131 protein-coding genes, 1 tRNA gene and 2 pseudogenes are annotated in these 171,327 nt (G+C 69.9%); 63 read left to right on the top strand and 71 right to left on the bottom strand.

The window, feature by feature from the left end:
• Positions 1-177: 177 nt before the first annotated feature.
• Both CcI49_RS41440 and CcI49_RS07590 read right to left on the bottom strand, forming a co-directional pair.
• Positions 178-420, bottom strand: coding sequence for a hypothetical protein (locus CcI49_RS41440; RefSeq protein ID WP_131831030.1), 243 nt, complete (start codon positions 418-420; stop codon positions 178-180).
• 280 nt (positions 421-700) lie between these two features.
• Positions 701-2,368: a recombinase family protein gene (locus CcI49_RS07590; protein WP_076825266.1), complete on the bottom strand. Its 1,668-nt coding sequence runs from the start codon at positions 2,366-2,368 to the stop codon at positions 701-703.
• Between the two features lie 592 nt (positions 2,369-2,960).
• Between CcI49_RS07590 and CcI49_RS07585 the strand changes: the two genes are divergently transcribed.
• Both CcI49_RS07585 and CcI49_RS07580 read left to right on the top strand, forming a co-directional pair.
• On the top strand, positions 2,961-3,536 hold the full coding sequence (locus CcI49_RS07585; RefSeq protein WP_158230722.1) for a helix-turn-helix domain-containing protein: 576 nt from the start codon (positions 2,961-2,963) through the stop codon (positions 3,534-3,536).
• On the top strand, positions 3,533-3,880 hold the full coding sequence (locus tag CcI49_RS07580; RefSeq protein ID WP_131831029.1) for a hypothetical protein: 348 nt from the start codon (positions 3,533-3,535) through the stop codon (positions 3,878-3,880). The genes CcI49_RS07585 and CcI49_RS07580 overlap by 4 nt, the downstream gene beginning before the upstream one ends.
• Before the next feature lie 56 nt (positions 3,881-3,936).
• Here CcI49_RS07580 and CcI49_RS07575 read toward each other — a convergent pair whose 3' ends face one another.
• On the bottom strand, positions 3,937-4,758 hold the full coding sequence (locus tag CcI49_RS07575) for a replication-relaxation family protein (protein ID WP_277872697.1): 822 nt from the start codon (positions 4,756-4,758) through the stop codon (positions 3,937-3,939).
• A 1,032-nt stretch (positions 4,759-5,790) separates the two neighbouring features.
• Between CcI49_RS07575 and CcI49_RS07570 the strand changes: the two genes are divergently transcribed.
• Entirely contained in the window at positions 5,791-6,540 is a 750-nt protein-coding gene (locus CcI49_RS07570) for a class I SAM-dependent methyltransferase (protein ID WP_076825260.1), read from the top strand.
• Positions 6,541-6,746: 206 nt separating this feature from the next.
• Here the strand turns inward: CcI49_RS07570 and CcI49_RS07565 are convergent, their stop codons facing one another.
• Together CcI49_RS07565 and CcI49_RS07560 are read right to left on the bottom strand one after the other, a co-directional pair.
• Entirely contained in the window at positions 6,747-7,319 is a 573-nt protein-coding gene (locus CcI49_RS07565; protein WP_076825258.1) for a GNAT family N-acetyltransferase, read from the bottom strand.
• A 2-nt stretch (positions 7,320-7,321) separates the two neighbouring features.
• On the bottom strand, positions 7,322-8,614 hold the full coding sequence (locus CcI49_RS07560; RefSeq protein ID WP_076825256.1) for a hypothetical protein: 1,293 nt from the start codon (positions 8,612-8,614) through the stop codon (positions 7,322-7,324).
• Between the two features lie 283 nt (positions 8,615-8,897).
• Here CcI49_RS07560 and CcI49_RS07555 point away from each other — a divergent pair, with 283 nt between their 5' ends.
• The 8 genes from CcI49_RS07555 to CcI49_RS07520 all read left to right on the top strand — a co-directional run bounded on the left by CcI49_RS07555 (position 8,898) and on the right by CcI49_RS07520 (position 18,084).
• Positions 8,898-9,128, top strand: a complete 231-nt coding sequence (locus CcI49_RS07555) for a DUF397 domain-containing protein (protein ID WP_241839946.1) — start codon at positions 8,898-8,900, stop codon at positions 9,126-9,128.
• Positions 9,128-10,336, top strand: a complete 1,209-nt coding sequence (fxlM, locus tag CcI49_RS07550) for a methyltransferase, FxLD system (protein ID WP_054566842.1) — start codon at positions 9,128-9,130, stop codon at positions 10,334-10,336. Before CcI49_RS07555 ends, fxlM (CcI49_RS07550) begins: the two co-directional genes overlap by 1 nt.
• Before the next feature lie 37 nt (positions 10,337-10,373).
• Positions 10,374-11,618, top strand: coding sequence for a methyltransferase, FxLD system (gene fxlM / locus CcI49_RS07545; RefSeq protein ID WP_347280105.1), 1,245 nt, complete (start codon positions 10,374-10,376; stop codon positions 11,616-11,618).
• 49 nt (positions 11,619-11,667) lie between these two features.
• The gene (locus CcI49_RS07540; RefSeq protein WP_076825254.1) at positions 11,668-11,838 is read left to right on the top strand and encodes an FxLD family lanthipeptide; all 171 of its coding nucleotides are present in this window, start codon (positions 11,668-11,670) and stop codon (positions 11,836-11,838) included.
• A gap of 24 nt (positions 11,839-11,862) precedes the next feature.
• Positions 11,863-14,952, top strand: coding sequence for a lantibiotic dehydratase (locus tag CcI49_RS07535; RefSeq protein ID WP_054566841.1), 3,090 nt, complete (start codon positions 11,863-11,865; stop codon positions 14,950-14,952).
• Positions 14,949-16,166, top strand: a complete 1,218-nt coding sequence (locus tag CcI49_RS07530; protein WP_054566840.1) for a lanthionine synthetase C family protein — start codon at positions 14,949-14,951, stop codon at positions 16,164-16,166. The genes CcI49_RS07535 and CcI49_RS07530 overlap by 4 nt, the downstream gene beginning before the upstream one ends.
• A complete protein-coding gene (locus tag CcI49_RS07525) occupies positions 16,148-17,188 on the top strand; it encodes a thiopeptide-type bacteriocin biosynthesis protein (RefSeq protein WP_054566839.1) in 1,041 nt (346 codons plus the stop codon). The genes CcI49_RS07530 and CcI49_RS07525 overlap by 19 nt, the downstream gene beginning before the upstream one ends.
• Positions 17,189-17,334: 146 nt before the next feature.
• The gene (locus CcI49_RS07520) at positions 17,335-18,084 is read left to right on the top strand and encodes a hypothetical protein (RefSeq protein ID WP_241839945.1); all 750 of its coding nucleotides are present in this window, start codon (positions 17,335-17,337) and stop codon (positions 18,082-18,084) included.
• Positions 18,085-18,909: 825 nt separating this feature from the next.
• On the opposite strand, the gene CcI49_RS07515 is transcribed toward CcI49_RS07520, so the two are convergent.
• Together CcI49_RS07515 and CcI49_RS07510 are read right to left on the bottom strand one after the other, a co-directional pair.
• A complete protein-coding gene (locus tag CcI49_RS07515) occupies positions 18,910-20,652 on the bottom strand; it encodes a hypothetical protein (RefSeq protein WP_076825249.1) in 1,743 nt (580 codons plus the stop codon).
• 558 nt (positions 20,653-21,210) lie between these two features.
• Entirely contained in the window at positions 21,211-23,355 is a 2,145-nt protein-coding gene (locus CcI49_RS07510; RefSeq protein WP_076825247.1) for a hypothetical protein, read from the bottom strand.
• 442 nt (positions 23,356-23,797) lie between these two features.
• Between CcI49_RS07510 and CcI49_RS07505 the strand changes: the two are divergent.
• Positions 23,798-25,035 (top strand): annotated as a pseudogene (locus CcI49_RS07505) (IS256 family transposase).
• 93 nt (positions 25,036-25,128) lie between these two features.
• Here CcI49_RS07505 and CcI49_RS41435 read toward each other — a convergent pair.
• Positions 25,129-27,072 (bottom strand): hypothetical protein, encoded by a 1,944-nt coding sequence (locus tag CcI49_RS41435; protein ID WP_131831028.1) that lies wholly within the window; start codon positions 27,070-27,072, stop codon positions 25,129-25,131.
• Between the two features lie 1,623 nt (positions 27,073-28,695).
• Between CcI49_RS41435 and CcI49_RS07500 the strand changes: the two genes are divergently transcribed.
• From CcI49_RS07500 to CcI49_RS07485, 4 genes are all read left to right on the top strand, one after another.
• Positions 28,696-29,796, top strand: a complete 1,101-nt coding sequence (locus CcI49_RS07500; protein WP_076825323.1) for a phosphotransferase — start codon at positions 28,696-28,698, stop codon at positions 29,794-29,796.
• A gap of 103 nt (positions 29,797-29,899) precedes the next feature.
• Positions 29,900-30,616: a CoA transferase gene (locus tag CcI49_RS07495; protein ID WP_076825244.1), complete on the top strand. Its 717-nt coding sequence runs from the start codon at positions 29,900-29,902 to the stop codon at positions 30,614-30,616.
• Positions 30,617-30,619: 3 nt separating this feature from the next.
• On the top strand, positions 30,620-31,147 hold the full coding sequence (locus tag CcI49_RS07490) for a nuclear transport factor 2 family protein (protein WP_241839944.1): 528 nt from the start codon (positions 30,620-30,622) through the stop codon (positions 31,145-31,147).
• Positions 31,137-32,054 carry a hypothetical protein gene (locus CcI49_RS07485; RefSeq protein ID WP_054566825.1) on the top strand — a complete coding sequence of 306 codons (918 nt, stop codon included), beginning with the start codon at positions 31,137-31,139 and terminating at the stop codon, positions 32,052-32,054. The genes CcI49_RS07490 and CcI49_RS07485 overlap by 11 nt, the downstream gene beginning before the upstream one ends.
• A 40-nt stretch (positions 32,055-32,094) precedes the next feature.
• On the opposite strand, the gene CcI49_RS07480 is transcribed toward CcI49_RS07485, so the two are convergent.
• From CcI49_RS07480 to CcI49_RS07460, 5 genes are all read right to left on the bottom strand, one after another.
• Positions 32,095-32,484, bottom strand: a complete 390-nt coding sequence (locus tag CcI49_RS07480) for a VOC family protein (RefSeq protein WP_054566824.1) — start codon at positions 32,482-32,484, stop codon at positions 32,095-32,097.
• A gap of 608 nt (positions 32,485-33,092) precedes the next feature.
• The gene (locus CcI49_RS07475; RefSeq protein ID WP_076825240.1) at positions 33,093-33,473 is read right to left on the bottom strand and encodes a type II toxin-antitoxin system death-on-curing family toxin; all 381 of its coding nucleotides are present in this window, start codon (positions 33,471-33,473) and stop codon (positions 33,093-33,095) included.
• On the bottom strand, positions 33,470-33,667 hold the full coding sequence (locus tag CcI49_RS07470; protein ID WP_006541402.1) for a ribbon-helix-helix protein, CopG family: 198 nt from the start codon (positions 33,665-33,667) through the stop codon (positions 33,470-33,472). The genes CcI49_RS07475 and CcI49_RS07470 overlap by 4 nt, the downstream gene beginning before the upstream one ends.
• A gap of 466 nt (positions 33,668-34,133) precedes the next feature.
• Complete coding sequence (locus tag CcI49_RS07465; protein ID WP_054566822.1) at positions 34,134-34,493, bottom strand: type II toxin-antitoxin system PemK/MazF family toxin; 360 nt, start codon at positions 34,491-34,493, stop codon at positions 34,134-34,136.
• A 226-nt stretch (positions 34,494-34,719) separates the two neighbouring features.
• On the bottom strand, positions 34,720-35,997 hold the full coding sequence (locus CcI49_RS07460) for a YncE family protein (RefSeq protein ID WP_076825321.1): 1,278 nt from the start codon (positions 35,995-35,997) through the stop codon (positions 34,720-34,722).
• A gap of 335 nt (positions 35,998-36,332) precedes the next feature.
• On the opposite strand from CcI49_RS07460, the gene CcI49_RS07455 reads away from it, so the two are divergent.
• Positions 36,333-37,193, top strand: coding sequence for a polysaccharide deacetylase family protein (locus CcI49_RS07455; RefSeq protein ID WP_076825238.1), 861 nt, complete (start codon positions 36,333-36,335; stop codon positions 37,191-37,193).
• A 112-nt stretch (positions 37,194-37,305) separates the two neighbouring features.
• Here the strand turns inward: CcI49_RS07455 and CcI49_RS07450 are convergent, their stop codons facing one another.
• Together CcI49_RS07450 and CcI49_RS07445 are read right to left on the bottom strand one after the other, a co-directional pair.
• Positions 37,306-38,256: an EamA family transporter gene (locus CcI49_RS07450; protein ID WP_054566820.1), complete on the bottom strand. Its 951-nt coding sequence runs from the start codon at positions 38,254-38,256 to the stop codon at positions 37,306-37,308.
• Positions 38,222-39,028 (bottom strand): iron-containing redox enzyme family protein, encoded by an 807-nt coding sequence (locus CcI49_RS07445; RefSeq protein ID WP_076825318.1) that lies wholly within the window; start codon positions 39,026-39,028, stop codon positions 38,222-38,224. The genes CcI49_RS07450 and CcI49_RS07445 overlap by 35 nt, the downstream gene beginning before the upstream one ends.
• A gap of 65 nt (positions 39,029-39,093) precedes the next feature.
• On the opposite strand from CcI49_RS07445, the gene CcI49_RS07440 reads away from it, so the two are divergent.
• Positions 39,094-39,672, top strand: a complete 579-nt coding sequence (locus CcI49_RS07440) for a CGNR zinc finger domain-containing protein (protein WP_054566819.1) — start codon at positions 39,094-39,096, stop codon at positions 39,670-39,672.
• A 10-nt stretch (positions 39,673-39,682) separates the two neighbouring features.
• Positions 39,683-40,198 carry a hypothetical protein gene (locus CcI49_RS07435; RefSeq protein ID WP_054566818.1) on the top strand — a complete coding sequence of 172 codons (516 nt, stop codon included), beginning with the start codon at positions 39,683-39,685 and terminating at the stop codon, positions 40,196-40,198.
• A gap of 410 nt (positions 40,199-40,608) precedes the next feature.
• Here the strand turns inward: CcI49_RS07435 and acpP are convergent, their stop codons facing one another.
• Positions 40,609-40,845: an acyl carrier protein gene (gene acpP, locus CcI49_RS07430; RefSeq protein ID WP_054566817.1), complete on the bottom strand. Its 237-nt coding sequence runs from the start codon at positions 40,843-40,845 to the stop codon at positions 40,609-40,611.
• 450 nt (positions 40,846-41,295) lie between these two features.
• Here acpP and CcI49_RS07425 point away from each other — a divergent pair, with 450 nt between their 5' ends.
• From CcI49_RS07425 to CcI49_RS07390, 8 genes are all read left to right on the top strand, one after another.
• Complete coding sequence (locus CcI49_RS07425) at positions 41,296-42,366, top strand: dihydrodipicolinate reductase (protein ID WP_054566816.1); 1,071 nt, start codon at positions 41,296-41,298, stop codon at positions 42,364-42,366.
• A complete protein-coding gene (locus CcI49_RS07420) occupies positions 42,363-43,088 on the top strand; it encodes a TetR/AcrR family transcriptional regulator (protein WP_076825236.1) in 726 nt (241 codons plus the stop codon). The genes CcI49_RS07425 and CcI49_RS07420 overlap by 4 nt, the downstream gene beginning before the upstream one ends.
• The gene (locus tag CcI49_RS07415; protein WP_054566814.1) at positions 43,085-44,140 is read left to right on the top strand and encodes a dihydrodipicolinate reductase; all 1,056 of its coding nucleotides are present in this window, start codon (positions 43,085-43,087) and stop codon (positions 44,138-44,140) included. Before CcI49_RS07420 ends, CcI49_RS07415 begins: the two co-directional genes overlap by 4 nt.
• A gap of 84 nt (positions 44,141-44,224) precedes the next feature.
• On the top strand, positions 44,225-45,046 hold the full coding sequence (locus tag CcI49_RS07410; RefSeq protein ID WP_063793090.1) for an SDR family oxidoreductase: 822 nt from the start codon (positions 44,225-44,227) through the stop codon (positions 45,044-45,046).
• Entirely contained in the window at positions 45,043-46,152 is a 1,110-nt protein-coding gene (locus CcI49_RS07405) for a dihydrodipicolinate reductase (RefSeq protein WP_076825316.1), read from the top strand. Before CcI49_RS07410 ends, CcI49_RS07405 begins: the two co-directional genes overlap by 4 nt.
• 121 nt (positions 46,153-46,273) lie before the next feature.
• Positions 46,274-47,131: an SDR family NAD(P)-dependent oxidoreductase gene (locus tag CcI49_RS07400; protein ID WP_076825234.1), complete on the top strand. Its 858-nt coding sequence runs from the start codon at positions 46,274-46,276 to the stop codon at positions 47,129-47,131.
• 59 nt (positions 47,132-47,190) lie between these two features.
• The gene (locus CcI49_RS07395) at positions 47,191-48,222 is read left to right on the top strand and encodes a dihydrodipicolinate reductase (RefSeq protein WP_076825232.1); all 1,032 of its coding nucleotides are present in this window, start codon (positions 47,191-47,193) and stop codon (positions 48,220-48,222) included.
• A gap of 65 nt (positions 48,223-48,287) precedes the next feature.
• Positions 48,288-48,443, top strand: coding sequence for a toll/interleukin-1 receptor domain-containing protein (locus tag CcI49_RS07390; RefSeq protein WP_241839943.1), 156 nt, complete (start codon positions 48,288-48,290; stop codon positions 48,441-48,443).
• Positions 48,444-48,447: 4 nt separating this feature from the next.
• Here the strand turns inward: CcI49_RS07390 and CcI49_RS07385 are convergent, their stop codons facing one another.
• The 7 genes from CcI49_RS07385 to CcI49_RS07350 form a co-directional block, all read right to left on the bottom strand.
• Positions 48,448-49,821: a M20/M25/M40 family metallo-hydrolase gene (locus CcI49_RS07385; RefSeq protein ID WP_076825230.1), complete on the bottom strand. Its 1,374-nt coding sequence runs from the start codon at positions 49,819-49,821 to the stop codon at positions 48,448-48,450.
• A 27-nt stretch (positions 49,822-49,848) separates the two neighbouring features.
• Positions 49,849-51,120, bottom strand: a complete 1,272-nt coding sequence (locus CcI49_RS07380; RefSeq protein ID WP_076825311.1) for an FAD-binding protein — start codon at positions 51,118-51,120, stop codon at positions 49,849-49,851.
• A 225-nt stretch (positions 51,121-51,345) separates the two neighbouring features.
• Positions 51,346-52,317, bottom strand: a complete 972-nt coding sequence (locus CcI49_RS07375) for a hypothetical protein (protein ID WP_241839942.1) — start codon at positions 52,315-52,317, stop codon at positions 51,346-51,348.
• Positions 52,314-52,577, bottom strand: a complete 264-nt coding sequence (locus tag CcI49_RS07370; protein ID WP_076825227.1) for a helix-turn-helix transcriptional regulator — start codon at positions 52,575-52,577, stop codon at positions 52,314-52,316. The genes CcI49_RS07375 and CcI49_RS07370 overlap by 4 nt, the downstream gene beginning before the upstream one ends.
• Positions 52,574-53,008, bottom strand: coding sequence for a hypothetical protein (locus tag CcI49_RS07365; RefSeq protein WP_054566806.1), 435 nt, complete (start codon positions 53,006-53,008; stop codon positions 52,574-52,576). The genes CcI49_RS07370 and CcI49_RS07365 overlap by 4 nt, the downstream gene beginning before the upstream one ends.
• A 162-nt stretch (positions 53,009-53,170) precedes the next feature.
• On the bottom strand, positions 53,171-56,470 hold the full coding sequence (locus CcI49_RS07360; RefSeq protein ID WP_083749356.1) for an FG-GAP-like repeat-containing protein: 3,300 nt from the start codon (positions 56,468-56,470) through the stop codon (positions 53,171-53,173).
• Positions 56,471-57,247: 777 nt separating this feature from the next.
• Complete coding sequence (locus CcI49_RS07350) at positions 57,248-59,368, bottom strand: UvrD-helicase domain-containing protein (protein ID WP_076825221.1); 2,121 nt, start codon at positions 59,366-59,368, stop codon at positions 57,248-57,250.
• 421 nt (positions 59,369-59,789) lie between these two features.
• Between CcI49_RS07350 and CcI49_RS07345 the strand changes: the two genes are divergently transcribed.
• From CcI49_RS07345 to CcI49_RS07320, 6 genes are all read left to right on the top strand, one after another.
• On the top strand, positions 59,790-62,966 hold the full coding sequence (locus CcI49_RS07345; protein ID WP_076825218.1) for a helicase-related protein: 3,177 nt from the start codon (positions 59,790-59,792) through the stop codon (positions 62,964-62,966).
• A complete protein-coding gene (locus CcI49_RS07340; RefSeq protein ID WP_076825216.1) occupies positions 62,963-64,759 on the top strand; it encodes a DUF1998 domain-containing protein in 1,797 nt (598 codons plus the stop codon). The genes CcI49_RS07345 and CcI49_RS07340 overlap by 4 nt, the downstream gene beginning before the upstream one ends.
• Positions 64,756-67,569: a sigma-70 family RNA polymerase sigma factor gene (locus CcI49_RS07335; RefSeq protein WP_076825214.1), complete on the top strand. Its 2,814-nt coding sequence runs from the start codon at positions 64,756-64,758 to the stop codon at positions 67,567-67,569. The genes CcI49_RS07340 and CcI49_RS07335 overlap by 4 nt, the downstream gene beginning before the upstream one ends.
• Before the next feature lie 17 nt (positions 67,570-67,586).
• Positions 67,587-69,359 (top strand): AIPR family protein, encoded by a 1,773-nt coding sequence (locus CcI49_RS07330; RefSeq protein ID WP_076825212.1) that lies wholly within the window; start codon positions 67,587-67,589, stop codon positions 69,357-69,359.
• Between the two features lie 103 nt (positions 69,360-69,462).
• On the top strand, positions 69,463-71,391 hold the full coding sequence (dcm, locus tag CcI49_RS07325) for a DNA cytosine methyltransferase (RefSeq protein WP_076825210.1): 1,929 nt from the start codon (positions 69,463-69,465) through the stop codon (positions 71,389-71,391).
• Positions 71,388-71,906: a very short patch repair endonuclease gene (locus CcI49_RS07320; protein WP_076825208.1), complete on the top strand. Its 519-nt coding sequence runs from the start codon at positions 71,388-71,390 to the stop codon at positions 71,904-71,906. Before dcm ends, CcI49_RS07320 begins: the two co-directional genes overlap by 4 nt.
• Here CcI49_RS07320 and CcI49_RS07315 read toward each other — a convergent pair.
• A complete protein-coding gene (locus CcI49_RS07315) occupies positions 71,828-73,735 on the bottom strand; it encodes a DNA cytosine methyltransferase (RefSeq protein ID WP_277872696.1) in 1,908 nt (635 codons plus the stop codon). The genes CcI49_RS07320 and CcI49_RS07315 overlap by 79 nt on opposite strands.
• A gap of 410 nt (positions 73,736-74,145) precedes the next feature.
• On the opposite strand from CcI49_RS07315, the gene CcI49_RS07310 reads away from it, so the two are divergent.
• Complete coding sequence (locus CcI49_RS07310) at positions 74,146-75,447, top strand: ATP-binding protein (RefSeq protein ID WP_076825204.1); 1,302 nt, start codon at positions 74,146-74,148, stop codon at positions 75,445-75,447.
• Positions 75,448-75,523: 76 nt separating this feature from the next.
• Here CcI49_RS07310 and CcI49_RS07305 read toward each other — a convergent pair whose 3' ends face one another.
• Positions 75,524-76,528 (bottom strand): toll/interleukin-1 receptor domain-containing protein, encoded by a 1,005-nt coding sequence (locus tag CcI49_RS07305; protein WP_076825202.1) that lies wholly within the window; start codon positions 76,526-76,528, stop codon positions 75,524-75,526.
• A gap of 226 nt (positions 76,529-76,754) precedes the next feature.
• Positions 76,755-78,215, bottom strand: a complete 1,461-nt coding sequence (locus CcI49_RS07300; RefSeq protein ID WP_076825200.1) for a DUF3533 domain-containing protein — start codon at positions 78,213-78,215, stop codon at positions 76,755-76,757.
• A gap of 790 nt (positions 78,216-79,005) precedes the next feature.
• Here CcI49_RS07300 and CcI49_RS07295 point away from each other — a divergent pair.
• A complete protein-coding gene (locus tag CcI49_RS07295; protein ID WP_131831027.1) occupies positions 79,006-79,515 on the top strand; it encodes a hypothetical protein in 510 nt (169 codons plus the stop codon).
• Positions 79,516-79,574: 59 nt separating this feature from the next.
• Here the strand turns inward: CcI49_RS07295 and CcI49_RS07290 are convergent, their stop codons facing one another.
• The 6 genes from CcI49_RS07290 to CcI49_RS07260 all read right to left on the bottom strand — a co-directional run bounded on the left by CcI49_RS07290 (position 79,575) and on the right by CcI49_RS07260 (position 88,620).
• Complete coding sequence (locus CcI49_RS07290; RefSeq protein WP_131831026.1) at positions 79,575-79,874, bottom strand: hypothetical protein; 300 nt, start codon at positions 79,872-79,874, stop codon at positions 79,575-79,577.
• A gap of 104 nt (positions 79,875-79,978) precedes the next feature.
• Entirely contained in the window at positions 79,979-82,573 is a 2,595-nt protein-coding gene (locus CcI49_RS07285; RefSeq protein ID WP_076825195.1) for an Hsp70 family protein, read from the bottom strand.
• Entirely contained in the window at positions 82,570-83,316 is a 747-nt protein-coding gene (locus CcI49_RS40385) for a hypothetical protein (RefSeq protein ID WP_131831025.1), read from the bottom strand. Before CcI49_RS40385 ends, CcI49_RS07285 begins: the two co-directional genes overlap by 4 nt.
• Entirely contained in the window at positions 83,313-86,240 is a 2,928-nt protein-coding gene (locus CcI49_RS41970; protein WP_158230720.1) for a hypothetical protein, read from the bottom strand. Before CcI49_RS41970 ends, CcI49_RS40385 begins: the two co-directional genes overlap by 4 nt.
• Positions 86,241-86,673: 433 nt before the next feature.
• Entirely contained in the window at positions 86,674-87,558 is an 885-nt protein-coding gene (locus CcI49_RS42465) for an SgcJ/EcaC family oxidoreductase (protein ID WP_198955466.1), read from the bottom strand.
• Positions 87,559-87,687: 129 nt separating this feature from the next.
• The gene (locus tag CcI49_RS07260; RefSeq protein ID WP_076825305.1) at positions 87,688-88,620 is read right to left on the bottom strand and encodes an NAD-dependent epimerase/dehydratase family protein; all 933 of its coding nucleotides are present in this window, start codon (positions 88,618-88,620) and stop codon (positions 87,688-87,690) included.
• A gap of 115 nt (positions 88,621-88,735) precedes the next feature.
• Between CcI49_RS07260 and CcI49_RS07255 the strand changes: the two genes are divergently transcribed.
• Positions 88,736-89,692, top strand: coding sequence for a helix-turn-helix domain-containing protein (locus CcI49_RS07255; RefSeq protein WP_076825189.1), 957 nt, complete (start codon positions 88,736-88,738; stop codon positions 89,690-89,692).
• Positions 89,693-89,730: 38 nt separating this feature from the next.
• On the opposite strand, the gene CcI49_RS07250 is transcribed toward CcI49_RS07255, so the two are convergent.
• The 3 genes from CcI49_RS07250 to CcI49_RS07240 are packed head-to-tail and all read right to left on the bottom strand — an operon-like array spanning position 89,731 to position 93,105.
• Complete coding sequence (locus CcI49_RS07250; protein WP_076825187.1) at positions 89,731-90,408, bottom strand: hypothetical protein; 678 nt, start codon at positions 90,406-90,408, stop codon at positions 89,731-89,733.
• Positions 90,395-91,996, bottom strand: a complete 1,602-nt coding sequence (locus tag CcI49_RS07245; protein WP_076825185.1) for a VWA domain-containing protein — start codon at positions 91,994-91,996, stop codon at positions 90,395-90,397. Before CcI49_RS07245 ends, CcI49_RS07250 begins: the two co-directional genes overlap by 14 nt.
• A gap of 5 nt (positions 91,997-92,001) precedes the next feature.
• A complete protein-coding gene (locus tag CcI49_RS07240) occupies positions 92,002-93,105 on the bottom strand; it encodes a hypothetical protein (protein ID WP_076825183.1) in 1,104 nt (367 codons plus the stop codon).
• 504 nt (positions 93,106-93,609) lie between these two features.
• Between CcI49_RS07240 and CcI49_RS07235 the strand changes: the two genes are divergently transcribed.
• Entirely contained in the window at positions 93,610-94,176 is a 567-nt protein-coding gene (locus tag CcI49_RS07235; RefSeq protein WP_076825181.1) for a hypothetical protein, read from the top strand.
• A gap of 18 nt (positions 94,177-94,194) precedes the next feature.
• Here the strand turns inward: CcI49_RS07235 and CcI49_RS07230 are convergent, their stop codons facing one another.
• Entirely contained in the window at positions 94,195-94,836 is a 642-nt protein-coding gene (locus tag CcI49_RS07230) for a DsbA family oxidoreductase (protein WP_076825179.1), read from the bottom strand.
• 110 nt (positions 94,837-94,946) lie between these two features.
• The gene (locus CcI49_RS07225) at positions 94,947-95,753 is read right to left on the bottom strand and encodes an SDR family oxidoreductase (protein WP_076825177.1); all 807 of its coding nucleotides are present in this window, start codon (positions 95,751-95,753) and stop codon (positions 94,947-94,949) included.
• Positions 95,754-95,913: 160 nt separating this feature from the next.
• Between CcI49_RS07225 and CcI49_RS07220 the strand changes: the two genes are divergently transcribed.
• On the top strand, positions 95,914-96,819 hold the full coding sequence (locus CcI49_RS07220; protein WP_076825175.1) for an AraC family transcriptional regulator: 906 nt from the start codon (positions 95,914-95,916) through the stop codon (positions 96,817-96,819).
• A gap of 21 nt (positions 96,820-96,840) precedes the next feature.
• Here CcI49_RS07220 and CcI49_RS07215 read toward each other — a convergent pair whose 3' ends face one another.
• Positions 96,841-97,476 carry a TetR/AcrR family transcriptional regulator gene (locus tag CcI49_RS07215; RefSeq protein ID WP_076825173.1) on the bottom strand — a complete coding sequence of 212 codons (636 nt, stop codon included), beginning with the start codon at positions 97,474-97,476 and terminating at the stop codon, positions 96,841-96,843.
• A gap of 31 nt (positions 97,477-97,507) precedes the next feature.
• Here CcI49_RS07215 and CcI49_RS07210 point away from each other — a divergent pair, with 31 nt between their 5' ends.
• Genes CcI49_RS07210 through CcI49_RS43110 form a run of 3 tightly spaced genes read left to right on the top strand, consistent with a single transcriptional unit; the run spans position 97,508 to position 100,168 of the window.
• Positions 97,508-98,368: an ABC transporter ATP-binding protein gene (locus CcI49_RS07210; protein WP_116437354.1), complete on the top strand. Its 861-nt coding sequence runs from the start codon at positions 97,508-97,510 to the stop codon at positions 98,366-98,368.
• Positions 98,365-99,249, top strand: coding sequence for an ABC transporter permease (locus CcI49_RS07205; protein WP_076825171.1), 885 nt, complete (start codon positions 98,365-98,367; stop codon positions 99,247-99,249). Before CcI49_RS07210 ends, CcI49_RS07205 begins: the two co-directional genes overlap by 4 nt.
• Positions 99,250-99,292: 43 nt before the next feature.
• Entirely contained in the window at positions 99,293-100,168 is an 876-nt protein-coding gene (locus tag CcI49_RS43110) for a serine/threonine protein kinase (RefSeq protein ID WP_235497908.1), read from the top strand.
• 26 nt (positions 100,169-100,194) lie between these two features.
• Here CcI49_RS43110 and CcI49_RS07195 read toward each other — a convergent pair whose 3' ends face one another.
• The 8 genes from CcI49_RS07195 to CcI49_RS07155 all read right to left on the bottom strand — a co-directional run bounded on the left by CcI49_RS07195 (position 100,195) and on the right by CcI49_RS07155 (position 113,756).
• Positions 100,195-105,444: a DNA repair ATPase gene (locus CcI49_RS07195; protein ID WP_083749364.1), complete on the bottom strand. Its 5,250-nt coding sequence runs from the start codon at positions 105,442-105,444 to the stop codon at positions 100,195-100,197.
• Between the two features lie 10 nt (positions 105,445-105,454).
• Positions 105,455-107,554 carry a hypothetical protein gene (locus CcI49_RS07185; protein ID WP_076825169.1) on the bottom strand — a complete coding sequence of 700 codons (2,100 nt, stop codon included), beginning with the start codon at positions 107,552-107,554 and terminating at the stop codon, positions 105,455-105,457.
• A gap of 21 nt (positions 107,555-107,575) precedes the next feature.
• Entirely contained in the window at positions 107,576-107,980 is a 405-nt protein-coding gene (locus CcI49_RS07180; RefSeq protein ID WP_054566788.1) for an OB-fold-containig protein, read from the bottom strand.
• Between the two features lie 303 nt (positions 107,981-108,283).
• Positions 108,284-109,510 (bottom strand): fumarylacetoacetase, encoded by a 1,227-nt coding sequence (gene fahA / locus CcI49_RS07175; protein WP_076825166.1) that lies wholly within the window; start codon positions 109,508-109,510, stop codon positions 108,284-108,286.
• A 13-nt stretch (positions 109,511-109,523) separates the two neighbouring features.
• Positions 109,524-110,774, bottom strand: coding sequence for a homogentisate 1,2-dioxygenase domain-containing protein (locus CcI49_RS07170; RefSeq protein ID WP_076825164.1), 1,251 nt, complete (start codon positions 110,772-110,774; stop codon positions 109,524-109,526).
• Between the two features lie 123 nt (positions 110,775-110,897).
• Positions 110,898-112,103 carry a 4-hydroxyphenylpyruvate dioxygenase gene (hppD, locus tag CcI49_RS07165; RefSeq protein ID WP_076825162.1) on the bottom strand — a complete coding sequence of 402 codons (1,206 nt, stop codon included), beginning with the start codon at positions 112,101-112,103 and terminating at the stop codon, positions 110,898-110,900.
• 37 nt (positions 112,104-112,140) lie between these two features.
• Positions 112,141-113,037 (bottom strand): alpha/beta hydrolase, encoded by an 897-nt coding sequence (locus CcI49_RS07160; RefSeq protein ID WP_083473259.1) that lies wholly within the window; start codon positions 113,035-113,037, stop codon positions 112,141-112,143.
• Positions 113,037-113,756: a DNA alkylation repair protein gene (locus CcI49_RS07155; protein WP_076825299.1), complete on the bottom strand. Its 720-nt coding sequence runs from the start codon at positions 113,754-113,756 to the stop codon at positions 113,037-113,039. Before CcI49_RS07155 ends, CcI49_RS07160 begins: the two co-directional genes overlap by 1 nt.
• 145 nt (positions 113,757-113,901) lie before the next feature.
• Between CcI49_RS07155 and CcI49_RS07150 the strand changes: the two genes are divergently transcribed.
• The 3 genes from CcI49_RS07150 to CcI49_RS07140 all read left to right on the top strand — a co-directional run bounded on the left by CcI49_RS07150 (position 113,902) and on the right by CcI49_RS07140 (position 116,094).
• On the top strand, positions 113,902-114,264 hold the full coding sequence (locus CcI49_RS07150) for a PadR family transcriptional regulator (RefSeq protein WP_054566785.1): 363 nt from the start codon (positions 113,902-113,904) through the stop codon (positions 114,262-114,264).
• 1 nt (position 114,265) lies between these two features.
• Entirely contained in the window at positions 114,266-114,853 is a 588-nt protein-coding gene (locus tag CcI49_RS07145) for a hypothetical protein (RefSeq protein ID WP_076825160.1), read from the top strand.
• 74 nt (positions 114,854-114,927) lie between these two features.
• The gene (locus CcI49_RS07140) at positions 114,928-116,094 is read left to right on the top strand and encodes a serine hydrolase domain-containing protein (RefSeq protein ID WP_235497906.1); all 1,167 of its coding nucleotides are present in this window, start codon (positions 114,928-114,930) and stop codon (positions 116,092-116,094) included.
• A gap of 18 nt (positions 116,095-116,112) precedes the next feature.
• Here CcI49_RS07140 and CcI49_RS07135 read toward each other — a convergent pair whose 3' ends face one another.
• Positions 116,113-117,108 carry an aldo/keto reductase gene (locus CcI49_RS07135; RefSeq protein ID WP_076825155.1) on the bottom strand — a complete coding sequence of 332 codons (996 nt, stop codon included), beginning with the start codon at positions 117,106-117,108 and terminating at the stop codon, positions 116,113-116,115.
• A gap of 172 nt (positions 117,109-117,280) precedes the next feature.
• On the opposite strand from CcI49_RS07135, the gene CcI49_RS07130 reads away from it, so the two are divergent.
• From CcI49_RS07130 to CcI49_RS07115, 4 genes are all read left to right on the top strand, one after another.
• Complete coding sequence (locus CcI49_RS07130) at positions 117,281-118,147, top strand: helix-turn-helix transcriptional regulator (RefSeq protein WP_076825153.1); 867 nt, start codon at positions 117,281-117,283, stop codon at positions 118,145-118,147.
• 775 nt (positions 118,148-118,922) lie between these two features.
• Positions 118,923-121,064 (top strand): PASTA domain-containing protein, encoded by a 2,142-nt coding sequence (locus CcI49_RS07125; protein ID WP_076825151.1) that lies wholly within the window; start codon positions 118,923-118,925, stop codon positions 121,062-121,064.
• A 212-nt stretch (positions 121,065-121,276) separates the two neighbouring features.
• Positions 121,277-121,546 (top strand): hypothetical protein, encoded by a 270-nt coding sequence (locus CcI49_RS07120; protein ID WP_054566779.1) that lies wholly within the window; start codon positions 121,277-121,279, stop codon positions 121,544-121,546.
• Positions 121,547-121,647: 101 nt separating this feature from the next.
• Positions 121,648-122,556, top strand: coding sequence for an oxygenase MpaB family protein (locus tag CcI49_RS07115; RefSeq protein WP_076825149.1), 909 nt, complete (start codon positions 121,648-121,650; stop codon positions 122,554-122,556).
• Between the two features lie 40 nt (positions 122,557-122,596).
• Here the strand turns inward: CcI49_RS07115 and CcI49_RS07110 are convergent, their stop codons facing one another.
• Positions 122,597-123,241: a response regulator transcription factor gene (locus tag CcI49_RS07110; protein WP_076825147.1), complete on the bottom strand. Its 645-nt coding sequence runs from the start codon at positions 123,239-123,241 to the stop codon at positions 122,597-122,599.
• Positions 123,238-124,503 carry a GAF domain-containing protein gene (locus CcI49_RS07105; protein ID WP_076825145.1) on the bottom strand — a complete coding sequence of 422 codons (1,266 nt, stop codon included), beginning with the start codon at positions 124,501-124,503 and terminating at the stop codon, positions 123,238-123,240. Before CcI49_RS07105 ends, CcI49_RS07110 begins: the two co-directional genes overlap by 4 nt.
• Positions 124,504-124,816: 313 nt before the next feature.
• Here CcI49_RS07105 and CcI49_RS07100 point away from each other — a divergent pair, with 313 nt between their 5' ends.
• Positions 124,817-126,247, top strand: a complete 1,431-nt coding sequence (locus tag CcI49_RS07100; protein WP_116437355.1) for an alpha/beta hydrolase domain-containing protein — start codon at positions 124,817-124,819, stop codon at positions 126,245-126,247.
• Positions 126,248-126,250: 3 nt separating this feature from the next.
• Here CcI49_RS07100 and CcI49_RS07095 read toward each other — a convergent pair whose 3' ends face one another.
• The 3 genes from CcI49_RS07095 to CcI49_RS07085 form a co-directional block, all read right to left on the bottom strand.
• Positions 126,251-126,742, bottom strand: a complete 492-nt coding sequence (locus CcI49_RS07095) for a TspO/MBR family protein (RefSeq protein WP_235497905.1) — start codon at positions 126,740-126,742, stop codon at positions 126,251-126,253.
• A gap of 106 nt (positions 126,743-126,848) precedes the next feature.
• Positions 126,849-127,265, bottom strand: a complete 417-nt coding sequence (locus CcI49_RS07090) for a hypothetical protein (protein ID WP_054566773.1) — start codon at positions 127,263-127,265, stop codon at positions 126,849-126,851.
• A gap of 197 nt (positions 127,266-127,462) precedes the next feature.
• Positions 127,463-129,880 carry an efflux RND transporter permease subunit gene (locus CcI49_RS07085; protein ID WP_076825141.1) on the bottom strand — a complete coding sequence of 806 codons (2,418 nt, stop codon included), beginning with the start codon at positions 129,878-129,880 and terminating at the stop codon, positions 127,463-127,465.
• Positions 129,881-130,133: 253 nt separating this feature from the next.
• Here CcI49_RS07085 and CcI49_RS07080 point away from each other — a divergent pair, with 253 nt between their 5' ends.
• Positions 130,134-131,012, top strand: coding sequence for a dienelactone hydrolase family protein (locus CcI49_RS07080; protein ID WP_083749353.1), 879 nt, complete (start codon positions 130,134-130,136; stop codon positions 131,010-131,012).
• Between the two features lie 82 nt (positions 131,013-131,094).
• Here the strand turns inward: CcI49_RS07080 and CcI49_RS07075 are convergent, their stop codons facing one another.
• Complete coding sequence (locus CcI49_RS07075; RefSeq protein ID WP_076825139.1) at positions 131,095-131,979, bottom strand: helix-turn-helix transcriptional regulator; 885 nt, start codon at positions 131,977-131,979, stop codon at positions 131,095-131,097.
• 176 nt (positions 131,980-132,155) lie between these two features.
• On the opposite strand from CcI49_RS07075, the pseudogene CcI49_RS44360 reads away from it, so the two are divergent.
• Positions 132,156-133,597: pseudogene (locus CcI49_RS44360) on the top strand (MFS transporter).
• Between the two features lie 139 nt (positions 133,598-133,736).
• On the opposite strand, the gene CcI49_RS07065 reads toward CcI49_RS44360, so the two are convergent.
• A complete protein-coding gene (locus tag CcI49_RS07065) occupies positions 133,737-134,135 on the bottom strand; it encodes a nuclear transport factor 2 family protein (protein WP_076825137.1) in 399 nt (132 codons plus the stop codon).
• Between the two features lie 190 nt (positions 134,136-134,325).
• Here CcI49_RS07065 and CcI49_RS07060 point away from each other — a divergent pair, with 190 nt between their 5' ends.
• On the top strand, positions 134,326-135,135 hold the full coding sequence (locus tag CcI49_RS07060) for a helix-turn-helix transcriptional regulator (RefSeq protein WP_076825135.1): 810 nt from the start codon (positions 134,326-134,328) through the stop codon (positions 135,133-135,135).
• 70 nt (positions 135,136-135,205) lie between these two features.
• Here the strand turns inward: CcI49_RS07060 and CcI49_RS07055 are convergent, their stop codons facing one another.
• Positions 135,206-135,736: a DUF4232 domain-containing protein gene (locus CcI49_RS07055; protein ID WP_083749352.1), complete on the bottom strand. Its 531-nt coding sequence runs from the start codon at positions 135,734-135,736 to the stop codon at positions 135,206-135,208.
• 1,301 nt (positions 135,737-137,037) lie between these two features.
• Here CcI49_RS07055 and CcI49_RS07050 point away from each other — a divergent pair.
• Both CcI49_RS07050 and CcI49_RS07045 read left to right on the top strand, forming a co-directional pair.
• A complete protein-coding gene (locus CcI49_RS07050) occupies positions 137,038-138,093 on the top strand; it encodes a peptidoglycan-binding protein (RefSeq protein WP_083749351.1) in 1,056 nt (351 codons plus the stop codon).
• A 123-nt stretch (positions 138,094-138,216) separates the two neighbouring features.
• The gene (locus CcI49_RS07045) at positions 138,217-139,173 is read left to right on the top strand and encodes a hypothetical protein (RefSeq protein ID WP_076825130.1); all 957 of its coding nucleotides are present in this window, start codon (positions 138,217-138,219) and stop codon (positions 139,171-139,173) included.
• A 46-nt stretch (positions 139,174-139,219) separates the two neighbouring features.
• Here the strand turns inward: CcI49_RS07045 and CcI49_RS07040 are convergent, their stop codons facing one another.
• The 3 genes from CcI49_RS07040 to CcI49_RS07025 form a co-directional block, all read right to left on the bottom strand.
• The gene (locus tag CcI49_RS07040; RefSeq protein WP_241839938.1) at positions 139,220-140,053 is read right to left on the bottom strand and encodes a class I SAM-dependent methyltransferase; all 834 of its coding nucleotides are present in this window, start codon (positions 140,051-140,053) and stop codon (positions 139,220-139,222) included.
• Between the two features lie 251 nt (positions 140,054-140,304).
• Positions 140,305-140,376, bottom strand: a tRNA-Val gene (locus CcI49_RS07035).
• Positions 140,377-141,216: 840 nt separating this feature from the next.
• The gene (locus CcI49_RS07025) at positions 141,217-141,675 is read right to left on the bottom strand and encodes a peroxiredoxin (RefSeq protein ID WP_054566744.1); all 459 of its coding nucleotides are present in this window, start codon (positions 141,673-141,675) and stop codon (positions 141,217-141,219) included.
• 699 nt (positions 141,676-142,374) lie between these two features.
• Between CcI49_RS07025 and CcI49_RS07020 the strand changes: the two genes are divergently transcribed.
• A complete protein-coding gene (locus tag CcI49_RS07020; protein WP_235497896.1) occupies positions 142,375-143,067 on the top strand; it encodes a DUF4234 domain-containing protein in 693 nt (230 codons plus the stop codon).
• Positions 143,068-143,376: 309 nt separating this feature from the next.
• Here the strand turns inward: CcI49_RS07020 and CcI49_RS07015 are convergent, their stop codons facing one another.
• Together CcI49_RS07015 and CcI49_RS07010 are read right to left on the bottom strand one after the other, a co-directional pair.
• A complete protein-coding gene (locus tag CcI49_RS07015; protein WP_006543704.1) occupies positions 143,377-143,814 on the bottom strand; it encodes a DUF3052 domain-containing protein in 438 nt (145 codons plus the stop codon).
• A 369-nt stretch (positions 143,815-144,183) separates the two neighbouring features.
• Positions 144,184-144,573, bottom strand: a complete 390-nt coding sequence (locus tag CcI49_RS07010; protein WP_054566742.1) for a secondary thiamine-phosphate synthase enzyme YjbQ — start codon at positions 144,571-144,573, stop codon at positions 144,184-144,186.
• A 635-nt stretch (positions 144,574-145,208) separates the two neighbouring features.
• Here CcI49_RS07010 and aceE point away from each other — a divergent pair.
• Complete coding sequence (aceE, locus tag CcI49_RS07005) at positions 145,209-148,025, top strand: pyruvate dehydrogenase (acetyl-transferring), homodimeric type (protein WP_076825128.1); 2,817 nt, start codon at positions 145,209-145,211, stop codon at positions 148,023-148,025.
• A 681-nt stretch (positions 148,026-148,706) separates the two neighbouring features.
• Positions 148,707-149,546 (top strand): hypothetical protein, encoded by an 840-nt coding sequence (locus tag CcI49_RS07000; protein WP_054566740.1) that lies wholly within the window; start codon positions 148,707-148,709, stop codon positions 149,544-149,546.
• Between the two features lie 23 nt (positions 149,547-149,569).
• On the opposite strand, the gene CcI49_RS06995 is transcribed toward CcI49_RS07000, so the two are convergent.
• Together CcI49_RS06995 and CcI49_RS44090 are read right to left on the bottom strand one after the other, a co-directional pair.
• The gene (locus CcI49_RS06995) at positions 149,570-151,153 is read right to left on the bottom strand and encodes a bifunctional phosphatase PAP2/diacylglycerol kinase family protein (RefSeq protein WP_076825126.1); all 1,584 of its coding nucleotides are present in this window, start codon (positions 151,151-151,153) and stop codon (positions 149,570-149,572) included.
• Between the two features lie 97 nt (positions 151,154-151,250).
• Positions 151,251-151,604 (bottom strand): DUF5999 family protein, encoded by a 354-nt coding sequence (locus CcI49_RS44090; protein WP_255354748.1) that lies wholly within the window; start codon positions 151,602-151,604, stop codon positions 151,251-151,253.
• Between the two features lie 343 nt (positions 151,605-151,947).
• Between CcI49_RS44090 and CcI49_RS06985 the strand changes: the two genes are divergently transcribed.
• Both CcI49_RS06985 and CcI49_RS06980 read left to right on the top strand, forming a co-directional pair.
• Entirely contained in the window at positions 151,948-153,519 is a 1,572-nt protein-coding gene (locus CcI49_RS06985) for a glycosyltransferase family 2 protein (RefSeq protein WP_076825124.1), read from the top strand.
• 622 nt (positions 153,520-154,141) lie between these two features.
• Positions 154,142-156,310, top strand: a complete 2,169-nt coding sequence (locus CcI49_RS06980; RefSeq protein ID WP_076825291.1) for a hypothetical protein — start codon at positions 154,142-154,144, stop codon at positions 156,308-156,310.
• A 19-nt stretch (positions 156,311-156,329) separates the two neighbouring features.
• Here CcI49_RS06980 and CcI49_RS06975 read toward each other — a convergent pair whose 3' ends face one another.
• Both CcI49_RS06975 and CcI49_RS06970 read right to left on the bottom strand, forming a co-directional pair.
• The gene (locus CcI49_RS06975) at positions 156,330-156,746 is read right to left on the bottom strand and encodes a CoA-binding protein (protein ID WP_054566737.1); all 417 of its coding nucleotides are present in this window, start codon (positions 156,744-156,746) and stop codon (positions 156,330-156,332) included.
• A gap of 55 nt (positions 156,747-156,801) precedes the next feature.
• A complete protein-coding gene (locus CcI49_RS06970) occupies positions 156,802-157,491 on the bottom strand; it encodes an HAD family phosphatase (protein ID WP_054566736.1) in 690 nt (229 codons plus the stop codon).
• Positions 157,492-157,699: 208 nt separating this feature from the next.
• Here CcI49_RS06970 and CcI49_RS06965 point away from each other — a divergent pair, with 208 nt between their 5' ends.
• A complete protein-coding gene (locus tag CcI49_RS06965; RefSeq protein WP_076825122.1) occupies positions 157,700-158,005 on the top strand; it encodes a type II toxin-antitoxin system RelE/ParE family toxin in 306 nt (101 codons plus the stop codon).
• Positions 158,006-158,073: 68 nt separating this feature from the next.
• Here the strand turns inward: CcI49_RS06965 and CcI49_RS06960 are convergent, their stop codons facing one another.
• Together CcI49_RS06960 and CcI49_RS06955 are read right to left on the bottom strand one after the other, a co-directional pair.
• A complete protein-coding gene (locus tag CcI49_RS06960; RefSeq protein WP_054566735.1) occupies positions 158,074-158,763 on the bottom strand; it encodes a sulfotransferase family protein in 690 nt (229 codons plus the stop codon).
• Between the two features lie 833 nt (positions 158,764-159,596).
• On the bottom strand, positions 159,597-160,178 hold the full coding sequence (locus CcI49_RS06955; protein WP_076825119.1) for a TerD family protein: 582 nt from the start codon (positions 160,176-160,178) through the stop codon (positions 159,597-159,599).
• A gap of 276 nt (positions 160,179-160,454) precedes the next feature.
• On the opposite strand from CcI49_RS06955, the gene CcI49_RS06950 reads away from it, so the two are divergent.
• From CcI49_RS06950 to CcI49_RS06940, 3 genes are all read left to right on the top strand, one after another.
• The gene (locus tag CcI49_RS06950; RefSeq protein ID WP_076825118.1) at positions 160,455-161,963 is read left to right on the top strand and encodes a hypothetical protein; all 1,509 of its coding nucleotides are present in this window, start codon (positions 160,455-160,457) and stop codon (positions 161,961-161,963) included.
• 347 nt (positions 161,964-162,310) lie between these two features.
• The gene (locus CcI49_RS43090; protein WP_347280107.1) at positions 162,311-163,213 is read left to right on the top strand and encodes a hypothetical protein; all 903 of its coding nucleotides are present in this window, start codon (positions 162,311-162,313) and stop codon (positions 163,211-163,213) included.
• Positions 163,206-168,464 (top strand): hypothetical protein, encoded by a 5,259-nt coding sequence (locus tag CcI49_RS06940; RefSeq protein ID WP_076825115.1) that lies wholly within the window; start codon positions 163,206-163,208, stop codon positions 168,462-168,464. Before CcI49_RS43090 ends, CcI49_RS06940 begins: the two co-directional genes overlap by 8 nt.
• Before the next feature lie 14 nt (positions 168,465-168,478).
• On the opposite strand, the gene CcI49_RS06935 is transcribed toward CcI49_RS06940, so the two are convergent.
• The 5 genes from CcI49_RS06935 to thiS are packed head-to-tail and all read right to left on the bottom strand — an operon-like array spanning position 168,479 to position 171,270.
• Positions 168,479-169,579 carry a hypothetical protein gene (locus tag CcI49_RS06935; protein WP_076825113.1) on the bottom strand — a complete coding sequence of 367 codons (1,101 nt, stop codon included), beginning with the start codon at positions 169,577-169,579 and terminating at the stop codon, positions 168,479-168,481.
• Positions 169,580-169,621: 42 nt separating this feature from the next.
• The gene (locus CcI49_RS06930; RefSeq protein ID WP_054566731.1) at positions 169,622-169,924 is read right to left on the bottom strand and encodes a lycopene cyclase domain-containing protein; all 303 of its coding nucleotides are present in this window, start codon (positions 169,922-169,924) and stop codon (positions 169,622-169,624) included.
• Complete coding sequence (locus CcI49_RS06925; RefSeq protein WP_076825112.1) at positions 169,921-170,310, bottom strand: lycopene cyclase domain-containing protein; 390 nt, start codon at positions 170,308-170,310, stop codon at positions 169,921-169,923. The genes CcI49_RS06930 and CcI49_RS06925 overlap by 4 nt, the downstream gene beginning before the upstream one ends.
• A gap of 23 nt (positions 170,311-170,333) precedes the next feature.
• On the bottom strand, positions 170,334-171,038 hold the full coding sequence (locus CcI49_RS06920; protein ID WP_076825111.1) for a thiamine phosphate synthase: 705 nt from the start codon (positions 171,036-171,038) through the stop codon (positions 170,334-170,336).
• Between the two features lie 4 nt (positions 171,039-171,042).
• Complete coding sequence (gene thiS / locus CcI49_RS06915; protein WP_076825109.1) at positions 171,043-171,270, bottom strand: sulfur carrier protein ThiS; 228 nt, start codon at positions 171,268-171,270, stop codon at positions 171,043-171,045.
• Positions 171,271-171,327 lie beyond the last annotated feature (57 nt).

Raw genomic sequence — 171,327 nt, 5'->3', positions numbered from 1 at the left:
CGACTCGACCAGGCCATCCCCCTGTTCGAACGCACCCTCACCGAGGCAGAACGAATCCTGGACCCGGCGCATCCCTTGCTAGCAGCATTCCGCGCGAACCTCGACCACGCCCGTAAAACCGCCCGACCGCGCGGCTTCCTCCGCCGCCGCAGATAAATCCCATCCACCTCCAAAACCTCACCCACCTCGAACCCCGGAGAACTTCAACCACCACAAAATCTTGCCACCCCTGCCGTCGCCAAAATCTGACAACGGCACATTACTCGCCACTACCCCAGGGACACAGATATTTCCCTGCGAGTGCCGACCGAAAATAAATGCAATCACCAAATCGACACCAGTAAATTCCCCTACAATCAATACCTTGAAAGCAGGCAGGGAATCGGGCCGGTCCAACCATCCATGAAAAACGATTTTCATGTAACCAGTACTCCGTACGCCCCCTCACATGCTCAGAATGGCCACGGTCACCACAGGCACGCCACCCAGCGCCACCAGAACCAGCATCGCCGGAAAGACAGGCCCGCCACCGAACGCCAAGCTATACTGGCACCGCGCCACCACCCGCCCAGCACAGCTCACACCACCGGCGTTCGACAACCAGCAAGAAAACCCCCGAGCGCAGCGCAGGGAAAGCCGTCCCGACAGACACCTGATAACTATGACTCCGACGCTCGCGCACCACCTGTGAACAGGCAGTTCAGCATTCCGCACCAGGCTCAATTGCTTCTAAGCACTGGGTCGCAGGTTCGATCCCTGCCGGGCGCACCGATCCGTGTATTGCGCGAACCTCCGTACCGTCGCTGGACGGTTGCGTTCCGTCCTGCCCGCTGTCGCTGCCGCCCGTGGGTGCGGCTGACTGGGTGGGGATGCGGAACGTGGGCTGGATGTGGCTGCGGCTGGTCACGGTGATCTCGGCGACGAGGGCGTCCGTCAGGCGGCGCAGCGTAGCGGGCGCGCCGTCGCGGATGGCGTCAGCGATCTGGGTGGACAGGCGGGTCAGGTCCGCGGCCGTCGGTGGGACGGGCTGGGTGGCGTCGTCTGCGAGGTGCTCGACGAGTTCGGCCCGGCGGCCCTGCAGTTCCTTGATCTTGATGGTGAGTTTCTCGATGCGGCCACCCACGAGGGCGTCGGTCATGGTGCCGGCTTCGAAGGCATTGAAGTAGCGGTCGATCGCGGTCTCGGCCTTGCTGATCTCGCTGTCGACGGTGGCGAGTTCGTCGCGGTGGGCGGCGCGGGTGTCAGCGATGCGGCCGGCGAGCGAGGCGGCGGCTTCGGTGACCAGTCCGCTGCCGGCGTAGGTTTCGATCATGGCGTTGAGGATGGCCGCGTCGACCTGTTCGGCGGGCAGGCGCTCGGCCGGGCAGATGCTGGTGCCGTAGCGGTTACGGGTCCAGCAGCTGTAGTAGCGGTATCGGTAGAGGTTTCCGCGGGCGGCGGTGCCGATGTAGTGCCGGCCGCATTGGGCGCAGCGGATCTTTCCGGTGAGCAGGTAGTCGGAGCCGGACGCGGCGCGTTTGGTGGCGGTGGATTTGGCGCGTTCCGCCAGGATTTTCTGCGCTTGGTGAAAGAGGTCAGGGTCGATGATGGTGGGGTGTGGTGCGGCATGCTCGACATCACGGAAGGTGATGTAACCGAGGTATACGCGGTTGCGCAGGATGGTGAGGATTGCGGCGGGAGACCAGGGAAGGCCGGTTTTGGTGCGCAGGCCGTCGCTGGTGAGTTTGCGGGCGATGGCCTGGCTGCCGAGGCGGTCGTTGACGTACTCGGTGAAGATGCGGCGGACAATGGGGGCTTCGACGGGGTCCACCGTCAGGTGATCGGTGTTGGGGTCGATCTGGTAGCCGTAGGGGCGGGATCCTCCTTGCCATTGCCCGAGGCTGGCTTTGACTTCCATGCCGTTGATGACCCGGTCGATGATGAGGGCGCGTTCGAACTCGGCGATGACGCCGAGAATCTGAATAATCATGCGTCCGGTGGCGTTGCCGGTGTCGAAGGGCTCGGTGGCGGAGCGGAACGCGACTCCGGCCTTGTCGAGGGTTTCGAGGAGTTCGGTCAGGCCGCGTAGTGAGCGGGTGAGGCGATCGAGGCGGTAGACGAGCAGGATGTCGAACTTTCCGGCGCGTGCCGCAGTGAGGGCACGTTGGAGCTGGGGGCGGTCGGTGGTGGCGCCGGACGCCTGGTCGACGTACTTGCTGGTCAGTTCCCAGCCGTCCTGGCTGGTGATGAACGCCAGGAGCTTGGTCTCCTGCGCTTCCAGGGAGAACGGCTGGTTCTTCTCGTCGGTGGAGATGCGCAGGTAGATCGCTACCCGTTTGGTCGTGCGGTCGGGCTGGTGGATGCGACTTTTTCGATGGCTGGACGTCACGTCAGTTCTCCTCGGGAATGAACGATCGACAGGTCAGCGACGCGCCGATAATGGTGGACGCCGGGTTATCGCTGTTTATTATCGCTCGCATTCAACGGCGGGACGACCGTCATTCGACATCATTTGGCGACTCTTCCTGTTGTCTGCTTCGATGTGCGCGAAGGAGGTCCGTGAGGGCGCTGACAGCGGCGGCGCGCTCCTCAACGGTCAGGGAAATAAAGTGCGGCGCTGCGACGATTACGTCGATAGATGGGAGGGCTAGGCTTCTCCGCCTGACAGGTTTCTTCGGCCGGTGGGTGGCCGGGCGGCGTCCGACTACGGGTCGGGTTGCACTCGGGTCTGGCGGGGTCGTGTCATCGGTTGACGCGATAGCCCAGTTCTCCTCTGTCTAGACACCACGGGCTTTTCCTGCTCGACGTCGCACTCCGAAACCGGAGATCTCCGTCGAGACTCTTCTCAACTTCCGATACCCGGAACGTGAGCATCCGGGATTTCTTTTGGTTTTTGCTTGCAAGGGCGGCGGTTTGGAGTTCTCCTGCTGGCGGCCCGGCGCATGTCGGGTCGCCGTTCGGAAATATGCGGAGGGTTTCTGGTGTCGGTTTCCTTGAACGACGACGGGTACAGGTCCGGTACCTCGCGCCTGGTGGCAGCGGCGCTTGCCGCCGCGGAGGGGTCGGTGACGGTGGCGGAGCTGGTGGAGAAGACGGGGCTGGCGCGCACGACGGTGAGTCGTTCGTTGACCGTGCTGGAGGCCGGCGGTCGTGCCGTGCGCGTTCCCGGCCGGCGGCATGGTGCCGGCCGGGATCCGGACCAGTGGAGCCCAACCGGCAAGCCGGGTTCGGCTGACACGGCACCGCCGCCGGTGCCATCCAGCCCGGGGGCGGACGTGCCGTCCCCGGGCAGCAGGTCCGAGATCGACGGCGCGCCGGTGTGGAGGGCACAAGGCCGGGTGACGTCGACTGGTAGTCGACTGGCGCCGGGTGGGCTGCGGGAGTTGGTGGTGGCCTGCCTGGGCCGGGATCGGACCCGGGCCTGGTCGGCCGGGGAGATCGCTCGTGTGGTCGGCCGTTCCGCCGGGGCGGTGACGAACGTGTTCGATCTGCTGATCGCGACCGGCGTCGCCGAACAGGCCGGGACGGGCCGTCCCCGCCGCGTCCACCTCCGATGAGGCGAGGCCCCCGGCGGCCCGCCGGCCCGTTCCCGCCAGGTCACGACCGGGAGCCGGACCCGGTCGGGAACCAGCCACAGGAGCAGGATCGCGCGTCGCGGCTGGTGGACTACGGAGCGGGCAGCAGCATCCTCACCGGCCGTCTCGACGAGACAGAGATCCTGATCCGCCCCGAGGGCGGCACCGCAACCGGGCCGGTGATTCTGCTGCGCCTGCTCAACACCCTCGGCGATGTCAGCGCCTGCTATCTGACCCCTACGGAAGGCCGAGCGCTGGCGGTGGCGCTGCACCGCGCCGTCGACCAGCAAAGCCCGTCCTCGGGAACGGCCGTCGCGCCGAGGTGAGAGCACACTGGCGGCCGGCGGGAGAGCCGGCCGCCGCCTCTCCCCGTGGACGGGGCTCACGCGACCTCCGGGAGATGCGGGGCCGGGAGCGGGGCGGTGCCGACACTGAACTCGCTGATCTGTAGAGCGAATCCACTGTTTGGCAGTTCGTTCAGCCGGAGGCGGCGCCGAGTGCCAGCCGCGCTGGCCAGCCAGACCGGACCGCTCACGCCTTCTCCCGACGCGGCGAGGAGCTCGGCCGTCGTGGTCGCGATTCCCTCCCGACCGGCTCCGATGAGCCTGTGGTGGAAGTGCGTCTCACGAAGCGCGGAATGTAGGTGGAACAGGACGGTCATGCCCGGATAGTGAGTCGCATAGGCGGTGATCTTGCTGCCTAGCCGTTCCAGCGACTCGGTCCCCCGGTCGTACTCGACGAAGAACGTCGTCACCCGCGAGCCTTCGATCCACCGGCCGTACCCATCCGGACGGACCGCCCCTGCGAGCCGGTGCCATTTCATCACCTCGTAGATGGCGGATTCCGAGTACCAGCTGGCCAACCGGATCGCTGGACGGGCAGCCGCGTCTCGAGCGAGGCCGGTGAAAAAGCCGTTCACACCCAGCTGGTGCTCGAGGGTTCCGCTCCGCGCCAAGCGGAGCACCGCGGTGTTGTGCGCCGACCGAGACACCGGCCGCTCTGCCCGCGCAGCAGCGAGGAGCTGCACCGCCGGATGGCTCAGCGTGTACCGCCACGCCTGCGACCCGGGATACACCCGCGCGCGGAACCGCTCCAACGCCCCTCGGCGCGTCAACGCCAGCAGCCGGCGCTGCGCCCGATCCACCGAGGGATACAGCAACGCGGCCACCTGCTCCGCGGTCAAGACACGATGCGCCGCCAGCACATCCAGTAGGTAGAGATCTCTGTCGGTCAAACCCTGCAGGAGCGCCAGCGGACCTACCGGCCGGCCCCGCCCGCGCGTCGAAGTCGTGGGAATACCTGCTCCAGGACGTCGAGTCTGGATCCGTCCGCGAACCCACCCAGCCGCGCTGACCTGCGTCAACGCACGCGCCGGCTATCCGGCTGGCCCGCCGTCTCATAAGGCGGTGGGCCAGCCGGTCCCAGACACGGTCGGCCAACCGGACCGCCACGCGGACCCGTCGTAGGGGTCGCGGCGGTGCGCTGGCCGACCGGCGTGCGGCTAGGAGGTGACCTTCAGGAAGGTTCGTGGACGGAGAATGGTCGCCATCTCTGTCGTTCCTCCTTTCCGGCACGACGCCACACATGTGGCACCCGGCTGCGGACCCGCGTCCCCCGCTCACGGGAAACAGCTCCCGGGAGCGGCTCGCAGGCCACCCGACTCACAGCAACACCCGCTGGACTTCTCGCTCCGTCACCAGTCCGGTGGACCGCCGACGGAAACGAGTCCCAGCGCCTCGCTGCTACCACCACCCCGTCTCCCACCGAACCGGCCGCCCGCTAGCGGGTCGGTGCCCGGCGGTCAAGGGGGCGGATACGACCGTAGCCCCATTCCACCGTCCGGGACAAGCTCGCCCACGACCTCTCAATTCGCCTCGAAACAGCCCCTCAAAGCCAGGGAAGCGACACTCGGCGGCGCTGTTCCCGCAGGCCACAGACCCGCAGCCCCCTCCGATCGACATAAGGGACATACCAGGGCGATGATTATTTAACCGGCAAACCTGAAGTTCTGCTCACGCAAACGAACATCGGCTAACTACTCGGCGCTGGCAGATCGCGGTTGTTGGCCAGCCGCCGATGGGCAAGCTTCTCTGCAGTTGACCACAGCGGGGCACCGCAGCGGCGCCTGGCCAAGCGCTGCTGCGGTGCCCCGCTTTGAGACAGCCGTGGCCAACCGATCGCCCCGGCGGCCAAAACCGATGGACGGCGCCAACGCCCGGGACGATCGTGGTCACCTGTGGAACAGCGCGAGATCTGGGACGTTGATGCCGCTCAGCGCTATGACACGCCGGGCGTCGGTATGTTCGCCCCCGAGGTAGTGGGGCCGACCGTGGACCGCTTGGCAGGGCTCGCGGGCACCGGGAGGGCATTGGAGTTCGCCATCGGCACCGGCCGGGTCGCCGTCCCGCTCGCCGCGCGAGGGGTGCCCGTCACCGGGATCGAGCTATCCCTCCCGATGATCGACCGGCTACGCGCGAGGGCGGACGAGGCGGCGATTCCCGTCATCGTGGGAGACATGGCGACGGCGGTCGCTCCGGGCACCTACGCCCTCGTCTACCTCGTCTACAACACGATCTCCAACCTGCTCACGCAGACCGAGCAGGTCGCCTGCTTCCGCAACGCCGCCCGTCACCTCGCCCCCGGCGGCCACTTCGTGATCGAACTGTGGGTGCCAGAGCTACGCAAGCTTCCACCAGGCCAGCAAGCCGTCGTCTGGCAGTCCGACCCCGACTACATCGCTCTCGACACCTACGACGTCCTGCACCAACACGTCGTCTCACACCACATCAGGCTCGAGGAGAACGGAGAAGCCCGGCTGGCACGCAGCCACCACCGCTACATCTGGCCAGCCGAACTCGACCTCATGGCGCAACTGGCAGGCTTCGAACTCGAGACCAGGCACGCCGACTGGCACGGCACCGCGTTCACCACCGAGTCCCGATCGCACGTCTCCGTCTACCGCATCCCGGCGAATCGATCGATCTAAACCCAGCTACGGCGCGTAGCCAGGAACCAGCAAGCTCATGCCACCACAAAGCATCCGCCTCGGCCGACGACGGGCGCAAGAATGCCCCGGCATTGCTCAGCACCACCCGCAGCCTGGCCAACAACGACGGCTCCCGRCCATCGACGGGCCGATCATCTCACCGAATGGCCATCTGTCCCCGATCTCTACGACCATGCACGCAACGATTAGTTTTGGACCGCTTCCGGTCGGCTGGAGGTCCAGACAGCCCGGCTGATCGCGTGGACGTTGTTGGCCTTCCAGGGGCCGACGTCGGCGATCTCACGGAAGGTCATCTCGAGCTTGCGGGCGATCGTGTTCATGCCCGTGTTCTCCTGATGCGTGGCGGTGATCAGCTCGTCGACGTCGAGGTGGGCGAACCCGAAGTCGAGCGCCGCCGTGATCGCCTCGGTGCCCAGGCCCTGGCCCCAGCGGTCGCGGCGGATCGACACCGCGACCTCCACCCCCGGCCAGCCCTGCGCGAAGTAGGTGCCGGCCCGGCCGAGGAACTCCCCGCTGGCTCGGTCCTCGACCGCCCACATGCCGTGCCCGCGGATCGCCCACATACCGATCAGATGGGTGACCAGCCGCTCGGTGCCGGCCCGGTCGAACGTGCCGTCCAGGTAGCGCATCGTCTCCGGGTCCGCGTTCATCGCCGCGTAGGGGTTCAGGTCGGCGGCCATCCAGCCGCGCAGCACCAGCCGCTCGGTGAGCACGGTGGGGATGGTGACGACGGTCGGGGTTCCGTAGTGGAGGGTCATGGTCACGCCTGGCCCACGGTGAGTTCGAGGCGAGGGCGTGCCTGCCAGMGGTCCCAGAAATCGCGGACGGGTTCGATGGTGAGGTGGCCGGTGAACGCCGTGGCGATCTCTGCGACCCGGTCAGAGACCGAGGCGGTGGGCCGGGTGTCGAGCATGTCGACGACCTTCCCGGCCATGGTCGCGGCTTCGTCGATCTCGGGCTGTTCACGGGCGGTGAGGCTGGCCGCGAGCGCGAGCAGCGCGTGGCCGTAGTCCTCGAACCCGCCCGCCTGGCCTCCTTCGTAGGCGGCGAGCGCGGCTCGGGCTATCGGCTCGGCCTCGACGCCACCGCCGATCCGGGTCAGGACCCCGGCGTACATCATCTCGGCGGCGGCTGGGCCGAACGGGCTGATCCCGGGCTGCAGCGGCAGGTCCGTGACCGACGTGCGCATCCGGTTCAACGCCGCCCTGGTCCCGGAGGCGTCGCCGAGCGCGCCGAGGGCTCGTGCTTCGTAGCTGGCGATCCGGGCGCGGGTGTACGGGTTGTCCGCCACGACGGCGGTTTTCCGGGCCGAGACGGCGGCTTCCTGGTAGCGGCGGCCGTAGAACGCCAGCGTCGTCACCATCTCCCCAACCGACGCAGTGAGGACGACGTCGTCGGTCTGGCTGGCGTGGTCCTCGGCGAGGCGGATGAACCGGCGGGAGGCCAGGGTGTCGCCGAGGTTGAACGACAGCCGCGACAGCATGTAGGAGGCGTAGCCGGCGGCGACGGTGAGCCGGGTCTGCGGGCGGGCCCGGCCGCTGCCGTTCATCAGGTGGTGGTGCGCCGACTTCCACGTCTTCCACACCTTCGGCGCGAGCCGCTGGTGCGGTTCGACGGTGAACGCGACGGTGTGCGCGTTGATCGCGTCGTCGATCTCGTCGAGGGTCAGCACATCGGGGGCGGACGAGGTCCACTCCCGGTACATCTGGGCGGCGACGAGGCTCGCGGCGGCGAGTTCGAACGCCTGCCGGCGGTTGGCGTCCACGGGTTCCTCCTGCCTGCTCGGGTCGAGCCCAAGATCCCGGGCCCGCTTCTCCCTGACAGCTTCGTCCCGCAACCGCCGGATGGCTCCCCCTGCGGCCAACGCCGTGTCCAGCGCGTCCGCGAGGTCCGCGGACGGGATCTCCTGGCCGTTGACGGCCCGAGAGATCTGCTGGCGCTTGAAGCCGGTGCGGGCTTCGAGCCGGCTGTTGTTGGTCCGATGCTGATCACGCAGTGTCCGCAGCAGATCGGCCAGGTTGGCGAGTGCGTCGTTTCGCTGACCAGCTTGCACCTTCGGCCTCCCCGTCGACGCCTACGCAGGTGGGTGCAACGAGCTGTTGCATGCACGCAACGAGCCGTTGCGTTCTGTTGCTCCGTTTGGGCGCAGTGTGTCATGGGTGCTGCGCGCGGTGAACACGCCGATCCGATCCCGTCCGTTCCACCAGCTCAGGGCGGATGAACCCCGGGTCGTGTCGTGTCGCCGCTTCTGCTCCCGCCGGGCCTGGGCCGAGTCGTGCGGCCTGGGTTCGGCGGGCTCCACCCGTCCACACCGATCGCATCGTTTCGAGGAACCCGTGTCTGTTGCGCCCACCGGCATGCCTGTCCTGGCCGTCCCACGATGGCGGCGCCCGTCCACGCTCGATCCGACGGTGCCCGATGCCGTCGAGGTCGCCCTCGACGATCACCGTGTGTTGATCAGGTCGAGTCTGGGCCCGTCGGTGCGAACCACCCCCGGCGCGTTCGGGGACTTCGTCCGTGCGGTCAAGCGGGGCGAGTACGACGACCTGCTCGGCGAGGTGGCGTGATGCCCGCCTCGGCGCAGGCGTCGATCGCGCTGCTGCACACGGCCATGGTCGACCTGGTCCTGGCGAAGGAGCCCGTCTCGGCCCCGGTCGTGGCCGCGTTGCGCGCCGTGCCCCGGGACCTGTTCCTGCCCGACGCCTCCACCGAGGAGGCCTACAAGGACGACGTCGTCGTCACGAAATGGGATGTCTACGGAGCACCGCTCAGCGCGGTGTCGCGGCCCTCCACCGTCGCGGCGACGCTCGAGCAGCTCCGGGTCGAACCCGGCCAGCGGATTCTGGAGATTGGCTCCGGCGGCTACACCGCGGCGCTGTTGGCTGAGCTGGCCGGGCCTACCGGCCACATCACCACCATCGACATCGACCAGTCCGTAGTCCACCGCACCCACGCCTGTCTGGACAAAGCCGGCTACACCGACGTCACGGCACTGATCAACGACGGCTATTTCGGGTTTCCGCTCCGCGCTCCTTACGACCGGATCGTCGTCACCGTCAACGCACCCGACATCCCACCGGCCTGGACCGTCCAGCTCGTCCCCGGCGGACGCATCGTCATCCCGCTGCAGCTACGCGGCCTGCTGCGCACCGTCGCGTTCACCTGGGACGGCGAGGTTCTAGCCTCGGACTCGATGCGGCCGTACGGCTTCGTCCGTCTCCAGGGTGCCGGGGCCCGTGTCTCCTCGCCTCGGATGATCCGCCTGACCGACGGGGTCCATCTTGACGTCGACGACGGCCAGGACGCTGATCCCGACGCGCTCCGCGACGCGATCAGCGGGCCGAGCCACACCCACTCCGCCGGGGTGTCCCTCTCCCCCTCCGCAGATGACCTGCCGAGTCTTGATCTGTGGCTCGCCACCGTGCAGCCCACCTACGGCCGGCTCCACGGCACCGACGCCTCCGCAGGAGCCGAACTGCCTGCGCCCACGACTCCGGCCGGGGTGTCAGCCTGCTGGTCCGACGACAGCCTCGCCTACCTGACCTTCAACCCGACCGGCGGGACCGGGGTTGAGATCGGGGTCGTCGCGTACGGCCCCGACCGTTACCGGCTCGCCGACCTGCTCACCGACGACGTCCGCATGTGGGACGCCGAGCGGCGCGGTGGGCCGGACCCCACCATCCGCGTCTACCCCACCGAGGCCGGCCGCGCCTCGGCGCCGGCCGGCCGGATCCTCACGAAACCATCCGCCCAGCTCCTGATCACCTGGGGCTGAAACCCAACCATCCGACGATCGTGAGAGGAGAACGGTGTTGAGCGACGTGCACGGGCATCAACGACCGCCCGCAGCCGACGAGGAAGCACGCGCTGAGGATCTGCGGGCCCGCCTCGTGGATGACCTCGTCGGGGCGGGCTCGATCAGAACGAAGGAGGTCGAATCCGCGTTCCGCGCGGTGCCGCGGCACCTGTTCGCTCCCGAGGTGTCGCTCCAGGACGCCTACGCCGACGACATCGTGCGGACCAAGCAGGACCAGCACGGCATGACCGTCAGCTCAGTCTCCGCGCCCTGGCTACAGGCCACGATGCTCGAACAGGCCGGGATCAGCCCCGGCATGCGGGTACTCGAAGTCGGCTCCGGAGGCTACAACGCCGCACTGATCGCGGAACTCGTCGGCCCGACCGGCGCGGTGACCACCATGGACATCGACGCCGACGTCACCGAACGAGCCCACCACTGCCTCGCAGCGGCAGGCTACGACCAGGTCCACGTCGTGCTGGCCGACGCCGAACACGGCGCCCCCGAGCAGGCACCCTACGACCGGATCATCGTCACCGCGGGCGCCTGGGACATCCCACCCGCCTGGACCGATCAGCTCGCCCCGGACGGCCGGATCGTCGTCCCCCTGCGGATGCGGGGGCTGAGCCGCACGGTCGCGCTCACCCCCCGCGACGGCGTTCTGGTCAGTCTCGACCATCAGATGGCCGGCTTCGTGCCCGTGCGCGGCGACGGCGCCCATCCCGAACGCCTCGTCCCGCTTCACGATGCCGACGTGGGCCTGCGGTTCGACGAGCAGGTTCCCGAACTCGACGCCGCCGCGCTGCGGGCCGCGCTGCTCACCCCGCGGGCCGAGGCGTGGTCGGGGGTGCGGTTCGGCGGGATGGAACCGTTCGACGGGCTGCTGCTATGGCTGGCCGGCACCCTCGACAACTATGGCCTGCTCTCCCGCGCCCGCTCCCAGACCGCGCGAGAACTCGTCGACCCCGTCTCCCCCATCGGCACCCCCACCGCCGTGGAAGCGGACAGCTTCGCCTACCTCACTCTACGAAAGGTCGAGGACGGCGACGACACCTACGAGTTCGGCGCCTACGCCCACGGACCCCACGCCGCCCACCTCGCCGACCTGGTCATCACGCAGGTCCAGGTCTGGAACCGCACCCATCGCGACGGGCCCGCGGCCACGATCAGCGTCCACCCGGCCACAACTCCGGCAGAGGCACTCCCGGCCGGCCGGGTGATCGCCAAGCGTCATCGCATCGTCGTCCTGAGCTGGCCCTGACCAGCACAGCGACACACTCACCACCACCCTTCTGAAGGAAGGCATCGCCATGACTCCTGCCCACTCAACCGCCCCGGCTCCGCTCCCCCTCGCCGGCGACTACGACCTGGACGTCGAGATCGTCGACGGCGGACCCGTCATCCCCGAGCTGCTGCGCTCCACCAGCGACAACTGCGGCAAGACCTGCTCGTCGGCCTGCACCAGCTGCAAGCAGAACTGAACCTCCGCCGCTGAGAGGTGCGTGATGTACCGCAGCCTTGACGTTCCGCTGCTACGGATGGCGGTGGTCCCCGCCGATGTCGACCTACCGCCATGGCCCGACCTCGACGACAACACCGACGGCGCTGTAGCCGGCTGGACGGATTGGCTGCGGGACATCTGGGCACGGTCCGTGTTCGCCGACGCGATGACGCTCGCCAGCCCGTCGCTGGCGGCGCGGGTCGCGTCGATCTTCGACGGGCAGTGCCACGATCGGCGGGCCGTCCGGCGGGCTGTCACGGCGACAGCCCGGTACACGTTGCGGATGCTCGGGCGCGCCACCCCGTTCGGCCTGTTCGCCGGTGTCGGGCCCGCGGGTTTCGGCCCGCGGGCCCGTGTCCGGCTCGGCGACGAGCATCGGGTTCACGCCCGGCCGGGCGGCGGCTGGCTCGCCGCGCTCGCCGACGATCTGGAAGCGTGCGACATGCTGCTGCGGCGGCTGCCGGTTGCTGCCGACGGGCTGCCAGTCGCCCGAGGCGACCGACTGTTCATCGGCCCTGTTGTCCGGCCCGGCGACGATGCCGGGGAGGAGACGGTGGTCGAGGTGTCGGTGCGCCGCACCCGGGTTGTGGAGGCCACATTGCGCCAGGCGGCGAGCTCGCGGCCCGTCCCCGAGCTGGTCGCTCGCCTCGCCGCCGACGCACCCGCCTCCGCTACCGGCCAGATCGAGACCATGGTGATCGAGCTGGTCCGCCGCCGGTTCCTGCACACACCCCTACGCCCGCCGACGACCATCACCGATCCGCTCGGCGAAGTCACCGACCAACTGGCCGCGGCACGGACTTACGACCTGCCCCCACTCGCCGGCCGCCTCAGCACGATCCGCGACCTACAAGACCTGCTCACCCACCACGACAACTCGAGCTCGGCCTCGCACCGTCGCGCGCTGCGCACGCAGGCAGCTGCACTTCAACGGCGCGTCGTCCCCAGCGCCGACCCGGACCTCGACGTAGGCCTCGTATTGAACGCGGATGTGGTCCTACCGGCGGCTGTCGCCGAGGAGGCAGGGGCCGCCGCTCAGGCGCTCGCCCGGCTCACGCCGCCGACTGCCGTCCCCTCGGAGTGGGCGGACTGGCACGAAGCCTTCCTGGAACGCTACGGTCCCGCCGCCCTCGTCCCACTGCTGGAAGCCGTCAACCCTGACACCGGCCTCGGTCTGCCCGCCACCTTCCGCGGCTCCACACGCTCCCACCGCCCCGGCGGGAACGCGGCCCGCGATCAGCGCCTGGCCGCCCTCGCGCAGCGGGCGGCCCTGGACGGCTCGCTCGAGGTACGCCTCGGCGACGCCGCCATCGCGGCTCTGGCCGGCGACACCGCACCGGCCAGGGTTCCACCGCACGCCGAACTCATTGCCGAGGTCCACGCCAACGACCTGCCGGCCTTGTCCCGCGGCCTGTTCACCCTGCGTGTGACCGGAGGCGGACGCGCCGCCGCAACCACCACTGGCCGCTTCCTGCACCTGCTCGACCCCGCGTCCTTCGACCGGTTCCGCGACATCTACGCCGCACTGCCCACCATGCGGGCCGGCGCGACGGCCGCGCAGGTTTCCTGTCCGCCGCTTCCCGCAGCCACCGTCGGCGTGGCCCGATCACCGCGGCTCACCGACACGGTGATCACGCTTGCCGAGCATCACGACGCCGGTCCGTGCGTGCTGCGTCCAGCCGATCTGGCTGTCGGTGCCGACGCTGAGGGGCTTTACCTGGTGTCGCTGCCCGACCGGCGTCTCGTCGAGCCGTCCGCCGCGCACGCGGTGGAGTTCCGGTACCACACCCACCCGCTGGCACGGTTCCTGTGCGAGCTGCCCACCGCCCGCGTCGCCGTCTCCATCCCCTTCTCCTGGGGCACCGTCAGTGGGCTGCCGTTCCTGCCCCGGCTCGTCCATCGGCGCACCGTGCTCGCCCCGGCCCGCTGGAACCTCACAGCCGCCGACCTGCCCGGCCGCGCCGAGCCGGCGAAGGAATGGCGCGAGGCCCTGGCCCGCTGGGGCGGCACGATCCCAGTGCCCGCACGGGTCCAGCTCGTCGAGACCGACAACCGGTTGCGTCTCGACCTGCACGCTGACTCTCACCTGGCCCTGCTACGCGATCACCTGCACCGCCACGGCTCCGCTCGACTCGACGAGGACGCCGCCCCGGGCGCCTTCGGCTGGCTCGACGGCCACGCCCACGAACTGGTCATCCCGCTCGCCACCACCGCCGCACCCCTCCCGGGACCAGCACCGGAACGCCTCGCGGCAACCGTGCCCGTTACTCGGTCGGATGCCCAGCTACCCGGTGTGTCGCCGTGGCTGTCGGCCCGGCTCTACGGCCACCCCGACCGGGCCACCGATCTCCTCACCCGCCTCCACAACCTCATGGACGCGTGGCCCGACCCGCCCGCGTGGTGGTTCCTGCCCTACCGCGACACCGAGCCCCACCTGCGACTACGCCTCGCCGTCAACGAACCTGGCGGCTACGGGCCGGCGGCCACGCGGCTGGGAACCTGGGCGGCGGCACAGCGCGAGGCCGGACTGCTGTCCCACCTCCACCTCGACACCTACCAACCGGAAACCGGCCGCTACGGCTGCGGCCCGGCGATGACCGCCGCCGAAGCCGTCTTCAGCGCCGACTCCGCCGCCGCCCTCGCCACCCGCCGCCTCGCCGCCAGCGCCCGCCTGCCCGTCGAAGCGCTCACCGTCGCCGGCCTGATCGACATGGCCATCGCCTTCACCGGCGCGTCTTCCACCGGCATGCGGTGGCTTCGTGACGTGCTGCCCCACGAGCCCGCCCGCGTCCCACGGACGGAACGCACCACCGCACTGCACCTGGCCAACCCCCGAGATGACTTCGCCCGTCTGCGGGCCGTGCCGGGGGCCGACACCGTGTTGTCCGCCTGGCAGACGCGGGCAGCAGCACTGGCTGCCTACCGGAATGCCCTCGCCGCGCAGCGCCCGCCTAACCAGGCCTTGGCCTCGCTGCTGCACCTGCAGGCCGTCCGAACCCTCGGCCTGAACCCCGCCGCCGAACAGACCTGCATCGCTCTCGCCCGAGCCACAGCCGCACGCATCCTCGCGACCACCGAAGCAACCGTCTCGTGATCGACCGCGATCAGGCCGCCGCCACCGCAGCCAGCCTCGCCACCCGTCTCACCATCCCGGCTCAGAGCGAACTCGGGCAGACCGTGCAGTCGCTCGCCGACGGAGCGGCCGGCATCGCCCTCCTCCATGCCGAACGAGCGCACGCCAGCGCCGAGCGCTGGGAGCCCGTCCAGACGTGGCTGACCGCGGCCACCTCCGGCCACGTCAGCGTGGCGATGGACAGCTCGCTCTACGCCGGCGCCCCGGCGGTCGCCTTCGCCCTCCACACCGCCGCCGGGCAGAGCCGCCGCTACACCACAGCGCGCACCGCGCTCGATCAGGCCGTCGCCACCATCGCCCACCGCCGCGTCGACGCCGCCAACGCCCGCATCGACCGAGGTGAACCGGGACGGTTCACCGAGTACGACGTCATCAGCGGGCTGACCGGCATCGGCGCCCACCTCCTCGCCCACACCCCCGGCGACGACGCCCTCGGCCGCATCCTCGCCTACCTCGTCCGCCTCACCACACCCCTCAACCTCGGCGGCGAGGAACTCCCCGGCTGGTGGTGCAGCCACGACCCATCCCAGGGCAACGCGCCGGAATTCGCCGGTGGACACGCCAACCTCGGCATGGCCCACGGCGCCGCCGGCCCGCTGGCCCTGCTCGCGCTCGCTGCCCGCGCCGGGATACACGTCGACGGTCAGACCGACGCGATCAGCAGGTTGTCCGCCTTCTACGACCGATGGCGCCAAGACTCCCCTGCCGGCCCGTTCTGGCCCCAGTGGATCACTCGCGCCAACCAGCACTCCGCAGCACCGGCCCAGCCCGGCCCCGGCCGTCCGAGCTGGTGCTACGGCACCCCTGGGATCGCCCGCGCCCTTCAGCTTGCCGGCCTCGCCACCGGTGACACCACCCGCCAGAACTCCGCCGAACAGGCACTCGCCGCCTGCATCGCCGACTCCACCCAGCTCGCCCACCTCACCGACGCCGGGCTATGCCACGGATGGGCCGGGCTCTACCAAACCGTCACCCGCGCCGCCGCCGACGCCACCACCGACACCCTCAGCCGCCACCTGCCGACACTCGCGGCCTTCCTCCTGCTCTCGGCCCCTTCAACCAGCGGGCGGGCTGCTGGGCTCCTCGAAGGAGACACCGGCATCGCCCTCGTCCTCCACAGCGTCGCCACCGGCACACCGGCCACCGGATGGGACAGATGCCTGCTGATCCACTGACCGTCCCCAGCAGAGCCATCGGCACCGAACAGGCCGTACTCGCCGTGCTGGCCGGCATCCCGCTACCCACTGCGGCAGCCCATGCCGCCCTGCCTCCCGACCAGCTCGCCGCAGCCGTAGCCACCTACCAGGCGGCAGGTCGCGCCGCGCTCGCAGTCCAAGGCACCGCCTGGTTCCAGGTACGCGTCACGTTCCCCGACCCAGCGGACACAGAGACCGCCGCAGCCACCCACCTGGCACCCGTCCTGCGCCACGCCCAGGCCACCGACTCTGTCGACTCCTGGTGGTTCGTACGCAAGTCGCCCGACTGGCGGCTACGGCTCTCCCCAGCCAGCGGCCAATCTGTGGCGGAGCTCCGTGCCACCCTCCGCCCCGCCTTCGACGACCTGACCCCGGCCGGAACGATCCACACCTGGACGGAAGGGATCTACGAGCCGGAGGAGTACGCCCTCGGCGGCGAGATCGGCACCGACATAGCGCACCGGCTGTTCACCGCCGACAGCGGCCACATCCTCGACCGCATCCACAGCGAGATCACCAGCAGGACCCCGCCGACTCTCGGCCGCCGCGAACTGTCGATACTGTTGATCGGCACGCTCATGCGCACCGCAGGCCTGGACTGGTACGAACGCGGCGACGTCTTCGACCGCGTCAGCCGCCTACGCCCTCCACCAGCAACATCACCCACCGCCGCCGAAATTCAACGGCTGGCCACCGCTCTACGCAGGCTGCTGACCGCCGACACCGACCCGGCAGGCGACCTGTTCAGCGCGGACCGACCGCTGGCCAACCTGGCAATCTGGGCCAGCGCCTTTCACAATGCCGGTCGGGCCCTTGGCCAGGCCGCACACACCGGGACCTTGCGCCGCGGGCTACGCGACGTCCTCGCCCACCATGTGATCTTCCACTGGAACCGCCTCGGCCTGAATGTCGAGACCCAGGGCATACTCGCCGCCACAGCACGCGAAACCATTCTCCGCGCTCCCGCACTCCCCGAAGCGCTAACGCCGCAGGCACGCTGATGTGGCCGCCGCCGAACGACGCAGACACCGTCACCCGCATGCGCGCAGCGCACAAGCGCGCCAGCACCGCCCTCCGGGTCACGGTCGACCGGACCCAGGCTGAGGAAGCGTGGGGCTTCGCCGGACGAACTCTCGGCCGACCGGTAATGACCTCCGACAGCCCAGGCTGGCTGCGGATCGCCGCCGCCGAAGCTGGACAGCAGATCACCACGTTCTGGGACGGCGGGCGCACCGCACAGCAGGCGCTGCCAGCATCCATCCCACGCCCAGCGCTACGCGCGATCCACGACCATCACCACGACGGCTGGGACTACCGCGCCGAGCTGTACGACCGCGTCCACGTCCGACCTCTCGCCGTCACCACCGTGCCGCGGCGGCTCACCGACTCACCGAACAGGCAATGGTTCCAGGCACTGCGCCACTCCCTGCGCATCCTCGCCACGGTCTCCACCGACCGGCGCACCATCGAGCAGTCCAACCTCGACGACGTCATGCCCAGGATGCTCGGCGAACCGATCACCACCACGGCGCCCGCACCGTGGGTAACTGCGCACGGAGACCTGCACTGGGCCAACCTCTGCGGCCCCACCCTCCGCGTGCTCGACTGGGAAGGCTGGGGCCTGGCACCCTCCGGCTACGACGCCGCCACCCTCTACTGCCACAGCCTGCTCATGCCAACGCTCGCCGCACAGGTTCAGGCGGGCTTCGCAGACGCGCTCTCCACCGAGAGCGGCCGGTACGCCGAACTGGCCGTCATCGCCGAGCTACTCGACACCGTCCCCTCCGGCACCGGTATCGATCATGCGGGGCTGCTGCGCATCCGCGCCACACATCTTCTCCGCCGCGCCATACCCCGCCCGAGAGAAGGCACCGTCACGAGGCCAGGTCAGACATGACCCGCCGCAACGGCCATGCTCGGGAACAGCTCCACTGGGCAGCGTTCCGGGCCTGCGCTGGGGCCGAGCATCTGCCACCAATGCCTGCCGGACGGTGGTGGCCAGCTCTGGACCCCCAGGGCTCGCCAGAACTGGCCCACGAAAAATCTCATCGCCACTGTGCCGGAAGGTGAAGCTGTCCCGCACCCAGCGGAGACCTGCAGGCAAGCCTCGCTATTCAGCGGAGGATCCCACATCAGCCAGAAAATGATCTGACGGTGATCTGACTGTTGTTGCGTATGCAACTTCTGTCAGATCACCGTCAGACCTCTACGGCCCTGGCCTACCTGCCCTTCACGCGGCAGAGGTGATGATCCGCGGGCCACACTTGCGCACCGGGTTTCCCGGGGTCGGACGCTACCCTCACCCGGCGCAGGCACCGCACGCGTTCTCGTCGCGCACCTGCGAAACGACACCCAAGCCAAACTCAGCAGATGGAACCCGATTCTGCCGCCGACAGAGCAGCCTGACGCCGTTCGGTCCCGCCGGCCGAGCCTTACACGTGGCCGATCAACCGACGGCGGCCCGCCCATCCGCTCCAACGTGCGACAGAACACGCCGGCGGCACGCGCCGCATTCAGGTCCGCATTCGTCCGGAGTCGCCGTTGTCGACACCAGCTTCACTTCCACGTCGGTCCGCGTCGCAACGCGTCGACGAATGCTACAACATTTCGATGCCGGAGTCGTTCCGAGGAACGGTGCAACTGGAACTACTTGAACGGGACACCCGGGAAATCCGCGAGAACCGTGCCAACACCATCTTCGAGTGCCACATGCGGTGACGCCCTACAGTCCTGGCAGCCAATCGACCAATCGACTCCATGCGGTGGGGCCGTTCACCGCGACGAGAGTTGTCGCAGACACCAGAAGGGAGGTGAAGGACACCAGCAGAGCTCTCCTGCCGAGTCTGGAGCTGGCGGCACTGGCTCCGAGTGAAGACGTGATCGCAAGTACCTCTCGGTACGCCGCGTCATCAGCTATGAGCTTCTCGAACAGCTCCTCTCGCGACTTGCCGAAATCTTCGATGACATCGAATTCTTCCCGAGGGTTCGGAACTCCTGGCGCTGGCACGGCCTTCACTTCGATGCCATTCCAGCGCCTCCAATGCGGCGACCAGAGCTCGGCCGTGTCACGGGCAACGGCAGGCAGGTCAAGGCTTGTCGTCAGGAGGTGGCGCTTGAGGGAGTCCAGTTGCCGAGGGCCGAAGTCACGGTGCTTCGACCGTGCCGTGTCGCGCCGTTCTGCCGCCTGTTCCCTCAAATGGCGGGCATACTGGAGAACAGCATTGTGGAGCAGGAACGCGCGCACGGCGTCATTGACCAGTGCTGCAAGGATGCCTTCGGAGTAGGGCCTCGCGCCGTACCCGGGTCTTTCGTTGGCGTCCGAGAAGGTCTGGTAGGCGGCCACGACGCCCCAGCAGTTCTGTAGTGGCTTCTTGGGTCGTGGCAGCGCCTCGCCTGGGACGAGTACGGCGCCAGGGATCTGTGGTGACACGTAGTTGCAGATGTGGCGGACCTCCATGCCGAGAGCGCGCAAAGGGTCTCCCATGGACTTGCCAGCTACCATCACGGTGGGGTCGAACTTGCTGAACGTGTTGAAGTCGATCACTGGCTGACGTGCCGGGGTGCGCGCGAAGAAGCCTCCACAACGCTCGGCTAGCCACGTGCGTGCTGTGTCATGTAGTCGCTGTCGTTCTCGCTGCGTTGCCCGGATCGCACTGAAGTACCTGTTCTCGGTGTGGGGTCGCCGCATTCCTCGCCACTCAAAGATCGGCTCATGCTTCGCCTTCCAGACCTTGTTCAGCGCGCCTCGCCCCTCCTCACTGAGTCGAATAAATGCGACCACGGCGGTCAAGCTTGTGCCGATCTGAACGCCCGTCAGTTCGATCAGTTCGAATTCGGACGGCAGCACTTCGCGCTCCGCGTCGACCAAGTAGGGCGAATTGGGGTTGGCCACCGCGCCGAGACGGCTCCATAGGAAGCCGTTACCTCGGCGCGCGCGCTCCACCTGCTCGGCGTTGCTGCCGTCGATGGAGCCCATGAACTTGCTGTCACCCCAGCCGTTCTTCTTGAGTGCTCGGAGCAAGTCATCGTAGAGGCTTGGCGGGAAGAACTCGACAACCCAGATACCCCCCTGGGAGACCTCCTCGTCTGCCGGGACTATCAGATTGCGTAGCCGATCGGTGCGCTGCTCGATCTTCAATCGTTCGAAGTGGTCGAAGGCGTTGAAGAAGTTGAGGYCTTTGTTCAGGCGCAGGCGGAGGCGCCAAGGGATCAGTCGACGGCGCCACCCAGACAGCGTCCAGTTGATAGCGCGGTAGGGAATGTCGTACCAGCGCCAGCGGGTGCCGATCTCAGGTACGAGGTCGTACTGTCTCTTGATCTCTGCGCTGATCCCGTCGTAGTCGATGCTGGCTGCTACCGCTGCCGCATCTGGGTTGCGAAAGGCTACGTTCGAGTCGCCGCCGCCTGGAGGCTGCGCTGCATTCGTTTCGGCGGCCGAGGCGACCCGATTCTTATCTGACCCCATGCCAGTTCCTGTTCATTCCGTAGCATCGCGTGAGCAACGCTTCCTTGCAGTGCGACTCCGCCTCGTCAATCTCGCACGTGGTGGCAGCGGGCCCGAAGACCTGAAGGATACTGAACCTGAAGTCACGAGCGTGGATGGGATCGAGTCCTGCGAGCGTCGACCCGCTCGATCCGCCCGCGCATCCTGCGTCGGCGGACTGGGTCGGCGGACTGGGTCGTCGAGCGGACTTTCCGGACCGGATTCGTGGTCGGTCGGCACGTACTCGCCGACGACGGGGACGCCGGGCCACCCAGCGGACCCGTTCCGGCGGACGTCGAGCTTGTACTCGGGACACACGTGCGGCCCGGCGAACCCCCGCCGGCTCGTGCCATGAAGTCACGCGTGACGTGCCGGCTTGCGAACTCGACCGCCCCGGCGGACGTCGGCTCAGCAGAAACGGCCAGGCGGACTTCACCGTCCACGCGAGCGCGGTCTGCAACACGTTGCAGGCGAGATAGAGATCCTCGCCGTCGGCTCCGAACTCGGTCGGCTCGCGTTACACCACAAGTTTCGAAACCCTCAACGTCGCCCAGATGTGAACCGGCCTACCGCTTCTTGGCCCTTCGCTGTCGGAGCGGTAGGCAGGAGGGCAGGCACGGGCCAACGGTCACGAAGGGCACGAGCGCCGGCAGCAAGCACGTCCAAGCGGCCGTCACGTGCCGCGTCGCCGTCTGTCGACCGAAGCGCCTCTGTCATGCGACCGGCCAAGGTGAGGATTCGTCGGACAGGCCGGAGGGCGGTGTGTGGGAGCACCGCAGCCGTCGCTTCCAGACCTGCGGTGGTCACGACGAGATGCTCGGCGAGGACGTGGAGACCGACACCGGCTTCCGAGTGGAGGACCCCGCGCATCTCGTCGAACGCCACGACGAGGTCGTTGACTGCGAACCAGGCCGCCGCCCTCGCAGCATCCTGCGGTGTCTCGGCGGCACACCGGGCGGCGGCGAGCAGAGGCAGGAAGGTGCTGGGCGTCTGACCGACGCTCAGATCGTTCGTGGATTTCCGAGCCGTCCACGCCGCGTCGAGTACCGACCGGTCGACGTCGAAGACGGGTGCTTGACGGCCGTCCCTGACGGTGACCGTGACGCGCGCCGCGTCGGCCAGGTACTGAGACGCCATCAGTATCGCCTCGCAGCAGTGGGCGACCTGGTCGGCTGGCAGCGCGGCGAGGTCCACAACGAACTCGCCGTGCTCGTAGCGGTAGTCCATCACGTGCAGGCCGAACCCGCCAAAAGCGGCCACGGCACGGTGCTCGTCGAGGATGCGGGATCTGGTCTTGGGACCTGGCGAGTCCAGCAGACCGCCGAGTTCGGGTGAGGCCGCTCGTGCGCATGCCCACCCGGACTCGGCACCGCTCATGAACGAGTAGGCCTGGTCGGTCGCGGTCCTCAACTCCTCGCGGGTCACCGTACTGTCGCCGATCGTGAGTCGCTGCGTGGCGTCATCCCACGCGTAGTCCTCGTGCGCGGCCGCGTTCCGGGCGACACTCAGGATCGGTGCCGCGGCGCTGGCCAGAAGAGGATGGCCGTCGCTGAGCAGTTGATCTCGAAGCGCCGCCAGCTCCGGTATCCGGACAAGCCGGCGTCCCCGTATCCGAAGCAGGGCCGCCGCCCACGGCCGCAACTGCCCTTCGACCACCTTCCGATAGAGGTCGAGAGCGACCATCGCCTGCTCGTCTTCCCTCCCTACCTCGCGCAGCGTACGGACAGTCAGATTCATGGACCTGCTATTGGCGGCGCTCCTGTCGACCCTCCACATCAGCTCGCGCAGCAGCGCGGCGGTACCCACTGGATCGACAGCCATTCCTTGCTCGACCAGCCGGTAGACGCCGACTGCGGCCTTCACCGCGTTGAGCTGCCGGGGTGCGTTGACGAGCGCCCCGGCAGCTCGGATCGCATCAAAGGGATGCTCCGGACGGACGGGGAACACTCCCAGCACGACGTCGAGGACCTCGCCGAGCTCGTCGCTACGGCCGTGGAATGCCGTGAGGACCCTGACTGTCCCGGGTACCCGCCACGCATTCTCCGGGCTCGCCGCCGGAACGCCGAAGGCAGCCAGGTACGGGTCTTCGTCCGTGGCAGTGGAGAACGCAACCAAGTCTCGGTAACGCGCCTTGAGCTCAGCGCGGAAGCCGGGCACGTCGACCGCACGCCCAGTCGCGATCGCGCACAACGACTCGCGGGCCCGAGCGGATACCACAGCCCGCAACCGCTCGACTGCGCCGGCGTCGGCGGGCCTCAGCGAGGCAAGGCACCAGAGGTCGTGAGTCGTGGCCGCCACACCGCCGGCCAGACTGGTCGACGCGATCCGCAAACCTGAGGCGTCGCTCGCGAAGAATGCCGACCTCACCTCCTCTACGAATCGTGCCAGATCGTCGACCGCCCGTAGGAAGGCCAGGTCGGCCAGGGAGGACGACCAGCCATCCGGGGACGCGGGGATCGACGCTGCGGGTAGAGGATCAAGCGGCCCCAAGCGCGCGAGCGAATCCTGGGTCAACCGTTGGACAGCTGCCTGAGGCAGGGGCATACGACGGATTGTCGCGGACGGCGCCGTCTCTGACCAAGTGGATTCGACGCGACGAAAAGGGATGCAGGTGCTCCACGTCCACCGCAGCCACTCGTCGGCCCTGAGGCCGAAGGCCCGACCATCCAGCAGCGGGCCAAACATGACTGGCACTGAACCCGATTGCGCGGGGCAGCGGCAGGTATCCGTTGGGAGGCTTCACGGAGAAGGCCGAGGGGGTTCGCCCACGACCCGCAGAGCATCGTGGAAACGACGGCGAGAGTGTCCGGAGGCCCAGGCGAGGCGGGCCTCGTCCCGGACCCTGAGGGTTTGAAGTCTGCCCTCAGTTGTAGCGTCGTAGGTCGGGTCGAACGTGGTGCCGATGGCTTCGGAGTGGGCTACCGCTCCTCGCAAGAAACACGTCGTCGGTGAACAGCCGTGCGGCGTCATCAGTCCCATGGTTCCGGTGTGGAAGCCGATCGAGACGGCGGGCCGGGGCGGACGAGCGCTTCGAGAGAGTGTCCGATCAACGTTGGGTGTGGTCTGGCCCGTGCCGCCGAGGCTGCCTCGGTGCGAAGGGACGCTCACGAGCGGGAAGCTCGATCCCATGCCGACCCCGATCGATCATCAGCAGCTGGCCGCCGAGCTCGTCGCGAAGGCCCGCGCCGAAGGTGTGGACCTCGTCGGGCCCGGTGGGCTGCTGACCGGGTTGATGAAGACCGTGTTCGAAGCCGCGTTGGAAGCGGAGATGAGCGCGCACCTGGGCTACGACAAACACGACCCTGCCGGTCGTGACAACGGGAACTCCCAGAACGAGATCCGAACGAAGACGGTCCTGACCGAGATCGGCCCGATCGAGATCGATGTCCCTCGGGACCGGGACGCCAGTTTCGAGCGGTGATCGTACGGAAAAGGCAGCGCAGGCTGAACGGTATCGACTAGATCGTACTGCCTCTGTCCGCCCGCGGCCTCACCGCTGGTGAGATCGCCGCGCATTTCGGCGAGGTCTACGGCGCGTCGGCGTCGAAGGACACGATCTCCCGGATAACCGACGAGCTCGTCGCCGAGATGACCGAATGGCGCAACCGGCCCCTCGACCTCGGGCATCTACCCAGTGATCTTCGTAGACGCGGTCGTCGTCAAGGTCCGCGACGGCTAGGTCCCCAACAGGCGTTATACGCCGTCGTCGGTGTGACCGTGCACGGGGAGCGGGCCTGTGGGCCGGTGACGGCCACGAAGGCGCGAAGTACTGGCTCCAGGTCCTCACCAAGATCAAAAACCGGCGTATCGAGGACGTGTGCATCGCCGTCTCTGACGGGTTGAAAGGCCTCCCTGAATCCATCACCACGGTGTGGCTGCAGGTCACTGGGCCGGCCTGCGCCATTCACCTCCTGCGGAATTCTTTTCGTTAGGCCGGACGGCAGGACTGGGAGAAAGATCTCCAAAGACCTCAAGCCGGTCTACACGCCACCGACCGTGGCCGCCGTCGAGGCACGTTTCGCTGAATTCGCCGAGACCGGGGCTGGGCGCTACCCGGCCAACATCCGGCTGTGGCGCAACGCCTGCGAAGAATTCATCCCGTTCCTCGACTAGGACGTGGAGATCCGAAAGATGATCTGCACGACGAACGCGATCGAGTCGCTGAACGCCCGCTACCGGCGAGCTGTCCGCGCCCGCGGTCACTTCCCCAGTGAGGAAGCCGCACTCAAGTGCCTGTATCTGGTCACCCGAGCCCTGGACCCCACCGGCCGTGGCCGGGCCCGCTGGATGATCAGATGGAAGCCCGCGGTGAACGCCCTCGCGATCGCCTTCGAGGGCCGTCTCACCCCGACCACCACCCACTAACCCATCACCAACCGCCACGACCAATCCACCGGTAGTCGGATACTCTCGGACACCAACATCTACACAGAGCCAAAGATGGCCATTGAAGTAGCTTCACTCTTCGCTCATATCATCCGACCAAAGTCCGGCAACATCTGTGGATTCCGGGCGTCGATGAGGATTTGCAAGATTACGTATAAAACCATTACTTAGGTCATGCATCATGAAGCGATGCCGCATATCCTTGGGAATATGATTGTCTACAACTATCAACTGATACGGGCGGTCAAGGCTATTCAGTCTTGACCCGTATCTCGCATCAACATAGTCAAGAAACTGACTGTAGACCCGGTGAGCCAATGCGGTATCGTACTCGTTAGCGCCGAAATTCTTCTGCGGAGAATCGATCATCAAAAGGCCAGGGAGTAGCGATATCGAGTTCCCTAGAGCGTAGGTCAGGAGCGCGAGGCTGTAACCTATACTGACAGCGGCGCGTGCGCCGCCCCCTCGCTGCCCGAAATTCTGCTCATCAACAAGAGGAAGTAGAGTTGATGGGTCAATCCTTGCTTGACCAGTGGCATGCGGCAAATCCATGCCATCCACGACAGCTCGGAAGTCTGAATTAAGATTATCGATCACCCGAGCGATCGGCTCCAGCTCCGCTTCCGCCAGATGAAGCTGCTCAAGAAGCTCCTTTTCCTCCTTCTCGCAATTTTCGATTTCTTTATCTCGACGCTGAAGTTCACTGTGAGAGCTACGAATTTTTTCGAGAACCTCGATCTCACGTCTAATCGCAGCTAGACGTGCGGCGGCATCAGCAATTTCGTCTACACGTGGACTGACTGGAATTTCGAGTAGCTTGGCCTTCAACGCCTCGTTGAGTCGATGAAGTTCAATTTTCGCACCCTCAGCCAAAGCGAAGGCCGACTCGCACTTCAGTAGCAGTCCACGYTTCCGCACATCCTCATCTTCGCGACGTTTCTCGAGCCTTCGACGCTCGTTCTTGATTGCAAACTCCGGCAAATCCTGGGCACACAGATAGCAGCGACCAGGAAGGTTTCTATCAACCGACGAAGAGCAGGCCGGACATAGAGCCTCAATTTGATGCAATCGGTAAGAATCTCTAGACGCCGCACCGTCTCGCTCCTCAAGATGAGCCAGTGCCTCTACAATCTCCCGAAGCGCATTCTCTGACTTTCCAAGCTCCCAGCGCAAACCATCGAGATCGTACTCTGCGTCGGCCATACTAATTCTAGCTTTCATAACTTCGGTACGAAGTTTGTCCGCAAAGGAGCTCGATAGTCGGGCATCTGATTTCAAAGCAGCGAGGTCCGCGTCAGCGACGGACTCGTCACCGCGGAGCTGGACGAGCCTTTGCTCGACCACGGCGACATTTGTCACATCGGAGGAGTCGACATAACCCCTGATGAGATCCATATTTCGACGCAGGCGCCTTATCTTATTCCTCAGGTCCCGAACAGCACCGGAGGTGCGCTCATATTCCGCCGTCGTCAAATTCAGTAGAAGTTTGAGTACAACCCTGCGTTCGGTATCGCGTTCCTGTGGCCTTACAATATGTCGGTCTATATCCTGTTGGACCAGATAACAGTAACTAAAGACGTCGTCCGCGAAGGTCAAACGCCTGTCTCCGGGGAGACGAACAGCCGATATTCGATCGTCCATACCTAGGCGCTCGAGAATCCAGTCGGATAGACTCTGCTTCTCGCCACGATCCTTTAGTCCGAAGCTCCCCTCGGGTGTTCCTGAAGCGTCAAAGATCTCCACCTCCGACGAGCGAGGAAACCTGGATCGATTAAGTCGATATACACCCGAGCCGATTCTGACGGTTACTTCAACCTCAACGAGCTGAATCTCRACGGCGCCTCGAAATTCCCTAATATCCCTACCAAAGGCAAACGCGACGCAATCCAACATCGAGCTTTTTCCACGGTCGACGGGACCGACCAAAGCAACCAAGGGCGCGTCGAGATTGTACGGTTCCTGCCAGCCGTCATGCGTCCGAATCCGCAATGCCAACAATCGCAGCGTCGAGGACATCTATTAGTTTTCCTTCACCGTGCGCAGAAAATCACCGCACGGCGGTCTATCCGGAGATCTCATCCTCCGCGCCCCCGCACGACGATCAACGAAATCCTATGTCGCACTGTAGTGGTCTCGACACCATTTGTCGACTCCAACGGCGGGTTGGGCGTACGTTGACCATACGCCCAACCGCGAGTACATCACGTCGCGAGGATCCGCGAGACCACTTCCTGGACTTGAGGCAAAACGAGCCAGAGCTGCGTCAGTAGGTATGCATAACGAGCCACACCCATGGCGAGTCCAGCTAGCCTACGGAGCAAAGATGTGGTACTGTAGCCGGGAGTCCTGACTGCCAAGATGGGCTTGCTGTGGCGAGGGGCCCCCATCAGGCGGCAACCTGGTGAGATGGGGCCCTTTCGCTTCTTCAGAACTTCAGGCGGCTTGAACCTACACTGCCTCCTGCTGTCCGAACGGTGTCGACCCACGGGTTTCGTTCCTCCTCAGGGTAGGTGGATTGCGAGGTTCAGCCGGTCGGCCGCCCTCGGGTTTGCCCTGTACCGGGTCTCCTCCGGACTGAAGCGGATAGAGATATACGCCCTTACGAACCCGACTCAGGCGCTTTCTCGACACCCAGTAACCAAGCGCATTTGAGATCTTGTTCGCAGGCGTATCGACGCCCATGGCAGCGAGTCGATCAGCGACTTTGGTCACTGTGAACTCCTCCCCCGGGTCGATCGCGTCCCAGATCAGTCTCCTAAGCGGGATTGCGTCTGCCCGATACGGCCTCGGGAAGTCTCGAGTTTCACGGAAGGGAGACTCTTGCGCAGGAGTCTGGGCCGTGTCCTTTCGATCCCGGTTCGACCCTCTTGTTCCTGTTGAGGGTCCTCCACCTCGATGCACGATGTCGAGGCATGCACGGTAGAGCGAATCCGGAATTTTCGCCTCGATGCCCACGACACGGGCCTGATCCACCGCTTCTGCGATGGATCGCAGCCTGAGGACTAGATGGTCGACCTCGTGGGAGCCAGACTCTTCCGATCGAGGATCGGCCATGCCTCCCACCTCCATCCTCCTAGACTCACGCTTACAAGACAGACTCTACATGACGTGAGAAGCAACTCTCGGATGGGGGGGCCGTAGACGACACCCCGCCAGGAGGAGCACGACACCGGTTGTCCCGCTCATCGATCGGGTGCGAGACCAAGCGGGACGATGCCCCACAGCAGTGGGCCAGCGCACTCAACGATCGGTGTGATGGTAGACGCTGCCAGCTGCACCGACCGGTCCCTATCCGATGTTCTTAGCGTTCGCATTGCCGGCGTAGCCTGCCCGTCGAATCTTCGCGTGAGCGGGTTCGACGGACACGGTCGGGCCGTTGACCTGCAGGTTTAGGTTCGCATTAGTGCTGGTTGGGTGCACTCAGGCTCGCGATCAAGGTCGTGTGCCGTGAGAACGAGTTCGCGCGCCGATCCTGACGGTGGTAGACGGCCGCACCGGACGCCACTGGTCACAGCGGCCATCGGCCACCAGGCCGGCCCGAGGAACCCCAGGGCAGGCACGCGGTGTGCGCGAACAGCCTGATCAGTGGCGGTTCCGTGCGGTTGACCTGCTAGATGAGTGAATACATACTTCATCTTCATGTCGTCTGTGGATGTCGGCGCGCCGGAGGGGCCGAGCCGATTACGGGTGCCCGCCAGCTGGACGGAGGCGACTGCGGCATGGTTCACGGCCGCCATCGCCGAGAACTGCCCGGGTGCCGCGGTCGAGAGTGCGGTCCTGGTGGAGCAGGACGACGGCACCAACCGGCGGGCACGCTTCGACCTCACCTACTCCGCCGGTTCCGGCCCGAGCCGGGTCTTCCTGAAAGCCGAGGGCGTGCACCGGGAGGTGCACGCCCGCAACGGCAACCTCTTCAACGAGCCGGAGCTGTTCGCCTCGGGCGTCCCGATCCCCGTCGATCATCCACGCTCCTACCGGGTGATCATCGATCGTCCCGGGCTGGACTACGTGATCATCATGGAGGATGTGACCGGGCGGGGTGCCGATCCGCGGGACTCGACCCGCCCGATGACGGTGGACCAGGTCGCGAACGGGTTGCGTGGGCTGGCCCGGCTGCACAGTCGGTACTGGGGGTTCTCCGCGGCGACCGAGCCACGGCTCGCGTGGGTACAGACGTGGGCGCCGACCGAGGGTTTCCAGGCCGGCCTGCGGACCTATACGCCCGCAGGCCTGGAACGCGGTGCCGGCAGCCTCCCCGCGGCGGTGACGGCGCGCGGCGGTGACGCCCACGTCGACCTGTGGGCGCGCTACGTCGCCACGCTCGGCCGCGAGCCGGTGACACTGCTGCATGCCGACGCCCACATCGGCAACACATATGTGCTTCCCGGCGACGAGGTGGGCTTCCTCGACTGGCAGGTCCTGCGCCGCGGCGCGTGGCCGCAGGACGTCGGCTACTTCCTGGTGGGCTCGCTCACGATCGAGGACCGGCGTCGCGCCGAGGTGGATCTCCTCCGGGAGTACCTCGCCGCACTGGACGTCCCGGAGGAGACCAGACCGACCCTGGATGACGCCTGGCTGCGCTACCGGGCATCCGCCTCCTACGGGCTGACGATCTGGCTGTCGACCCTCGGCACCGACGGCTATCAGAGACGGGAGGTGTCGACGGCTCTTGCCGAGCGTTTCGCCGCCGCGTTCGTCGATCTGGACGCCGAACAGGCCCTGGCCGCCATCGAACGTTGACCCCGGGCGCTCCGGTGCGGACGCGGCACGGCCCCCGTACAGAGTGAACGCACACTCGAAAGTTCCGGTTCAAACGCTCCTACGAAGAATATGGAGTACCGCCATGGACACCGGCACCGCCCATACCCGCCCCGACCCGGGGTTCCGGCCCCCCGGAGCCGGGACCGCGGACGTGGCCGGGCCCGGGCAGTCGGTGTCCACCTCGCTGCTGGGCTCCGGCCTGGCACTCAAGGCAGGTGCCCACGTCACGGGCGACACGGTGGCCGGCGGGCCGGTGCTGGACGGCGAGCAGACCGGCTACGGCGCCGCCTACCGCATCTACCAGGCACGAGACGGGCAGTGGTTCGCCCTGGCGGTGCCGGACCACGCCGCCTGGGAACGCCTCCGGCGGACGGCCGCCGCACCCGGCCTGCCCACGTCCCCGCCGCCGCTGCGGCTGGTGGGCGGCGAGCCTCAGGAAGCCGAGATCCTCCTGGAGGAGGTGTTCCGCACCGAGCCGGCCGGCGCGTGGGTGCGCCGGCTGCACGCCGCCGGCGTGCCCGCCGAGCTCGTCGAGGAGGTCGACCGGGTGCGGCTTGTCGCCCGCGTCCTCGACGACCCCATCGCCCGGCAGACCGGCCGGATCGCCAGCTACGACTGGGGCGCCCGCGGACGCACCGAAACGCCCGGCTGCCCGTTCGGTATCGGGCCGGCCGCACGTCCCTCGGGGCGCCCCGGCATCCCCGGGCTGGGACAGCACACCGCCGAGGTACTCGAGGACATCGGTTTCGACGCGGACGCCCGCGCCGCCCTGGTCGCCTCGGGCACCGTGAAGGGATAGCCGATGGGCCCCAGCACCGATATCCGGCAGGATCACCACCCGCGGGGAGACGAGGCGTGCATGGACCGGCTCGACCGGCTGGAAGCAATCGAGGAGATCCGCAACCTCAAGGCCCGCTACTTCCGCTACATGGACTCGAAGCTCTGGGACGATCTGGCGACGGTCTTCACGGCGGACATGCAGGTCATCACCCCAAATGGGGACGTCTGGATGAAGGGCGGCGCGAACTACGCGGCCAGCCTCCGGTCCAGTCTGACCGACGCCGTCTCCTGCCACCAGGGCCTCACCGGCGAGGTCGAGGTTGTCGACGAGCGGCACGCCACCGGCATCTGGGCCATGCAGGACGTCATCGAGTGGGCGGACAGACATCCGCGTGAGGGCTGGAAGAGCATTCTGGGCCGGGGCCATTACCACGAGACGTACCGGTGGGAGAAGGGCCGATGGCGAATCGCCACGCTGACCCTCACCCGACTGCGCCTGGACATCACATGGCCGGGCGACGCACACCCGGGAGTAAACGGTGACTCTTGACGTCAGCGACGAGGCGTTCCACCGCAACGACGCAGATCCGTACTGGCGGGAAAGCGTCTGGTTCCATTTCTCAGTCCCCGAACGGAACCTGATCGGGTTCGTCTATTTCTTCTTCGATCCCCGCACCGGTGTCCCCGGCGGAGGGCCGGCTGTCTGGGACCCCAGCGGCGCGGAGACCTACGACTGCCTTTTCTACGACTGGCGGTGGCTCCAGCCCACGATGGAGAACGCCGATCTCCGCAAGCTCGAACTGCCGAACAGCCTGCGACACGAGGTCCTCGACCCGATGCGGCGTTACCGGCTGTCGTACGCGAACCTCGGGCTGGAGCTCGACCTCGAATGGTCGGCGCTGATGGCGCCGCACGAGCTCCGTGAGGATCCCACGTCGATCGTGAGCGGCGCCCGCCACTTCGACCAGCCCGGCCGGTGTACCGGATCCCTGGTGCTGCACGGGGAGCGCCTCGACGTCGACTGCTTCGCGCTGCGGGACCGTACCTGGGGGCCGCACCGGCCGGGCGCCACCCGGGCCGGCGACTACCTGTGGGCGATCGCGTCCCCCGATGCGCACTGGCACGCGATCACCGGCGCGACCGACCGGCCCGGGGTCGAGATCGTCCGGGACGGCTACCTGTTCCGGGACGGGGTCGTGGGTGACCTCGTGAGCGGTACCCGGCGGGTGGTCGAACGGCGCGGCGACGCCCCGGCCCGCGTCGAGCTGGAGGCCGTTGACGAGCACGGCCGGGAGCTGCGTGCCGCGGGTGAGGTCCGCACGTTCCTGCGGTGGTTCGGCTGGCCAGGCCGTCTCGCCTACTGGACCCTCACCGACTGGCACTGGGACGACCAGCGGGGATGGGGCGAGAACCAGGAGTTCTTCCCGCTCGCTGATGTCCGGGCGCTGCGGCGGTGAGCCCGGACGTCGGCGAGCGGACGGCCCTTGGCGTGAATCGCTAGGAAGCACCCTCGACGACCTCGAAGGCGTTGCCGTCCGGGTCACGAAAGACCGCGACGCGTATGCCCGGGCCGAAGGTTAGGGGGCCCTGCAGCAGATGGCCTCCGGCATCGGGCACACACGCAAGAATCTTGTCCAGGTCGTCAACATAAAGGGTGAGGTACTGAATGCCGGTCGCGCCGACGAAGAGCGAGGGCGGGTCGGCGGCGGCCGGTGGCTGTACAGGAACCATCACCTTGATGGCTGTGCCGGGTGCCTGGAGGCGATGGACGACGCCTGTCTCCGACTTGATCACCGGGAGCTGCTCGAGCTCGAAGACCGTGGCGTAGAAGGTCGCCAGCGCATCGTCGGCGCTGACGAGGCCCACCTCGACTCGCGCTACCGCCATTCCATTCCTCCGAAAATCTCGACCGATGGCTCGGAAAATGCCGCTGGGGACGACCAGCTGGTCGTGTTCACGTCGCCACGGCGGCGCGGGCGGGCCGCCGTGGCGTCCTCGGCCTTCAGGTGACCCGCAGCGACGCGCGGACCGCACCCTGCCCAGGCACGCGGCGGTCCGCCCAGGCCGGTGCGCCGTCACCGTTGAACACGATTGCTCGCGGCACGTCAACGCCTCCTCGCGGTGATGTGCGTTGATTGTTATCCACCAGCCGACCGGCAAGTCAATACTTGACAGTCAACTGACAAGTCATGCCTTGATCGCCGTGGTGGTGGATGACGGACTGCGGTGCTGGTTGGGTGCACCCAAGCTCGCGATCAAGGTCGTGATCTGCGGGAACGAGTTCGCGCACGGCACTGACGACTGACGGCAGAAGAGGGCCCGCCGTACGCCACTGATCACAGCGGCCATTGGCCACCAGAGCGGACCGAGGAACCCCAGGGTAGGCACGCTGGTGTACGCGACGGCCATGGGCAGTGTCGTCACGTTTTGGATGCGGCCCTCGTCGTCGATACGGGCAGGAGCAGAGCCCGATGCGACAAGACATGTCCAGGTCCTCACCGACGACTCCGGGTCGCCCCTTCAAGGATCCCGGCGATGTCCTCGACGGAGTCCTGGGCGCCGGAGGCGACACTCACGACGAGGTCGTAGGCCTCATCGTTGGTCAGCGTCAGGCGGCGGCCGTTGACACCGTAGAAAGCGATCAGACCGGCAAGAGCGAGCCGCTTGTTCCCATCGACGAGGGCATCGTTACGAGCCAGCGAATGCAGGAGCGCGGCGACCTTGCCGTCAGGAGTGGGATAGGCGTCACGGCCGAACACCGTCGCCCGTGGGCGCGCGAGAGCGGATTCGAGCAGGCCATGGTCCCTGACCACCGGTTCGGAGCCGATGGCCCGCTCGGCGATGTACAGCAGTTCGCGAAGCGTCAGATAGATCATTCGCCAAGCCGACGGAGCGCCTCCGCATACCGCGGAAGCTCCTCGTCCAGCACCTGATCCAGCAACTCCGCCCGGCTGTGCGCCTCGATGTACTCCCGGATCGCCTCCCGGGCGATCTCCTGCATCGACCGCTGTTCCAACTCCGAACGCAGACGCAGAGCCTCTGCCTCGTCATCCGTCAAGCGCAGTGTCATCGCCACCACCCAACGGTATCACCATTGATACCGTCGCCGGACCCGTACCGTGGTCGCGGCGACCGGTTCCTATCCGATCCTCCTGGCGTTCACGTCGCCTGCGTAGCCGGACCGCCGGATCTTCGCGTGGACGGGCGACGTGTCCGGCGGACGTGACGTCCACCGGGCACAGATCGAACGCTGACTGGCGGACCTGCGAGCGCGTGGACAGTCCCACTCCACGGTGAATAAAGAGTTACCAGGCGTCAGGATCGCGGTCAGAGGCACGCCGAGGCCGACTAACTGTCCGTTCCCTAGGGATCATGAGAAGCTCCGTGGGAGCCGAGAAGTGGTCTGAGAAGTCCCGGTGGGTCTGAGAAGTTGATCGGCGTGTGTCGGCTGATGTTCCGTCGAGCCCCTCTGGCGCTGGATCGACGACCTCCGCGACCAATGGACCCGTAGCGACCTGCCATCGGCTCTACGAGCATCAACCATCGGCTCCCGCAGCGTCCACCTGCTCCAGGCCACTGAGACGAAAAGCTTCGTCGAGCTCGCCGAGCTTCGCGGGCGACAGGCTTCCGGCCTTCTCGATCAGGTCTGCCCTGGTCAGGGTGACCAGCCATGTGCAAGGAACGAGGCCTGGGCGTGGGAGCGCGACTCGCAGGACACCGCCCAGGGGCAGTCCCTCGGGGGCGCCTACTGCCACCTCGACAGCCACGCCGCTGATCTCGATGTTCGCTGGAGCGACGACCTGTATGGCCCGGAACCCACCGGGCTCCTCTCCCGAGAGCAGAACGACCGGTCGCCGCTCATCGAAGTCCACCCACCAGACTTCGCCGCGTTCCATGTGTCCTCCTACACGGGACGGCGGGCGCACCCCGCACGACCGCGCAGAGCACGCATCGGTCGTCAGCCACGCCCGGATCTCCCTCACCGACTGCCATCACATCACTACGACGATCGTCCGGTCGCCGAAACTCCCAGCTCCGATGGGACTCACCCGCGGTCCGGCCCGCCCCCTCCGTTGAGCACGGACCGCCGTCGCCGGGACGAGCTGCCCGGTGGGCGCGGGATCAGCGCATGATTCCGGTGTGGCCCAGGGAATAGCGCCCGGGTTGCGGCCAGACCGTGAGGCCGTGCGGTTCGTGCCCGACGGGGATCTCGGTGAGGAGCCTGCCGGTGGTCGGATCCGCGCCGTTCCCGCCGCCGGTGTCGAACACGTAGACGACATCGCTGCGCCGACCGGCGAGCCACAGGCGGGTGCCGTCGGCGTTGACGTTGCCCATGTCCGGGGTTCCCCCGCCGGGGATCGGCCAGTTGGCCACCACCGCGCGGGTGGCGAAGGAGATGACCGAGACCGAGCCCTGTGTTCCGGCGTGCGGGAACGGCGGTTTCATCGACTGCATCTGCCCGCCGCGGTTGGCGACGTAGAGGAACCGGCCGTCGCGGCTCGGGTAGAGCCCGTGGGTCTCCGGCCCGGTGTGCACGAAACCGACCTTGGTGAAGTTGTCCCCGTCGATGAGGTGGACTCCGTCGGAGTTCATGTCGGCGACGTACCAGACCCCGCCGGCCGGGTCGATCTTGATGTCCTGCGGTGCCGCCTCCCGGCCGAGGTCGAGGTAGCCGAGGACGCTCTGGTGGGCGAGGTCGATCTTGACGAGCCGGCCGGCGAACTCACAGGTGGCGATCGCGTAGGAACCGTCGACGGAGAAGTCGACATGGTTCACGCCCGCGCAGTCGCTGCCCACGTCGAGGCTGTGCCGCAGCGCGAACGTGTGCGGATCACGGAAGTCGATTTCGTGGTTCGCCTCCGCGATGACCATCGCGTTGGCCCCGTCGGGCGTGAAGTACAGGTTGTACGGGTCGGCGACGGGCACCGCGGGCCCGGACAGCCGCCCGGTGCGCGGGTCGATCGGCGACAGGCTGTTGCCCTGGTTGTTGTTCACCCACAGGGTCCGCAGATCCCAGGACGGGACGACGTGCTGCGGCGCACGGCCGGTGCGGTAGCTCTCCACCACCCGCAGGGTGCGCTGGTCGATCACGGTGACCGTGCCGTCGCGCAGGTTCGGCACGTAGACCAGCGGCGGGTCGTCGCGCACGGCCGGGCTCAGCATCCCCGCGCGGGCCTGGGAGTAGACGTCGGCAGCCGGGACGCCACCGCCACCGGCGGCACCGGAGGGGCTCGCCGGACCGCCCGTCCCCGGGTGCGACATCCCTGGGTGCGAGGCGCCGGCAGTGGCATCGGCGGTGGCTCTGACGGCGGTGGCCTGCGCATTCGAGCCACGCCCGATATCGGTGGCCAGGTAGAGACCAAGGGCGAGTACCGCGACGACCAGCGTCACCGTCAACAACAACACCCTCGGATCCCAACGACGAAATCTGTTCGTTGTTCGCCGACGATGGGAGGAGGCTCGGTCCGGCACGGGGTCAGCCTAGCCACGCCGGATGCGCTGGGCTCAGGCACTCCCATTTCGGCCGGGGGAGTGGAGGTGGATGTGCCTCGATTCCTCGCCCGTCTCATAGCTCTCACATCCCGCCACGGAATACTGGGGACGGATTCGGCGAGCGAAGCCGGACGCCTTCGGGACTTACGGAAGGGAACACCGACTGTGGCCAGGAACCGGACCGGATTTTCCCGGCTACCGTCGCACCCGATGACCGCGGGCCACGTCGAGCAGCCTCCGCTATGACCGAGATATGCGACCACGGCCTCTCCCGCCGCCGCTTCCTGGCCGCATCCGGCGCCGCGGCGGCCGCAGCCGCCGCCGGCGGCCTCGCGGCCTGTGCCGGCGGAGGGCCGCATCCGGCGGCGTCAGCCTCACCGTCGCCCGCCCCGCAGGCTTCCACCGCGGCCTTCGGCACCGCGGAGACCGGCACGGCGGCACCCTCCGCGGCGTCGGACCTGACCGGCCCGGGGCTGGTGCCGGGAGGGCCCGCGACTGCGATCACCCACGGCCCGCGGGACCGGCCCCGGGTCGCGCTCACCTTCCATCTCGGTCCGCACGAGGCCGGCCAGGATCTCGCACTGGCCCACCAGCTGCTCGCCGACGCCGCCCGGCTCTCCGTGCCGATCACGGTGTTCGCGGTCGGCCAGTGGCTGGACGGCCATCGCGATCTCGTCCCGACGATCCTGGCGGCCGGTCATGAACTGGCGAACCACACCCTCACCCACCCGACGCTGACCGCGCTGCCCGCCGATCAGGTGGCCACCGAGATCGCCGGCTGCCGGGACGTCCTCGCCCGGCTCGCCCCGACCCAGGGCCGCTACTTCCGGCCTTCCGGCACGAGCACCGCCACCCCGCTGATCCTCGCCGAGGCCGGCGCCGCCGGTTACCGCACGGTCGTCGACTTCGACGTCGACCCGCTCGACTACACCTCCCCGGGAGCCGACGCCGTCGTCGCCCGCATCCGCGCCGACACCAGGCCGGGCTCGATCGTGAGCATGCACTTCGGGTACCCGGGCACCGTCAGCGCGTTTCCCAGAATCGTCGCGAACCTACGCACAGCCGGACTCACCCCGGTCCGGGTACACGACCTCCTCATCTGACCCGACGCAACGCACTTCCCTCAAACCAGCCAGCCTCCGGGTAACCCGGGGCGGTTCGTTCTGCGCGACATGGCGCACGGTGTATGCGAGCTGGCGGATCTCTGTTTGGTCTTCACGGCGGTGGAGTGCGGTGAGTGGCCTCCTTTGGACGGGAGACCACAAGGGTGGCTGTCGTTATGAGCAGAACCGCGATCACCTGCCGCGGGCTGAGCTGCTCCCCCAGCAGGAGATAGCCGACGACGGCGCCGACCGCGGGCCCCAGGCAGAGCAGGACGCCGAAGACCCTGGCGCTGGTTCTCCGCAGCGTGTGGACGTCAAGTGTGTAGGGCAGCGCCGAGGAGAGGACCGCGACCAGCAGGCCCAGGGCCAGGTTCCTCGGGTCGCCGAGGCGGTGGACGTGCCCGAAGGCCAGGGCGAACGGGGTGAAGACGCAAGCGCCGACGAGGAGGGCGACGGCGAGACCTGACAGGTCTGCGGTCGTGCGTCCGATGTGCCCGGCCAGCAGGACGTAGGAGGCACGCAGGATCGCCGCGAGCAGGCCCAGTGTCAGGCCGGCGGCGGTGACCCCAGCTCCGTGGGGAAGGGCGATCAGGGTGATTCCGCCGAGGGCCAGTACCGCCGCGAGGGCGTCTGCCCGACTCCGCGACATGACGGTCGCCACCGCGAGTGGCCCGAGCAGTTCCAGGACGGCCGCGATGCCGAGGGGTAGGTGCGCGACGGCCTGGAAGTACGCCATGTTCATGGCCGCGAGTACGCATCCCAGTGCGGCTATCGGGCGTATACCCCTGGCACAGGTGACCCGAAGGCTGGGCCGTGCCAGGGCGAGCAGGAGCAGCGCGGCGAACCACAGGCGCATCAGGACGGTCGCGGTGGTGCCCACGGCGGGGAACAGGTTCTTGGCCGCCGCGGCGCCGCACTGCAGGCTCAGGACCTGGGCGAGCACGAGGCCTGCGGGCACCCACCGGCCCCGGGCACCGGCCTGGTGGCGGTGTTCCGGGTCACGGCTCGGGTCCCGCGGGCCGGCGTCGCTAGCGGGCCCGAGCGGCAGGTACCGCGTTCGCATGGGCTCGGAACTCCAGGCCCCCCGCCGCGCGCATACGCGCTTCCACGCCGCGCCAGTACTCCACGGTCAGGTCGAGGAAGCCGTCGAACCCGACCTGGACCCGGGCAAGGTCCGTGGGGTCGGTGCACACGTGGGCGGCGGACTCGACAGCCTGGATCCGATGTTCCTTCTCCGCCTCTCCGATGTGGACGTAGAAGTACTCGCAGTGCTCGTGAAACTCCTCTTCGGAGCTGTAGTAGCTCTTGTAGTTGCGAAAGCCCTCGTACAGCCTCACCATCATCGAGTACGCCAGCCATTCCTGCGCCAGCAGGGCACCCTGGACAACCCGCTGGTCCGCCGATGTGAAGAGCGCGCGCTGCCCGGAGCTGAAGGCCAGGGTGCTGGGCAGGGGCGACTCGTGGTACAGCTCATCGATCGTCACCGAATACCCCGAGACCCGCCCGAGAAGATCCGCGAGAAAGTTCTCGAGAAGGGTGAGATGAACTTTCTCTGGATCACCTCCACCATATTCGGAGAACAGATTTTTCACGCATTCTGTCCGCGCGGCACGGTCCGCCGTATTCACCACGGACAGCGCTACTATCTCGCTCGTCCTGATGGTTCTGGTCAGGTATTCGACGGCGAACACCCTGACTTCTTCCGCCGGCAGGGAACGGGTCGTCCACCTCTCATAGAAGTCGTTCCGCAGTGCCTCGTGCCGGAAGACGGAGCTGGCCATCTTCTCGATCTCTTCCCTCAGGATGCTCACAGGCGTCGCGTGCATCACCGTCATGGACTCAGCCTCTCTGGCGGTAGGCGCGTCTTGCATGGCTCCTCCGAGAGTGCTGGAATGACAAGGTGCAATTCAACCATTACAGTATGCACGGGGCTCATCTGGCGGCTGACCTGGCAAATCTCGAGAGGAATGCGCCCGCGCATCTGGTGCGGGCGGTTCTGCGGGGCCATGCGGTGGTCGAGGCGGAGCTCGACAACGATGCCGCGCGGACGGATCTGCTGCGCTGGGCCGACCGACTGGACGCGTGTTTCGGCCTGCCGGCGGACCACCGGCTCTACGATCTGGTCAATGACCTGCTGGCGGAAGCAACCGGCTCGCCGTATATATCCGCGCATGACGGACGTCCGCACCTGCATTATCGGCTTCCCGATTCTGGCGTTGTCGCGCGGATCAAGGCGATCACGTGCGCGGGGTTGGCTCAGGTGATCTGCGGTGGCGGCGCGGGCCGACTCGGGCGATGCGAACGCGCGAGGTGCGAGATGGCGTTCGTTGACGTGTCTCGCAACGGCCGACGCAGCTACTGCTCTGTGCGATGCGCGAACACGGCTGCCGTGGCACGCCATCGCGCCACGGCAGCGGAGATGGCGGACCCGGCGTCTCTCCGCGGCGTCCGGTCGCACCGCCGCAGTAGCCTGCCTTGAGGATCATGGGATGACCAGTGGCCGCCGGAAGGAGCAGGGCGTACAGGTCGTCGAGCGGCGGAGCGAGGTCCCCGCCACGGCGGCCCAGGTGTGGGCTCGGGCAAGCCGAATCGAGGGAGTGAACGACGAGCTCAGGCCGTGGATTCGGATGACGGTCCCGCGATTGCTGCGCGGGGCCACCCTCGACGACCTGCCAGTGGGGGGCAAGGCCGGCCGAAGCTGGCTGCTGCTGCTCGGATTCCTCCCGTTCGACTACGACAACCTCGTCATCGCCGAATGCGAGCCGGGCCGGCGGTTCCTCGAGACTTCGACGATGCTGTCGATGCGGCGGTGGGAGCACGAGCGGACCCTCGAACCGGGCAACGCCGGTACCCGGACCGTGGTCCACGACCGGGTCACCTTCGAGCTGCGGCAACCTCTCGCCCGCCTTCCCGGTCTCGACGCCACGCTGGCCTCGGTCGTGTCCAAGGTGTTCGCGCATCGCCACCGACGTCTGCGGCGCTCCTTCACGCCGACGGTCGACTGAGACGAACCGGTCGCGGCGTAAGGACGCGAATCCTGGCCCAGTCACCGGCCTGACCTTCCGGCCTGATTGTCCGGCCTGACTTCTCGACGCACCGCCCCAGCGGCACAAATGCCGACCGCCTGGTCGCGGCCACGGTCAGGATCTCCCACATCGCGCCCCGGCAGCGGTCGCTGCCGTCTGTCAGGCAGTGGTGCGCCGACTTCCACGTCCTCCATATCCTCGGCGCGAGCTGTTGGTTCGGTTCGAAGAACCTGCCTCGAGCAGCTTCACGGATTCCGCCGGAGTAGTGGTCACGAACACCACGATTCTCACCTGCGCTTCCGGCGCAGACGGAGACCCCGCAGGTTCCTTCGTGACAATTTCCACCAGCACCAGCTCCGGCGGATCGCGTCGACAGCCCGACCGCGCTCCTACGGCCGGCGCGCCCTGATCCAGTCGATGGCGTTCTGCACGGTGTTGATCCCCTCGGCATCCTCGTCGGAAATACCGAGCTGGAATTCCTCTTCCAGGGCCACACCCAGCTCGACAAGGTCCAGGGAGTCCGCCCCCAGGTCATCGACGAAGGACGCGTTGTTGGTCACCTCCGTTAGCTCGACGTTCAGCTGCTCCGCGACGACGCTCTTTACGCGCTCCTCAACGGTGGACATTCCGCGGCCTCCTGCTCGGGCGTGCATTGGAAACGGACAGAACCCGCATGATCTCCGATCGGCCCACGCCGTGAACTCCACTGTCCACTCCTGGCCTGGTGATCTTCACCACACGGAGGTCCGTCCCGCCAGGCACGGCCGCGCAGGTTGTCGCGGACCTCGTCGGCACCCCATGCCACCCGGACCGTCGGGCCTCCACGGCGCACGGCGCCCGGCGCACGGCGTCCGGTGCACGGCGTCCGGTGCACGGCGTCCGGTGCACGGCGTCCGGTGCACGGCGCCCAGAAGGAGGCGGACACCCGACTGTGCCGGGCCCATCCTGCTCTCGTCGTCATGTCGGGATCCGCCGGCGACCACTGGACAGCGAAACCATTAAGGAGTTTATGATGCCTCGGGTCGGAGGTCGTCGACCCACTCGGAGGTCGTCGGCTCGCACAGTCGGGAGCTTCCATGTCGCTGCGCGTGATCCAGTTCTCCACCGGGAACGTCGGTCGTCACTCCTTACGTTCGATCATCAACCGGCCCGGGCTGGAACTGGTGGGAGTACACGCCAGCAGCCCCGACAAGATCGGCCGGGACGCGGCCGATCTCTGCGGTCTCGACACCGCCACGGGTGTCACCGCGACGGACGATCTGGAGGCGCTGCTGGCGTTGAAGGCCGACTGCGTCGTCTACACGTCGCAGGCGGAGACCCGCCCGCAGGCCGCCCTCGCGGACATCACGGCCTTCCTCGCCGCGGGCACCAACGTCGTCGCGACGTCCCTGGTGTGGCTCGTCTATCCGCCCCACGCCGATGCCTGGCTGCGCGAGCCGATCGAGGCGGCCTGCACGGCCGGGGGCACCACCATGTTCGTGAACGGCATCGACCCCGGTTTCTCCGGTGATCTCCTGCCGCTCGCGGCGCTGAGCCTGACCGAACGGGCCGATGAGATCCTGGTACAGGAGATCTTCGACTACGGCACGTACGACGACGCCGAGTTCACCGGAGCGAGCTTCGGCTTCGGCGCCACGCCCGACACCGTGCCCGCCCTGTTCCTGCCCGGTGTGCTCGCGTCGATCTGGGGCGGACCGATCCGGCTGCTGGCCGACCGCCTCGGGGTGCAGGTCGAGGAGCTCCGCGAGCGCCACGAGACCTGGACGGCCACCGAGACCATCACCTGCACGATGATGACCGTCGAGCCGGGCCAGGTCGCCGCCGCCCGTTTCGCCGTCGAGGGCATCGTGCACGGACGTCCCGCGATCGTCATGGAGCACGTGAACCGGCTGACCGCCCAGGCCGCACCCGAGTGGCCGTTCCCGCCCGACGGGCGCCCAGGCGTGCACCGGGTCGTGGTCAGGGGCGTGCCCGGCGTCGAGATCAACACTCATGTCGGTGACGAGAGCACCGATCACAACATGGCCGGCGTCATCGCGACGGCGGCCAAGGCCGTGAACGCGATCCCCGCGGTCTGCGCGGCACCCCCGGGGCTCACCCACCTGTCCGACCTGCCGGTCGCCCAGGCCCACGGCCTGATGCCGTGACGTCGCGCGGCACGCGTCGCGGCGGGTCGATCGCGCCGACCCGGCCGGCGAGCGGCGCGCAGGAGCGTGCCGAGCGGACCCGCGCCCTGATCATGGATGAGACCGTGCGCTGTGTCGTCGAGGAGGGCTTCGCCGCCGCCAGCGCCAAGCACATCGCCGAGCGGGCGGGCGTCACCTGGGGCGTGATCCAGTACCACTTCGGAGACCGTGACGGCCTGCTGACCGCCGTCGTCGACGCGAGCTTCGAGGAGCTGCGCCGGCGCATGGCCACGCTCGGGGTCCCGATGGGCTCCGTCCGCGACCAGGTCAGCGCGCTCGTCGAGGCCGCCTGGGCCGCGTTCTGCACACCTGCTTCGCGCGCCAGTCTGGAGATCGCCGTCGCGACGCGCAGCCAGCGCGACGCGGAGACGGGGGAGCACTTCGCCCTGGTCGCGGCCGAGCTGACGCGCCTCGGCGAGGAGCTGATCGCCGAACGACAGCACCACGGCGACGCGAGAGCCGTCGGTCACCTGCTCTGGGCGGCGCTGCGTGGGCTCGTCTTCGCCCAGCTGGCCACCCGCGAGCCGCTCGACACGTCCCGCGAGCGCGCCGCGCTCGTCGACCTGCTCGCCGCGCACCTGGAGCCCGGCCCCGGCGTGGCTCCCTCGGGCGCGCCCCCCGCGGGCGCGACCCCCGCAGGCGCAACCCCCGCAGGCGAACACCTGGCAGGAGATGCCTCATGACGGTGCCGTCGACCGCACCGCTTCGCGTGGTCCAGTGGACGACCGGGAACGTGGGCCGGCGAGCGCTGCGCGCCATCGCGGCGGACCCCCGTCTGGAGCTCGTCGGCTGCTACGCGCACAGCCCGGACAAGGTCGGCGTCGACGCCGGCGTCCTGGCCGGGGGGCAACCAGCCGGAGTGTTGGCGACAGACGACATCGACACCCTGTTGGCCACCCGCCCGGACTGCGTCAGCTACTCCCCCATGCACTTCGACGATGACCAGGTGTGCCGCCTCCTCGAGGCCGGCGTCAACGTCTCGACGACCGCCGAGTTCATCACCGGTGACCACCTCGGCGCACGGCGGCGCTCCAGGCTGGAGCGGGCCGCTCTCGACGGTGGCGCCACCTTGTTCGGCTCCGGGGTGAATCCTGGCTTCGCGAACCTCTTCGGGCTCGTCAGCGCCGGGATCTGCCAGCGGGTCGACCGCATACGCGTGACGGAGTCCGTGGACGCGAGCGGGTACGAGTCGGCCGAAACGCAGGGGTCCATCGGCTTCGGGCTCCCCATCGACACCCCCGACCTGCCGGCGCGCGCCCGGCGGGCCACATCGGTGTTCGCCGACGCGGTGGCCGTCATGGCCGACGCGCTGGGCGCCGAGCTCGACGACATCGTCTTCGACGCGGAGTTCGCCGTCGCGACCGAGGACGCCGACCTGGGTTTCATGGCGATCCCGAAAGGCACCGTCTCGGGCGTGCGCGCCGCCTGGACGGGAACGCGCGGCGGGAAACCGTTCGTCGAGTGCCGCGTCCTGTGGGTGATGGGCCCGCACCGGGAGCCGCCGTGGGAGGTCGGCCACGGCTACTTCGTCGAGATCGACGGGCTGCCCGCGGTCCGGTCGCAGTTCCAGGTCCTCCCGCCGCCGGACTGGTCGGAACCGAACTACATGGGCCTAGGCATGATCATGACTGCGATGCCCGCCGTGAACGCCATCCCCGCGGTCTGCGCCGCGCCGCCGGGGATCGCCACCGTCGCGACGCTGCCCCTGGTGACAGCCGTCGCCGTGGGCCTTTGACGCTCTTTGACGCGACCCCCAGGGGGCGGCGGAGCGACCGGCCGCCGCGCCATCCGACGCAGGGACCTCATGGAGGAGGGCGAGATGACCGGTACTGATGGCCTGGCAGGTGGGGAAGGCCCCTCCCTGTTCGGCGCCGGGAAGGTCGCGGTGGTGACCGGGATCGGGCCGGGCATGGGGCGCAGCATCGCGCTGGGATTCGCCCGGTCGGGTGTGGATGTGGTGCTCGCGGCGCGGCGGGCGGACCGGCTGGCGGCGGTGGCCGCCGAGATCAGGGCACTCGGCCGGGAACCGCTGTCCGTGCCCACGGACATCACCGACGCGGGCGCCTGCCAGCGCCTCGTCGCCGCGGCCGTCGAGCGGTTCGGCGGCGTCGACATCCTCGTGCAGAACGGCCATCACGAAGGTGACTGGCAGCCCGTCATGACCGCCGATCCGGACGTGTGGCGGGGCATCTTCGACGTCAACCTGTTCGGCGCGCTGCACCTCGTGCAGGCGGCGGTGCCGGTCATGAGAGAGCGCGGCGGCGGCTCGGTCATCCTCGTCAACTCGGGCGCGGCGGTGCGCACGCCGGCCACGATGGGCGCCTATTCGACGTCGAAGTCGGCGCTCGCGGCGCTGGCCCGCACGCTGGCGCTGGAGGTCGGCGGCTGGGGTGTCCGGGTGAACGGGGTCTTCCTCGGCCCGGTTCTCGGGGAGAACCTGGAGCGCCTGGGAGCCGGCGCTGCGGCGACGGCGGGCACGAGCGTCGAGGCGTGGCTCAGGACGAAGGCCACGGAGATGCCGCTGGGGATCGTCCCGTCGCCGGACCAGTGCGCCGGAGCGGTGCTGTTCCTCGCGTCCGACCTGGCCAGCGTCATCACTGGCCAGCATCTCGCGGTCAACGGAGGTCAGTGGCTGTCATGAGCACCTCAACCGAAACCGGCTTACCCGGGCGCGCCTACCGGGTCATCCAGTGGGCGACGGGCTCGATCGGCCGGATCTCGATCCGGCACATCGTCGACACCCCGGGCTACGAGCTGGTCGGGGTCTACGTCACCAGCGCGGAGAAGGTAGGGGTCGACGCGGGGACGCTCGCGGGGATCGACCCCGTCGGCGTCGCGGCGACCGGCTCCGTCGACGACGTCCTCGCGTTGGATGCGGACTGCGTGAACTACGCGCCGCTGTACGCGGACGTCGACGAGATGTGCCGGATCCTGCGGTCGGGCAAGAGCATCGTCACGCCGACGGGCTGGGTGTTCCCGGCCGGGCTCGCGAACCAGGAGCCGGTCGCGCGGCTCGCCGCGGCCTGCCGGGACGGCGGCAGCTCCCTGTTCGGCGCGGGCATCCACCCGGGCTTCTCCGGTGACCTGCTGCCGCTGACCGTCGCTCGGCTGTGCACCCGCGTCGACCGGGTCACCGTTCAGGAGGTCGCGGACCTCGCGCCGCACCCGTCGCACGCGATGAACTTCGACGGGCTGGGCTTCGGCCGTGACCCCGACGACGCGCGCCGGAACCCCAGCCCGTTGATCCACACGATGGAGAACATCTTCCGGGAGTCGATGGCGCTGCTGGCCGTGGGCCTGGGCGTGACCGTCGACGAGTACGTGACGGACTTCGACGTCGCGGTGGCGAAGACGGACCTGGCCGTGCGGTCGGGCGAGATCCCCGCCGGAACCGTCGGGGGCATGCGCCACGAGTGGATCGCCCTGGCCGGCGGCCGGCCCGTCATCGTGTTCCGCAGCTTCTGGAAGATGTCCGACGACCTGGAGCCGAACTGGGGCTACGGCACCGTCAAGTACTCGGTGAGCATCGAGGGCGAGCCGTCGACAACCCTCACCCTCGAACCGTCCCGCAGGCACCCGACCGGGGACGAGGGTTACTGGGGCCGGGTGTGGACGGCGATGAACGCCGTCAACGCGATCCCGGCCGTCTGCGCCGCCCCGCCCGGGATCCACACCCACCTGGACCTGCCGCTTGTGCGCCCGGTGGGTCTCGTCCGGCCCGAGCCGGCCACTGTCGTGCGGTCCTGACGCCGCCGCGTCCTCATTCCAGCCTGCGGAGCATCAACGTGGACCGCACCAGCCTGCGGAGCACCAGCCTGCAGGGCATCAGCGCGCCGCTCGTCGGCGCCGACCGAATGGTGGGAGAAGCATGTTCAAGGACAAGTACGGGCCGTGGGCCTTCATCGCCGGCGCGTCGATGGGCATCGGCCGGGCGCTTTCCCTGGAGGCGGCGGCCCGTGGGCTGAACGTCGTGATGAACGCCCGCGGTGCCGAGACGCTTGCCGCGACCGCCGCGGAGGTGCGGGCGACACACGGCGTGGAGGTGCGCGAGTTAGCCGCGGACCTGACCGATCCGAAGATCGGCGAGATCGTGGCCGCGGCGACGGACGATCTGGAGGTCGGACTGTTCGTGTACAACGCGGCGGTGGCGCCGATCGGGCTGTTCCTCACCCATCCGCTCGAGCTGCAGCTGCGGTCGGTGCAGGCGAACTGCGCGACGCCGATCATCCTGCTCAACCTGTTCGCGCCGAAGATGGTGGCGCGCGGCCGGGGTGGGATCTCCCTGGTCAGCTCCACCGGCGGCACGCAGGGCGCCGTCACCAGCGCCACCTACAACGCGGGCAAGGCCTTCGAGTGGATCCTCGCCGAGTCGCTGTGGGGCGAGCTCGGCGACCACGGTGTGGATGTCACCGCGATGCTCGTCGGTGCGACCGCGTCGCCGAACTTCAACGCCTTCAAGGACACCCTCGACCCGGAACTGTGCAACCGGGCCGACTCGGAGGATCTGCTCGACCGGATGCGCAACGGCCTGTTCAACCCGGCCGAGCCGGAGACGGTGGCCACGTCGCTGTACGACGGGCTGCCGAACGGGCCGGTGACCTGGTCCAAGCCCCTCGACGAGTGGATCACCACCCGGTCGCTGGCGATGCCGCGCGGCGAGGTCACCCTGACCTGGCGGGCGCTCATGGAGACCTCGGCCCGCCCGCCCGAGCGGCAGGCCCGGTAGGACCGGGCCCACAGGACCGGGCCCACGGCGACGAAGACCTCGAGGAGACGGAGATTTCGATGAGCAGGCTGCGTGTCGTTCAGTGGACGACGGGAAAGACGGGGACCGCCGCTGTCCGCGGGCTGGTCGGGCATCCGGCGTTGGAGCTGGTCGGCTGCTACGCCTACTCGCCGGAGAAGGTCGGCAGGGACGTCGGCGAGCTGGCCGGGATCGCGCCGATCGGCGTCACGGCGACCGACGACGTCGAGGCGCTGCTGGCGCTGAAGCCGGACTGCGTCGCCTACATGGCCTACCGGCCGGATTTCGACCAGCTCGACCGGATCCTGTCGGCCGGGGTGAACATCGTGTCCACGATGTACATGCTGGCCGGCGCCGGTTACGGCGAGGACGTCCAGGACCGGCTCGCGGCGGCCTGCGAACGCGGCCGGTCGTCGCTCTACACGACCGGCGTCTACCCCGGGCACATGGGAATGACCGTGCTGGCGGCGAGCGCGATGTGCACCCGGATCGACCGGATCTCGATGCTGGAGTCACTCGACATGAGCGGCTACGCCAATGAGCGGATGTTCCGCGCGATGAGCATCGGGCTGGACCCCGACGACCCGGCCGCCCCCGGCATGATCGAGGTCAACTGCGGGTCCTTCAAGGAGCAGATCCGCGTCCTCGCGCAGGCCCTCGCGATCGAGCTCGACGAGGTCCGGTTCACCGCCGAGTTCGCCGCCGCGACCGACGACGTCGACTTCGGTTTCATGAAGCTGGAGAAGGGCCAGATCTCCGGCTTCAAGGGCGTCATCGCCGGCATCTCCGGTGGCCGGTCGGTGATCGAGTGTCGCTTCGTCTGGAAGGTTGGCGACCAGATGACGCCGAACTGGCCGGTCGAGGACGGCTACGTCCTGGAGATCGAGGGCGACCCCGGCGTCCAGGTGCGGCTCGCGCCGATCGGCAGCGCCCACTTCGCCTCGGCCGGGCCGACCGCGATGCCCGCGATCAACGCGATTCCCCATGTCGTCGCCGCGGCCCCGGGCATCGTCAACCACGCCGACCTGCCGTTCGTCACCGGCCGTCACCTGCTGAACCGCGAGAACGTGTAGCGCCTTCGACCCTGAGCCAACACCGTACGAGCACGGTCTGCCCCGACCTGGGCCGGTGACACACTGTGCGGGTGAGCGACGGGGACGACACGGACAGCACCGACCGTGCGGGCGTGGGCTGGGACTTCTTCGTCTCCTACGCCCAGCCCGACCGGCCGTGGGCGGAGTGGATCGCCTGGACTCTGGCAGAAGCCGGGTACCGGGCGACGGCGAGATCGTGAACTGTCAGCATGACAGCAGGAAGCGGTACAGGACGCGGGTGCCGAACTCGAGCGCGTCGACCGGGACCCGTTCGTCGACGCCATGGAACAGGGCAGTGAAATCGAGGTCGGGGGGCAGCCGCAGCGGCGCGAAGCCGAACGTGCGAATACCGAGACGCTGGAACGACTTCGCGTCGGTCGCGGCCGGCAGCAGGTAGGGCAGGATCCGTGCACCGGGATCCTCGCCGACCAGCGACGCGGCCATCGCGTCCACCAGCGCGCCACCGAACCTGGTCTCGACCGCGGGCAGGCTCGCCCACTCGCACTCGATCTCCGGCCCGAGAACAGCCTCGACCTCCGCCCGGAACGCGGCCTCCCGACCGGGCAGCACGCGGCCGTCGACGGTGGCCCGCGCCACCGACGGCACGACGTTCGACTTGTAGCCGGCCTCGAACATCGTGACGTTGGCCGTATCCCGCAGCGCAGCTCCCACCAGGCGCGACAGGCCACCCAGCCGGGCGACCGTGGCCTGCGGGTCACGCTCGTCGAACGGATGCCCGGTCAGCTCCGCCAGGCCGTGGAGCAGTTCGCGCACCGGTCCGGTGAGGACGAGCGGAAACCGGTGCCCGCCGAGCCGGCTGACCGCGGCGGCGAGCTTGACGACCGCGTTGTCCTCGTTCAGCAACGAGCCGTGGCCAGCCGTTCCACGTGCTCGTAGCCGCAGCCACACCGAGCCCTTCTCCGCGGTCTGCACCAGATACACCCGAGGTCCGCCGGGTGTGCCGTCCCGCTGGGCGCCGAGCGTGACCGAGAACCCGCCGACCTCGCCAATCGCTTCGGTGGCGCCCTCGAACAGCTCCGGGCGGTGCTCGACCAGCCACCGGGCGCCCTGAAACCCGCCGGCTTCCTCGTCTGCCACGAACGCGAAGATCAGGTCGCGCGGCGGGCGGACGCCGCCGCGCCGCAGGGCGCGGGCGACGGCCAGCATCATCGCCAGCATGCCCTTCATGTCGACCGCACCGCGCCCCCAGACGTAGCCGTCCCGCACCTCGCCGGAGAACGGGTGCACGGACCACTCGCTCGCGTCCGCCGGAACGACGTCCAGATGGCCGTGCACCAGCAGCGCGCCGCGGGCCGGGTCTGCACCGGGCAGCCTGACGACGACGTTGCCACGCCCCCGGCCGCCCGACTCCACGTAGGCCGGCTCGTACCCGGCCTCCGCCAGCCGCGCCGCCACATACTCCGCGGCAGGCTGCTCGGAGCCTCGCCGGTCCGCGTCTGCGGTGCTCGTGGTGTCGATCGCGATCAGCTCGCTGGCCAGCCGGACCACCTCGGCGACCGCCGCGCCGACCACCGGCTCGGCTCCCCCGGTCGACGCTCCCGCAGGCGTGGTCACCATGCCCGCATCATCCCGTCGAGGGCCTGATCAGGTCAGGCCCAGCGTGTTCGCCAGGAAGGTGTTCCGGAAGACACCGGTCGGGTCGCGGCGTTCGGCCAGCGCGGTGAAGTCCGCGGCTCGTGGGTAGGCGGCGCGGATCGTCTCCGCGGGCAGAGTGAAGATCTTTCCCCAGTGCGGGCGCGGCTCGAAGGGGGCCAGTTGGCGTTCCACCGCGGCGACCGCCTGGGTGACGGCGGCTTCGGCCGGACGCCAGGTGAAATGCAGGCTGATCGCCGCGCGGCCTTGGGTGGGGCTGAGCCACAGATCGTCGGAGGCGATCGAGCGCAGTTCGCTGACGTGCAGGGCTGGCCGGATCTGCTCGCCGATCTGGTGGATCGCCTCAACCGCCGCGGCGGCGCGGTCGCGGGAGACAAAGTATTCCGACTGCAGCTCGTTCCCGGCGCTGGGGGTGAAGCCCGCCCGGAAATGCGGCAGTCGTTCATGCCAGGGGCCGGCAACGCCAAGCTGTCGCGTGGTGTGGATCGGGTCGAGGCCGCGTATCGGGTGGACCGGATGGACCAGTGCTCCGGCCCCGAACATCTCCCCCGGCGCCGGAGCGGCCTCGTCGACCGCATCGACCCGCTGCTTCACCCACAGCAGGGACGAATCGGAGCGCCAGGTCGTGAAGACGCTGACGCTGTAGGCCATGGCGAAGATCTCGTCGAGATGGTCCAGCAACGCGGCGCGCGCCAGGCCCTGGTAGACGTTCTGACGAACACGGAATGTCGGCACGATCGCGAGCGTCACCGCCACGACCACCCCCAGCGCACCGAGTGCGACGACATGACCGGCGAAGTCGCGGTCCACACCCCGGCGAACCGTGACGACGTCGCCCGACGCGGTGACCAGATCAAGCGCGACGACGGACGTCGCCAGATTCCCGTTACGGTCACCGGAGCCATGCGTCGCCGTCGCACACGCACCGGCGACACAGATGTGGGGCAGGGAGCCGAGGTTCCGCAGCGCCCAGCCCCGCGCGTCCAGCTCGCGGGCGAGATCGCCGTAGCGGGTCCCGGCGCTCACGGTGACCTCACCCGCGTCGGCATCGAGCCGGAACAGGGCAGGCAGCCGGGTGGTCGAGATGAGCGTCCCCGCCGTGTCCGCGATCGTGTTGAACGAGTGACGTGTGCCGACAGGCCGGGCCCGATCGCAGGCGGCCACGATCTCGCACAGCTCCTCGACGGACGTCGGCGCGACCCACCGGTCTGCCCGGTAGACGATGTTCCCGGCCCAGTTGGTCTCGTCCGAGCCCTCACGCATCGCGCATCCTCCAGGTTCCGCCGCGACGAGCACGCCGGGATGACCGGGCCACACCACCGCTGCTGGTGCCCCCGCTGGTGGGGCTGCCGCGGGTGCCGATGGACATCGTTCCACCCCGACCGCCCTGACCCCACGACGATCGGGCCCGTCTGACGGTCAGCCTGCCGTGCTGGTTACGCATCGGGGGGCGAGTCCGACGCCGGTCGCGGCCACGGCCGGCGTCGGCTACCCCGAGATCGGCTCGCGTGGGTCGGGCACACCGATCGGGTTCGGCCACCGCAGCAACGCGGCGGCGCGGCGCGCGACGGGAGCCAGGAGTGCCGCGCAGCGTTCGACTCCGTCGGTGCCGAGCTCGTCCCAGACCGAGGCGGCTACCCGGTCCGTCGTCGTCTCGATCGACCTGAAGGCGGACAGCGACGCCTCCGTCGGCTGGCCGGCGGCACCGAGCCAGCCACGGGCACGCAACCTGCCGGCGGCCGCCGTCCACTCGTCATCGGACCAGCCGCGCACGCGCTGGAAGTCCGCCCGCCCGACGCCACCCATGCTGGCCCTCCAGACGGCGGTCTCGACACCGTCAAGACCAGCGGTCACCAGAGCAGCCACATGACCGTCGCCTCGATGCTCACGCAGGATCGTCGTGGCATGCCAGACGACGCCGAGCGGATCCGACGGCCAGCTCAGGGCCGCGTTCGCGGCGGCGAGGACGCGGCCCGCGACCGGGGCGTGCTCAGCGGCGGCCCGCAGCAGACCGGCCAGCTCGGCCAGGTCGGCCGGCTCGGCCAGGTCGGCCGGCTCGGCCAGGTCGGCCGGCTCGGCCAGATCAGCCGCCTCGCCGGGACCAGGCTCCCCCAGCACCTGGCCGAGGGCCTCGCGAGCACCGGCGAGCCGCGCGTCCAGCGCCTCCGCGGGCGTGATCCTCGTCCAGACCTCCGGCAGCGCCCGCGAGACCATCGCCGGCGCGAACCCGAAGAAACATCCGACGACGGGTCCCGCGCCAACCGGGCCGAGCGGCGCCGACCGCCCGGCGAAATAGCCGCGCCAGAAACCGCGCAGGCCCGCGCGCTCGAAGGCCCCGGCGCAGGCCGGCGCGAAGTACGTGACGGCATGCACCGGCTCGAACAGCCGCCACATCCGCCGGGCCACGGTGCCGCCCGGCAGAGCCCCGGGCGGCAGGCCCTCGGGCGACGGGCGCTTCATCGACGCGTGCCGGACGCGGCGGGACCGTCGGGGCGGTCAGCACGGTCAGCACGGTCAGCACGGTCGGCGCGGTCGGGGAAGAAGATCTCCTCGATGGTCAGCTCGAAGATGCCCGCGAGGGTGAACGCCAGGGGCAGGCCTGGGTCGTACCGTTCGGTCTCGATCGCGTTGATGGTCTGCCGCGATACCTGGCATCGGTCGGCCAGGTCCGCCTGGCTCCAGCGGCGCTCGGCCCGCAGGGTGCGCAACCGGTTCCTCACCGATGCAGGCGGGTGCGCACGTCCGCGACGGCGAACCAGAGCCCCACGCCACCGATGACGATCGCCTCGCTGAGTGGGCGCAGCCCGACGATGTCGGTGGCGTCGAGCAGGACGGCGACCTGCAGACCCACGAGGACGGCGGCGAAGGCGATCGCCATGCTCTCGAGCTGGATCTTGCGCTGATACTCGTCGGCCCGGCGGAAGGCCCGCACCAGTACCCACACGACGGCGAGGGTGAAGGCGGCGGTCACGCCAAGCCACCAGCCCTTGTCGGCGGCGCTCTGGTCGGGCGAGCTGCCCAGCGCAAGCGCGATCATCCCGAGGAGAGAGACCGGGATGCCGTCGATCATGATCGCCCGGCGGGCGTCGCGCGTCATGTTGTCCTGGCGGCTCTCGTCAACCATGACCCGAACGTAAAGCTCGCTTTCCATCTAGTCAAGCTCGCTTGTCATGCTTGCGCGTCGCCCGACCGCGGCCGCCTGGGCGGACGTCTCGGCGCTGGTCGGTGCGAAACGTTGCGGCGAGCGCTGGAACCCGGGCGTCTCCTTCTGGAGAGGATCTCCGCCTCCGCCTGCGCCTGCGCCGGGCCGCGGTCAGGCGTCCACCTGGTTGCCGCCCCGGTTGAGCCAGGCGCGGACGGCGCCGTTCGTCGGGTCGACGACGAGGTAGTCGTCGAGGCCGTCGCCGGAGATGTCGGCGAGGCGGACCTCCACCGGGAAGCCCATCGCGACACCGTAGGCGACGAGCTTCTTCGCCGACCACGAGTTGTCGAAGCCGCCGAGGTTGAACCAGCCGTGGAGCAGGTTGTTCTGCCCGGGGTCGCGCAGGACGTAGTCGGCGCGGTCGTCGCAGTTCATGTCCGCGAACACGGTCCGCTCCGTGACGGCGATGGTCCCCTGTGGCTGCGCGATCACGCCCTTCGCGGCCCAGCCGCCACCGACGTCCGTGCCGTTGTTCTTCCAGGCGCGCACGGAGTGGTCGACCGCCACGAGCAGGTAGTCGTCGTCTCCGTCACCGTCGATGTCGGCGAACTGCACCTCGTTCCCGGCGGCCCCCGACGGGCCCTGGGCGATGACGCCGAGCCCGGCCCAGGCGGTGATGCCGTTCGTGAAGGGGTTGTTGTTGCGCCAGGCCCGCACCCGGCCGTTGGCGGTGTTCACCACGAGGTAGTCGTCGCGCCCGTCGCCGTCGATGTCGGCGAACACGACCCGCTCGCCGGCGGCCGGGGACACGCCGTCGGCGACCCGACCGATCTTGATCCAGGCGTTGGTGCCCCGGTAGGCGACGTTGTCGTTGCGCCAGGCCTCGACCTCGCCCTTGGGCCCGACGAGGAGGTAGTCGTCGTCCCCGTCGCCGTCGAGATCGGCGAACGTCACCGACCTGGCGTTGGAGGCGGCGTCGGCCAGGTGGTTGCCGTACGTGCCCCGGCTCCTGAAGCCGTTCTCCCGGTCGGTACGTGTCGCGACCTTGTCGTTCTCCCACCAGGTCACGGTGCCGTCCGTGCCGAGGATGAAGTAGTCGACGTCCCGGTCGGCATCGGCATCGGCGAACTGCACGGCCGTGCCGCCCGTACCGGTGCCCGCCGCGATCTTCCCGATGGAGTCCCAGCCCGCGCCCAGGTCCTCCGCCACGTTGTCGTTGACCCAGGCCGTGGTCGAGCCGTCGGAGTTCACGACCAGGTAGTCGGCGTCCAGGTCGCCGTCGAGGTCGGCGAGGCGCACCTTCGAGCCCGGGTTCCCGGTGCCCGCGGCGATCCGGCCCAACCCGTTCCAGGCGCTCTTTCCGTTGACGAGGACGTCGCCGTTGCGCCAGGCGTCGACCGATCCGTCGGCGTTGACCACCAGGTAGTCGTCATCCAGGTCGCCGTCGAGGTCGGCGAACACGACCCGCGCGTCGGCGGCGGCGCCGGTGCCCGAGGCGACGACGCCCTTCGACGTCCAGGCGGAGCTGCCGTTGATCCAGGCGTCGTCGTTACGCCATGCCTCGACGGAACCGTTCGTGTGCAGCACGAGGTAGTCGGCGTCATGGTCGCCGTCGAGGTCGGCGAAGCGGACCTGCGACCCGCGACCGGCCACCCCGTTGCCGGACGCGACCTTGCCCCGGTTCTCCCAGCCATCCGTGATCTTGGTCCACAGGTACACGGCGCCGGTGTCGGTGACGATCGCGTAGTCGGTCTTGCCGTTGCCGTCGAAGTCCGCGAGGCGCACGTCACCGATCACACCGGCACTGGAGCTGTCCGGGTTGATCGGGCCCTGCGCGATCCGGCCGAGCGCCTCCCAGCCGCCGCCGGGGACCGCGCACGTCCCGGCCCCGCCGCCGGTGCCTCCGCCAGAGCCGTCGACGGCCGCCGGGTTGCTCACCCAGCCGTACTCCAGCATCGCCCGGACGGCGTCGTCGAACTGGATCGCCATGTAGTCGTAACCGGCGTCGTTCGGATGCAGCCGGTCGAACATCATGGCGTCCGTCATGGGCCCCATCTCAGCGAGCATGATCTTCTGCCCGCCGTCCTGCCGGTCCGCGACCAGCGACCGCACCGCCTCGTTGTAGGTGTTGCGCCGGTTCTGCGCCTCCGTGTCGCCCTTCACCGGCACCAGCGTCGCCACCACGATCGCCACTCCCGGCGAGGCCGCCCGCAGCCCGTCGATCAGCTCGCCCAGGCGGGCCGGCGCGCCCGCGACATCCTGGTTCTTCTGGATGTCGTTCGTGCCTGCCATCAGCGTCACGACGTTCGGCCGCATCGACGCCGCGTCCGCGACGGCCACGTTCGCGATCTCGTTGATGACCGCGCCCCGCCAACCGTTGTGGTTCCTGTCGGACATGGTCCCCGACGAGTTGGAACCCACGAAGTCCAGCGTCAGCACCGTCGGGCTCAGGGAGTCCCACAGCTCGTCCCGATAGCCGTTGTCGTCCGACGACCCGACGCCGTAGGTGATCGAGTCACCCACCGGCATCAGGCGTATCCCGGACAGGACCGACGCCGCGCCCGCCGCGTCCCGGGCGATGCGTTCGAGGATCGGCGCGAGGTTCTGGAGCTCGAGGCCCGCGTCCTCCAGGGCCAGGCCGGCGCCGCCGGTCCACCAGCCCGCCAGCGTCTTGCCGACCTTGACCGCGGTCCGGCCGATCGCCGCGAAATAGCCGGGCAGGTCGTCTTTCGCCCAGTTCTTGACCCAGGTTTCCCAGGCATAGCCGGCCGCGGCGCCGATGACGGTGGAGACGATGATCTTGGCCCACCCGTCGAGTGTGCCGAGCTTCTTGTCTATCGCCTGCACCAGGAACTGCCCGGCGAACCCGCCGATCGCGCCGCCGATGGCCGCGCACAACGCACCGGCCACCGCCGTCCCCCCGATGCAGGCGGCACGCACCACCATGCCCAGCCCGGTGCCGAGAGCGATCGCGATGGTATGGAACAGCGCGCTCACCTGGGTGCTTACCTCGGCCGCGGGGATGGTCACGCGCAGGACGGTGTCCGTCACCTCGACGACGCCGTCGACGTCCGGGTAGGCGCCGACATCGGCCGCGCCTCCCGGCAGGTCCGTCGGCAGCGCGAGCAGGTTCTGCTTGAACGCGTCGCTCAGCGACCCCTGCCGGGAGTTCAGCTCGGCGACGATGTCCGCCAGGGCCTCGCGGTCCACATCGTCGCCGAGCTCCACCTCGACGACGATGTCCTGGGGCGTGACCCCCGCGGCGAGGTCCGCCGGGGCCGCCGCGAGTGTGATCGCGCCGATCCCGTCGATCACCATCGACTCGTTCGGCCCGGACAGCTGGGGGGTCTGCGCGACCGGATGCACGGCGCCGGCGCCGAGCGCGACAGCCACGACCATGCCGACGGCGATCCGGCGGCCGCGCGTGAGCGTCCGCCGCAGCCGAGGTCCTACCTGAGTACGGCCGTCCATTCCTGGGCGCTCCCTGCCTGGAGTCCGTACCGGACCACCCTGGCGGGCGCCGGAACCGAGCGATCGCCGGAGCACGACAGGCACCGACCACCGGAAACAGCTCGCGCAGACTATCCACTTTCAGGCATTCCGGTGGACATTCTGGCCTGGTTCGACCTAATGCGCACGGTCCAGCACTCCGGCGACGCCGCCCCCTACACGGCTAAGGACGCACCCGGCGACTGCGACGCCATTCCGAGCACCACGTGATCACCGCCGGCGGAATGAACGACCGGCCAAACATGGCCAGGGCATGCGGACTTCGTGAAAACTGAACGTCCAAATGATGAACAATAGGGAAGATGTGGTCCCTTCATCCACGTGCAGAGCCCACCACCCCGCTCCCGACGGCTCGCTTTTCGGAGCTTCGCGGCGTGCGTGCACGAGCCTGACTCCCGGAGCGTCGCGCATCGGGTAGGCGACGCATCTGGGAGGAGGTTCGCGTCGAGCCCCGGCGACGACACAGACCACCACGTCGGGCTGGCTCGACGGCGACGGCGAATCAACCCCGCGACTACGTGGTACCACCGCGCGACGACAGCACTCGGGAGCTGGCTGGATCAAAGGCAGCGAAGATTCCGCAGTATGCGCTCGCGGCGGAACCGAACGATAGCGAACGCCCCAGAGCGGCTCCGACGTGCCGATTCTCGTCGCTCACACAGCATCACCTCAGGAAATCCTCATCTACCTCGCGACGTTCGTCGCACAATTTTCCGGATTCGTAGTCCACACGCACCCTCATCCCTCCGCAATCCCGTTCAGGAAGGGGCTTGGGGTACCAGACCAGGAGACTGCGAGGAACTCGCGGGCACGGGTACAGGCCACGTGAAGGAGACAGAGTTCACGCAGTATGTCCTCGGTGTACGCCGTCGGATCGGCGGCTTCCGGAGTGACAGCCCGCGAAAGTGGAACCGTGCGGGCCGAGACGTCGATGACGGCCATGGCACGGTATTCCAGCCCTTTCATCCGGTGCATGGTGCCGATCTCGACACCCCCACGCCGCTGCCGGTCAAGTGGACATGGCTCGATTCCAGCCTCGCGGAGTGCGCTGGCGACGTCGTCGGTCATCCTGCGGGTGCGAGCCGCGACGCCGATCTCGGCTGGCCGTACGCCCCCGTCAATCCAGCCACGGATCGTCGACACAAGCCCGTCAAGCTCGGCTGCCGTTGTCGGATAGCCGTGCGCGGCAGGGTCCTGCACGCCGCGGAACGCCGAGCGGTAGCCCTCCAGGCTGTCGGATCCACCGTCGAGATCGTCCACCGCCCGGCCGTCCAGCAGAGCCACGGCCCAGGTAAGAATGCGCTCGCTGGTCCGGTAGTTGAGCCGCAGGCGGTATGACCGACCGCGGACGTTGATGCCGACGGTGGTCAGCGCGACACTACGGTCGTAGATCCGCTGATGCGCATCACCGACGAGGAACAGATCGTTGGGGCGGTCGGGAACCAGGGCGCGAAGGAGCCGCCACTGCACGGGATGCAGATCCTGTGCCTCGTCGACAACGACGTGGGGAAACAGGTCGCCGGCAGCGCCGCTCCGCACGTATCGGACCGCGTCGTCCGCGAGCTGGTAGAAGGTTCGTGCGCCCGACTCGCCAAGCAGGCCCAGGAAGTGCTCGACGGTGTTCCAGACCCGGAGACGCTGCTGTCTTCCCAGCGGCTGCGTCCTTCCGGTTCGCGGGACCGAGAGGTAGTCGGCAGCCGTCCGCACCCCCCGGGCCAGTACGACGTTCTCCCATTCCGTGCGGAGCATGGCCGGGCTGAACTGCGTGCCCGTGGCTGCGGCAGCGGCGGTCCAGTGCTCCGTCAGGACTTCGTCGTCGCGAGCAACCACGGGCGGCGTGCCCTCGACGTCGCTCACGATTCGATGCGCAAGCGCGTCGACGGTGGTGACCTCGATCGCGGAGCGGGTGTCAGCACCAGTGGCCGCGTCAAGCGAGGCCAGGGCGGCCCGGAGGTCGTCGGCGAGGGTCCGGACGAATGTCGTGACAAGAACAGGCCGGCTGTGGTTGGCAGGCAGCCGACGGGCGAGATGGTGGGCACGGTGCAACGCAACGACCGTCTTGCCCGTTCCCGCTCCACCGGTGACCCGGACCGGTCCGGCGAACTTCTCCCGGTAGGCGATCCTGCGCTGGGTCGGGTGCAGGAAGATCCGCCAGAGCTCCAGTGGGTGCTCCAGTGCATCCTGCAGCTCCCGGGCACTCTGCGGCACGAAGACCGTCGGCGAGGCGAGAGGTGAGTGTGGGACGCCCGTCGCCTCGCTGCTGGCGGCCCCGTTCCCGATTCCCAACTCGGCCCGCACCTCGCGGACGGAGTAGCCGGCGGCGAGCATCTCGAGCACCTCGTGCTGGCTGAGCGGGATTGCCCTGGACAGCAGGTCGAGGTCGGCATCGGTTCGTACCCGGCGCACGAGGGGCATGCTGCCGGCGTCGATGCCGAGTTCCAGAAGCACGGCGTCGTCGTAGGCGTCGTACACACCTGGCTGGGGATTTCCGGCTGCGGGGGGTAGCGACGACGAGGCCTTCCGCACAGCGGCAAGGTCCACGATCTCCACCTCGCGCGTCGCGGAGTTGATCGCGAACGTGTGGTTCGCCAGCCAGGTGTATGCCCGGTCGTGCTCGAGGACGTCGAACAGTATGTAGTGGTCTCCCTCCACCGGAGCCATCACAACACCCCGCCAGAACTTCGTGACCCGGATGGTCCGTCCGCGGTCGTCCGCGATCGCGTGCGGCTTCTCGAGGTGAAGCCCGGCGATCGTGCTCTCCTGGAACTTTCCGAGCAGCTCGGGGATCCGCTTCTGGACCTCCTTCGGTAGGTCCGGAAGGCGTTTGAAGAAGCTCTGCGCAAAGCCGAGCGAGGCCATGGACACCCCCGAGTACTCGATCCGGCGCCTCGAGACGGAGCGCGGACAACCTGCACCGGCGCGTCCGAGGAAGCGTTGCGCTCCGCACCCGGCGCACACCGACGCGCGACGGCGCACATAGTAGTCCGAGATACCCGGTCTGCGTCCGTTCGGCAACCTGCGCTCACAGATCACAACGGTCGGCGGCACAGCACTCGACGGCAAGACACAGCACACCGCCGCACTGTCGCCATCCGCTTCACTTCATGCACAGACGATGACTAGGGTGTGCAAAAGGGGGATGTCCGGCCCGCCGCGCCATTCCTTCGTCGCGGAGGATCGCTGGTGGCGGTGGCGCTCTGTTTCCACGGGACGCTCTCATGGCGGACAGGGGACAAGGCCGCCCGGCCGGGCCCAGTACAGATGAGACACGGGGGAGTCGGTGGGTTCCAGGGCGGATGATCGACGGAAGATCGTCGAATATCTCGGGCGGCAGCTTGTCGGGCCCGTCGGCGGCGACGACGAGGTGCTGCTGGAAGAGCCCGCCGGGCGCTATCTGACCGCGATTCTGTACCCCCAGGAGCAGGAGCCCTCCCCCGGCGAGGAATCCAGGTCGGCAGTTGATCCCTCGGAGGAGAGCGACGAACAGGGTGGTCAGATCGGCGAGGAGGTCGACGAGGACCCCCTGACGCTGGCCGGCCAGCACAAGCCCAGCTCCGCAGGCCTGAGTTTCATGACCAGCGACTGGGCACCGATCGTTGCCGAGGTGGAGTTCGCCCGCTACGTCGCGGTCGGCGGGACACCTGGACGCTGGGCCCGCCAACCGGTTCGGTTTGTCGGCGATGACGCGCTGCAACTGGTCCCACCCGGTCCGGCCGATCGCCGGCGCACCCTTCATCTGCCGTTCTTCGACGGCCGGGCCAGCATCGACGTGGTCTGGCGGCCTCGGGAGAACGGGGGCGCCATCGTCACGGTGTCACTCGTCAACCGGTCCAAGGCCTCGACCAGGGCGGAGGACGCCGCCGGCTGCCTGCTGCAGGTGGTTCTGCGGGCACGGCCCAGGACCGGCACGATCCGGGCGTATCCGAACGCGCCGCATCTGTACGGCGACGACGAGGCCCAGGAGCTGGAACTCCTCTACCGCACCGCACCGACCTACGCCGTCGGCCACGGTGTCGCCGCGGCCTGGTCGGGCGACGGGAGGGAGACCCCGGAATGGGTGCACACGTCGTATGTACCGGCGCATGTCGTCCCCGGGATCTCGTTCAGCGTTCCCGGCCACCAGAAGATCCTCGACCTCGCCAGGCTCTCAAGGTTCGATTCCGCCGGGTCGGCCGAGCTGATCGGCGCACTCGACGCGTTCGTCAGCAGCTACGACGGCTGGGCCGAAACGCTCCGTCTGCGGCTGGACGCCGGCGAGGTGCCGGGCCACCTGCAGGCCGCAGCGGGCCGACTCATCGACGACGTGGACAAGGCCCGCCGGCGGATGCGGTCGGGAGTGCGACTTCTCGCGTCGGACGGCACTGTCCGACGCGCGTTCGCGCTCGCGAACCGCGCGATGCATCGGCAGATCGTCCACCGTGGGAAGAATCTCGCCGGTGAGCCGCACGAGACCTCCGACCCGCCCGTGGTCAACCCGGACTATCCGGAGAACACAAACTTCTGGCGCCCGTTCCAGCTGGGTTTCCTGCTGCTCACGCTGCCCGGTGCCGCGATGGAGGACAGCCCGGACCGGGAGATCGTCGACCTGATCTGGTTCCCCACCGGTGGGGGGAAGACGGAGGCGTACCTCGGTCTGACGGCCTTCGTCATCATGCTGCGGCGTCTTCGCGACGGTGACGAGGCCGCCGGTACCACAGTGATCACCCGTTACACGCTGCGGCTGCTGACGACCCAGCAGTTCGAGCGGGCGGCGACGTTGATCTGCGCCTGCGAGCTGCTCCGCCGGGAGGACCCGGCCACTCTGGGCCACGAACCGATCTCGATCGGGCTGTGGGTCGGCAACGACAACACCCCGAAGGACTACCGGGAGGCCCGAAAGCTGCTGGAACGGCTCCAGGCGTCCGAGTCCGTCGACACCAGCTTCCAGATCGGGCTCTGCCCCTGGTGCGGCACGAGGATCGTTCGCGGGGAGCGCTCCGTCAACCACCAGTGGGGTGTCGTGGCGACCAACGATGCCTTCCTCGTGCACTGCCCGAACCGAGGCTGTCCCTTCCACGACCGGCTGCCCCTCTCATCCGTGGACGAGGATCTCTACGAGCACCCGCCGACGTTCCTCGTCGGCACTGTCGACAAGTTCGCCCGGACGGTGTGGGATCCGCGGTGTGGCGTCTTCTTCGGCTCCGGTGACCACCCCGGCCCGTCCCTGATCATCCAGGATGAGTTCCATCTCATCTCCGGCCCGCTCGGCACGATGGTCGGCATCTACGAGGCGGCCTTCGACGTCCTGCTGGCGCACAACGGGGCCCGACCGAAGCTCGTGGCCTCGACCGCTACGGTCCGACGCGCACAGGAGCAGACCAGGGGTGTCTTCGGGCGGGAGGTCGCGCTGTTCCCGCCCGCCGGTCTGGAGGCCGACGACTCGTACTTCGTGCGCACGGACCGCGAGGCGCCGGGCCGCCTGTATCTCGGTGTGATGCCGCAGGGGCACACACCGCTGACGGCACTCGTCCACCTGGCTGCGGCACTCCTGCAGAGCCCGGTCGACGTGGAGCTGACGCCCGACGGTGCAGACCCGTACCGGACCCTGGTCATCTACCACAACAGTCTTCGTGAGCTCGGCAAGACCGTCACCCTCGCCCACGACGACATTCCCGCCCGGGTGAAGGTGATCGCCGTCGACGAGAAGCGCCTCCGGCCGCTGAGTGACGACGACGTCATCGAACTGACCAGCAACGTTCCGGGGCGCGAGATCCCGAAGGTGCTGGAGCGGCTGGGCAGGTCGCACGACGAGCCCGATCCGGTCTCGCTGGCGGCGAGCACGAACATGCTGTCCGTCGGCGTCGACGTCCCCCGCCTCGGGCTGATGGTCATCGTCGGGCAGCCCAAGACGACGGCGGAGTACATCCAGGCGAGCAGCCGGGTCGGCCGGACGCACCCCGGGCTGGTGGTCACGTTGTACTCGCCGTCCAAACCACGCGACCGCTCCCACTACGAGGCCTTCATGGCCGATCACACGAAGCTCTACCGGTCCGTCGAGCCGACCTCGGTGACGCCGTTCTCCCTGCCGGCACGGACCAGGGCGTTGCACGCCGGTCTGGTGATCCTGGCCCGGCACGCCCGCGGCTGGAGCAGCGAACTCGACGCGGGTGCCTTCGACGGGGACGACGCCGGCATGAGGCAGCTCATCGACGAGCTGGCGGAACGCGCCCGAAAGGCGGATGCCAGCGAGTACGAGAAGGTGCGCGAGGACCTCCGGCGGCTGGCCGGCGAGTGGACGACCAGAGCTCGGGGGCTGGCAGCCGCGCAGCCCGGACTGACCTACGCGACCAGAGGCACGAAGAACCCGGCGCCGGCGCTGCTGCGTCACTACGACCAGAAGGCCGAGGCTTGGCCGACGCTCGACTCCATGCGCAACGTCGATGCCATGGTGAATCTCCGCATCAGGGGGGAGAAGTGACGGTTCGCAGGGTCCGCCGGTCCCAGACCGTCAGCCCGTTCGGCGTCGGGGCGATCATCGACGTGCTCGGGGAGTCCTTCGTCGCCGAGGACGCCGGTCGATGGCCATGGCACGACATCATCCCGATGCCCCGCCTCGCCGAGATCCTCGGGGTCACACAGATCGGGGCGGCACCGGCGGACGGGCTGATCTCCTACTACCGCTTTCCCCGGTGGCTGTTCTGCCCCGGCTGCCGCCGGATGGAGGAATGGAGCCCCGCCCGGGAGAACAAGAACACGGTTCCGGCCTGTACGTACTGCCCGAAACAGCGGCTGGTCCCCATGCGGTTCGTGGCGATCTGCGGCAACGGCCATCTCAGCGATGTCAGCTGGTGGCGATGGGCGCACTCCAGCAGGTTCGGTACCGGTGGTGGCGCCTGCCGGGGCAGCCGGCTGGCCTTCGAGACCAGCTCCGGCGTCGGCGGCGGCCTGCGTTCCACCCAGGTACGCTGCCTCACCTGCAACGCGGCCCGTTCGCTGGAGGATCTCCCGACCAAGGACGCGCTGAGGCGTGTCGGGCAGCAGTGCTCGGGCCGCCAGCCCTGGCAGATCCCCTCCGAGGAGGAGAACTGCGACCAGCACCTGCTCGCCGTGCAACGCGGAGCATCGAGCGTCTACTTTCCCCGCACGGTGTCAGCGATCGACATTCCCCCGGAGTCCGACTGGAACACGCGGAACGATCCGGCGTACCGGCTGCGCGAGAACAGCGACTTCCGATGGCTGGTGGAGCGTCGCGGCCACCGGAGCTGGGAACAGCGCCTTGATGACCTGTCCGAGGACGAAGGTGTTCCGAAGGAGGACATCAGGAAGCTGCTGGACCAGGTGGGGGCGCAGGAGGAGGTCGTTCCGGTCGCCCGCTCGGAGGACGACATCGCGCCCGGCGAGTGGGACGCGCTCACCGAACCGCCTGCGATCGCCGATCCCCGTGACTACTTCCAGGCCAGGGCGACGACGATCGACGCAGCGGCGATCACGGGCCGGCTGGCCAAGATCGCGGAAAGGCTCGGGTTCCAGGTCACCGGGGTGACCCAGGTCGAGCGGCTTCGTGAGGTACGGGTGCTGCGCGGCTTCGAGCGGCACACCATGCAGCGGGAGGTCCGTGCCAACCTCCGCTCCCGCACCGGATTCCTGCCGGGAGTCGAGGTGCTCGGCGAGGGGTTCTTCCTGCGTTTCAACGAGGAGGCGCTCGCCGCGTGGGAGCAGCGCCCCGAGGTGGTCGCTCGTGGGCGCGGACTCGCACTACGCAAGGATGCCCGACGCGAGCTCGTCTGGCTCCCCGATCCGACCCCCAGATTCCTGCTCCTGCACACGTTCGCGCACCTTCTGCTGCGTCAGACGGCCTACGAAGCGGGCTACTCGACCTCGTCGCTGCGGGAGCGCCTGTACGTCACCAACCCGAAGACCGACGGTCCGAGGATGGCCGGTGTGCTGATCTACACGGCGGCGGGCGACTCCGAGGGCACCCTGGGTGGGCTCGTCCGACTCGGGGAACCGGAACGGCTCGTCCGACTGATCGCCGGCGCGCTGGCCGCCTCCCGCTGGTGTTCGTTCGACCCGGTGTGCGGCGAGTCCACCGGCCAGGGACCCCACGGTCTGTCTCTCGCCGCCTGTCACGCGTGCTCGCTGGCGCCGGAGACCAGCTGCGAGGCCTCGAACCGGCTGCTCGACCGCGGCATGGTCATGAACGAGGAGTTCGGCTTCTTCCGGGACGTGCTGGCCACGATCGAGGACGCCTACGGCACCGGAACTCCGTGACGGCGACCGCTGTGCTCACCCCCGACGAGGACCAGGCGTTCCTGCCGGGTTCCCGTCTCGTCATCGCCACGCTGGGCTCGGGAATGGCCGCGTCGGCCGTTCGGGCCGCCAGGGCACTTTCCCTGGCGCGGCATCGGGTGACGATCGTCGCCGAAACCTCGATGCTCGTCGATCACCTTCGGCACCTGGTGCCACCCACGGAACGTGGCATCGAGGTCAGGACCTTCCACTCCTTCTTCTCCAGGTTCTGGCGCGAGCTGTTCCGTGAGCAGCCTCCCAGCTCCGAGCGCTGGACCTACGACTTCCGCACCTGCCTCGACCGGGTCTTCGACAGAGCGGTCCTTCCTCGCGTGGGTCGGCATGTCATAGTCGTCGACGGCACTCGGCTTCCCCGCGAGTTCTACCTCCTTCTACGGGCTCTGGGAGTGTCCACGACGGTCCTGGTGGAGGCTGACTCCGGACTCGGCGAGACCTCCGACCGACGGATCCGGTCGGCGCTGGGGAACCCGCCGGCGGTTGCACTTCCCGTCAACCGGAGAAACACACATCCCGTCGCCCGGTTGGCCAGTCACTTCCGCATCCAAGCCGGTTACGCCGAGGCTGCGCCACCAGCCAGGAACGGCGCCACACCTGCGCTCTGGCACACCTCGGACCTCACAGGCCTGGCCAAGCGGCTGCACGACCATCGCCGGCAGCATCCCCGCGCACGGATCGGCGTTCTCGTCCAGCAGAAGGCACAGGTGGACGCCGTCCGCTTCGCGCTGACCCAGCACACCGCGGACGGCGTCCAGTTCCAGCACAGCGGCTACCCCCGGCAACCCGGCGGGCGAATCGACCTGGCCAGCCCGGGGCTGAAGGTGACGACCTGGGCGTCCGCGCGGGGGGTCGAGTTCGACACCGTCGTCATAGCGGAGCTGCAGGACATCACGCTCGACGCGTCCTCCCCGATGCTGGCGGCACTGTTGGAGTACCTGGTGACACGGGCACGCCAATCGGTCGTTCTCGCCTACTCCGGCGAAGGCGAGCCGCGGATGGTCCGTGACCTCCCGCTACTCCTCCTCGACGACCAGCGGGGCAGGCTTACCGACACTGCGGAGACAACCGAGGCCGAGGACCCGGTCCCGGACGGCGAAACCGAGACCGACCCCGACGATCCTCTTGCGGAGGAGCCCCCGGCCGAGGAGTTCGCCCCGGAGCCCGCGGAGACCGGCCCGGTTGATCTTCCGGCGGAGGCCGTCACAGCAGCACTGCGCGTTCTCGACGACGACACGATGCGCCGACACCCTGGCAGGTACATCCTGACCGCCACCGAGGAGGTCGGCCTCGCGATGCTCATGCGTCCCGGCCGCCCGCTTCACGAAGAGCTGGGAAGAGATTTCCGCAGGCAGCTGGAGCGGACGGACGAGCGGGCACGAGCACACGACGCGCTGGTACTGCACAACCAGAGGCTGGTCCACTCCATCGCGCTGAAGTACGAGGGGCAAGGCCTCGAACTGGAGGATCTCTCCCAGCACGGAATGATCGGGCTGCTGAGGGCCGTCCAGAAGTTCGACGCGACCAAGGGGTACAAGTTCTCCACCTATGCCACGTGGTGGATACGTCAGGCGGTTACCCGGGCGCTGGCCGACGAGGGCCGGCTCATCCGACTGCCCGTCCACTTCGTCGAGAAGGTCAACAAGGTTCGGCGGGTCCTCGGTCAGCTGGGGATGTCGGTCGACAGTGCCGACGTCTCCGCCGTCACGGCTACGACCGGCCTTTCCGAACAGGAGGTCGCGCGATGCCTCCTCGCGCTTCATCGGCGCGTGGTCGGGCTCGACACGCCGGTCGGCGACGACGGGGACACCGTCCTCGGTGAGCTCGTCGGTCTTCCCGCGCCGCCCGGCACCGATCCGGACACGGTTCTCGACCGGGAATGGCTCCGGATGGCCGTTGCCAGAGGCCTTGCCGAGCTGAGTCCCAGGAACGCGGAGGTCGTCCGGCTGCGCTTCGGCTTCGATGACGACGAGCCCCGGACCCTGGAACAGGTCGGGCAGGTCTTCGGCGTGACCAGGGAGCGCATTCGCCAGATCGAGAAGAAGGCTCTGGAACAGCTGCGCGCACCACTTCGGCAGGTTCGTTCGGAGAACGCCGTGGGCCCGGGGCCAGGACCCGCGAAGGCCGGGACCGCAAGGCGTCCGTCCCCTGTCCGAAGAAACCTCCCGGTGCCCGAACCCGAAGGAACAACCACGACCGATCCGTCTGATCCCCCGGACTCGTCGTCCCGGGAGTCGACGTCGCTCACGACGCTTTCTACTGGCGGGGAGTCCGGGCCGGTTCCGGCGCCCATCGCCGAAAGGCTGCCGGAGTCGGCGGTCCTTCCTGTGCCGGTGGCTTCGCGGGATCCGTTCCTGCTCACTCACCCGGCAACGCAGGACCACGGCACGGAGACGGTGCGCGTCGACGGGCTGGTGGCTCACGTCCGGCCCTATGTCCTGCCACATCCGTCGAGGCTGGCGGAGGAGGACTTCGAGGAGGCCGGTGAGCTGTCGACCTGGCGGCGGGCACAGGGCGTGTACCTCGTGTGCGATGGCCGGTTCTGGTCACTCGGCGGGTGGCTGGGCCTGCCGGACCTCGTTTCCGACCCGAACTCGGATCTCGCTCGCATCGAGGTCGAGATCGAACCGTCCCAGCTCGATGCCTGGACCGACAGCGAGGCAGGACGGACGCCCATCGTCCCGGCTCCGCTGCAGAGGGATGTGTCCAGGCTTGCGAGAATGACGAGAGGGCTGTCGGCCGATGTGTTCCGGCGTCATCAGGCCTCGCCCGCGTAACTCCAGATCGGACGGCAATGAGCACTGAGATAACCGACTTCGTCGTCGAGCTCCAGCAGTGGGTGTACGAGAAGGCCTCGTCCGACGATCTCATGCTGAAGAACGCCTTCGTACAGGTCGTGGGCGAGGCCCTGGCCGAGGACGGCACGCTCGACAACCCGGAGTTCGTCCCGTTCCAGAAGTCGTGGAAGAGGCACACGCTGGAGGTCGCCGGCTTCGACATCAGCACGGACGGCTCGATCCTTCGACTACTGGCAGTTCATCACGGCGAGCAGATCGTGAGGAAAAGCCAGATAGACCAGCTCGTCCGCTGCGCGATCAACTTTGCCGACGCCTGCCTTGCCGGAATGCCCGACGAGTTGGAGAAGTCCGCCGGGCGTGACATGGCCGAGCGCATCCGTGACTGCTGGGCGGACTTCGAGCAGGTCCAGATCATCGTGCTGACCGACGGTGCCGTCGGCAGGGCCGGGGTCTGGGCCACCGACCTCAGCGTCGACAGCCTGCCGGTCACGACCCAGCTCTGGGACCTCACCCGGCTGCACCGCCTGATGACCTCCGGCCGCCGCCAGGAGGAGATCGCCATCGATCTTCTGGAGATGGGGTACGAGATCCAGTGCCTGGAGGCACCCCGGCAGCCGGACGAGTACGAGTGCGTTCTGGCCGTGCTGCCGGCGCAGCTCATCGCCGAGCTGTACGACCGCCACCACAGCCGGCTGCTGCAACGTAACGTGCGGGCCTTCCTGCAGGCGCGAACAAAGGTCAACAAGGGCATCGCCGAGACCATCAGGAACAACCCGGGCCGGTTCCTCGCCTACAACAACGGCATCTCGGCCACGGCCACAGCCATCGAGTTCGCTTCGGGAGCCGACGGCCGCAGGATCATCACCAGGATCCGCGATCTCCAGATCGTGAACGGCGGCCAGACGACGGCGTCGCTGCACGTTGCCTTCAAGGCCGGTGTCGACAGCCTCTCCGACGTGCATGTGGCCACCAAGTTCACAGTCGTCGGCGATGCTCTTCTCGACGAGCTCGTCCCGAGGATCTCGATGTACGCCAACTCCCAGAACGCGGTCACCGCCGCCGACTTCGAGGGCAACAGCGCCTACCACGTCGAGATGGAGAAGCACTCGCGGGCCATCTGGGCGCCGGCGTCCGGCCTCGCGGAGCGGCAGACCCACTGGTACTACGAACGGGTGCGCGGGCAGTACGACGTCGACCGCGCGCGTTACACCAAGCAGTCGGAGCGCAAGCAGTTCGACCTGGACAACCCGAAGAACCAGAAGATCACGAAGACGGACGCGGCGAAGTACGAGTACGCCTACCGGTGCCAGCCGCACGTGGTGAGCCTTGGTGGCCAGAAGTGCTTCCAGGAATGGTCCATGCACGGTGAGCCCAGCGCGAACGACATGCCGACCGACATCGCCTTCCGTGACCTCGTCGCCAAGTCGATCCTGTTCAATCGCGTCCGCAGGATCATTCAGCAGCAGGGCTACAGCGGCTACCTCGCCAACATCACCGCGGTGACGATCTCCCTGATCGTGGACCGCTTCGGCGGCAGTATCGACCTCGGTCGCATCTGGCGCGCGCAGGCTGTGCCGGAGGCCCTTGAAAGCGTCATCCCCGAGTTGGCCACCCAGGTACGCGAGACGATCACCAATCCACCCGGCAACGGGAACATCACCGAATGGTGCAAGAAGGAGGCCAGCTGGAACGCGGCCAAGACGATCAGGTGGACTCCGCCCGCCGATCTCGTGGCCGCGCTGGCACTGCCGACATCCGATGCTGCCTAGGTCCGGCGGTCGGTCCGGCAGTGGGTCCGGCGGTGAGCAGCAGGCCCAAAGCCCCAGCGGAACCACCGGGACCTACGGAGTCAGGCTGGTTCGAGGTCCGTTCGTGCGGCTGGAACCACATGTCGACAGCTGCGGCGACGTCCGGGAACTGGAGGCGCTGGTCACGCGGCTGCGAGCGGAGGATCCGCGCCGGTTGCTGGTGGCGGACCTGTTCTCCGGTGCCGGTGGCCTGAGTCTGGGGTTGGAACAGGCCGGGCTGCGGGTCGTGCTCGGCGTCGATCACGACCCGGAGGCGACCGAGACGCACCGGCATCACTTCGCCGGCCTCACCCTCGACCAGGACCTGTCCGACCCGGGCAGGGTGGACGAGATCGCGGGCCTGATCCGCTCGCTGCGCCTGGATGTGGTGGTCGGCGGGCCGCCCTGCCAGCCCTTCTCCCGCGCGGGCCGATCGAAGATCCGGCACAGGGTGCGCCTCGGTCTGGCGGAGTCCCATGACCGACGGCGCGATCTGTGGGAGTCGTTCCTCGCGGTCGTCCGTCAGGCCGAACCGCGTTGTGTGCTCATGGAGAACGTGCCGGACATGGCATTGGACCGGGAGATGTTCATCTTCCGCACGATTGTCCACACGCTGGAGGAACTCGGCTACGCGGTCGAGGCCCGTCTTGTCGACACCTACCGTTACAGTGTCCCGCAGTCCCGTCAGCGACTGATCATCGCGGCGATGCGGACGCCGATGCGGTTTCGCTGGCCGGACGATGCCGGCGGCCGAGTCACGGTCTGGAACGCCATCGGTGACCTGCCCGAGGTCGAAGGCGGCTGGCGGCCGCCGGGCGGTCCCGCGGGCTGGTCGGAGTACTCCCCCGCCCACCAGTCGGGCTTTCAGCGGGAGATGCGGGCGAAGGTCCCGCCCGCCGAGTCCGACCGGGTGTACGACCACATCACCCGCCCGGTCCGCCCGGATGACCTTCGGGCGTTCGAGCTGATGGATGAGCGGACGCTCTACTCGGACCTTCCGGAGGACGTGAAGCGGTACCGGGACGACATCTTCGACGACAAGTACAAGCGGCTCGGCGAGAACGATCTTTCTCGCACGATCACCGCACACATCGCCAAGGACGGATACTGGTACATCCATCCGCGGCAGAGCCGCACGCTGACCATCCGCGAGGCGGCTCGGCTCCAGACCTTCCCCGACCACATCCGGTTCGCGGGACCGCCGTCCGCCGCCTTCCGCCAGATYGGCAACGCCGTGCCTCCCCGCCTGGGCGAGCACCTCGGCCGGGCGCTGGTCAGAAGCATCACGACAACCGCCGAGCCCCAACCGACGACGAAAGAACTCGCCGGTCGCCTGGCTGCATGGTTCGCCAGCCGAAGCACCGTCGATCTGTCCGTTCCCTGGTTGGCAGCCACAACACGTTGGCAGGTCGTGGTGGGCGAGACGCTCTTTGACCGGGTTACCACCGACCGGATCCGTCTCCTCTGGCCACTTTTCGCACGCTGGCAGACCCCGGCCGCCACCGTCGAAGCCGAAGCCGAACTCCGTCTGGCCTCCAGTTGGATCGGCCGTGAGCACCGCGCCGATCGACTGTTGGAGGCGGCACGCTGGCTGACGAGGAATCCGTCCGCCCTCGACGCACCGGATCCCACCGGCAGGATCCCCCATGTCACGGGATCTGTTTTCGACCTTGCTGTGCTGACAGTCCCATCGGCGGACAGGGACGCGAGCCCGGAGCCGGTCCTTGTCGGCAAGGGGGTGCTGCGGTTGGCCGCCCGTCACGACGGAAGCGATGTCGACCATCGAAACCGCCTGTCCGACGGTCGGCTCGCCGTGGCCCGCCTGATCGGAGGTCCAGGCACCGCGCGGCACGCGCACCTGGCGCTCCTGGCACTCGCCAGCTCCGTGTGCCGCCCAGCCGCGCCGAGATGCACGGAATGCCCGCTGTCCACCACTTGTCGGCGCGCAGACGGAGATACCGCCGAGGCCCGGACGTCGCTGGTGCCGTCCTCGCCGGGAAGGACCGAGAGGTGACCGAAACAGGCCCTGGTCGTGACACCGCGACGACAGGGACGTGGACCGCGACGCGGGAGGGCARCCATCTGCGGGGGCGCCGAGCACGGAACACCACGCCCGAGATCGCGCTGCGCAGGGCGGTTCACGCGCTTGGCCTGCGATTCCGCGTCCACCAGACGGTTGTGCCGCGCTGCACGCCGGATTTCGTGCTCCCCCGCTGGCAGCTCGCGGTCTTCGTGGACGGCTGCTTCTGGCACGGTTGCCCCACCCACGGGATGAAGCAGTACCGCGGCCCGAACGCCGACCTCTGGCGGCAGAAGATGGAGACGAACCGCAATCGGGACCGCCGGAACGACGCAACACTCGCCGAGGCGGGCTGGAACGTCCTGCGGGTCTGGGAGTGCCAGGTCCGCCGTGACGTCGAGGAGTGCTCGCTGCTTGTGCTCAGGGCCGCTCAGGAGGCCCAGAGACCATCCGCTGACAGGGCGACGCCAAGCCGGGCCACCGCACGTTCGGCCTCCACCCGGCCGTAGGCACAACCGACCTGCCGCAGTGGACAGGCAGTGCAGTCAGGAACCCCCGACTCACACACCGTCATTCCCAGGTGTCGGACGGCAGCCATCCGCAGCGGGGCCTTCTCCCCGGTCCCGACGAGTCGAGCGAGATCGATGCGGCCGTCGGTCAACGAGTTCTGCTCCTGGGAGTTCGTCCCGCGGAAGCGGGCAGCCACCCTGACCGTGCTCGTTCCCGCCACGAGCACGTCGTGACCCCGAAGCATTCTGAAGATCTTCGCCTGCGCCGGCTGCAGGTTCAGCAGCCGAATCACCTCGTCCGCGTCCACATCCGCGGGCAGGGCGACGTCGATCAGCGGGCGGAGCCTCTCCAGGCGTCGCCGAGTGCGGCGCGGCACCGCGCCCAGGCAGGCTGTGAAGGTCTCCTCATCGAGGCTTTCCCTGTCCCTCAACAGGGCGAGCGCGGGCATGTCCTCAGCGGGAACAGGCTGAGGACGGGACAGCAACGCGCAGGCCACCGCGACCAGTGGCGTCATCATCCCACCGGGCACGGCCGTCCAGGCCTCGCTTCTGGCCAGGTCGGCAGCCCAGTCCGCGAGGCGCCCATGCACTTCCGGCCAGCGCGGCACGGGCGAGTCATCCGACGTCTCACCGCCGACCAGAGGAGCCAGAGCCCGAGCCGCAGCTGCTCCGGCAAGCGGGGGAACGGCGTTCCCGATCTGCCTGAACGCATCGCTCCGGTAACCGGCGAACCGGAACCAGTCGGGGAATGTCTGGATGCGGGCGGCCTCACGAACGGTCAGGGTCCGCAGCTCCTCCGGATGGATGTACCAGTAACCGTCCTTGGCAATGTGTGCGGTGATCGTCCGACTGAGTTCGTTCCAGCCGAGGCGGTTGTACTTGTCGTCGAAGGAGTCCGACCGGTACCTCTTCATCTCCTCCGGGAGTTTCGAGTAAAGCGTTCCCGCGTTCATGAGTTTGAACGCCTGCCGATCGTCATCCCGGACCGGGCGGGTGAAATGATCGTGGATTCGCCCCTTCGGTGCGCCCTGCCGCATCGCCCTCGCGAACTCGCCGAGCTTCGTGCCCTTGTACTTCAGCTCCCGAGAGCCGGTCGTGAGACCCAGCGCCGGCAGATCACGGATGGCATCGGCGACTGTCACCGGCGGACCGTCGTGCGCGGGCGGCCAGGTGAACCGGTCGCCGTCTTTGCGAGCGAGCAGGATCAGACGCCGACGGTGCTGGGGAACACGGAACTTCCAGGTGTCGATGATCCGCACCTCGGTGGCGTAGCCGCACTCCTCCAGGTCTCCGACAATCCGCCGCACCGTCTGGAAGTCATCGCCCAGCCCCATGTCCGGGACGTTCTCCATCAGCACCGCGCGCGGCTTCAGCTCGAAGACGACAGAGAGAAACGCCATCCACAGTTCGCGGCGCGGGTCGACACGTGAACGCGTTCCCCGCGCGACCAGACTGCGGATCTTGCTCGCCCCGGCGCGACTGTACGGCTGACAGGGCGGACCACCAGACACCAGATCGATCTTCAGACCGGACAGCGATGCCAGCAGCTCGTTCCGTGCCGCAGGCTCGCTCAGGTCGAGCTGCATCGCCCTACCCCTGAAGTTGGCCCGGTGGGTCTCGACTGCACGCAGGTTGTCGTCGACGGCCGTGACCACGGTCCAACCCGCCTGCTCCAAGCCCAGACTCAGGCCACCGGCGCCGCTGAAAAGGTCGACAGCGAGGCGCCGACCAGCTGACTGCTCGGCCCGACACCAGGTTGCAAAGTCCTCCTCGGAGGGACTCCCGGCACAAGGCGGCAGACACAGGAGATCGCTGCGCTCCAGCCGCACGCCGTAGGTCGCCACCTGCCCCCTCCCCCGGAACCTCGGACCGAAGCCGCCGCACGGACAGCCATCGACGCGCTGTAGTAGTTAACAACATCCGCCTCCCCGCCGATGAGGCGACTCCGTCAAACGCGAACCTCCCATCACATCAGCCGCTTACCCATCCACAGACTCCACATCGAACATGCGTTCCGTCAACATCGGTCCGAGACAGCTCCGCGAGGGCCACACAGGGGCATCGACCGTCTGGTCACCTCCGTGGACGCCCGTACACCGGACAGCACCCACCACGCATGCCAACCAGCCCACGACGAGCGAAACAACGCGCACGCTCGGCGCCTCCACAGCCGCCCCGGCGCGAACGCGTACATGAGACCCTGGGGCTGCCCACATCGCGGTGACGAAGGAGAAACAGGGTGGCAGGCCGACGAGCGTACGAGGTCACTCCATCGGCGGCCCGACTCACCCGGTCCCTTCGAGACGTCGGCTATGACTTTCCCGCCGCCGTAGCCGACCTCGTCGACAACAGCGTGTCGGCCGGAGCCACCCACGTTCAGGTCATAATCCGGTTCGACGGTGTTGACTCCCGGGTCCTCATAGCCGACGACGGCATCGGAATGAGTGAAAACGCGCTGGTCGAGGCCCTGCGCTTCGGCTCACGCCGCTCCTACCAGGAGAACGAGCTCGGCCGATACGGGCTTGGGCTGAAGACCGCATCCCTCTCGCAGGGCAGGTCGGTCACCGTCGTGACCCGACGATCGGCCTCTGCCGACCGCGTCTTCATTCGTGAACTGGACCTCGACCTCGTGGAGGAGCTTGACGAGTGGCTCGTCGTCGCCCCAAGACGATCGGCCGAACTCGACGACGCGCGCGAACTTCTCGGTGCCGGTTGTGGCACCGTGGTCCTCTGGCGCAACCTTGACCGCGTGCTGCCCGAAAGCCGCCCCGACGGCGGCTGGGCACGCAGGCGACTCGACAGCTACGCCCGAAAGACCGCCGATCACCTCGCCGTCGTCTTCCACCGGTTCCTGGAAGGACTACCCGACGGCCGGAGGGTTGTCATCTCGGTCAACGGAGAGAAGGTCCGTCCGTGGAATCCATTCGCTCCTGACGAGGAGCACCGACGCGAACTGCCCGTACAACAGTTCGAGATCAGCATCGGCAGCTCTTCCGGTGTCGTACACCTCCGACGCTTCGTGCTTCCCGCGCGGACTCGCTTCTCGTCACCCGACGAGTTCGAGCGCCTGTCCGGACCATTGAGCTGGAACCGCCAGCAGGGGCTTTATGTCTATCGCGCCAACCGCCTGGTCCAATGGGGCGGCTGGGCCGGCGTTCGCGGTATTGACGAGCACACCAAGCTGGCCCGCGCATCACTCGATTTTGACACCTCACTCGACCCCGCATTTAACATAAATGTTTCCAAGATGAGGGTCTCGATTCCACCGCAGCTCCGCCAGATGGTGACAGCTTCGGTCAACGAGCTGTGCACCGCGGCGAACGCCGCCTACCGCAGTTCACCCCATGGGAATCCTCCTCCGCATCGCGAGAAGCCGCAGAAGTCGTCAGCGCCGAGCACGGACCTGGCACTGGCTGGTCTCGCTCTTCGGTCAGCGGCGGTCCAGGCGGGTCATTACGAGGCCCTGGAGTCCATCCTCGCAATTATCCGCCGCGACGCCCCGGAGATCGCGTCCGCCCTCGGGATGGCCGCATCCGAATAGGCGAAGTGCGCAGTGCGGGTCCGCGGAGGAACTCCGCATGAGCCCGAGCGAAGGCCGCCCGGCCAGTATTCGCGTGTCACGGATCGATTTGGGAGACCGGCTCAGAGGTCGCGGTGTAGAAGGCGTGGATCACCTTGGCGTTGAGGTCGCACCACACTTCCGACGTCGCCCCGATCTTGACCGCCTTACCTTTGTGATGGTAACGAAAGTGGTTGTCGAGTCTTTCACAGTCGATGGAGGAGAAGAAGTAGTCGCTCCCCCCGCCTTGGCACCCGACCTTTACTCCTCTGTGCCCTTCGCTGCCCACCTCAAGGTCGACCGTGCAGTCGAGGTGCGCCGTGTCAGTCGGCAGGGGAAACAGAGTAGCGGTGGCGATCCCGGCCGAGGTGCTGCTGACGGATGGCGTCGCCTGCCTGCCCCTGGAGCCCTTCGCACTGTCCAGGTATCCCCACGCGAGCACAGTCAGCGCGATCAGCGCACCGGCGATGACAAGGCTCACAAGCGGACCCGGAGGGCGTCTCAAGCCCTTCCGCGCAGCACGGAGCGCCGGCCCGCTGGCCGGAAACTCCGGAGCAGAGCTGATGCCGGGAGACGCGTGCAGGACGGGGGGTATCAGGGTGTTGGGAAAGGCGGGTTCGGCGAGGGGCTTGGCACGTCCTGTCAGCGTGGCACTGATGCCGTCCAGCAGCCTGGCACGGGTGGCGTCGGCGTCCAGGCCGTAAAGGTCGAACGAGACGACCCCGCCGAGGAGGGTGGGGCGGGGGCAGTCCTCGATGCGGATCGGGATGACTTTGCGGGCCTGCCCGCGAGGGTCGGAGMGGAACGCGGCCTCCCATTCCGCACGCCCGTAGACCGAGGTGAGATAAGCCTGGGAGAGGAGCGCGATCACGCTACGGCTGCTGCGTACTCCTTCGTCCATGCGGCCCATCCAGTGATCGCCGGGAACCATGTCCCATGCCTGGATCAGCACCCGGTAGTCCTCGTCTTCGAGCTGCCAGGCGATCCACTCCGCCCAGGCGCGATCCGAGGCGGTGTAGGAGACGAAGAAATCCCAGCTGTCTCCATGCTCCTGCGTGCTCACAACTGGCCAGATTGCCACAAAGCGCCACCAGCCCCGAGTACGCAGTCCATCTACCCGACGGCGTTCTGGCGGCGTAGTTGAACCGGACGGCTCCGCGTTGTCGCTGTACCCGGTCCGGCGAATCTTCGCGTGGGTGGCAGGGCGCCTGCCTACCCCTCGCGTTGGCCGTCGCCGCTGACCACCGTCGGCCGGTGACCACCCGCACGGCGGGCCCCGGGACGGGCGATCATGGCGCCCGTGGTCCCTGGTCTTCTGCGGGCTTGCTCTGGGCGCGATAGTCCTGGACGGCGCGGTTGACGTAGGTGAGGAGTTCCGGGTTCATCCGGTGCAGCGCTCGGCGGTCGTACCAGCGGACGATCAGTGCGCCCAGGGCGAGCCAGCAGAGCAGCCCGATCGCGGCGGACACGGCGCCGCGGGTCAGGCCCGCGTCGGCCTGGGCGTCGAAGTACAGGATGGCCCGGTCGCCGGCGAGGATCTGCCGCAGCGGCTCGGCCTCGCTGAGCAGCCGGAAGAAGCCGGGCAACGCTTCGATGGGCACCGTTCCACCGGCCGATGCCAGACCGGCGTAGACGAACAGCAGGAGCGCGACCAGCTGCCCGGGGGTGCCGAGCGCCGCGAAGAGCACGATCGTCCCGGCGGCGACACTGGCCGCGCACAGCCAGGAGAAGACCCACAACAGCAGCGGATGGGGGGCGTCCATGCCCACCGCGCCGGCTCCGATCGCGATCATCAGGCCGGTGACGACCGCAGTCAACGCCGCCGCCATCACCCATTTGATCAGCAGGGTTCGCCAGCGGCTGATCGCTTTCGGCTGGAGCTGGGTCCAGCGGGGTCCGACCTCGGAGGTGCCGTAGCCGAGGGCCGCGTCCACCGTGGAATGCAGGAGGGTCCCGACGAGGAATCCGCACATGAGGGTCAGCAGGGCCAGGTAGAAGGCGCTCAGGCCGAGCGCGCTGTTCGCGGGCGGAGGGTGGAACTGGCTGGTGGTGACCGTCACCGGGTTCGCCAGGAACGCCTGCGTCGCCGCGCCACCAGCGCCCGCACCCGCAGTCGCCGCACCGCCAGTCGTCGCGGTTCCGGCGCCGGTCGAGGCCCCGGCCGTCGTGTCGGCCGCCGCGGTGAGCTGAGCGCTGATCGTCCGGGAGGCGGCGGCGAGGGCGGGCTGCAGGACGCCGCTGGCCAGGCTCACTCCCAGCGTGCCGGCCCGCGGGTTGGTCAGCAGTTGGACCGATCGGTCTCCTGTCCGGGTAGCCGCGCCCCCCGATGCCCCAGCTGCCGGCAGGCCGGCCTGGGCCAGGAGCGAGGCGGTGAAGCCGGGCGGGATCACCACGGTTGCGTAGGCCCGCCCGCGGCTCATGGCCCGTTCCGCCTCCGGCAGGGTGACGGGTTCCAGCCGTAGCCGGCGGGACACCTCCGGGCTCGCCTGCAGACCGGCCTCGATACGCGAACCGATGTCGAGGTGCTCTGCCCCCAGCGTGGCGCCGCGGTCGTTGTTGACCACCTCGACCGGCAGGCCACGCACATGGCCGAGGGGGTCGACCGCCGACGCGAGGTACAGCGCGGTCATCGCCGAGACGACGACCGAGGCCAGGATCAGCGGCAGCACCCACACGGCGCGTTCCCGCAGCAGGTCATGCACCCGAACCGGGAAGTCGTCCCGCGGCGGCGTTGCGTCCTTCGGAGCCAACAGCCTGTCTCGATTCGCTCAGTCCCCGTGGGCCACACGATATGTGGGCCGCCAGCAGCCGCTGCGAGTACACCAGGGAGTACTGGACGATCTGTGCACGATCACTGAACCAGGCGATCCCGTTTCGGCCGCTCTTTGGCAATGGCGCACACGGATGCGCGGCTTCCTCGGGTGGAGGAACATCGCGCAGACAAGCCGTCAGATGTCGTGGCGACTAGAACGGGCCCATCATCCACGCAGTTTGGCCCGATGCGTTCCGTGCGGCCTGATGCGAATCAACCGAAGTGGAATCGACTCCTGCCCTCAGCATGTCCTGCGGGGTGGCCCGCAGCCGCCGGACCGCCCGTCCACGCAGGACGAGAGCCACGAAGACGAAGAGCAACAGGAAACCGATCAGTACGAGCCCCATGGCAAGCCTTCCCTCTGTTACGGCTGAATTCGAGGTTTCCAGATCTCGCGGCCGAAGACAACGACGCGGACCGGAATCCGACAGTGCCTGCCCGAGATCCCGTCGCGGGCAACCGTGATCTCGTGCACTGGTCGCCGATATCGTCGACGGCGGCCGGGACCAACGCGAACGCCCGCTGAAGGAGCTCGGCCCCCGGGCCCTCCGGCCGAAGCCGGCGTTGCGTCTGAACACCGCCGCCCGCCGGGCGTGTGGGCGGGAGTCCGCCAAGGTACCGATCCCGGCCGCCCGGGCCCTACAACGATCGGGCCCGTCCCACGAGGCGGCATGAACACGACAACCGTGATGTAATTCCGGCACTGACCATCCTCGGCGGGAGGGGTGTTGAGCAGGATTGTCGAACCGCTGATCGCCTCGCTGGGAACTCTCGTCGGGGTGGCCACCGGCGGGATCATCGCCAGCCGGGCGCAGACCGTCACCTGGCGGCGGGAGGAAGCCGGCCGCGAAAGGGACACCCGCCAGTCGGTCTATGCCAGGTTCATCTCCTCGGCTCGTGAGTGGCGCGCGGTCGTACAAAGCGATCAGGTGGTTGTCCGGGAGGGCGGCAACGTCGCCCGCGGGCGGCACGCGGACGGCGGCCCGGCGCAGGTGGAGACGCTCAAGCTGCAGATCGAGATCAGGCTGGTCGCCCGCCACCGGGAGACCGTCGACCGGGCCGCGGAGGTCGTCGACGCCATCCGCCAGGTCGCGAAGGCGCGGCCCGGGCACGAGCCCGGCCAAATTCCCGACATCCTGATCGCGGCCTGCCGCCAGGCGGAGCGCGATTTCCTCGACTCGGCCCGGGCCGAGCTGGGAATCCCACCCGTCGACGCAGGGCCCGGCGAGCCCAGCTGAATCTGACCGGGCCGGGCCTGGGCACATTGTGCGGGTGGGCGGCCGGAGCCGAACCAGCTTCAGGTGAACGACTGTCGGCGATGCCGGCTGGCCTGGCGTTGGTGGTAGCGGACCTTGCGGAGCAGGCCCAGGGCCTCGGTGTCGTCGGGGGTGATCGCGAGGGCCGCGGCCAGTGCCACGGCCGCCTCGTCCCACCGGCGTTCGCGCGCGGCCCGGACGGCCTCGTTGAACCGGTGGTCCGCGAGGTCCTGCACGGCGACCAGCGCGGACAGGTCGCCGCGGCAGGCGGGGCAGCGGGCCACCAGGCCGGCGAGCCGGCCGCCGCACAGCGGGCAGACCACCGGCGCGCCAGAGGCCACCGGCACACCCGGAACCACCGGCTCACCAGGAACCACCGGCGCACCAGGGGCCACCGGCGCACCAGGGGCCACCGGTGCGGCCGGGAGCACCGGCAGGTCCGCCGTCACGGGGTGCGCCCGCCGCGCAGGTTGAGGAAGATCGTGCCCTCTGGCACCGGCATACCGAGCTTGCGGATCGCGGCCTGCAGCGGGCGCACGGTTTCCTCGTAGATCTGCAGGAGCTGGCTCGCCGCGTCCGGCCGATRCAGGGCCACCGCGAGCGCCCGCTGGCTGGCCTTCGTCAGCTGGTCACGCAACCGGGCGGCCTCGGCGGCCGGGGCCGTGGCCGGCAGGACGTCCAGCAGGTGCCCCACCTTCAGGAACTCCAGCTGCAGCGCGTCCAGGATCTGCTCCACCGTCAGCTCCGGATACCCGGTCAGCCGGTGCAGTGCCCCGATGCGCTGGTCGAGTGCGTCGTTGGCAAAGGCCCAGGCCATCGCCTGGTCCTGCTCGTAGGCCGCCCGGCCCTCGACTTCGAGCTTGGCGACCGCGGCGCGGAACTCCTGGGCCGTCGTCGGGTTGTCGACGCGCGTGATCTGCCTGCCGGCCAGCGCGAGGTCGCGTTCGAAATCGGCGAGCCGCGGCCGCAGATGCGGCTTGTCCGTGCCGAAGGCCGCGGTGGAGACCAGTGTGCCTGCCTCCAGCAGCCGGTGATGGGTCTGGGCCTGGTCCTGGGCCTCGTCGAGCAGCGCCGCGACGTCGTAGAGCAGGTCGTCGATCTCGGTTCCCGCCAGGTTCGCGTCGGCCTGGGCGAGTTCGCTGCGCGTGCTGTTCCATCGGGTGCGGACGTCCTCGAAATCCATCCGCAGCCGCGACCAGTCCGGGACCTCCCGGCGCGGGATGTCGATCAGGGCCGCGACGCGGGACTGGACGGAGGGCACCGACGCCTCGGCCCGGATCGTCCACCCGGCCTGGAACTCGAGGATCACCTCGACGGGCGTCCCGACCGGGAGCTTCGCGGGGAGGTCGTCGACGAGGATCTCCCCGATCGGCACCCGCCCCTCGAACAGCTGTACCCGCAGCGCCGTGCCCTGGCTCGCGGTCTCGAGCCGCAGCGAGGCCCGGTAGGGCAGGGTGGCGCCGCTGAGGGCCACCGGGTGCAGGCCGCCGCTGAGCTGGATCGAGAAGTCGTGCGCCAGCACGTCCCCGGGTGGGGTGTCGTCCAGCGTCATCTGGCCTTCGTCGTAGCGGATCACCAGGCGCTGCGAGCCGATGTCGGCGCCGCCGCCGTCGAGCACCGCGATGGTGAACCCGTTGTCGCCCGGGCGCAGCGGGACGTCCTCGAAGACGAAGTCACCGTCGGGCCCGCTGGTCGTGCGCAACTGGAACGTGGCGTCGTCCGAGAGCAGCAGCACGGTGAGCCCGGCGGGGTCGCCGACCGGCCCGCCAGCGAGGTCGCCTGCGGGGTCGCCGACCGGCCCGCCGGCCCGGATCCGGCCGGTCACATCGGTCGGGGAGAAGCTGGCGTCCGGCGGGTCCAGCTCGAGGATGCCGCCGCGCCGGGGCACGGCGGCGGCTCTGAGCGCCGCGCCGATGGCCACGGCCAGGTCGGGATGCAGCAGCCGGGGTGGACGTCCGAGATGCTCGGCCAGCAGCTCCGCGACTCGCGGGATGCGCGCCGAGCCGCCGACGAGCACGACGTCGTCGAGGGCCGCGAGGGTGCCGCCGGCGCGAGCGACCCGCTCACGGGCACCCGCGAGCGAGCGGTCGCAGCTGACGAGCGTCTGGCGCAGCTTCGCGTCGATCATCGCTTCGAAGGTGCCGCGCTCCAGCCCGAGGTTGAGGTTCATCAGCTCGCCGCGCCGGTCCGTCACGTGCTGGCTGACGATCTCGGCGTACCCGGTGCGGGAGAGCTCCTGCTTGGCCTCCTCCGCGAGCGCCAGCAGGCTGGTGTAGACGGCGAGGCTCGCCGGGTCGTCCGGGTCGGTGGACAGGTCGTACTCGGGCAGCTCGTCGCGCATCCAGCTCACGATCCGGCGGTCGAAGTCGTAGCCGCCGAGGTAGCGGTCGCCGTCGAAGGCGAGGGTCTCGAAGCCCTCCGCGGGGTCCCAGCGCAGCACGGAGGTGTCGAAGGTGCCGCCGCCGAGGTCGTAGACGAGGAACGTGCGGGGCTCGACCAGACTGGAACTGTTCTCCCGGGCGTAGGCCATCGCCGCGGCGACCGGCTCGACGAGCGTCTCGACGACCTCGAGGCCGGCGAGGCGGCCCGCCTCGGTGGTGTCGATCTTCGCCTGGGTCTCGAAGAACGCCGGCACGGTGACCACCGCCCGTTCCACCGGCACACCGAGGACGTCCTCGGCGAGTGCCTTGAGGTGGCGCAGCACGTGCGCGGACGCCTCCACCGGCGTGAGCGTGGCGTACCCGGCCGCGATCGGCGAATCCGTGCCCATGCTGCGCTTGAAGAACATCGCCGGGGGCCGCCTGGAGGTGCGGGCCTTCGCCTTCGCCCGCATGCCGACGAGGACGGTGCCGTCCTCGTCGACCCAGACGACCGAGGGTGTGGTCGGCGAGCGGTCCGGGTTGGTGATCACCAGGACGTCGCCGACCCTGCGCAGGCGCCGCTGCTCGATCAGCGCGTCGAGGTTGGCGACCGCGGTGTCCGCGGGGATCGCGACGGCGCTGTTCGTGGTTCCCAGGTCGATCCCGACGACGACGCTCATGGTTTCGCCTTCCTGTTCCGCAGGGTCGTCTCTGTCTCGGAGGCCGTGCGGGCGCCCGCGGATGTCGCCGGTTCCGCCGCGGGCTCCGTCACCGCCCCCGCCCCCGCCGCCGCTCCAGCCGCCGGTTCCGCCGCCGGTTCGGCCGCGGGCTCCGCCGCCGGTTCAGCCGCCATGCCGAGCTGGACCTGGGCTCGTTGGGCGATCTCGCCACCCGCCAGCAGCACCGCGGGGCGCAGCGCGCGGACGGCCACCAGACCGGCGGGGTCCGCACCTGACGGGGCGTAGGTGACATCGACGAGGCGCCCGCGTTCGAGCTCCGGGTAGCCCACACCGGTGGGGTCGACGACCGTCGTCTCCGCCAGATCGAACGCACGTTCGAAGCGACGGGCGAGGGCGGCGAGCAGATCGAGCTCGGCTGCCAGGCCGCCCGCCCGCAACATCGGTTCCTGAGCGGCGAGGAAGCCGCGCAGTTCGTGCAGCGCGTTGGCGGTCTCGACCGCGAGCACGCGGTGGCGGGCACGGTGGACATCCACAAGGCGCCGAGCCCGCTCGCGTTCCTCCCGGCGGGTGCTGCCCTGAGCCGCGAGGAGCTGGTAGACGACGGTGCGGACCGAGTCCGCCGGTGCGGCGGCCGCCGTCGGCCGCTCACGTTCGTCGATGTCCATCGAACGCGGGACGGCCCGTGCCCAGCGCGGTCGTTGGCGCTGGATGGCCGCGGCGCGCGTGACGCGCCCGCGTCTCACCGCGGCCCGTCCTCGTCCGAGTCCGACAGCCCGTCCGGCCAGAGCTCGTCCCCGGTGGCCATGGTGGCGGTCAGCAGGGTGCGCAGCGCGAGAAGGTGCAGGTCGTCGGCTGTGACAGTGATGTCGTTCGCCCCGTGGGCCCGGCCCGATGGCACGGGCAGCGCTCGGTGGCGCGCTGTCAGGTCGTTCACGATGGCCTCTTCCTGGGCCGGATCATGGGTGAGCAGTTCGGCCCACAGCCTTCCGGCGACGCCGGAGATCTCCTCCCCGGCGCTGTTGATCTCCGCGACGCTCACCACCCGGCCGAACAGCGGGTAGCGCTCGGCGCCACGCTCGATGCGTGCCCGGCGCCGGCGGATCCGCAGCCGGATCTCCGCCCGGTCCGTGACCTCCGGCGGCAGGTCGAGAACCTGGAACGCGGTCGCCCGGTAGGGGTTGCGCAGGTCTGCCCACTCCCAGGGGTTGTCCGCGGACGGGCCGCCAGCCGCCGAAGCCGCTCCGCCAGCCGCCGACGCACCGCCAGTCGCCGACGCACCGCCGGCCGCGGACGCGCGGGCCGCCCGGGCCCGCCGCCTGGCGGTGGCGGCGCCCGGGGAGGCTGGGAACCGCCAGCCGAGATGGCTCAGCAGCGGTTCGACCTGGTCGTAGGGATAACCGCTCCGGGTCAGTTCCGGATCCAGCTCCAGAGCTTTGCGGAGGTGCTCGGTGGCCAGGCTCAACAGATGGTTCCGGGCCGTGTACGCCGACCAGGTCGAGGCGTCCTGCAGCACCGACATCCCGGCCCAGGCCTGCAGCCGGGCCAGTTCGAAGTCCAGCCGTGCGTGTGCCGGGCCACGGGCGTCCCCGTCCGGCGCGGCGACGTCGGCGGACAGTGCCGCGAGCAGCGGGGCAGCCAGTTCCTCCGCCCGTTCGAGTACCGGCGAGATCCGTGCCCAGCCGCCCTTTCGGCGCCCCTCGTTCTCGAACCATCTGCGGCAGGCGGTGAGCAGCGCGCCGCACAGATGGGCGTTGGTCGGGTCGGCCACGAACCACGGCGCGGCCTCGTCGAGGACGAGCGCCGGCGACTCGGCCTCCTCGAGTGCGAGGGCACGGGCGACAACGTCGCGTACCAGCCGCGCCCGGGCCGCATCGACAGCTCCCGACGGCAGCCCGGATCCGATGATCAGCGCGACGTGCCGGCGGGCCGCGTCGGGCTGCGGAGACTGGCCGGTGACCAGCCGCGCGGCCAGGGTCACGTGCGGGCCGAGCAGGTTGTGGGCGAGCACCTCCCGGGCGGTGGCCACCGGGCCCGCCACGGCGCCGGCGCCGTCCGCGCCGGTCGCCGCCGCCAGCCGCTGCCCGAGCGCGTCCCAGAACGGGTCGTCGCCGAGGACCTCGCCCCAGAACCGCAGCGCCGCCTGCCAGTGGTCGAAAGCCGCCGGGTCCCCCGCGGCCTCGAGGTCGTAGGCCCGGGCATGGTGCGCGACGGCCAGGTGGTGTTGGTCGCCTGCGCCAGCGCCCTGCTCCCAGTGGCGCTGTGCCTGTTCCGTCCAGGGCTGGAGCTGCCCGTCGACGGTCAGTGCGAGGTAGGCCGACCGGTTCCTGACCGCGTCGGCGATGCGGCGGGCGAGCAGCCCCGACGGGCCCCCGACGACATAGGGCGACGTGACCGCATCGCTGCCCACCAGGAGCAGCGCGTCGTCCCATCGCCCGGCCCGCAGCGCCTCCGCCGCGTCACCCAGAATCCGGTACGCCTCGCCGCTCAGGACGTCCATGATCGCCGCCCTGGCCGGCTCCAGATGCTCCGGCCGGCCGGCGAGCTGCCTGACCAGCTGGTCGGCCAGCGCAGGATCACCGCGGGTCGCCAGGGTGACCACAAGCGCCGGCCGGACGACGCAGCGCTCAGCCCAGTCGTGGCCGTCCTCGCCCACCACGGCCCGGATCAGGTCGGCCAGCGCCGCATCATCGCCGGTCAGCACCGCGAGGAGCAGCCGCGCGGCGCGGTGCACAACCCGCTCGGCCGAGCCACGCGCCGGTTCCTCCACGGAGGCGCAGCTCCGCAGTGCCTCGATGGCGGCCTCCGGCTCACCGGCACAAAGTCGCGCGACGCCCTGCCAGAACCGCCCCTGCGGCGTGGCCGCGGCCGCCCGGCCAGCCGAGGCGAACCAGCGCAGCAGCGTTCCGGCCGTGCTGGCCGGCTGCCCGAGGAAGCTGTCGAGTTCGCGGTACAGCTCCTGTTCGGCGTCTACCGCGTCGTCCACGCCGTCTATGCCGTCCACGCCGTCTTCTATGCCGTCTACGCACTTCGCCGGGCTCGGGCTGTCGCCGTCGGGCGGTGCCGCGTCCGCCTCCGCCGATCGGGCCAGCCGCCTCGACGACGTCAGGCTGCCTGCCTCGACGCCCCGCCGGTAGCAGGATGTCGCCCGGTCGAGGTCGCCGCCTTTCCTGACCAGGTCCCCCAGCACGGTCCACCGGTCAGCGGTGCGGATGCGAATGCCGAACGGCGGCGGGTCGAGCACGGCGAGCAGCTCCCAGCCGGCACCGGTGACCGCGCCGTCGGCGGTGGCCAGCGCGACGAGGTCGGCGCGCAGCCTGCGAGCGGCAAGGAAGCGGAACAGCCGCGCGGGCGCTCCCCCATCTGGTTTGGCCAGCGCTATGACAAGCCAGACGCGCAGGTCGAACCCCACATGGTTGAAGCGCGCGCTCAGCTTTCGCCAGATGCGCTCGAAGGCCTCGCGGTCCGGTGCGGCCGTCCACCTACGCAGGAGCCCCAGGAGCACTTCGGCATCGCCGGACGCCGCGATCCTGGCCGAGGAAGGCAGGCCCGACCGGGCCGATGCGGTGAGCCCCGCCGCCAGGTCGACGGCGACCATTCTCAGCCAGTCACCCGCGAGCTTTCCGTCGGCGGGCGGCCCACCGCCAGATTTCTGGTTTTCTCCGTGCACCCCGCGCCACCCCCAGGTATTTCTGGCACGTGTCAGTAGCTGGACCGCCGATGCAGCGCCGGGACAGATGAATGGTTCCGAGGTTGAAATGACGGCCCTGCGGCGATCTCGAGGAGTTGATACGTCAAGAAACGGACTTCCGCTGTCGGCCAGCCGACACCGAGGAGGAGGGTGAATTCGACGTGCAGCTCACGGGTGCGAGAAGAACCATCGTCGGCCCTCGAGGAAAGGCCGAACAGGCGGCTGGTCCCCCGATGCCATCTCTGTGGCTGCCACGAGGCGTCGCTCATCGACATCGCCGGCCGGCAACCTGCGGACACGGGCCCGAACAGACACTGCTCCGCTGAACTGCGCCCCTCTCGCGGGTTCCGCTCGACCCGTGAGAGGGGCGATGAACCGGGGCTCGCGTTTGCTACGCGCCTACCGGAAACGGTCAGGTCACCGCGGCGGGCTGCACCAGGGTGTTCTGGCGGCGGATGATCCACCACCGCCCGTCTCGTCGCTCAAGGACATACAGCGCGTTCATCTCCGGTGGCTCTCCGGCGTCGGCCGCGGAAGGCGTCGCCCAGGCGTTCTTGTGAGCCACCGCGATGTCCGCGGAGAGCAGGGTGACGTCGGTGAGTCTGTAGTGCGCGGTCGCCGCGTGGAGCGCGCCGCCGCGGGCGAGGCCCGCACGGGTTGCCGAATCGATCTCGTCACGCCCTCGCAGGACGGTGCCGAGGGCGTTCGCGACGAGCGCGTCGGACGCGATATGGCGCATCATCAGCTCGGGGTCGTTGACGTTGAAGCCATGCTCGATATCAGCCAGGATGCTCCGGACAGCGGCCTGGCCCTGATCGGCATGCGTGGATTCCACCTCGTCGGGAGACCGGGCACCCTCGGCATCGGTGGTACTGGCGGGCGCTGTGGTGTTCTGGCCGACGGCGATAAACCATTGGCCGTCGCGGCGACGCCAGACATAGCTCGGGCGTCCCACCTGCGGTGGCGACAGCGGCCGACCGTCGGCCGTGAGGTATTCCTGATTGACACCGGTAAGCACGACATCTGGCGTGATGAAACTGAGGTGCTCGACGTCGTAACGCACCGACAGGTCACCCGCGAAAGCACCGGGGAGAACCTGGCGGGTGAAGGCGGAAATGGCGTCGTACCCGATCAGGCGGACGCCGCCACCGGTCACCCAGACCGCGTTCTCGTCGAAGAGAGCGAGCGTGGCCTCGACGTCCTCGGCTCGCTGTGCGCGTTCGAGCTCGGCGACACGTGCCACGAGTTCCTGTACATCGGAGGTGGGCGACTTGGGCGGGGCGATGGTAGGTGTCATGACCTGAAGTCGACGACATCAAGTTCACTTGAGGTCAAGGGGTGACCGTGGCGGGCGTGCCGCGAGGGACGCGGTGTGCCTGAGGCTCTCGTGGCCGTCAACCACGACATGCCTCCGGCAGAGGCTCAGTCAGGTACCGGTGCCGTAGGCGGTGACGGTTTCGGCCAGGACGGTCTCGAGGGGGGTCGGGGCGAGGCCGAACGTCCGCTCGGTGAGCGCGGAGTCGAGCAGATCGGGCCGATCCAGGGAGTACATCATCTCGATCACCTCCCGCATGATCGGATCCGCGGCTCCGATCGCGGCAAGCTGATCGGTGGAGATCGCCGTCAGCGCAGGTGCAGGTCCCCCGGCGGCGGTCGTGAGCCGCGTGGTCAGCTCCCGTACGGACAGGGCCGCGGTGGAGGGCACGTGCCAGGCCCGTCCCCACGGGCGGTCGTCACCGGCCAGGGCCACCGCGGCCAGGGTTCGTGCGACGTCCCCGACGTAGGACCAGGTTTTCGGGGTGTCCAGGTCGCCGGGGAAGGCTGCCGGCTCGCCGCGCAGGACAAGGGGCGCCACCATGAAGTTGTACAGCGAACCGGCCCCCGCGCCGAGGAACGCACTGGCCCGGACCTCGGTCACGCGGACTCGACCCGCCCGATGCGCTTCGAGCGCCTCGGTCCACATCCGGGCCCGTACCCGGCCTTTGACCGATACCGGCGCCATCGGCAGGTCTTCGGTGAAGCGACCGCTGACGATGCCGTAGCCGTAGGTGTTGCCCATCATCACGTAACCGGCGCCGGTGCGTTCGGCCACGTCCAGCAGCGCCGTCGCCAGCGGTGGGAACTCCTCCGGCCACCGGTCGTACGGTGGCACGGCGGTGTTGATCAGTGTCGTCGAACCCTCGGCGAGACGGCTCATCGTGTCGGCATCGGTCGCGTCGGCGGCTATCCGCTCGATCAGCGGGTGCTCGGGGCCGCCCCCGCGCCGGCTGACCAGTCGGACGCGTTCGCCCCGCCGGGCCAGCAGTTCGGCGGTGGGGGCTCCGGTGCCACCGGCACCGGTGATCACATGCAGCGGCATCATTTTCGTCTTCCACTCGGCGGGCCCGCGCGGGTTCGCGGGTGCCGTCCCACCTTGCTGCCCGCCGGAAACGTACGGTAGTGGCCTGAATGCCACGTAGCCCAAGGATCAGGCCATGCTTCGGATCGTCGTCGTCGCCGTCCCGCCGGTCACCACTCTTGATCTCTCCATCCCGACGGCGGTGTTCCCGGCCGCGACCGTCGACGGTCAGCCGGGCTATGAGGTCGTGATCTGCACGGCCGAGCCCGGGATCGTGCCGGCGTACACCGGGCCCAGTGTCGTGGTGGAGCACGGCCTCGACGTGATCGACAGCGCCGACACCGTAATCGTCACGGGCACCGGAGCCCGCGCGCACGCCGGCGAGCGGGTCCTGGACGCGCTGCGGCGGGCTGCGGGCGGCGGCCGTCGCCTCGCCTCGATCTGCACGGGTGCCTTCGTGCTGGCCCAGGCCGGGCTGCTCGACGGTCGCCCGGCCACCACGTACTGGCAGTACTCCGACGAGATGCGCCGCCGCTTCCCAGCCGTGGACCTGCGGCCGGACGTCCTGTACGTCGACGACGGGGCGATCCTGACGTCCGCCGGTCTGGCCGCCGGCCTCGACCTGTGCATTCACCTGATCCGGCGGGACTACGGGGCGGCGGTCGCCAACGCCGTCGCCCGAGCCGCGGTCGTCGCGCCGATCCGTCCCGGCGGCCAGGCCCAGTTCATCGAAACGCCGCTGCCGCCGGAGAACGGCACCTCGCTGGCCGAGACCCGCGCCTGGGCATCGGAACGCCTCGCCGAGCCGCTCACCCTCAGCCGCCTCGCCGCCCACGCCCACACCAGTACCCGTACGCTCACCCGCCGGTTCCGGGAGGAGACCGGTCTGAGTCCGTTGCAGTGGTTGCTGCACCAGCGGATCGACCGGGCTCGTGAACTCCTCGAGGCGACGGATCTGCCGATCGCCGCCGTCGCCCGGCAAAGCGGCCTGGGAACCCCCGAGTCGCTGCGCCTGCACCTCCTGCGCCGCAACGGGCTCACCCCCAGCGCCTACCGCAGCACGTTCACCCGTATCGGACCGGCCCCGAGCTGACCTGACCCGACCTGACCTGACCTGACCCGCTCCGCCGGTCAGCGGTCGCCGAGGTTCAGGTCGCCCGAGGTCGGGCCGAAGCGTTCGGCCAGGAACCGGCTCTGGACGGCCAGCCGTTGGGACGCGTCCCGGGCGGCCGACGTCGTGACGTCCTCGGCGGCGGTGGCCAGCAGCGTGAGCTGCTCGAGCAGCAGCTCCCTGGCGGTGAGCCGGCCGTCGACCAGATGGCTGTCGGCGAACGCCCGGGGCAGCTCCAGGTAGGCCTCGACCGAGGTCGGCAGGTAGTCGACCACCATCCGCTCGACCACGAAGGTGTCCGGGGACCCGGTCTGCAGCAGCGCCGGGCGGTCGAGCAGGTCCCGCAGGTCCTGGGTGACCTTCCGGTAGGCCGTCTCGACATCCGGCGGCAGCTGGCCGAGAAAGCGCCGGTCGTGGGCGGTCAGGTCGGCCCGGAGCGTCTGCGGGTCGCGCGGCGGTGGCAGAGCGTCCGTCTGGCGCCTGGGTGGGGGTGCGACCAGCGCTCCGATCGCGTACAGGGCGCCCACCACGAACGGCCACTCGGGGACGCCGACGACGCCACCGAAGAACAGGCCGAGCCCGCCCGCCGCGGCGACGCAGCCGGCGAGGTTCTTGGCCGAGCCGGCGTAGTCCAGGGCCCGTTCGGCGAACGAGCGGCTGGGCCCGGCGGCGCGGCCGCGTCGCCTACTGGTAGCCACGGATCTCATTGAACACGTCCGGCAGCGACGTCGAACCGGCGTCGAAGACCGTTCCCCCGGTCACGTCGGCGATCTGCCGCAGTGCGTCCGGGTCGGCGTCGCCGAACAGCACGGTGAACGTCGGCACCGCCCGGGCGGCCGGCGACAGCGAACGGTAGTGCTCCAGGAAGTCGTCGGCGGAGGCGCCGGCCGTGTTCTCGCCGTCGGTCAGCAGGACCACAGAGGTGTAGTACGACCCGTCTCGGGCCAGGTCGGCGGCGGCCCGGTCGTAGGCGGCGCGCAGGGCCGAGTAGATCGCGGTGTCGCCGCCGGCGTTGAACCCGTCGACTGCCCGGCGGAGCTCCTTCAGCTCCGGCGAGTCCGGCGAGGGATCGGTGACGGCGAAGTCCCTGATCTGATTGACGCCGCTGTCGAACGGCACGAGGGTGATCTTCTCCCGGGCCCGGAAGCTGGTGAATCGCGCGGCCAGCGAGGAGTCCGCGCCGGTCAGCCCGATCAGGGCCGACCGCAGGTCGGAGATGCGGTCGCCCTCCATCGAGCCGGACAGGTCCAGCACGAAGATCGCGTGGGTGGGGGCGCGGAAGTGGTTGAGGTAGGCCAGGATCAGCTCGTCGGCGACGGCCGCCGTGCCCGGGAAGGGCAGCTCGACGTGGGTGTCCCCGGCGGTGAACCGGGTGTCCAGCGGCACCGTGGGGGTCGCCGGCCGGCGGCTGGTCTGCTCCTGCAGCCGCTGCTGCGTGGCCGGGCTGCGCAGCCAGTCGACGACCCGCTGGTAGGCGTCCCGCTTTGCCGGGTCGAGCAGCAGCAGCGGGTAGTCGGCGGTGATGATCCCGTCCTTCGGGAAGATCAGCTCCAGCGGTTCCCGCAGCCGGTTCGAGGCGTTCAGGGAGAGCAGCACCGACTCGTAGTTGATCATCGCGTCCAGGCTGTCCTGCCTGTCCACGTACGCGTCGTTCAGATAGCCGGAGCTGCCCGCGGTCAGCTTCTGCCCGGAGAAGAAGTCGGTCAGCTCCGCCGGCCTGATGTCGGCCGAGGTCAGGGCATCGGCCGTGCCGGCCAGGGCCGCCGCCACCCCGACCAGGGCCGAGAACCCGGAGTTGGACGACGCCGGGTTGGTCATGCCGTAGCGCAGGTTCCCGGCCCGGGCCGCGGCCGCGACGTCCTTCCAGGTCACGTTCGGGTTGCCGGACCAGCCGAGCTTGCGGGCCACCGACTGGCGGACACCGAGGACCACCGGCGAGCGCATGATCGAGGTGCTGGTGACGGCCGCGTCCGCGCCGCCCGGCAGCAGCCGCAGGTAGCGGTCCGAGGAGAACCAGGCCAGATCCGTACCGGCCTGGCGCCGGGCGATCCGGTCGGCTCCGTCCAGCGTCCCGGTGTAGGTGACGTCCAGCTTGACGCCGGTGTCGTGACGCAGGTCGGCGAGCAGCGGCTCGATGTCCTTCAGCTCGGACCCGGCCAGGACGGTCAGCGTGGTCTTCGGGCCGGCCCCGTCGGCCAGCGGCGGCTCCCCGCCGGAGCAGGCGGGCAGCGTGGCGGCGGCCGTCAGGGCCAGCACGAGGGCCCCCAGCCGGGCACGGATGCTCATCGGCCTCAGCTCCCCGCCGGCCCGGCGATGTCGGTGATCATTTTCTCCATGAGCTCATAGGTAGGCGGGTCGACGACGTCCACCAGTTCCGGCGGCTCCGGGATCCCGTTCTCCCGGGCGAAGTCGCTGACGTAGGACCGGTCGTCGGTACGGAAGCCGTGGTGGGCGGCCAGTTTCAGCAGGGTGGCGTTCCCGGTCAGGAGCTCCCCGAGGGCCTGGCCGCCGGCGCTGAGCCCGACCAGGGTGTGCTTCGAGTAGGCCGTCGGCGACGGGTACATCAGCACCATGTCGGGTGTCGTCGTCTTCGCCGCCTGTGCCGCCAGGAACTGCGCCTCGTAGATCATCACCATTGGCCGGGCGCCCATGCCGCCGCGCAGGTAGTCCTCGAACGGCCCCTCGCTGGAGCTTTCGGTGTAACCCTGCTTGGTGAAGGCAGGGGCCAACTGCCCGGCGATCGTCTCGGCGGTGGTCGGATCGGCGACGATGTCGTTCTTGTTCGCCACGTACGACAGGAGCGCGAGGTACATAGCGGCGGAGTTCGAGGTGCGCAGATCGGTGGAGGAGATGAGCACCGACTTGTCGGTCGAGAACACCGTGTTCCGGTCCAGCTGCGACCATCGGCGGTTCTGCTCCACCAGGTCCAGATACTTGGCCATGTCGAGCTGGTAATAGCGATCGCTGATTTTCTTCGCAAGGCCGTTGTCGACCAGCAGATCGGCGAGCTTCTGGAAGGTACCGATCGCCATCGGGCTGAAGAACGGCACGTAGCTGCGGCCGCGGGTGTCCTGGGCGATCCGGTCGCCCTGCGGTGCCCCGGACGGGAAGGCGAAGTCGTAGGCCTTCGGGTCCTTCTTCACCTCGGCCACGATGTCGCGGGAGCCCGCGTAGTCGACCTCGACGCGGTAGCCGGCGTCGGCGAGCGCCGCCGCGACAGCCGGGTCGTCGAATAAGGGCTGCTTCTCGGATCCGGCGATCCCCCGGAGCACGGTCAGATCGCTGCTGCCGTCCCCCGCGCCCGACCCCCGGCGGGAGACGACGACCGCAGCCACCACTCCCACCAACAGCACCGCCGCGAGCACCAGGCCCACGGCCCGGCGCGCCCCGTTCATGTCGTCTCCCCCAGCCGTGCCACGCACGCTCGCACGGGATTCCAGCCTCGCGCTCCCGTGCCACCACAAGGACGAATCCGATGATGCCGGGAGAGGCTTCGCAAAGCCTCCGCCAATCGTCAACCCGACTGCGCGGCGACAACACTCCACCTGGAGTTCATCCTGGCGTCGTGTGCCAGCCACCCTGACGGCGTCTCCGTCCTGATCACCCCGTCGGCACCTCCGCCGGAGGGGCGGATCATTCGCCGAGCTGTCGGAGCGCCTCCGCGGCCGCACCCGTTCAGGCGCCTGAACAGGTGCGTGTTCAACGGTCCGCCCGGCGACGCCTGCAGGAAGCTCCGTGAGCCCGCCGCGGGCATTCTCCTTCGACTTGCTATGGCCCGCCCGGCACCCTTTGGTCGTCCCGGGACTGATGATTAAATAACTGCAGAATCCGTCGGGGGGACGGAGCCGCCGAACAACTCTCCGACCTCTCCAGTCTCCCTTCAGGTCTCGAGGGAGATCATGGCAGAAGGCTCCGGCAGCCCGGGCAGCGTTCTGATCATCGCTGCCGCGGTCGTCACCGCCATTGGAACGCTGATCGGGGGCCTGGGCGCGGCCGGAGCTTTCGGCGGGGGCCGCCGCAGCCCCGTTACTGTCTCGCCGGTCGCCAACCAGCCCACGGTCACGGCGACACCGGCGACCGATCCACCGGTCTCCCCATCGCCGACCACGCCACCGACGACCAGACCACCGAGGACGACGACAACTCCGGCCACGGAATCATCCACCCCGTCGACGCGCCAACGGGCGTCGATACGCCTTGTCTACGAGGGCGATGTCTTCGGCTGCGGCCTGCGGCTGGCCGTGCACGTCGGCGGGCAGACCGTTTTCCCGTCGGGCCCCAGCTACGTCATGGAGAACGTCCGGACGGGAGAACAGGAATACTCCGTTCAGGGCACGATCTCCTGCCCGACCGCCGGCTTCTGCCAGGCTTCCGGAACCGGCACCATCGACGTCGTCGACGGCGAGTCCTACCGGGTTGGATGGCTCAACGTCGCCGTCGGGACATGCACGGTCACACTCACGTAGTGAGCCTGCCGCGTCCGGTCAGGACCCCACCGGGGATGACGCCGCGCGCAGGGTTTCGAGGATGGTCTCGACCGGCTGGGCGCCGGAGATTCCATAGGTGCGGTCAACGGCGTAGAACGGCACACCGCTGATGCCGAGCGCGCGGGCCTGTTGGATGTCGTCGCGGACGTCGTCGGCGTACGCGTCGCTGTCGAGGACCTCACGGGTTCCGTCGGCCGGCAGGCCGGCCTCGGTCGCGAGCCGAACGAGCGTGCCCGGGTCGTCGACGGCCGCGCCGTCTGTCAGGGTGGCGCCCATCAGGCGTTCCTGCATCGCCGCGGCGAGGCCGTGGGTGGCGGCGAAGTGCAGCAGTCGGTGCGCGTCGAAGGTGCTGGCGGTGACGGCCCGGTCAAGGTGGTAGGTCAGGCCTTCCTCGGCCGCCAGCGTGCTGACCCGGTCGTTCATGGCCCTGACCTCCGGCGCGGTGACGCCGTACTTGCGGGCGAGCATCTCGGAGGTCGGGATGTTCTCCCCGCGCGGCTGCGCCGGGTCCAGCTGGAAGCTGCGCCAGACGACCTCCACGTCACCGGCGTGCTCGTACTGGCACAGCGCCTTCTCCAACCGCCGCTTGCCGATGTAGCACCACGGGCAGACGATGTCGGACCACACTTCCACCTTCACGATTCCTCACCCTACGGCGCGGTACAGCCTGATCCGGCCCGCCCCGACGGCAGTGCCGCGGCACCGGACGACATCACCAGCCGGCTGCCAGCACGATCGCGATGAGATCTTCACAGGTTGTAGCCGCCGGAGACCTCGATGTCCTGAGCCGTGATCCAGCGGCCTTCCTCGGCGAGCAGGGCGGCGATCGCCAGGCCGATGTCATCGGGCTCTCCGAGCCGCCCGAGGGCGGTTCTGGCCGCGATCGGGGGGATCACCTCGGGGTGGCGCGCGAACGCGTCGTCGGCGATACGGGTCCGGGTGGCGCCCGGCGAGACCGAGTTGACCCGGATCCCCCGCACACTGAGCTCCTTGGCGAGATAACGGGTCAGGACGACCAGGCCCCCCTTCATCGTTCCGTAGGCCGAATAGCCGGGTTCCAGTCCGGAGAGATGGGCGGAGTTGCTCGTCGTGTTGACGATGGCGCCGCCGTCAGCCAGCAACGGAAGCAGGGTCTGGGTCAGGAAATAGGGGCCCTTCAACAGCACCCGCATGAGCTCGTCGAACATCTGCTCGGCGGTGTCCTCGAACATCGCCATCTGGCCGAACCCGGCGTTGTTGACCAGGAAGTCGAAGCTCTCCCGCTGCCAGGTCTCGCGCAGAGCCACGGCGACGGAATCCCGGAAGGCCGGGAAGTCCGCCGAGCAGCCGACGTCCAGGGGCAGTGCGACGGCCGTGCCGCCGTCTTTCTCGATCATTGACACGGTCTCCCGCCCGCCGGCCTCGTTGCCGTGGAAGGTGAGGATGACCCCCGTGCCGCGCCGGGCGATCTGGATGGCGGCGCTGCGCCCGATTCCGGAGCTCGCACCGGTGACAACCGCTACCCGCGGCGCGGGCCGGGCGGTCGCAGTGGCGTTGAATCCGTGGCTGAGAGGCATGGCTGCGCGGTCTCCGTGTTTCGCGGAGCTGTCGAATGCTCCTGGGATGTCGACCAACCCATCGAAACACCGCTACCTGCGATAACGTTAAACAGATCCTCGCGACCTCTTGCACGATCCTACCGAGACGGCGACTTTCGTTCGGTGTTCTAATCGGGTCATGGACCTCGGCGAGCTGCGTTCCCTGATCGCCCGGCACGCCCGCCCGGACATGACGACCGCCATCGACGGGGTCCTCGTCTCGAGGGTCGAGCACTCGACCGAGCCGGCGTCGGCGATGTCGGGCACGATGCTCGCCCTCGTGGCGCAGGGCGCGAAGCGGATCGCGCTGGGCGACCGCGTGTACGAGTACGGCGCCGGGCAGTACCTCGTCGCCTCCGTCGACCTGCCGATCACCGGCCAGTTCGTCGAGGCAAGCCCGGATCGGCCCTCACTCGGATTCGGCCTGGTCCTGAACCCCGCCACGATCGCCGAGCTCCTGCTGCGGGCCACCCCGGCGGACGTCCCACCCGCCGGTGGCGGTGCGCCGTCGGGGATGGCCGTCAGCGACGCGCCGTCGGAGCTCGTCGACGCGGTGGTGCGGATGCTGCGCCTGCTCGACCAGCCACGCGACCGAGCCGCGCTGGCACCCCTGGTCGAGCGGGAGATCCTCTGGCGTCTGATCACTGGCGAGCAGGGCGCCGTCGTTCGCCAGCTCGGCCTCGCCGACAGCAGCCTCAACCACATCGCCCGGGCCGTCCGCTGGATCCGGGACCACTACGCGCAGTCGTTCCGGGTCGAGGATGTCGCGCGGCAGTCCGGCATGAGCGTGTCCGCCTTCTACCGGAACTTCCAGGCCGTCACCGCGATGAGCCCGATCCAGTTCCAGAAGCAGATCCGGCTGCAGGAGGCCCGGCTCCAGCTCATCACCCACCCGGGCGACGTCACCGGCGTCAGCCACCGCGTCGGCTACGACAGCCCGTCGCAGTTCAGCCGCGAGTACCGCCGCCAGTTCGGCCTGCCCCCCAGCCAGGACGCCGCCCGCCTGCGCCACCTCACGCGACGTCCCACACCCGCCCTCGTCTGAGGCTCCGCGTGCGTGCGGGCCCTAGTGAGCCGCGGTGTCGTTCCCTGGCTGGTGTTGGTCCCGGGTTCCTGGGCCGAGCAGGTGTTGCAGCTCGCCTATGGCTCGCAGAAAGCTGTCGTTCGGGGTCGTGTCGGGATCGATGAGCCGGTGGAGGCGAAAGCCGTCCTCCATCGCGAGCAGCATCGCGGCTATCTGCTCCGGATCGACGCGGGTCTCTCCGGCGATGGCGCGAACGATGTCGGCGATGAGCCTGCGGCGGGCCCGCAGCGGTTCCGCGACCTCGGGCCGGCGCTCGGCCGCTCGCGCCGCGTAGAGGAGCAGCTCTATGTGCAGAAGCGGGGAGCGGCCGAGGGGGTCCTGGGTGCCGCGGTCCATCGCCGTCAGCGCCTGCACGAAGTCGGTGGCGGTGCGGTGTGCGATGAGCAGCTCGAGGTGGCGGCGCACGGTCTGCTCGACATGGTCGGCGAGCATCGCGGAGATGAGCTCGTCCTTGTTGTCGAAGTTGGAGTAGAAGGCGCCCCGCGTGAGGCCGGCGGCGGCCGCGATGGTTTCCACGCTCGCGCCACCGATGCCGTGCGCGTCGAAGACGTCCGCGGCGGCCTCGAAGAGCTGACGACGCGTCTGGTCTCTGGTGGGTCGCACCCGCGCTCTTGACACGAGCAACACGATACAAGTTAGCATCCATTCGATGCAGAACTGTACTGAGTTGCTGTTGGACCTGTCCGAGGTGACCGTGCGTTTCGGCGCCACGACCGCGCTCCACGGGTTCGACCTTCAGGTGGCACCGGGAGAGATCGTCGGCCTCGTCGGGCACAACGGCGCGGGCAAGACCACCTTCGCCCGGGTCGTCGCCGGGCTCGTCGCGCCGGCCGGCGGCACCGTCACGGTGGCCGGCACGACCCCCCGCCGCGCCCGCCCGGCCATCGGCCACGCCCCGCAGGAGCTGGCGCTTTACCCGACGGCCACGGCCCGCGACAACCTCCTGCTCTTCGCCGGCCTCTACGGCGTCGCGCGCGGCGAGGCACGGCGTCGAATTCGGCGGCTGGCCGCCGACCTCTCCCTGGATGACGTGCTCGACCGGCGGGTTCGCGACCTCTCCGGCGGTCAGCAACGCCGCGTGCAGGCCGCGACCGCGATGATCCACCGCCCGCGGGTGCTGCTGCTCGACGAGCCGACTGTCGGCGCCGACCCGGTCACCCGGGACGCGCTGCTGGGCACGGTCCGTGCCACCGCGGCCGCCGGTGCCGCCGTCGTGTACACAACCCACTACCTCCCCGAGCTGGAGACGCTCGACGCGACTCTCGCCGTGGTCGACCGAGGCCGGGTCATCGCCCGGGGCGACCGGCGCACGCTGCTGGCGGATGTCCCCGGGCACGCGGTCGTCACCTTCGACGACCGCGAGGTGTCCATCACGGACACCGATCCGGCCGCGGCCGTCATCTCCGCGATCGTCGACGGTCCTCACGCCGGGCGCCACCTGCGCTCGATCGAGCTGCACCCGCCGACCCTCGACGATCTCTACCGACACCTGGTCGCGCCGTGCACATGATCCGGTTTCGCGCCGAGGCGCGTCATCAGGCCGCCCTGCTGGCCCGTGATCCCGGCCCGTTGCTCGGCTACACCGTCATGGCGATCCTGCTCATGATCGCCACCAGGCCGCTCTACCGGACCCTCGACGGGTCCGGCGACGAGCAGGCCGCCGCCGGCATGTCGGTCATGTTCGCGCTGTTCGCACTGAAGGTCGCCGCCGCCCACCTGCTCAACGAGCGGATCTGGCGCACCTGGGACCGACTGCGCGTCAGCCCGGCCGGGTTCGGCGAGATCCTCCTCGCCAAGGCCGCTCCCCTGTTGGCGGCGATCGTCATGCAGCAGGCCCTCCTGCTCGCGTTCGCCGCGGTCACCTTCGATCTGCGCCCTCGGGCGGGTTGGTGGGCGCTCGCCGTGTGCGCCCTCGCCTGGTCGGCCTGTGTGCTCCTGCTCGGCCTCGGCGCCGCGACGCTGGCCCACAGCGCATCCCAGCTCAGCGCCGCGGGCGACATCTTCGCCCTGCTGACCACCGTCCTCGGCGGGGCGATCGTGCCCGTCTCGATGCTGCCAGGCGCGTTGCGCTCCGTAGCCCCCGCGTCGCCCGGGTACTGGGCTCTCTCGGCTTACCACGCGGCACTCGGCGGCAGCCCGCAGCAGCTGGTCCGGCCACTCGGCATGCTCGCCCTCTTCGGTGTCGTGGGCGCCGGCATCGCGGTGACGATCGCGGCCGTGCACACCGGACGAGCGCAGCCGACGCGCCCGTCCCAGATGCTTCGCCACGACACCGACTCGCATGTCTTCGGCGCGGACCTGCCGATCACAGGCCGCAGGCCTGACGCAACCGAGGGCGCGGAACACCGAACCGGTGACCCCCCGCATCGACCGGACCGGATCCGATCCTGAAAAGCTTTCGGGCGTTATGTCCCTTCTCGCTCAGGAGCCGGCGATGCAGGAACCGACATCGGAGCCCGGTCAGGCAGATGGCGGGGACGCGGGCCCGGGATCGGGGAGATCAGGTGCCCGCCGGCGCCGTACCGCCCTGCTTGCGGCGGCGGCCGGCGCGCTGGCACTGATCGTCGCGGTTCCGGTGATCCTCTGGGTCTCGCCGGGGTCGGACGATTCGGGGCCGAGCGGTTCGCGGTCGGCGGGAGGAAATCTCCTCGACGCGGCCGGGGCGGACTCGGCGGACGCCGCGGCGCGCAAGGGAGGGCATTCGGAGCGGGGCGCGGCGGCTTCCGCGACGGCGCAGGCCGAAGCGGCGGGCAGCTCCGCGGCATCGGCCGGCACGGCCACCCCGCAGGCCGGCGGCGAACCGTCGGCGCAGGCACCCGGCTCGAGTCCCGGTGGCACGGGATCCGTGCCGGGTAGCTCGGCGTCGGGCGCGTCCGCCGGCGCACCCGCGCAGACGGTTCCCGCCGCGCCCGCGGGCACGCAGGCGCGCGCGACCACGGCCGCGCCCGCTCCGGCGCCCACATCCGCACCCGCAGCCGCGGCGAAGCCGAATCCGTATACCGCGACACAGGTGTGCGGGTCGGGCTACTCGCAGATCGACCGGCATTCCCTGGGCTCGGCGACGATCTATCTGCTGTACAACGGCAGCCAGAACTGTGTGGTGACGCTGAAGTCGGGGTCCGGCGTGGGGGTTGCGCAGGCGATGGGTGCCTGGGTGCAGGTGGAGGGCAGTTCGACGCGGCAGTCCGACACGGGCAGTTTTCAGTACTACGCGGGGCCCGTGTACGTGACCGCGCCGGGGAAGTGCGTGAAGTGGGGTGGCAGCTACGCCGGCTCGACCTGGACCAGCGGCTGGGAGCACTGCGGCTGACCGCTCCCGGCCGCTGCTTCCTGGTGCTACTCCCCGCTGCGCCGGTAGCGGGCCTTCACCTCGGCCCACCGGGCGGCCTGTTCCGGGGTCAGCGCGCCGCGCAGCTCGGCGAACCGGAGCAGGTTCGCCTCCGTGCCGGAGGTGAGGGTCTGCGCCTCGGCGAGGTAGTGGTCGGCGATCAGGGCGTCCAGCTCCTCGTCGTTCATCACCGGGACGATCCGCTCCGCCAGCCGGTTCATGTTCCGGTAGGAGCCCTGCAGCAGGAAGGGCGGCTCGTTGCGGTCCGCGTCGTGCTGCCCGGCTGAGGCGATGTAGGCCCGGTTGACGGCGAGCACGACCTGCTGGACGCGCACCAGCTTCCGCAGCACGGCCAGGATCTGGTCCAGCTCGGCCGGCGGATACGGATGGCTGAGCCGATCCGGCCGCGCCGCCGAGTCGCCCTGGGCCATCTGGATCAGAAGTTCCAGGTCGGCGCGCTCACGGCCGGCCAGCGGGGCCAGCACCGGGTTCGACGTGACCGCGTTCTCCAGATAGCTGCGCGCGAACAGATCGTCCCGGCCGGAAAGGACGTCACCGAGGTTCCACACGTCGGCGCGGTTGGCGAGCATGTCCGGCACCCGGAACCGTCCACCGGACTCGGTGTACGGGTTGCCCGCCATGCACACGGCGAAGCGCTTGCCGCGCAGGTCGTAGGTGCGGCTCGCGCCGTCCCAGACACCGTCCATCCGACGCTGGGTGTCACACAGCGGGACGAACTTCTCCAGCAGCTCGGGCGCGGTGTGCTGGATGTCGTCCAGGTAGAGCAGCACGTTGCTGCCCAGCTCAAGCGCGAAGGAGACCTTCTCGATCTCGCGGCGGGCGGCCGCGTCGGGTGCGGCGGCGGGGTCGAGCGAGGTGACAGCGCCGCCGAGCGAAGGTCCGTCGACCTTCACGAACACCAGGCCGAGGCGGCTCGCCACATATTCCATCAGCATGGTCTTGCCGTATCCGGGTGGGGAGACGAGMAGCAGCAGGCCCATCCGGTCCGGATTCGTGCCGTCGCCCGCGGTCCCGAGCTGGCGGGCCAGGTTCGCACCGACGAGCGGCAGGTAGACCTCGTCAACGAGCCGGTTACGGACGAAGCCGCCCGGCGGCGTCGCCTGGTACTCCTCCAGCCGCAGCCGCCGGCGTTCCTGGGAGATCAGCTCATCCCGCTGCCGCCGGTAGGCGCGGTAGGCGGGGACCCGCTCGGTGTGGAACCGGCGGGTGCGCGCCAGTGTCTCGTCGAGGCGTAGCTCAAGGCGCCCGCCGTCGATGCGCGGGTGGCTGCCGAGCAGGCCGTCGACGCTGGCTTCCAGGTTGGCCGACGAGTCGTGCCGGGGCAGCCGCGAGCCGCAGACCAGCACGGCTACCGCCTCCGGCAGGTCGGCCCCGCTGCCCACGGCACCCACGGCTTCCCCGACGCTCACCGCTTCCCCGGCGCTCACCGCTTCCCCGGGGCCTGCGGCTTTCTCGGGGCCCGCGGCATCGACCGTGCGGGACGCGTGGAACGCACCCAGCCAGGCCGTCGCGAGCTGGTGCCCGGCAGCCAGATCGTCGTCGAAGGCGAGCAGATCGTGCTCGAAGCCGTCGCCGGCCCCCCGCTCCCCGAGCGCTCGTCGGAAGCCGGCGAGCAGCTCGCGGGCGGCGGCGCCGGTGACGAATTCGGTGGGCTCGCCGGCGAGCTCCTCGAACAGGTACTCCCCGACGAGGTCGACTCCACCGGTCCGCTCGACGAGGGCGGTCAGGCTGGCGATGCTGCCTGGGCTCGGTCCCGTGAGGAACCGTGTCACGGCGGTGGCGAGCTCGGCGCACAGGTCACCGATCTGCTCCGGGCCCCCCTGGTGAGGGCTGGTCGAGCCCGGCTGGTGGGCGGGGCCGAAAACGGCCCGGGCCCGGGCCAGCGACCCGGCCCGGCGGCCCCAGGCCACCCGGCCGGCGACATCTGTGCCGTAGGCCCAGAACAGCTGGGCGGCGGCCCGCGCCGCCGGCGGGTAGCGCAGCAGCCCCGCCTGCGCGTAGGACCGGGCCAGCGCGGCGAGGATCCTGGCGGCGTCCCGGTCGTGGACGCCGCGCTCGTACCCTTCGTCGTACCGGCTTCCGGCCGCCCGGCGCACCAGGTCAAGCAGGTCCTCGCCGGTGTCCGCCGCCTTGACCAGCGCGGCGACGGAAAGCCCGGCGGCACCGGCCACCGCGTCGGCGAGGATCCGCGTGGCCAGGTACTCGGCCCGGTACACCCGCGGCGACTCCGACGGCAGCGGCTCGTCCCAGAACGGCCTGGTCCCCTCGAAGGACACGTCGCGGACCGGGCGGCGGTAGTCCGTCCCGGTGATCACGAACGCCAGCTGGTCCCCGTCGGGGACGAGAGCGATGTCGAGCGGCTGGGTGTTGATCGCGAACAGGTGGCGCCCGAGGCGGATGACGTCGTCGCCCGCGTAGAGGTCGACCCGGTCGCGCAGGGCACGGCGGGCGTCCAGGCGCGCCGCCTCGATCCGGCCGGCGATCTCGTCCGCGCGGATCGGCTCCCCGAGTGAACGCAGCTCGGCGATGATGCCGTGCAGCGTGGTCACCATCGGGTCGGTCGAGAAGTAGGTGTTGATCTCGTCGAGGGTGCGCAGGTCGGTGCAGCGGCGACGGACGCTGGCCAGGATCCGCCCGGCCGAGTCGGCTCGCCGGCCGGCCCGCCGGGTCCGTGCCTGCACCAGCTCCTGGCGGCGGGCGGAGAACGTGTCGTAGAGGTCGGCGCGGCGGGCCGCGACCTGCTCGCCGGCGTCGTCGGATTCACCGAAGCGCGCTTCCAGTCGCTCCAGCGAGACGAGCAGCCGTCCCAGCTGCTCGTCGCAGCGCTCGGGTGTGTCGGCCACCGCCAGCGCCGCGTTGACGGCCTGGCCGATCAGCGTGAGCTCGGCCGCGAACACGGCCCGGCTCTCGGTGTCGAACAGCTGCCCGCGGCGGGCGTCCAGGATGGCCCGCACCCGGTTGGCCTCGGCGAAGACCTCCCCGATCCGGTCCAGGATGTGGGTACGCACGGTGGTGTCGACGATGTCGAGACCGGTGACGATCTCGACGACGGCCTCCAGGCCGCCTGCCTGCTCGGCGAGCCGGTCGGCGATCGGAGTCGCCGCAGCGGCGCTGGTGATGGTCGCCGCCTGCCCGGCCAGCCGGTCGGTCTCGGCGTGGTAGTCGGCGAAGGCCTCATCGCCGTGCAGGAACTCCACCGCGCGCCGGCCGGCGGCCGTGATCTCGCCGTCCAGCTCGGCCGCGTGGACGTCGATCCGCGCCAGGTCGATGTAGCGGACGTCGCGCAGGGCCACCAGGCGGCCCTGCGCCCGGCGCAGGTCGGCGAGTGCCGCCACCGCCGCGCCCGCGTTCTGCGGGGCCTTGTCGCGGACCTGCCGGAGCAGGGTGTCGATCTCGGCGGCGGTGTCGGCCAGCGTCGCCCGGGCCGCCTCGGTGAGAGCCTCGACCGTCGCGAACTCCGCGAGCACCTGCCCGGCGGTGGTCCGGACCTGCGCCAGTGGCCCGCCCAGATCGCCGAGGTCCGCGTCGGCCAGCCAGTGGTAGCGGTCGAACGCCCGCCCGCAGGCGCTGATCAGCGCGTCGAGCCCGGCCCGCGACGGGGTCGTCTGGGCCACCAGGCGTGCCACCGAGACGCAGTCCGAGATCCCCTGCACCAGGTCCGCGTTACCGATCCGCTCCAGCGGCCCGCTGCCGGTCACGGTCACGGACCTGACCGCGTGCCCATACGGCGTCTGCCAGATCTGCACGGCGTGCGCCCGGGTGGGCCGCGTGGACGGAGTCCGCAGCAGCACCAGCGTGCCGTCGCCGAACAGGGCGTACCCGTGGCAGGTGAGCGGGGTCGCGACGTCCTGACGGATCACGTTGTAGGGCAGCAGGAGGAACCGGCCCGCGGCCCGGGCGTGGAAGACGTAGAGCACGTCCTCGCCGCCGGGGGCGTGGATGACCCGGTCGAACTCCAGGTCGGAGGTGTCGGTGTCGAAGGACCGGACGGCACCGGTGGTCAGGTGGTAGCCGTCGGGAAAGATGATCCCCTGCTCCGCGGGCAGCCGCCGGCACCCCTGCCCGATCCCGTCGACGCGCACGATCCGCGCGCTGCGGGTGTTGAACACCAGGTACCGCCACCTGGTCTCCTTGTACGGCCGGATCCGCAGCACGACGAGCGGCCCGACCCGGGCGTGCCAGATCTCGGCGTCGGCCAGGCTCTGCAGCGGCTCGTCCACGGGCTCGCGGTAGATGCCGCCCGGGTTCTCGGTGTCGTTCTCGGTCTTGACGGTGAGGGCCCCGCCGACCGTCGAGACGAAGACGGCCCCCTGGACGGACACGTGCGGGAAGCGCCCGAGGACGTGGTCGTCACGGCTGACCGCGGTCCAGTCGAGGTCGTCCACCGGCGGGAGCACGTGGTCGCGCTCACCGAGGTTGTCCAGGTAGTCGACGGCGCCGTCGGTTCCGGTCCGCCACCGCAGCACCCGGATGTCGTCCGGCCGGCGGCCGGTCTGGAAGACGGCGAGCATTCTGTCGTCGAGGCGGCGCAGCCGCAAGAGCCGGGTGTCGCGGTAGTACCGGACCAGTTCGCGGAGGTCACGGTGCAGCGTCGGGTCGCGCAGCACGCCGGGCGGGACGTCCCCGCCCCGCGCGGCGCCCCCGCCGGGGCTCTCGTCCCCGCCCAGGGCGTCGTCCGCACCCAGGCTCTCGTCCCCGCCGAGGGCGTCTTCGGCGTCCGGCCTCTCTTCGGTGTCCGGGCCCGCTTTGACGTCCGGGCCCGCTTTGACGCCTAGGTCCTGGCTCCCGGCCACGCCCTCGTTGACGCCGTCCAGCCGGAACCGGGTGGCGCCGCTCTCCGTGGGGGTGCCGCTCTCCGTGGCGGCGCCGCCGACGGCCCGGACCAGGCGGTGCAGGGAGAAGTAGTCGGTGACCGCCCCCGCCCCCGCCGCCGCCTCGCCGTCGGCCGCGGAGGCGGCGGGCAGCGCGGTGGGCACGTTGCAGCCGAGCAGCAGGTGCTCGCCGAGCGCCACGACGTCCTGCGCCACACCGGGACGTCGCGTGCTGACCTGCTCGGCACCGAGCAGGCGGAGCCCGGTGCCGCCGAACACCGCCAGCCGGCGGGTGTTGAGGGCGTCGGCCCGGCGGGTCAGCTCCGCCGCCTGCTCGGCCAACCGGGCCCGCAGCACCTCGTAGGTGTCATGATCGGGAGCGCCCTGGTCGGCGGAGAGGGGTGTGTCGGTCGGGTCCGGGTCCACGCGCCCGGCCTCAGCGGGTGGTGCCACGGCCGGGGGTGGTACGGGTGGCCGATGGCGTCGCCACGGTGGCGGCCTTCGCCGTCCTGGCGGACGTCGTCGCGGCCTCCAGCGTCGTCGTCGTCGTGGTCGTGGCCCCCGGCTGGGCCGCCGCGGCGGCGGCCGCGTCCGCCAGCTCCCGCAGCTTCCCGGCGTCCAGCCCACCGCCCTTGATCAGCTGCATCAGCAGCGCCGACACCGTGAGGTTCTGGACGTCACCGGAGCCCAGCGAGCCGAGCACCCTGGTCAGATCCGCGGTGAAGTCGGCGGAGCCGTCCAGCCACCGGCCCGCGAGGCCCCCGACGACGTCGGAGTGCTCGACGAAGCCATCCACCGCGCGGCCCATGGTGATCGAGCTCAACAGCCGGTCGAAGAACATGCTCTCGCCGCCGACGATGTCGATGTCGGCGCTCTCCAGACCGGCCGCCAGCACCGTGGCCTGGGACTCGGCGATCCGGCGCTGGATGTCGAGGCCCGCCAGCCGGATCTCCTTCTCGGCCTCCAGCCGCAGCCGGTACTCCTCGTGGCCTCGGCTCGCCTCGTCCAGCGCCGCCATCGCCGTCGCCTTCTCGGTGAGGCCGTCGGCCTCACCCCGCAGCCGCTCCCGGATCGCCGCCGCGGCGACCAGTGCCTTCTCCCGGTCGACCACGGCCTCGGCCCGGCCGACCTTCTCGATCGCCTCCGCCTCCCGTTCCCGCACCACGGCCGCGGCGAGCCCCTTGGCCGCGGCCTCGGCCTGGATGCCCTGGGCGAGCTGGATCTTGGCGCGGGTGTCGAGATCCGCGGCCCGCTGGCGGGCCTCGGCGAGGATCACCGCCTCCTGCGCCTTGTGCACGGCAGCCTGCTCGGCGGCCTCGGCCGCCTTGATGTCCTTGACGAGACCCTGCTGGGCCTCGGCTTCCGCTTCGATCACCAGGGCCTGCCGCAGGCGCTCGGCGTCTTCCACGGCCCGCAGCCGCTTGATGTTCTCCTCCTGCTCGGCGACCGTCAGGTCCACCGCGACCCGGTCACGGACCACCTCGGCGACCGCCTGCTTCTGCACCTCCAGCTCCTTGTCCATGGCGGCGCGGGACAGCGAGGTCTCCCGCTCCCGGGCGACGACCTCGAGCTGGCGGTCCTTCTCGATCCGCTCGGTCTCGATGGCGATGACCCGCTGCCTGTTCTTCTCCGCGACGGCGATCTCCCGCGCCTGGTTCTCCTTCTGGATGCCGATCAGCTCGTCGGCGCGCAGTGCCGCGGAGGTGGCCTTCAGCCGTTCCTCGGCCTGCACCCGGGCGGTCTCGGCCTCCTCCCGGGCCCGCGCGGTCGCGATCTCCTGCTTCTGCTTCGTCTCGGCGTCGGCCTGCCGCCGTTCGAGCTCGAGAATCGTCTCCCGCGTCTCGACATCCTTGCGGGTGATCTCCTTCTCCTCCTGGCGCTGATACTCGTTGGTGCGGACATGCTCGATGGTGGTCAGCTCGGTGATCTTCCGGATGCCCTGGGCGTCCAGGATGTTGTCCCGGTCGAGCTGGGTCATCGGGGTCTGCTCGAGGAAGTCGATGGCGGCGTCCTCGAGGCTGTAGCCGTTCAGATCGGTGCCGATGACCTGGATGATCTGGTCGCGGAACTCCTCGCGCTTCGTGTAGAGATCGACGAAGTCGAACTGCTTGCCGACGGTCTTCAGCGCCTCCGAGAACTTGGCGTTGAAGAGCTCCTGCAGCGTCGTCTGGTCACTGGCCCGCGCGGTGCCGATCGCCTGCGCCACCTTGATGACATCCTCGACCGTCTTGTTGACCCGTACGAAGAACGTGATGCGGATGTCGGCCCGTATGTTGTCCTGGCAGATCAGCCCCTCCCGGCCGGTCCGCCGAATCTCGATCGTCTTCACGGAGATATCCATCACCTCCGCCTTGTTGATGATCGGCAGGACGATCGCTCCGGTGAAGGTGACCTCCACCTTCTTGGAGCGCGACACGATCAGGGCTTTTCCCTGCTCCACCTGGCGGGACAGGCGACTGACCGCGACGACCGCGCCCAGCGCGGCAAGAATGACCAACCCGAAGAACACGCCCAGGAGGATGGTGATGAGGCTCATGCGCTTTCCTTTTCTACGCTCTCACTCGACGGCGGGGTGGTCGCGGTCCAGTTCGCGGATGAAGTCCAGCGGACTCACCCAGAAGATCTCGCGGGCGGCGTCATAGCTGTAGATCACGGCGGAGCTGCCAGCCCGCAGCAGCGGGTTGTTCTCGGGATGTCGCACCTGGACCAGCACGGACGAGCCGTCGTCGGCTCTGACCTCCGCCTGGCCGAACTCAGGCCCCACCCGGCCGGTGCGGATGACGCACAACCGCCCCAGCAGCTCGGAGCGGGAAGTTGCCGCCCCACGCCGCCGCCGCAGCAGCCGGCGCAGCGGGAAGAGCAGCAGGCGGACGAGGAGCCAGGTACCGACCAGCGCCACCGCGACCGCCACCACGGCCAGCGCGACGTGGAATGACGCGTCAAGCTCGACGTGGTCAAGCACTGCCGCATCCCGTGGACTGACAGCGGAGAACACGGCGATCAGCGGCGGCGTTGATCCGCGTTTTCCATGGTGAAGTACATGTACCCGCGGCCATCCATCCGTGCGGTGTTCTCGATGAACACACGGAAGATTTTCGGGTGACCTGTCGTGGACAACTGCATTACCTCCCCGGCGCGTCCCGAACCTGCTCGGGCGGGCATTCCCTCCCGCTGGAACGCCCACGTTGGCAAACCTAGAACGACCAGGCCTCGGGCGTGTAGTGGAGCGCTACACCCCCGGAGGGCCCGGCACGCTCGCGGTTTGTCAGGCCAGCGCGGCGGCTGGTTGAACGCGGCCGGTGACCTCACCGAACGACAGGGTTTCGCCGTGGTGGCCCGGGGCGACAGCGGTGATGGCGACATGGTCACCGTCCTGCAGGAACATGCGGACGGACCCGTCGGGCAGCTCCAGCGGCTCCCGGCCGCCCCACGACAGCTCGATGAGCGAGCCACGCTGGTCCCGGGCCGGGCCGGAGACCGTTCCGGAGGCGAACAGGTCGCCGGTTCGCAGCGAAGCGCCGTTGACCGTCAGATGCGCCAGCTGCTGGGCCGGCGTCCAGTACATGAGCCTGAAGGGCGGGCGGCTGACCAGGTGCCCGTTCAGCCGCACCTCCAGCTGGATGTCCAGGCCCCACGGCTCCGCCGCGGCGTCATCCAGATAGGGCAGCGGCGTCACCTCCCGGCGCGGCGGCCGGATCCGGGCCGCCTCCAGCGCCGCGAGCGGCACCACCCACGGGGAGACCGAGGTGAGGAAGGACTTCCCCAGAAAGGGACCGAGCGGCACGTACTCCCAGGCCTGCAGGTCACGCGCCGACCAGTCGTTGAGAAGACACACGCCGAACACGTGCCGGGGCAGGTCCGGCAGCGCCACCGGCCGCCCCGCCGGGGACGGGCTCCCCACGACGAACCCGATCTCCGCCTCGATGTCCAGCCGCTGCGACGGCCCGAAGTCGGGTGTGTCGTCCGCTGGGCCTCTGCGCTGTCCGCGGGGCCGGGTCACCGGCGTGCCGGAGACCACCACGGTGCCCGCGCGCCCGTGGTACCCGAGGGGCATGTGCAGCCAGTTGGGCGTCAGCGGCGCACCGCCCGGGCGGAGGATCCGGCCGAGGTTCTCCGCGTGGTCCCGCGAGCTGTAGAAATCGACGTAGTCGGCGATCTCGACCGGCAGGTGCAGGCGTGCCTCGCCGCGGGGCACGAGGTGCGGTTCGACGCGGCGGCGGTGGCGTTCGTCGGTCAGCCAGGTGACCAGATCGGCGCGCAGGGCCTGCCACCGCCGCGGCCCCTGGGCCATGAAGGCGTTCAGCGACCCGGTGCCGTGCACCGGGTTGACGGTGACACCGGTGAGATCGAGAATCTGATCACCGATCGCGACGCCGCTGCGCGGCCTGTCGTCGCCGTCGGTGGAGAACACGCCGTACGGCAGGTTCTCCAGCCCGAACCCGCTGCCGGACGGGATCCTCAGCCAGCTCGCGGCGGGCGGGCTCCCGCTCATCACGCGCACACGCTCATCCGGCACCGGGAAAGGCCGAGGCCGGGCTCGCCGTGCCTTCCGCCCCCGCCCAGGTCCAGGCGTAGCCCGGGTCGTCGACGGCCAGCGCCCCCTCCCCCAGGCCGAGCGGACGGAACGTGTCCACCATGATCGCGAGCTCGTCGAAGAACTCGGCGCCGAGCGAACGCTCGACGGCGCCGGGCTGCGGACCGTGGGTGTGGCCGCCGGGATGCAGCGAGACCGAGCCCCGGCCGATCCCCGACCCCCGACGGGCCTCGTAGTCCCCGGCGACGTAGAACATCACCTCGTCCGAGTCGACGTTGGAGTGGTAGTACGGCACGGGGACCGCCCGCGGGTGGTAGTCGACCTTGCGCGGCACGAAGGCGCAGATCACGAAGTCCCGGCCGGCGAAGACCTGGTGCACCGGCGGTGGCTGGTGCACCCGACCGGTGATCGGTTCGAAGTCGGCGACGTTGAAGGCGAACGGGTACAGGCATCCGTCCCAGCCGACGACGTCGAAGGGGTGCTCGGGGAACACGTGCACCGTGCCCGCCAGCCCCGCCGGCCCRCCGGCCCGGTGCCGGACGTGGACCTCGACGTCCGTGCCGTCGGCGAGCATCGGTTCGGCCGGCGCCCGCAGGTCACGCTCGCAGTACGGCGCCTGCTCCAGGAACTGCCCGTACCGGGTGAGGTAGCGGCTCGGCGGCGTGATGTGGCTGGACGCCTCGACCACGTAGAGGCGCAGCGGGTCCGGCCCGGTGGGCACCCACCGGTGGATCACGCCGCGGGGCAGCACGACGAGGTCACCGTGCCCCACCTCCAGAGCGCCGAACGACGTCTCCACCGTGGCGCCGCCGGCCTCGACGAAGGCGCACTCGTCCCCGACCGCGTCGCGGTAGTAGGGCGACGGCCTCGCGGCCACCACATAGGAGATCCGGACGTCGCCGTTCCCCAGCAGCAGCCGCCGCCCGGTGACCGCGTCGACCGCTCTGTACTGCGCGATGTGCCGCGCGTCGCCGGGGAACAGCTCCGGCAGCCTCAGGTGCCGGGGCCGCAGCGGGCTGTTCGCGACCAGTGCCTGGTCCGGCAGCTCCCACGCTCGGGCGTCGGCGATCGCCGACGGGACGAAGCGGTGGTAGAGCAGCGACGAGTCGGCCGAGAACCCCTCCGTGCCGACGAGCTCCTCGCGGTACAGGCCTCCGTCGGGCCGGCGGAACTGGGTGTGCCGCTTCGGCGGGACGTCGCCCACCTGCCGGTAGTAGGCCATCGGGGCACCTTCCTGCCTCATCGCCGCCGGTCGTCCCTGCCAGTCGCTGGACGCCCCTGTCGGTCGCCGGACGTCCCTGTCGGTCGCCGGACGTCCCGGTCGGTCGCCGGTCCCGGCTTTCCGTCAGAAGTTGCCGCGTTTCTCCTGCTCGCGTTCGATCGCCTCGAACAGTGCCTGGAAATTGCCCTTTCCGAACCCGAGCGACCCGTGCCGCTCGATCAGCTCGAAGAAGACCGTCGGGCGGTCCACGGGTGGCTTCGTGAAGATCTGCAGGAGGTAGCCGTCCTCGTCCCGGTCGACCAGAATCCCCCGGGAGGAAAGCTCCTCGACGGGCACCCGGACCGAGCCGATGCGGGCTCTCAGCCGCGGGTCCTCGTAGTAGGAGGCCGGGGTCGGCAGGAATTCCACCCCTTCGGCGACCATCGCGTCATAGGTGGCGATGATGTCGTCCGTCGCCAGCGCCACATGCTGGGCACCGGGGCCGCCGTAGAACTCCAGGAACTCGTCGATCTGCGATTTCCGCCGCCCGGCCGCCGGCTCGTTGAGCGGGAACTTCACCCGGTGGTTTCCGCTGGCGACGACCTTGCTCATCAGCGCCGAGTACTCGGTGGCGATGTCACCGCCGATGAACTCGGCCATGTTCGTGAAGCCCATGACCCGGTTGTAGAACTCGACCCATCGGTCCATCCGGCCGAGCTCCACGTTGCCGACGACGTGGTCGACGGCCTGGAACAGCCGCTCCGGCGCGCCCGGGCGCCGGCGCACCGTCGAGGCCCGCGGCTCGTAGCCCGGCAGGTAGACACCCTGGTAGCGCGAGCGGTCCACCAGCGTGTGCACGGTGTCCCCGTATGCGGCGATCGTCGCCATCCGCACGAGACCGTGCTCGTCCCGGACGTCGTGCGGACGCGCGAGAACTGTCGCGCCCTGCGCCGCCGCATGGTCGACGCACCGGTCGACATCCGGTACCTCGAGCGAGATGTCGACGATTCCGTCACCATGGCGCCGATGGTGCTCGACCAGCGGACTGGCCGGGTCGTAAGCGCCTTTTACCACGAAACGGGCCGCCCCGGAGCACAGCACATAGGCCCGATGGTCGCGATTTCCGTTCTCCGGCCCCGAATAGGCCACCAGCTCCATACCGAACGCCGACTGGAAGTAGTGCGCGGCCTGCACCGCGTTGCCGACGACCCAGACCAGCCCATCCCACCCGGAAACGGGAAACGGGTCCGCGGACGAGTCGTACTCCACCAGACCGACCAGCCGCCTCAGCTGATCCACGCTCAGATCAGCCAGGCGTTCCAGCTCGTTAACAGCCCGATCGGACGACATATCGCCCCCCTCACCATCGCGCTCCCCCGACAGGCCATCACGCCTCCGGCTGGTTTTCAAGCGCCGCGCTCAACGGGCCAGAACGCGCCGGGACAGAATGCGCCGGGACAGGACGCAGCAGGGCGTCCAGGATGACCGCGCGGACCGCGGCGGGCTGCTCCACCCAAGGGGAGTGGCCCGCGCCACCGAGAAGGACGCGGTCAGCGTTCGGGAGGGCGTCGAGCAAGGGGATCACCGCCTGCCACGGGCGAGGATCGTCCTCCCCGAAGATCATGTGAACCGGGGTCTCGATGGTGGTAGCGAGCGCAAGCAGGTCGATGCTGGTGCGGTCGGCCCAGAGCTGCCGGCTCGCGGTCAGGTTCACGCTGGCGCCCGGGGGCCGGGTGTCCCAGAACGCCTGCGCGTGCTCGGCCGCTCCTCCCGGGGAGAAGTCAGGCCGCCACTGCAGGAGGCACCACTCGCGCTCCTCGGCCGGCGTCCGGTCGCGCGCCGCGAGTTCTCTCCAGCGGCCGAGATCCACACCGAGGCGGCGATCGCGTTCGGCGGTGTAGGCCGGGCGGAAGGAGTCGTCGGCCCCGACTCCGGCGATGTAGACGACGCGGGTGGTGCGCTCGGGATGAGCCGCCGCGTACCGCAGCGCCAGTTCGGCACCCCACGAATGTCCGAGGACTGCCCAGCGGTCGATTCCCAGTGCGGCGCGCACCTGGTCCAGGTCGCTGACCGCCTGGGCGATGGTGAAAGGACCATCGCCGGTCGACCGTCCGCAGCCCCTCTGATCGAAACGGGCGACAGCGACGTTCTCGGCGAGCAACGACGCCAGCGGGCCCAGGTAGTCCCAGAGGCCAGGGCCGCCGTGGCAGCAGACCACCGGCGGCCCAGCGCCGTCCATCACCGTCCAGAGCACTGCCCCGTCCTGCACTCGGACGTGACGCATCACGATGCCTCCAGCGGTTTCAGCTGATGTTCTCCGATGTTCTTCAGGGCCTCGCGGCGCGAGAGAGGTGACAGGGAGTCCCCGCGGGCGGTGACGAAGCGGCGGACCTCGGCCGGGTTCGTCCAGGCGTACTGGCGCAACGCCCATCCGATGGCCTTGCGGATGAAGAAGTCCCGGTCGTCGAGGTTGGCGTCGATGCAGGCGTACAGCAGGTCCAGGTCGGTCGCGGCCTTGAAGGACAGCTGGCAGATGATCGACGTCCGGCGCCGCCACAGGTCGCCGTCACGGCTCCACCGCAGCATCACGGGGCGGATCGCGGTGGGGTCCGCGGCGAGCAGCGGGCCGACCCGGCGGGAGGCGATCTCGTCGACGTAGTCCCACCAGGCACCAGTCGTGATCATCTCTTCGTAGAGGTCCAGCGTGTCCGCGCGCTGGTAGCCGCGATAGGCACGGTGACCGGTCAGGTCGATCGCCGCGTACCGCTCCTCGCGGTACTCCGCCTCCCGCCACAGCGCCCGGACGGTCGCCCTCCAGCTCGACTGGCTGGGCAGGGTCCGCTCGGCCAGGACGGGACGCAGCGCTCGTTCCCGGACGGGCTTCGGCACGCCGCGGAAGAGCATCTCCGACTTCATGTACGCCTGCATGGCCGGTGCCTTCGCCGGGTCGGCGGCACCGGCGAGCGCCGCTCGCACCGCCGCGACCAGCTGACCATCGGCCATCTCCGCACCCGTCTCGTTACGCGCCATCTTTGACATGCTGCCCGCCACCACCGCGCTGAACGGTCGGCGGGTGTCCGGTCCTCGACAGCGCACTCGCCAATGCCAGCTACTTGACGATACCGAGTACCAGGCTTAGCTTGCATCCATGGCGCCGACACATGATCCCCAACTCCTCAAGGGCGTCCTGTCACTGCTGTTGCTTCGGCTCCTCGCCGAGCGTGAGTCGTACGGCTACGAGGTCGTTCAGCGGCTGCGGCAGCTCGGCCTGACGGACATCACCGAGGGCAGCGTGTATCCGGCGCTGGCCCGCCTGGAACGCGAGGGCCGGGTGGAGGCGCGGCTGGTCGCGTCCCGATCCGGCCCGGCCCGCAAGTACTACCGGCCGACCGCGGCCGGCACCGAGGCCCTGGCAGAAGGCACCGCGAGCTGGCTGTCGCTGGCCGCGGTGGTCCATCCCACGCTGGTCCGCCCCCTCCCCGACCCACCCACCTCGACGGAGGACACCTGACATGGCCACATCACGGGGAACTCTCGACCGGCTGCGCATCGAACGCGCCGTGTGGACGCTCGACGCCCGTCTGCAGGACCTGCCACGCAGATCCCGGATCGCCAAGCGGCGGGAGCTACGCGACAACCTGTGGGCCGCCGCCGAGGATGTCGGCGCCCGGCGGGCCGTGCGTCAGCTCGGTGATCTGCGGGTCCTCGCGGCCGGCTATCTCGCCGCCGAATACGGCGAGCTCACCCGGCGGCCGTCCTGGGGAGCCGCGGCGCTCACCATCCTCCTCGTCGAGGTGGTGATGACCCTGCTCACGCACGTCGGAAGAGTCGCCTTCGACGCCGGGATCACCGCGACCGACCCGCAGGCCACCGGCACCTTCCGCTGGGCCGGGGTCCCCTACCTGATCAGCGACGAGACATTCACCTATCTCGACGGAGCACACACATCCGTCGGCGGTGCCTGGACACCGCTGGTCTACGTGCTCATGCTCGGCGGGGCATTCGTCACCGGGCGGCTGTGGCGGCTGACAATCGCCTGGCGGCGGTACCAGACCCGACCGGTTGTCACTGATCAGCAGAAGACTGGCGGTCAGGCGTGAGGCCCGGGCCGACGGGGGCGGCGCACCTGAGAACCGCCTCTCCATATCGCCGCATCAGCACGATTCTCCCGGCCGTGGCGGTCCTCCTGATCGCGGTTGTCATCTCGCCGCTGCTCGCGGGCACCGCACCCGCTCTTGCCGGCACCGCGACGCAGGGGGTTTCGACGCAGCGGGCTTCCGAGCCGGCCACCTCGTCGAGGATCAGCCCTGACCTGCAGACACTGCTGAGCGACGTCACCGCCGCAGGCGTTCCCGGTGTCATGGTCCGGGTGCAGGACCACAACCGGATCCGCCAGGTCGCCGCGGGTGTCACGGACCTGGCCACCGGTGCCCCTTTGCGACCGCAGGCCAAGGTACGGATCGGCAGCATCACGAAGACGTTCGTCGCCACCGTGGCGCTCCAGCTCGTCGGCGAGGGACGCCTCACCCTCGACCAGCCCGTGGAACGCCGGCTGCCGGGCCTGCTGCGCGACGGGAACAGGATCACCGTTCGGCAGCTGCTCAACCACACCAGTGGCCTGTTCGACTACACCGCCGACCCGAAGCTGCTGGCCGGCATCACCGCGAACCGGGTATTCGCCCCGGCGGAACTCGTGGCCATCGCCGAAACCCACCCGAGCTCCTTCGCACCCGGCACCGCCTGGGCGTACTCCAACACCAACTACATCGTCGCCGGTCTGCTCATCCAGTCGGTCACCCATCATTCACTGGGCGAGGAGCTCGACCGGCGGATCTTCCGGCCGCTGGGCCTGGCTGACACCTCGTTCCCCACCGCCATCGGGAACATTCCCGGCTATCACGCCCACGGATACGTCCCGCCGGACCTCGTTCCCGCGGCCGATGGTGGGCCGTTCGATGTGACCGGGCTCAATCCCTCGCACGCCTGGGCAGCCGGTGCCATCGTCTCCACCGTCAGGGACGTGTCCCGCTTCTATCAGGCACTGATGGGCGGTGAACTGCTCAGCGCCCGGATGCTCCGGCAGATGAAGACCACCACCGTGGAGGATGCCGCCGATCCGGGCTTTCGCTATGGCCTCGGGATCGAACGGGTCTCCGACCGCTGCGGAGTGAACTGGGGCCACAGCGGCGCGATCTTCGGATACCAGGCAATGGCGTTCTGGAACGAGGACACCGCCCGTACCGTCACGATGGCCAGCACCATCTATCCCGCCCCACCGGCCACCACGGCCGCGCTCACAACCGCAGCCGATCAGGCCCTGTGCGGGACACCGCGCTCCTGACCGTGGAAAGGGCTGCTGTCAGTTTCCGACGCCCAGGGAGGACATGAGGACGCTGGGGTACCGGTCGCCGCGGGCCGAGCCGGCCGGTACGGCCTTCTCGATCTCGGCGAGGTCGTCCGCGGAGAGGTTCAGCTCGAGGGCGGGCAGTGCCTCGGCCAGCCGATCGCGGGTCCGGGCGCCGACCAGGGGCACGATGTCGTCGCCCTGGGCCGCCACCCACGCGATAGCCAGCTGAGCGACGGTGGCGCCCTTCGCCGTGGCGACCTCCCGCAGCGCCTCCACCAGGGTGAGGTTGTGCTCCACGTTCCCGCTGGAGAACCGCGGGCTGTGGGCGCGGAAGTCGCCGGGGCCGGCGGCCTGGCCGGCGCGCCAGTGCCCGGAGATCAGGCCCCGGCCGAGAACTCCGTACGCGGTCAGGCCGATGCCCAGCTCCCGCAGCGTGGGCAGGATCTCCTCCTCCACCGCCCGGGAAACCAGCGAGTACTCGATCTGCAGATCGGCGATCGGATGGACGGCGTGCGCGCGGCGGATCGTCTCGGCGTCGACCTCGGAGAGGCCCACCTGCCGCACATAGCCGGCGTCGATCATCTCCTTGATCGCACCCACGGTCTCCTCGATCGGGACGGCCGGGTCCAGCCGTGCCGGCCGGTAGATGTCGATGTGGTCGGTGCCGAGCCTGGCCAGTGAGTAGGCCAGGAAGTTCCGGACCGCGTCGGGACGGCCGTCCTGCCCGAGGAATCGGCCGTCCGGCCCGCGCAGCCCGCCGAACTTGACGCTCAGCACATAGCTGTCGCGGTCCCGGCCACGCAGTGCCTCCTCGAGCAGCAGCTCGTTGTGGCCCATTCCGTAGAAGTCGCCGGTGTCGATCAGGGTGATGCCGGCGTCCAGGGCGGCGTGCACCGTGGCGATGCTCTCCGAGCGGTCGGACGCCCCGTAGGCGCCCGACATGCCCATCGCTCCCAGGCCCAGCGCGGCCACGGACGGTCCGGTGCTGCCGAGAGTTCGTGTCTGCAATGTGCTCTCCTTCGTTCTCGGTCGGCCGCGAGCTGTCGTCGACCGTCGACTGTCGACCGCGGCTTTCGCTCGTCTCCACCTTGCGGCTGCCTCGGCAGATCCGGGAGAGGAGTGTTCATCGTGGGAGCGTCACTCCCTGGCTCGACTCGCCCTGCCGGGGAAACATGTGGTTGTGCAACGTGACGAGCTCGCCGACTTCCTGCGGCGGCGCCGCGAGGCGATCCGCCCGGCCGAGGTGGGCCTGGCCGACGGCCCGCGGCGGCGCACCACCGGCCTGCGCCGGGAGGAGGTGGCCATGCTCGCCGGCATGTCGGTCGACTACGTGGTGCGCCTTGAGCAGGGCCGCAGCAGCCAGCCGTCCACCCAGCTGCTGGGTGCGCTGGCCCGGGCGCTGCGGCTGTCCGACGACGAGCGCGATCATCTGTTCCACCTGGCCGGGCACCTGCCACCTCCCGCCGCCAGCCGGGCCCGGCTGGCCCGCGCCGGCCTGGTGCGCATGCTCGACCTGCTCGGCGACACACCGGCCCTGGTGATTTCCGACCTGGGCGAGACCCTGGCCCACAACCGCGCCGGTCTGCTGCTGACCGGCGATCACAGCGGTTTCGTGGGCGACCAGCGCTACCTGGTCTACCGCTGGTTCACCAGCCCTGCCACCCGCGAAGCCCACTCACCGGAGGAGCACGAGCACCAGTCCAGACAGCTCGTTGCCGACCTGCGCGCGACCGCAGGGCGGCGCTCCGGCGACCCGGAGGTCATCGGGCTCGTCGAGCGGCTGCAGGCCGCCAGCGCCGACTTCCGCCAGCGCTGGGCCGAGCACGAGGTGGCGGTCAGACGCGCCGACCGCAAGACGCTGCACCATCCGCGGGTGGGCCGCCTTCTGATGGACTGCGAGACCCTGGTCACCCCGGACCAGGGCCAGCTGCTGCTGGTGTTGACCCCGGCGGACACCGAATCACGTGAACGCCTCGAACTGCTGCTCGTCCTGGGTATCGAGAATTTCCCGATGGGCGGGACGAGTGAACCAGGACGGGTTCTCTGATCTCCTCGGTAGTCGAGCCCAGGCCCGCAGCTCGGAGTCGAGGATTTTTCGCCGTCCCAACGACCAGGATCCTCAACGCTTGCTCGACAGCAGCAGTAGCAGTGACAGCCAGAGGATCGGGATCCCGGCTACCCGCTCCCACGCTGCTGCAAATCCTGCACTTTTCGTAGCCTGCCAGGCGAGGCTGTTGCCGTCGGCGCCACCGGGACTGCGGGAGGCGAGCAGCCCGCCCCGTTCCAGGTGCGATGTGGTAGCAGCCGGTGCCGCGTCTGCTGTTTATCAACAGCAAACCGCCGGGACGAGCACCGAGAGCTGATGTGCACATTAACCGCCCGTTGTCGACCGGTTATCGGCTCCGCGATAGGTCCACAACCCGATTCCCGAACGCCGCGTCTTTGGAGGCGAAGCCACGAAAATGTAACGACGGAAGCGGTGCCCTGCACCGATGTTGACTCGGCCGTCCGGAGGCGTTGTGGACGTACGTGAGAACGCCCCGGCGTCCGATGCGGCGGGGCGGAACGCCAGCGGGAATTCTCCCGTCGACGCAGGTGGCACGCGCCGGCCGGGAATCACGCCGACGCCTGGCGGGAATGTCGGCCCCGTTGGCGGCGGTCGCCCCGTTGGCGGCGGCCCGGTTCGCGGCGATCGCCCTGTTGCCGGCGGCCCCGTTGGCGTTGGTGCTGGCGGCGGCAGCCCTGGCGGCGGCGGTGGTGCTGTTGACGGCGGTGGCGCGACCCACCCTGGCACCAAACCGCTGCTTGCCACCGATCCCCGCGTGCTGGGGCGGTACCGGCTGCTCGGCCGGCTCGGCGCAGGTGGGATGGGGACCGTCTACCTGGCCACTCCCCGCGCCGGCCAGGCCACCGCCACCGCCGCTGTCGCTGTCGGCGGCGCCAGCGACGCCAAGGCCGCCGCAGGCAACATGACCGACCGTCTGGTGGCGCTGAAGGTGATCCGGGCGGAGTTCGCGCAGCTGCCCGAGTACCGCTCCCGCTTCCGGCGTGAGGCCGACCTCGCCCGCCGGGTCGCGCGGTTCTGCACCGCCGAGGTGCTCGACGTCGTCGACCCGCCCGACGGCGCGCCCTACCTGGTCACCGAGTACGTGGCAGGGCCGACGCTCTACCAGGCGGTCGCGGCGAACGGGCCGCTCGCGTCGGGTGATCTCGAGCGTGTCGCGGTGAGCGTCGCGGCCGCCCTGACTGCCATCCACGGTGCGGGCCTCGTGCATCGGGACCTCAAGCCGGCGAACGTTCTGCTGTCCTCGCTCGGCCCGCGGGTGATCGATTTCGGCGTGGCGCTGGCCGTCGACAGCACATCCCAGGTCGGCGAGAGAATGGTCGGGACGCCGGCCTTCATGGCACCGGAGCAGGTGACCGGCACGGAGGTCACCGGCGCCGCCGACGTGTTCGCCTGGGGCGGCCTGGTGCTTTTCGCGGGGACCGGTCGCCTGCCGTTCGGGGACGGACCCTCGCCGGCGCAGATGTTCCGGGTCATGCACAGCGATCCGAACGTGGCCGGCCTCGACCCGGCGCTCACCGAGGTCGTGCGGGACGCGATGCGCCGCGACCCACGCAGCCGCCCGAGTGCCGACGAACTGCTGAGCCGCCTGGTGCGGCTGGGCGCGGTGCCGGCTCCGGGCGGCGGCGGGCTGATGCCGTCCCCGGCGGTGGCGGCGGCGGCCCGCGACAGCGCCTCCGACTGGCTCACCGACCTGGCCCTGGTCTCACCGGTAACGCCGGCTGCCGGCACGCCGACGCCCGGCACGCCGGCGGCCGGCATCGCGGGACGGGAAACGCCGCCACCCGGGGTGCCCCACGCTCCCGCGCCCGGCTGGTCGGACTCCGGCGATCGACGTTCCGCGGAACCCGACCTCACGATGATCGCCCCAGCGGGCAGGCCGGCGGCCGGCTCGACCCAGGAGCGCCCGGCCGCTCGGCGGGGCCGCCGACGGATGGTCCCGGTCCTGGTGGTGGCACTGGCGACGTTGCTGGTAGCCGCCGGGGCCGCTGCCGTCCAGCTGCTGCCGACCGGCTCGGATGGCCGGCTACCCACGGCCGAGGCAACCGGCAGGAGCACCGACGGCGGCAGTCGGGACCGGGAGGAGCCGGGCAGCACCGGCTCGACCGGTTCGACGGGTTCGACCGGACAGCCGGATGACCCGTCCGCGACCGCCGGCGACGCCGGGAGCTCACCGGCCCCCGGCGACATGGAGGGCTACCGGCCAGGCCCGCCCGCCAAGCGCGCCACCGTTCCCGACGTGGTCGGCGAGCCGATCGGCCGCGCTGAGGATCGGCTGCGCGCGGCCGGCTTCTCACACTTCCAACGGGACTACCGCCTGGATCAGGCCGCGGTGGACGTCGTCACTGCCACCGACCCGGTCTCCGGCACCTCGGCCAACACAGAAACGATCTTCACCCTCACCGTCTCGTCCGGCCGCGGCCACACCACGGTCAGCGACTTCATCGGCCGCACCGAACGGGACGTCCGCACCGGCCTGGCCAGCGCCGGGCTGAAGATGAACCTGGTGGTGAACAACGGCCCTTCCGACCAGGGCGCCGGGCTGGTGGAGAAGACCGACCCGCCCGCGGGAACGCAGGTGGCCTTTGACACCACCGTGACGGTCACCATCGCGAGCACGCAGGTCAACGTGCCCGACGTGGTCGGCCGCAGCCGGTCCGACGCCCGGGCGACGCTCACCGGCTACGGCTTCGACGTGGTCGAGCAGAACCAGGCCAGCGACCGGCCTGTGGGCACGGTGCTGTCCCAGTCTCCGGCCTCCGGGCTCGTCACGCGCGGCGCGACGGTCAGCCTCGTCCTCGCCGCCCCGCCCAGCGGCGGCAGCACCGACGGATCGGGCGGCGCCGCGGGTTCCGGCACCAACCCGGACGGTTCCGCCGCACCGTCGACCGTGAGATAGCGGGGCAGGCACTGGGCCTCGGAGAAGTGGCGGCCCTGCACGGCGGGGCTGCACCTGAAATGGACACCTACGCCTATGTCAGGTTGTCCGACCGGCCGGTCAGTGTTCGTAACCTGCGGCTGCGGGAATGGGACCTACCCAAACGGGCTAGTACATCCAGGCCAACCCTTGACGGCCGGATGCTTTCGAGCACATTGCGAGGTGTCCACAGCGTGGTCTTTATCGTTCTGCTGTTTCCGCTGGCGCTCCTGGCGATGACGACACTCATGGACGCGGTCGAGGACTTGCTGAGCTCACTGATGACGCCGGCACGACGACGCGGACTCGCCGGGGCGGCACAGATGCGGCGCAGGACCGAGAGCGCCGTACGGGCAGCGGCACCTGCGCCGGTGGCCGCACCGCCGATGCGGGCCGCCGACCGGCGTCCCGTGCTGCCCGCCGAGTACGACGCCCCGACGGCGCAGGCCGCGGGCTGGTACTGAGCGCACAGGCCGGCGTTCAGACCGGGACAGGCGGCAGACGGCCCTGTCCGGTTTGCTACATATCAACGACCTGGGTTGGCCCACCGCCAATACTCGGCCGAGTGATCGCTACCGGTGGCGGGTGCGGGAGTCTCAGGAGTAGAAGGAGTAAAAGGAGTCGCGGGGGTCACGGCGGGCGCGAGATCAGCACAGCCGGTCTCGATCCCGACCGGGACTGGCCTGAGATCGTCCGGCTCCTCATCTTCCACGAGTTTCCCTGGGATGCGCGGACCGCCGGCAAGCTGACGATCTGGCACCTGTTCGCGGTCCCGAGCACGGCGAGTGTCGTCGGCTCGATCGACGCGCTAGCCGAGCGGGCCGAGGAAACCTCGCTCACCTTCGGCGACCTGCTCGAGCACGGCTTCGAGTCACCGGTCGGGCGGGACGTCCTGCGCATGGTGAACAGGGCGCACCGCGGGTGGGGAATCACCGACGGCGATCAGTGTTACGCCATCGCGTCGCTGGCGGTGACGCTGGTGCGCTGGCTGGACCGGTACGGATGGCGTGCGCCCACCCCGGACGAGCGCTCCGCCATAGCGCGGTTCTACCTGGAGCTGGGGCGGCGGATGGGCGTACGCGGCCTGCCGGCCGACTACGACGGCCTCGCCGCCTACCTCGCCCGGTGGGAACGCGACCGGGCGGCGTACTCACCGCTCGGGGAACGCGTCAGCGAGGCGACCATCGCGCTGGCCGAGTCACAGCTGCCACGGCCGCTGGTGCCCCTGGTCCGGCCGTTCGTCGCGACGCTGCTCGAACCGCAGGTCCGCGCGGGAGTCGGCCTCGCGCTCCCGCCGGTGCCGGTCCGCGTGGCCATCCACGCCGTTCTCCGTGCCCGGGCGACGGTCGTCCGCCGGCTCCCGCCGCGGCGCCACCCCACCACCCCGCGCACGAGGCGGCGACGCCGCGACACCCGGCGCGCACGGCTGTGGCCTCAGCACGCCGCCGGCGTGGTGTCTCCCGGCCACGGGTAGTGCCCTGTCGCCAGAGCCTGCTGCCGGCGAATGCCGAGCCTCAGAGGATGCCGAGCTCGTGCGCACGGGCGAGTGCCTCGACCCGGTTGCGTGCTCCGAGCTTCTCCATCAGGCGCTGGAGATAGGTCTTCACGGTGTTGCGGGTCAGGCCGAGGGCGTCGGCGATCTCCGGGTTGGTCTGCCCCATCGCGACCCGGCGGAGAATGTCGTACTCGCGCCGGGTGATCCCGCGGCCCGCGAGTCCGTGGCGGGCCGTGACGGCACCGGCATCGGTCTCGATGCCGGCGGTGACGCCCCGCTCCCCGTTGACGACCTTGCGGATGGCGTCCACCAGGTCGGCGCGTTCGACGTCCTTCACGACGACGCCGTGCGCTCCGGCGGCGAGCGCGGCCTCGACCGCGGCGTGGTCGGGGTAGGCGGTGAAGAGGATGACCTTGAGCGACGGCGTGYCGGCGAGCAGGCCGGCGGTCGTCTCGGGTCCCAGCATGTCCGGCATGCGCAGGTCGAGCAGGACGATGTCGGGCCGCAGCCTGGCGGCGGCCGCGATGGCGTCCCGGCCGGTGCGGGCGTACCCGACGACATCCAGCCACGAGGTGSGCTGGAGTGCGAGGGTGACGCCGTCCAGGACGACGGGATGGTCGTCGGCGACGAGCACCTTCACCGTCCGGGCCGTTCCCGTCGTCATGTCGGCAGCCAGGCGTGGACCATCGTCCCGCCATCGGAGCTCGGTTCGATCCGCATGGTCCCGCCGACCCGACCCATCCGTTCGCTCATGCTGGCCAGGCCCAGCCCTCGGGGTGCGACCGGCGGGGCGCCGGGGAGCGTGCCGGCCAGTGCACCCGGCCGTGCCTCCGATGGCGCGTCGGGTGGTGCGTCCGGTGGTGCGTCCGGTGGTGCGTCCGACCGCGCGCCGGCAGCGGACGGATCGACGCCGACGCCGTCGTCGGCGATCACGACCGTGACTCCCCCCGCGGCCGCGAAGACGGACACGACGACGGACGACGCGCCCGCGTGCTTCTCGGCGTTCACCAGGGCCTCGCGGGTCACGTCCGCGAGTGCTCCGGTCTGGGCGGTGGACAGCTCGGGAAGGTCGGTCAGGGTGAGCACCCGGGCGGGGATGGCGGTCCGCTCGCTGAACGCACGGCAGTGCTCGCGTAACGCCACATCGAGCGCGAGGCGCCGCGGCGCGGCGGACAGGACCCGCATCGACCCGCGCAGAGCAGCCGCGGCCTGCGCGATCTGGGCCTCGATCGTGGCGAGGCGGGAACGGACCTCCGGGTCGAGACCAGGGTCCGCGGCCAGCCGCTGGATGCCGGCGCCGATCGTGAACAGCAGCGCGCCGACCCCGTCGTGCATCTCCAGCGCCAGACGGCGCCGCTCCTCGTGCACCGCGACCTCGGCGGCGTGCCGGGCACGTTCCGCGACGATCTGCGCGGTGGCCAGGGTGCTGGCCGCGCGTTCCAACCGACCGACGGTGAGATCGCTGTACTCGGTCTCCCGCCGGCTGGCGCCGTACAGCACGCCCAGCAGCCGGCCCTCGGCGACGACCGGCACGGCGACCATGGAGACGAGCCGCTCCCGGGAGACATGCCAGGCGAAATCGCTCGTGATCTCCCGCGCACCGACGTAGTCACGGACCCACATCGGCCGGCCCGACGCCATCACGACGCCCCCGAGGCCCACGCCACGGGGCACGATCAGGCCCCGCAGGACGTTCGTCCTGAGGTTCACCGGGTTCCCGAGCGCGAGCACGTCGCTGCCCGCCGGCAGGCCCACCCAGGCCACATCGACGCCGTCGGTGTCGGGGACGGTGGTGACCACCCGGCGAATGGCCGTGTCACGGTCGAGCGACGCGACGATCTCCGTGTACTCCCGCTCGGCGGCGGCCAACCGCTGCCTCGGCGAGGTGTGCGGAGACAGCGGAGACCTGCGCTCGCTGACCACCACGCCCCTGTCCTCCGATCATGTCGGCTGGGGCGGATTATCGACTCCGAACCGTGCCACCCGCACCCGTTGGGCGGCCTGCCTCCCACGGTCTCCGTCTGGAGACCTCCATCCGGACGTCTCCGGATGCCGATAGCGCCCCCGCGGCGTTGATCGCCAGACTGCCGGAATCACGTTGGAGGCGTTTCGCCCCGGTACGAGGTGGTTACCGATGAAGGTTCGCGACAGAGCCGATCAGGGCACGTTATCCGGAACCCGATCCCGCTCGGCACCACGCTGGCGCCGGTCGCTGACGCTGGCCCTCACCTGCATCGTCATGGTGTCGCTCGCGGCCTGCCTGCCGCCCGGCGAGCCCGGTGGTCCCGGTGGGCCCGCACCCGGTCCGGCGGCGGACCTGTCGCAGGAGCTGACCGGCGGCAACGGCGCGTTCATCGGCACCGCGATCCCGGTCGATCTCGCACCGGCCGGTTACGTGCAGCACGAGTACGCCGCCACGGGCACCGCGACGTCGTACCAGGCAGTCGGCGGGCTGAGCGCGGACGGCCGGTGGACCTTCCAGCCGGACACGACCGCGCCGTACCGCACGCGGGTGCTGGTGCGCGAGCCGGCGGRCGCCACACGGCTCAGCGGCACGGTCGTCGTGGAATGGCTCAACGTCAGCGGCGGTGTCGACGCCGACGCCGAGTGGGCGAACCTCCACGAGGAGATCATCCGGGCGGGGCACATCTGGGTCGGCGTGTCGGCCCAACGGCTCGGCATCGAGGGCGGGCAGGTGCTCGTCACGCTTCCCGCGGCCGGGTCGGAGCTGGCCGGCAAGGGTCTGAAGGTCATCGACCCGGCCCGCTACGGCTCGCTGAACCACCCCGGTGACGGCTTCGCGTACGACATCTTCACCCAGGTCGCACGCGGTCTGCGGGCCGGCGCCGCGATCGGCGGAACCCAGCCGCGGAAGATCATCGCCGCGGGCCAGTCACAGTCGGCGTTCGCGATGGTCACCTACTACAACGGCGTCCAGCCGCTGACCGGCGCGTTCGACGGCTTCTACGTGCACAGCCGGGGGGCGTCCAGCCTGCCCCTCGTCGGGGCCGGGCAGAACGCGGAACTGACCAGCGCGCTGCTCGCCGGATCGACCGCCACGTTCCGCACCGACCAGGCCGCGCCGGTGATGGACGTCCAGGCCGAGTCGGACCTGACCAGCATCCTCGGGTCCGCCAAGGCACGGCAGCCCGACAGCGACCGTTTCCGCCTCTGGGAGGTCGCCGGCACCGCGCACGCCGACGCCCACCTGCTCGGCGCCAACGCGCAGAACGTCGACTGCGGCGCGCTGATCAATGACGGCCCACTGCACGTCGTCGTCAAGGCTGCCCTGCACGCGCTCGACGGCTGGCTGACAACCGGCCAGCCGCCGGCCGCCGCACCGCGGATCACCACCGACGACGGGCTGTTCCCCTCCGTCCGCCGCGACGCGGACGGCATCGCCCTCGGCGGGGTCCGTACACCGCCCGTCGACGTGCCAGCCGTCGTCCTGTCCGGTGATCCCGGACCGAAGCTGTCCCCGATCTGCCTGCTGATCGGCTCGACGAAGCCACTGGACGCATCCCGCCTCGCGGCGCTGTATCCGTCCCGGGCGGACTACGAGCAGCGTTACGCCGCCGGTATCGAGGCCGCCATCGGCGCCGGGTTCGTTCTCACCGACGACCGCGGCGCCCTGGCCGCCTACGCCAGGCCGGATCTCGTCGCCGGCTGACCGTCAACCGGAACCGGCTTCCTGCGCCGATGGGTTGCGGGCCGCGATCGCGGCGTTGAGCGCGGTCGCGAAGCCCGTCCAGGTCAGGTAAGGCAGCAGGGCAACCCCGGCGGAGCGGTCCGCGTGCCAGGCCCGGCGCAGAAGATCGACGTTGGAGGCGTCGAGGGCGAGAATCTCCGCGAACGCGAGGCCTGGGCTTCGGACCCGGAAGAACAGCGGAGTCCAGGCGGCGTTCAGGAGCAGGTTGATCCCGAAGGCACGGCGCAGGCGGCGCCGGTGGTCGTCGCCGGCCGTGCCGTCGAGCGCCCTGGCACCAGCGAACGCGATCAGAAGGTAGATCGGTGTCCAGACCGCGGGGAAGGCCGACCGCGGCGGCTGCCAGGCGGGTTTGTCCAACGACAGGTACCAGGAGGAGTCGGGTCTGGTCGCGACCGCGCCGACGCCAGCCGCGACCGCTGTGGCGATACTCGTCCTGGCCAGGGTCCACCTACTCACCCAGGTCAGGTACCCGCGACCGGCCCGGTCCGACACTCCGGCGTGCTGTCCCAGCAACCGCTGGCGAGAGTCCGGGCGCGTGCCAGCCGCTCCCGGAGCTTCCTGCTCAGGGCAGCGGTCGGTCGACGAGCGGGATCAGCCGTGAATCCGCCAGTGCGGCCGTGCGGTGGCCGACACCGGCGAGATAGCCCTCGTTCGAGGCGAACGCGAGGAAATCGGCCACACCGCCCTGGCGGATCAGCATGACGAGGTCCCACCGCTCGTCTGTCGGGCCGACGAACGGGTGGCCGCCGACACCGAAGAACTCGACCGAGCCTCCGCTGGCCGCCAGGTACGGCAGGGTGTGCCGCACGTAGCGGTCGTAGGCGAGGTGGCCCGGGATCGGCTCCGGCGGCGCGAGGTCCGGGTGAGCCGAGTAGTCGGCCCAGTCACGGAACCGGAGCAGGTTCAACATCGTGAACGGCCCCTCGATACCGCGGGCGAAGAACAGCCGGGCGTTCTCGTCCGACGGGTCCAGGTACACAGGCGAACAGTAACAGCGCGGCGGCGGCGCTCAGGCCGCCGGATCGCGCTGCGGTCAAGGTGCGCTCGGGGCAGCCCTCACGGCTCTGGCCGTCGGGCGCCCCCTCGGACTGCGGCCGCTGGTCCACCAGACAGAGCCCTGGGTGGGGCGGCCGAAGGGGCTCGTCCGCCAGCCAGTGGCGGACGAGCCCCCTTCGGTCAGGAGCGCGCCGGTTCCCGTGCCGGTTCCGGCCCCTGGGTGGGAACCGCTCCGAGGCCGGGTCCCGCTTCGGGCCCGGGTTCGGGCCGGCCCTCGCCGCCGGACCCGCCGTCGCCGGTGCCACCGTCGCCATCAGTACCGCCGCTGCCGCCGTCGGCGCCGCTGTCACCGTCACCGTCACCGCTGGCGGTCTCACCGGCGACGAGGTGGGTGGCTGCGCCGACGGTGACCGGCTCGTCGGCGGGTTCGACCGAGACGTGCGGGACGACCCGTTCCAGCCACTTCGGCAGGTACCAGTTGGCCTTGCCGATGAGGTGCATCAGCGACGGCACGAGCGCCGTCCGCAGGATGAAGGCATCGAGGAAGACAGCGGAGGCGAGGCCGACACCGAAGATCTTGATCGGCCGGCCCGGGGTGAGCACGAAGCCGAGGAACACGGCGATCATGATGATGGCCGCGGCGGTGATGATGCCGCCGGTCTCAGCCTGCCCGACGACCACCGAACGCTTGTTGTCGCGGGTGTGCAGCCATTCCTCGTGCATCCGGCTGACCAGGAACACCTGGTAGTCCATCGACAGGCCGAACAGGATGGCGAACAGCATGACCGGCATCCAGGCGTCGATCGGCCCACCGGGCCCGGCACCCATCGGCTCGGAGAGCCAGCCGTACTGGAAGATCGCCACGGACAGGCCGAACGAGCCGCCCGCCGCCAGCAGGTTCATCAGCGCGGCAGTCAACGGGATCAGCAGGCTGCGGAACGCGATGAGCAGCAGGACGAAGGACAGGCCGACCACGACCGCGATGAACAGCGGCATCTTCCGGGACAGCACCGAGGCGAAGTCGACGTTGATCGCCGTGTCACCGTAGGTGTAGATGTGGTTGGCCGTGCCTTCGTACAGCGGCGGCAGGATGTCCGAGCGAAGGTGCCGGACCAGCTTGTAGGTCTCCTCCGACTGCGGTGACGTGGTCGTCTTGAACGTCACGAACGCGACGTCCTTGGCCAGCGGCATCGTGCCCAGGCTGGCCGGGTCGACCCCCGGGACGTCGGACAGCGTCTCCGACACCCGCTGCAGGTAGGCCTCGTCGGAGGCACCCGGGCCGCTCACGACGGCTTCCAGCGCGGAGTTGTAGCCGACTCCGAACTCGGAGGCGATCAGGTCGTAGCCCGCGCGGGTCGTGGCGCTCTTGGGGTCGCTGCCCTGGTCGCTGGCGCCCAGCTGGAGCGAGAAGAACGGCAGGGTGATCAGGATCATCAGCGCGCCCGAGACCACCGCGACACCGATGCGCTGGCGGGCGACGAACTGCGACCAACGCGCCCAGAATCCCACCTGGCGGTCGTCGATGAACTCGCCGGCGCGCACCGCCGCCCGCTGCTTGCGGGTCAGCACCTTCAGCCCGAACAGGCTGAGCAGCGCGGGCAGCAGCGTCAGTGACGCAATCATCGTGAATCCGACCGCGAGCGCGGTCGCCACCGCCATGCCGTTGAAGAAGCTCACGCCGAGCGCGATGAGACCGAGAATGGCGATACAGACGGTTGTGCCGGCAAACAACACCGCCCGGCCCGAGGTGTTGACCGCGTTCACGATCGATTCCGCGACGGGCACGCCCCGCCGCAGATTTCGGCGGTGCCGGGTGACGATGAACAGCGCGTAGTCAACACCGACACCGATCACCATCAGCTCGGCGAGGACGGGAGTGATGTTCGACACGTTGATGGCGTGGCTGAGAATGTAGATCACACCAAGGCCACCGACGAGGGCGAACAAGGCGCTGGCCAACGGCAGCACCGTGGCGGCCACGGTGCGGAACACCAGCGCCAGGATGACGAGCGCCGCCGCGAAGCCGATGAAGATCGACGACCCCGAGCCCTCACTCTGCCCGATGCCGGAGAATGCGGGCCCGGTGAACTCGACCTGCAGCGAGTCACTGCGCAGGGTCTTCAGCTCGTCGTAGACGCCCTTGAAGAACTCCGGCTCGTAGTGGTCGTTCTCCCAGGTCACGGCGATCAGCGCCGCGGTGGAACCGCGCGCGCCGTTGAGCAGCTTCGGGTTCCCCTCCCCGCTGGCCCCACTGTTCGAGCAGTCGACCAGATCCCAGGGAGATGTGATAAACGCCACATGGTTACCGGAGGCGCACACGTCGGTAAAGGCCGACTTCAGCTCCGGCGGCGACGAGGTGAACTTCCCGTCCTTGTTCTTGAGCACGACGGTGCCCGTAGCGCCGCTCTGATTGTTCAGCCCAGCGCCCTCGAGCAGCTTTGTCACCGACGCGGTCTCGGTGTGCGGCAGGCTGAAGGTGTCGCGGTACGAGGCCCCGCCCATCGCCCCGGCGATCACCTGCACGGCAACGATAAAGCCGACCCAGCCGACGACGACGAGCCATCGGCGACGGACGGCGAGTTCGGCGATCCGTTTCATCAGTTCTCCTGCTCAACCTCTGGCAACCGGCGAACATCCAGGCATCGCGACGGCGACCGCATCCAAGTCGCCCACAGCTTCGCACATACATGCGGACCATCGACAACCAGTTAAGCCAGAGCAATCAGATGCCGAAGCGATCAGTTACCGACGTGACATGGTCTACAGATCTCGAGTCGCCCGGCCGACAGCACCGGCCTGCAATCCGTAGTAAAAGAGCCACCCTTCGACGCGTGGGGTATCGTCCGGCGGGATGCATCGCGACGAGATCGTCACCGCTGCCGGACCAGATGTCACAGCGACCGCCGAGCCCCGCGAGGATGACGCCTCCGCGCCGCTGACGGCGATGCGCCGCCCACATCCTTCCCCGACCAGGGTGGAGATCGAGGCCGGGCGGGCCATGACCGGCGAGCTGACCAGGCCGGCAGGTGATCCGCCGCCCGCGGGCTGGCCAGCGGTGGTGGTGCTGTCGGAGGCGTTCGGGATCACGCCGGAGATCCGTGAGGTCGCCGGCCGGTTCGCAGGCCGTGGCTGGGTGGCGCTCACTCCCGACCTTCTCTCCCCCGGCCTTGCGCCGGTCTGCCTGGTTCGGGCCATGCGGGAGGTTTTCAGCGGCCGGCCGGGGCCGGTGGTCCGCGATCTGGACGCCGCCCGTCGGTGGCTGGCCGGCCGGCCCGAGGTGGATGACCGCCGGATCGCGGTGATCGGCTTCTGCCTGGGTGGCGGGCTGGCGATGCTGCTCGGCGGGCAGGCCGGCTCCGGGGTGCGTGCGGTTTCCGCCAACTACGGCGCCCCGCCGCGGGTCGAGGCGTTGCGCGGATGTGGCCCGGTGCTCGCCGCCTACGGTGGGCGCGACCAGGTCTTCGCCAGAACGGCACCGCTGCTGCGGGAACGCCTCGGCGCGGCCGGGGTGCCGGGTGAGGTGACGGTGTACCCCACAGCGGGCCATTCGTTCCTCACCGGGCGCCCCAGCAGACGCAGCCATCGACTTTCCATGCTGATGACCGGGCCGCTGTTGCGTCCCGGCCCGGAACCCCACGCGGCGGCGGAGGCATGGGACCGGATCTGGGCCTGGTTCGACGAGCACACCGCGGCCGACCCCCGTTCGGCACCGGACGCCGAACCCGCCTGACATCGTCAGCGATCTGAGCGGGTCGGGCGCGGTGAGGCCGACCCGCTCAGATCACGGCGGGACCTCAGGCCACCGCAGGTGCTCAGGCCACCGCAGGTTCTCCTGTCACGGTCGGCGGAGCGGCCAGCAGGCGGAGCGCGGCGTCGGAGCCCGAGCCGGGGGCGGCGGTGTGGGTGAGGATGCGCTGCCCGTTGCTGTCCGACAGGTGGAGAACCTCGTAGTGGAGTTCGAGGTCCCCGACCGCCGGGTGGTGCAGGCGCTTGGTGCCACGTGAGCAGAGCCGGACGTCGTGCCTGGCCCAGAGCCGCGCGAATTCGGGGCTGTTGATGCTCAGGTCACCGATGAGCTCGGCGAGCGAACGATCGTCCGGGTACTGCGCCGTGATGTAGCGCAGGGATGAGACGGCCAGCGCCGACTCGTCGTCCCAGTCGCGGTAGAGCTCCCGTGTGTGCGGGTCGAGGAAGAGCAGCCGCAGCAGGTTGGGCCGCTGGGGTGACCGGGGGGCCGCGGCATCGAGATGACCGGCGAGCAGCGCATGGCCGAGACGGTTCCAGGCCAGGATGTCGTTGCGGCGCCCGAGCAGCATGGCCGGAACGGCGTGCATTGCGTCCAGCAGGGCGGCCGCGCCGGCGGCCGGCAGTTCCGGCCGGGCGGGACGACGGCGCTTGGCCGGTGCCGGCCGAGCGAGGGCGTACAGGTGGGCCCGTTCGTCCTCGTCGAGGCGCAGGGCGCGGGCCAGCGACTCGATGATCGAGTCCGAGGCGTTGGTCGACTGCCCCTGCTCCAGCCGGGTGTAATAGTTGATCGAGATGCCGGCGAGCTGGGCGAGCTCCTCGCGGCGCAGGCCCGGAACACGGCGGGTGCCCCAGGTCGGGAGCCCCACGCTGGCAGGCGCGACCGCGGCCCGACGGGTGCGCAGGAAATCTCCGAGCTCTCGGGTTCCGGTCTTCGGGTCGGCGGGGCGCATGCATCCCAGTGTCAGGCACGTTCGCGGTCGTTGGGTGCCCCTGCGAGTGGTACCAGGCACGGGGGGATCGCAGTGCGGCGTTCCAGGCCGCAGGGTCCACAACCGTGACCACCGAATCTCTGGCCGGCCGGCCGGCGCCGGACCACGCGCCGACAGTGACACCGACGGCGACACCGATGCCCCCGCGGGTCGGCGGCCGCGAGCGGCTCGCCCTCGTGGTGCTGTTGACCGCAAGCTTCACCCTTGCCGTGGACTTCTCGATCCTCAATGTCGCGCTGCCCCGGATCGGCGGCGACGTGGGCTTCAGCCTGGCGAACCTGCAGTGGATCTCGACCACGTTCGCGGTCTGCGCGGCCGGGTTCACCCTGTCGTTCGGCCGCGTCGCCGACCTGTTCGGACGTCGCCGGCTGTTCCTGGCTGGGATCGCCGTGCTCGGCGTCTCCTCCCTGGCCGGCGGGCTCGCGACCGTCCCGTGGGTGCTTCTCACCGCGCGGGTCGCCCAGGGGCTGGCGACCGCGGCGGTGACACCGGCGGCACTGTCCCTGCTGACCACGTCGTTCCCCGAAGGCCCGCTGCGGGAGCGGGTGCTCGGGCTCAACGGAGCACTGATGGCCTCGGGCTTCACCGCCGGCGCCGTCCTCGGCGGGCTGCTGACGGACCTGGTGAGCTGGCGCTGGGCCTTCTTCATCAACGTCATCGTCGCCGTCGTGGTGCTGTCCGTCGGGCCGGCCGTGCTCACCGAGAACAAGGCGGCCGACCCACCCCGGCTCGACGTTCCCGGCGCCGTCACCGTGACGGCCGCGCTGGTCACCGGCGTCTACGGGCTGACCCAGGCCGGTGAGCGCTCATGGAGCGACCCGCACTGCTGGGGATTTCTCGCCGCCGCGACGATCCTGCTCGCGGTCTTCGCCGCCGTCGAGCGCTCCGTGGCGCAGCCGCTGGTACCACCGTCGATCCTGGCTCGTCCGAGCGTGCGGTGGGGCAACCTCGCCGGCCTGCTCGCCTTCGCCACCGAGACGTCGGTGGTGTTCCTGCTGACCCTCTACCTGCAGAAGGTCCGGAACCACACGCCGTTGCAGTCCGGTCTCGCGTTCGCGGTCCTCGGCCTCGGCACGTCGTCGGAGGCCTCCTGGGCCCGCGGGTCATCGCCCGCCTCGGCGGCAGGCAGGCCGTCGTGCTCGGTTTCGTGGCACAGTGCGCCGCGACCGTGCCGCTGGCCTTCCTCGGGGACGCACCGGGCTGGCTCGCCGACCTGCTCGCGGCGACGTTCGTCGGCGGTGTCGCCAACCTGGTCGCGATCGTCGGGTTCATGGTCACGGCGACGTCAGGTCTGGCCGGCGGCGAGCAGGGACTCGCCACCGGTCTGGCCACGATGAGCCAGCAGGTCGGGATCGCCCTCGGCACACCGGTCATGTCGGCGATCGCGACCGCGTCCGAGGCGGAGACGCCGCACGGCATCCTGCACGGGGTCACCACCGCGCTGGCTGTCAACGCCGCCCTCTGCCTGGCCGCTGCGATCCTGCTCGCCATCACCCTGCCCACCGACACCTCGTCCACCGGCACCTCGTCCACCGGCACCTCGCCCACCGGCCGGCGCAACAGCGAGTCCGCGGCATGACCGCCCGCCGACGGGTGCTGCTCCTCGGCTGCCCGATACGTCCCGTAACCGGGCTCAGCGCGGCAGCCCCGGACCCCGGACCGTGCCGGGGCCCCATCGCACGGTCCGGTCCGTCCACTCCCCTACGCCGGAGCTGGCGTCAGGTTCCGGTTCCGGTTCCGGCTCCGGCCGGGACCTTGTCGAGGAAGCCGAGCACCTTGGTGATGCGGCCGTCGGCGCCGCGTTCGATCACGTCGAAACCGACGACCAGCGGCTCGGCGCCCGCCGGGCCGAGCCCCCAGGTGAACCGGGCCTGGTCGTGGTGGCCGTCAACCGGCCCGGCCAGGGTCATCGTCAGGCCGGGAAACTGTCCCTGCACCGCGCCGATCACCGCGTCGACGGCGTCACGGCCCTCGGCCACGGCGATCGGGTCGATGTATCGGATTTCGGGGGCCAGAATCCGCTCGACAGCGGCCCGCCGCGCGACGGAATCGGTCTCGTTCCACACCTCGACATAGCTCAGTGCCAGGCTTTCGAAATCGTCGTTACCGTCGTTCACGGGTGGTCCTCACTCTCGGAGACGGTGTCGGATGTGCCACCGCTGCCTCCCGCATGAGAAGGCTCGGACGACCGCGGAGAACTCGGGATGTTCCGGCGGTGACAGGCTCGATGTTCGCGGCCACGGTGCGGCCCGTCGATTACCTCGGAGGTCATGGCCGGCCCGCCCGCACAGCCCTTAGGGTCGCGGCATGGCCCTCCCCCGCGCGCACGAACCGTCCGTGGGTGCCCTGCTGCGTGGCTGGCGGGAACAGCGCCGACTCACCCAGCTGGACCTGGCGGAACGAACGAACGTCTCGACCCGCCACATCAGCTTCGTGGAAAACGGCCGATCGCGGCCCACCAGCGAAATGATCCTCACCCTGGCCGAACACCTGGACGTGCCGCTGCGGGAACGCAACCAGTTGCTGCTCGCCGGCGGCTACGCACCGGCCTATTCGCAGCATGATCTCGCGTCCCCGTCGATGTCGGCGGTCAGCGAGGCGATCAACCGGGTGCTCGCCGGCCTCGCCCCGCTGCCCGCGGTGGTCGTCGACCGGCACTGGGAGCTCGTCGCCGCGAACGAGGCGATCGGCCTGTTCACCGCGGGCGTGGCGCCGCGCCTTCTGGAGCCCCCGGTCAACGTGCTCCGCCTCAGCCTGCACCCGGACGGGATGGCCCCGCGCATCCTGAACCTGCCCGAGTGGAAAGCGCATCTGCTCGACCGGCTGGCACGGCAGGCAGCGGCAGCCAGGGACAACGCCCTCGATGACCTGCATGCCGAACTGAGCGCCTACTCCGCGCACTCCACGCGTGGCCCGTGCTCCCGGGCGGAAACGCACCCGGCGAACACGCTCGTCGTCCCGATGCGCTACCAGTCACCGCGAGGCGAGCTCGCGCTGTTCACCGCCACCACGGTGTTCGGCACACCCACCGATGTCACCGTGTCGGAACTCGCGATCGAGACCTTCTACCCGGCAGACCCCGCCAGCGCCGCCGCGCTCACGGCTTCTCGGCCCTGATGCATCCCCGGCCCCGGCCCCGTGCCAGTGCCAGGGGCCGGGGATGGCCCTGGGGCTGCCGCGGCTCAGTTCAGCTGCCGGGGCGCACGTGCCCGACAGCGGTGACAGAGAGCGTGCTGAGCCCGGGTGCGACGCAGGCGTCCTGTGTGAGCGGGATGAACCGGGAGCGACCGCCGCCGGGTGGGGTGACACGCGCGCCCACGGCGGGCCGGTAGCTGCCCGGTTCCGTACACCCTTCGATCGACCCCGCCAGGTCCGAGGCGATCAGGGTGAACTCCGTCACGCCGCCCGGCCGCAGCGTCACGGGCACGCCGACGGCGCCCGAGTGACCCGACGGACCCCCCAGCACGCGGCCACGCTTGTCGACGAGTTCCACGGTGGGGAAGCCGGATATCACGCAGGCCTGGGCACCGGAGTTTCGGTATTCGATGGTTCGGTAGACGGTACCGGCCGCGCCGTCCTCCCGGACCACGGCTGGGACGAGGGCGGCCGATGCGCACCGGCTGACCGTTCGAGCCGCTGCTGTCGCCGCGCCGGCGTCGACAGCGAGGGCACCGGCTGTCAGAGCGCCCATGAGAAACGCACCAGTCATCCGTCTCATGCTCTTCCGCCCTTCTTTGTGCCTTCCTTGCGTCTTCGCCACCCGCCGCTCGCGAACCGCGCGCCGGTAGGCGGGAAACCAGCCGAACCACGTTCAGGACCCGTCGCCTGAACCACAGTGCAGGCCAACATTCATCACCGGCGCGGCGCGGGCATCGGCCAGGTCACCGCCCGGACGTCGAGCAGGGGGATTACGGGGATCCAGACGGCGTGACCGGGCATTGGTCGGCGCCCGCAGCCTCCGCCGTATCCGCCGCGAAACCCACGCCGCCTCCAGCCTGGGTGACCGCCAGGATGAGATCGGCAGCTCTTCGCATGCTCACCAGCCCCCCGCGCTCGGCGTACCGTGATCCGGCGCGCCTCAGCGTTCCCGCCCACCCCGGAAGAAAACACGGACACTGCAATGCCAGGGACATCGGCCCTTCCCCCAAGCCCTTTGGCCTTCCCGCCCCGGAGAGCTTGGGCGGGCGAAGCCCTCCAGCAGGATCCGATCGCGGTACCGCCATATCCGGACCGAGCGCACATCCGGACCGAGCAGATGTGGTCAAACAGGCCTCGACCGGTCAAGACCGCGATCACGGGAATGCTCAGTCAGCTGATCCGCAAGCCTCGACATACCTGGCTCCACGTCGCCTTTTTGTGGGTGTATCGGACGTTTTCTTCCGATGTGAGACCGCGGATCCGAGGGCTCCATTCGAAAATCCCAGGTTTCACGGGATCCCGAGCGAGCACGGAACACGAAGTCAGGCCAACGGAACACGAAGTCAGACCAGGAGACATACAACGCCCAGCTTGCCGCCGGGTTCGATGTCAGCTCCGTCTCCCCCGCCTGTTGGCTGGCTCGGCCCAGCAGTAACCCAGGGCCTGGTACCGCTGTTGCCGGGGGCCGGCGGCCACAACACAGGACAGCGCATGGAATCACTACGTTGGTGCCTGCGGCGCTCCTCGGGCCAGGAGAGCGTTCGCGACAGCGCGACAGCGAGGGCGCGGCCCCCCGAAAGGCCGCGGGCGACCGCCTGGATGCATCCTGTCCCAGAGGCAGGGGTTCGCCCGTTCCCGGGCATCTCGGACTACGAGGCGCACAGCGACCCAGCCGACAACAGGCGTAATACTGGGAGAAACCCTCGAACCCCGGAGTTCCGGCGGTGGAGCTCCGGTGGCCGAGCGATCGCCAATGATGATCAGAAGCGGGTTCTGAGCCCGCCGGCGCTCACCGGCCCCCGGTGATCMCATGGCGACCGCCATGACCCGCCGAGGAATCCTTCCGATGACCTTGCAGGGCCAGCACGACCGAACGGATCGATGTCGTATTTCCCGGTCTCAGCGATGTGGTGCTCCGCGCCAGATTCCGGCCTGATTCCGATGCCCCGCACGGTGGATTTCGGTCTGGAAAAAATCGTTCGAGATATTTCGAAACCAAGGGTGCCGACGAGGAAAACCGCAGTCTCGCTCCGTCGTCTTGGCACCCGGCAAGGAGGCCTCGGCATGACTTTGAGATCGGAAGAAGAATCGAACCAAGGTCAACCTACGATCAGAAGGGGCGCGTCCGGGCCGGCGGTGAAATGGTTCCAGCGTGCGTTCAACAGATCGGACACCGGCGGGAGGATTTCCCCGGACGGGGAGTTCGGCCCGGCGACGGAAGCCGCCGCACGGGACTTCCAGCGGGCCCATGGCCTGAATCCTGACGGGGTCGTCGGGCCAGCGACCTGGGCGGCTCTCCCAGATGGGCGGCCGATGCCGCTGCTGGCACAGGGGGCGCAGGGTGAGGTGGTTGCTCGGCTCGAGGAGGTGCTGAACAGCTGCGGCTACTCACCCGGTTACATCGACGGAGTCTTCGACGCGCGCACCAGATCGGCAGTGACCGAATTCCAGCGAGCGGAGGGGATCAGCGCGGATGGTGACGTCGGTGATCTTACTTGGCAGGCACAGGTGAACATAGCCGGTCAGACGCTCGAGAATGYCGTCGGCCTTTGGTTCGCCGGAGACTCCGGCGGGCACGGAAATGAAAATGGAGGAGCAATGGAAACGACCTACACCGTCGCCGAGCACGACACGTTGTCCGGGATCGCGCAGCGGTTCTACGGGAACGCGAGCCTCTACACGCTGATCGCCAGCGCCAACAACATATCCGACCCGAACAAGATCCGGGTGGGTCAGGTGCTGAAGATCCCGCCGCAGTCGTACACCGTCGCAGCGGGTGACACGCTGTCCGAGATCGCGCAGCGATTCTACGGGAACGCGAGCCTCTACACGCTCATCGCCAGCGCCAACAACATACCCGACCCGAACAAGATCCGGGTGGGTCAGGTACTGAAGATCCCGCCGCGTCCGCTGGTGGGCGCCGCGTATGGATCATAGGGAAATTTAGAAGAAAGATGGAACTGGGTCACGCTCCGTCGCGCCGTGCGCGTGACGGAGCGGCCCACGTCCAACCGCTTCACCGGCACAAGCGGAAGAATGACAGGTGAGGGGTGCTGTCGGATGCGAAGCGCGCCTTGGCGGGGACATATCAAGAACAAGGTAATCCGTGACCGCGCGGACCTGGCCGCCGCGCTCGATGGCGACGAGAACAGCACCCAGTACGTGTCGATCTGTGGGCTGTTGGAAGCTGCCGAGGAGGCTGCCGAGGAACGGGCAACGCTGCTGAGCTGGTGGAATGGGAACCCTCAAGAGTACGCCTACCGAAGTCTCCACGAGGCCGAGGCGCAGATCCATCGGTTACTGAGCGGCCCTGAGCTGGTGGCCCACGCAAACGATCTGCTCGTCGCGGCGTCGGTCTATCTCACGGCTGACGACCTCAGGCTGCGGGCCGTCGCGGATGGCGACACCGATGCTGTCAGGTTGAGAAATCCACCGGATCCGGCAGCGGTCGCGACTCTTGCCCGTGCGGTGAACGAGGCATCGGACGAGAAGTACGCGGAAAGCCGAGGATTCAGAAATCGACTGATCCGGCTTACACTGATCAGTGCAGTTGCGGTCGCCCTGGTAATGGTTGCCCTGGCCGTCGGCACTGTCCCGCTATCAGCTGAGGACACGGGCACGTCCGGTCTGAGAACCGCGATGTCCGTGTCGTTGTTCGGCGCCATCGGCGCCCTGATCAGCGCCGTTCCGCCGCTCGCACATGCTGCCGGCACCTGGAATCCGTTCTCGCTGCCGGTGTACCAGATGCTGCTGAAGATCGTCCTAGGCCCTTTGTTCGCTGTCGTCGGTGTGATCCTGCTGAAGGCCGGAATCATCCCTGGCACACGTCCTTCGCTGTCACTCGCGGACCTGCTTGTCTGGTCGGTCGTGTTCGGCGCAGCGCAGCAGGCGGTAACGCGCTCGGTTGACAGCCGGGTCGCCGGGCTCGTCGCCGACGACCCTGCCGGAGACACGTCAGGTCCGGGCGAAGCGGCGTACGGCCAGACCGGCCCCTCAGATCGGCGCGGTCGTCCGTGAGTCAGAACTGCAACGGCATTTGTGACGACTGTGGTCGGGCACAGCCCTACAGCTTGCGGGCGACGCCAATGACATGCGCGCTCGTTCCGAGCATCGACGGCTCGGTTTCGGTCAGGCGGACCGCCCTGAGCAGATCGGCGGGATCGACCATCCGCTGCTGCAGGTCCCCCAACAGCCAGGCGAAACCCTCGACCGCGACAAGGCGGATGTCCTGATAACCGGCGAGGTCAAGTTCCGCGCGCAGTTCCTCGGGGTGGTGAAAATAGGCCCAGAAGCCGCCCTCGGCCGGCTGGGCCGGGTCCTGGCTAAGGCCAAGACGCACATTGCGGTCAAAGTCGCCCCAGATCTCGCTGCTTCCCAGCAGACCCTTCATTGTTGCGTCGAGGACCCAGGCGTGCCGAGCGATAACCTCGACCAGAAGGTCACCTCCCGGTTTAAGGACCCGGGCCGCCTCGCGCAGCGCCGCGACCCGGTCATCCCGCTGGACAAGATGGTAAAGCGGGCCCATCAGCAGCACGGCATCGGCCGACTGGTCGGGCACAGGAAGGCGACGGGCCTCACCGAGCTCGGCTCGAAACGGCGCGTGCGGCTGCGACCGGGACCGGGCCCGCGCCATCTCGACATGGCGGGCGACAGGGTCAATGAGAACAACCTCGTAGCCGCGGCCGGCGAGGTGCGCGGCATGGGTACCTGGACCGCCACCGACATCCACGACATGCCCCTGACCGACCAGGAACCGCGCGAAGATGTCCCAGGTCCGCAGCCGGACCAGGTCGCCTAGGCCCGGCCGCCACAGACGGTCGTCCTCGTCAACCAGCTCATACCGGGCCGCCACCCGGCTGTCGATCTCCACCCGACCAAGTATGGAAAGCCCGCCCACGCCTGACGATCCGTTTTACCTGCTCGCCAGACACCGTCGACTGTCTCATGATCGCGCACTTGAGTGGTGTCTGAACGCTGCACTACCAACCCAAGGAACGATCTACACCCGCTGTTACAAACGCCCAGTTTCCCCGACCCCAGCGGCGCCCCAGGCGCCCGTCGGGGGGTCTCGGGGGGCCACCCCCCGGCAGACATTGCGGCTGTGCCGCAGGCGATCCAAAGGATCGACAAGCATGCGGAATCAGCGCGTGGGCGCGGCAGGGATCGAACCTGCGACCACTCGCTTGTAAGGCGAGCGCTCTCCCGCTGAGCTACGCGCCCGGGAGGATGCCAGCCTACGCAACACAGGGGCCTGCGGCGGCAGCATACGTCCGGCTGCACGGTGTCCCTTCCGTCAGGAGAGTCACCGTGCCAGGTCGAAACGTTAGCGGATGATCGCGAGTTTTGGGTCAGGAGACCGGCCGTGGCCGCCCGAACATGCGGGATAGGGCGGCGTCAACGTCGGCGGCGAGGGCTCCGTCGCGGTCTGGGAGGCTCACGGGCGCGCCCGTGTCCGGCGAATCCGCGAAGGAGTGTTCGGTCTCCGCCTGCGCCGCCTCAGAGCGCGCGTGGGCGTCTGTCGCCGCGGGTTGGCCCATGGCCCCGGGTTTGTCTCTTGCGGCTGCGAACGGTCGCACCAGCGGCCTCGGCGGTTCGCCTGCGGGCGAAGGGGGCTCGGCTGGCGGCGGCTGCAGTTGCAGTTGCGCCGGTGGGTGCTGACTGGCGATATCCGTGAGCTCGGGTGCGTGGCGGTCGGGCTCCTTGCGAGCGCCGCAGTCGCGGCACAGGACTGTTCCGAGCGCCTTCGCCAGGCGGGTCGAGGCGCATCTGTTGCACCGGTCGAGGATCGCGTCCCAGTCCGGGGCGGGGCGGCAGGTCGGGCAGACCAGAACCTGCTCACCGCTGATCACGACGCGGTGCCAGGGACTTGATCCCCGGACCGGGTCGGTCTGACGCTCGCTGCAACGGAAACACGGCATGAGGTTCACCGTCCTCACGAGACCGGCGGAGCACGTCGACCGTGGCGCGCCTCGTTGGGCTCCCCCGCGGGTTCCTGGCTGGCCAGGTGCGCCGGCAAGGAGCCCGACGGGGCGGGATCACCCGCCCGTCGGCTCCTGCGGACTACAGCGAGGCGAGCGCCTTGAGGTACTCGGCCTGGTCACGTGCGTCCGGAATGTTGTTCACAACCTTCCAGCGCACCTTGCCCTCCTTGTCGATGATGAAGGTCCCGCGCAGGGAGATGCCCTTCTCCTCGTTGAAGACCCCGTAGGCCTTGGCCACCTCGCCGTGCGGCCAGAAGTCCGCGAGCAGGGGGAACTCGTAGCTCTGCTGGTCCGCCCACACCTTGTGCGCGAAGGCGGAGTCGACGGAGATGGCGAGCACCTGCACGTCGTCGTTCTGGAAGGAACCGAGGTCATCCCGGACGGAGCACAGCTCGCCCTGGCAGACCCCGGTGAAGGTCAGCGGGTAGAACAGGAGCACAACGTTGCGACGGCCCCGGAAGTCGGACAGGGTGACGACCTCGTTGTTCTGGTCCTTCAACGAGAAGTCGGGGGCGACGGCTCCGACGTCGACGGTCACGAGCTGTTCCTCTCGATTGCGGTTGGTTTCGCGTTCTTGGGTGCTGCTCGACCTCGCGGTCTTMGCGACCAGTCAGTCCTCTCCGCCAGCATGCCACCGCCGGCCACGCCCTTGGCGTCCGGCCACTACCGGTGTGCCGGATCGGGTGTGCCGCTCCGGCGCCCTGCGCCCTGCGCCACGGCCCGCTCTCCCGCTCTTCCCCGAGGTGGGACGTCCCACGTGGGCCCTCGGGACGCGACGCAGGGCACGCCGGGCACTGTGGGGCTCCACAACGCCTTGGCCGCCAGGAGATCACAGCGACGACCACATCGTCAGGGCTGCCTGGCACCACACGGGAAACGAACGGTCCTGCAGGGCAGGGCAGAGACAGTAGGCGCGTGATCCCGCGCGGGACGGTGGTCTTCAGGTCGGCGGCAGCAGGAGCACCCGGAGAGCCCACTCCGACTCCGAAACGTACAAATCCAGATACGGAGAGCATACTTACGCTCAACGATCCCACAGGAAAGCGCCGGAACAGGTTTCCAGCACTCCGGTGTCCTAGTCTGACCGGTCAACGGCCTCGATAACAATCGAGCCGGACAACTACAGAAGACTACTGGGGCGGTATCCGCTTCCAGCCGGTCACCGCTCGCGGCCAGGCCGGGAGCGAAACCGCATGACGGCGCGTCGGGCGCCTGCGGTCCGAACAGCAGGGAGGTCGTGTCCACCTTGACCAATCAGATGCCGCCGCCCGGCCCGCCTGGCTGGGGGCAGGGCAGCCAGGGAGGGCCCGGCGGCCCGCCGCCCGGGTTCGGCGGCCCGCAGGGCTATTCCAACCCGCCCGGCCCGTTCGGCGCTCCGGGCCCAGGTAACGCCCCGCCGTACTCGGACCGGACGGAGCCGTACGCACCGAGCCCGTACCCGCCGAACCCCTACCCGCCACAGCCCTACCCGGGAAACCAGACCTATCCGGTGCCTCCCGGCTACGGGCCGCCACCCGCCGGCGCCTCGCCGGTCGGCGCCGGGGTTCTGGGTAAGCGACGCAACCCGTTCGCCGTGTGGCTCGGGCTGCCGATCATCACGCTCGGCATCTACAGCCTTGTCTGGGTCTACAAGACCAACAAGGAGCTCTCCGCGTACAACCCCCGCATCCAGGTCAACCCGGCGTTGTCGGTGCTGGCGTATGTGATCGGCTGGGTGTTGATCGTCCCGCCCTTCGTGGCCACGTGGCGGTTGGGTACCCGCACCCGGGATGCCCAGCGCGCGGCCGGGCTCCCGGAGCTCAGCCCCGGGGTGGCCTTCGTGCTGTGGCTGGTCGGCGGAGGTGCCCTGTACCTCCAGTACGAGATCAACAAGATCTGGGCCCGTTACCCGGGCGCAGTCGAGGGCCAGCAGGTCCCGCTGAGCTTCTGAGGGGCCGGCGACAGACGGCTCAGAAGCGGTACTTCAGCGCTTCGGTTCCCAGATCGGGCCGGGGCGCTGAAGGCCATCGGGCCAGGGCGGCAGACGGGCGTTGTGCGGTGGCCTGGCGTTCATGTGTGCCCGATGTTTCTTGTGTGCCCGGCGTCTCTCGTGCGCCCTGCGTCTCTCGTGCGGGCGTCTCTCGTGCGGCCACAGCACGGCGGCAGCCCTCTCCGCCTCAGGCAGCCATCTGGGCGCACGCGAACAGCCGGGTTGGCGGCACCTGGAGCCGCCAACCCGGTCACTGCCGGCACCGGGCCGTCAGCGGTGGCGTACCCGCTGCGACTTGGGGGCCGCCAGCCGCATCCCGGCCCATTCGGCCGCGACGCTGACTGTGCTGGTCTGAACGAGGCCCGCGGTGGGCACAGCGTCGAGGACGTCGCTGGGCTCGACGTGACCTTCGCGACCCGCCTTGGGGGTGAGCAACCAGATCACGCCCTCCTCGGACAACTGCCTGCGCGCGTCGATGAGGGCGTTGGCCAGATCGCCATCGTCCTCACGCCACCACAGGAGGACGACGTCGACCACGTCGTCGGAGTCCTCCGGCACAAGCTCGGTGCCACTCGCCGTGGTGACCGCATCAAGCAGGTCCTGGGCGATGTCGTCGTCCTCGTTGAGCGACTGGACCAATGTGCCGGCCGCGACTCCCAGACGTTCCGCACGGCGCTGACCCTCGGCGTTCGCCGCGGTCGGACTCACCCTCCGCTACCTCCTGCTCGTCTACATAACGCCTCGCTGTGGCGAGGCGCCCGGTCGTGGGCGGACCGGTCGGCGACGATCCGCTCGCGCGACCCGCCGTAGGCCTAGTCCACCGGACCATCCGGTGGGTGCGCAAGTGCCACGCCGGGGGTTGTGGACAAGCAGGGGGATGCCGGCCGTTCCACAACGATCTCCGCTGACACAATCTCGCTACCCACGGGCCGTCACGTCAACCCGTCACGGCAAACCCGCCGACACGATGTCACCATCGTTCCAACCTGCGGGAATGTGATGTGGGACGCCTTGGCGGCCGAACCCTGCCCGGCCCCTGGGCCGGACCGGCGGTCAGGCCGGTCACCGGGCGTGTGGTCAGCCTGCGAGGAAGGACAGCCGAACCGTCCGATCCGGGTTGTCCACGTTCAGGTCGACGAGTGCGACCGACTGCCAGGTGCCCAGCGCGAGCCGGCCGTCGAGAACGGGAACGGTCACCGACGGTGGCACGATGGCGGGCATCACGTGTGACCGGCCGTGCCCGCGCGAACCGTGGGCATGGCGCCAGCGGTCGTCCGCGGGGAGCAGTGTCGCCAACGCGGCGAGCAGGTCCTCGTCGCTGCCGGAGCCGAGCTCCAGAATCGCGACGCCGGCGGTGGCGTGCGGAACGAAGACGGACAGCAGCCCGTCCCCACGGCCGGCGACGAACTCCGCGGCCCGGTCGGTGAGATCGACGACCCGGTCATGACGGCCCGTATGCACCGTCATTGTTCTCGTCTCCACCTTCGACGTCCTTCCTCCGTTACCCACCGACGCTCCAGTGTCGCCGCGGCGACGTCCGGGGTCCGCCCTGACCCACGCATGCCGGCCCGCCAGCGCCGCTCTGTGGTCCGCGCCGTGGTCCGTGAAGCGCGGGCCCGCGCGCGGGGCCCAGCCAGCCACCCAGGCCGTCGCACGGCCGCCCGCACGGACGGTCTCGCATGCCACCCGGCCGTGCCGTCGGCGCGGGCCACCGTCCGGGTCGTTGTGCCGCCTGTCACCGGGCGCTGCCAGCCGGCCCGTTATGGACCGGTTGGGTTTGTCACACGGCTGTGCGGGCGCTCGCGCGGGCCCCGGGCACGGTCGGCCCGAGAGCCAGCCCGCGCGCACACGGTGCGCAGCCGGACGAAGCATGACGTCTTCCACGATCCGCGATCCGAGCCGAACCCGGCACAGCAATCACGACAACCGGTTGCTGGATGCTGACTGATGGTCATATCACCACGATGCATCCGGTGATATCGGGCCCTGTCGATCCAGTTTTGTTACCAATCAGTAGGCAGGGCGTGCGTGACGGCGGTGTCGAGACGGAGCACGATAGTGAGGAGGCATCGGCCAGGAGCTACGGAGAGCAGGAGTTAGGCGTGGCGCAGGACACAACACGGAAGTTCTCGGTGATCACCGACGGGCTCCCGAGCCAGTTGCCGGACATCGATCCGTCCGAAACCAGCGAATGGCTTGAGTCCCTGGATGCTGTCATCGAGGAGTCGGGGCGGGGCCGCGCGCGGTTCCTCATGCTCAAACTCCTCGAGCGAGCACGTGAGAAGGCTGTAGGCGTACCGGCTCTGACGAGTACGGACTTCATCAACACGATCCCACCCGAGCAGGAACCCTGGTTCCCGGGTGACGAGCACGTGGAACGACGCATCCGCGCCTACATCCGCTGGAACGCCGCCATCATGGTGAGCCGCGCCAACCGTCCCGAATACAACGTCGGCGGGCATATCGCGACCTATGCGTCGAGTGCCAGCCTTTACGAGGTCGGTTTCAACCACTTCTTCCGCGGCAAGGACCACCTGACCTCCTCGCCCGGCAGCGACTCCGGCGACCAGATCTTCATCCAGGGCCACGCCTCGCCCGGTATCTACGCACGCGCCTTCCTGGAAGGGCGCCTCACCGAGGCACAGCTGGACGCCTTCCGGCGGGAGGGCGAGCCGGGCGGGCTGTCGTCCTACCCTCATCCGCGCCTGATGCCGGACTTCTGGGAATTCCCCACCGTCTCCATGGGCCTCGGCCCGATCGATGCCATCTACCAGGCTCGATTCAACCGCTACCTGCTCAACCGGCAGATCAAGGACACGTCCCGCAGCAAGGTGTGGGCGTTCCTCGGCGACGGTGAGATGGACGAGCCGGAATCGATCGGCGCACTCGGTGTCGCCGCCCGCGAGGAGCTCGACAACCTCATCTTCGTCGTCAACTGCAACCTGCAGCGCCTCGACGGTCCCGTCCGCGGCAACGGCAAGATCATGCAGGAGCTGGAGTCGACGTTCCGCGGCGCCGGCTGGAACGTCATCAAGGTCGTCTGGGGCCGTGACTGGGACCCGCTGCTCGCCCAGGACACCGACGGCGTCCTCGTGCACCGGATGAACACCACGCCCGACGGCCAGTTCCAGACGTACTCGACGTCGGCCGGCGACTACATCCGGGAGAACTTCTTCGGCGCGGACGCCCGGCTGCGCCGCATGGTCGCCGGCCTCACCGACGACGACCTGCGCAAGCTCTCCCGCGGCGGCCACGACTACCGCAAGCTCTACGCGGCCTACAAGGCGGCCACCGAGCACACCGGCCAGCCCACCGTGATCCTCGCCCACACGATCAAGGGCTGGACGCTGGGCAAGGACTTCGAAGGCCGCAACGCCACGCACCAGATGAAGAAGCTCACCAAGTCGGAGCTGAAGGAGCTGCGCGACCGGCTCTACCTGGACATCCCCGACGCGGCGCTCGACGGCCACCTGCCGCCGTACTACCGCCCCAGCGCGGACTCCGAGGAGATCCAGTACATGCGGGAGCGCCGGGCGGCGCTCGGCGGTTCCATCCCCCGCCGGGTCGTCCGGGCCCGCCCGCTCACCCAGCCGCCGGCGTCGATCTTCGACGAGCTGCGTCGCGGTTCGGGCAAGCAGCCGGTGGCGACGACGATGGCCTTCGTCCGGCTCCTCAAGGATCTGATGAAGACCAAGGAGATGGGCGCCCGGTTCGTGCCCGTCATCCCGGACGAGGCTCGCACGTTCGGGATGGACGCGATGTTCCCCACGGCGAAGATCTACTCGCCGCACGGGCAGCGCTATGAGGCCGTCGACCGTGAGCTGCTGCTGTCGTACCGGGAGTCCGAGGCCGGTCAGATGCTGCACGAGGGCATCAGTGAGGCCGGCTCGATGGGCTCGGTGATCGCGGCGGCCACGGCCTACTCCACCCACGGCCAGTACATGATCCCCGTCTACGTCTTCTACTCGATGTTCGGGTTCCAGCGGACCGGCGACCAGATGTGGGCGCTGGGCGACCAGCTCGGCCGTGGCTTCCTGCTCGGTGCCACCGCCGGGCGCACCACGCTCAACGGTGAGGGCCTGCAGCACCAGGACGGGCACTCGCTGCTGCTGGCGTCCACCAACCCGGCGTGCGTGTCGTACGACCCGGCGTTCGCGTTCGAGGTCTCGCACATCGTCCGGGACGCACTCGACCGGATGTACGGCGAGCGGGACGAGAACGTCTTCTACTACCTGACCGTCTACAACGAGCCTGTTCCGCAGCCGGCGGAGCCGGCCGGGCTCGACCCGGCGCAGATCCTCGCGGGCATGTACCGCTTCCGCACCGCCGACGAGCTCACCGGTGGCGACGGCGCGGCCGCGGGCGCGGCGGGCGACTCGTCCACGCCGCGGGCGCAGATCCTCGCCAGTGGCACCGGCATGCGCTGGGCGCTGTCAGCCCAGGAGATGCTGGCCGCCGACTACGGCGTCGCCGCCGACGTGTGGTCGGTCACGTCGTGGAACGAACTGCGCCGCGAGGCCCTCGTCTGCGAGCGGCACAACCTGCTCCACCCGGAGGAGGCTGCCGCGGTGCCCTACGTCAGCCAGATCCTCGCCGGTGCGCCTGGCCCGGCCGTCGCGGTCTCCGACTGGATGCGCGCCGTTCCGGACCAGATCTCGCGGTGGGTGCCGCAGGCGTACACCTCGCTGGGCACGGACGGCTTCGGCCGCTCCGACACCCGGGCCGCCCTGCGTCGCCACTTCAACGTGGACGCCGAGTCGGTGGTCGTCGCGACGCTGGAGGCGTTGGCCCGCTCCGGCGAGGTCGAGCAGGCCGTCGTCGACGACGCCATCCGCCGGTATGGGCTACGCAAGGATGGCGTGGGCGAGGTCACTCTCAGCTCGGCCGTGGAGGTGTCCGAGCCGGCCGTCTCCGGCTGACAACCTCCCGGGCGGCCGACCTGGCCGCCCATCGGAGCCGCAGGCACCGCCCGCGGGTGAGTCTCCGTATGGCCACCTGCGCAACCGGGCGGCACCTGACCGTGCACCTGCCGGGTCCACGGGCCCCATCCCCCCGGGGGTCCGTGGACCGCAGGTGGCGAACCGGGCCACCCGCGACACTGAGTGACGACACTCGCGGCACCCAATGGCACGCAGCGTAACCAAACATGGTCGCTACCCTCCGCGTTCACCGTGCTCCAGCCGCGCACCGGCTAGCATCTGTACTCCAACGATGCCACCAGCCCAGCGCTCCTTGTGACAAGCAGTCACCGACAATCGGTCCCTGATCGTCACCGGCGACACTATTGTCTCGGGAGTGACATCAAGGCCAACGGCCACGCGCGGCAGTCACGCGCGGGCCCGCGGTTCGCGACCACCGCGGAGCCCGCTCCGCGGAACCGGATCCGTCGCGCCACGGCACCGGCCCGCAGGGGTTCCGGGTGACCGACCGGCGTGTCGTGCCCCTGTATCCGGCGCACCACCCCGCGCACTACCCAGCGCGGGGTGGGACCCGTCGCGGCCCGGCAGCCACGAGATCGAGGAGGAGCACGTGACGCGTGTCCCGAGGACCACCGGTCCGTCCGCCCATCGGGCGGCAACCCGCCAGCCGGGCCGGCAGGCATGATCCTCCGGGCGCGCCGCATCGACCGGCTGGAGGAGCACCCGAACCTCCGCGGAATCCTCGGGATCCTCGCGCAGCTCGTGCACACCACCGACAGCGAGCTGGTCTCGCTGGCCGCGCTGTGGCGCAACTCCGGGCAGCTCGCCTCCGCACGGGACAAGGCGCTGGCACCCGACTCCCCGCTCATCGTCGAGGTCCTCGCCGCGTTCGACGCGCTGTCCGCGATCTACGCTGACGACCTCACCGGCGCCGAGTTCGTCACCCTCGACCCCGCGATCACCTCGACGGCGCTGCGTGCCATGCGCGACGCCCTCGCCGGCGCCTACGCCAAGCCGATCCTCAACCGATCCGAGTACACGGCGCTGCTGCGTCCATGGCGGACGGTCTACCCGCGGGTCCGCTCGCACGAACCGGATCTGGGCCCCGCCGCCGCCGACGTCAAGCGAGTCCTGGCGACCCTGCCCAGGCTGGCGCGCCGCTGCCACGACCCGGCCAGCCTCGAGGTGTTCGACGGCCTGCTGACGACCGTGATGACCCGCGACGACGAGGCCCACCAGGCCGCGATGGAACGGGCCTTCGACAGCGCCGTGCTGACCGGGCGGCGGCGGGTGTGGACGCTGGTCCGCCGCAGTGCCGCCGAGGGCTTCTGGCGGCTGTGCCCGGCCTGCCGCCGACTCGCCACCGCGCCCGACTCCTCGTCGGACGAGCGGGTCATGGAACTGTGCGCCGACCTGGCCTGTGCGCTGCTCGTCGAGGACCTGCTCGAGCCGGACGTCTACGCGACGCTCACCATGCCCCTGCGTGCGCTGATCCCGCTGCAGGGCGCCGCCGGGGCCTGAACATCGCCGCCGGGGCCTGAACGTCAGGCTGGCCGGTAGACAACCAGGCGGGCAGGGCTCGTGGTGACCGCGATCCGGCGGATACCCTCGCTGACCTCACCGTCGCCGGCGAAAGGCAACGGTGCCGCCTGGTTGGACGCGATGCGCACCCGCTCGACGGTGCGCTGCTCGTAGACCCGTGAGCGGCCCAGCCGGCCGGTCAGCACCGCACCGACGAGCCGCAGCCGGGCCAACGGCGCCGCCGCGTCGACGACCCGCAGGTCGAGCAGGCTCTCGTCCAGACGGGTTCGGTAGGTCGGCGCGAAGCCGTCGGGCAGATAGCGACCATTCCCGACGAAGATCAGCCAGATCCGGCGGGCCTCGCCGTCGATCTCGGCGTCGAACGGCGGCTCGTTCCACAGCACCCAGCTCAGCGCGAGCAGCATGGCGGGCCATTTGCCGATCCGGTGCTCGAAACGCTCCCGGATGCGGACCATGTCCGGATAGCCGCCGAAGCTGGCGGTGTTGACGAAGTTCCGGGTGAACCGCGCACCGGTCGCGCCGATCCCGTCCACCTGCCCGACGTCCACCGCGACGGCCGTGCCGTCACGGACCGCCTTGATGGTGTCGCCGGGCCCGCTCAGGCCGATGTCGGCGGCGAAGTGGTTCAGTGTCCCGGCGGGAAAGACCGCGAGCGGCACGCCGCGTGCGAGGGACACCACCGCCGCGGTGTTGATCGTTCCGTCGCCGCCGGCGACACCGAGCACCCGGCTGCGCGCCGCCATCCGGGTGAGGGCCGCGGTGATGTCCTCGCCGGGACCGACCTCGACGATCTCCGCTCGTGGCAGGTCGGCCCGCAGCACGTCGATCAGATCGGTATGGTGCCCGGCACCCGAGCGGGCGTTCACGACCACACCGAGCCCCGCCCCGTCCGGCAAAGCCGGGGCCCAGGCGGACGCGGGCCGGGCCCGGGCGGGCGTCCCGGGCCGCCGGGGCATCACCTTCGTCGTGAGCAGGCCGGCACCGACACCGAGCGCGACCCCCGCCACGACGTCCCCCGGGAAGTGGGCGCCGACATAGACCCGGGAGAAGGCGACCGTCGCTGCCAGCGCCGCGACGGGAACAGCCGCGACCGGCGCGTCGAGCGCGACCCCCGTGGCGAACGCCGCGGCCGACGCCGAATGCCCGGACGGGAACGAGAAAGTCGTCAGATCACGGCCAAGCCGACGCAGCGGCGGAACGCCGTGGGTCGGCGGCCGGTCCCGACGGAACAGCAGCTTCGCCGGGCCGTTGGCGGCGGTGCTGGCGACACCCAGCGCGAGCAGGCCACGCAGCGCCGCGGAACGGCGACGGCCCTTGCTGGCACCGAGCACGCCCGCCACGCCCCACCAGAGCATCCCGTGGTCGGCGGCGTGCGAAAGCCGTGGCAGCAGCGGATCCAGCAGCGGCCTGGCGTCGGCGAGCGAGGAGAACATCGCCCGGTCGAGGGCCGTGCCGCTCCGCAGCAGCCGCCGGCCGATCTCGACGTCATGGCGAACCAGCAGCCGTGCCAGTCGCGGAGGTCGCGGAGGTCGCGGAGGTCGCCGCGTGGATGTCACGCCGGAACGGTACCCGTTCGCCGGGTACATGCAGGCATTTCCGGACGTCAAAGGCGCCTTCGGTGGCCGGCCGCCTGGCCGAGGCGGACCCACCAACCGAGGCGGTCGGTCAGACCGGGACCAGCGGTCAGACCGGGGTCGGCGTCGCGGCGGCCGCGCGGCGCGGCAGCGGCGGCCGCGGTACGCACCCTGGCCTGGGCAGCGGCCGGCGCGGCTCCACGGTGCGACCCGTGGGCAGGATCTCGCCGGTGTCCTCGAAGAGGATCACGCCGTTGCAGAGGAGGCTCCAGCCCTGGTCGCAGTGCCGGCTGGTGACCACCGCCGCATCACGGTCCGCGCCTTCCGCGGCCGGGCACGGCGGGTCGTGCGGGCAGCGCCGCCGGGACGTGGGAGAGACGGAGGAGGGATCACTGGACGGCTCTGCGCCCAGTGACGGCGCCGCCGTGGCAGGCGCCTGGCCAAAAACACTTCCTTGGTGCACGAGCACCAGAGGTTACGCCTCTCCGTTAGGCACGTCACACGCGGGCGCCTGTGGGGCCACCGGCGTGTCTCGTCGTACCGGCCCGCTCTGATGTCGCCGTGGTCGCCGGGCGCGCCTGGGCGTATCTCCGTGTGGCCGCCGCCGGTGATGATCTCTCAGCACGCCGCCAATCGGTAGATTGCAGCCTTACGCAGAGCGTCGGGCCGGTTCGGGATCCGAGGATTGGCTGGTGTGAGGTTGCCGGCCACCCTGGGCAGACTGCCATCACCAGGGAATTCGGGATTCCTGCCAGAAACGGGTTCGACCGGAGCCACGTCAGGGCCAGGCCTGTGGGGGGTCATGCATGGTGAACGACTCGCGCGCGATCGGCGGTCCGGCGCCCGGCACCACGCGCCCGTTCCTCTGGGCGGGCCAGCCAGCCAGTCCCGACGGCGCGGCCAGGCCCGAGAGCACCGCCCGGCCCGAGAGCACAGCCGGGCCGGAGGGCAGCTCTGACGGTGGTCTTCAGGTGTCCGTCGTGATGCCCTGCCTCAACGAGGCGGAGTCCGTCGGCGTGTGCGTCGGCAAGGCGCTGGCAGGCCTCGCGGCCGCCGGGGTCGCGGGCGAGGTCGTCGTCGTGGACAACGGTTCCACCGACGACTCGGCCGCTGTCGCCACCGCCGCGGGCGCGCGGGTGGTGCGTGAGGCGCGGCGCGGCTACGGCAACGCGTACCTCGCCGGTTTCGCGGCCGCCCGGGGCCGTTTCCTGGTCATGGGCGATTCGGATGACACCTACGACTTCTCCGACCTCGGCGCGCTGCTCGCCCCCCTGCGCGCCGGGCGGGCCGACTACGTGCTGGGTTCCCGTTTCGCTGGCGAGATCCTGCCCGGCGCGATGCCGTGGCTGCACCGGTACGTCGGAAACCCGGTCCTCACCGGCATCCTCAACCGCCTGTTCGACGTCCGTTCCTCGGACGCGCACTCGGGGATGCGCGCGTTCACCAGCGACGCGTACCGGCGCATGCGGCTGCGCTGCGAGGGAATGGAGCTCGCCTCCGAGCTGGTCATCGCGGCCGGGCGGGCCGAGCTTCGCATGGAGGAGGTGCCGATCACCTATCACCCGCGAGTCGGTGCCTCCAAGCTCCACTCGCTGCGCGATGGCTGGCGTCACCTGCGTTTCATGCTCCTCCTGGCACCGCGCCACCTGTTCGTGCTTCCGGGGCTCGTGCTGCTGGGGGTGGGCGCGGCCGGGCAGCTCGCGCTCCTGCCCGGCGCGCTCGACCTCGGCTTCCACCGCCTCGACCTGCATTTCTCCGTGCTGTTCGCGCTGTTCACCATCCTTGGGTGGCAACTGGTGCTCCTGGGTGTCTTCGCGGACGTCCACAACCATGCGGCGGGGTGGCCCGAGCGACGGCGCTGGCCGCTCACGTCGATTCACCGCCGCTTCTCCCTCGAACGCGGCCTGGCCCTGGGCGGCGTGCTGTTCGCGGCGGGTCTCGCCATCGACGGCGTCGTCCTCATCCGATGGCTGGCGAACGACATGGGGCCGCTCAACGAGCTGCGACCGGCCCTGCTGGCGATGTCGCTGATGGTGCTGGGTACGCAGACCGCCTTCGGCTCGTTCTTCCTGCGGCTGGTGACCACCGGGCCCAGCGGTGGCCATGGCCGCGCCGGCTGGGCTCCGCTCTCCGCTGCGGCCCCCTCCAGAGCCGGAGTGGTCGGCGAGGCGCCGACTCCCGGCCCCCCGCCGGTCGACGACGGCTCGTCCGCCCTGCCTGCCTCGCCGGACACGCCCAGGCCTGGGGCGGCAGCGGTGCCAGACCCCGCACCGCGGAACGCCGACAACGGATCCTCCGGGCACGGCAGCGGCGAGGAGACAGCCTTGCCTGTGGACCCTCCGAGCGCGCACCGCGGAATTCCCGCCCACCAGCACTGACCCACTGCGATCGGGAAAGACAGTGAGCCTTCTTCATCTCACGGTGCGTGGTCGCGGACGGGGGGTCCGAGTCGACGCCGATAAAGGCTCAGTGATCCACCCACACAATCGGGGGCCCAAAGGGGACCATTCAGGCAATTTCTCGGATCGATCGTGGACCATGGTTCCTGTGAAGGCACCAGGACAGGCCGACGCCGTCGCCGGCTCCCTCGACGCCCCCGATGCCCCGGGCAGCACTGGACCGGGTAGCACCGCACCGCGGGGCGACCAGCAGGGCGGCCACCGGAGCGGTCCCACGGACCACACGCCGGTGAGCCTCGCGCCGGTGAGCCTCGCTGATGCGCTCGGGCCCAGTCCGGACCACGGCTTCGAGACGCTGCCACCGCACCCGACACGGCCGGCGACCGGCGCGGGCAGGTCCGGCGCGGGCAGGTCCGGCGCGGGCAGGTCCGGCGCGGGCAGGTCCGGAGCAGGCAGGTCCGGAGCAGGCGCTGGCGGTGCTGGCGGTTCGGCTCGTCCTGCCGGCAGGGAAGGCACTGGAGGCGCGGGAGACAGCAGGCCGGCATCGGGTCCTGGGTTGGCCGCCCGAGCCGACACACGGCGGCTCACCGCCGCCACGCGCGTGGCCACCGCCCCCTCCGGCGACGTCCCCTCCGCCGGCAGACGGTTCTCCTTCCTCGCCCGGCACTCCGTGTTCGGAGTCCTCCTTCTCGTCGGAGTCGCGCTTCGGCTGGCCGCGGCGGTCGGCTATCAGCCCGCCTTCGAGTTCAACGGCGACTCATACGCCTACATACGGCTGTCAGCGCTGTCAGAACCCGATCAGATGCGCCCCGCCGGTTATCCGGCCTTCCTGCGGTTGCTGAGCGAGACGGGCGCGGACCTGTGGGTCGTGCCGACCGTCCAGCACGTGCTGGCGATCGCCGTGGCGACCGCCCTTTACGCGTTGCTCGTCCACCGCCGGGTCGCCGCCCCGATCGCCGCGCTCGCGGCGGCTCCCCTGCTGCTCGACGCGTACCAGATCGTCATCGAGCACTTCGTGATGGCCGAGACGTTGTTCGCGGTCGCCCTCGTGGCCGCAATGGTCGCGCTGATGTGGTCCCGACGTCCCTCGGTGTGGGCGCTGGCGCTCGCCGGCCTGCTGCTGGGCGCCTCCGGGCTGGTACGCACGATCGGTGTCGCCATCGGCCTGCTGGCGTTCGGCTACGTCGTGCTGCGGCGGCTCGGCTGGCTCCGGATCTCGGTGTTCGGCGTCTTCCTCGCCGCGCCGCTGATCGCCTACGCGAGCTGGTTCAACTCCGCGCACGGCAAGATCGGCCTCACCGGCGGCGACGCGGCCTGGCTGTACGGCAGGGTCGCGCCCATAGCCGACTGCGACCAGCTCGACCTGAAGCCCGAACAGCTCTCCCTGTGCTCACCGCATCCGGTCGGGGAACGTCCCGATCCGAGCTACTACGTGTGGGATCGCAACAGTCCCGCCAACAACCTCGACGTCTCCGCCGACGAACGCGACGAGCTGCTCAGGGACTTCGCCTGGCAGGTCATCACCAGGCAGCCGGCCGACTACCTGCGCGCCGTCGGCACGGACCTCGGGCACTTCTTCAAGCCGGGACGTCCTGTCGGCCCCCAGGACTGGCCGGACGCCACGTGGCGGTTCCCGACCAGCGACGAGCCCCGCTACCTGCACAACAGCGAGCCGCTGCTCGGGCTGCAGCGCGACGACCACCCCACGCGGACGATCACCGAGCCCTGGGCCGGTCTCCTGCGCTCGTACCAGACACGGGGCTTCACTCCCGGGCCGGCRCTCGCCGTGACCGCCGGGCTGGGGCTGCTGGCCTGCCTCGCGGCACTGCCCCGCATCGTGCCGGCGGGCCTGCGCGGCGGTGACGGACGCACCCGCTGGCATGAGCTGACCGCCGAGCGCCGGCGCATCGGCGTGGACTGCCTGTTCCTGGTCTGCGCCGGGGCGGCGGTGACCGTCGTACCGGCCGCCACCGTCTGCTTCGACTACCGGTACATGCTGCCGCTGCTGTTCCTGCTGCCCCCGGCGGCGGCGCTGGCGACGCGGCAGGGCCACCTGCTGGTGGTCGCCTGGCGGGAACGACGCGACGCCGCCGAGACGTCCTGGCGTTTCGCATCGGGAACCGGCGACGCCGACGCGCACAGGCCGTTCGAGCTCCTCGAGCCGGTGAGCGCGACCAGGCCCCTGCCCCCGGTGGTGGACGTCGACCTGCCGACGCTTCCCGGCGAGGTCGTGGGCGGCGGCGGGACGCCCGGCGGTCATGCCGGGGATCGGCCCCGAGACAGCACAGACGCCAAGAGCACAGACGCCAGCTCGGCTGGCGCCGGAACAAACACCGGCCGCAGCGCCACCACTGGCAGCGGCGGCAGTGGCAGCGGCGGCAGTGGCAGTGGCAGTGGCAGCGGCAGCGAACCAACCGACGGCGCGCCCAGGCCCTCCGCCGGGGGTGCTCCCCTGCCGAAACGGCCTCCCGGCGCCACATTCGAGACACGTGAGAGGCGACGGCGGCCACCCGTGAGCCTCGGCCCCGACGCCCGGATGCCGACCCCCGGCACATTGCCAGCCGCCAGCAGCGGGCCCACCGCCAGCACCGGGACGGGCGCCGGGCGGACCACGCCTGGCGGACGGACGGGCAGCCCGGCGGTGACCGGCGGCGAAGGCCAGGAGAACCGACCCTCGCGGGGCAACCCGAGCGAAGCACAGGAAGCCGACTGGGACCCGCCGACCATGCCGCCTGGGCGCACCGGTTCCGGCGAGCCGACGACTGGCTGACTGACCGCCGGCCGGAGCCTCAGCGCCAGTCGAGCAGGCGTGGGCCCTCGATCCGGGGGCAGGCGTCCACAACCACGTCCAGCCCGGCATCGCGTGCCCGCGACTGCGCGTCCTCGTCGCGGACGCCCAGCTGCGTCCACACCGCACCCGCGCCGATCTTCACCGCCTCGTCGATCACCGGGCCGGCGAGATCAGAGCGAACGAACAGGTCCACGACATCCACCGCGAAGGGGATGTCACTCAACGTCGGATAGCCCTGCTCACCGTCGATGACCGGCGCCGACGGATGGACCGGGATCGTCCGCTTGCCCTGCTGGCGCAGGTAGGCGGCGACGCCGTAGGCCGCACGTGAGGTGTTCTCCGACAGGCCGACCACCGCCCAGACCCCGGTGTCGGCGAGGACCTTGCGGATGACCGCGTCCGAGTTCTGCGTCATGCAGGTTCCAACCCCCTGCCGCGTACGGACAATCCCGATCAACGGCAGTCCCGGCTCACCGCGGTGCGGCCGCGGCGAGCACGACCTCGGCGGTCAGCTCCGCGACGCCGGTCACCCGAGCCGAGGCCAGCTCGAGGGCCGCGGCACCGGGTGGGAAGTGCTCGTTGGGGACCGCGACGACGGCGAGCCCGGCAGCGGCAGCCGCCCGCAGCCCGTTCTCCGAATCCTCCACGGCCACCGCGGCCCCGGCGGGCACCCCGAGGCGCCGAACGGCCTCCAGGTAGACGTCAGGCGCTGGCTTGCCGCGGGCGACCTCCTCGGAGGAGACGGTCTCCCGGAAGTACCTGACGAGCCCGGAACGATCCAGCACCAGGTCGATGAGTGCACGCGGTGACGAGCTGGCGAGAGCGAGCGGCCACCGGTCCGCCAGCGCGCGCACCGCCGCGACCGCTCCGGGCAGCAGGGGCGGTGCGTCCCCGTAACGCGCGGCGACCCGACCCCGTACCTCGGCGGCGATCTCCGCCGGACTGTCACCGGCACCGAGCTCGGCCAGGTAGGCGGACCACTCGGCGGTCGACATGCCCATCATCATCGCGGTGCTGTCCGCGGCCCACCGGCCGCCGCGCTCGGCCACGAACGCCCGGCGCACCTCGTCCCACACCTGCTCGGAGTCGATCAGAACGCCATCGAGATCGAAGATCACAGCCTGGACGGGACCGGGCGTGGGAACGCCGGAGAAAGCCACCGGCCCATCCTCGCCCACGCCCGCGTGGGACGGAACCGGGCGCCGCGAACACTGGACGGTGCTCACATGAGCCGAGCCTGGCGCCGCGCAAGCGGGCGGAAGGCTACGATCAAGCGGTGCACAACGCGCGCCGCGGTCCGGCGCCGGCCTCGGGCCTGCGGTCCGCTCCGTCGGTGTCCTTCTGCCGCCCGACCAGTGGTCCCCGCCGGTGAGCGACAACAAGCATGAGGTGACGCTTTCCAGCTCGGCGGAACGAGATCTGGCGAAGCTGCCCGAGCTGCTGGGCGCCGAGGTGCGCCGGTTCCTCGACGGCCCGCTGCGCAACGATCCGCGCAAGGCCGGCACGCCGCTCGTCGGCGAGCAGCAGGTCGGGATGTTCGAGGCGGCCGCGCGAAGCTGGCGGATGCTCTACCGGGTAGACGCCAACACCAGAACCGTGCGGGTCATGGTGGTCGGCCGACGCCAGAGCCCCTCCCGTCTGTCCTTCCGAGGAGGCGGCCTCCCGAGCCGGTGACGGTTCACCTGGCGGCCGCTCCGGCCGGCGTGTCGCCCGGCGGAGAGTAGTTCAGGGCGGAATGCAGTTCAGGGTGTCGCCGGAGCCGGCTGCGCCCGCCCGCCCGCCTGGGCCATCGCCGCGGCCAGCCGTGCGCGGTGCTTCTCTGCGTAGGCTGTGCGGTCATTCAGCCGCGGGAACTCCTCGGCCGGCACCGGTACGCCGAGAAACTCACACAGCGGACCCCAGCCCTCCGCGACGTCGAAGACAAGGAGCCGGTCGGCCGGAATCTCCCGCCGTACCGCCTCGCTGTGTTCGGCGAAAATCCTGAGCGCGTGGTCCCGGTCCGCGAATCTGCCCTTGAACACACCGTCCCAGACGATCAGATTCATCATCGTCATCACGCGCATCGCCTCCGGGTTCACCGCCACGCCGCTGGGCGGAGCCGAACCGGCGGCCTTGAACAGTGTGTTGGCGACACTGTCGTACCACTTCTCGGGATCGCGTACGGTGAGAATCACCCGGGATGACGAGTAGTGGTCGGCGAGCTGCCGCCAGAAGAATGCGCCGGGCCAGTCGACGGTCGACCGATATCCACGGAACAGCGCATCCCAGTCAGCAGTACCCCTCTGGGCTGCGTCGATCCAGTCCGGCACGGTCTCCCGATGCGAGAGCACCTCGTCCATGTGATGACAGGGTCCGCAGCCGAGACGTTCGAGGGCGGCCTGTAGTGAGAGCGTTCCGGTCCGACCAAAGCCCACACCAAGGACATCGATCAAGATTTCCTCCTTCGTAGACCCCCCGCGCAACAGTAGCGAACAATCAGAGGAAAGGTCCAACAACCCGAAAGAAAAGGAGGGAGGCTTCATTTCGAAGCCATTCAATTACCCGAATTTCGAGCGACAATCCGGAAATTTGAACAACCGGATGGAACTGACAGAAAAACACGTCTCGACACGCGCCGGAATGTCGGCGGAAATCGACATCACGACAACGACGATAATGCGATGAAAGCCCGAGAAAAGCGCCTGGGGTCGAGCACCCGGGGCCGGGAACCGGCCTGTGGCGGCCGGTCGGGCCCAAGAACAGGATGTGGCGCTGCGACGCGTCGCGGACTGCCGGGTCGCTCCGGCCGCGAGCCTACGCGGATCGCCTCGAGGCCGCGCGGATCGCGACGCCAGGTAACGACAAGGCCGATCCGCACCGCTGTCGAACCCGCCATCTGCCGTCCGAAGCGGGAGACACGCCCGGCCTGACCAGGCCGCGGCACGTCATCCGACGAAACCGTCCGGGTATCACACTCCGGGTATCACGCAAAGGGCATCTCCCGATCACCATCGACATCCGTACGCCTATGGTGTCAGAGATCATGGTCGCCGATGTTGCTTTTCAGCAATCAACAACCGGCCAGAGCCCCGTACCGCCCCGGTCAAAATATGCCACCGAACCTGGTTACCCCGGACGGCCTCGCCCGCGGAGCGCGCACTCCATGCACTCGACCGCCGGCACATGCGGATCCTCGGTGTAGCAGCGGCCAACGAGCACCGCCCCGCGGCTCCGGCCGGGTGTGGGAACTCGGCGTCGAGCGCGGGGCGGGTTCGAGCGGGAACCGTCAGGACACGYTCACGCCGAAGTCGAGGGCGATGCCTCGCAGGCCATTGGCATACCCCTGACCCACGGCCCGGAACTTCCACTCGCTGCCGTAGCGGTACAGTTCCCCGAAGATCATCGCGGTCTCTGTCGACGCGTCCTCGGTGAGGTCGTAACGGGCGACCTCGGCGCCAGTCACCGCATCAGCGACCCGAATGAAGGCGTCACGGACCTGACCGAAGGTCTGCCGGCGCGTCTCGGCGTCATAGATGGAAACCGCGAACACGACCTTCGCCGCCTGTGGCGACAGGAGCCGCAGGTCGACGTTGATCTGTTCGTCATCCCCACCTCCCCCACCGACGAGGTTGTCGCCCAGATGTTGGACGGCACCGTCCGGGCTGACCAGGTTGTTGAAGAAGATGAAGTGGCCGTCCGACAGCACGTGCCCCGCGTCGCCCACCACCAACGCGGAGGCATCGAGATCGTACGGAGCGCCCGTCGTCTGCCGGACCTGCCAACCAAGCCCAATGGTCACCGCCGTCAGGTTCGGCGCGACCTTGCTGAGCGAAACATTGGCGCCTTTGGATAGCGACACCGAGGTCATACCGAAAGCCTAGCCCTGTCTGGGCAGGTTACGCAGCCCACCCACCCGACTCCAATCACCGCAACCATACCACTACGCAGGGTGAAGGAAGCCCGTGACGGACCACACCGGCACGCATCGAACCCAACCCGCCCAGGCTAGGCTGCCAGAAGTGGAGATCCGCCTGTTGCCGCCCGGGAAGGCTGACGTCACAGCACCCACTACCGCGCTCGCCCGCGATCTGCCCGCCCGCACGCTGTCAGGCCGGCTGCTGCCCGCCCGGCGACGGGCCGATCGATGACAGCCGCGGCGGCGGGGTCGGCCGACAGCGGGATGATCCGGCGGCGGAAGGCACTCGCACTCACGCAGCCTCTCCACGACCTGGATGCCCGCAAGTCGTACCTGGACGGCGGCGACTTCGACGTCTACGCGATGGCGGAGCTCGCCCTGCATGCCATCGACCTGGTCACGGTCGCGATGGACTTCGACCGCGGAGCGGACCACGAGCAGGTGCTGCGCAGACTCATCCCGCTCGTTGCCGCGCAGGCACCCGAGCGGCGGCGCGCCGAGCACGAGCGGGTGGCCCGTTGGGTCCTGAGCAATCTGATCAATGTCGGAAGCGTGGACCGCGGCTTCGACGTCATCTACGGCACATACCGGGCAGACGGTCGGTACGTGCGCCGCCGGTTCGACTTCAAGCTGCTGGTCGAGCTGACCGACGGCGAGGGCGAGGTGTACCTGCGCGCCACCGACGAGGCGGTCACCGTTCTCATCGGGGCGCTGGACACGGATGTGACCTCGGCGCAGATCGCTGCGGAGGTCACGCTGGACAACCTCATCCGGCGGGGCCGGCTGGCGGATGCCCGAGCGGCCGCGGAGGCGGCGCGGTACCGCACCGTCCAGTACGCCGAACAGCTTCGCAGGCAGCTCGACGCGACTCGGCGCAACGTGCTGGCAGTGGACTGGCTACGTGCGGTGCCGGCTCTGCTCGACGAGGCGCTTGGCCACGTCGAGCAACGATATCGACACGAGAACGCCATCCTCACCCACATCCGGCGTTACCGCGACGCGGCCGACGACGCCGATCACAAACGGCAGGCCGCCGAGCTCGTCGCCATCGTGACCGACTGCGTGCGGCGCCACACCCAGCTTCAGGCGAGGCTGCTCGAGGCGGGCGCCGTGTTCCGCGCGGAGCAGGACCGCCAGCAGTTCGCGGACGTGCCCGCACGCGGCGGGATCGATCTCTACACACAGTTGCTCATGCCGGTGCTGACCCTGCCCGGGGCGACGGCATTGACGCCGGCCGCGGTCTTCTTCCCCGGAGCGGTCGGCGTCCGCTCGCCGCGTGCGATGCGCCTCGCCGATCTGGTGGACGGACTCCTCACACCGCCGGTGGAACACGAGCCGCTCGGATCTCCGGTCGTCGAGGCGGACCTTGTCCCGATTCGGGAACCGGACAGGTTCGACGACGAGGCCTGGGCCCACGCCACAGCGGTCATGGAGATCGCGCCGGACGCTCCTCGACGCCTGTCGGACCTGCTGGAACAGGCGAGGCGCACGGGCGGCCCGGACGCCGCGGACCTGGTGGCGCTGCTCGCCACCCATGCGCTGAGCCCACGGATCGCCGCCGCCGCACGGCAGGGCGACCCCCTGCTGACGGTTGCCTGCGACGACGGCACCGAACTCGATGATCCCTGGTTCGGCGGGGCGGACCTCCTCGTCGGCCGAGTCCTCATCTCCGCGCCGGACGCCGCGGACGACGACGTTTCCACTCTCCCACCTGCCATGATCGGTACAGCACCTTGACCTTCATCGACGCGAGCCCCGCCGGGCCCGGTACCGTCGCCGGGACGGACAGCAGGACCGAGACGGACAGCAGGACCGAGACGGACAGCAGGACCGAGACGGACAGCAGGACCGAGACGGACAGCGAGACCGAGGCCGGCCTCGACACGTTCGTCGATCTCGACGCTGACGCCGACCTTGACACGTTCACGGACACCACCGCCGTGGCGGGCCACGACGCCACCACGGTCGCGGACGACAGCGTTCTCGTCGGCGACGACACTGCTGACCTCGGCTTCACCGCCGGTGGTCAGCCAGGCCGGGACACCCGCCGGCAGCACGCGGACGCCTTCGAGGCGGGCCGGCTCATCGCCTACGGCCTGCGGCCGAAGCTGGTGCCCGCCCGCGATGGCAGGTACGCCGAACTCGTCCGCCGTTACCTGCGGGAGCCGCAGTTCGCCGCGCTGACGCAGGCCACCGCGGCCGGCCTGGGGCTGGTCGTGCTCGACGTGGCCGAACGGGCCGGTTTCGTCGTCGGTGGTGCCGAGGACTCGGCGTTCACCGTCCGGATGGGCGACTACGCGCGCCGGGCGGGCGGGGAGCACCGGTCCGCCGAGCGGCTGCTGCACGCGATCGCGCAGCTCGCGGTCGCCGCACTCGCGTTCCCACGGCCGGCGGACCTGGTGGACGACTCCTACATCGGACGCGTCAGTGTCGACGGCGTGGACGCCTTCGTCCGTGAGGCCTGCCGGCTGCTGGAGCAGCGGACCGCCGGCGACCAGAGCGACGAGGTGGCGTCGCCCGGCGATGGACGCACGCTCGAGGCGGCGTGGCGGCTGTACTCGCGGCGCCCGGCTACCGGGACGACCCGGGACTCCCGGCGCCTGGCCGGGTCGACGTCCGGGATCGTCGCCCGGGCGATGAGCTTCCTGACCGAATCGGGGTGCCTGGTGCCGGTCAGCGAGCAGGCGGGCGGCACCTACCGGACGACGGCGCGCTACCAGATCCAGGTACGGGAGCTCGCCGCCGACGCCGCGCTGGAGGAGCTGCTCGGCCTCGGGGTGGTGACGGTCGCGGACGGCGGCGGCGGGGTACGGGTTCTCTCCGCCGCCCCTGTGCTGCCCGGCTATGACACGCCGGGCGCCGCGGCGGAGTACCCCGCGGGCCAGCTTCCGGACAGCCCGGCACCAGACAGCCAGAGCCAGGTACTGGGCAGCCAGGTAGCGGGCAGCCAGATGGCGGGTTCGGGCCCGGAGGTGGGCGATGTTTGAGCTTTCCAAGGTTCGGCTCCATGCGATCGGACCGCCCGGTGCGCGGTTCGGCGACGTCCTGCTCGACTTCTCCGGGGTCGGCGCGCCGGTCGCCGGCCACCGTCAGGATGGGCTCTTCGGCACCGATGTGGTCCAGGGCGCGGCGGACAGTGACAGTCAGGACACAGCCCCTTCGGAGGTCGACCTGCCGGGCGCGGTAGCCGGCAACGCCGTTCCCGGGACAACCGCGGCCACAGTGCCCCCCGCCACAACGCACCCGGCCACATCACACCCAGCCACGCCGCCCGCGGTGACGACGGCGGCGATGCTCCCGTTGCCGGCACCGGTGACGGCGGTGACGGCGGTGGTGCCGGCACAGCCGTCGCCAGCGGTGCCGACACAGCCGCTGCGGCCGTCCCCGGCCTCCGTGCTGTTCCTGGAGAACGGCGGCGGCAAGAGCGTCCTGATGAAGTTGATCTTCTCAGTCGTGTTGCCCGGACGTCGCCAGGTCGTGGGCACGTCCAACGGGCGGGTCCTCGACAACTTCGTCCTGCCGCGCGACTGCGGGCATGTGGTCTGCGAGTGGCAGCATGCCGTCACCGGCGAACGGGTGGTCACCGGCAAGGTCAGCGAATGGCGGGGCCGGACCACCACGGACCCGTCCCGCCTGGCCGAGGCCTGGTACTCGTTCCGCCCCCGCCCGGGTCTGGACATCACCAACCTGCCCTTCGTCCAGGACGGACGGCAGGTCACGTTCGCCGGCTTCCGTTCCCGGCTCGCCGACGCCGGCGCGGCCGACCAGCAGCTGGATCTCGGCTGGGAGACCAACCAGGGGGCCTGGAGCGAACGGCTCGACGCGCTGGGCCTGGACCCCGAGCTCTTCCGCTACCAGCGCGCGATGAACGCCGGCGAGGGTGAGGCCGCGGAGGCCTTCGCGTTCAACAGTGACGAGCAGTTCGTCGACTTCCTCCTGCGGGCCGTCACGCCGCCGGAGGATCCGGCCGGCGTCGCCGACGTCGTCGAGGGCTACGCGGCGAAGCTCGCCGAACGGGCCGCGCTGGAGGCGGAGCGCGAGTTCGTCGCCGGGGCGCTCGAACGGCTCACCCCACTGGTGCAGACCGTCCAGGCCCGCGCCGGTGCGGCGGGCCGGCTGCGGGAGCTGCACGGGACGGTCCGGGAGGCGGCCGCCGCGGTCGACGCGAGGATCGCTCTCGCCGATTCCGGGACGTCGGCGCTGGACGAACGCGGCCGACGTGTGCGCACCGCAGTCGAGGAGGCGGAACGCGCCCGGGCGCAGGCGGCGGGTGTCGAGCTGGCCGCACGCCTGCGGGTGGCCGAGCTGCGGCTCACCGAGGCGGAGGCGACCCGCGACGAGCTCGTCGGACGCCACGGCGACGTCGTGGAGGAGCTCGAGGCGTGGCGGGCGGCCGAGGACGTCCTGCGGCTCACCGCGGCCGACGACGAGACCGAGCGGCTCACCCGGCTGGTGGCGGACGCCGAGTCACGGTCCGCTCCCGCCCTCACCGAACGCAACTCCGCGGCCCGTGCGTTCGTCGCCGGTCTGGCTCGCCTCGCGGCCGCGTCTCGGGCGGAGGAGACCCGGGCGCGGGCGGCTGCCGCGGCGCACAACCTGGCGGCCGAGTCGTCCGCGGCCGCGGACCGTGCCGCCGCGGACGCGGCGGCCACCACCCGGGCGGGTGCCGCCGGGCTGCGGGAGCGACGTGAGCGCGCTGACCGGCTGCAGGCCGAGGCCGTCCGCGACGGGCTGCTGGACCAGCCCGGGAGTGAGCCCCGCCAGGTGGCGGCCGAGGCCGCGAGGCTGGCGGACGACGCCCGGGCCGCCGTCCGGGACGCACTGGCCACCGCGGCCCGTTCCGCCGACCATCGGCAGGCACAGGACGCCCAGCGGGACGCCGAGCGCGGCCTGGACCACGCGAACGCCGAGCTCGCCCGGCTGGCCGCCGACCTGGACGCGACGCTCGGCGCCGCCGGCGCGCTGACCGCGGACGGCCGGATCGCCGCTCTGCTCGGGCTCGACGCGGGCCACCCGTCCCAGCCCGGCGCTGGCGCTGGAGCTGGAGCTGGAGCTGCCGTTGGCGCCGCGGAACCGGTTGATCTCGACGTCGACGCCGAGGCCGCGCTGGACGCCCTGGCCGCCGCGGTGCTGACGGCCGAGGAGCGCCAGCTCGCGCTGTCCGTCGACACCGAGGCGGACCAGCGTGTCCTGCGCGCGCTGGGCGACGGTGACCTGCGCCCGGCCCGGGCCGCCGTCGGCGAGGTCGTCGCCGAGCTCGAACGCGCCGGCATCCCGGCCACCGCCGGCTGGCACCACCTGGCGAACAAGGTCGACGAGGGCTCCCGCGAGCGGGTGCTGCGGGCCCGTCCCGACCTTGTCGACGGTGTCGTCATCCAGGCTGGCTGGGACGTCGACACCGCACGGGCGGTCCTGGACCGGGCACGGATCCGGCCCGACTGCGCGATCGTCGTCGGTCCCGCGCGGCTGCTCGAGCCGACACCGCTCGAGCCAACACCGCTCGAGCCGACACCGCTTGAGCCAACACCGCTCGAGCCCACCGCGCCCGGCCTTGAGAGCACCGTCGGCGCCGACGGCACCTTCCTCGTCCCGCCCAATCCGGCGTTGTACGACAGCGCCGCCGCCGCGGCCGAACGCGCGTCGATCCGCCGCCGGCACGACGAACGCTGCGCCGAGGCCGCCGAGCTGAGCGCCCGCGCGCGTGGCGACCGCAACCTCGCCGCGGCTGTCGCCGGCTGGCGCCGGACGAACCCCCCGGGCCGGATTCCGGGCCTGCGCGCCGCCGTGAGCGACGCCGCGGGCACCGTGGACGTCGCCGCCCGGGCGCTGGCCGAGGCGCAGGAGCGGGTCGCCGCGGCCGCCCGGGCCGCGGAACGCGCGGTGGCGGAGGTCGAACGCCTGCGGGTCGTCGAGCAGGAGTGCTCCGCGCGGGCCGCCGCGCTGGACCAGCTGGTCAACGTGATCGATGAGGCGGCCGGCCTGACGGACGAGATCGCCCGTCTGGAAGCGACGGCCGCCGAGATGTCGGCCGAGGCGGAACAGCATCGGGCCAACTGCGCCGCCTCCCGTCTGGCGGCGCAGGAAGCCCTGCGCCGGGCCGACGACGCCGCCCGCAACACCCAGGCCGCGCTGACCGAGTCCGCCTCGGTGGTCGGCGCGGGTGATCTCGTGCTCGACGACATCGCGGTGGACGACAGCCCGGTGGACGACAGCCACGGCGACCTCGGCACCGACACCGACGGCGGCACCGACATCGACGGCGGTGGCGGTGGCGGCGGCGGGCCGGTGTCGCCCGGCGCGCCACCGGTGCAGGTAMCCGTGCTGCGGGCGGCGTACGAGGCCGCCGAACGCGCCTACGCGCAGGTGGAGGTCGGCGCGGACCTGCGCGGCGAGCTCGATCGCGCGTGGCGGGCGCACGCGGCCGCCCGCGCGGGCGTCGAAGGTCTGTCGGCGGCCATCCGGGCTCGTTGCGAGGTTCTGCTCGCCGGTCCCGACGGTGGGGACGCCACCGCGCGGGCCACGGCCCAGGCCGCCGCCCGGCGCACGGCAGCCGAGCTCGGACGAGCCCTCGACGCCACCCGCGAACGGCTCGGCGGTCTGCGTCAGGAGCTGCACCACACCGCGGCCAGGGTCGGTGCTGCTGGCGCGCGCCCAATGCCACCCGAGGACGGACCTCAGACCCTCGAGCAGGCGCTGCACTGGCAGCAGGCCCGCGCCGACGCCTGCCGGAAGGCCGACGCCAATGCCCAGACCGCTCAGGCGGCACTGGACGACCTGATCCGCGACACCGCGGATCATGAACGTGAGCGGGATGCGTTCGGGCTGGTCGCCGGGACGTTGTCCGACCTGCTCGCCGACGCCGAGTCGACCGGCACGACCGCGGACGGGGCCGTCAGCACAACGTCCGGCCCCGGCAACCCGGCCGACCCTGGCAACCACACCGGCCCCGGCGACCACACCGGACCAGGCAGCCTCACCGGACCAGGCCGCCTGGTCGTAACAGACGGCCAGGCCGGCGCGACGATCGCGCCGTTCGACGGCGATGCCGCCGCGGCGGCGGCGATGACCCGCGAGCTGCGGGCGACCTGGCGGCAGGCGGTCGCGGCGCACGTCGAGGCGGCCGGCCGGGTCCGGGCGGCGGCGGACGCCGTCGCCTCCTGGGCCGCCGGCGGGCGGTTCGAGGCGGTGCGCACGCCGGCCCGCAGGCAGATGGTGCGGGCCGGCCGGGACGCGGTGGCCGCGAACGCCGCGGGCTGGGCCGCCGCGTTGGCACCCCGGCTGCGCAGCCTCGACGACGACCTCGCGCACATCGGACGCAACCGGGCCGCGATCGTCGCGCGGCTGGAGGGAATGGTCCGGGCTTCCCTCGGCACCCTGCGCTCCGCCCAGCGGCTGTCCCGGCTGCCCGATCAGCTCGGCGACTGGTCCGGGCAGGAGTTCCTGCGCATCACCTTCGCCGAACCCGATCCGGTCGCGCTGACCGAGGCGCTCGGCGAGGTCGTGGATGCCGCCGCGAGCGGCGCGGCCACCGGCACCGGTACGGGCACCGGCGGTTCGGCGACCAGGACGAGCGCCCCACCCCGAACGCCCGGCGCCGGCGGGCCGCTGCCGGCCGGGGTCCGCCGGGACGGCATGACGCTGCTGGTGCGCGGTGTGCGGGCGGCGCTCCCGGGCGGGGTCCGGGTGGAGATCCTCAAGCCGGACGCGGTGCTGCGCACCGAGCGCGTCCGGATCTCCCAGCTCGGCGACGTCTTCTCCGGCGGCCAGCAGCTGACCGCGGCGATCATCCTCTACTGCACGATGGCCGCCCTGCGCGCGAACGACCGCGGCCGGCTGCGGGCCCGGCACGCCGGCGTGCTGTTCCTCGACAATCCGATCGGGCGGGCCAGCGCGAGCTACCTGCTGGACCTGCAGCTGGCGGTGGCGGACCGGCTCGGCGTCCAGCTGATCTACACCACGGGCCTGTTCGACACCACGGCGCTGAGTGCGTTCCGGCTGGTCATCCGGCTGCGTAACGATGCCGACCTGCGGGCCGGCATGAAGTACCTGCGGGTGCAGGAACGGCTGTTCGCGGGGCTCGTGCCGCCGCGGATCGCGGGCGGGACCGACGCCGCCGGAATGATCAGCGCCGCCAGGGTCTTCCGCAGGAACCTACCCGGCTCACCCACCGCCACCGCCCCCGCCAGCGCCGCCGGAGCCGGAGCCGGAGCCGGAGCCGGAGCCGCCGGAGTCAACTGAACACGAACGCGCCGCTACCCGCCGGAGCAGGCGCGTACCTCGACCGATCCGGTGACCTCGGACCGCCGCCCGTCGAGGTCCGTCGCCACGACGGTGTAGCTCATCGTGCCCGCCGTCGGCACCGGCCCGATCGGGCCGGACCAGGTCGAACGGTCGTCGGTGGCGGTGACGAGCCCCAGGGCGCTGGTCGACGCGGCGCCGTCCGGTGCGCGGGTTCGGACCTCGACGCCGAAGACACCGGTCGGGTCGACGACCGTGGCGCTCACGATCGCCTGGGTGCTGCCCCGGTCCGCGGGGCAGTTCGCCGTGACGATCTCGGCCGGGGCAAGCGAGGCTCGCAGCTCCGGGGCGCCGGACACGTTCGCGGTGACATGCAGTTTCCCGCCGCCGGAACCGTCGACCGCGGCCACCGGGACGAACACGTCGACCGGGCCCGGCGGTGCGGTCGCCCGGTTCAGGGTGATCACTAGCGGCACCCGGGCGCCCGGGTCGACCACGCCCTCGTGGGGAACGGCGCTCAGCCAGGCGGGCGTGGCACCCACGCTCACCCGGGCCGGGGCCGTCCCGACGCCGATCAGCTCGACGCTGATCGTCGACTCCACGTCACCGAACGCGACATCGCTGCTGCTCAGTCCCAGCGCCGGGCCGGCGGGACGACTGGCGGGTGTGGTGGACGCCCCCGCACGCGGCGTCGCCGCCGGACGGGATGTGGCCGGCGTGGTTCCCGCCCGCGGCGGGGAGCCCGCGTCTGTCGCCCGGGCATCCGCCCCCACGGCGCCGGCCTCCCCGGCGGCGCCGGATGGCCCGGTCGATCCCACGGCACCGGCGGACGGCCCGACGGTTGAGCCGGGCGAGGTCTGGCCGGGCGCGTCGGGGGTGGGCTCGCCGGGTGCCGGCGTGACCATCGTCGTGGCCGCACCCGCAGGCTCCGCCGTCGGCGACGGCCGGCCGGGACCGAGGCCGCGCACCAGGATGAGGCCCGACACCACCGCGGCGGCCGCGATGACGGCGGCGATGATCCGCCCCCAGCGGATCGGCAGGATCCGATTCGAGCGGCCCCAGGGCGAGCGATGCCGCCCGGCCGACTCGGCCTCGGCCGCCCTCCGTTGTCTCATTGAGTCGAAGCGTAGGCCCGAAAGTGGACCCGGAGGCCGAATTCACTCGTTTCCGTGACGTAGTCCCCACCAAACCCACCAGACCAGGGTCTGGGTCACCAACGCGAACCCGAACAGCAGGTCCTCGACCGGCGCGAACACGAGCCGCGGCCCGGCGATGGCCTCCGGGTCGTACCGGACGATGTCGAAGCCGGTCAGGATGCCGTTCGTGATGAGCTGGAAGAAGACGATGATCGCGTAGGCGGTCCAGAACAGCTTGCGGGTGACCAGCCTGGTCCGCAGGATCCACAGGTCGAGCACCAGGGTTGCCACGACCCCGACGACCGCCAGCGCGGTGTAGCTCACCGCCGGCCCCGGGGATGCCGGCCCCGGGGATGTCCGGCCTGCCCGGGGCCGCGCCCGTCGCCCTCGTCACCGGCCGGCCACCGGGTCACGGCCCGGACCGCCTCCAGCGCGAGCACCGCGCACACCGGCACAACGACGAAGAAGAGCACCTCGTCGAGAGGAAGGCCACCGGGCAGTACGATGCCGGTGGTGCGGCGCGGGTCGAAGTCCCAGTGGCCGCGGGCGATCGCATACATATCCCAGCCGACGAACACGACCAGCACGGGCGCGATCGCCAGCGCGAGGCGCCGTGGCCGGGCGTACACCCTGGTCCGCAGCAGGAGCTCCAGCGGCGCCGTCGCGACCAGGCAGCCCAGCAGCACCGCCAGATAGCTCAGGTGACCCACGGTCGCGCCCGCCCCGCCAGGCGTCAGGCCGCGCGCAGCCGGCCCGCGAGCGCGGCCGCGGCCGCCCCCGGATCGGTCGCCTGGGTGATGCCCCGCACCACCACGACGCGGCGCGCACCCGTCTCCAGGATGGCGTCCAGGGTGTGCGGGGCCACTCCCCCGGTGACGAACCACGGCTTCGCGCCCGGTTCGAACGGCGGCGCGTGCCGGGCCGCGAGCCGGGGCAGCTCCAGCCCGACCGGCGCCCGGCCCTCCTTCGTCGGGGTCGCGTGCACCGGCCCGACGCACACGTAGTCGACGTCCGGGTCGGCCAGCGCGGTGAGGAACTGGTCGGGGTCGTGCGTGGACTTCCCGATCAGCACATCCGGCCCGAGCAGCTCACGCGCCAGCCGCGGCGGGATGTCGTCCTGGCCGAYGTGCAGGATGTCCACCCCGGCGAAGCGGGCGACGTCCGCCCGGTCGTTTGCGCTGACCAGCGCACCGGACGGCACGGCCGCGGCCGCCATCGCGGCCAGCCCCGCCAGCTCGTCGCGCCACTCCAGCCCCTTCTCCCGAAGCTGGATGAGGTCCACACCCGGCACCCGACCGTCACCCAGCACCTTCTCGTAGAAGGCGGCGTCGGCCTGGTGGCGGGGCGTGCACAGGTACAGCCGGGCGTCGAGCAGCCGGGCGAGCCGGCGGGCACGCGGCGCCGAGGCTGACGCCGGGACGTTCTCTGACAGTGGCACCGGCTCAGCCTCCCGCTACAGCGCGAACGATCTCCAGGACGTCGCCGTCGGCCAGGTGCGCCGCGGCCGTCTCCGAAGGCGTCAGCGCCTCCCCGCGCAGCTCGACGACGACCGAGCCCGGCCGCAGGCCCAGCTGGACGAGCAGGTCCRCCACGGCGAGCCCGACCGGCACCTCCCTCGCCTCCCCGTTGACCACGATCCGCGCCTGGGCGCCGGTAGGACGATCAGCCATACCGACGACCCTACGGGAGCGGACGCCCGGCTCCGGCGGTTCACCGACAGCGCAAGC

Source organism: Frankia sp. CcI49, assembly GCF_001983215.1.
GTDB lineage: Bacteria > Actinomycetota > Actinomycetes > Frankiales > Frankiaceae > Parafrankia > Parafrankia irregularis.
Note: the sequence above shows the minus strand (reverse complement) of the source record. Positions and strands in the feature narration are given on the sequence as shown.

Coding starts and splice junctions, on each gene's coding strand:
- CcI49_RS07155 (WP_076825299.1), bottom strand. CDS start 113,756: ATGGCCGATGGTCAGCTGGTCGCGGCGGTGCGAGCGGCGCTCGCCGGT.
- CcI49_RS07520 (WP_241839945.1), top strand. CDS start 17,335: ATGACCTCCGACAGCCCAGGCTGGCTGCGGATCGCCGCCGCCGAAGCT.
- hppD (WP_076825162.1), bottom strand. CDS start 112,103: ATGTCGTCCGATCGGGCTGTTAACGAGCTGGAACGCCTGGCTGATCTG.
- CcI49_RS43110 (WP_235497908.1), top strand. CDS start 99,293: ATGCAGGAACCGACATCGGAGCCCGGTCAGGCAGATGGCGGGGACGCG.
- acpP (WP_054566817.1), bottom strand. CDS start 40,845: ATGTCCACCGTTGAGGAGCGCGTAAAGAGCGTCGTCGCGGAGCAGCTG.
- CcI49_RS07500 (WP_076825323.1), top strand. CDS start 28,696: ATGTCGTCTGTGGATGTCGGCGCGCCGGAGGGGCCGAGCCGATTACGG.
- CcI49_RS07465 (WP_054566822.1), bottom strand. CDS start 34,493: ATGGAACGCGGCGAAGTCTGGTGGGTGGACTTCGATGAGCGGCGACCG.
- CcI49_RS07410 (WP_063793090.1), top strand. CDS start 44,225: ATGACCGGTACTGATGGCCTGGCAGGTGGGGAAGGCCCCTCCCTGTTC.
- CcI49_RS07235 (WP_076825181.1), top strand. CDS start 93,610: ATGGCAGAAGGCTCCGGCAGCCCGGGCAGCGTTCTGATCATCGCTGCC.
- CcI49_RS07435 (WP_054566818.1), top strand. CDS start 39,683: ATGACCAGTGGCCGCCGGAAGGAGCAGGGCGTACAGGTCGTCGAGCGG.
- CcI49_RS07480 (WP_054566824.1), bottom strand. CDS start 32,484: ATGGCGGTAGCGCGAGTCGAGGTGGGCCTCGTCAGCGCCGACGATGCG.
- CcI49_RS41440 (WP_131831030.1), bottom strand. CDS start 420: ATGAAAATCGTTTTTCATGGATGGTTGGACCGGCCCGATTCCCTGCCT.
- CcI49_RS07160 (WP_083473259.1), bottom strand. CDS start 113,037: ATGCGTCACGTCCGAGTGCAGGACGGGGCAGTGCTCTGGACGGTGATG.
- CcI49_RS07240 (WP_076825183.1), bottom strand. CDS start 93,105: ATGAACGGGGCGCGCCGGGCCGTGGGCCTGGTGCTCGCGGCGGTGCTG.
- CcI49_RS07510 (WP_076825247.1), bottom strand. CDS start 23,355: ATGTTTGGCCCGCTGCTGGATGGTCGGGCCTTCGGCCTCAGGGCCGAC.
- CcI49_RS06985 (WP_076825124.1), top strand. CDS start 151,948: ATGGTGAACGACTCGCGCGCGATCGGCGGTCCGGCGCCCGGCACCACG.
- CcI49_RS07385 (WP_076825230.1), bottom strand. CDS start 49,821: ATGGTGACCACGCCTGCGGGAGCGTCGACCGGGGGAGCCGAGCCGGTG.
- CcI49_RS07010 (WP_054566742.1), bottom strand. CDS start 144,573: ATGACGGTGCATACGGGCCGTCATGACCGGGTCGTCGATCTCACCGAC.
- CcI49_RS07565 (WP_076825258.1), bottom strand. CDS start 7,319: ATGACCCTCCACTACGGAACCCCGACCGTCGTCACCATCCCCACCGTG.
- CcI49_RS07225 (WP_076825177.1), bottom strand. CDS start 95,753: ATGCCTCTCAGCCACGGATTCAACGCCACTGCGACCGCCCGGCCCGCG.
- CcI49_RS06950 (WP_076825118.1), top strand. CDS start 160,455: ATGACAGCCGCGGCGGCGGGGTCGGCCGACAGCGGGATGATCCGGCGG.
- CcI49_RS06975 (WP_054566737.1), bottom strand. CDS start 156,746: ATGACGCAGAACTCGGACGCGGTCATCCGCAAGGTCCTCGCCGACACC.
- CcI49_RS07365 (WP_054566806.1), bottom strand. CDS start 53,008: ATGGAAAGCGAGCTTTACGTTCGGGTCATGGTTGACGAGAGCCGCCAG.
- CcI49_RS07085 (WP_076825141.1), bottom strand. CDS start 129,880: ATGAAACGGATCGCCGAACTCGCCGTCCGTCGCCGATGGCTCGTCGTC.
- fahA (WP_076825166.1), bottom strand. CDS start 109,510: ATGAGCGGGAGCCCGCCCGCCGCGAGCTGGCTGAGGATCCCGTCCGGC.
- CcI49_RS07145 (WP_076825160.1), top strand. CDS start 114,266: ATGGCCACATCACGGGGAACTCTCGACCGGCTGCGCATCGAACGCGCC.
- CcI49_RS07375 (WP_241839942.1), bottom strand. CDS start 52,317: ATGAAGCGCCCGTCGCCCGAGGGCCTGCCGCCCGGGGCTCTGCCGGGC.
- CcI49_RS07185 (WP_076825169.1), bottom strand. CDS start 107,554: ATGAGCCTCATCACCATCCTCCTGGGCGTGTTCTTCGGGTTGGTCATT.
- CcI49_RS07350 (WP_076825221.1), bottom strand. CDS start 59,368: ATGGCCTCGCTCGGCTTTGCGCAGAGCTTCTTCAAACGCCTTCCGGAC.
- CcI49_RS07255 (WP_076825189.1), top strand. CDS start 88,736: ATGCTTCGGATCGTCGTCGTCGCCGTCCCGCCGGTCACCACTCTTGAT.
- CcI49_RS07475 (WP_076825240.1), bottom strand. CDS start 33,473: ATGATCTATCTGACGCTTCGCGAACTGCTGTACATCGCCGAGCGGGCC.
- CcI49_RS07360 (WP_083749356.1), bottom strand. CDS start 56,470: ATGGACGGCCGTACTCAGGTAGGACCTCGGCTGCGGCGGACGCTCACG.
- CcI49_RS07405 (WP_076825316.1), top strand. CDS start 45,043: ATGAGCACCTCAACCGAAACCGGCTTACCCGGGCGCGCCTACCGGGTC.
- CcI49_RS07395 (WP_076825232.1), top strand. CDS start 47,191: ATGAGCAGGCTGCGTGTCGTTCAGTGGACGACGGGAAAGACGGGGACC.
- CcI49_RS07220 (WP_076825175.1), top strand. CDS start 95,914: ATGGACCTCGGCGAGCTGCGTTCCCTGATCGCCCGGCACGCCCGCCCG.
- CcI49_RS07470 (WP_006541402.1), bottom strand. CDS start 33,667: ATGACACTGCGCTTGACGGATGACGAGGCAGAGGCTCTGCGTCTGCGT.
- CcI49_RS07495 (WP_076825244.1), top strand. CDS start 29,900: ATGGACACCGGCACCGCCCATACCCGCCCCGACCCGGGGTTCCGGCCC.
- CcI49_RS07045 (WP_076825130.1), top strand. CDS start 138,217: ATGCGAAGCGCGCCTTGGCGGGGACATATCAAGAACAAGGTAATCCGT.
- CcI49_RS06935 (WP_076825113.1), bottom strand. CDS start 169,579: ATGAGACAACGGAGGGCGGCCGAGGCCGAGTCGGCCGGGCGGCATCGC.
- CcI49_RS07260 (WP_076825305.1), bottom strand. CDS start 88,620: ATGCCGCTGCATGTGATCACCGGTGCCGGTGGCACCGGAGCCCCCACC.
- CcI49_RS07415 (WP_054566814.1), top strand. CDS start 43,085: ATGACGGTGCCGTCGACCGCACCGCTTCGCGTGGTCCAGTGGACGACC.
- fxlM (WP_054566842.1), top strand. CDS start 9,128: ATGCCCGCCTCGGCGCAGGCGTCGATCGCGCTGCTGCACACGGCCATG.
- CcI49_RS07400 (WP_076825234.1), top strand. CDS start 46,274: ATGTTCAAGGACAAGTACGGGCCGTGGGCCTTCATCGCCGGCGCGTCG.
- CcI49_RS07000 (WP_054566740.1), top strand. CDS start 148,707: ATGATCCTCCGGGCGCGCCGCATCGACCGGCTGGAGGAGCACCCGAAC.
- CcI49_RS07425 (WP_054566816.1), top strand. CDS start 41,296: ATGTCGCTGCGCGTGATCCAGTTCTCCACCGGGAACGTCGGTCGTCAC.
- CcI49_RS07075 (WP_076825139.1), bottom strand. CDS start 131,979: ATGCGCCCCGCCGACCCGAAGACCGGAACCCGAGAGCTCGGAGATTTC.
- CcI49_RS07455 (WP_076825238.1), top strand. CDS start 36,333: ATGACCGAGATATGCGACCACGGCCTCTCCCGCCGCCGCTTCCTGGCC.
- CcI49_RS07380 (WP_076825311.1), bottom strand. CDS start 51,120: ATGCGTGAGGGCTCGGACGAGACCAACTGGGCCGGGAACATCGTCTAC.
- CcI49_RS07060 (WP_076825135.1), top strand. CDS start 134,326: ATGGCCCTCCCCCGCGCGCACGAACCGTCCGTGGGTGCCCTGCTGCGT.
- CcI49_RS07330 (WP_076825212.1), top strand. CDS start 67,587: ATGAGCACTGAGATAACCGACTTCGTCGTCGAGCTCCAGCAGTGGGTG.
- CcI49_RS06995 (WP_076825126.1), bottom strand. CDS start 151,153: ATGTACCCGGCGAACGGGTACCGTTCCGGCGTGACATCCACGCGGCGA.
- CcI49_RS07525 (WP_054566839.1), top strand. CDS start 16,148: ATGCCTGCTGATCCACTGACCGTCCCCAGCAGAGCCATCGGCACCGAA.
- CcI49_RS07535 (WP_054566841.1), top strand. CDS start 11,863: ATGTACCGCAGCCTTGACGTTCCGCTGCTACGGATGGCGGTGGTCCCC.
- CcI49_RS07580 (WP_131831029.1), top strand. CDS start 3,533: ATGAGGCGAGGCCCCCGGCGGCCCGCCGGCCCGTTCCCGCCAGGTCAC.
- CcI49_RS07245 (WP_076825185.1), bottom strand. CDS start 91,996: ATGAGCATCCGTGCCCGGCTGGGGGCCCTCGTGCTGGCCCTGACGGCC.
- CcI49_RS07445 (WP_076825318.1), bottom strand. CDS start 39,028: ATGACGGTGATGCACGCGACGCCTGTGAGCATCCTGAGGGAAGAGATC.
- CcI49_RS07210 (WP_116437354.1), top strand. CDS start 97,508: ATGCAGAACTGTACTGAGTTGCTGTTGGACCTGTCCGAGGTGACCGTG.
- CcI49_RS07080 (WP_083749353.1), top strand. CDS start 130,134: ATGCATCGCGACGAGATCGTCACCGCTGCCGGACCAGATGTCACAGCG.
- CcI49_RS07150 (WP_054566785.1), top strand. CDS start 113,902: ATGGCGCCGACACATGATCCCCAACTCCTCAAGGGCGTCCTGTCACTG.
- CcI49_RS42465 (WP_198955466.1), bottom strand. CDS start 87,558: ATGACACCTACCATCGCCCCGCCCAAGTCGCCCACCTCCGATGTACAG.
- CcI49_RS07205 (WP_076825171.1), top strand. CDS start 98,365: ATGATCCGGTTTCGCGCCGAGGCGCGTCATCAGGCCGCCCTGCTGGCC.
- CcI49_RS07450 (WP_054566820.1), bottom strand. CDS start 38,256: ATGCGAACGCGGTACCTGCCGCTCGGGCCCGCTAGCGACGCCGGCCCG.
- CcI49_RS07540 (WP_076825254.1), top strand. CDS start 11,668: ATGACTCCTGCCCACTCAACCGCCCCGGCTCCGCTCCCCCTCGCCGGC.
- CcI49_RS07055 (WP_083749352.1), bottom strand. CDS start 135,736: ATGAGACGGATGACTGGTGCGTTTCTCATGGGCGCTCTGACAGCCGGT.
- CcI49_RS07490 (WP_241839944.1), top strand. CDS start 30,620: ATGGGCCCCAGCACCGATATCCGGCAGGATCACCACCCGCGGGGAGAC.